Origin of the sequence: Saccharibacter sp. EH611 (genome assembly GCF_009834765.1) — a bacterium.
GTDB lineage: Bacteria > Pseudomonadota > Alphaproteobacteria > Acetobacterales > Acetobacteraceae > Saccharibacter.
The window spans coordinates 1-230,686 of sequence record NZ_WVHP01000001.1 but is presented as its reverse complement, the minus strand read 5'-3'; the positions used below and the strand labels follow the sequence as shown (position 1 = coordinate 230,686).

Annotated in this window: 210 protein-coding genes, 1 tRNA gene, 1 rRNA gene and 1 other RNA gene (1 of these 213 cut by a window edge); 124 read left to right on the top strand and 89 right to left on the bottom strand. The window is 51.6% G+C overall.

Going from position 1 to position 230,686, the window contains the following annotated elements:
• Both GS535_RS01060 and GS535_RS01055 read left to right on the top strand, forming a co-directional pair.
• On the top strand, positions 1–378 hold the end of the coding sequence (locus GS535_RS01060) for an HlyD family secretion protein (RefSeq protein ID WP_160791548.1). Its footprint begins 714 nt before the window's first position; only the last 378 of its 1,092 coding nucleotides appear in the window; its start codon lies off the left edge, out of view; its stop codon occupies positions 376–378.
• Positions 375–1,973 (top strand): DHA2 family efflux MFS transporter permease subunit, encoded by a 1,599-nt coding sequence (locus tag GS535_RS01055; protein WP_160791549.1) that lies wholly within the window; start codon positions 375–377, stop codon positions 1,971–1,973. Before GS535_RS01060 ends, GS535_RS01055 begins: the two co-directional genes overlap by 4 nt.
• Positions 1,974–1,993: 20 nt before the next feature.
• On the opposite strand, the gene GS535_RS01050 is transcribed toward GS535_RS01055, so the two are convergent.
• Positions 1,994–2,626 (bottom strand): TetR/AcrR family transcriptional regulator, encoded by a 633-nt coding sequence (locus GS535_RS01050; RefSeq protein WP_160791550.1) that lies wholly within the window; start codon positions 2,624–2,626, stop codon positions 1,994–1,996.
• Between the two features lie 122 nt (positions 2,627–2,748).
• Here GS535_RS01050 and GS535_RS01045 point away from each other — a divergent pair, with 122 nt between their 5' ends.
• On the top strand, positions 2,749–4,323 hold the full coding sequence (locus GS535_RS01045; RefSeq protein ID WP_370518137.1) for an efflux transporter outer membrane subunit: 1,575 nt from the start codon (positions 2,749–2,751) through the stop codon (positions 4,321–4,323).
• Between the two features lie 193 nt (positions 4,324–4,516).
• Here GS535_RS01045 and GS535_RS01040 read toward each other — a convergent pair whose 3' ends face one another.
• The 3 genes from GS535_RS01040 to GS535_RS01030 all read right to left on the bottom strand — a co-directional run bounded on the left by GS535_RS01040 (position 4,517) and on the right by GS535_RS01030 (position 7,771).
• The gene (locus tag GS535_RS01040) at positions 4,517–5,248 is read right to left on the bottom strand and encodes a YfdX family protein (RefSeq protein WP_160791551.1); all 732 of its coding nucleotides are present in this window, start codon (positions 5,246–5,248) and stop codon (positions 4,517–4,519) included.
• A gap of 169 nt (positions 5,249–5,417) precedes the next feature.
• Complete coding sequence (locus tag GS535_RS01035; protein WP_160791552.1) at positions 5,418–6,851, bottom strand: carbohydrate porin; 1,434 nt, start codon at positions 6,849–6,851, stop codon at positions 5,418–5,420.
• A gap of 290 nt (positions 6,852–7,141) precedes the next feature.
• Positions 7,142–7,771, bottom strand: coding sequence for a trimeric intracellular cation channel family protein (locus GS535_RS01030; protein ID WP_160791553.1), 630 nt, complete (start codon positions 7,769–7,771; stop codon positions 7,142–7,144).
• 131 nt (positions 7,772–7,902) lie between these two features.
• Between GS535_RS01030 and GS535_RS01025 the strand changes: the two genes are divergently transcribed.
• The 3 genes from GS535_RS01025 (at position 7,903) to GS535_RS01015 (ending at position 11,258) form a co-directional block, all read left to right on the top strand.
• On the top strand, positions 7,903–9,279 hold the full coding sequence (locus GS535_RS01025; RefSeq protein WP_160791554.1) for a cytosine permease: 1,377 nt from the start codon (positions 7,903–7,905) through the stop codon (positions 9,277–9,279).
• Entirely contained in the window at positions 9,279–10,172 is an 894-nt protein-coding gene (locus GS535_RS01020) for a CPBP family intramembrane glutamic endopeptidase (RefSeq protein WP_160791555.1), read from the top strand. Before GS535_RS01025 ends, GS535_RS01020 begins: the two co-directional genes overlap by 1 nt.
• A gap of 234 nt (positions 10,173–10,406) precedes the next feature.
• On the top strand, positions 10,407–11,258 hold the full coding sequence (locus GS535_RS01015) for a transporter (RefSeq protein WP_237442156.1): 852 nt from the start codon (positions 10,407–10,409) through the stop codon (positions 11,256–11,258).
• Between the two features lie 22 nt (positions 11,259–11,280).
• Here GS535_RS01015 and GS535_RS01010 read toward each other — a convergent pair whose 3' ends face one another.
• Positions 11,281–11,970 (bottom strand): glutathione binding-like protein, encoded by a 690-nt coding sequence (locus GS535_RS01010; RefSeq protein WP_160799096.1) that lies wholly within the window; start codon positions 11,968–11,970, stop codon positions 11,281–11,283.
• 109 nt (positions 11,971–12,079) lie between these two features.
• Positions 12,080–14,506 carry a TonB-dependent receptor domain-containing protein gene (locus tag GS535_RS01005; protein ID WP_160791557.1) on the bottom strand — a complete coding sequence of 809 codons (2,427 nt, stop codon included), beginning with the start codon at positions 14,504–14,506 and terminating at the stop codon, positions 12,080–12,082.
• 264 nt (positions 14,507–14,770) lie between these two features.
• On the opposite strand from GS535_RS01005, the gene GS535_RS01000 reads away from it, so the two are divergent.
• The 5 genes from GS535_RS01000 to GS535_RS00980 all read left to right on the top strand — a co-directional run bounded on the left by GS535_RS01000 (position 14,771) and on the right by GS535_RS00980 (position 21,505).
• Positions 14,771–15,442 carry an epoxyqueuosine reductase QueH gene (locus GS535_RS01000; protein ID WP_160791558.1) on the top strand — a complete coding sequence of 224 codons (672 nt, stop codon included), beginning with the start codon at positions 14,771–14,773 and terminating at the stop codon, positions 15,440–15,442.
• A 261-nt stretch (positions 15,443–15,703) separates the two neighbouring features.
• Positions 15,704–17,239 carry a glycoside hydrolase family 32 protein gene (locus GS535_RS00995; protein ID WP_160791559.1) on the top strand — a complete coding sequence of 512 codons (1,536 nt, stop codon included), beginning with the start codon at positions 15,704–15,706 and terminating at the stop codon, positions 17,237–17,239.
• 143 nt (positions 17,240–17,382) lie between these two features.
• Entirely contained in the window at positions 17,383–18,675 is a 1,293-nt protein-coding gene (locus GS535_RS00990) for a GDSL-type esterase/lipase family protein (protein WP_160791560.1), read from the top strand.
• 66 nt (positions 18,676–18,741) lie between these two features.
• Positions 18,742–20,208, top strand: a complete 1,467-nt coding sequence (locus GS535_RS00985) for an MBOAT family protein (RefSeq protein ID WP_160791561.1) — start codon at positions 18,742–18,744, stop codon at positions 20,206–20,208.
• Positions 20,195–21,505: an SGNH family hydrolase gene (locus tag GS535_RS00980; RefSeq protein ID WP_160791562.1), complete on the top strand. Its 1,311-nt coding sequence runs from the start codon at positions 20,195–20,197 to the stop codon at positions 21,503–21,505. Before GS535_RS00985 ends, GS535_RS00980 begins: the two co-directional genes overlap by 14 nt.
• A gap of 95 nt (positions 21,506–21,600) precedes the next feature.
• On the opposite strand, the gene GS535_RS00975 is transcribed toward GS535_RS00980, so the two are convergent.
• The 4 genes from GS535_RS00975 to GS535_RS00960 all read right to left on the bottom strand — a co-directional run bounded on the left by GS535_RS00975 (position 21,601) and on the right by GS535_RS00960 (position 24,118).
• A complete protein-coding gene (locus GS535_RS00975; RefSeq protein WP_160791563.1) occupies positions 21,601–22,443 on the bottom strand; it encodes an HNH endonuclease signature motif containing protein in 843 nt (280 codons plus the stop codon).
• 189 nt (positions 22,444–22,632) lie between these two features.
• Positions 22,633–22,707 (bottom strand) — tRNA-Thr (locus tag GS535_RS00970).
• A gap of 71 nt (positions 22,708–22,778) precedes the next feature.
• Complete coding sequence (locus GS535_RS00965) at positions 22,779–22,958, bottom strand: hypothetical protein (protein ID WP_160791564.1); 180 nt, start codon at positions 22,956–22,958, stop codon at positions 22,779–22,781.
• On the bottom strand, positions 22,955–24,118 hold the full coding sequence (locus GS535_RS00960) for an Mrp/NBP35 family ATP-binding protein (protein WP_160791565.1): 1,164 nt from the start codon (positions 24,116–24,118) through the stop codon (positions 22,955–22,957). The genes GS535_RS00965 and GS535_RS00960 overlap by 4 nt, the downstream gene beginning before the upstream one ends.
• Positions 24,119–24,227: 109 nt before the next feature.
• Between GS535_RS00960 and GS535_RS00955 the strand changes: the two genes are divergently transcribed.
• Both GS535_RS00955 and GS535_RS00950 read left to right on the top strand, forming a co-directional pair.
• Entirely contained in the window at positions 24,228–25,784 is a 1,557-nt protein-coding gene (locus GS535_RS00955) for a Do family serine endopeptidase (protein WP_160791566.1), read from the top strand.
• 34 nt (positions 25,785–25,818) lie between these two features.
• A complete protein-coding gene (locus GS535_RS00950; RefSeq protein ID WP_160791567.1) occupies positions 25,819–26,163 on the top strand; it encodes a hypothetical protein in 345 nt (114 codons plus the stop codon).
• A gap of 194 nt (positions 26,164–26,357) precedes the next feature.
• Here the strand turns inward: GS535_RS00950 and GS535_RS00945 are convergent, their stop codons facing one another.
• The 3 genes from GS535_RS00945 to GS535_RS00935 all read right to left on the bottom strand — a co-directional run bounded on the left by GS535_RS00945 (position 26,358) and on the right by GS535_RS00935 (position 28,681).
• A complete protein-coding gene (locus tag GS535_RS00945; protein WP_160791568.1) occupies positions 26,358–27,188 on the bottom strand; it encodes a TerB family tellurite resistance protein in 831 nt (276 codons plus the stop codon).
• Between the two features lie 17 nt (positions 27,189–27,205).
• Positions 27,206–27,481 carry a ribbon-helix-helix domain-containing protein gene (locus GS535_RS00940; protein WP_160791569.1) on the bottom strand — a complete coding sequence of 92 codons (276 nt, stop codon included), beginning with the start codon at positions 27,479–27,481 and terminating at the stop codon, positions 27,206–27,208.
• A 63-nt stretch (positions 27,482–27,544) separates the two neighbouring features.
• Positions 27,545–28,681: an acyl-CoA dehydrogenase family protein gene (locus GS535_RS00935; protein ID WP_160791570.1), complete on the bottom strand. Its 1,137-nt coding sequence runs from the start codon at positions 28,679–28,681 to the stop codon at positions 27,545–27,547.
• A 195-nt stretch (positions 28,682–28,876) separates the two neighbouring features.
• Here GS535_RS00935 and GS535_RS00930 point away from each other — a divergent pair, with 195 nt between their 5' ends.
• Both GS535_RS00930 and GS535_RS00925 read left to right on the top strand, forming a co-directional pair.
• Positions 28,877–30,436 carry an adenosine deaminase gene (locus GS535_RS00930; protein WP_160791571.1) on the top strand — a complete coding sequence of 520 codons (1,560 nt, stop codon included), beginning with the start codon at positions 28,877–28,879 and terminating at the stop codon, positions 30,434–30,436.
• 8 nt (positions 30,437–30,444) lie between these two features.
• Positions 30,445–31,518 carry a purine nucleoside permease gene (locus GS535_RS00925; protein WP_160791572.1) on the top strand — a complete coding sequence of 358 codons (1,074 nt, stop codon included), beginning with the start codon at positions 30,445–30,447 and terminating at the stop codon, positions 31,516–31,518.
• A 177-nt stretch (positions 31,519–31,695) separates the two neighbouring features.
• Here GS535_RS00925 and tgt read toward each other — a convergent pair whose 3' ends face one another.
• The 4 genes from tgt to GS535_RS00905 all read right to left on the bottom strand — a co-directional run bounded on the left by tgt (position 31,696) and on the right by GS535_RS00905 (position 35,477).
• A complete protein-coding gene (gene tgt, locus GS535_RS00920) occupies positions 31,696–32,835 on the bottom strand; it encodes a tRNA guanosine(34) transglycosylase Tgt (protein WP_160791721.1) in 1,140 nt (379 codons plus the stop codon).
• A 50-nt stretch (positions 32,836–32,885) separates the two neighbouring features.
• Entirely contained in the window at positions 32,886–33,950 is a 1,065-nt protein-coding gene (queA, locus tag GS535_RS00915) for a tRNA preQ1(34) S-adenosylmethionine ribosyltransferase-isomerase QueA (protein WP_160791573.1), read from the bottom strand.
• 75 nt (positions 33,951–34,025) lie between these two features.
• Complete coding sequence (locus GS535_RS00910) at positions 34,026–34,634, bottom strand: phospholipid-binding protein MlaC (protein ID WP_160791574.1); 609 nt, start codon at positions 34,632–34,634, stop codon at positions 34,026–34,028.
• A gap of 60 nt (positions 34,635–34,694) precedes the next feature.
• Positions 34,695–35,477 (bottom strand): VacJ family lipoprotein, encoded by a 783-nt coding sequence (locus GS535_RS00905; RefSeq protein ID WP_160791722.1) that lies wholly within the window; start codon positions 35,475–35,477, stop codon positions 34,695–34,697.
• A gap of 393 nt (positions 35,478–35,870) precedes the next feature.
• Here GS535_RS00905 and GS535_RS00900 point away from each other — a divergent pair, with 393 nt between their 5' ends.
• Complete coding sequence (locus GS535_RS00900; RefSeq protein ID WP_160791575.1) at positions 35,871–37,034, top strand: aldose epimerase family protein; 1,164 nt, start codon at positions 35,871–35,873, stop codon at positions 37,032–37,034.
• Positions 37,035–37,566: 532 nt separating this feature from the next.
• On the opposite strand, the gene cysE is transcribed toward GS535_RS00900, so the two are convergent.
• Positions 37,567–38,346: a serine O-acetyltransferase gene (gene cysE, locus GS535_RS00895; protein WP_160791576.1), complete on the bottom strand. Its 780-nt coding sequence runs from the start codon at positions 38,344–38,346 to the stop codon at positions 37,567–37,569.
• A gap of 11 nt (positions 38,347–38,357) precedes the next feature.
• Positions 38,358–39,578, bottom strand: coding sequence for an FAD-dependent monooxygenase (locus GS535_RS00890; protein WP_160791577.1), 1,221 nt, complete (start codon positions 39,576–39,578; stop codon positions 38,358–38,360).
• Between the two features lie 149 nt (positions 39,579–39,727).
• Between GS535_RS00890 and GS535_RS00885 the strand changes: the two genes are divergently transcribed.
• The 3 genes from GS535_RS00885 to GS535_RS00875 all read left to right on the top strand — a co-directional run bounded on the left by GS535_RS00885 (position 39,728) and on the right by GS535_RS00875 (position 41,904).
• Entirely contained in the window at positions 39,728–40,066 is a 339-nt protein-coding gene (locus GS535_RS00885) for a P-II family nitrogen regulator (protein ID WP_160791578.1), read from the top strand.
• Complete coding sequence (locus tag GS535_RS00880; protein WP_160791579.1) at positions 40,066–41,337, top strand: ammonium transporter; 1,272 nt, start codon at positions 40,066–40,068, stop codon at positions 41,335–41,337. Before GS535_RS00885 ends, GS535_RS00880 begins: the two co-directional genes overlap by 1 nt.
• 99 nt (positions 41,338–41,436) lie before the next feature.
• Positions 41,437–41,904: a hypothetical protein gene (locus GS535_RS00875; RefSeq protein ID WP_160791580.1), complete on the top strand. Its 468-nt coding sequence runs from the start codon at positions 41,437–41,439 to the stop codon at positions 41,902–41,904.
• Positions 41,905–41,987: 83 nt separating this feature from the next.
• On the opposite strand, the gene GS535_RS00870 is transcribed toward GS535_RS00875, so the two are convergent.
• Positions 41,988–42,896, bottom strand: coding sequence for a 4-(cytidine 5'-diphospho)-2-C-methyl-D-erythritol kinase (locus GS535_RS00870; protein WP_160791581.1), 909 nt, complete (start codon positions 42,894–42,896; stop codon positions 41,988–41,990).
• Positions 42,897–43,087: 191 nt separating this feature from the next.
• Between GS535_RS00870 and GS535_RS00865 the strand changes: the two genes are divergently transcribed.
• From GS535_RS00865 to GS535_RS00820, 10 genes are all read left to right on the top strand, one after another.
• Positions 43,088–43,891 carry a uracil-DNA glycosylase gene (locus tag GS535_RS00865; protein ID WP_237442143.1) on the top strand — a complete coding sequence of 268 codons (804 nt, stop codon included), beginning with the start codon at positions 43,088–43,090 and terminating at the stop codon, positions 43,889–43,891.
• A 323-nt stretch (positions 43,892–44,214) separates the two neighbouring features.
• Positions 44,215–45,966, top strand: coding sequence for a transglycosylase SLT domain-containing protein (locus GS535_RS00860; protein ID WP_160791582.1), 1,752 nt, complete (start codon positions 44,215–44,217; stop codon positions 45,964–45,966).
• A gap of 310 nt (positions 45,967–46,276) precedes the next feature.
• Positions 46,277–48,139, top strand: coding sequence for a phosphogluconate dehydratase (edd, locus tag GS535_RS00855; protein ID WP_160791583.1), 1,863 nt, complete (start codon positions 46,277–46,279; stop codon positions 48,137–48,139).
• Positions 48,136–48,756 (top strand): bifunctional 4-hydroxy-2-oxoglutarate aldolase/2-dehydro-3-deoxy-phosphogluconate aldolase, encoded by a 621-nt coding sequence (gene eda / locus GS535_RS00850; protein ID WP_018980814.1) that lies wholly within the window; start codon positions 48,136–48,138, stop codon positions 48,754–48,756. Before edd ends, eda begins: the two co-directional genes overlap by 4 nt.
• Positions 48,757–48,953: 197 nt before the next feature.
• The gene (locus GS535_RS00845) at positions 48,954–50,522 is read left to right on the top strand and encodes an MFS transporter (protein ID WP_160791584.1); all 1,569 of its coding nucleotides are present in this window, start codon (positions 48,954–48,956) and stop codon (positions 50,520–50,522) included.
• A 267-nt stretch (positions 50,523–50,789) separates the two neighbouring features.
• Positions 50,790–51,881: an HlyD family secretion protein gene (locus GS535_RS00840; RefSeq protein WP_160791585.1), complete on the top strand. Its 1,092-nt coding sequence runs from the start codon at positions 50,790–50,792 to the stop codon at positions 51,879–51,881.
• 2 nt (positions 51,882–51,883) lie between these two features.
• A complete protein-coding gene (locus tag GS535_RS00835; RefSeq protein WP_237442142.1) occupies positions 51,884–53,371 on the top strand; it encodes an efflux transporter outer membrane subunit in 1,488 nt (495 codons plus the stop codon).
• An 81-nt stretch (positions 53,372–53,452) separates the two neighbouring features.
• Positions 53,453–55,045 (top strand): bifunctional phosphoribosylaminoimidazolecarboxamide formyltransferase/IMP cyclohydrolase, encoded by a 1,593-nt coding sequence (gene purH / locus GS535_RS00830; protein WP_160799095.1) that lies wholly within the window; start codon positions 53,453–53,455, stop codon positions 55,043–55,045.
• Positions 55,042–55,425: a hypothetical protein gene (locus GS535_RS00825; RefSeq protein WP_160791588.1), complete on the top strand. Its 384-nt coding sequence runs from the start codon at positions 55,042–55,044 to the stop codon at positions 55,423–55,425. The genes purH and GS535_RS00825 overlap by 4 nt, the downstream gene beginning before the upstream one ends.
• 17 nt (positions 55,426–55,442) lie before the next feature.
• A complete protein-coding gene (locus GS535_RS00820) occupies positions 55,443–56,201 on the top strand; it encodes an NAD kinase (RefSeq protein ID WP_160791589.1) in 759 nt (252 codons plus the stop codon).
• Between the two features lie 19 nt (positions 56,202–56,220).
• On the opposite strand, the gene GS535_RS00815 is transcribed toward GS535_RS00820, so the two are convergent.
• The 4 genes from GS535_RS00815 to GS535_RS00800 all read right to left on the bottom strand — a co-directional run bounded on the left by GS535_RS00815 (position 56,221) and on the right by GS535_RS00800 (position 62,373).
• Positions 56,221–57,156 carry a 2-hydroxyacid dehydrogenase gene (locus GS535_RS00815; RefSeq protein WP_160791590.1) on the bottom strand — a complete coding sequence of 312 codons (936 nt, stop codon included), beginning with the start codon at positions 57,154–57,156 and terminating at the stop codon, positions 56,221–56,223.
• A gap of 5 nt (positions 57,157–57,161) precedes the next feature.
• Positions 57,162–57,662, bottom strand: coding sequence for a low molecular weight protein-tyrosine-phosphatase (locus tag GS535_RS00810; RefSeq protein ID WP_160791591.1), 501 nt, complete (start codon positions 57,660–57,662; stop codon positions 57,162–57,164).
• Positions 57,659–58,639 carry an AEC family transporter gene (locus GS535_RS00805; RefSeq protein ID WP_160791592.1) on the bottom strand — a complete coding sequence of 327 codons (981 nt, stop codon included), beginning with the start codon at positions 58,637–58,639 and terminating at the stop codon, positions 57,659–57,661. The genes GS535_RS00810 and GS535_RS00805 overlap by 4 nt, the downstream gene beginning before the upstream one ends.
• Positions 58,640–58,785: 146 nt before the next feature.
• Positions 58,786–62,373, bottom strand: a complete 3,588-nt coding sequence (locus GS535_RS00800; RefSeq protein WP_160791593.1) for a Hint domain-containing protein — start codon at positions 62,371–62,373, stop codon at positions 58,786–58,788.
• Positions 62,374–63,286: 913 nt separating this feature from the next.
• On the opposite strand from GS535_RS00800, the gene GS535_RS00795 reads away from it, so the two are divergent.
• The 7 genes from GS535_RS00795 (at position 63,287) to GS535_RS00765 (ending at position 74,050) form a co-directional block, all read left to right on the top strand.
• A complete protein-coding gene (locus GS535_RS00795; RefSeq protein ID WP_370518138.1) occupies positions 63,287–63,823 on the top strand; it encodes a DUF3576 domain-containing protein in 537 nt (178 codons plus the stop codon).
• Positions 63,824–63,837: 14 nt separating this feature from the next.
• Complete coding sequence (gene leuS / locus GS535_RS00790; RefSeq protein ID WP_160791725.1) at positions 63,838–66,435, top strand: leucine--tRNA ligase; 2,598 nt, start codon at positions 63,838–63,840, stop codon at positions 66,433–66,435.
• A 15-nt stretch (positions 66,436–66,450) separates the two neighbouring features.
• On the top strand, positions 66,451–67,152 hold the full coding sequence (lptE, locus tag GS535_RS00785) for an LPS assembly lipoprotein LptE (protein WP_160791594.1): 702 nt from the start codon (positions 66,451–66,453) through the stop codon (positions 67,150–67,152).
• Positions 67,149–68,162, top strand: a complete 1,014-nt coding sequence (gene holA, locus GS535_RS00780; protein WP_160791595.1) for a DNA polymerase III subunit delta — start codon at positions 67,149–67,151, stop codon at positions 68,160–68,162. The genes lptE and holA overlap by 4 nt, the downstream gene beginning before the upstream one ends.
• A 190-nt stretch (positions 68,163–68,352) precedes the next feature.
• Entirely contained in the window at positions 68,353–70,719 is a 2,367-nt protein-coding gene (locus tag GS535_RS00775; RefSeq protein WP_202401553.1) for a TonB-dependent siderophore receptor, read from the top strand.
• Between the two features lie 222 nt (positions 70,720–70,941).
• Positions 70,942–73,323, top strand: coding sequence for a TonB-dependent siderophore receptor (locus GS535_RS00770; RefSeq protein WP_202401554.1), 2,382 nt, complete (start codon positions 70,942–70,944; stop codon positions 73,321–73,323).
• A 43-nt stretch (positions 73,324–73,366) separates the two neighbouring features.
• A complete protein-coding gene (locus tag GS535_RS00765) occupies positions 73,367–74,050 on the top strand; it encodes a Fe2+-dependent dioxygenase (protein WP_160791596.1) in 684 nt (227 codons plus the stop codon).
• Positions 74,051–74,123: 73 nt separating this feature from the next.
• Here the strand turns inward: GS535_RS00765 and GS535_RS00760 are convergent, their stop codons facing one another.
• The 4 genes from GS535_RS00760 to minC all read right to left on the bottom strand — a co-directional run bounded on the left by GS535_RS00760 (position 74,124) and on the right by minC (position 78,965).
• Positions 74,124–76,592, bottom strand: a complete 2,469-nt coding sequence (locus GS535_RS00760) for a TonB-dependent siderophore receptor (protein ID WP_160791597.1) — start codon at positions 76,590–76,592, stop codon at positions 74,124–74,126.
• Between the two features lie 340 nt (positions 76,593–76,932).
• Positions 76,933–77,235, bottom strand: a complete 303-nt coding sequence (gene minE / locus GS535_RS00755; RefSeq protein ID WP_160791598.1) for a cell division topological specificity factor MinE — start codon at positions 77,233–77,235, stop codon at positions 76,933–76,935.
• The gene (minD, locus tag GS535_RS00750) at positions 77,232–78,047 is read right to left on the bottom strand and encodes a septum site-determining protein MinD (RefSeq protein WP_160791599.1); all 816 of its coding nucleotides are present in this window, start codon (positions 78,045–78,047) and stop codon (positions 77,232–77,234) included. Before minD ends, minE begins: the two co-directional genes overlap by 4 nt.
• Before the next feature lie 159 nt (positions 78,048–78,206).
• Positions 78,207–78,965, bottom strand: coding sequence for a septum site-determining protein MinC (gene minC, locus GS535_RS00745; RefSeq protein ID WP_160791600.1), 759 nt, complete (start codon positions 78,963–78,965; stop codon positions 78,207–78,209).
• An 82-nt stretch (positions 78,966–79,047) separates the two neighbouring features.
• Here minC and GS535_RS00740 point away from each other — a divergent pair, with 82 nt between their 5' ends.
• The 43 genes from GS535_RS00740 (at position 79,048) to rplQ (ending at position 117,680) form a co-directional block, all read left to right on the top strand.
• Complete coding sequence (locus GS535_RS00740; protein WP_018980164.1) at positions 79,048–79,716, top strand: glutathione S-transferase family protein; 669 nt, start codon at positions 79,048–79,050, stop codon at positions 79,714–79,716.
• 8 nt (positions 79,717–79,724) lie between these two features.
• Positions 79,725–80,930 carry an NAD(P)/FAD-dependent oxidoreductase gene (locus GS535_RS00735; protein ID WP_160791728.1) on the top strand — a complete coding sequence of 402 codons (1,206 nt, stop codon included), beginning with the start codon at positions 79,725–79,727 and terminating at the stop codon, positions 80,928–80,930.
• A 109-nt stretch (positions 80,931–81,039) separates the two neighbouring features.
• Positions 81,040–81,798: a response regulator transcription factor gene (locus tag GS535_RS00730; RefSeq protein ID WP_160791601.1), complete on the top strand. Its 759-nt coding sequence runs from the start codon at positions 81,040–81,042 to the stop codon at positions 81,796–81,798.
• Positions 81,785–83,233 (top strand): HAMP domain-containing sensor histidine kinase, encoded by a 1,449-nt coding sequence (locus tag GS535_RS00725; RefSeq protein ID WP_160791602.1) that lies wholly within the window; start codon positions 81,785–81,787, stop codon positions 83,231–83,233. Before GS535_RS00730 ends, GS535_RS00725 begins: the two co-directional genes overlap by 14 nt.
• Before the next feature lie 248 nt (positions 83,234–83,481).
• The gene (locus GS535_RS00720; protein WP_160791603.1) at positions 83,482–86,667 is read left to right on the top strand and encodes an efflux RND transporter permease subunit; all 3,186 of its coding nucleotides are present in this window, start codon (positions 83,482–83,484) and stop codon (positions 86,665–86,667) included.
• Positions 86,664–88,001 carry an efflux RND transporter periplasmic adaptor subunit gene (locus GS535_RS00715; protein ID WP_160791604.1) on the top strand — a complete coding sequence of 446 codons (1,338 nt, stop codon included), beginning with the start codon at positions 86,664–86,666 and terminating at the stop codon, positions 87,999–88,001. The genes GS535_RS00720 and GS535_RS00715 overlap by 4 nt, the downstream gene beginning before the upstream one ends.
• Positions 88,001–89,596: an efflux transporter outer membrane subunit gene (locus GS535_RS00710; RefSeq protein WP_160791605.1), complete on the top strand. Its 1,596-nt coding sequence runs from the start codon at positions 88,001–88,003 to the stop codon at positions 89,594–89,596. The genes GS535_RS00715 and GS535_RS00710 overlap by 1 nt, the downstream gene beginning before the upstream one ends.
• Positions 89,597–89,715: 119 nt before the next feature.
• Entirely contained in the window at positions 89,716–90,150 is a 435-nt protein-coding gene (gene rplK, locus GS535_RS00705) for a 50S ribosomal protein L11 (RefSeq protein WP_160791606.1), read from the top strand.
• Positions 90,151–90,154: 4 nt separating this feature from the next.
• Positions 90,155–90,847 carry a 50S ribosomal protein L1 gene (gene rplA / locus GS535_RS00700; protein WP_160791607.1) on the top strand — a complete coding sequence of 231 codons (693 nt, stop codon included), beginning with the start codon at positions 90,155–90,157 and terminating at the stop codon, positions 90,845–90,847.
• A gap of 267 nt (positions 90,848–91,114) precedes the next feature.
• Positions 91,115–91,639, top strand: coding sequence for a 50S ribosomal protein L10 (rplJ, locus tag GS535_RS00695; RefSeq protein WP_160791608.1), 525 nt, complete (start codon positions 91,115–91,117; stop codon positions 91,637–91,639).
• 61 nt (positions 91,640–91,700) lie between these two features.
• Positions 91,701–92,075 (top strand): 50S ribosomal protein L7/L12, encoded by a 375-nt coding sequence (gene rplL / locus GS535_RS00690; protein ID WP_160791609.1) that lies wholly within the window; start codon positions 91,701–91,703, stop codon positions 92,073–92,075.
• A gap of 244 nt (positions 92,076–92,319) precedes the next feature.
• Entirely contained in the window at positions 92,320–96,489 is a 4,170-nt protein-coding gene (rpoB, locus tag GS535_RS00685) for a DNA-directed RNA polymerase subunit beta (RefSeq protein ID WP_160791610.1), read from the top strand.
• An 81-nt stretch (positions 96,490–96,570) separates the two neighbouring features.
• Complete coding sequence (rpoC, locus tag GS535_RS00680; protein ID WP_160791611.1) at positions 96,571–100,887, top strand: DNA-directed RNA polymerase subunit beta'; 4,317 nt, start codon at positions 96,571–96,573, stop codon at positions 100,885–100,887.
• A gap of 321 nt (positions 100,888–101,208) precedes the next feature.
• Entirely contained in the window at positions 101,209–101,580 is a 372-nt protein-coding gene (rpsL, locus tag GS535_RS00675; RefSeq protein ID WP_023979007.1) for a 30S ribosomal protein S12, read from the top strand.
• A 12-nt stretch (positions 101,581–101,592) separates the two neighbouring features.
• On the top strand, positions 101,593–102,069 hold the full coding sequence (gene rpsG / locus GS535_RS00670; RefSeq protein ID WP_018980177.1) for a 30S ribosomal protein S7: 477 nt from the start codon (positions 101,593–101,595) through the stop codon (positions 102,067–102,069).
• Between the two features lie 114 nt (positions 102,070–102,183).
• Positions 102,184–103,374 carry an elongation factor Tu gene (tuf, locus tag GS535_RS00665; RefSeq protein WP_160791612.1) on the top strand — a complete coding sequence of 397 codons (1,191 nt, stop codon included), beginning with the start codon at positions 102,184–102,186 and terminating at the stop codon, positions 103,372–103,374.
• 118 nt (positions 103,375–103,492) lie between these two features.
• On the top strand, positions 103,493–103,801 hold the full coding sequence (rpsJ, locus tag GS535_RS00660) for a 30S ribosomal protein S10 (protein ID WP_018980179.1): 309 nt from the start codon (positions 103,493–103,495) through the stop codon (positions 103,799–103,801).
• Positions 103,802–103,811: 10 nt separating this feature from the next.
• Entirely contained in the window at positions 103,812–104,495 is a 684-nt protein-coding gene (gene rplC / locus GS535_RS00655) for a 50S ribosomal protein L3 (RefSeq protein ID WP_160791613.1), read from the top strand.
• Positions 104,496–104,500: 5 nt separating this feature from the next.
• Positions 104,501–105,115, top strand: a complete 615-nt coding sequence (rplD, locus tag GS535_RS00650; protein WP_160791614.1) for a 50S ribosomal protein L4 — start codon at positions 104,501–104,503, stop codon at positions 105,113–105,115.
• A gap of 41 nt (positions 105,116–105,156) precedes the next feature.
• Positions 105,157–105,453 (top strand): 50S ribosomal protein L23, encoded by a 297-nt coding sequence (locus GS535_RS00645; RefSeq protein ID WP_202401570.1) that lies wholly within the window; start codon positions 105,157–105,159, stop codon positions 105,451–105,453.
• An 18-nt stretch (positions 105,454–105,471) separates the two neighbouring features.
• Positions 105,472–106,302 carry a 50S ribosomal protein L2 gene (gene rplB, locus GS535_RS00640; RefSeq protein ID WP_160791616.1) on the top strand — a complete coding sequence of 277 codons (831 nt, stop codon included), beginning with the start codon at positions 105,472–105,474 and terminating at the stop codon, positions 106,300–106,302.
• Positions 106,303–106,318: 16 nt separating this feature from the next.
• Positions 106,319–106,597 (top strand): 30S ribosomal protein S19, encoded by a 279-nt coding sequence (gene rpsS, locus GS535_RS00635; RefSeq protein WP_018980184.1) that lies wholly within the window; start codon positions 106,319–106,321, stop codon positions 106,595–106,597.
• Between the two features lie 2 nt (positions 106,598–106,599).
• Positions 106,600–107,028, top strand: a complete 429-nt coding sequence (rplV, locus tag GS535_RS00630) for a 50S ribosomal protein L22 (RefSeq protein WP_018980185.1) — start codon at positions 106,600–106,602, stop codon at positions 107,026–107,028.
• 1 nt (position 107,029) lies between these two features.
• Entirely contained in the window at positions 107,030–107,707 is a 678-nt protein-coding gene (rpsC, locus tag GS535_RS00625; protein ID WP_160791617.1) for a 30S ribosomal protein S3, read from the top strand.
• A gap of 54 nt (positions 107,708–107,761) precedes the next feature.
• Positions 107,762–108,178, top strand: coding sequence for a 50S ribosomal protein L16 (gene rplP, locus GS535_RS00620; protein WP_018980187.1), 417 nt, complete (start codon positions 107,762–107,764; stop codon positions 108,176–108,178).
• A gap of 2 nt (positions 108,179–108,180) precedes the next feature.
• Entirely contained in the window at positions 108,181–108,414 is a 234-nt protein-coding gene (gene rpmC / locus GS535_RS00615; protein WP_160791618.1) for a 50S ribosomal protein L29, read from the top strand.
• Positions 108,415–108,427: 13 nt separating this feature from the next.
• Positions 108,428–108,703, top strand: a complete 276-nt coding sequence (rpsQ, locus tag GS535_RS00610) for a 30S ribosomal protein S17 (protein WP_018980189.1) — start codon at positions 108,428–108,430, stop codon at positions 108,701–108,703.
• 12 nt (positions 108,704–108,715) lie between these two features.
• Positions 108,716–109,084 carry a 50S ribosomal protein L14 gene (gene rplN / locus GS535_RS00605; RefSeq protein ID WP_018980190.1) on the top strand — a complete coding sequence of 123 codons (369 nt, stop codon included), beginning with the start codon at positions 108,716–108,718 and terminating at the stop codon, positions 109,082–109,084.
• Positions 109,084–109,404, top strand: coding sequence for a 50S ribosomal protein L24 (rplX, locus tag GS535_RS00600; RefSeq protein WP_018980191.1), 321 nt, complete (start codon positions 109,084–109,086; stop codon positions 109,402–109,404). The genes rplN and rplX overlap by 1 nt, the downstream gene beginning before the upstream one ends.
• 10 nt (positions 109,405–109,414) lie before the next feature.
• Positions 109,415–109,981 carry a 50S ribosomal protein L5 gene (rplE, locus tag GS535_RS00595; protein WP_160791619.1) on the top strand — a complete coding sequence of 189 codons (567 nt, stop codon included), beginning with the start codon at positions 109,415–109,417 and terminating at the stop codon, positions 109,979–109,981.
• Positions 109,982–110,111: 130 nt separating this feature from the next.
• Entirely contained in the window at positions 110,112–110,417 is a 306-nt protein-coding gene (gene rpsN / locus GS535_RS00590) for a 30S ribosomal protein S14 (protein WP_018980193.1), read from the top strand.
• Between the two features lie 15 nt (positions 110,418–110,432).
• On the top strand, positions 110,433–110,831 hold the full coding sequence (rpsH, locus tag GS535_RS00585) for a 30S ribosomal protein S8 (protein ID WP_018980194.1): 399 nt from the start codon (positions 110,433–110,435) through the stop codon (positions 110,829–110,831).
• Between the two features lie 14 nt (positions 110,832–110,845).
• The gene (gene rplF / locus GS535_RS00580; RefSeq protein WP_018980195.1) at positions 110,846–111,382 is read left to right on the top strand and encodes a 50S ribosomal protein L6; all 537 of its coding nucleotides are present in this window, start codon (positions 110,846–110,848) and stop codon (positions 111,380–111,382) included.
• The gene (rplR, locus tag GS535_RS00575) at positions 111,382–111,744 is read left to right on the top strand and encodes a 50S ribosomal protein L18 (protein WP_160791620.1); all 363 of its coding nucleotides are present in this window, start codon (positions 111,382–111,384) and stop codon (positions 111,742–111,744) included. The genes rplF and rplR overlap by 1 nt, the downstream gene beginning before the upstream one ends.
• A gap of 12 nt (positions 111,745–111,756) precedes the next feature.
• A complete protein-coding gene (gene rpsE, locus GS535_RS00570; RefSeq protein ID WP_018980197.1) occupies positions 111,757–112,326 on the top strand; it encodes a 30S ribosomal protein S5 in 570 nt (189 codons plus the stop codon).
• Complete coding sequence (gene rpmD / locus GS535_RS00565; RefSeq protein WP_018980198.1) at positions 112,319–112,510, top strand: 50S ribosomal protein L30; 192 nt, start codon at positions 112,319–112,321, stop codon at positions 112,508–112,510. Before rpsE ends, rpmD begins: the two co-directional genes overlap by 8 nt.
• Position 112,511: 1 nt before the next feature.
• Complete coding sequence (rplO, locus tag GS535_RS00560; RefSeq protein ID WP_018980199.1) at positions 112,512–113,000, top strand: 50S ribosomal protein L15; 489 nt, start codon at positions 112,512–112,514, stop codon at positions 112,998–113,000.
• Positions 113,001–113,098: 98 nt separating this feature from the next.
• Complete coding sequence (gene secY / locus GS535_RS00555) at positions 113,099–114,463, top strand: preprotein translocase subunit SecY (protein WP_160791621.1); 1,365 nt, start codon at positions 113,099–113,101, stop codon at positions 114,461–114,463.
• On the top strand, positions 114,460–115,032 hold the full coding sequence (locus GS535_RS00550; protein ID WP_018980201.1) for an adenylate kinase: 573 nt from the start codon (positions 114,460–114,462) through the stop codon (positions 115,030–115,032). Before secY ends, GS535_RS00550 begins: the two co-directional genes overlap by 4 nt.
• Before the next feature lie 219 nt (positions 115,033–115,251).
• On the top strand, positions 115,252–115,620 hold the full coding sequence (gene rpsM / locus GS535_RS00545; protein ID WP_160791622.1) for a 30S ribosomal protein S13: 369 nt from the start codon (positions 115,252–115,254) through the stop codon (positions 115,618–115,620).
• A gap of 51 nt (positions 115,621–115,671) precedes the next feature.
• Complete coding sequence (gene rpsK, locus GS535_RS00540) at positions 115,672–116,064, top strand: 30S ribosomal protein S11 (protein WP_018980203.1); 393 nt, start codon at positions 115,672–115,674, stop codon at positions 116,062–116,064.
• A 129-nt stretch (positions 116,065–116,193) separates the two neighbouring features.
• Complete coding sequence (locus tag GS535_RS00535) at positions 116,194–117,213, top strand: DNA-directed RNA polymerase subunit alpha (protein ID WP_160791729.1); 1,020 nt, start codon at positions 116,194–116,196, stop codon at positions 117,211–117,213.
• 44 nt (positions 117,214–117,257) lie between these two features.
• Positions 117,258–117,680 carry a 50S ribosomal protein L17 gene (gene rplQ, locus GS535_RS00530; protein ID WP_160791623.1) on the top strand — a complete coding sequence of 141 codons (423 nt, stop codon included), beginning with the start codon at positions 117,258–117,260 and terminating at the stop codon, positions 117,678–117,680.
• Between the two features lie 488 nt (positions 117,681–118,168).
• Here rplQ and GS535_RS00525 read toward each other — a convergent pair whose 3' ends face one another.
• The 4 genes from GS535_RS00525 to GS535_RS00510 are packed head-to-tail and all read right to left on the bottom strand — an operon-like array spanning position 118,169 to position 127,431.
• Positions 118,169–119,689: an efflux transporter outer membrane subunit gene (locus tag GS535_RS00525; RefSeq protein WP_160791624.1), complete on the bottom strand. Its 1,521-nt coding sequence runs from the start codon at positions 119,687–119,689 to the stop codon at positions 118,169–118,171.
• A gap of 29 nt (positions 119,690–119,718) precedes the next feature.
• Positions 119,719–122,988: an efflux RND transporter permease subunit gene (locus GS535_RS00520; protein WP_160791625.1), complete on the bottom strand. Its 3,270-nt coding sequence runs from the start codon at positions 122,986–122,988 to the stop codon at positions 119,719–119,721.
• Positions 122,985–126,152 (bottom strand): efflux RND transporter permease subunit, encoded by a 3,168-nt coding sequence (locus GS535_RS00515; protein WP_160791626.1) that lies wholly within the window; start codon positions 126,150–126,152, stop codon positions 122,985–122,987. The genes GS535_RS00520 and GS535_RS00515 overlap by 4 nt, the downstream gene beginning before the upstream one ends.
• A gap of 55 nt (positions 126,153–126,207) precedes the next feature.
• Complete coding sequence (locus GS535_RS00510) at positions 126,208–127,431, bottom strand: efflux RND transporter periplasmic adaptor subunit (RefSeq protein ID WP_370518140.1); 1,224 nt, start codon at positions 127,429–127,431, stop codon at positions 126,208–126,210.
• Between the two features lie 302 nt (positions 127,432–127,733).
• Between GS535_RS00510 and GS535_RS00505 the strand changes: the two genes are divergently transcribed.
• From GS535_RS00505 to GS535_RS00490, 4 genes are all read left to right on the top strand, one after another.
• Positions 127,734–128,024, top strand: coding sequence for a CsbD family protein (locus GS535_RS00505; RefSeq protein WP_160791628.1), 291 nt, complete (start codon positions 127,734–127,736; stop codon positions 128,022–128,024).
• Between the two features lie 169 nt (positions 128,025–128,193).
• Positions 128,194–128,907: a DUF4339 domain-containing protein gene (locus tag GS535_RS00500; protein WP_160848156.1), complete on the top strand. Its 714-nt coding sequence runs from the start codon at positions 128,194–128,196 to the stop codon at positions 128,905–128,907.
• Positions 128,908–129,149: 242 nt separating this feature from the next.
• Positions 129,150–129,785, top strand: coding sequence for a ribonuclease HII (locus GS535_RS00495; RefSeq protein ID WP_018980215.1), 636 nt, complete (start codon positions 129,150–129,152; stop codon positions 129,783–129,785).
• Positions 129,782–130,867, top strand: coding sequence for a site-specific DNA-methyltransferase (locus GS535_RS00490; RefSeq protein WP_160791630.1), 1,086 nt, complete (start codon positions 129,782–129,784; stop codon positions 130,865–130,867). The genes GS535_RS00495 and GS535_RS00490 overlap by 4 nt, the downstream gene beginning before the upstream one ends.
• Positions 130,868–131,093: 226 nt before the next feature.
• On the opposite strand, the gene GS535_RS00485 is transcribed toward GS535_RS00490, so the two are convergent.
• From GS535_RS00485 to GS535_RS00465, 5 genes are all read right to left on the bottom strand, one after another.
• The gene (locus GS535_RS00485) at positions 131,094–131,807 is read right to left on the bottom strand and encodes an ankyrin repeat domain-containing protein (RefSeq protein ID WP_160791631.1); all 714 of its coding nucleotides are present in this window, start codon (positions 131,805–131,807) and stop codon (positions 131,094–131,096) included.
• A 90-nt stretch (positions 131,808–131,897) separates the two neighbouring features.
• Complete coding sequence (locus tag GS535_RS00480) at positions 131,898–133,982, bottom strand: VWA domain-containing protein (protein WP_160791632.1); 2,085 nt, start codon at positions 133,980–133,982, stop codon at positions 131,898–131,900.
• On the bottom strand, positions 133,982–136,729 hold the full coding sequence (locus GS535_RS00475) for a DUF4159 domain-containing protein (RefSeq protein ID WP_160791633.1): 2,748 nt from the start codon (positions 136,727–136,729) through the stop codon (positions 133,982–133,984). The genes GS535_RS00480 and GS535_RS00475 overlap by 1 nt, the downstream gene beginning before the upstream one ends.
• On the bottom strand, positions 136,726–137,616 hold the full coding sequence (locus GS535_RS00470) for a DUF58 domain-containing protein (RefSeq protein WP_160791634.1): 891 nt from the start codon (positions 137,614–137,616) through the stop codon (positions 136,726–136,728). Before GS535_RS00470 ends, GS535_RS00475 begins: the two co-directional genes overlap by 4 nt.
• 26 nt (positions 137,617–137,642) lie before the next feature.
• Positions 137,643–138,671, bottom strand: a complete 1,029-nt coding sequence (locus GS535_RS00465; RefSeq protein ID WP_160791635.1) for a MoxR family ATPase — start codon at positions 138,669–138,671, stop codon at positions 137,643–137,645.
• 181 nt (positions 138,672–138,852) lie between these two features.
• On the opposite strand from GS535_RS00465, the gene GS535_RS00460 reads away from it, so the two are divergent.
• From GS535_RS00460 to GS535_RS00450, 3 genes are read left to right on the top strand one after another with little or no spacing between them, the layout of a single operon-like run.
• A complete protein-coding gene (locus tag GS535_RS00460; protein ID WP_202401555.1) occupies positions 138,853–139,464 on the top strand; it encodes a DUF1285 domain-containing protein in 612 nt (203 codons plus the stop codon).
• Between the two features lie 2 nt (positions 139,465–139,466).
• Positions 139,467–140,675 (top strand): CCA tRNA nucleotidyltransferase, encoded by a 1,209-nt coding sequence (locus tag GS535_RS00455; protein ID WP_160791636.1) that lies wholly within the window; start codon positions 139,467–139,469, stop codon positions 140,673–140,675.
• 19 nt (positions 140,676–140,694) lie between these two features.
• Positions 140,695–142,449, top strand: a complete 1,755-nt coding sequence (locus GS535_RS00450) for an ABC transporter ATP-binding protein (RefSeq protein WP_160791637.1) — start codon at positions 140,695–140,697, stop codon at positions 142,447–142,449.
• Here GS535_RS00450 and GS535_RS00445 read toward each other — a convergent pair.
• The 3 genes from GS535_RS00445 to GS535_RS11255 form a co-directional block, all read right to left on the bottom strand.
• Positions 142,407–142,925 carry an RNA pyrophosphohydrolase gene (locus GS535_RS00445; RefSeq protein WP_160791638.1) on the bottom strand — a complete coding sequence of 173 codons (519 nt, stop codon included), beginning with the start codon at positions 142,923–142,925 and terminating at the stop codon, positions 142,407–142,409. The genes GS535_RS00450 and GS535_RS00445 overlap by 43 nt on opposite strands.
• Positions 142,922–144,367 carry a S41 family peptidase gene (locus tag GS535_RS00440; protein ID WP_160791639.1) on the bottom strand — a complete coding sequence of 482 codons (1,446 nt, stop codon included), beginning with the start codon at positions 144,365–144,367 and terminating at the stop codon, positions 142,922–142,924. Before GS535_RS00440 ends, GS535_RS00445 begins: the two co-directional genes overlap by 4 nt.
• Before the next feature lie 141 nt (positions 144,368–144,508).
• Positions 144,509–145,729, bottom strand: coding sequence for a peptidoglycan DD-metalloendopeptidase family protein (locus GS535_RS11255; protein ID WP_160791640.1), 1,221 nt, complete (start codon positions 145,727–145,729; stop codon positions 144,509–144,511).
• A gap of 249 nt (positions 145,730–145,978) precedes the next feature.
• Here GS535_RS11255 and msrB point away from each other — a divergent pair, with 249 nt between their 5' ends.
• Both msrB and upp read left to right on the top strand, forming a co-directional pair.
• Positions 145,979–146,407: a peptide-methionine (R)-S-oxide reductase MsrB gene (msrB, locus tag GS535_RS00430; protein ID WP_160791641.1), complete on the top strand. Its 429-nt coding sequence runs from the start codon at positions 145,979–145,981 to the stop codon at positions 146,405–146,407.
• Positions 146,407–147,051 (top strand): uracil phosphoribosyltransferase, encoded by a 645-nt coding sequence (upp, locus tag GS535_RS00425; protein ID WP_160791642.1) that lies wholly within the window; start codon positions 146,407–146,409, stop codon positions 147,049–147,051. The genes msrB and upp overlap by 1 nt, the downstream gene beginning before the upstream one ends.
• Before the next feature lie 47 nt (positions 147,052–147,098).
• Here the strand turns inward: upp and wrbA are convergent, their stop codons facing one another.
• The 5 genes from wrbA to carA all read right to left on the bottom strand — a co-directional run bounded on the left by wrbA (position 147,099) and on the right by carA (position 154,320).
• A complete protein-coding gene (gene wrbA, locus GS535_RS00420; RefSeq protein WP_160791643.1) occupies positions 147,099–147,704 on the bottom strand; it encodes an NAD(P)H:quinone oxidoreductase in 606 nt (201 codons plus the stop codon).
• A gap of 125 nt (positions 147,705–147,829) precedes the next feature.
• On the bottom strand, positions 147,830–149,050 hold the full coding sequence (locus tag GS535_RS00415) for a threonine ammonia-lyase (RefSeq protein ID WP_160799094.1): 1,221 nt from the start codon (positions 149,048–149,050) through the stop codon (positions 147,830–147,832).
• Positions 149,050–149,523, bottom strand: coding sequence for a transcription elongation factor GreA (gene greA, locus GS535_RS00410; RefSeq protein WP_160791731.1), 474 nt, complete (start codon positions 149,521–149,523; stop codon positions 149,050–149,052). The genes GS535_RS00415 and greA overlap by 1 nt, the downstream gene beginning before the upstream one ends.
• Positions 149,524–149,679: 156 nt before the next feature.
• A complete protein-coding gene (carB, locus tag GS535_RS00405; RefSeq protein WP_160791645.1) occupies positions 149,680–152,934 on the bottom strand; it encodes a carbamoyl-phosphate synthase large subunit in 3,255 nt (1,084 codons plus the stop codon).
• 3 nt (positions 152,935–152,937) lie between these two features.
• Positions 152,938–154,320, bottom strand: a complete 1,383-nt coding sequence (gene carA, locus GS535_RS00400; protein WP_160791646.1) for a glutamine-hydrolyzing carbamoyl-phosphate synthase small subunit — start codon at positions 154,318–154,320, stop codon at positions 152,938–152,940.
• A gap of 213 nt (positions 154,321–154,533) precedes the next feature.
• Between carA and GS535_RS00395 the strand changes: the two genes are divergently transcribed.
• A complete protein-coding gene (locus GS535_RS00395) occupies positions 154,534–154,986 on the top strand; it encodes a GatB/YqeY domain-containing protein (RefSeq protein ID WP_160791647.1) in 453 nt (150 codons plus the stop codon).
• A 59-nt stretch (positions 154,987–155,045) separates the two neighbouring features.
• On the opposite strand, the gene GS535_RS00390 is transcribed toward GS535_RS00395, so the two are convergent.
• Entirely contained in the window at positions 155,046–155,999 is a 954-nt protein-coding gene (locus GS535_RS00390; protein WP_160791732.1) for a DMT family transporter, read from the bottom strand.
• Between the two features lie 100 nt (positions 156,000–156,099).
• On the opposite strand from GS535_RS00390, the gene dnaG reads away from it, so the two are divergent.
• From dnaG to GS535_RS00360, 6 genes are all read left to right on the top strand, one after another.
• On the top strand, positions 156,100–157,947 hold the full coding sequence (gene dnaG / locus GS535_RS00385) for a DNA primase (protein WP_160791648.1): 1,848 nt from the start codon (positions 156,100–156,102) through the stop codon (positions 157,945–157,947).
• Positions 157,948–158,124: 177 nt separating this feature from the next.
• Entirely contained in the window at positions 158,125–160,089 is a 1,965-nt protein-coding gene (gene rpoD, locus GS535_RS00380; RefSeq protein WP_160791649.1) for an RNA polymerase sigma factor RpoD, read from the top strand.
• 204 nt (positions 160,090–160,293) lie between these two features.
• Positions 160,294–160,743, top strand: a complete 450-nt coding sequence (gene rpsF, locus GS535_RS00375) for a 30S ribosomal protein S6 (protein WP_160791650.1) — start codon at positions 160,294–160,296, stop codon at positions 160,741–160,743.
• Positions 160,744–160,748: 5 nt separating this feature from the next.
• Entirely contained in the window at positions 160,749–161,033 is a 285-nt protein-coding gene (rpsR, locus tag GS535_RS00370) for a 30S ribosomal protein S18 (RefSeq protein ID WP_018980240.1), read from the top strand.
• Between the two features lie 10 nt (positions 161,034–161,043).
• Positions 161,044–161,649 carry a 50S ribosomal protein L9 gene (gene rplI / locus GS535_RS00365; protein ID WP_160791651.1) on the top strand — a complete coding sequence of 202 codons (606 nt, stop codon included), beginning with the start codon at positions 161,044–161,046 and terminating at the stop codon, positions 161,647–161,649.
• Between the two features lie 251 nt (positions 161,650–161,900).
• Complete coding sequence (locus GS535_RS00360) at positions 161,901–163,118, top strand: cyclopropane-fatty-acyl-phospholipid synthase family protein (RefSeq protein ID WP_160791652.1); 1,218 nt, start codon at positions 161,901–161,903, stop codon at positions 163,116–163,118.
• Positions 163,119–163,158: 40 nt separating this feature from the next.
• Here GS535_RS00360 and rsmA read toward each other — a convergent pair whose 3' ends face one another.
• The 8 genes from rsmA to GS535_RS00320 all read right to left on the bottom strand — a co-directional run bounded on the left by rsmA (position 163,159) and on the right by GS535_RS00320 (position 172,430).
• Positions 163,159–163,998 (bottom strand): 16S rRNA (adenine(1518)-N(6)/adenine(1519)-N(6))-dimethyltransferase RsmA, encoded by an 840-nt coding sequence (gene rsmA / locus GS535_RS00355; protein WP_160791653.1) that lies wholly within the window; start codon positions 163,996–163,998, stop codon positions 163,159–163,161.
• Complete coding sequence (locus GS535_RS00350; RefSeq protein WP_160791654.1) at positions 163,995–165,353, bottom strand: peptidylprolyl isomerase; 1,359 nt, start codon at positions 165,351–165,353, stop codon at positions 163,995–163,997. Before GS535_RS00350 ends, rsmA begins: the two co-directional genes overlap by 4 nt.
• 3 nt (positions 165,354–165,356) lie before the next feature.
• Entirely contained in the window at positions 165,357–167,693 is a 2,337-nt protein-coding gene (locus GS535_RS00345; RefSeq protein WP_160791733.1) for an LPS-assembly protein LptD, read from the bottom strand.
• Positions 167,693–168,814: an LPS export ABC transporter permease LptG gene (gene lptG, locus GS535_RS00340; protein ID WP_160791734.1), complete on the bottom strand. Its 1,122-nt coding sequence runs from the start codon at positions 168,812–168,814 to the stop codon at positions 167,693–167,695. The genes GS535_RS00345 and lptG overlap by 1 nt, the downstream gene beginning before the upstream one ends.
• Positions 168,815–168,858: 44 nt before the next feature.
• Positions 168,859–170,013, bottom strand: coding sequence for an LPS export ABC transporter permease LptF (lptF, locus tag GS535_RS00335; RefSeq protein WP_160791655.1), 1,155 nt, complete (start codon positions 170,011–170,013; stop codon positions 168,859–168,861).
• Positions 170,014–170,099: 86 nt separating this feature from the next.
• Positions 170,100–170,570: a hypothetical protein gene (locus tag GS535_RS00330; RefSeq protein ID WP_160791656.1), complete on the bottom strand. Its 471-nt coding sequence runs from the start codon at positions 170,568–170,570 to the stop codon at positions 170,100–170,102.
• The gene (locus GS535_RS00325; RefSeq protein ID WP_160791657.1) at positions 170,563–171,612 is read right to left on the bottom strand and encodes an L-threonylcarbamoyladenylate synthase; all 1,050 of its coding nucleotides are present in this window, start codon (positions 171,610–171,612) and stop codon (positions 170,563–170,565) included. Before GS535_RS00325 ends, GS535_RS00330 begins: the two co-directional genes overlap by 8 nt.
• Positions 171,609–172,430 (bottom strand): 3'(2'),5'-bisphosphate nucleotidase CysQ, encoded by an 822-nt coding sequence (locus GS535_RS00320; protein ID WP_160791658.1) that lies wholly within the window; start codon positions 172,428–172,430, stop codon positions 171,609–171,611. Before GS535_RS00320 ends, GS535_RS00325 begins: the two co-directional genes overlap by 4 nt.
• 147 nt (positions 172,431–172,577) lie before the next feature.
• On the opposite strand from GS535_RS00320, the gene GS535_RS00315 reads away from it, so the two are divergent.
• From GS535_RS00315 to GS535_RS00280, 8 genes are all read left to right on the top strand, one after another.
• A complete protein-coding gene (locus GS535_RS00315) occupies positions 172,578–174,089 on the top strand; it encodes a leucyl aminopeptidase (protein WP_160791659.1) in 1,512 nt (503 codons plus the stop codon).
• Between the two features lie 92 nt (positions 174,090–174,181).
• Positions 174,182–174,625 carry a DNA polymerase III subunit chi gene (locus GS535_RS00310; protein ID WP_160791735.1) on the top strand — a complete coding sequence of 148 codons (444 nt, stop codon included), beginning with the start codon at positions 174,182–174,184 and terminating at the stop codon, positions 174,623–174,625.
• Positions 174,626–174,632: 7 nt separating this feature from the next.
• Positions 174,633–175,955, top strand: a complete 1,323-nt coding sequence (locus tag GS535_RS00305) for a hypothetical protein (RefSeq protein WP_160791660.1) — start codon at positions 174,633–174,635, stop codon at positions 175,953–175,955.
• A 212-nt stretch (positions 175,956–176,167) separates the two neighbouring features.
• Positions 176,168–176,821 (top strand): hypothetical protein, encoded by a 654-nt coding sequence (locus GS535_RS00300; protein ID WP_160791661.1) that lies wholly within the window; start codon positions 176,168–176,170, stop codon positions 176,819–176,821.
• Positions 176,818–177,351: a hypothetical protein gene (locus GS535_RS00295; protein WP_160791662.1), complete on the top strand. Its 534-nt coding sequence runs from the start codon at positions 176,818–176,820 to the stop codon at positions 177,349–177,351. Before GS535_RS00300 ends, GS535_RS00295 begins: the two co-directional genes overlap by 4 nt.
• Positions 177,352–177,353: 2 nt before the next feature.
• A complete protein-coding gene (locus tag GS535_RS00290; protein ID WP_160791663.1) occupies positions 177,354–178,541 on the top strand; it encodes a hypothetical protein in 1,188 nt (395 codons plus the stop codon).
• Positions 178,538–179,980 carry an NADH-quinone oxidoreductase subunit C gene (locus GS535_RS00285; protein WP_160791664.1) on the top strand — a complete coding sequence of 481 codons (1,443 nt, stop codon included), beginning with the start codon at positions 178,538–178,540 and terminating at the stop codon, positions 179,978–179,980. Before GS535_RS00290 ends, GS535_RS00285 begins: the two co-directional genes overlap by 4 nt.
• A gap of 16 nt (positions 179,981–179,996) precedes the next feature.
• Positions 179,997–180,473: an NADH-quinone oxidoreductase subunit B family protein gene (locus GS535_RS00280; protein WP_160791665.1), complete on the top strand. Its 477-nt coding sequence runs from the start codon at positions 179,997–179,999 to the stop codon at positions 180,471–180,473.
• On the opposite strand, the gene GS535_RS00275 is transcribed toward GS535_RS00280, so the two are convergent.
• The 3 genes from GS535_RS00275 to GS535_RS11080 all read right to left on the bottom strand — a co-directional run bounded on the left by GS535_RS00275 (position 180,434) and on the right by GS535_RS11080 (position 182,320).
• Positions 180,434–181,309: a phosphatidylcholine/phosphatidylserine synthase gene (locus GS535_RS00275; protein ID WP_160791666.1), complete on the bottom strand. Its 876-nt coding sequence runs from the start codon at positions 181,307–181,309 to the stop codon at positions 180,434–180,436. The genes GS535_RS00280 and GS535_RS00275 overlap by 40 nt on opposite strands.
• A 10-nt stretch (positions 181,310–181,319) precedes the next feature.
• Positions 181,320–181,997, bottom strand: coding sequence for a phosphatidylserine decarboxylase (locus tag GS535_RS00270; RefSeq protein ID WP_160791667.1), 678 nt, complete (start codon positions 181,995–181,997; stop codon positions 181,320–181,322).
• A 185-nt stretch (positions 181,998–182,182) separates the two neighbouring features.
• Positions 182,183–182,320, bottom strand: coding sequence for a hypothetical protein (locus GS535_RS11080; protein ID WP_160791668.1), 138 nt, complete (start codon positions 182,318–182,320; stop codon positions 182,183–182,185).
• A 349-nt stretch (positions 182,321–182,669) separates the two neighbouring features.
• Between GS535_RS11080 and gloB the strand changes: the two genes are divergently transcribed.
• A complete protein-coding gene (gene gloB / locus GS535_RS00265; protein ID WP_160791669.1) occupies positions 182,670–183,380 on the top strand; it encodes a hydroxyacylglutathione hydrolase in 711 nt (236 codons plus the stop codon).
• Positions 183,381–183,383: 3 nt separating this feature from the next.
• Here gloB and nadC read toward each other — a convergent pair whose 3' ends face one another.
• From nadC to GS535_RS00215, 10 genes are all read right to left on the bottom strand, one after another.
• A complete protein-coding gene (nadC, locus tag GS535_RS00260; RefSeq protein ID WP_160791670.1) occupies positions 183,384–184,244 on the bottom strand; it encodes a carboxylating nicotinate-nucleotide diphosphorylase in 861 nt (286 codons plus the stop codon).
• A gap of 11 nt (positions 184,245–184,255) precedes the next feature.
• Entirely contained in the window at positions 184,256–185,725 is a 1,470-nt protein-coding gene (locus GS535_RS00255; protein ID WP_160791671.1) for an L-aspartate oxidase, read from the bottom strand.
• A gap of 49 nt (positions 185,726–185,774) precedes the next feature.
• Positions 185,775–186,764 carry a quinolinate synthase NadA gene (gene nadA / locus GS535_RS00250; protein WP_160791672.1) on the bottom strand — a complete coding sequence of 330 codons (990 nt, stop codon included), beginning with the start codon at positions 186,762–186,764 and terminating at the stop codon, positions 185,775–185,777.
• Between the two features lie 95 nt (positions 186,765–186,859).
• A complete protein-coding gene (locus tag GS535_RS00245) occupies positions 186,860–187,735 on the bottom strand; it encodes an NrtR DNA-binding winged helix domain-containing protein (protein ID WP_237442141.1) in 876 nt (291 codons plus the stop codon).
• A gap of 5 nt (positions 187,736–187,740) precedes the next feature.
• Positions 187,741–188,799 carry a hypothetical protein gene (locus GS535_RS00240; RefSeq protein ID WP_160799093.1) on the bottom strand — a complete coding sequence of 353 codons (1,059 nt, stop codon included), beginning with the start codon at positions 188,797–188,799 and terminating at the stop codon, positions 187,741–187,743.
• A gap of 58 nt (positions 188,800–188,857) precedes the next feature.
• Entirely contained in the window at positions 188,858–189,595 is a 738-nt protein-coding gene (locus GS535_RS00235) for a 1-acyl-sn-glycerol-3-phosphate acyltransferase (protein WP_160791736.1), read from the bottom strand.
• A gap of 71 nt (positions 189,596–189,666) precedes the next feature.
• Positions 189,667–190,302, bottom strand: coding sequence for a YdcF family protein (locus GS535_RS00230; RefSeq protein WP_160791675.1), 636 nt, complete (start codon positions 190,300–190,302; stop codon positions 189,667–189,669).
• Complete coding sequence (locus tag GS535_RS00225; protein ID WP_160791676.1) at positions 190,299–191,141, bottom strand: hypothetical protein; 843 nt, start codon at positions 191,139–191,141, stop codon at positions 190,299–190,301. The genes GS535_RS00230 and GS535_RS00225 overlap by 4 nt, the downstream gene beginning before the upstream one ends.
• A gap of 26 nt (positions 191,142–191,167) precedes the next feature.
• On the bottom strand, positions 191,168–191,914 hold the full coding sequence (locus tag GS535_RS00220; protein ID WP_160791677.1) for an ATP-binding cassette domain-containing protein: 747 nt from the start codon (positions 191,912–191,914) through the stop codon (positions 191,168–191,170).
• Positions 191,915–191,935: 21 nt separating this feature from the next.
• Complete coding sequence (locus GS535_RS00215; RefSeq protein ID WP_160791678.1) at positions 191,936–192,370, bottom strand: hypothetical protein; 435 nt, start codon at positions 192,368–192,370, stop codon at positions 191,936–191,938.
• Between the two features lie 339 nt (positions 192,371–192,709).
• Here GS535_RS00215 and hslV point away from each other — a divergent pair, with 339 nt between their 5' ends.
• Genes hslV through GS535_RS00200 form a run of 3 tightly spaced genes read left to right on the top strand, consistent with a single transcriptional unit; the run spans position 192,710 to position 195,104 of the window.
• Complete coding sequence (gene hslV, locus GS535_RS00210; protein WP_370518139.1) at positions 192,710–193,297, top strand: ATP-dependent protease subunit HslV; 588 nt, start codon at positions 192,710–192,712, stop codon at positions 193,295–193,297.
• Positions 193,294–194,610, top strand: a complete 1,317-nt coding sequence (hslU, locus tag GS535_RS00205; protein ID WP_160791679.1) for an ATP-dependent protease ATPase subunit HslU — start codon at positions 193,294–193,296, stop codon at positions 194,608–194,610. Before hslV ends, hslU begins: the two co-directional genes overlap by 4 nt.
• Positions 194,611–194,669: 59 nt before the next feature.
• The gene (locus GS535_RS00200) at positions 194,670–195,104 is read left to right on the top strand and encodes a SufE family protein (RefSeq protein WP_370518141.1); all 435 of its coding nucleotides are present in this window, start codon (positions 194,670–194,672) and stop codon (positions 195,102–195,104) included.
• 88 nt (positions 195,105–195,192) lie between these two features.
• On the opposite strand, the gene GS535_RS00195 is transcribed toward GS535_RS00200, so the two are convergent.
• Together GS535_RS00195 and GS535_RS00190 are read right to left on the bottom strand one after the other, a co-directional pair.
• Positions 195,193–195,468 (bottom strand): hypothetical protein, encoded by a 276-nt coding sequence (locus GS535_RS00195; protein WP_237442140.1) that lies wholly within the window; start codon positions 195,466–195,468, stop codon positions 195,193–195,195.
• A gap of 180 nt (positions 195,469–195,648) precedes the next feature.
• A complete protein-coding gene (locus tag GS535_RS00190; RefSeq protein WP_160791680.1) occupies positions 195,649–198,105 on the bottom strand; it encodes a membrane-bound PQQ-dependent dehydrogenase, glucose/quinate/shikimate family in 2,457 nt (818 codons plus the stop codon).
• A gap of 364 nt (positions 198,106–198,469) precedes the next feature.
• Here GS535_RS00190 and rpmI point away from each other — a divergent pair, with 364 nt between their 5' ends.
• From rpmI to lpxB, 5 genes are all read left to right on the top strand, one after another.
• Positions 198,470–198,670 carry a 50S ribosomal protein L35 gene (rpmI, locus tag GS535_RS00185; protein ID WP_160791681.1) on the top strand — a complete coding sequence of 67 codons (201 nt, stop codon included), beginning with the start codon at positions 198,470–198,472 and terminating at the stop codon, positions 198,668–198,670.
• A gap of 17 nt (positions 198,671–198,687) precedes the next feature.
• Complete coding sequence (gene rplT / locus GS535_RS00180; RefSeq protein WP_018980279.1) at positions 198,688–199,041, top strand: 50S ribosomal protein L20; 354 nt, start codon at positions 198,688–198,690, stop codon at positions 199,039–199,041.
• A gap of 129 nt (positions 199,042–199,170) precedes the next feature.
• Positions 199,171–200,241, top strand: a complete 1,071-nt coding sequence (gene pheS, locus GS535_RS00175) for a phenylalanine--tRNA ligase subunit alpha (protein WP_160791682.1) — start codon at positions 199,171–199,173, stop codon at positions 200,239–200,241.
• Between the two features lies 1 nt (position 200,242).
• Positions 200,243–202,711: a phenylalanine--tRNA ligase subunit beta gene (gene pheT / locus GS535_RS00170; RefSeq protein ID WP_160791683.1), complete on the top strand. Its 2,469-nt coding sequence runs from the start codon at positions 200,243–200,245 to the stop codon at positions 202,709–202,711.
• Between the two features lie 21 nt (positions 202,712–202,732).
• Positions 202,733–203,950: a lipid-A-disaccharide synthase gene (lpxB, locus tag GS535_RS00165; RefSeq protein WP_160791684.1), complete on the top strand. Its 1,218-nt coding sequence runs from the start codon at positions 202,733–202,735 to the stop codon at positions 203,948–203,950.
• 7 nt (positions 203,951–203,957) lie between these two features.
• Here lpxB and trpS read toward each other — a convergent pair whose 3' ends face one another.
• From trpS to rlmN, 4 genes are all read right to left on the bottom strand, one after another.
• Positions 203,958–204,947, bottom strand: coding sequence for a tryptophan--tRNA ligase (gene trpS, locus GS535_RS00160; protein WP_160791685.1), 990 nt, complete (start codon positions 204,945–204,947; stop codon positions 203,958–203,960).
• Positions 204,948–205,057: 110 nt separating this feature from the next.
• The gene (locus tag GS535_RS00155; protein WP_160791686.1) at positions 205,058–205,561 is read right to left on the bottom strand and encodes an FKBP-type peptidyl-prolyl cis-trans isomerase; all 504 of its coding nucleotides are present in this window, start codon (positions 205,559–205,561) and stop codon (positions 205,058–205,060) included.
• 42 nt (positions 205,562–205,603) lie between these two features.
• Positions 205,604–206,836, bottom strand: coding sequence for an argininosuccinate synthase (locus GS535_RS00150; RefSeq protein ID WP_160791687.1), 1,233 nt, complete (start codon positions 206,834–206,836; stop codon positions 205,604–205,606).
• Positions 206,837–206,924: 88 nt separating this feature from the next.
• Positions 206,925–208,151: a 23S rRNA (adenine(2503)-C(2))-methyltransferase RlmN gene (rlmN, locus tag GS535_RS00145; protein ID WP_160791688.1), complete on the bottom strand. Its 1,227-nt coding sequence runs from the start codon at positions 208,149–208,151 to the stop codon at positions 206,925–206,927.
• A gap of 438 nt (positions 208,152–208,589) precedes the next feature.
• Between rlmN and GS535_RS11250 the strand changes: the two genes are divergently transcribed.
• From GS535_RS11250 to GS535_RS00130, 3 genes are all read left to right on the top strand, one after another.
• Positions 208,590–209,039 (top strand): DUF805 domain-containing protein, encoded by a 450-nt coding sequence (locus GS535_RS11250; protein WP_160791739.1) that lies wholly within the window; start codon positions 208,590–208,592, stop codon positions 209,037–209,039.
• A 68-nt stretch (positions 209,040–209,107) separates the two neighbouring features.
• On the top strand, positions 209,108–209,626 hold the full coding sequence (locus GS535_RS00135) for a DUF805 domain-containing protein (RefSeq protein ID WP_160791689.1): 519 nt from the start codon (positions 209,108–209,110) through the stop codon (positions 209,624–209,626).
• 56 nt (positions 209,627–209,682) lie between these two features.
• The gene (locus GS535_RS00130) at positions 209,683–210,150 is read left to right on the top strand and encodes a nuclear transport factor 2 family protein (protein WP_160791690.1); all 468 of its coding nucleotides are present in this window, start codon (positions 209,683–209,685) and stop codon (positions 210,148–210,150) included.
• A gap of 16 nt (positions 210,151–210,166) precedes the next feature.
• On the opposite strand, the gene GS535_RS00125 is transcribed toward GS535_RS00130, so the two are convergent.
• From GS535_RS00125 to GS535_RS00060, 14 genes are all read right to left on the bottom strand, one after another.
• Positions 210,167–210,913, bottom strand: coding sequence for a TlyA family RNA methyltransferase (locus tag GS535_RS00125; protein ID WP_160791691.1), 747 nt, complete (start codon positions 210,911–210,913; stop codon positions 210,167–210,169).
• A complete protein-coding gene (gene dxs / locus GS535_RS00120) occupies positions 210,913–212,871 on the bottom strand; it encodes a 1-deoxy-D-xylulose-5-phosphate synthase (protein WP_160791692.1) in 1,959 nt (652 codons plus the stop codon). Before dxs ends, GS535_RS00125 begins: the two co-directional genes overlap by 1 nt.
• Before the next feature lie 7 nt (positions 212,872–212,878).
• Positions 212,879–213,787, bottom strand: coding sequence for a polyprenyl synthetase family protein (locus tag GS535_RS00115; RefSeq protein ID WP_160791693.1), 909 nt, complete (start codon positions 213,785–213,787; stop codon positions 212,879–212,881).
• A complete protein-coding gene (locus GS535_RS00110; protein ID WP_018980292.1) occupies positions 213,784–214,077 on the bottom strand; it encodes an exodeoxyribonuclease VII small subunit in 294 nt (97 codons plus the stop codon). Before GS535_RS00110 ends, GS535_RS00115 begins: the two co-directional genes overlap by 4 nt.
• 139 nt (positions 214,078–214,216) lie before the next feature.
• Positions 214,217–214,456 (bottom strand): sulfurtransferase TusA family protein, encoded by a 240-nt coding sequence (locus tag GS535_RS11245; protein WP_160791694.1) that lies wholly within the window; start codon positions 214,454–214,456, stop codon positions 214,217–214,219.
• On the bottom strand, positions 214,456–215,784 hold the full coding sequence (locus tag GS535_RS00100; protein ID WP_160791740.1) for an NCS2 family permease: 1,329 nt from the start codon (positions 215,782–215,784) through the stop codon (positions 214,456–214,458). The genes GS535_RS11245 and GS535_RS00100 overlap by 1 nt, the downstream gene beginning before the upstream one ends.
• Before the next feature lie 33 nt (positions 215,785–215,817).
• On the bottom strand, positions 215,818–217,197 hold the full coding sequence (locus GS535_RS00095; protein WP_160791695.1) for a glycosyltransferase family 2 protein: 1,380 nt from the start codon (positions 217,195–217,197) through the stop codon (positions 215,818–215,820).
• A gap of 4 nt (positions 217,198–217,201) precedes the next feature.
• Positions 217,202–219,004 carry a translation elongation factor 4 gene (lepA, locus tag GS535_RS00090; protein ID WP_160791696.1) on the bottom strand — a complete coding sequence of 601 codons (1,803 nt, stop codon included), beginning with the start codon at positions 219,002–219,004 and terminating at the stop codon, positions 217,202–217,204.
• A 94-nt stretch (positions 219,005–219,098) separates the two neighbouring features.
• The gene (locus GS535_RS00085; RefSeq protein WP_160791697.1) at positions 219,099–220,088 is read right to left on the bottom strand and encodes a peptidoglycan -binding protein; all 990 of its coding nucleotides are present in this window, start codon (positions 220,086–220,088) and stop codon (positions 219,099–219,101) included.
• Positions 220,089–220,090: 2 nt separating this feature from the next.
• Positions 220,091–221,134 (bottom strand): flagellar motor protein MotA, encoded by a 1,044-nt coding sequence (locus tag GS535_RS00080; RefSeq protein WP_160791698.1) that lies wholly within the window; start codon positions 221,132–221,134, stop codon positions 220,091–220,093.
• Positions 221,131–221,889: an OmpA family protein gene (locus GS535_RS00075; protein WP_160791699.1), complete on the bottom strand. Its 759-nt coding sequence runs from the start codon at positions 221,887–221,889 to the stop codon at positions 221,131–221,133. The genes GS535_RS00080 and GS535_RS00075 overlap by 4 nt, the downstream gene beginning before the upstream one ends.
• Before the next feature lie 75 nt (positions 221,890–221,964).
• Positions 221,965–222,792 carry an inositol monophosphatase family protein gene (locus GS535_RS00070; protein WP_160791700.1) on the bottom strand — a complete coding sequence of 276 codons (828 nt, stop codon included), beginning with the start codon at positions 222,790–222,792 and terminating at the stop codon, positions 221,965–221,967.
• A 3-nt stretch (positions 222,793–222,795) separates the two neighbouring features.
• Positions 222,796–223,362, bottom strand: coding sequence for an elongation factor P (efp, locus tag GS535_RS00065; protein WP_160791701.1), 567 nt, complete (start codon positions 223,360–223,362; stop codon positions 222,796–222,798).
• A gap of 118 nt (positions 223,363–223,480) precedes the next feature.
• A complete protein-coding gene (locus GS535_RS00060) occupies positions 223,481–224,542 on the bottom strand; it encodes a lysine-2,3-aminomutase-like protein (RefSeq protein WP_160791702.1) in 1,062 nt (353 codons plus the stop codon).
• Between the two features lie 81 nt (positions 224,543–224,623).
• Between GS535_RS00060 and epmA the strand changes: the two genes are divergently transcribed.
• From epmA to GS535_RS00045, 3 genes are all read left to right on the top strand, one after another.
• On the top strand, positions 224,624–225,619 hold the full coding sequence (gene epmA, locus GS535_RS00055) for an EF-P lysine aminoacylase EpmA (RefSeq protein ID WP_160791703.1): 996 nt from the start codon (positions 224,624–224,626) through the stop codon (positions 225,617–225,619).
• Positions 225,620–225,750: 131 nt separating this feature from the next.
• The gene (locus GS535_RS00050) at positions 225,751–226,104 is read left to right on the top strand and encodes a hypothetical protein (protein WP_160791741.1); all 354 of its coding nucleotides are present in this window, start codon (positions 225,751–225,753) and stop codon (positions 226,102–226,104) included.
• Positions 226,101–226,790 carry a fasciclin domain-containing protein gene (locus GS535_RS00045; RefSeq protein ID WP_160791704.1) on the top strand — a complete coding sequence of 230 codons (690 nt, stop codon included), beginning with the start codon at positions 226,101–226,103 and terminating at the stop codon, positions 226,788–226,790. The genes GS535_RS00050 and GS535_RS00045 overlap by 4 nt, the downstream gene beginning before the upstream one ends.
• Before the next feature lie 149 nt (positions 226,791–226,939).
• Here the strand turns inward: GS535_RS00045 and GS535_RS00040 are convergent, their stop codons facing one another.
• Positions 226,940–227,560, bottom strand: a complete 621-nt coding sequence (locus GS535_RS00040; RefSeq protein WP_160791705.1) for a thiamine phosphate synthase — start codon at positions 227,558–227,560, stop codon at positions 226,940–226,942.
• Positions 227,560–227,925 (bottom strand): hypothetical protein, encoded by a 366-nt coding sequence (locus GS535_RS00035; RefSeq protein ID WP_160791706.1) that lies wholly within the window; start codon positions 227,923–227,925, stop codon positions 227,560–227,562. The genes GS535_RS00040 and GS535_RS00035 overlap by 1 nt, the downstream gene beginning before the upstream one ends.
• Positions 227,926–227,965: 40 nt before the next feature.
• Here GS535_RS00035 and GS535_RS00030 point away from each other — a divergent pair, with 40 nt between their 5' ends.
• The 6 genes from GS535_RS00030 to GS535_RS00005 form a co-directional block, all read left to right on the top strand.
• Entirely contained in the window at positions 227,966–228,199 is a 234-nt protein-coding gene (locus GS535_RS00030; RefSeq protein ID WP_160791707.1) for a hypothetical protein, read from the top strand.
• A gap of 3 nt (positions 228,200–228,202) precedes the next feature.
• Positions 228,203–228,592: a cell division protein ZapA gene (locus tag GS535_RS00025; protein WP_160791708.1), complete on the top strand. Its 390-nt coding sequence runs from the start codon at positions 228,203–228,205 to the stop codon at positions 228,590–228,592.
• Positions 228,593–228,655: 63 nt separating this feature from the next.
• A non-coding RNA gene (gene ssrS, locus GS535_RS00020) (6S RNA) lies at positions 228,656–228,815 on the top strand.
• On the top strand, positions 228,802–229,389 hold the full coding sequence (locus tag GS535_RS00015; protein WP_160791709.1) for a 5-formyltetrahydrofolate cyclo-ligase: 588 nt from the start codon (positions 228,802–228,804) through the stop codon (positions 229,387–229,389). Before ssrS ends, GS535_RS00015 begins: the two co-directional genes overlap by 14 nt.
• 3 nt (positions 229,390–229,392) lie before the next feature.
• The gene (locus GS535_RS00010) at positions 229,393–230,208 is read left to right on the top strand and encodes a TIGR00282 family metallophosphoesterase (RefSeq protein ID WP_160791710.1); all 816 of its coding nucleotides are present in this window, start codon (positions 229,393–229,395) and stop codon (positions 230,206–230,208) included.
• Between the two features lie 251 nt (positions 230,209–230,459).
• Positions 230,460–230,686, top strand: a 16S ribosomal RNA gene (locus tag GS535_RS00005); the annotation flags it as partial.

Here is a 230,686-nt window from a genome sequence, read left to right as displayed (position 1 = left end):
CACGATGGTTGGATTTCACAACGTAATGTGGAGCAGGGCACTTTTGTTCAAACGGGGCAAGAGATGTTCTCCATTGTGACGCCGGATATTTGGATCGTTGCTAACTATAAAGAAACGCAGCTCTCTCGTATGCGGCCCGGTCAAAAAGCTGAGATTGAGGTTGATGCCTATCCGCAGCTGCACCTGAAGGGGCATGTTGATTCAATCCAGAAAGGGTCTGGTGAATCCTTCAGTGCGTTTCCTCCTGAAAATGCAACAGGGAACTTCGTGAAAACGGTACAACGTATTCCAGTCAAAATCCTCATTGATGAAGGTTTAGACCCTCATTACCCGCTTTCATTAGGGATGTCGGTTGAGCCGACAGTAAATGTGCAATGAGTGATGATGTTGCGACAACGTCTCCGGACGAGCAAACAGACCGCAGCACATGGAAGCCCCGTCACAATCCGTGGTTAATTGCGGTTGTCGTGACCTTGGCGGCTTTTATGGAGGTGCTGGACACGACGATTGTGAACGTGGCGCTGCCTCATATTGCCGGGTCATTGGGAAGTTCCTACGATGATTCGACGTGGACGCTCACCTCTTATCTCGTTGCAAATGGCATTGTGCTGACCATTTCGGGCTGGTTATCGCGGCTTTTTGGGCGGAAGCGTTATTTCCTTGTCTGTATTGCAATGTTCACATTGTCATCCTTCCTGTGTGGATTGGCGACATCCTTGCCGATGTTGGTGATCTTTCGCCTGATGCAGGGGTTTTTCGGTGGTGGTCTTCAGCCTAGCCAGCAGTCGATTATTCTGGATATTTTCCCACCAGAAAAGCGTGGGGCTGCGTTTGGCCTGACGGCTATTGCAACGGTTGTCGGGCCGGTTCTAGGGCCTTTGCTGGGAGGGTGGTTTACAGACAATTACTCTTGGCGTTGGATTTTCTTCATCAACGTTCCTTTTGGGATTATTACCGTCTTGGCTGTGGCTGCCTTGCTGGAAGATCCACCATGGGAAAAAGCACGTCGCGAACGGATTGATGTGATTGGGATTAGTTTGATCTCCATCGGTCTTGGCTGTTTGGAAGTGATGGCTGACCGGGGTGAGGATGATGACTGGTTTGGGTCTTCTTTTATCACGACAATGGCTGTTCTAGGTGTTGTATGTACGGTGGGGGCTGTTATCTGGCTGTGCAAGGCAAAAGACCCGCTTCTACGTTTGAGCGTTTTGAAAGATCGTAACTTTGCGGTTGGTACAACGATGATGGGGGTTATGGGCATGTTGCTGTATGCCTCTGCTGTCATTATGCCGCAATTTGCACAGCAGGTTCAGGGTTATACGGCAACTTTGTCTGGGCAGCTGATGGCCCCTGGTGGTGCCGTTGTGATTTGTCTCATCCCTATTGTGGGGATGCTGATGAAGCGTTTTCAGATCCGCTATATCATTGCCTTTGGCTTTCTCTTTATGGCGTCGTCGTTTTTGTTAGCGGCGAACCTTTATTCTGATGTGGATTTTACCCATCTTGTTCTGTATCGCGTGCGGCAAACAGCGCCTTTGGCCTTTCTCTTTGTGCCAATTTCAACTCTTGCTTATGCGACATTACCGCCGGAGTTGAACGGGGATGGATCGGCATTGTTTAGCATGGTGCGAAACTATTTCGGTTCACAGGCCATTTCGCTCTCGACGGCGGCGTTGATAGAGATGCGGCAAGTGCATCAGACGGATTTATCGTCACATGTGGTCGCTTCAAAGCCAGAAGTTCGCTCTTACCTTGCACAGGTTCAACAGGTAGCAGAGGCTCATGGGCTCGCTCCGCTGCGCGCTCATGCTTATGCGATAGCGCATATGTACCAGGACTTTGCCAGCCAAGTATCAATGTTGGCCTATAATCAGCTCTTTAATGTGTTGGGGATTTTGGCTCTCTGCGTTGTGCCGCTCTGTTTCCTTGCCTCTCCGATTAAGGGAGATGGTCAGAGCAGTGGGGGGCATTGATGAAACGCAGACAGCTTGCGTCAGTCTGGCGCGTAGATACGCAAGAAACATTCTGCCGTGCGGTGGGCAATCTGCTCAATATGGGCAGGACTGCAATCAACAGGCAACGACAAGCGATGACGTTGTACAATACCTGTCTGGCACATCAACAAGAACTGTTCCGCAGCAAAAGCAGGATCGTCAACAGACAAGGTGCCCTTGGCTGTTTGGCGAACCAGCCAACCTTGCATGTTCGACAATGTACGGCCGATCCCATGTTTCCAAAAAGTTTCTACCAGACTGGGGAAGCGGGGAGCATCCACCAAAATGATGCGGTACAGCCCAACGGATTTGTGATCCAGCATCAGATGGATGGTCGCTTGCGTCAGTTGAAACAGAGCGTCTTCGACGCTCAGCGTGTCGTCATGGGCCAAGTTTTCAAGAACACTCAGCCGGGTCTGACATGTTTCCTCAAAAAAGGCGGAGAACAAGGCCGCTTTGCTCTCAAAATGATTATACAAAGCGCCTTTGGAAACGCCAGCTACATGGGCAATTTGCGACATAGAAGCGCCGCTATAACCGTTTTCGATAAAGACAGTGCCTGCACCGCGCAGAATTTGAGTGCGTTTAGTGTCCACGCTGTTGGAAGGTATTTCCGAACCTGTCTGCGTCATAGTCTGTGGCTGGCCTCTCATGCTGTTCGCCTTGTTCAACATATGCTGACCCAACCATTTGGTCATTGCAAGTCTTCGTGTGCACCCCTTACGTCTCTCTCATCCCTATCAGGAGCTGTTTTGTGAAAGACCGCCGTTCCGTATCATTAATTGGTCGTTCTCTCCTTAATCCCGTTTTTTATGGGACGCTGTTGCTCACTGTGAGTGGATGTATGGTGGGGCCTTCCTATCATAAGCCTCATTCTTGGGCACCATCGCACTATGATATGCACAGCCAAGATCATGGTCATGCGTCAACATCGAGTGTGGTCACGCAGGCCCCGATGGCTGATGATTGGTGGAAAAATTTTCATGATCCAGAGCTTTCATCGCTTGAGGAGCGTGTGGCGACGCAGAACTTAAACTTCTTGCTGTCTTCGGCAAATCTGGCACAGAGTCGTGCACAAATGATGATCGCAGGGGCTGAGCGTTTCCCTAATCTGGCAGCGCAGGGGTCTTATACGCGTGCGCAGCATAGTACAAAAGAGCTACAAGAGGTCTTTAAGCGGGTGGGGCGCCATGTGGGTGATAGACTGCCTCCCGGGGTGGCTGGTTCGTCTGGGCGTGATTTTTTAACAGGGGGGCAAGAGGCACAAGTGCCTTTGCTTAACCAGTGGCAGGATAAAATTGATGCTACCTATGAAATAGATTTATGGGGACGCGTAGCGCACCAATATCAGGCAGCAAAAGCCGTCTCGCAAATGAGTGAGGAAGAACGGCGCAGTGTTTTGATAGCACGGCAAGCGGATATGGCGCGCGACTATCTCCAACTTCGAGGTGACCAAAAACGTCAAGCAGTGCTCGCGAGTCAGCACCAGACCTTAACGCAGCTACGTCAGCTGAGTGAAAATCGGTATCGTACTGGTTTGGTGACAGAGTTGGATGTTGATAGTGTTAATGCACGTTTGCATGACTTAGAAGCGCAGCAGGCAAGCTTGGATCAAAGTGTTGCACAAGAAATGAATGCAATTGCGTTACTTCTGGGGGCCCCACCGCAGAGCTTAAATGGTGAGCTGACAAAAACGGCAACGATTCCGACACTACCTCCGTTCGTACCTGCTGGCCTACCGTCAGAATTAGCGCAGCGTCGTCCTGATATCCGTGAAGCGGACGCTCATTTGCGTGAGACTGTTGCAGAAGTGGGAGAGGCAACGGCAGATTTCTATCCTAAGGTGACGATTACAGCTGATTTTGGTTTTCAAACGCTTTCTTTTCGTGACCTTGGTTTTTGGAATGCGAAAGCTTGGAACGTAGGGCCGACGATCTCTTTACCGATCTTTCAAGGGGGGCGTTTATACGGCCAGCTTAAGTTGAAAAGAGCGGCGCAGCGCTCTGCTGCGATTGAATATCGTCAAACGGTTTTACAAGCATGGAATGAGGTTGATAATGCGCTGCAAGCTTATCATGACGAGCAGGTGCGTCATGATGGCTTAGCACAGGCTGTAGCAGATAATCAGCGAGCTCTTTCTCTTGCAACTAGCCAATATCGTTCGGGTTTAGGCACCTATTTGGATGTGTTGAATGCACAAACCCAATTACAGTCCTCTCAGCTCGATTTAACGGGAAGTGATGCTGTAATGGCCACGAATTTGGCTCGTCTGTATAATGCTCTTGGTGGCGGTTGGAAAAAAGATCTGCCGGAAGAGACGCATCATTAAAGGATGCTGTTGGCTACAAGAATCGGTGTCAAGAGAATAAAAATATTTGTTCACAGAGTTTTCCACAGATAAAACAATGAGGAAAATGCGCCGTTTTTAGTGTTCATACAAGAGTTATACACAGAACTTGTGAACAAAAACTCCCTCCGATGAGGAGGGGGTTTTATATGCGCATTATTTTGTAGCAGGTCGATTAGTGCTTATGCGCGTTGGTAGCTGTAGCTTCTGTAATGACATTTTCAGACACGAAGACGAAACTATCAACCGCATCATTAAGAGCAGCCTGCACACCTTGAGCATTATTGGCTTTTGCGAAGGTCAACGCTCTATTAACAGCCTGCTGTGTATGGGTGAGCGGAGCTAGCGTGATAATATAATCAATCTGTTGACGGAGGTCACCGAGTGTTTGAACGGCTTGTTGGCTTTTGCCGGATTTTAGCTGGGCATCGGCAAGAGCAACGCGGTTTTTCTTTTCCGGTGCTAGTGTGGTGCTAGCGATAATATCACCACTAACGGGGATCCAGTCTGTGCGGCCTTGCTGCGGCACGTGATGTGGGGAGAGAGGGCGTTGAGGGGCAGGATGCAGAGCTTCTTCAGCGGCAATGAAATGCTCATCAGCTTTAGAAGCAAGCAATAAATGTGTGCTGGCTGCTGTTAATGCTGGAATAGCGAGGTGCGTTTGACCAACAGCAACATCGTGATGGGCTTCTAAAATACTCAACAGTGCCATTTGTCCATGTTCAGACAGATGAAGGAAAGACTGCTTTGCCTCCACCTGTGCCCAATAATGTTGGACAGAGGGGATAGGCTGAGTTTCTGAGGGGGCAGCTGGTGTAGGGGGTGTATTATTATGGGCGAGAGCAGGTGCTGCAGAGCCTAGTAGGAGAGTGGCTGCCATAACATGATGAGAGAGATGAAAACGCATTGAACTATGTTCCTTTCATAAGTCAGCTCACGGACAGAGAAATGCCTAGAATATGAAGGCATTGTGTGGTCAAGGACTGCCCCTTACTCTATCGTACGAGCTTATCCCCCTAATAAGGGGAGGGTTATAGAAAATTTACACCAGTAAAAGTGATATTTTCGTATCTAGTTTAAAAAATTTCGATATGGCTTTTAAATCCTAGCAAGGCAGCATCACGGAGATTTCCTTGCCCATTAGGGCGAAAATAATATTCCATCAAAGGCTGGAAAATAACGCCACGCATGACATGAATAGCGTAGTTAACTTCAAATACACTCGTATGACGTTGTACGCCCGTTGCATGATTAGGAAGAGGGCGGTTTTGAGCGATGAGGAGTTCGCCTGTTTTTTGAACCCCGATGGGCATTTTTTCATAGGTAAAGGAAATACCGAGTGTGTCATAAGGCCGGGAGCGGAAAATGCCACGGTCAATCACAGCTCCGTAAGCTTCCCATTCGCGAAGAGCCGTTTGGCGATCGTTATAGAGAAAACCGCCTAATACCGTGATGCCACGCTTATTGTTATGATAATGGTTCATAATATGCTGGTCAGCCATAATCCATGCACCGAAATTGTTACGATGAGTGCGTGGAGCAAGGCGCGACAGAGCAAAAGGTGAGCCGTTTCGGTCAAAATAATTGTCCGCGCTAGGAGCGGTCATGAGCACGCCACCAATTTTAAGATGCCCAGGATAGGCATGGTAAAAGACAGGCTCAAACCCGATCTCGAAGGGTACGCGCACACCGTTAATATGACGATTGACCCAAGCAAAGCCTGTGCGATGTTCGGCTGCAGAGTAAATCCCCCGTTCAGCGGCATAGACACCCGCCTGCACGTAGATGGATCGCCAGGGACGCCCGCGTATCCGTCCACCCCACACAGAGGCAGGATAACCGCTGGTAAATCCACTATCTGTTGCGGCCTTAGGGCGTCCGCAGATACTACCATTTTGGAAGTTGCAGAAGAGAGGGCTGTTTTGGAAGTCTGACATTTCAGCCATTCGACCAGCTGCAATATCTAACCGTCCGCCCCACAAGGTTTCTTCGCCATACAGCATGACAAGATGGACGACAACATTCCCACCGCCGCCATAATCTTCTGATGCGTGGTTAAGCCAGTCACCAAACATACGATTGGCTGTCGTGCCATAGCGTCCAACAGCGATGCTGTGCGTAGAAAAGCCACGCAGGCCCAGAATGCGCTCCCAGTCTATATTGAGGGACATCGCATATTGTCCGGCATTGCTGGCCCCTTGCTTGTAATTGGGAAAGCCGGGCGTCGGTTTTGTAATCGCTCCGGCAAACTCATTCATATTATCCAGCATGAAAGCAATACCACGGTCACGCAGCCAGTCGGTTATGCCAAACCCGTGTGGGAAGAGTGCTTCGGGACGTGCAAAAGGGGGAACGGCAGTGGTAAAACCATCATGAAGCGGTAAAGGTGTATCAACGCGTTCGTAAGGTTCGTTACCGATAATACGATCCAGCACTTGCGCCTGAGCGTGTGAAAAGAAGGTACATAATACGGCAAGAGTGGTGGCAATGAGGAAGGATTTTCTGAACATACGATTTCCCTTCACTCTGCCAAAAGGTTGGCCTGCAAGCGATAGGAGGGGAATGAGCGGGCATCTGCTCTGCTCATCATATTATGACCATGTAATGTATGTGCAGCGCTGGGAGATGTTAGATCTGTCATGGTGCCCGCCGGAACAAAAATGCTGCTCATGCTGTGGTTTGAGCAAAAGATCGTAAGAAAGGCGTAATTTACGTGATTGTAACTCTTCTTGACAGAGAAGAGTGCTCTTTTGAGATAGAACGCTCCTATATAAAATTAGGAATAAGTGTATATAATTTGTTAGTGATGATGATTCCTAGAGTAAGAAAAACTGGGCATTCTCCACTGAAAGCGGATTGATAGAAGCCGAAAAGAAAGGCCGACGATCATGGAGATGATCAGGCAGGTATTATCATTTGCTGTGAGATGCCGGCAAAGGAGATAAACGAGGCCTGAGGTAATAGAAACTGTGGCGTACAGTTCAGAGCGGAAAACAAGTGGAATATCGTTGCAAAGAACGTCGCGCATAATTCCCCCAGCGCAGCCGGTAATCATGCCAGAAAGTAAAACGCTGACAAATGGGAGATGGAGCATGAGGGCAATACGGCACCCAATGACGGTAAAAACGACGAGGCCAATTGCATCTAAGACAAGAAAGAGTCGTTCAAACTTATGCATGTGCGGGGCAATCGCGATGGTTGCGAGAGCGGAGAAGCCTGTGAGGAGAGGATAGTAGGGATGGTTTATCCACGAAAGTGGGTAGTGATTTAAGAGAACATCCCTTACAGACCCACCTCCCAAGGAGGTGACACAGCCCAGAAAAAAGACACCGATCCAATCCATTTCACGTCGCCCGGCTAAAAGGGCAGCGGTCATGGCTTCAGCGATGATGGCGATTATGTAAAGAGTCGTATAGAGATCAAATGTCACGATACGGGTCCTGTAGGTCGAGGGATCCGAAGGGGTGAGAGGCTGCCATAGCTTAGATAGAGCTGTGGGGAAAGCACTTGTCTCAGAGGGATCGACTTCAAGTGCGACGAGAAAGTGAGAATACAGCGCCAATGAATGAGTCTTTTGAAGCGCAAACCATCCATCCTATTCCAGCTGGTCAACGACATGGCCGAGCCTCCGATCTCTTTGCAGTGTGGTTTAGCGCCAATATGACGCTCCTTACCGTTGTAACGGGAGCGTTAGGGCCAGCGCTTTTTGGGTTGTCGCTCCTATGGTCATTGGTTGCATTGATTATTGGGAATGCGGTGGGGGCAGTGTTTATGGCCTTGCATGCCGCGCAGGGGCCTCGGCTTGGTGTTCCCCAAATGGTGCAAAGCCGGGGGCAGTTTGGTGTGTATGGCTCTGTCCCTGTGATTGTGCTTGTCGTGTTGATGTATATTGGATTTGCCGCTTCTAATTGTGTGGTAGGGGGAGAAGCTCTTTCTCAGGTTCTTCCTGTGCTGCATGGGGTAAGGGGTGTGGCCCTGATCGCTATGTTAACGCTTATTCCTTGCGTGTTGGGCTACCGGGCTATTCATATGTGCTCCAAACTGGCGAGTTGGGTCTCCGCATTAGGGGTTCTCTATGCCATTACATGTGGATTTGGGCGACTTTCATGGGGATTGCTGACAGATACACATGGTTCTATAGCGGGTTTCCTAGGGGCGTTGTCTGTATCGGCGTTATGGCAGATTGCGTATGCCCCTTATGTATCGGATTCATCACGTTATTTGCCTAATCAACAAGATGCGGCCCGTCAGGCTTTTGGGGCGACCTATGGAGGCACGGTTCTTGGTGCGATCTTGCCCATGATTTTGGGGAGTCTATTAGCCATTTCATGGCCGGGAGCGTCGATAACGGGCAGTTTGCTCCATCTTTCGGGGAGCTTAGGTGGATTGATCGTGTTGATTTTGGCACTCGCGATTCCGTTGGCGAATGCTATGAGTGTTTATTGTGGTGCATTATGTAGCTTGACGTTGGTTCAAACGTTGCGACCGCATTGGCATTTTGGTTTCGCAGCTCGGTTGAGTGCTACGCTTCTTCTTCTCGGTGCGGCCTTATGGATGAGCATTGGGATGGCTGGAGATTTTTTTAAGGCCTATACGGCTTTTTTAGACATTCTTATGGCAGTGCTCGTGCCGTGGACGGCGATCAACTTGACCGATTATTACCTCCTTAAACAAGGCGATTATGACATCAAAGCATTCTTTGCTTCGGACGGTGGGCTTTATGGCCTGCTTAATGGGCGGGCCGTTGTGAGTTATATCATCGGGGTTTTGGTGGAGATCCCATTTCTTAAAACAGGGCCTTATACGGGTTTTTTGGTGTCAGCTGTGCATGGGATTGATCTATCTTGGGTCGTTAGTCTTCTCGCGACAACGGGTGTGTATGGGCTGTGGTGTTGGCTGCGAGAAGGACAAACACAGCATTCTGTAGGAGAGCCTTAATGATGCGTTTATGGGCTTGTTTGCGCTGTGTGCTTTTTTTGGTTCTGCTTACGGTGGTAACGATAGCGCTTATTTGGGGCGCTATGTATATTCCTCAAGTAGCGCATTCTATACATAGCTTGAAGGACACCGGCGGATTAACACCTTTTGGCGTATTGCCGGGCGAGCTTATCCAACTTATTGCAGTATGCGTGGTCTCTGCTGCGATGGTGTATGGACAGGCCTTTTTCCACAAAGGTTCTTTCGGCACGTGCACTTTTCTAAAAACTCTTTTTCTTCATGATGCGACATGGCTACGGAAAGGTGCTTCTGGCATGGGCTGGGGTGCTTTTTGGGCCAGTGCGATCATTATGGTTATTGTGTTGTGCCAAGGGTACCAGACCTATCTTGCTATATCGTCGGTAGGGCAGGCACTTCTCTCATTATTGGCGTATGGGCTGACGTTTCTTGTGGTTGGGGCGACAGAGGAACTGATGTTTCGAGGGTATCTGTATGCTCAACTTAGCAAGGCGTTTGGTTGGGGCTGGGCGTCTGTCATCACGTCCGTTTTATTTGGATTGATCCACATCCCGAGTGGGACACCTCTGTGGGGGGCGATTGGTGCTGGCTTAGCGGGTTATGTGTTTTGTTACATGCTGCGTGTTACAGGAAGCTTGTTTTATCCAATTGGTTTCCATGCAGCATGGGATTGGGCACAAACGGCCATTTTTGGCGTGAATGATAGCGGCCATGTCGCACATGATGCGCTTTTCCATACGGACATATACGGGCCTTATTGGCTTACAGGTGGGAGTGATGGGCCGGAAGCTAGTGTGGTTTGCTTTATGATTTATGCCTTTCTTGTATTCTATTTTCACAGACAATTACATAAAAACAGCAACCTTATTCTCTGAGTGATCACGGCAGGAGGGGGTAGGCCTCCTGCCCGTCTTTGGGAGAAGAAAAACTAATTTTTCATTGATTTATGTCAAAATATAGATAAATTTTGTTTGTATTTAAGACAACTCTTATATGTTAGTAGAAAACTAATTCGTATACACTTGCCCCCCTGATAAAGGGCCTTGTAGCGGGCCCTCTACGTGATGGAGAGTGTTATGCGTCAGTCCTATTTTGGTCTTACGGCCGTGATGGTGATGACCACACTAGGAGGGGCAATGGGGCTTAGCGAAGCTGAAGCCTCTGATATTGCTTTGGCCGTTATTGGCCCTCATGAATACGACCTCCCTGTCGATTTCAAGCCTTTTAATGTGTTTGTGCAGTATGGTGACGGTAATGCGGCTGGCTCTGTGTATGATGGCCAAGGCAGGCGCCGGGCTCATGGAGGGAGCCATACATGGGCGGGAATGAGCAAATATGTGCATTTCCGTAGTTTTGACGCCATCCCCCATGTGGGGTTCGCTTTTGAAGTGATCCAAACAGAGAGTTATACGCTCGCTAATGGCAAGAATTACGGTGGGTTAGGGACGACTATCGTTGGGCCAGCGGCGTGGTTTAAGCCTAATAAAAATAGTACATTTGGTATCCAAACTTTTATGGAGACACCAAGCGGTACGCGTGATGGGATTGCTACGAATTATTGGGGTAATTTATCAAGTTTTATTTTTGATTATGAATGGAAGCATTTTAGCTTTGATGGGGATGCTGGGGCAATTGTGGCGTCCACGAAGCATATGACAGGTCAGCATTCTTATAAGCCCGGGAACGTCTTTTTCACGAACTTGCGTTTTGGATGGAAGGCAAACCGTGCGTTGGAGCCATTTTTTGCGTTTGACTGGCAAAATGCGGACGGACTGTATGATAACACATTGAGGCAATCCATCCATAATACAAGCGGTCGGGAAGTGGCGTTAGGGCCGGGAGTGATGTGGTCGGTTAACAGTCATCTCTCTCTCACTGCACGCTATTCTCATTCGGTAGAAGGGCGAAATACGCCAGAGAGTAACGCCTATTATCTCAAGATGGTTTATCTCTGGCAGTAAAGCGCCCTTTGGCAAGAGAAGATTATCGGGAGCGTTGACCGAAGAGAATATTTTTCCCCTTTTCAGTCACAGCGGGTTGAGCGCTGACATTTTGGCCCTTTTCATATGCCCGTTGAGTGGCGGGACGGCCCTCAATGCTGCGTAACCAGCGAGCTAGATTAGGAAAATCCCGGATGTCTTGGCTTTGCACATGCCAGTAAGCCGCCCATGGGTAACACGCCATATCGGCGATGCTATAGTCTTCTCCACCGAGATAGGTATGGTCGGCAAGGTGCTTGTCCATCACGCCGTACAGGCGGTTGGGTTCGTTGATATAGCGCTCTTTAGCGTAGGGAATAGATTGTGGGGCGTAAATATTGAAGTGATGGTTTTGCCCAGCCATTGGGCCCAGACCTCCCACCTGCCAAAAGAGCCATTCCATAACAGCTGTACGCTCGCGTAGAGTGTCAGGAAGGAAAAGGCCGGTTTTTTCGGCGAGGTAGAGCAAAATAGCGCCTGATTCAAAAACACTGACAGCCTCATCGCCATCTTGGGGAGCATGATCCACAATAGCGGGAATGCGATTATTGGGGGCGATTTTAAGGAATTCGGGTGAGAATTGATCGCCCGCGCTGATATTGATAGGGCAAAAACGATAATCCAGCCCGGCTTCTTCTAGGAAAAGTGTAATCTTATGGCCGTTAGGGGTTGGCCAGAAATAGAGATCAATCATGGATCAGACTCCTTATCGGGTCTTGGTGTGTCTTCATCACGCTAAACAAGGAAAACGGAGAGGGGAAGGGTATTTTACCCAGAGAATAACCATAGGCCTTCATGACATATTAGAACTGCGCAGAAACGGTGCCAAAAAATTGTCGAGGTGCGGCAACGTAAAGATTGGCGTTATTATCACCTGTGAGTGAAGCTGCCCCGTAAACACCTCCGATATAATTTTGATTAAAAAGGTTAGTGACCCCGAAGCTCGTTTTAAAGTTGTGCACAAAACCCATTTTTCCGAAATCATAGCTCGCGGTCAGGCTGGAGCTCCAATAAGAAGGAATCTTGGTGTCATTTGTATAGGTTGTGTAGCGTGTGCTGGTATAGGTTGTATTGAAGTTCATAGAAGCATGGCCAATGGTGTAATTAATATTCGCCTTATACATAAATTTGGGATAATAGACTTGCCTCATCCCTTTAATGCTGACATTCCTCCCGCTAGCACGATCATACAGATGTTGTGAATATTGATATTTAGCATCATTCCAGCTGAAGCTATTGGTAATCGCGAGCCCAGGGAGGGGACGGATCGTGCCGGCAACATCAACACCGTTCATGGTTTCGCGACCAATATTGGTGAAAGAACCATAGGTGTTACGTCCCGTGGTGCCGTTTGTGATGGCGGCGAGGCGGTTATAATAGTCTGTATGGTAAAAATCGGCGCTTGCTGAAAAGGAATGGCTGTTAAAGCGATAGCCAATCACATAATTCCATGTCCGCTCTGGGCGGAGTTTGCTTTTATTGGCGTCAAAAACTGATTGAGCAGGGTTGTTGGCATTGCCAAGGCGCGTCCAAGGGCTGCCGCTAGACAGTTGATGGGTGTAATCATAGGCGCGCATATTTTCAGCAATATCAATATAAAGTTCGTGATGCTGGAGAAAGTGATAATCTAGGCTGACATGAGGGAGAAATGCGTTGGAGGCAGTAAGTGAGCCTGAAGCTGGATGGATGTAGTAGGTGTTCCATCCCTGAGCTGCGAGTCCGGCTGTATTATCATAGGTGCTGCCCCCGCGTGTTGTTTGGACAAGCGAGCGGAAACCCGCGCTTAGGTCGAGACCATGGAGGGGCCTGTAGGTATCCTGTAGGTAAAATTGGAACGTGTTGGTGTTGAAGCTGTCACTAAACCATTTTTCGCCTCCACCTCCATGAAAGTTAATGGAGGAGCGAGCATGATCAACGTCATCTTCATACACGTAGGCAGGGTAGCTGAAATGGTCATTTTCATACCATACCCCAGTTTTGATCTCATTATGTTGGGGGGCATGGATGGAAAAGTTCTGAACAAATCCGACCCGTCGTGTTTCAGGATCCCCGCTTTCCATAGCCATATTGACCCCGCTTGTTGGAGACGTAAGGTTGGGGTCAGTCCCATTATACCGCCCACCAGAGAGATGCGCATAGGCGATGGTTTTGGAACTTAGCCAAGAGGCTAAGCGGAATTCTCCTGTCAAAGCGGTAAGGATATTTTCTTGTGTTTGGGTTCCGTCATAGGCGAAATCACTGATTTCATCATTTGAGAGGATGCCCTGATATTGAGGAGGGACGCCACCATTTTGAGCATAATTCGCGTATTCTTTAGCGCGGTTATAGTCTGGTTTAAGGTAGGTCGTGTTGCGTCCTAAACGCTGCCACATATTCTTTGTGAGGCCGAGATAGTTATATTCTGGCATGATGGAATAGTCGAAAATCGCGGTGATTTTTCCACGGTCTTGAAATGGCTGAACCAATTTTGCATTGATCTGCTGCTCTTGTTGATAGCCATATCCTTTCCATAAATCCTGGGCGGTGCGGGCATAGGCGATATAAAATTTAGTGCCGCTTTTATTAAGCTCGCCACTATCGGCACGTACAAAGGTGCGGAAGCCATTATAGCTACCAAACATCTGGCTGACCTGCCCGCCTGCTTTTTTCTTAGGGTCGCTGGAGGTGAAGGTTAGCGCACCGCCAAGTGTTTGGGCCGACGGGACATCCAGAGCCCCTGCGCCTTGTGACATCGTAAGGCTGCTTACATTTTCCTGAATTTCAGCCTGATCAATCCCTAAGCCGTTCCAGTTATGAAAACCCTGTCCGCCAAGGGGAATTCCATCCAATGTCTCCCCAAGCTGGGTTTGATTAAAGCCGCGAACATAGAGTGTGTTGGCGACCGTATCTAAGCCAAGAGCATCATCTGTTGCAAAATTAGCACCGGGTGTTGTGAGGGCTAATACTTGCAGTGGGCTTGTCCCCGTCACAAAATGATTCAGTGTGTCACGCCCGACGACATCGGTTGCCCCATGAGCACGAGCTGGATGGCGCATATGAACGCTTAACCGTTCTTCACCCTGAGCTGTGAGGCTACGAGGATGATGAGGCTTATGGGAAGCATGGATGAGGTGATGAGGATGGTTAGCGGACGCAGACGTTAGTAACGTCTTAGCCAAAGCCTGCGGGTCTAAGCAGACGCAAAGAAGGGTAACTCCTGAAAGGATAAAAGACGTTTTTTCAGGAGTCATAAAACTCTCCTTTGCTATATTTCAAAATTGAAATGAAATTCACTGTGCAAGTGATATTTTGAATCGTCAATGATTTGATAATGAAACAATAATGAGAAGGTCTGTTCCAAAAGAGATGTGTCATTTGTGAGACAGGGTCACCTGCTATGTTATTGACTGTTGAGAAAGAGGGGATAGAACCCGCATGAAAGCAAGAGCCGGTCTCCTAAGAAAAGGGGAGGGGCGAGAGAGGCTGAGGCCGTCTAATCAATGGAGAGCTATTTTATGAGTGATGTGGAACGTCCGATTCTTATTCCACCGGGGGGGCATAAAAAAGTGTTGTTGCATTCATGTTGCGCCCCGTGTTCTGGGGAGGTGATGGAAGCAATGACGGCTTCTGGCATTGATTACACAATCTTCTTCTACAATCCGAACATTCATCCAGAGCATGAATATATCTTGCGGAAAGAAGAAAATATTCGCTTTGCAGAAAAACATCATATCCCGTTTATCGATGCAGATTATGATCGTGATAACTGGTTTGAGCGCGCTAAAGGGATGGAATGGGAACCTGAGCGAGGCGCACGATGCACCATGTGTTTCGACATGCGCTTTGAACGCACGGCCCTTTATGCCCATGAGCATGGCTTCCCCGTCATGACGAGTTCATTGGGTATTTCGCGTTGGAAGGATATGAAGCAGATTAACGGCTGTGGAGAGCGCGCGACAGCTCCTTATGAAGATGTCAGTTATTGGGATTTTAACTGGCGCAAAAAGGGTGGTTCTGCGCGTATGCTGGAGATCAGTAAGCGGGAGAAATTCTACAAACAAGAATATTGCGGTTGTGCGTATTCGCTTCGTGACACGAATGCTCACCGTCGTTCTCGTGGACGCCCGGCGATTGAGCTTGGGAAGGAGTTTTATGGCTGTGAAGAAGGGGGAGCAGAAAAAAAATAAAATATTTTTTATGAATTACGCTTCCGTTCAGAATAACGCCACGTTTTCATCGTATCGTCGAGATACAGGTAAGGCAGAATAGAGCGCTTAACGTAAAAGCAAGTCAGAGATGGTCTGGTGCTCTCTTTGTCTCCTGTGGCGATTTGTTCTGATGGAGCATGTATGGAAAAGACGGGATTGACCCGCAGAGGGTTCGGCTTTTCGCTGGCCTCAGTGTCAATGGTACTGATGGCAGCAGGAAATTCGAAAGGGAGTAGCGCTGTGTCTTTGACGATGACTGATGATTTTTACGATAAATTGTATCGTCCGCATATTCACTTCAGCCCGTCTTTTGGCTTTGTGAATGATCCATGCGGATTGGTGTATGATGGTAAGCAGTATCATCTCTATTATCAGTTCCGTCCATTGCACAATCTGATCAATGAGGTGGATTGGGGCCATGCTGTTAGTCCCGATCTGTATCAGTGGGAAGATCGTGGTCATGCCATCGTCAATAGTGACGAAAAAGGGATGGCTTTTACTGGGAGTGTGGTAGTTGATGGGCAAAATACCTCTTCACTTTTCCCGCCAGGAAAGGCCCCTCTACCGGCGAACCAGATGAAGGGTGGATTAGTCGCGCTTTATACACGGGATGATCGTTCTATTCGTAAAAACCACAAATCCACAATCCATGCTGCATGGAGTGGTGATGGTGGGAATCATTACGAAGACTTTGCCCATAATCCTGTGCTGGATTTAAACGATCCTGACACGCGTGATCCGCAAGTTTTCTGGCATGCACCCTCTCAGACATGGGTGCTTGTTCTTGCGTCAGCTTATACGCATGAAATCCTGTTTTACGGATCTCGGAATCTGATCAAATGGGAACATTTAAGCACTTTTGCTCCAGCGGGTTATCAGGGGGTTGAGTTTGAATGCCCTAATTTGGTTGAGCTGGAGATTGAAGGCGAAAAGACAAAGAAATGGGTGTTGTTCATTTCGCTTAACCCAGGATCGCCACAGGGTGGAAGTTCCATTCAATATTTCGTTGGTTCGTTCGATGGTAAGACGTTCGTTGCCGATAACAACGTTATGGACTTTACGGATTTTGCGAAAGATTCCTACGCGTTACAAATTTTCAATGATGCCCCTGATGGGATGAAATGTGGGGTATCATGGTTTGGGAACTGGCAATATTGCTTCTTTCAACCACCCAAGAGTTGGTCTGGCGCCATGACATTGCCGCGTCAGTTTCATCTACGCCGTAATGAGATCGGCTTGCCGATGCTTATTCAGCGTCCGGTGGGTATTGATGCGCTCGTGGCTAAAACACTGACATCCTCTCAGTTTGTGATGGCGTATGAGCATAAGGGGGAGAAGACCGTAGCTCTGCCAACTGATGCAGCTATTGATGTGCGGCTTGAAGCCCACGTGACACATGCTGTGGAACCCAATGGATGGTTGGATATTGAGTTCTCCAATAAAGCTGGAGAGGTTCTGAGCCTTGGTTATCAACGTCAGACCAAGAGTTTCTGGATTGATCGGAGCGGGTTGAAAGGCTTTTCCAATCATACGTTTAGCACGCATTTTGCGGCCTCATTGCCTCGTGATAGCAAGAGCTTCCAAGCACAAATCATTCTCGATGGGTGCACGTTAGAGGTGTATCTCAATGATGGTGCTGGGGTTGGTACGTGCCTCGTTTTCCCTAAAGCAGCTTTGGATACGCTGACATTGCGTTCTTCTCAACTTGGGTTGGATGTGAAGACGTTTGAGGTGAATGCGCTGAAAACGACAGTCAAAGAGAGAGAATATCTCTAAGAGAGAGCGCGCTTTCCTAAAAAGCGTATCAAACGGCTGCGACAGTGTTTTGTCGTGGCCGTTTTGTTATTTAGGGGATGGCGGCGTTTTTTATAATGTGAAACAAGACAGTGAACGGCGCATGGGCTTGTGGTCATGAAGAGATGGCCGATCGTGATGAACAGGGTTTTGGTATGGCACTCTCCTTCTCTCAATATCTGATGATTGTAAGTACCTTTATGCTTGTAGCAGGGGGGCAGACGGTCTCAGAGGCATCGGCTAAGCACAGCGTGAAACATGGGGGGCATCAGCTCCGAGCCCATCATAAACCAGTTCATCATGCGCCTTTAGCACCGTTACCGACGGAGAGCATGGCTCTTACAAATTATGGTGATCCGAACCTGTGGCGCTTTTCTTCTGCTTTGCAGAGGGCGAACACGCAGACAGTACATATTGTTCAATTTGGAGATTCCCATACAGCTGCAGATTTTTTCACAGGTGAGTTAAGAGACGCCTTTCAGCAGCGTTTTGGGAATGGTGGTGTTGGGTTTATTAGCCCGTTGGCTGTGCCGGGACAGCGTTATGAACAGGTCGTGATGCCGCGTGCAGGAAGCGATTGGGTTTTGAAAACCAGTCGTCGCGATCTTGATGATGTTTTCTCTCTCGGTGGAAGTCATGCACAACCTCAAGGGCATCAGCGCTCCATGACCATTGCTTTTCGAGATGAGAGTGCGAGCTTGGAGCCATTGCGCGCACGAGCTTTTTATAAAACAGAGCAACCCAATCTGTTGATTGCGCAAGATGGGCATGGCCGTCATGAGGTGGCTCTTTCGCAATCGCAATGGGGATATAGCACGCCGATAACGCTGACATTACCAGTGACCATGACAGTGCAAAATGGTGCCGCGGGTACGCAAATAGGGGGGTGGTATTTAGACCGCTCTCATGGGGTCGTGTTATCATCGATAGGTAGCAATGGGGCGTCTTTATCGTTATTAGAACATTGGCAAAATGATTGGTATGCGCAGCTTCAAAAGCTGCATCCTGCGATGATTATTTTAGCGTATGGCACCAATGAATCTCTGAATAAGACGCTTGATTTTGATCAATATCGCCAGTCCTATGTGCATATTATTTGGCAATTACGCCAAGAAAATCCTACTTCTGTGATCCTTATGGTGGGGCCGAGTGATAATGCTTCTGCTCGCGCAGGGGGAAATTGCCGCCATATGGTGGGATTGGAGAAGATCATCGCTACTCAAAGAGCAGTTGCCCGACAGGAGCATGTTCTTTATTGGGATTGGCGCGCTTTTATGGGCGGGGCTTGCTCTATTAATTCATGGCGGGCTCATCATGAAGGTCAAGAAGATCGCGTGCATCTATTACGACCGGGGTATCAACGGAGTGCACGCGGGCTTTATAAAAATATTATGAAGATACTTAACATAGCACCGTAAACATTCTAGACCAAAGGACAGACTATTGAGGGCCTGAAAATCGTTAATGTGGCGGAACATCCATAGATGAATATTTTATCTCTTGAATTTTTTGAGTTCTTTTCATGTTTTTTCGTTTTGTATTGGATTTTACAGCCATCTCTTTTCCTTCAAAATCTCCTTTTACTCGCGGGAAGTCTTTTTTTTATAAGTTGGGGGAGTGCGTATAACTTCTACATTCTTTTAGCATGGACGGGATGCGTCTATGGAATAACGCTTTTCTGGCGCAAAACAGGACGTACGACAGCGACGAATATTATTTTATGCGTGCTGATCGTTACGTTCTTTTTTCTCTTTCGTTTTTATGCGGCTCTTCAGGAAAGTCTTAAAAGCTTTTTGGATGGGATTGGTCTCCCCATTGCTCTGCCGATGGTGGTTGGGGTCGCCCCGCTGGGCCTGTCCTTTTATGTCTTCCATTCTGTAAGCTACGTGATCTCGCTTCAGCGCACGGAAGTTGTCAAAAACCGTGGTGCATTCCCAGCGCATACGATCAATGGCAATAAAGAGAATTTCTTTTCGTTTCTGCTCTATACGAGCTTTTTCCCTAGCATTGTATCTGGGCCGATTAACCGAGCGGTGGATTTATTTCCACAGCTGATGCCTTTTCAGAGGCGTCGTATTTTATGGCCGAAACAAGCAGTAGGTCTTATTCTTTTAGGTCTTTTTAAGCTTTTCCTCGTCAGTGATTACTTAGATAAGCATCTCGTAAGCCCTGTCTTTAGTGCACCGAGTAACGCCACACCTGTTGCCTCTCTTACCGCTGTTATTGCGTATGCGTGGCAAATTTATATGAACTTTTCGGGCTACACCGACCTTGTGCGTGGGGTTGGTTTGTTATTAGGTTTCCATTTGCCGGAAAATTTCAATGCGCCTTATTTAGCGGCCAATATCAGTGAGTTTTGGCGGCGGTGGCATATCACATTATCGCGCTTCATCACCGATTATATTTATATTCCTCTTGGTGGTAATCGCTGTGGTTTTGCTCGGCAGAACATCAATGTTCTGATTGCTATGGGGCTATCTGGCCTGTGGCATGGTGTGGGGATGAACTTCTTCATTTGGGGAATGCTTCATGGGGCAGGGCTTGTTGTTCTCAATGGCTTTAAGCATTTTAAAATGTTCCTGACCGATGAGGCCAAACAGAGTATTCCGCCGCGTTTGGCTCATGAAGGGGCGCGTTTCGTCACCTTTGTTTTTCTGTGCCTCACATGGGTCTTTTTCCGCTCAGCGAATTTTGACGATGCCATTACGTTGTTAAGTTCGTTGACGCATTGTTTTTCGAGCGAGTTGTTTGATCCACATATGCTGATTTTGTGGGTATTGATCGCTGTGACGGCTTTCTACGGTTTTCTCGATCGTCTGAAAAAGCGTGTTTGGGGATACTGCGAGCGGTTGCCGTGGTGGGTATATCCTTTCGGGATAGCGGCGCTTTTAACGCTGATTTTCATGTTTGCTCCAGCTGGAACGCCAGGGTTTATTTATGCCAATTTCTGAGAGTGTTGTTCTTTATCGCCGCACCCTTAAAAGCGTGCTTGTGGCCTTGGGAATCACGGGATTAAGCTCTGGCTTGTTTCTGTGGTTAAACCAGCAGGGGCTGGATCATTCATGGCAGCAAGAACGTCATGAACCTGCCCCTTGGAGCCACTTTACCTCTTCTCTTTGGGGAGAGGGAGCTGTGATTGAAAATAGCTTGCGTGCTCAGATTTCCCATTTGGAAGGAGGGCTTGCGCCTTATCAGGACATTATGAGCAGCAGTATGGCTGTAACGGCTCAAAATGGTGCGGATGATGACTTAGATATTGGGGGAGAGGCCCCAGTGCAGGTGCAAAAACCGCTTCCTCAGCAGAATCATACACCTTCGCTCAGTCATTCTCATAAAGAGGAGGAAAAGCCGGGGCCTCGACAGAAAGTGCAAGAGAAACCCCCGTCCATGCAAGGGCATAAAGCAGCTCCATTGCCTTTGGTTGAGAAAGCCCTAAAAATTGACAGGGCTCACAACAATTCTACGGCGCAGCAAACGTCACTTCCACCACCAAGTGCTGCGCCATTGCCGCAACCGGTTCATAAAGAACCAGCGTCTTCTCCAGCACAGCCCTCTGAGGTAAAGCAGAATGGGGCTACTGTTTCTCATGTCCAAAAAGATGTTGGGCAGAAACATATTCTCTTTATTGGTGATTCGATGATGCAGGGGGTGGCCCCTCATGCGGTAACGGCATTGCGGCGGCATTACCATATTCAAAGCTATGATTTGAGCCTTCAAAGCACGGGCCTATCGTATCCCAGCTTTTTTAATTGGCCAGAAACGCTACGGAAAACCTTGACTGATAAGCCGGGGATTACAACCGTTGTGGTCTTTTTGGGGCCTAATGACCCGTGGGATATGCCCTCAACTGCCCGGCATGGCCATTATCTCAAATTCCGTTCCCCAGTGTGGGAGGAGGATTACCGTGGGCGTATTCGGAGCATTCTTGATGCTGCAAAAGCTCACGATGTGCGTGTGATCTGGATCGGCCCTCCCGCAACAAAGCGTGAACGTTTATCATCAGGTATTCTCTATCTAGACCAGCTCTTTCAAAGTGAAGTGGAACAGGCAGGTCAGACGTACATTTCGGTTGATAAGCTCTTCCATTATCATAACCATACCTATAGCGAGACGATGGAGCGCAATGGTCGTGAAATCAGGTTACGTAGTGCTGATGGTACGCATTTTACACCGACAGGACAGAAGGTGATTGCCGAAGCTGTTATGAAGGCGTTGTGGCCCGATCTTGGAGTGCCTCCTTCTCCGTGAGGAGGGAAGGGAGATATAGGCCGACGGTTAGCGAGCGCAAACGACTTTTATCTGAAGGGGTGAGCACGTAGGGATAATGTCAAAGAAGGGATAGTTTAATCATTAAAGCGTAAGTGTCCTAGGTTCTGTTCTAGAACAGAAACAATGCCGAGAAATTTATTTTTGAGTAGTTCTTGTTGATTTCCAAAATGGGCCTCGCGGTGGCAGTTGGGGCATAACGCGATGATTGATTTAGGGTGGTCAGGTCCACCATCGGTTAGACGGAGAATATGGTGCGCCTCTAAGTAAGGGTATCCTTGGACGGTTAGAAAAGGAGCGGGACGCTGGCAATGCTCACATTTTCCTTCAGCTCTTGCCAAGATATAATCTCGTATTGCTTTGCTTCTGCTGAAAACGGTGCCCGGGGTGTGCTTAGACTTTAGCTCTGGAACAGCGACCGCTTTGAACGCCTTTTCTCTTAAAGTGTGGAGGGGCGTTTGATCTGGTGCCTGTATGGTGAGTGATTTTACTTTTTTGGACACGTAATCTTGAGGTATCAAAGTGAAAACAATTGCTTTGCGTAGGTTCCCTTGGGCGTCTTTTTGAATTTCACAATCCCACCCAGCACAGATGAATAAACCTTTAAAACGAACGATGCCAGTTCTGCATGTTTGTTGAAACAGTAGTAGATCTTTGCTGTTTTTTACATGATCACGGATGGCTTTATTCCCTGCGATCATTTTCATATCGCCCGTTTGGCCTTGGCCTGTATACCTCAATCTTCCATCTTTTTGGAAAACGTCTTGATAACCGGCACGGTTCGCTCCATTACCCGTGAAGATAAAAATACCAGGACAATTGGTTGGAGTAGAAATTCCGCTCTGTTGCTGTCCCTTATAGAGTTTATGAATATCATTACGGCGGTGGTAAGTGCCATATATCTGGAAAGGCCAAGTCATCGTTGTAGAGTAAAAAAGAAGGTTTACACTAGAAAGCACTAGATGAGCGCAATAATTTTTTTATTTGGTTATAAGAGTAAATAGTTCAACTCTCTTTTTATGAAAATTGAAATTCAGCAACTTATTTGGGTATCATCTCAAGAGCACTGAAAGCCGGTATATTCTTATTTTATAAAGGAGGGGAAAATATGGTGCCGGATGAGAGATTCGAACTCCCGACCTTCGGTTTACAAAACCGCTGCACTACCACTGTGCTAATCCGGCGCTGAGATGAGAAGCTAAATGTCATTTCTTGCGTGGTTAATCAAGAGGGAAAATGCATTTTTATGCAGAAATTATGATGCCTTCTCTTTTGCTGGGGTGAGAAGGTGACTTGGAGGCCCTAAAACAGGGCCATCTTTCACAAAACCATAGCCATCGTCTGACAGCCCCGGATGGTGTGTGCTGTGTGGCGTACTGCATCCCGTAGCTATGAGGGGGAAGCTCAGTATGAAAGCGAGTGCAGCGCGCTTCATGAGGAGGTTCCTTGTGCCGAGGGGCGCAGTGCCGCGGCTACAGAACGCGCGAGAGCCTGATAGGCCTTTGCGCCCTCATTTTCAGGGGAAGCAACGATCAGCGGTGTTCCGCCATCAGCGCTGCTGCGAATCTCGCGAAGAAGAGGCACTTCTCCTAGGAAGGGCAATCTGAGCTTATGAGCTTCATCACGAGCCCCACCATGACCGAAAAGATCTGTGCGTTCATGGCAATGGGGGCAGCAGAAATAGGACATGTTTTCAACAAGCCCCAGAATAGGAGTCTGTGTCTTTTCAAAAAGCGCGGCCCCACGCCGTGCATCCAGTAGGGCAATATCTTGAGGGGTGGAGACCATCACCGCCCCACCATGGCGGAGCTTGTCGCCGAGTTTCTGCGTTAGCGTGAGCTGGGCATCACCGGTGCCGGGGGGCATATCAACGACCAGAACGTCCAGCTGGCCCCACTCAACGTCTCCCATAAACTGGATGAGGGCCCCCATAACCATAGGGCCGCGCCAGATCATGGCTTGTTCTTCACTCACAAGATAGCCGATCGACATGGTTTTAAGGTTCCAAGCCTCAAGCGGTTGGAGTTTGCCGTCGACCACGGTGGGTTTGTGACTTCCCCCCAGCATGCGTGGCAGAGAAGGGCCGTGAACATCAGCATCAAGCAGGCCTGTTTTGAAACCCAGCTGGGCGAGACCACAGGCCAAGTTGACGGCTGTTGTGGACTTCCCAACACCGCCTTTTCCTGAAGCAACGGCAAGAACAGCTTTTACATCGGGGAGAAAGCCTTCTGGTGGCATGGGACGGCTGGCTGCCCCCTTAGGTGGACGTTTACCAAGAGCGAAGGGGCGGTGAGGGGTAGCCGTCGGTGCTGTGTGCTTCTGCTCTTCTGCCTGTTGGGAGGGGGATGGCATGCCACGATGAGCGGTGAAGTTTACGGTAACGGCTGTGAGCCCTTCATGAAGGGCAAGGGTCTTTTCTAATGTGGTTTTTAAAAGAGCGAGTTGTTCTGTGTCTTTGGCGGTAGTGGTGAGGACAACATGAGCATGGCCATCACGCATGGTGAGGCCGTCAAGCTGTATCTCTGGCGTTAACTCGTGCTCATTGAGGACGAGGGAAACATAGTCTTTAAGGGCGGGAAAGTCTGGCTGTGTCATAGGCTGCTATTCTCTCATGGAAAACACATGGCTGGAAGCAGAAAAAGTCATCCGTATTATGGGAGGAAGAGAGGATGACGTGTCTGCTTAGGTGCGCTAGGGTTTTGTTATGAGCCGATTCATTCACCGTTCTGTCCCGTTTCGTGCGGCCTTGCTGGCTGCTTTGAGCTTAGCACCTCTTCATGCTTTTGCTGAAGAAAAGCCTGCTCCCCCTCCAACAAAGGCGACTTTGCCGGCGTTAAAAGAGGGAATCGCCTTACCTAGCTTTGCTGACCTAACAGACCGTTTGCTTCCTGCGGTGGTTAATATCTCGGTCTCAAGTGTGATTCGCCCTCAGCAAGATGGAAGCGATGGGCCAGATACAAGCAATCCTAACGGGCCACAAACACCGCCTTATCCTCAAGGTTCACCGCTTGATAAGTTTTTTCACGATTATATGAAGCACAAGCACCAAGATGGTGCGCCAGAGCGGCAGGTGCAGGCACTTGGGTCGGGTTTCATTATTGACCCATCCGGTGTGGTGGTTACGAACAATCACGTTATTGATAAAGCGCAGCAGGTAACGGTTGTGCTTAATGATGGCACAGAAATGCCGGCTAAAATTGTCGGACGTGATAGCCAGGTCGATCTCGCTGTGTTGCAGGTGAAGCCTGCTCATCCACTCCCTTCTGTCCCGTTAGGGCATAGTGATCAAGCCCGTATTGGTGAATGGGTGTTGGCGATTGGGAATCCGTTTGGTCTGAGCGGTACGGTGACGGCGGGGATTATTTCCTCACGTAAACGGAATGTCGAACATGGGCTGTATGACGATTTCATCCAGACTGATGCGGCCATTAACCGTGGGAATTCCGGAGGCCCGCTTTTCAATACACGTGGTGAAGTCATCGGGATCAATACGCTGATCTATGGCGGAGCGGGTGGTGATTCGATCGGGATTGGTTTTGCGATCCCGTCTGATGATGCACGTGGGTTGATCGAACAGCTCCGACGCAATGGCTATGTCAATCGCGGATGGATGGGTGTGAGCTTTCAAGATGTTACCCGCACGATGGCTGATGATCTCGACTTCCATGCAGATGACGGGCAGCCGGGGAAAGGGGCTATTCTCTCGACGGTGAAAGCCGGCGGCCCTGCGGCTCGGTCGGGACTTGCTGTGGGTGATATTGTTACAGCGATTGATGGCCAAGCGATCACGGGTCAGACTATGCCGCGTCTCGTGGCGGCCCATGAGCCTGGCACGTCCATTACGTTGGATGTGTGGCATCGTGGGAGCCGCAAGCAGGTGGCCTTAACCCTTGGGAAATCTCCTAATGCGCCAGATCCATTGCCTTCTGATACGCATCCGCCTGCTCACCCAACGAAAACGGTTGGGAATATTGGTTTAAAAGTGAGCGTGATTGATGCCGATGCACGCACGCAATATCAGCTTTCTGATAGCCAGCGTGGGGTTTTGGTGACCCGTGTGTTCGATAGTGGCACAGCAGCGGCTCGGGGAATAGCGGAAGGGAATGTTATCACTCAAGTAGGTGAGAGTGAGGTGAATAGTCCTGATGCTTTCCAAGCCGCTTTAGAGCGTGCACGCGAAATGAAAAAGTCAGAAGTCTTGCTGCTCGTGCAAGATAATGACGGCATGCGCTGGGTGCCTCTTCCATTAGAAGCTCGGTGAGGGCGATTTTTACGTTGAGTGGGGAGCAGACGCGATGAAAGAGCTTTTGTCACGACGTATGTTAGATAAATGGCTCATTCTCGCGGGTGTTGCCTGTATGGCCATTTGTCTCTCATGGGTTTCAGCGTACCTCATGATGACTGTTGGTCTTTCTTTAATGATGAATTCTGGAAAGACCTCTTTCCTTGAAGAGTTTTTGGTAATCGTCATCGTGTTAACGCCGGTGCCGGCGGTTATGGCGGTTGTCTTCGCGACGTTGCGGTTTGCTATTACCCGGCGCTGGCTTACGATCAGTGCCATTGCATTGCTGCCTTTATGGGGGGCTATGCTTTTGGGGGTGCTCTGGTATTTTTTTGCAACGTATCACATGATGTTGTGATGATAGCTCTGTGTCATCGCTCGTCTTGCTTATGCAAAGAGCTATTTTTGACTAAAAAGTTCCCCATGCGATGAAACCGGGATTTCTTTCGGTCAGCAAGCAAATGATGCTGTTAACGAGGGATGGGAGAAAGATGGAGAAACAGTTATCTGTTGTGCGCTCTTTCCTGACTTGAGCTGGAAAGAGGAGGGCTTTTATAGCCCTCGGTCACGTTTAATGCGATCCCATGCGGCATTGATCTGGGCCATGCGTTCTTGAGCGGCAAATTGCTCTGTGCTGCTGAGGTTCCGTTCGGCGAGGCGGTCTGGATGGTGCTCTCGCACAAGGATAAGCCAGCGGCGGCGTACTTCATGATCGCTGGCTGTGCGAGCAATCCCTAAGACGCGGTATGCATCGGTTGGGCTACTTTCGGCCATACGTGATTGTCCGCTTTCAGCACGCTCCCAAGCGCGTTCAGAGAGACGGAAGGCCTTATGAACGCGTCGCAAATAGTCGGTTTCTTTGGGATGGAGAGAGCCACCTTTGGGGATGTCTGCGCGTGCTATGCGGAAGAGGACGGTTAGCAAGGTCTCAAGAGGTTCAGTTTTGTCTGCAAAGGCCTTGCCCATCTCACGGGCGTATAATTCGAAATCATCGGTGCGTTCACGTGCGCGATCAAAAACGAGTCCGACTTCACGCATGTTCTCTTCAGGGAAACGAAAAGACATTTCAAAAGCGTTGATTTCTGTTTTATTAACCGGCCCATCAATTTTTGCCATTTTGGCACAGAGGGCAACAACGCCAAGGCCATAGAGATGGTCACGTTTGCCTAAAATAGACGCCATTTTAGCGGTTGCAAAAAAGGCAGCACCGCTAGGATCCGGCTTTCCTGTCGTATCAAAATGACTGCTCCAAGAGCCGGAAGGAGGTGTCAGGAGCTGTTTTTTATCGGCCATATGACCGAGAGCGAGCCCCATCAGGCTGCCAAAAGGCCCTCCGGCTGCAAAGCCTGCGGCCCCACCAAAAACTTTTCCCCAGAAAGCCATATATGTTCCCTCGTTTTCTATAGTTCTACCATGTTCTCTGGCGGGTCGGAACGGGATTGTGGGAAAAACATACGCTCCTCGGACATAGCAACATAGCGCAGGGCGGTAATTCGCAACACGGAGGCAAGGCTTTGCTGTGCAGAGCGTTGCCGATCAAGCTGGGTGATAAAACCAGCAAGAGACTCTTTGTTGTGTTGAGCCATCTGTTCCAGAATAAACCAAAATTCCCACTCTAGGGCGATAGAGGTGCGATGGCCTGATAGACTGACACTACGTTTATGGAGACCATTCATAAGAGGGAACGCTTTCTGCTGGCAGCTACGCTACATTTACAATAGAGCATAATGGCGTGTTTCTTAGGAAGGGAAGAGAGCGTTAAAGCCAGCCTTTTCAAGAACCGTATCGGCTTGGGGGGAATGAATGCGGCCACACAGGACGTTGCGATAATGGCGCTCAAGTGGGTTATCTTGGCTTAATCCCGGGTTGCCGCTTACTTCAATGGCGCGTTGGACGGCACTGATGGCTTGTTCTGTGACGAGGCGTTTAATTTGTGAGGCTTCTGTCAGTGTGATGGCCTCATAATGTGTTTGAGCGTGATTCAGCAGGGCCGTGTTCGAGAGGAGAAGCCCGTCTATCTCACCTACAATTGTTTGGAAGCGCGGCAACGTCGCTAACGGGCGCCCAAGGCCTGAGGGTACACGTTTGTGGAGGAAAGACGTAAACCATTGCCGGGCGGAATGGGCGATGGCGTTATAGAGATGTGCCAAGATCAGAGCATGCCAGACAAAGAGGCCGGGGGTTTCTGGGTTCCCTTCTTCAGTAGATACAATATTGGCAAGGTAGCGTTCTGGAACGGGGGCATCATTAAAGACAATGGTGTCACTCCCTGTGGCGCGCATCCCGAGATGATGCCAGCTTTTTTGCACGGCAATGGCTTCTTGGTCGAGCCGGACAAGCACTTGCCCGACACGCTGGGGATTCTCATCTGTAGCGCACCATACAAGCCCCCACCGAAGAGCTGATGACCCGGTGGAGAAAATTTTGCGCCCGCTGAGCACCCATTGACCATTCACATGGCGCAGACGCGTAGCAGGGATGCCACCTCGAGAAGGTGTGCCGAGCTCCGGTTCCACACGTAGGGCATTCACAAGTGAGCCATGAGCTTTGATATCGGAAAGGACTTCTTCTTTCAGGTCTTCTGGCCAGCTTGGTGACGTCGCGATGGAGAAGCAATGGAGATATTGCATCGCGACGATCAGAGCCGTTGAGGGATCATTTTCGGCTAGGGAGGCGATGATGCGTGTCATATCCTGAAAGCCAATTCCAGCCCCGCCATACTCTTGAGGGACAGCAAGAGAGAGGATTCCCTCATGGCGCAGGAAGTCCAGTGTTGGCTGAGCGATTTCTCCCAGCTGATCATATTGGGATGCGCGCTCGCGTATGCTTTGTGCATGGCCTTGGAGAGATAAAAGGGCGTCCGAAAGCTGCGACATGGGAGAACTCCCTTAGATGAATAGGATATGCTGGATATGAGAAAAGCGTATCATTAAAAAACGACAGCAAAAAGACTATTAAAAATTAAACGATGCAAACAAGGGATAACGTCCTATTCTGTTGGGCTTTTATGATGGGTTTTACTTGTCAGCTGATCGGGAAATCATCATCATAAGCGCATGAAAATTTCCACGATGATGTCCTCCCTTTTAGGGGTGTTTGTTGGCAGCGTGCCTTTAGCTTTCGCTGCTCCTTCTTCTCATATGACTCCCTCAGCCGCTGCACTTTATGACAGTGTAAAGCATGATCCCGTCCAGCTGGGTATGTTTATGCAAAGTTTCCCTAAAGGGGCTGACCTGCATAACCATATGTCAGGGGCAATTTATGCCGAAAGCTTTCTAAAATGGGCGGCAAAAGATGGGCTCTGTGTGAATCTCCCACAAGGGAAGATATTGCCGGAGCGTTGTGGTGCCCCCGTTGAAGGGATGGAGGCTGCAGCAAGTCTCAGCTCAGATGCTCCGGCTTGGAATGGTATGGTTGATGCCTTATCGATGCGTGATTTTGTGCCGACAGCAACGGATCGTTCTGGCCATGACCATTTCTTCAGTACGTTTGAACGCTTTGTTGCTCTGGAAAAAGATCATCAAGGTGACATGCTGGCAGAAGCGCTTGAACATGCGGCGCATGACCATGTGCAATATCTGGAATTGCAGGTTTCTACCGCTTCTTCCGCTGGGCTAGAGAGCATGATGGCTTCGGTGAAGCATAAGAAGCTCGACAATGCGGCTGATATTCCAGCATTTCATCAAGCGTTGCAGCCTGTTTTGCCGAAAATGGTGGAGGCCTCACGCAAAGGGGTGGACGCGATGGAAAAGCGCGCCCATGAGGTGCTGCAATGCGGAACCGCTCAAGCGAAGCCCGGCTGTGGGGTAACGGTGCGTTATCTCTTTGAGACGTTGCGTATTGTGCCGCCTAAAGCCACCTATCCTCAGCTTGAGGTCGGTTATGCGGTTGTGAAGAATGATCCACGTTTTGTGGGGGTCAATATTGCCGCTCCTGAAGATGATGCGACGGCGCTGCATGATTACGATCTGCATATGCAGATGTTCCACTATCTCAATAATGTCTATCCGGGCGTGAAACTCAGCCTCCATGCGGGTGAGATAACGCCGTCTCTCGTGCCGTTGGCAGACCTCGATCATCATATCTGGAGTGCGATTGATGTGGCAGGCGCACAGCGTATCGGTCACGGGATTGATGTGATGTGGGAGCATGATCCGGCTGAATTGCTCGCGAAGATGGCGCGTCAGCACATTATGGTTGAGGTTAATCTCACCAGTAATGACGAGATTTTGGGTATTAAAGGCGATCACCATCCTTTTGAACTCTATCGTCGTGCTGGTGTCCCTGTTGCGTTATCAACCGATGATGAAGGCGTCTCACGTGGCAGTCTGACCAATGAATATGTGCGTGCGGCTCAAACCTATCATCTCAGCTATAATGACCTCGTACAGCTTTCACGCACGGGGTTGGAATATAACTTCTTGCCAGGGCAAAGCTTGTGGGTTGACCATCATATTGGGCAGAGAGTGTCGGCGTGTCATACGGCGAGCGTGACAGCTTCGTTGCCACAAAGCTGTGCGACCTTCTTAGAAAACAATCCGAAAGCGCGTCTGCAATGGCAGCTGGAAACACGTATGGCTGAGTTTGAGCGCTCGGCTGTTCGCAATCCAGTATTGAGTCATGCACGATGAGAAAGCGAATGCATCGGGCTTTTATCTATGGGGCTTTGATGATTGGGCTGGTTTGGGGCGGCGTCATGCCTTCCCAAGCACGCTCCGCACCGTTACCCGTGCGGGTCGTCGTGGTGACGACGTTTGAGATCGGTCATGACACGGGTGATATTCCAGGGGAATTCCAAAACTGGGTTGAAAAATTCCCCTTGTCGCAGAGTATCCCAGCACCCGGGACTGAGCATGAGGTACTGCGCTATAATCCTCAGCTTCATGTGCTTGGGATGGTCAGTGGTGAAGGGCCAACGCATATGGCCGCAGCGATCACGGCTCTCGCGTTAGACCCGCGCTTTGACCTCCGACATGCGTATTTCGTGCTGGCAGGCATCGCTGGCATGAACCCTCGCGCGGGCACGGTTGCGTCTGCGGCATGGGCAGGCCATGTGGTGAATGGTGGGGAGGCTCATCTGATTGATCCACGTGAAACGCCTGCTTCGTGGCCAGATGGCTTTACACCTGTGCAGGGGAGTGTTCCCAATGAGCGGCCACGCCCGCCGCTCCATTCCATTGCTGGAGATATGGCGTTTACGCTGCGTCCTTCCCTTGTGCAGTGGGCCTATGACCTGACTAAGGATGTGCCGATGCCAGATAATGCAGCTCTGGAGGCCGTTCGTCAGACGTATCACATGTTTCCTGAAGCGCTTAAAAAGCCTCATGTGATGATTGGTGATACGCTCTCTGCTGAAACCTTTTGGGTTGGAGGCCGTATGAACGATTGGGCCGAACGCTGGGTAGGCTACTGGACAGACGGACAAGGTAAAATGGTAACCACCGCAGAAGAGGATATCGCGTTATGTCAGGCGCTCACTCTTCAGGGGAAAGCGGGGCGTGTGGATCCACAGCGTATCTTGATTCTTCGTTCCGCGAGTAATTTCGATATGCCTCCTTCCGGTAAAGCCCCGGCGGACATGCTAGCGGCTGAAGCGCATGAAGAAGGGTTTGTGGGGCTAAAAGCTTCGACCGATGCTGCGTATGAGGCGGCGAGTCCTGTCGTGCGTGAGCTGGCGATGCACTGGGCACGTTACAAAACACAGGTTCCTTAAGTAGAGGCTGTGGAAAGTGACTGTAGGAGCTTTTATGCTTCTACAGTCACTTTTTGAGACTGCTTAAATCTCCACATCAGTGTGTGATAATTCCGTACTGACGTTCTCATAACGCAGGCGTTTACTATCGCAGCATCATTCTTAAGAGATGTCGTTCAGGAGAATAATGCGGCAACGTTAGTAGTGCGGTTTCGGAAACTCGTCTTCGCTCCAGTCTCCCAATGACCAATTGTGTCGAAGGGTGACAGCAAGCTCTTCTAACGTGTCATCCATAATAGCGGCACGGATTTGGCGCATCAGGCGCTGATAATACGCTAGATTATGTAAGGTGAGTAGCATCGGGCCGAGCATTTCGTTGGCTCGGAAGAGGTGGTGCAAATAAGCGCGCGAATAACGACCGGCCATTGGGCTGTCATCATCGGGGGAGATGGGGCGTGTATCCTCTGCAAAACGTGCATTACGCAGATTCATTGTGCCGCGTTCTGTATAGGCACGTGCGGTACGGCCGGCGCGTGAGGGCATCACACAATCAAACATATCGCAGCCGCGCATGATGGCACCGAGGAGGTCATCCGGTGTGCCAACGCCCATGAGGTAGCGGGGCTGGTCTTCCGGTAGCATGGGGGTGGTGTAATCCAGCGTGGAGAACATCAACTCCTGCCCTTCACCCACGGCGAGGCCGCCAATAGCGTAGCCTTCAAACCCAATATCACGCAGAGCTTTGGCTGAACGTTCGCGCAAGTCTTGTTCGGTTCCGCCTTGGACAATACCAAATTGCCCATAGCCGGGACGAGCGGTGAAGGCCTCGCGTGAGCGAGCAGCCCAGCGCATAGAACGTTCCATAGAGGCTTCCAGCACCTCTTTTGTGGCAGGGAGGGCCGGGCATTCATCGAAAGCCATGGTAATGGTGGCATCCAACTTAAACTGGATGTCTGTTGAGCTTTCGGGTGTCAGATGATGTTTGCTGCCGTCGATATGGGAGCGGAAGGTCACGCCATCTTCAGTCAGTTTGCGCAATGGGCCGAGTGACATCACCTGAAAGCCGCCCGAGTCGGTCAGGATAGGGCCGGGCCAGTCCATCATTCGGTGCAACCCACCTAAACGCTGTACGCGCTCGGCTGTAGGCCGAAGCATGAGGTGATAGGTGTTGCCTAAGACGATTCCCGCACCAGTTGAGCGAACCGAGTCCATCGTTATCCCCTTCACGGTGCCGACAGTGCCGACAGGCATGAAGGTAGGGGTGGGGACAGACCCATGGCGTGTGTGCAGCCAGCCGGCACGTGCTTTGCCAGATTGACCCTCTTTCTGCCAGGTCATGTGATCTGCTGGCGTTAAGTTAGGGCGAGGAGCGTCAGAGGGGCTACGGGTCATGAAGAACGTTCCAAAAGACAAGCATCACCGTAGGAATAGAAGCGCATTCCCTCGGCAATGGCACGGTGATAGGCCGCCTGCATGGTTTTTGTGCCACTAAAAGCACATACCAGCATAAAAAGCGTTGAGCGGGGGAGGTGAAAGTTGGTCATTAAGGCATCAACGCAACGGAAGCGGTAGCCGGGTTTGATAAAGATGGACGTTTCGCCCGTCCAAGGCTGCACGGTTCCATCTTCATCGGTTGCGCTTTCAAGGAGCCGAAGCGTGGTCGTACCAACGGCGACAATGCGCCCCCCGCGTTTCTTCGTGTCATTAATTGCTTGAGCTGTGTGGGCATCAATCCGACCCCATTCTGCGTGCATTTTATGCTCTGCAATGGTGGAGCGCACGGGGAGGAACGTGCCCGCCCCGACATGCAACGTTAGTGTGTGTTGCTCAATGCCGCGTTGGCGCAGTTTAGAGAGCAGCTCATCGGTAAAATGCAACCCTGCTGTAGGAGCGGCTACTGCCCCGCGATAGCGAGAGAAGATGGTGCGATAATCGCTGTCATCGTCCAATGTCGGGCCATGAGGACGGTCAATATAAGGGGGGAGGGCGAGGGCGGCGGTGCGTTCTAAGAAAGCATCAAAGGCATCACCTTCGACAGAAAAGCGGAGGGTAACAGCGCCATCACCTTCATTAGCGACGACCGTTGCGGTCACTTCATCGTCACCGAACTGAAGCGTATCATTTTCTTTCAGTTTCCGCGCATTACGAGCGAGTGCGTGCCACTCACCCCCCGGGAGAATACGGTCAAGGGTAATCCCGATTTTTGCGGCTCCGCGCGTGGCTTCTAGTTTGGCACGGATGACTTCCGTATTGTTTGCAACGAGAAGATCACCTTCCTGTAACAGACTAGGAAGGTCGCGGATTTGGTACAGACTGAGCTCTGCTTCTTCTGTTTCTGTTGCTAGAGGCGGTTGTACATGCAAAAGCCGAGCAGCTTCACGCGGGCGAGCAGGCTCTGTCGCGATATGGGTACGAGGCAGATCGAAATCGAAGGGGGCAAGGTCATCAGTCATGGCGCTGCTTCTGTAGGCTGGAGAAGAAGGTTCATCAACCCTCTTCTCGTTCTTCCCCACGATTTATGCCGGATGTTAATGCCTTGAGGCTGCGTTATCAGCGATTTGATGCCTCAAAGCATCAATCATAACCTGCACCTTACCACCGTTACGTGTGAGGAAAGCCGTATAGTCGCTACGCTGTGTCATGCGCATACTTGCCCCTTCCCCGTAAAGGTCAACCACCTTAGGTGGGGTGCCAGCGACCACCGTGGTGAGCGTAATATCTGGCTGATGGGGACGACGCACAATAAGAGACACTTTCTCTCCTGCGGGCGTCGGCACACTACCGAGCAGCTGTAATGAGACGTCCTGATAGTGCCCCATTTGGTTAGTGACAGCATTCAGAAGGACGCGTTCGAAGAGTTTCAGATATTCTTTTTGTTGTTCAGGGGTGGCGACGCGCCAGTAGCGGCCCAAAACATAACGACCGATTCCCGCAATATCGACGTTTTTGCGCAAAAGAGGGAGAAGCTCCTCATATTTTTTATCCGTTGAGGTATTGGCATTTAAAATATGAGCGAGTTGCCCTCCAAAGGAGCTGACAAAGTCCGTTGCAGGAGTTGCAAGAGCTAGGCTTGGAGCGAAGCTCAGCAGGCAGGCCGTTCCGAGAATGGTGCGGCGTGTAAGACGGCGAAGCATCATAGGGATTCTCCCGGTAAAAACCTGTCGCACAGGAAGGAGTAAAGGAAATAAATTGTTTCGTTAGTACCAGTCAGGGACTGTAGCACGATTATCGGCTTTAAGGGCATCAATATCGCTTTGGCGTTTTTGCTGCCAAGCGCTACGCATAAAGGCGTATGGGTCAAGGCTCTGATGTTCTAGCTGATCAAGCTGGTCGATTTGGTTAGAGAAGTTGTTGAAATCGCCAAGAATATTATAGGCCCAGTTGAAGTCGATGAGGCCATAACCGCTTGGAACATAGTTAATAGGAACAAGGGCCTGCCCAAGAGCATAGCCAATGGAGTCACGGAAGTTGCTAGGGCCGATACCGGGGAGGAAGACGTAAGGGCCTGACTTAATTCCCCAGACGCCCATCGTCATGCCAGGATCCGTCGTGTGATTTCTATAGCTAGTAAAGCTTGCCACATCAAAGAAACCAGCGACACCAGCGCTCATATTAATGAGAAAGCGCATGAAGGAGTCACCGGCGCGACGTGGTTTTCCAGCACCAACATCGGAAAAGAAGGTGGATGGCTGGCCCCATGTTTCGTTCACATTATCAACCGTGTTGCGGAAAAATTTGGGAACATTGTCGCGCCAAGCTTTTCCCATAGGGCGAAGGGCAAATTTATAGGCCACCATGTTGACCATAAACATCTTACGGTTCAGTGGCTCGTAAGGGTCATTGGCGGCTTTGTAGTCTTCAAGGGCTTCAGGATCTTTAGGAGGGGGGTTGCGAAGAGAGCTGCACGCACCAACACTTAGAAGAGCGAGACAACCGGCCAGAACGCGGGTTGCACTGGTTTTGCTTCGTTTGCGCTGCATTATGCTGCGTGTGCACGCCATGTTGCTGCCGCTCCTGTTCTAATCAGACCCATATGCGAGTAGTTCGGTGGTTATATCCTCAAAAGGGCAGGATAGAAAACTGTTTTCCAATAAGAAAAGATACTTGCCGTCTCTGCGCCTTTGCAGGTCGGTGACGAACCGTCTGCTCAATCATTATATTGCATATTGTGGGGAGCTGCACACCCCCTAAATCGACAGATGATGATGTAGGTGGGGCGAAGGTGTGAGGGGGGATTGCATTTTCTTTTCGTTTGGGTGTCAGTAGTGGCCATATAACGTTTTAACTACGTGTCTAATCGTTGCAGGGTGAATGCTTGTCGTAACGTATTCGGCATTAGGGTGATAACGTTGGTCATGAAGTAGGGGGAAATTATGTCTCGTTTCTTCAGCAGTCGCCAATGGCTGTTGTCTTTTTCCGCTTTAGCTTTGGGGGCTTCTCTTAGTGGTGCTGCTTATGCACATCCACGGGTGCAAGTCTCAACAGTATCTACCCTCCCTAATGGAAAAGCTGTTAAGGCTGTTACGCTGACAAATGATCACGGCTTAAAAGTACGTGTTTTGACCTATGGTGGCATTTTGCAGTCTGTTGAAGTGCCAGACCGTCAGGGTAAAGTGGAGAATATCGCTCTCGGCTTCCCAACGGTAGAGGGTTATGCTGCTAATAATGCAGACCCTCATTTTGGTGGAATTCTAGGGCGTGTTGCCAATCGTATTAATAATGCAAGCTTTACCCTTGAGGGGCAGCAATATCATACATCGGTCAACAACCCACCTTATACGCTTCATGGTGGGGCTGAGAGTTTTGATCGTAAGCTTTGGGTGATCGACGACACCGGACATAACCGTAAAGGCGCTTATGTGACGTTGCGGTTAGTGAGCCCGGATGGGGATCAAGGGTTCCCAGGGAAGCTGACAACAAAAGCTACGTATAGCTTGAGTGCTGATGATAGCCTGACATTAAGCTTCAAAGCGAAGACGTCAGCACCGACGGTAGTGAACCTGTCAACGCATAATTACTGGAACCTGAATGGTGAAGGTTCTGGCACGGTGGAGCCAGAAATCGTGCAGATTTTTGCTGATCGTTATGTACAGACAGATCAGAACTCGATCCCAACCGGTCAGTTCGCTTCTGTGGATAATAGCCCGTTTGATTTCCGTACCCCTCATACAGTGGGTGAACGTTTGCGTAGTAATGATCCGCAAATGTTGGGGCCACGTGGTTATGATAAATGCCTTATCATTAACGGTGAGTCAGAGTCGCATGAGATGCGTCTTGCTGCCCGTGTGCAGGACCCTCGTTCCGGCCGTATGATGGAAATTACGACCGATCAGCCAGGGATGCAGTTCTATTCAAGTAATTCCATTGATGGTCGTTATGTTGGGCCTTCTGGGAATACCTATCGTCAAGGTGATGCATTGGCTTTTGAGCCAGAGCATTTCCCCGATAGCCCTAACCAGCCAAACTTCCCCAGCATTGAGCTAAAACCGGGCCAAACCTATCATTCTGCGATGACGTTCCATTTCTCGCACGACTAAAGGTTAGGCTTTTTGCTTGATTTTTTGAGGGATTGTTCATTGAAAAATGGGCAGTCCCTCAACTGTTTTAGGACTCTATCCACATTTTTCCCGCATATGCGCACAGAGTGATGCCCGGATCTATCCCCGAAATTGGGGATAAGTTTTTATGCTTAGGGATCGTGGCTGTGGTGGGTATGTTTGTTGGGAAGGGAGTGGGAAGAATTGCAGTCAGTTATGATGTGCAGTCTTCCACTAAGATATGACAGGCATATCCAATGATGCAGCCCCTGTGCATAGCTGGCCTGTCCGATAAGAATAAGAGTTGGTGATGGGCCTCTATCTGCGAATATCAAAGGTTATTTGCGGTGCTGAAATTACTCACACATTTTCCACAGGAAATCCCGCAAAAGCACGCGATCTTATCCCCCATTTATGGGGATAACAGCACGGGGAACCATCAAGATGGTGAGCGTGTTTTTTGTCCCCAAAGTTCTACACGGAGTGATCCCCTGATTTATCCTCTTTTTTGGGGATAACTTGCCTTACACCATCACTCGGGTGGGGTGAGTTTAATAATGCGTGCGGGATTTCCGACGGCCGTAGCGTGTGGAGGAATATCCTCTAAAACAACGGACGCTGCACCGATCCGGGCATGAGCGCCGATTTCCAAACGGCCGAGCACTTTCGCGCCCGCACCAATCATAGCGCCTTGACGAATAATTGGATGACGGTCTCCTTTTTTCTTCCCTGTGCCGCCAAGAGTGACATTTTGGAAGAGGGAGACATTGTCTTCCACAATGGTGGTCTCGCCAATCACAATGCCTGTGCCATGGTCAATGCTCATCCGGCGGCCAAGCTGTGCCCCGGGGTGAATATCAATACCGAAGCGTTCATTCACTCGACTCTGTAAGTGATAGGCCAAAGGGCGCCGGCCTTGGTGCCAGAGATGGTGGGCAATGCGATGCGCTTGGAGAGCTTGCCATCCTTTAAAGAACAGGAAAGGTGTGGTTAGGTCTGGGCAGGCAGGGTCTCGCTCAAAGGTGGCGAGAATATCGGCAGCGGCAGAAAAGATGATGGCCGGCTCATCAGCAAGACTCTCGGCAACGAGGCGCGTCAGGGTCGGTTCTGTCATCGCACGATCGGTCAGTTTGGTGCCGAGTAGCGAGGCTAAGGCAGACGCGAAATCGGCATGATCGCAGATATTAACAGCAAAAAGATCGCGAATGAGTGTATCAGAGCACCCGCAAGCCTCAGACTGCATCCGTGCCCAAAGCGCATTAAGGTCTGGATCATAGGTAGAGCTTAGTGACAAGGAATGATGATCACGCATAGACGATGTCTTTAGAGGCCCATTGCTTTTTCAATAAAGCGTTGGCGTAGCTGTGGCATATGCTTCAAGGCATTGAGAGCGAAACGGCGAGGGCGGGTTAGAAGTGGATTTTGGTTGCTGAAGAGGCGTTCCATTATATCGCAGCCGACGAGCATAGCAAAATTGCCCGGTCGTGTTTGGCGTTGATAGCGTGAGAGGAAAGAGGGAGAGCCGATGTCTTCTTTGCGGTTAAAGGCGTCATACAGGAGGTCAGTGACCGTGCTTACATCACGGAAGCCAAGGTTCATCCCCTGACCAGCGACGGGATGGAGGCCATGGGCCGCATCTCCAATCAGCATCAGACGCTGCGCCGTGTAGCGATGAGCATATTGAGAGGCTAGAGGGTACACCCAGCGCTTACCGATGGGTGTGATCGCGCCGAGCTCTTCTTGCCCGAGGCGATCTGCTACGAGGCTTGCAAAAGCGTTGTCGGGCAGACGACGAAGATGGTCGATGCGTTGTGGTGTATCTGTCCAGACAATGGCGGAGCGATGCGGGTGCTCGGCACTGGGTGGAAGAGGAAGGCGTGCGAACGGGCCTTCTGGCAAAAAATTTTCCAGTGCACTGCCTTGGTGGGGAGCCTCATGCGCGAGCACAGCGACGAGGGCGTCTTTATGGTATGGGATACGTGTAAGCCCAATATTCGCTTGTTGGCGGAGTGCAGAGCTGCGCCCATCTGCGGCAATCACAAGGGGGACAGAAACGGTTTCGCCATCTTTTAGTGTGATGGTCGCTGCATCTTCTGAGAAAGAAAATGTACCGGTTGCTGGAGCGCGCACATCAAGAGAAGCATGTTGGGGCAGCGTCCGCCCAAGGGCAGCCAAAAGGTCGGAGGCTTCAACCATCCAACCTAAGGGGCGACCTTGAGGGGCATCTTCTGTGGTGAAGTCGAGTCCATCCTGAATGCCAAGGGAAGAACGCCCAGGGTAGCGACCTTGCCCATCAAGAATATGGATCGTTTCAATTGGTTGTGCTGGGCGAGGAAGAGCTGCCCAGATTCCTGCCTCTTCCAAAAGAGGGCGAATGCCTTCAGCAAGAGCATAGGCGCGCCCGTCTAAAGCGGGGTTTGGTTCTGTCACAAATGCGTGCTGTTCGAGTAGGAGAACGCGCAGGCCTTTTCGCGCCAAAAGACAGGCAAGTGTCGTGCCAATCGGGCCGCCGCCATTGATGCAGAGATCGTACGAATACGTCATGATGAGAAACCCCTTCCAACCCCGTTTCTCTAACCTGTGTTGGGTATAAAAGAAAGACTTGCTTCGATCGTTCTGAAGGTGGCACGATATTTCAGTATGTGGGCGAAAGCTTACTTTAGGTGGGATCAGACAAGAGGGGAGCGGGAGCATTGAAACTCGTAACAGCGATCATCAAGCCCTTTAAGCTTGATGACGTGCGTGAAGCTTTAGGGGAGCTTGGCGTACAAGGGCTGACAGTGACGGAAGTTCAGGGGTTTGGCCGTCAAAGAGGGCAGACGGAAATTTACCGTGGGGCGGAGTATCGTGTCCGCTTTGTTGCAAAGATTAAGGTGGAAGCCGCCGTTCCAGAAGAGCGTGTAGGCGAGGTTGTCGAGACGATCACTCAAGCCGCGCGCACAGGCCGGATTGGCGATGGAAAGATTTTTGTCACACCGCTTGAGCAGATCACGCGTATCCGCACGGGTGAAACTGGAAGGGGAGCTTTATAATGCGACCGATTGATACGGGTGATACGGCTTGGATGCTTATCAGCACCGCATTGGTCATGTTGATGACGATCCCGGGTCTTGCGCTTTTTTATGGTGGGATGGTGCGTCGTAAGAACGTTTTGTCCACATTGGTGCAATCGTTTGGGATTTGTTGTCTTGTCTCGCTTGTGTGGGTGATTGTCGGGTATAGCCTTTGTTTTTCAACGGGAAATGCTTGGATTGGTGATTTCTCGCGTGTTTTTCTGCGCGGTATTGCCAGTCATTTTCATCAAGGAAGTGATAGCGCCTTTACGCTTGGGGCCGGGTCGGCCGTGCCAACGCCGATGACCATTCCTGAGAGCGTTTATCTGCTCTACCAGATGAGCTTTGCTATTATTACGCCGGCTTTGATTACAGGTGCGTTTGCAGAGCGTATTAAATTTTCTGCTCTCTGTCTTTTCACGGTGTTGTGGTCTATTTTTGTCTATGCCCCCGTTGCTCACTGGGTGTGGAGCCCATTAGGGTGGGTCGCAGGTTTAGGAGCGGTTGATTTCGCAGGTGGCACAGTGGTTCATATCAATTCGGGTATTGCCGGATTGGTCTGTGCGTTGATGATTGGCCCACGCCGAGGCTTAAAACGTGACGATATGTCCCCTCATAATCTGTCTTATGCGATTATTGGAGCGTCCTTGTTATGGGTTGGTTGGTTTGGCTTCAATGCTGGATCGGCCCTTGGTGCGAACGGACGGGCTGGTATGGCGATGTTAACAACACAGGTGGCTGCGGCTGCTGGTGGTATGGCATGGATGCTTGTCGAGTGGTGGCGGATGGGCAAACCCACAGCGCTGGGCATTATCTCAGGTGCTGTTGCGGGGTTGGTGGCTGTGACCCCAGCCGCTGGGTTTGTGCTGCCAAGTGGGGCGTTGGCGATTGGTCTCATCGCGGGAAGCGTTTGTTTTTATAGCGCGACGGTGCTTAAAAACCGTCTTGGTTATGACGACAGCTTGGATGCGTTTGGTGTTCATGGTGTTGGTGGGATTGTCGGGGCTCTTCTAACAGGTATCTTCGCCTATGGCCCGTTTTCTGCAACGGCGGATAATCCTGCTGGGGTGTCGGGCAGTTGGACGCAGCTTCTTCATCAAGGAGAAGCGGTGGCTGTGACGATCTTATGGTCGGTCGTGGTCACGGCTGTGATTATAGTGGTCGTTAATAAGCTTGTAGGTATCCGGGTCTCTGATGATGATGAGCAAGAAGGGCTCGACATGACACAGCATGGCGAAAAGCTTAACTAATCCGTAAGAGGTAACGTGATAAGGGCCCGAGGATCGTGTTTGCTCTTATCGCGTTTTTCATGTTCCTGCTGGCAACAGACTAAAAAAGGACAACACACAGTGAAATCATCAGCTTTTTTCTTTTCTTTGATTGCGGCTTCTGTCGTAGGCAGCAGCACTGCTGTGGCGGCGCCTGCTGGCGGTAAAATGTCTTTCTTTGCGTGCCACAAGGAATTCCAGAGCGCGAAGAAGAGCGGCACGCTTAATGGGCAGAACTATGCGGCGTTTAAGGCGGCTCATTGTTCGAATAATGCAGAAGCGAAAGCTCCTGAAGAAGCGCCTAAAAAGGACGCAAAAACAACATCAGCACCAGCAGCACCGGTTGCGAGTGGCAATGTTGTTTTCCCTAATGGGGTATCATCGGAGTTTGCTTCCTTGTCCGCAGGGAAGGCCCGCCAAAAAACCTGCCTGAAACAGTATAACGCGAACAAGGCGAATGGTGGGAATGGCAATCTGAAATGGATTCAGCGCGGTGGGGGGTATTACTCACAGTGCAATAGTCGTCTGAAGGGTTCTGCTGCTCAGTAAGTTGGAGCCGTGCTCTCGATAGAAAAAGCCCCGGTCACATGGCCGGGGCTTTTTTGTAGGAGAGGGCCTACGCTGTAGATCCTTTAAGCTTGCCCTGCCCAAGACCACCATTTTTGGGTTTCTGGCTTTGTGGATAAGGAGTGGTGGGCGTTTTGTGCAGCCTCTTCTGTATCAAACAACGCAAAGCAGGTTGCACCAGAGCCACTCATGCGGACAAAACGGGCATCTGGTAAATCTGCTAGCGTGTCTAGCACGGTTTGAATAATAGGCTCTTGAACAATGGCATGTGGCTGTAGGTCATTGCTCGTTGTGTTGAGGAACGCCACAAGGTCGTGAATACTATGCCATCCGTCTTTGGGGAAAGAGAGCGGAGCACGTTCAGGGATTCCTCCCGTTGTGGCAAGCCGTTTAAAAATGCTGGGGGTAGAGACGGCTACACCGGGATTGACCAAAAGCATCCCCATAGAAGGTAGAGGCGGCACAGGAGTGAGTACATCGCCAATCCCTTCCATACGTGTGGCTTTCTGCGTGAGGCAGACGGGAACGTCAGCTCCAAGCTGAGGGGCTAGTTCAACGACATAATCGTGGGGAATCTGCCAATAGCGGGAGAGAAGCCGTAAAGCGCAGGCGGCATCAGCAGAGCCTCCTCCAATGCCGGAGGCAACGGGAAGCGCTTTATGGAGATGAAATTCAATCGGCAACATACTGGCCCTATCATGGCCATGTTGGCGTGCTGCATTATAAAGGAGCTGTGCAGCGCGTGTGATGAGGTTATCGTCCTCGTTTGTGAGACGAGAGGCAAAGGGCCCATCAATGGTGAGGGTGGCGAGCGTTCCCTCTGTAGTGCTAGGGGCGTTATCAAGGCTTAATTGGTCTGCAGCTCCGGCAAAGATCGTCAGGCTATCAACAAGATGATACCCATCATCGCGCCGTCCTGTGATATGGAGGAAGAGGTTAATCTTGGCGTGAGCTGTGTCGTTGAGCAGCACCATAAGAGAGCCTTTACACTGAGACGAGAAAGAAGCTGTGTGGCGCTCTCTTTCATGCTTTTTAAGAAAAAGGCATGATGGAAGAGAAGCGGGGATTAGATCCTTCAGGGCATTATGTAATCCCTTGTGGCATTTTAGGGTAGGGGCGTAAGAAAGGTTTCATCAATGGATGCAGTAATGGTTATGAAAGCTGTATGATGGCGTCCTTATCAACGGTATCTTCTGACGAGCTATTGGCAGCCTTGCAACTCCAGTATGATTGGGGTGTCGATGCTGTTGTGGAAGATGAGGTATGGCAGCCTCTTGCGCCTGAGCCTCAGAAACTAGTGCAGACTCCACCGCGCGCTGTTTCTTCGTCGTCTGTGCGTCACGAAACGGCTTTTTCGCAGCATGAAGCGCTTTTATCTGCGCGAGATCTGCCAGAGCTTCTGCGGCTGAGTGAGCATATAGAGGGGGTTACACTCTCACGAACGGCGATGAATCGCTTGGTACCACGTTATGCGCCGAACGCGGCGTTCATGGTGGTGGGGGAAGTCCCTGATGCGGATGAAGATCGGTCAGGGCGTCTTTTTGCGGGTAAAGCAGGAGAACTTTTAGATGCTGTGCTCGCATCTGTCGGTCTTAACCGCGATCAGCTGTCTTTTGTGCCGACGATTCCGTGGCGGCCGCCCGGTGGACAGCGTGTTCCGGACAGAGAGCTGAAAGCATGCTTGCCGCTTTTGCAGCGAAGCATCACGCTTGGGCAGCCTTCACATATCGTGACCATGGGCGCGACGCCCATGCGTCTTTTGCTGAAGACAAACGATCGCTTGAGTCAGGTGCGTGGACGATGGGCAGAAGCAACGCTTCCTGGTATGGCTCAACCGATCCCTGTTTTCCCGATGTTGCATCCGCTTCAATTGACGGGTGCTCCGCTATTAAGACGGCATTTTTGGCGTGATTTGTTGGTTCTAACAGACTCCCTTGGGTGCGCAGGAGAGGGGAAAGAGCATAAATAAGGAATGCCTTTGAAAAATTTCGTTGCTAAAAAAGAGATATTATTTCTTTATTTTATAGTGAGTTATATAGAGGATAGCTTGAAAAAGCTTGACCCTGAGTAGCGAAGAGAGCTACCCATCCGCCCATTATGCGAAGGATACAGTCGTTAGCGTCTGCTTCCACAGCGCGTGCCTTGATGGTAGGCGTTGCAGTGGGGGTGGGGGCTATCTTTCCCTCGGCATTGGGGCAGGAGAGATTATCACCGTCCCAGCTGCCAGGTTCCTCTAGTGATGAAAGTCGATATCATACGGTCTTCTCTTTCCCTCAGCGGGAAGAGGTCTCTTTGCCACGCCCATTGTCAGAGCCTGTTGCGGCGCAGTACCGCGATGCTTTTCGTCTTGTGCGTGAAGACCAATATAAGCAGGCCTTTCAACGGCTTTCCACTGTCAGTGATTCTGTCCTGAAGTCTGATGTGCAAGCGGAAGGGTATCTGCGTGTGTCCTATCAGGCGCGTCCACAGGAGTTAAAGGCTTGGCTACAAGCTCATTCACATCTGCCTGATGCGCCAGCGGTACAAGCGTTAGAAACACAGCTTTCTTCTCATACAATATCAGCGGAGATGGCCTTAAAACCTGTTGCACCGTTGGATGTTGCCCAAGCGGCTTCTGAGGAAGAAAATTTTGCCCCTTGGGGAAACGCTGGGCCTAATGCCCGACTTGATCGAACGGTGCAGGATAAAGCCTCTCATGGTGTAAAAGGAGCTCAAGATGCCTTGCATGTGATTGAGACGACGCAAGGTATACGCTCTGAATATGCGGCTTATTTGTATGGTCATGTTGCTCTATGTTTGCTTAGTCAGGGAGAGATTGAAGAAGCGGCTCGTATCGGTTTGAGAGGGTTTGAACGTGGGCAGCAGAAAGTTGGCTTTCCGGCGTATGTGGCGGGTTTAGCTTTTTGGTATCAGCAAGATTTCCCAGAGGCATACGAGCATTTTAGTGAAGCCGCTAATGCACCAATGATCAGAGGTGATCGGCAGGCGGCTGCTGCCTTCTGGGCTGCACGCGTTGCTGAACACACACAACCAACGCATGTTTATGAAGTGTGGTTAAGGCGTGCGGCTGTGCATGCAGAGAGTCTGTATGGTCTTCTTGCTGCACAACGGCTGGAACAAGCGAAGCATGAGGCTTCCTCTCTATCGGGTCATCTTTCCTCTGTGGGGCTTAAAGGGGCGGAGGCTGCGCTCACGCGTGTTGACCTTGATGCTGTCATGAGCATGGAAGAAGGGCGCCATTTTTTTGCGCTCTTGCAAATAGGTGAGCAGGGGCGTGCTGAGATGCTGGCCCGCTCTATGTGGAGTGTGGCGCTGTCCGACCCTGTAAGAGCGCGCTCGTTGCAGGTGGTTGTGCATGCCGCTGGGATGTGGGCGTTAGCGGATCAGATGGAGCATATTTTACGGAATGTCGCTCCCCAAGAGTTACAAGAAACGGTTGAGCCACTGCCTGTTTTGAAACCTCGCCACGGGTTTAAGCTCAATCCAGCGCTCGTTTATGCTGTTGCGCGTATGGAGTCGAATTTCGACGGGAATGCCCTTTCCCCGGCTGGGGCGTATGGGATGATGCAAATTCGCCCGCAAACGGCGGGTTTTATCGTTGCCTCTTATATAAACCACGATACACGCAACCCAGCGATGGTTCCTGTGCCTGTGGATATGCCGCGTCGGCTGAAGGATGTGAGCTATAATCTTGAGCTTGGTCAGCTTTACATGAAGTATTTGGCGTCCTCTGTTGCTCGGAATGAAGGGCAGGATGCAACAACGGAACAGGCTGACCTACTGCGTGTTTTAGCCTCTTATAATGCGGGGCCGCAGGCGATCACCCGTTGGGAGAGCGCGCAAAAAATGTCATTAAATGATCCGCTCTATTATATTGAGACGCTTCCTAATGTTGAGACCCGTCATTATGTCCGTAACGTGCTAAAAACCGCATGGCTTTATGCTCACCGGATGAGAGCGTCTTCTCCTTCATTAAAGAGTCTGTCGGAGGGGAAATGGCCTTCTTTTCGCCGCGAGGAGGCGTTGAGAGAGTCGCCAAGCTAAGAAAAAGATTTCTTTGAGAGGGGTTTTTGAAGAAATTTCTTGTTTCAAAGAGGGGTGTATTATGGCTGTTTTGGTGGGTTTTCTCACAAAACAGCCACATTTTGTTTCGGAGCTATGAATGACGCGATGGGGGGGTAGCACAGAAGAGCATGCGTGGCCCGCTTGCCCGTGAGGCGGTCTTTCCGGTAAACAAAGACTTGCGATGCTCCCCGAAGGTTGGGAGCGTGCGGATGACAATACGATGCCGTGTCTCTCAGGAGGGAATTATCCCATCTGTCTGTGGGGCGTCAGCCGAACAGCGAGTGCTTCAATGTCTCTGAATTCCGTTGTTGAGAGTGTAACTGCCAACATCATTGAGCGGTCGAAGGTTTCGCGCCGCCGTTATCTTGCTCTAATGGAGCGTAACCGTGCCAAGGGTGTCTCACGTCCAGAATTGACGTGTAGTAACATGGCCCATGCGGTCGCGGCTATGCCAGACAAGGATAGTCTGATCCATTCTAAGGGCATGAATATTGGTATTATCACGACCTTTAATGACATGCTCTCGGCTCACCAGCCGTATGAACATTACCCCGAGCAGATGAAGCTCTTTGCCCGTGAAGTTGGTGCGACAGCACAGGTTGCGGGTGGGGCTCCTGCTATGTGTGATGGTGTCACACAAGGGCAAGAGGGCATGGATATGTCTCTCTTCTCCCGCGATGTGATTGCACAGTCGACGGCCATTGGTCTGAGCCATGGCATGTATGAAGGCATGGCCCTTCTGGGTATCTGCGATAAGATCGTCCCCGGCCTGTTGATGGGCGCTTTGCGCTTTGGTCATCTTCCGGGCATGTTGATCCCATCTGGGCCGATGACATCTGGTCTGCCGAATAAGGAAAAAGTCCGTATTCGTCAGCTTTATGTGCAGGGTAAGATCGGCAAAGAAGAGCTGATGAAAGCCGAAAGCGAGTCTTATCATAGCGATGGGACATGCACCTTCTACGGAACTGCTAACACCAACCAGATGATGGCTGAGTTCCTAGGGCTGCAAATGCCAGATTCTTCCTTCATTAGTGTGGATACACCGCTGCGTCAGGCAATGACGCGTGCCAGTGTCCATCGTTTGACGGAAATTGGGTTCAAGAGCAAAGATTGCCGCCCAATGGCAGAGGTCGTGAATGAAAAATCGATCGTGAATGCCATTGTTGGTTTGATGGCAACAGGTGGTTCAACCAACCATACTATTCACATTCCTGCCGTGGCTCGCGCTGCTGGTATTATTGTGAATTGGGAAGATTTTGAGCGTCTGTCTGACGTTGTGCCAACGATGTCGAAAATCTACCCAAGTGGCCCATCGGATGTGAATAAGTTCAATGATGTCGGTGGGTTGCCAACAGTTTTCAGAGAGCTGATGCAAGCGGATATGCTGCACCGTGATGTGCTGACAATCGCACAGAATGGCTTGGCTGATTACGCACAGCGCGCAACGCTGGGGGCTGATAAAAAAGTCGCCTATGTGCCTGCTGCACCATCGACTGATCCTGAAATTCTGCGTGGTATGGCTGATCCGTTCCATCCAGGTGGTGGGATCAAGCTGGTTAAGGGTAATCTTGGACGCGGTGTGTATAAATCCAGCGCCGTTTCCGAAGACCGTATGACCATTGAAGCTCCTGTTCGTGTGTTCGACACGCAGCATGCTGTGAAACGTGCACAGCAAGCGGGTGAGCTGGACAAGGACGTGATCGTTGTTGTGATCGGTCAGGGCCCACGGGCGAATGGTATGCCTGAGCTTCACGGTCTGATCCCTTCACTGGGTGTGCAGATGGATCGTGGCTTCAAGGTTGCGCTGGTGACAGATGGCCGTCTGTCTGGTGCCAGTGGTAAGGTGCCGGCAGCTGTGCATGTCTGGCCAGAAGCCCAGATGGGTGGGCCGCTTGCTTGCCTCCGTGATGGTGACATCGTGCGTCTTTGCGCGAAGACAGGACAGCTTGAAGTGCTCATGGACGCGAAGGAATGGGAGGCTCGCACGCCAACCAAGCCACATCGTGCGCCATTAGGTACCGGTCGTGAGCTCTTTGCGATTACGCGCGAAGTCTCTCCGCCGGCTGAAGAAGGTGGGTCGGCCATGCAATACATGATGGATCGTGAGATTGCAGAGGTTGGCGATAATATTGATGAAGGAACCGAGGTATGAGCTACATCTCAAGAATCGATGCGGTCATGGATCGCAGCCCGGTTATGCCTGTGCTGGTGGTCGACGACGTTGCTAAGGCGCGTCCGATTGCTGAAGCGCTGGTCGCCCATGGTGTGTCTACACTTGAAGTCACGCTCCGTACACCTGCCGCTCTTGACGTTATCGCCGAGATGTCCAAGGTCGAAGGCGCACTGGTTGGGGCCGGCACGGTCTTGAACCCAGAGCAGCTTGATAAAGCGATTGACGCTGGTGCTAAGTTCATCGTGAGCCCAGGCATTACGAAGCCATTGGCTGAAGCGGCTCTTAAGCGTGACATTCCGTTTCTACCCGGTACGGCAAATGCCAGTGACATTATGATGGGTCTAGACCTTGGGCTTCGTCGCTTTAAGTTCTTCCCAGCAATGACCAATGGCGGTATTCCGGCTCTAAAGGGTCTGGCTTCTGTGTTTGGGAATCTGGGTGTTCGCTTCTGTCCAACAGGTGGTATCTCTGAATCCACCTATAAAGAATGGCTTGCTATCCCAGCAGTTGGGTGCGTTGGTGGTTCTTGGTTGACATCTGGGGATGCGTCTCCTGAAGTGATTGCAGAACGTGCTAAGGCTCTTGGCATCAAGTAAGGCGACATGACGCTGCTGATAGGCTTTTTTCTTTGAAGGAGTACTATCAGTAGCAGCTGTACTTCTCTAAGGGAGTACAGAAGGCGTCTTTAAAACGGCGGTTTCACAGTGTTTGAGCTGTGATACCGCCGTTTTCGTGTGAGGGAAAAGCAGAACGCACAGTATGTTCTGCTGGATCGGTAAAGGATCGTTTGAGGATGGCCTCTCAGGCGAGATCGATTATGGGGTTAGCTGGCGTGTTGTGCACCGCTTTGTTAACGACCCTGAATGAACAAGTCTCTACGCAAGGTTTGCCCGATATCATGGGTGGCATAGGGATGAGCCATGACCCTGCGACATGGTTCACAAGTCTATATAGTGCAGCTCAAGTGGTCGGGGCGGGGCTTTCTCCTTGGATGGCTTTGACATTTAGCTTACGGCGTTGGGCTTTTATTGTTCTAGGCTTAGGTGTGGTGAGCAGTGTGCTCATTCCTTTTACCGATACGTTGAGCCTTCTTTACATCCTGCGTACGCTGCAAGGCATTGCGGGTGGTTTTGCCATTCCGTTGATGATGTTCTCTACCTTACGTATTTTAAGTCTTGATATACGCACGTATGGGCTGGCGTCCTATGCGCTGACAGCTACATGTTTTCCTTATCTCAGTACCGCGTTAGCTGGGTTGTGGACGGATTTTGTTGATTGGCGTTTCGTCTTTTGGCAGGTGATCCCACTTGGTGCTCTTGCTTGGGCGTTGCTGGTTTACGGTATGCCCGTAACAGAGCCTGATCATGGACGTTTCCGCATGTTTAATTGGCGGGGTGTTGTTCTTTTTTCCGGAGCTGCATGGTGTCTAAGCATGATGCTTCTCTTGGGGGATTGGCTCGATTGGTTCAACTCGCCTTTTATCTGCGTATTAGGGCTTGTCGGGACAGTTTGTGTGCCGCTTTTAGTATGGAATGAGTGGAATCATGTCCTACCGTTTTTTAAATTTCAACTCCTAGGACGGCGGAATTATCTTTATGGCGTAACAGCTATTAGCTTGTTTGTGCTGGTGTCGTTGGCGAGCTCAACTGTGCCGGGGCGCTATCTTACACAAATCGCGGGCTATAGGCCTGAACAAAGCTATCTGATTACGCTTGAAGTCGCCGCTGTACAGCTCATCATGTTGCCTATTGTGGGCTACCTGCTGAACCAGCGTTACATTGATAGCCGCGTTGTGGGTTTTGTGGGGATGACATGCGTATTTATCGGTCTTTGCGGTGATACTTTTCTTACTTCTGTGTGGCTAAGGAATGAGTTCTACCTTTGGCAGTTTGTACAAGCTATTGGTGGAGAGATGATTTTGGCGTCACTTTTATTGATGTCGACAAATGCCGTTGTTCCTGCTGAATCGGCTTTTGCCGTTGCCTTGGTGAACATGCCGCGTTCTCTCATGCAAGTTGTGGGGACGTGGTTGATACAGCTTGTCCACCGTTGGCGCGGAACATTGCATTCACAACGTTTGACGGATCATCTTGGGGTTGAGCGTTATCAACTGTTTCAAGGAAGCAGTCCGACCATTCAAAGTCCGACTCCATTAACGCCTGATGGCAGGCCGCGTTTTGCAGGAAGTATGGCGCTGATTAAACAGCAGTTCCATCATCAGACACAGGTGTTGGAGCTGACGGATTTGTTCTTTGTGCTGCTCGGGTTGCTCGTAATTCTTATGCTTTGCGTGTTGATCTTGCCAGTGCGGACTTATCCGCCATGGATTGTGTTTGCTCGTTCTAGGAAATCTCCTTCATAAAGCACAGCTATGCACTTAGCGCATAGAGTTTGCCTTATTGCACGTACGCTTAATGCTTGCCAATGACCGGTCGGTTTCTGCCATAAGGCGATTGCGGTTTTTATATGATCGAATCATGGAGGGCTCTTCATCAAGGAAGTGCTCGTGGTCGGTGTGTGTATAAACAACGTGTAAATATCGTTATATTTGCAATATCCGCCGTGCAAGGCACGTATTGTCTTTACCTCGCTCACAAACTGTGAGTGTAACGAAGAAAGCCTAGTGTGTATGAAGGAACCCTCAGCCTCTCGGAAAGCCTATTGGCCATTTTTCTTTGCTGGGGGGATTATCGCACTTTTTGTTATCGTCATTTTGGCGATTGTTTTCGTACCGACATCACGTGTCTGGACGAATGATGCCTATGTAACAGCGCATTATGCGGTTATTGCGCCGCGTGTCCCCGGGCAGGTTATCTCTGTACAGGTCGATGATAACCAATCTGTGCGTGCAGGAGATGTATTGGCGACGCTGGATCCACGTGATTATCAGACGACGTTGGATCAAGCGCGTGCGACAGAAGAGCATGACCGTGCGTTAGTCTTAGATGCGGCGGCCAATGTTGCGCGCCAACCTTCGTTGATTGGCCAAGCACAAGCCAGCGTAGATCGGCTAAAAGCAGAGTTACTTTTTGCCCAACAAAATGCTGCACGGTATGAGCATTTGGCTCGGACAGGAGCTGGAAGTCGTGAAGAGGGGCAAAAAACCCATGCGACGTTGGGTGAGTTGACAGCTGGTTTGCACGCTGCTGAGGCTGACCTGTCCGCAGCGCAAGCGCAATTAACGGTTCTTGAAGCACAACATGACTCGGCCCGCCGCCAAGTAGCGGTGGATCAGGCGCGTGTGCATCAGGCAGAGCTGAATTTATCCTATACACAGATACGCGCACCGTTTGACGGAATGGTGGGTGAACGCAGCGTGCAAGCGGGGAACTACGTGCCTGATGGGGCGGCCCTGATGGCGCTGGTACCGATGGATCAGCTCTGGATTGCAGCGAATTATCGCGAAATTGCCTTACGTCATATGCGCCCAGGGCAGAAAGCGACGATTCACGTGGATGCGTATAATATTGATCTTGATGGCGTTGTTGATAGTGTGCCGCCGGCTTCGGGGGCGGCTTTTGCGCCGTTGGCTCCAGAAAATGCGACGGGTAATTTTACCAAAATTGTGCAGCGTTTACCTGTGAAAATTACGCTTATACCCGGTCAGCCTTTAGCAAAATTGTTGCGGCTGGGATTCTCTGTTGAAACAACAGTGCATACCTCGCTGAGTGATGTCGTGGGGGCTCAAGAGAAAAGCGACAAAGCGGTGACGGCAAAATGATCATGCAAAAACGGGGATACCGCACGATCGTAAAAGTGGCAGCCTTGCCGCTGATGATCGTGGGGCTTGAAGGCTGCATAACCGTTGGCCCTGACTTCCACCATCCAACGATGAAAGATCAACCGGGGCAGTGGAAGAAAGCAGCGGATGCGCCGGCTCACCAGAAGAATGGCCTGACCTATGGTGGTCAGGTTGATGTGGCATGGTGGCATCAATTCCATGATGATGAGCTTGATCGTCTCGTGACGCGTCTGGGGGCGCAAAACCTGAATGTGCAGGAAGCCGCGACACGGATTGGGCAGTCGCGCGGTCAGCTCAAAGTCGCAGCGTCAGAGGGAATGCCAACGCTTAATTGGGCGGGTTCTTACACGTGGACGCAACAAAGTAAGAGAGGCTTTCTCACCATTGCGCAGGCTGCTCCAGGATCCAATCTGCAATATCAGCAATATACAAATATTGGTGCAGCGTCATGGGATATGGATCTCTTTGGACGCATTCGTCGTTCCGTAGAGGCGGGCCAGTCTGAAGTGCTGCAGGCTGTTGCAGCTCAACGAGGGGTGGCCTTGGCAAGTCTGGCTGATCTTGTAGGGGATTATCTCAGCTTGCGTGGGGTGCAAGAGCAGATCCGTCTCACGGAGCGGCATTTAGAGCTTGTCCATCATGATCTGTCTCTTGTGCTGGATCGTCAGCGTGAAGGAGCAGCAAATGCGCTCGAAGTTGCACAAGCACGTGGACAGGTGGAAGAAACAGAGAGCGCGTTGCCGCCTTTAAAAGATGCACAAGCTGCATTGATTAACGCCATAGGGTATATTCTAGCGTTGCCTCCTCGTGCTCTAGAAGAGGAGTTGCTTCCACGCCGTCCCCAACCTGTGCCGCCTGCGTCCATTGGGATCGGGGTGCCTAGTGCTTTGGTTGAGCGCCGCCCTGATATTATGGAAGCCGATGCGCGGTTACATGCGGCCGTTGCTGAAGTAGGGGCAGCGAAAGCCGCTTTTTATCCAGACATTACCTTAACGGGGAACTTGGGCACGCAAAGCCTTTCGGCAAGTGATTTCTTTATGCCTGCAGCAAAATATTTCACACTGGGCCCAACCTTAAATGTGCCGATCTTTGAAGGGGGGCGGTTAAGCGGTGGCTTGAAGCTGCGTAAAGCGCAACAGAAAGAAGCGGCGATTGCTTATCACCAAGTGATGCTCAATGCGTGGCGTGAAGTGGACGATGCCATCACCAAGTTCGCGCAAGTTAATGACCGCTACCATCATTTGGAAGAAACCGTGAAGCAGAATCGCCTCGCGCTTAAGGCGGCCCGTGAACAGTATACAACAGGGGCTGTTCCGTTTTTAGAGGTGGATCAAGCCGAAGCAGCTTTGCTAGCCAATGATATTTTATTAGCTTCGAGCCGCACAGAAACAGCCTCTGCGATGGTAAGCTTATATAGAGCGCTTGGGGGAGGATGGCAGATAATCAATACCTCCATAAATCCTCTCTAAAAGAGAGGACGACCCAATAAGAAGATATTTATACGGCGTTCGGGTTGCACCATAACGGAGCGGGGGATATTTCCAGATATTATGATTCATTCACGCCTTCCTCTTCGCCGCGCTCTTTTGTCCGTTTCTGATAAAAGAGGTCTTGTTGAACTTGCCCGTGCGCTTGATGCGCAGGGGGTTGAACTTCTGTCCACTGGTGGATCCGCACGTTGCATACGCGATGCTGGCATCCTCGTAACAGATGTGTCCGAGCATACGGGCTTTCCTGAAATTCTTGACGGGCGTGTCAAAACGCTGGTGCCGTGGATTCATGGTGGTATTTTAGGCCGTCGCGATAAGGAAGAGCATCAGGAGCAGATGCGTGAGCATAAGATCGCTCCGATTGATCTTGTTTGTGTTAACCTTTACCCATTTGCCTCAACCGTTGCTTCTGGTGCGGATGCTGAAACGTGCGTTGAAAATATTGATATTGGTGGCCCCGCTATGGTTCGAGCGGCGGCAAAGAATTTTGCTCATGTGGCCATCCTGACCGATCCTGCGCAATATGACGGTTTTCTTGAAGCATTGGCCAAAGGGGGCAGCACGCTCAGTGAGCGTCGTCGTTGGGCGGCGGATGCTTATGCGCATACAGCTCGTTATGACAGCATGATTGCGCGTTGGTTTGCTGAACAAACGGCTGAGAGCGAGGCTGAGGCCCTTTTGCCGCCTGTGCTGACGTTGGCTGGTGAGCGCGGTGATCTCCTGCGTTATGGTGAGAACCCTCATCAGCAAGCCGCGTTTTATCGTGACGGCAGCCAGCGTCCGGGCCTTGCGACGGCTCAGCAGATTCAGGGCAAGGCGCTCAGCTATAATAACCTCAATGATACGGATGCCGCTTTTGAGGCTGTCGCAGAGTTTGAGGGGCCAAGTGTGGTGATCGTCAAACACGCGAACCCGTGCGGTGTTGCGTCTGCTGATACGCTAGAGAATGCGTGGAAAGCGGCTTTACGTTGCGACCCTGTTTCTGCCTTTGGTGGGATTGTGGCGCTAAACCGTCCTCTGGATCAAGCAACAGCCGAGCAGATCAGCAAGATCTTTACAGAAGTGATTGTTGCGCCGGATGCTGATGATGGGGCGAAAGAGGTTCTCTCTAAAAAGAAGAATCTGCGTTTGCTTCTGACAGGTGGTGTGCCTGATGCCCAAGCGAAGGGCTTGGCGTTCCGTTCTGTCTCGGGTGGGTTCTTGGCACAGAGCCGCGATCATGGTCATGTGACGCCCGAGAGTTTAAAGGTTGTGACAAAGCGTCAGCCAAGCGAGCAAGAGATGGCGGATCTGCTCTTTTCCTTCCGTGTGGCGAAGCATGTGAAGTCTAACGCTGTCATTTACGTCAAAAATCAGGCGACAGTGGGGATTGGCGCTGGGCAAATGTCTCGTGTTGATAGTGCCCGTATCGCGGCGCGTAAGAGTGAAGATGCGGCACGAGCTGCCGGTGAGGACACAGCTTTAACCGTGGGGTCTGTTGCGGCATCGGATGCGTTTTTTCCATTTGCTGATGGGCTAGAGAGTGTCGTTGCCGCCGGAGCAACCGCTGTCATCCAGCCGGGCGGCTCTATTCGTGATCAGGAAGTGATTGATGCGGCTGATAAAGCCGGAATCGCTATGGTCTTTACAGGAATGAGGCATTTTAGACATTGAGACATTTTGTTTTTTCCCTCTTGATGGGATTGGTGACGCTGGGGAGTGCTTCCTCAGCGGCCATTGCGGCGTCATGTAATTATGACGTATCACCTTTGCCGGTTATTTCAGGAACGGTCACGCGCGTAACGACGGATGGAGTGCTTTTACAGGACGGCACAGATCTAATTTTACCAGAATCGTTGCTCCCTCATGTGCGTTTGGATACAAAAGTAACGGTGCGCGGCCTAAAAGGGACGACGGGTCATAAAGTCTGGGCTTTTGCGATCGAGGATCACTCTTCGCTGATTTGCCCGTCTAAAGGTGATGTGCATAAGGGAGCCTATCCAGGCTCACCAAGCTATGACGTCATTGGCCATGATGAGCAAGAGAAGCCGTAATCTTCCTTGAGGATGTCATGAATATTGCCTTCGTTGCGGCTTCTACAGAGGCCGCTCAAGAGGCTTTCAAACGTTTTACCCATCGCTATGGGAATGTGTCGTTTGAGGAAGCCGAAGTTATTGTATGCTTAGGAGGGGACGGCTTCATGCTTGAAACTCTTTTGCATATTCTTGGCTATAATATTCCCGTTTTTGGCATGAATTACGGAACTGTTGGTTTTCTGATGAATACGCCAGAAGAAGACCATTTGCCTCAGCGTCTTGCTTATGCTCAACCCACGACAATTTCACCATTGCATATGTGGGCCCGTACGACTTCGGGGGAGGAGCATGAGGGGCTCGGTTTTAATGACGTATTTATTTACCGTGAAACGCGCCAAACGGCCAACATCAGTATTGAAGTTGATGGGCGTGAACGGATGCAGCGTCTGGTCTGCGATGGTGTTATTTTAGCGACGCCAGCGGGTTCAACGGCGTATAATCGCTCGGCTCATGGGCCAATTATTCCATTGGGTGCGGAACTCTTGTCTCTCACACCAATCTCACCTTTTCATCCGCGGCATTGGCGCGGAGCATTGCTTCCAGCAGAAGTGACTGTGCGTTTTGCGTTGCATGATACAGCTAAGCGTCCGGCTTCAGCCGTAGCTGGCCCGACTGAATTTCGTGATGTAAAGGAAGTGATGGTCAGAGTGAGTCAGGAACATCGTGTGACATTGCTGTTCGACCCTGACCATAGCCTGTCTGAGCGGATTATTGCTGAGCAGTTTTCTGAATAATCTGCTGATAAGACAGGCGTTAAATCACCGGGGTGAGAAGGGGCCGCCCTTCAAAATGGGCCAGTAGGTTATCAATAATATTTTGCCCCATTTTTGATCGTGTTTCGACGGTTGCAGAGCCCTGATGCGGCTGAACAACGGTGTTTTTGAGCGTGAAGAATTCAGGGTTTATGTTTGGTTCATTTTGAAACACATCCAACCCAGCTCCGGCAATTGTTCCGTTGTTTAAGGCGTGTATAAGGGCCTTCTCATCCACAATGCTTCCGCGTGCAATATTGATGAGCACTCCTGTTGGCCCAAGCGCTCTGAGAATATCGGCATTAATGAGGTTCTGTGTACCGGGTACAGCAGGCAGTGAGACAACCAGAACATCGCTCCACTGGGCGAGGTCTTTCAGATCAGCAAAAAATGGTAGAGGGCTTTTCTCACGTTGTGTTCTGTTGAAATAGGCGACATCCATGTCACTGGCTTCAGCACGACGTGCGATGGCTTGGCCGATCCGCCCGAACCCGGCAATACCCAGCTTGAGCCCTGTGAGGGAATGAGCTGAAGGTGGCATCCCGTTCGTCGCCCATTGTCCAGAACGCAGATAAGCCTGATTTTCAGTGAAATTCCGCTTTAAGGTGAGTAGCAGGAGCATGGCTGAGTCGGCGACATCACTGGTGGAAATGTCGGTAGTAACCGTTACGCGGATCTGCCGTCTGCGTGCCTCTGCTAGATCCACGCGGTCGAGTCCGACACCATTGACGGCAATCATCTCCAGAGCTGGAAGAGCGGCCATAACTTCAGGGTCGATCCCGTAAGAACCACCTGTCGCAACGGCACGAATAGACGGTGCGATGGGGGTAAGGTCGGCTAATGTCGTGAAGCGGTGAAGGGTAAAATGCTTGGCGAGCGCGGTCTCGGTTTGGTCAGGCAGAGGTTCGAGAAGCAATAAATAAGGACGTGTCGGCATGGTACTTATCCTTTAGTAGAGGGGGAAAGCGGGTCAAGAACACGCGCAGCAAGGGCCTTACAGCCTGCTTCAACATCGTGCCATGTCGTCTCAAACCCTTCGGCAGTGCCGTAATAGGGGTCAATCACATCATCGCCTTCACGGCCTGGGACGGCATCCATCAGCATAAAAATGTTTGCTGTGGAGTGTGAGGGCTTCATGCGATTGAGCGCTTTAAGGTGGGAGCGGTCAAGCGCGATGATATGAGTGAAGCGGTCAAAATCTGTTTTGGTAACTTGGCGAGCCCGTAAAATTGACGCGTTCAAACCATGGCGCTTTGCTGTGCTACGGGCGCGTGGGTCGGGCAGGTCGCCAATGTGCCAGTCACCTGTCCCGGCTGAATCAATGTCTAAGGCAAGGCCACGCTTTTCTGCTTCACGGCGCATCGCCAGATCCGCCAAGGGAGAACGGCAAATATTGCCGGTGCAGACAAAAAGAAAAGAGGGAAGAGAAGGGGATGTCGTCATGGATGTGTTAGCCAGATAAAAGATGCCATCGTAAAGAGGGCGCTGAGTGTGCCAAAGAACAACACAGACGCCACCTCACGTTCAAGCATATGGTAACGCATGGCTAAAATCACATTAATAGAGGCGCTGGGAATAGCCATTGTGAGAACGCTTTCTTGCATTGTCACAGGGCTATAGTGGAGCAGGCGAGCAAGCCCATACAGCCCGAGTGGGATGAGGATATTGCGTATTGTGACCATGCCACCCACAAGAGGGCTGAAACGTACTTGGCGGGCAAAAAGAACAACCCCAGAGGCAAAAAGAGCAGTTCCGCCTGTGGCGTGCCCTAGGAGGGTCAGAGAGTTTTTGAGAAAGGGAGGCAAGGTGATGCCAAAGCTGACAAGGCCGAGCGCTAATAGGGGCACCCAAACCACTGGTTCGCGACATGAATGGAGTAAATGAGACGAAAGCTCGCGGATTGTTACATGCCATGTGCGTGGTTTGAGAGAATGTTGTGCGACGCGGCGTTGTTGATCGTGGCTGAGAAGGATCAGGGTGAGAGGCACCTGAAAAAGGTTCATAGCCAAGGAGGCAATAGAGATAGGAACCGCACTGGCGGGGCCAAAAAGCTGCCCTAGTACAGGAATGCCGATAAAAGGAACGGAGGGGCCGGTCATGGTCATGGCCATAAGGGCGGCCTCGCCCTGTGAGCGCCCAAGAGGGCCGCGTAAGACCCCGAAGAGAAGAAGATAACCCCCGACCATTGCAAGAAGAATGAGAAATGCTAGCGGCCCTGCGCTTAGAACCTGCGCGCGAGGTGTGCTGAGAATTGATACAAAGAGCGCGAGGGGCAGGGCATAGAGCATGACAAGCCGAATAAGAACACTGGCTTGATTGCCATCAAAATCGCGCCGCCATGCTGCCACATACCCCAAGCCGAGCGTCACCAAGATAGGAATAATGGCCTGAAGAATGGTGAGGAAAAGGGAAGAACTCATCGTAAACGCTCAGCTTCATGATGGGGCGATTGATATGAAAGAATATTATCTTTTTATCGTAATGAATATACCCCATAGAAAAGGGGCGTTCTTTCTGTAGGTTAACAGAAAGAACGCCCCGTCCCCCTATTGGTTATACGAAACGCTTATGAGGCGGCAATTTCTTGCATCGTATCTGCCGTTGATAGGATATATGGGCCACCCGCTTGGATCTGAACAGAGAGCATGCGCATCTCTCCCGTAGCAACTTGGCGGTCAGGCAGCGGAATAATGGCATTACCGCGTGTCCAACGATGAGGGCCCGCCTCACGCACATCCCAGCCAGTGAGCTCTGGATTGGTCAGATGCTCGGTGATCGCGTCTTCATGCCCACCTGTCCAAAGCTCAATGGAGCCGACAAGAACGCCAAGTGTACGACGGTCATCTACAAAAGGACCAATGCTTTCAGAGGGCTTGAAACGCCGTGATAGCAAACGCACCGTCTGTTGTTCGGAAGCCGGGAAGGAGAAGAGTACTCGATCTCCTACGCGACGGGTCGGCAGAACGGTCATACCGCTTTCCAGCTGCACGCGCAGATCCGGATCATCGGAGATGTCATGCTCTGTCACCGACGTGTGGGCTGGATGGCCGAGGTCAACAGCGCGTTGTTCAAATTGCTTAAAGAGTGGCTCCACAAATGCTTGTGTAACATCTAATGGAGCGGCTGCATCCTCAGTCCACGTCAAGCGACGTGACGGACGGATACGAGCAATTCCTTCCTCGTCATTTTCAATATGAGGACGTTCACTTGTATCAAGATAGCTCTCTGTGAGGGTGTTGTTCGCCCAAATCACAGAGTGTGGCTGTGTCTCAATATGATAAAAATCATATTCAGGCTGTGTCAGATCATATCGAATGGTTTGGTTATTAACGAGCATGCGAGCCGGAACGAAGCGTCCATCAAAATAGAAGCAATGTTCTGGCGTTACAGAAAGATCCTGGCTTGGCACACCCTCCGCAAAAGCGTCTTTATCAATCTTAACAGACCAACCGGCCATATCCTTCGGTAGATCTGTATGCACACGCGCATGACGCGTCATGACATTCGTGATCTCACGAAGTTCTTCTTGGCCGTTGTTAAGAACACGAACGAGGTCGCCTTTTTGGATGTCTTCAATAGCAACATCGCCTTGTTCAAGCCGGATAAGTGTTCCTGCTAGGAAGCATTGGTCATAGGCGACGATCGTGTTCCCTTGTCCATCATCAAGCAAGATGAAACCGCTGTCGGAAGCGTTTTTCCCATGATAGGAACCCTGAAGGGTTGTCGTCCATTCCTGACCATTTTCGATAACATGTAGGGTGCCACCGCTCAGGTACGTTGTCCCACCATTATCGTACTGTAATCCCAGAATACGCAATCGGGCATTATACCCCATAGAGGTATTGGAGAGGTTCGCGCCTGACTGGATGGTCAGCAGTCCGCCGAGTGCCCTTGTTCCTCCTGCTGGGTTTGCTCCAGCGAGGGTCGTATTGACAGCTGATCCACCAGAAAGAATGCCGGTTGGGTCTGCGCCTGCATTGGCAGAGCTATCAGTCACGATAGTATTAATGGCGGTACCTGCAGAGGCAACGCTCATGCTATTGCCTGTTTTGACAACAGCACCGCTAATCCAGCCGCCGCTTGCAACGCTGATGTCTAGTGCGGAAGCTCCTGACATGAGGAAGCCAGAGCCTCCAGGCTGAATACGGAGATGCCGCACGGTAGCACCGGACTGTAAGGTTCCGTTTCCAGAACTGACATACATCCAGTCCAAAGAGGCGCCATTACTTGCGACACCATTACCGCCAGCGAGAATGTTCATGCTGGAGATGTTAGCGCCACGCAGGACGGTTCCTTGTCCACCGCTCAGGACCATTGAATTGCCTTGAGCACCACTGTTAGCAATAATAGTACCACCTGTGCCACCCGTAGCCGTCTGTGTTAAGCTACCGCTATCCAGAATAGCCGTGCCGTAGTTAGACGCAGAAAGATTGGAAAGGTTTGCGCCGCTCTCTACCATCATGGAGCCGCCACTGCCTGTGACAGTTGGCGGGGTGGCAAAGGAACCACCATACAGGTAAGCAGTTGCCCCGTTTACGTTAAAGCTAGAAATATTCGCGTCGGAGAATACATCAACAAGACCTTGATTGGCTCCACTGACTATTCCAGCATTTCCACTAACAAGTAGTGTTCCGCCTGAAGCATTATTATTGTAGGCAGCAGCGAAGGCGCTTGTAACACTTGCTCCAGATTCAAGGACAGCGGTTCCATTTCCGACGGCACCGAGCGTGTTGACGATGGCTCCTTCCTGCACAAGAGCTGACCCGTTGTAGGAAGGGCCAGCGATGAAGGTGCCAGCAAACCCACCATTATCAATCAGAGCGGTGCCACCATCGACATTGTAGGTAGTTACGCTTCCACCTTGGAAGATTTCACCAGTGCCTGCAGAAAGGTTGACAGTGTTTGCGAGACCTCCTTGGTAGATATTGCCAGTGCCACCATTAATGGAAAAGTTATTAACAACCCCGCCGCTATGAGCCATGGCAGTGCCGCCATACAGGAGGTAATTGTTTGTTGTGCCTCCATTAAGCGTATCAGCAACGCCGTTTTGAGTAAGAGTGATTGCGTTTGTGACAGAGCCACCATTGTTCTGGACAGTTCCATTTGTGGAGGCAAGGAGGTTGTTCGCGGTTCCGCTAGAGAGAAGGTTGATTGTCCCACCATCAATTGCTGTGCCGGTGGTGATTAAACCACCAGAGCTCACTAGCTCTGTTCCACCACTGACATTTACAGCAATAGCGGTGCCGCCATTAAGAACCGTTCCTTGTCCACCAGAGGTAATTTGCGAGCTAGTCGCATGTCCATCAAAGCCAACGACTTCTGTTCCGCCATTCTGAACAATATCTCCAGAGACGTAACCGCTGGCATAAGCCCCGATGCTAGGAGAGCCTCCCAATCCGCTATCAAGGATCCCTTGGTAGGTACCTCCTGTTACAGAAAGTGTTCCACCTTGCATTGCGGTGAGGCCTACGCCGTTAGCGCCGGAAACCTGAACGAGCCCACCGCTGATGGCTGTGGATCGTGAGGTAATGCCGCCATTATTGATTTGTGTTGCGCCGGAGCCCGTGAAAATTCCACCTGAGGTTTGACCTGCTGACTGAACCCACTGAATACCACTATTATTCCCACCGATAGCGGTTCCACCGAGGCCGATAATGGTTTGAGAGCCCGAATCAAACGTCCCACCGGAAAGAAGCCCCCCGGACCCTTGAACTTGATAGCCTTTAACAACGAGGTTTGGAGCCCCTCCTGTCAATGCGTAACCACCGCTGAGGACGTGTGGATTAAAGGCTGTGCCTGCCCCGTTAATAGGTAACCCTAGAGCTGAACCCGCAGCAATGGCGCCAGACGATCCTGCTGTAGCCCCGTAGGTATATCCTTGGTTCATGGCGTCAATAGAAGCTCCGCTTCCAGCATAGCCTCCAGAAACGGCGGCGCCATTCACTGCAGCGATAAAGGCACTGTTGACGGCATAGCCACCATTAAGCGTTCCACCACCAGCTGAAAGTAAGAGCCCCGCCGCATCGCCATAAGAGTCAGCTCCACTAACATAAGCAGAGCCGACAACGCGCGCGCCAATATATTCGGTAGAGCCTGACGTGACAGTGTAATCTCTTAGCCCTGTGAATGGGTTCCTGGAGCTACTGACGCTCATGGGTTTATCTCCTAACCAAGAAGAGAGAGAACAGGGGTTACTCTCCAGTTGATGCAGGTTGGGAAACGGACGGGCTGATTGCTGTTAATGACGCTCATACAGGGTTCTTGCCTGCCTTTGCTTCCATACTTTGTGATATGCTGGTGAAATCCAAGACATTCCAGGAAAGCGGAGTGTGCTTACAGCATAACCGCCTGACTATGTTCAAAATAAGGCTCTATGACCATAAAATCAAGAAATATTGCCTAAAACCAAAGCAGGCACTTGCTGGTGTCCGCGGGGGGATTCGAACCCTCGGCCCCAGGATTCATACCACGTCAGCTTTCGCTGCCATCGGCTCAGGAAGAGCGCGATGTTTGTGGTCTGGACTGTCTCTTTACCACAGGCATCAGCCCAAGGTATCGCCCGTACAGTCTCTACACCTTCCTGACGTGCTGTCAGGCTTGGCTCGGGATTGGCATAGCCAGCAAAGGTTGGCGGTAGCGTTCCCCGAATTTGAGCGAATCCACTAGGCGGTTTCCCATGATCCTAGCGCCCAATTTATTTAGGAATCCTGTGCTCTATCCAGCTGAGCTACGCGGACACACAGGGGTTCAGTATTCTTTCTTGGCATGAAGCGCAAGTGAAAATGGCCTTAATTGTTTTAATACGGTGTACAGCACATCTGTCTTTGATGTGGACGAAACACGCTCTTCATATGGGGAATGGGGAAAAGTTGAAGAGGCTTGGATATGGCCTTATTGATGCGAAAAAGAAGAATATTTGCTTCCAATCTGCGGTATATGTGCTTGGCCTAAGCGAAAGGGCGCGATATGAAGGAGGGGAAAGTTGTATGGTTTTCAATTGTGCCGGATTGAAAGCCCCCGCTCGTGACCCGGCCTTGGCACGGCCCAGCAGGATGTGCATGTCCCGAATGTCACTTACCCCTCGTTTTTGCTTGTCTTCTTTTTCGTTGTGCGTCACGCAGGACCGGCGCGTAAGGGCTTTGTCCTTACTGGCGGTGATGGCCCTAGGAGGGTTAAGTGCTTGTGGTGGTGCTCGAGACCCTTCAGCGCTTTCCCAGCCACGTAATCATCTTTTGGGTGTTGACCGCGGAGCGCAGGGGGGAAGTGACCAGCTCCGTGGTGGGGTGAATGCCTATCTTTGGCGCGGAGCGATTGATACGCTTTCCTTTATGCCGATGTCCTCTGCTGATGCCGCTGGGGGTGTTATTCTAACAGACTGGTATCAGCCACCCGGTTCTACGGATGAGCGTTTTAAGATTGCGGCTTATGTGTTGGATCGCAGACTGCGTTCTGATGCGCTGCGTGTAACAATTTTCCGTCAGACACGCCTGAACGGTGGTGAATGGCAGGATACACCCGTTGCGCCTAATACAACATCTGACATTACAGCGCGTATTTTAGAACGTGCCCGGCAGTTGCGTGCTGAAAATGGTGGTAAGAAATAATTTCCATGAGCGATATGACCCCTCACGAACTTTCGACATTTGACTTTCATGCGCGTGAGCCTTTTTGGCAAAAACGCTGGGATGAGGCGAAAAGCTTCGAAGCCCCCGACGTGCCGCCTGCGGATCGGCCTAAATATTATGTCCTAGAGATGTTCCCTTATCCTTCGGGGCAGCTTCATGTTGGGCATGTGCGCAACTACACGCTCGGTGATGTGGTAGCGCGGTATAAGCGTGCACGAGGCTATGCGGTGCTTCACCCAATGGGGTGGGATGCATTTGGTTTGCCCGCAGAAAATGCAGCGCGTGAGCGGGGGGTTCACCCCGGCACTTGGACGATGCAGAACATCGCGACAATGCGTGAGACATTGCAGCGTTTAGGGTTTTCGCTGGATTGGAAGCGTGAAATTGCAACTTGCCAGCCAGAATATTACGGCCAGCAGCAAAAGCTGTTTTTGGACATGCTCAAGAGCGGTCTGGTTGAACGACGTGACGCAGCTGTGAACTGGGATCCAGTTGATCAAACGGTATTGGCGAATGAGCAAGTCGTTGATGGACGTGGTTGGCGTTCAGGCGCATTGATTGAGAAAAAGACGCTCTCGCAATGGTTCCTCAAAATTACGGACTTTGCCGAGCCTTTGCTCGAAACGCTCAAAAAGCTGGATCGTTGGCCTGATCGCGTTAAAACGATGCAGGAGCGTTGGATAGGTCGCTCTGAGGGGGCTAAGGTTCGGTTCCCGCTTCATAATCCTCCTGAGGGTTATGATAGCGAAGGTGATGCTTGTGAGGTTTTCACTACACGGCCTGATACCTTATTTGGGCTGAGCTTTATCGGCATTGCAGCGGATCATCCGTTGGCGCAAAAAATTGCTCAAGAAAATTCGGATGCAGCTGCTTTCGTTGAGGAGTGCCGCCGTGTTGGTACGTCTGAAGAAGCGCTGAGCACGACGGAAAAACGAGGCTTTGATACAGGGTTGCGCGTGACCAACCCATTCAATCCTGAACAGACAGCGCCAATATGGATTGCTAATTTCGTGCTGACGGAATATGGCACGGGTGCTGTTTTTGGGTGCCCTTGTGGGGATCAGCGTGATCTAGACTTTGCCCGTAAGTATGATTTGGCCGTTCCTTCTGTGTTGCTGCCAACAGGTGAGGATGAGTCAAGCTTTACGTTGGGGAAAAAGGCCGTCACTGGGCCTGCCACGTTGTATCATTCAGGATTTTTAACGGGAAAATCTACGAAGGATGCGATCCGTGCTGCCATTGAGCATCTGGAAAAAATTGGTGCTGGGCAGGGCGTGACGAATTGGCGCTTGCGTGATTGGGGTGTATCTCGTCAGCGTTATTGGGGCTGCCCGATCCCCATTATTTATTGCGATTCATGCGGTGCCCAACCCGTTCCTGATGATCAGCTCCCTGTGACCTTGCCAGAAGATGTTTCTTTTGAACGGCCCGGGAACCCGCTGGATCATCATCCAACATGGAAGCATGTTGCGTGTCCATCATGCGGCAAACCAGCGCAGCGTGAAACGGATACGTGCGATACGTTTGTTGATAGCTCCTGGTATTTTGCGCGCTATACAAGCCCTCACGCCAAGACGCCGACTGTGGCGGATGCGGTCAATGGTTGGTTGTCGGTCGATCAATATATCGGCGGCGTGGAACATGCGATCTTGCATCTGCTTTATGCGCGTTTCTTTACGCGTGCGATGAAGCAGACGGGCCATCTTGATGTTGATGAGCCCTTTAGTGGCTTGTTTACGCAAGGTATGGTGACCCATGAGAGCTATCGGGATGGTGACCAGTGGCTCTATCCCGAGGAAGTGGAGCAGCGCGGCGATGTTGTTGTTTCTAAGAAGACGGGTCGTGAAGTCACGGTTGGTCGTTCTGAGAAAATGTCCAAATCGAAGCGTAATACGGTATCCCCTGTTGATATTATTAGCCATTATGGGGCGGATACAGCGCGTTGGTTTGTCTTGTCTGACAGTCCTCCAGAACGTGATATGGAATGGACGGCAGCAGGTGTTGCTGCAGCGGCGCGCTTTATGCAGAAGCTGTATCGTCAAGTGAGTGACGTTGCGCAGCGTGATGCACGTGAGGCGACTCATGGTGAGGCTGGGGCTGATTTACGCCACATGACGCATCGCACGATTGTCGCTGTTACAGAAGCACTGGAAAATTTCACACCAAATGTTGCCGTTGCACGGTTGCATGAATTGTCTTCAGCCCTTGGTGAGGCAGAGAAGAAAGACGGTGAGGGGATTGCTGCGGCGCGTCGTGAGGCTGCTCATGTCATGACGTTGCTGATTGCGCCGATGATGCCACATTTAGCTGAAGAGCTCATGGTATTGCTGGAGCCAGACGGTGCTCTCGTGGTTGAACGTGCTTGGCCAGAGGCACAAGAAGCGCTACTTGCCGTTCATAAGGTCACGATTGCGGTGCAGGTGCGCGGAAAATTACGTGGAACGATTACCTGCGCTCCTGATGCTCCTAAAGAAGATGTTCTTGCCCAGGCAAAGGCAGACGAGAACGTGGCTAAAGCTCTTGAGGGTAAGCGGATCGTGAAGGAAATTCATGTTCCGAACCGTATCGTTAACTTCGTCGTCGCAGGCTAAAAGGAGGTGCCAAGTATGAGCCGTTATCTGTCGCTTGCCGCTTTTGCGGTCATGCTTGGCACGGTGCCCTTAATGGGAGGGTGCGGTTTCCAGCCTCTTTATGGTACGCAGTCTAAGCAGTCGGTGCGTGTTTCGCGTGAACTGCAACGGGTTTATGTTGCGAATATTCCGACGCGTTTCGGACAGGAAATGCGCTTGCAGTTGCAACAAGAGCTAGCAGGGTCGGAACCCGAGCATCCGGATGGCTATACGCTACAGGTAGATGGGCATACCTCCTTCGAAGCGGTTGATATTCACCAAGACAATACGTCAGGCCGGACGCGTCTTGTTGGTTTAGCGAATTGGCGTCTCTATACAGTTGGTGAGTCACCTAAGTTGCTCGCTGAGGGTAATACACGGACATTGGATGGGTATAATCCCACGATTGAGCAATATTTCTCTCAATCCTTGAATGATGAGACGGTTGAGCAGCGTGTCGCACAAAATCTTGCGCATGATACAGTACAACAGGTTGCGATCTGGTTCCGCAGTCATGTCGCTCCTGGGGCTGCACAAAAGGTCGATACAGCCGAGGTGCCGGATACGGATTCTATGCCGCCGGATAATCGAGGAACGCCGCTGCAATATATCGGTTCTGATGGTTTCCCAGCTTCTGCGACTGGGCGTTCGAACTGGAATGGGTCGGATACAGCAACGGGACAGGATCACCCCCGGTGAAGATTGACGCACGCACTGTTGCGCGTGTGATGAAAGAGATCGGCTCGTGGCGTGCTGCATTGTTTTATGGCGATGACGCTGGGTTGATCCGAGAACGCGCGATTGCAGCTGTCCGTCAGGTGGTGGATGACTTAGAAGATCCTTTTCGTCTGGCACGTTTGGAGGGAGACGAGCAGTACCGGCTTGAGGAAGAAGCTTTGGCGCTTTCCTTAGCAGGTGGGCGCCGTGTGGTGTGGGTGCGCGAAGCTCAAGACGGAATCGCACCAATGTTGGAGCGTCTGCTTAAGCAAGAGAGTGATGCGCTGATTGTTCTTGAAGGGCGGGGTCTAGGGCCACGGTCGAAGCTTCGCACATTGGCTGAAAAGCATAAGAAAATTGCGGCAATCGGGTGTTATCCCGAAGAAGGGCGGGCTTTGTCGCGCACCGTAACAGACACGCTTTCTGAAGATCGTATTACGATTGATCGTGATGGTTTGGCTTGGCTGATTGGGCATCTGGGGGCTGATCGTACGTTGGTGCGTGGAGAGCTTGAGAAGCTTCGTCTTTATGCAGGGGAAAATGGTCATCTCACTTTAGAAGATGTTCATCATTCCGTTGGTGATTCTGGTGGTGCTTCTTTAGATGATGCTGTTTATGCGGCTTTAGCGGGCGACCGTTTCATTGCAGATCGTTCGCTAGAAAGGGCTTTAGCAGATGGTGCGAATGCCATTGCTTTTGCTCGGGTAACGCTCAATGTATTAGAGCGGTTACAGCAGGTACATCTTGCGATGAAAGATGGGAAATCTCGCGTCGAAGCGATGGGGGCTTTGAAGCCACCTGTTTTTTTCCGTCGTAAAGAAGTGTTTGGTCGAGCTCTAGACCGTTGGTCTTATGAGGCGTTAAAGCGCGCTGCGAGCGACACACAGCATTTAGAGTGGGTGTGTAAGCAGAGCGGTGGTGTGTCAGATGCGATGGAATGCCGTCGGCATCTTGTCCGGTTATGTCATCCACGTGCTGGAACATTCGCTTAAAGAGCGTTGTATTATCCCTACAAGAAAAGTGACATGGATACGAGGAATAGGCTTTTCTCGCTGGTTCTCTGCGCCTTTTTCTGGGAAGGAAAGATTGTGAAATTTTTTTTACAGCAAGTTAATTGAAATTAAGAACTATTATCACTTATCAGCGTTCCGTGTTCTCTCTTTGCCGATGCGCGGGGCCTTTATGAGTCGTTTCATCCGTCATTATTTAAAACCGGCCTCGGCTGTCTTATCGTTGGGCGGGGTTGCAGTTGCACATGGGGAGCCTGTAACTGCACAACGCGATCTGTCTTCCCCAAACGATCAATCGCGTCGTTCAAATTCTGTATCGGTTGATCATTCTGCGCAGAAATCTTCTGTCACGTCCCAAACTGTTGAGCATGTGCATGTTGTGGGTCATCCATTTAATACGTTGCATACAAGTAATGATATGGGGCGTATGCCTCAAGATGTTATGCATACGGCACAGACGATTGATGTTGTCCCGCGTGAACTGATGAAGCAGCAAAATGCGAAGTCTTTAGATGAAGCACTGAAGAGTGTTCCCGGTATTACGGCATCTGTAGGTGAAGGTGCCGGTGGGATGAGTGGCGATCAATTTTTGATCCGAGGTTTCCCTGCACAAAATGATATTTATGAAGATGGATTGCGAGACTTTGGTGTCTATACACGCGACAATTTTGATTATGATTCCATCAATGTCATTAAAGGGCCATCCTCAGAAGTTTTTGGTAATGGTACGACGGGTGGGGCTATCAATGCGGTCACAAAGGCTCCGACGCTTAAAAACCATGTAGGAGCGGATTTTAGCGGTGGTGCAGGGCAATATTATCGTGGAACAGTGGATATTAACCGGCGTTTAGGAGCGCATACGGCTTTTCGTATTGAAGGGATGGGGAATTCCAATAACGAGGTTGGGCGTAACACCGTGTTCTCTCATCGTTGGGGGATTGCGCCATCTGTTGCTTTTGGATTGGGAACAGACACAACGGTTGTCTTTCAGATTATGCACCAGTCCAACCATGGGGTGCCGGATTACGGGGTGCCTGCGATTAAAAAGCCCGGGGATAGTGTAGCGCGTCCCATTACCGAATATGGCGTTCGACGCGGCAACTGGTACGGTAAGCCTCAAGATGAAGATAAAACGAGTGATACGATGGAGACGATGCGACTGACGCATCATATGAACTCCCATATTACTTTCCATAATGATTTGCGTTTTGGTGAGTTTAGTCGTGACTATACGGCGTCTAATTTAGATTGCGGTGGTGGAACAACCTGTGAAGCGCTTTTTGGATCAGACCCTGCGAGTGCGACCGTCCCGCGGAGCCAACATACCAATCATGGAGCGGGTGGGGGCCCCATCCCCTATAAACAATGGAGCTGGTCTGTGCAGAACGTGGCGTCTATGCAGGCGGATTTCCATACAGGTTTTCTCAAACATCAGCTCATTACGGGGTTTGATATGGAATATGTCCATGACAAACGCCAGCAATATACTTTCCTAAATCCGACGGCTGAGGTGAACCTGCTCAACCCTAATCCTCATAATGTTGGGAATTTAACGAAGGTTCGTGCGGATTCAGGTTCAGCGTGGAAGAATTTGAGTAATCTCAAAGGGATAGGGCAAAAACCAGATAGTAATGGCTATGGCTTTGATACCGGTATTTTCCTTTATGATCAGATCTGGTTTACGAAATGGCTATCGGTCAAAGGTGGATTTCGTTGGGATCGTTGGCAAACGCAGTATCGTTCCTTTGGAGGGAATCCGAACCAAGCGAATGCTCACAATGACAGCACACAGAACGTGCTTAATCCTTCGGCAAGCCTGATTATAACGCCGAATAAATGGCAGATGTTCTACTTCACCTATTCAAGCTCAACCACGCCGATGGGGATGTATGTGACTAATGGTTCTATTCCTGTTCGACCGGGAACAGAAAGTGCTGCCAATAAGCCAGAACGGGCTCAACTGTATGAGATCGGGAGTAAAATGAGCCTTCTTGACGATCGGCTTGGGGCAACAATTTCACTCTTCCGTCTTGATAAGAGTAATGCGTTAACCACGGATGCATCATCAGGTCAGTCGATTGCGACAGGAGATGGGCAACGCAATCAAGGGTTAGAGTTGTCCCTTGGGGGGATGATTTTACCCGGTTGGAATGTGACGGCGACCTATGCTCTCTATGATCCAAAGATTACTTCCTCTTCGAGTGCGGCTGAACGGGGGAGGATGATTCAATATGTTCCACATAATCAGGCGACGTTATGGACGGCTTATGAAGCTTTCCCTTCCAAGCCATGGAATTTCACGATTGGTGGAGGGGTAACCTGGCGCCAAGGCGTCTGGTTGGATAATGCAAATACGGCACGTGTTCCGGCTAATGTGGAATTTGATAGTATGCTTTCGCATCGCTTCAATCGTCATTGGAGCATTGCTCTTAACGGATATAACCTTTCTAATAGGTTGAATTATAATAGTCTTTTCTCAAGCTATGCGACGCCGGCGCCGGGGAGAAGTTTTCTTGGACGCATAAGCATGGACTATTAATTAAATTTATACATTTATGAATCGTGTTTATTGGGAAGGGAGGCATATTGGCCTCCTTTTTTAGGTCGGCCTGTCACTTTTTTGTCAATTAAAGATACTGTTATTTTTTTGCAACACTAACTTATCAGAAAGATAAGATATTTTTATCATGCTTGCAACTGCGAACAATTATCATTTACAGAAGGGCTGTGTCTTTCGTTAACAGGCCTCACGGAGCCTCTCATGAGCCATTTTATACGTCATTGTTTAAAGCCAGCTTCGGCCGTTCTCACGTTAGGGGGGGCGGCGACAGCTCATGGAGAAACTGCTAATGTTCAGCGTGATTCTTCTTCAGTGGCGTCATCAACGCACCCTGCTTCTACACCAGAAAAATCTTCCTCCTCTTCTGTTTCTTCAATGGATTCAAAAGAGGTTGAGCATCTTCACGTTGTTGGCCATCCGTTTAATACAATACGGGCAAGCAACGATATGGGACGTATGCCACAAGACGTAATGCATACAGCGCAAACAATCGATGTGGTGCCGCGTGAGCTGATGAAACAGCAAAACGCGAAATCACTTGATGAAGCGCTTAAGAATGTTCCTGGTATTGCGGCATCTGTTGGGGAGGGCGCTGGAGGACTGAATGGCGATCAGTTCTTGATCCGTGGGTTTCCGGCTCAGAATGATATTTATGAAGATGGCCTGCGTGATTTCGGGGTCTATACACGCGACAACTTTGATTATGATTCGGTGAATGTCATCAAAGGGCCTTCTGGACAGGTCTTTGGGAATGGCACAACGGGTGGTGCGATTAACGCGGTAACAAAGACTCCGACCCTTCAAAATCATGAAGGTGCTGATTTCAGCGGCGGTTCTGGGCAATATTATCGCGGGACAGTGGATATCAATCGCCGTCTTGGCGCGCATACGGCCTTTCGTATTGAAGGTCTAGGGAATTCTAACAATGTGGTGGGGCGTAAAGGCGTTTATGACCATCGCTGGGGAATTGCTCCGTCCATCAGTTTTGGTCTTGGCACGAAAACTACGCTTGTGTTTCAGATCATGCATTTGTCGGATGAGAGCGTGCCTGATTTTGGTGTTCCCGTTGTGGCAGCACGTGGATCTCGTGTTGGACGGCCAATCACCGAATATGGCGTGCCTCGGCAAAATTGGTATGGGAAAGATCAAGACCGGAACAAGACGAGCGACACGATGGAAACATTGCGTCTGACTCATCATTTCAATTCACATTTGACGTTTCATAATGATCTGCGCTTTGGGGAATATAGCCGTAATTTTCAAGCCTCAAAAGTGCAGTGTAAGGCTGGCTGTATTAATGCGATTAACAGTGGGAACTTAGCGGCTGGGGCGATTGAACGCACCACACCGGGCAATAGTGTGCCCTTGCCTTATCATCAGTCGAGCTGGTCTGTGCAGAATGTGGCTTCTTTGCAAGCTGACTTTAAAACGGGCTTTATTAAGCACCAGCTCGTGGCGGGCTTTGACATGTCTTATGTGCATGATCGCCGTCGTCAAGATGTGTATAATAAAGCGGTTCCACAGGCGAACTTGCTTCACCCTGATGGTGGCACCGCAGGGGGTGTGTACCGTATTGCAGCGGGAGATAATCCCGGTTTTATGCCGGTGATCCCTGGGCTTGGGAAGAAAGCGAATAATTCGGGCTATGGCTTTGATACGGGGATATTTATCTACGATCAGATGTGGTTTACCAAGTGGCTGTCTGTGAAAGGTGGCTTCCGGTGGGATCGTTGGCAAAGCCAGTATAACGCGACGGGTGGCCCGGCGAGTTATATGAACGGCAAAAATGCTATTGCAAACCCTGATATACATATTCCCGATACGGAGAATGTCATCAATCCGACGGCGAGCCTGATCCTGACGCCTAATAAATGGCAGATGTTCTATTTTACCTATTCCAGCTCGACGACCCCAATGGGAATGTATGTGACGAGTGGGGCGGTTCCGGTCATGCCGGGGAAGCAAAGTGGCACGTTACCGTCCAGCAAGCCACAGCGGGCCCAGCTGTATGAAGTGGGCAGTAAGATGAGCTTGCTTCATGATCGTTTGGGGGCGACAATCTCACTTTTCCGTCTTGATAAAAGCAATGCGCTAACGACGGATCCAGTCGCTAATTCGACGATTAATACAGGCGATCAGCAGCGCAACCAAGGGTTAGAACTGTCGTTGAGTGGTATGATCTTGCCGGGCTGGAATGTTACGGCGACCTATGCGCTCTATGATCCAAAGATTACATCGTCAGCGACGAAGTCTAATGTTGGGAAGATGATCCAGTACGTGCCCCATAATCAGGCGACATTATGGTCGGCTTATGAAGCCTTCCCCAATAAGCCTTGGAATTTCACTGTTGGGGGTGGTGTTACATGGCGCCAAGGTGTGTGGTTGGATAATGCCAACACAGCGCGCGTGCCAGCTAACGTGGAATTTGATAGCGTGTTGTCACATCGATTTGATCGTCATTGGAGTGTCTCTTTGAATGGGTATAACCTGTCAAATCGCTTGAACTACAGCAGCATCTTCTCCGGCTATGCCACACCAGCACCGGGGCGGACATTCCTTGGTCGTTTGAGCATGGACTACTAAAGCGCTCACCTTTTATTTTACTCTGTCCGAAGGGACGAAAGTCATGATGATTCACATTCCTGGTGTTCTTTCTGCTGAAGAACTTGCAACATTGCGGGCTCGTTTGCGTGAAGGGCAATGGGCTGACGGTCGGGAAACAGCAGGGGGGCAGTCGGCTTCTGTAAAGAATAATCTGCAAATCCCGCCCGATAGTGAGCTTGGGCGTGAATTATCGACGTTTGTTCTTCGTAAATTAGGCAGTAACCCGCTTTATAACAGCGCGGTGCTGCCATTGCGGCTCGTCCCGCCTCTTTTCAATCGCTATGATGAGGGGATGTCTTTTGGGGCGCATGTAGATAACGCTTTGCGTCCTATTCCCGGCACGGGGCAGCGCATTCGCACGGATGTTTCCAGTACGCTCTTTATTAGTGACTTGGATGAGTATGATGGGGGAGAGCTCGTGCTTTACGGCCCCTCTGAAGAAAAACGGGTTCGCTTGCCTGCGGGGGATATGATTGTGTATCCAACAACCGCCCTTCACAGCGTTTCTCCCGTAACGCGAGGGAGCCGTTGGGCGTCGTTCTTTTGGGCACAATCAACGGTTCGTTCACAAGAGCATCGCTCTATTTTGTTTGATCTTGACCAAAGCATTATGGCGCTGATGGAAAAGTTCGGCCCACGCGATGGGGAGGTGCTACGTTTGACGAATGTGTATCATAATCTTCAACGCAGCTGGGCTGAGTTGTAAGGTTGATACTGAAAGAAGTGTCTTAAAAAGCCCGTCCTGAAAAGGACGGGCTTTTGTGTAACGATTATAGCCTTTAGAAGCGCGCGGAAATGTCAAGATAATAATACCCGCCATTAATGCCGAGTTGGGACGTGCTCATATAATATTTAGGTGCACCAAGATAACGGTTCTCTTTAGGTGTTTTCGTCGGATACGCTGCGAAAATGTTATTTCCTCCTAAAGTTGCGTTCCAATGCTTATTAATTGCGTAGGTTAAGGATAGGTTTGTTGTCCATTTTGGCTTATTGTGAAATGGGAGATAGTTGGTTGTGGACGCTGTAGAGGTATTATTGTTCTTATAATAGGTGAGCTGAGAGGTTGTTTGTCCATAACGGATTTCGTGAAGTGACACGACCCACTGTCCGCCGGGTGAAGTCCAGTTACCACCGAAGATCATCTTACTGCGCGGGTATGCGGTTGTGATATAGGCTCGGCTTGGTGCGTTCAGCAATGGACTCCCATCCTCACGAGTAGCTTGATGGCGTAAGCGTGTGCGGTTGAGGTTAATCGCAACATCCCAATTCACATGGCCAAACCGTCCGAAATCTGTGGGGTAGGTGGCTGTAATGTCCAGCCCTTGTGTGCGGGTATTAGCCACATTGGCAAACCATTGGGTGGAGAGATTGTTGTCCGAGACACCCGGTGGCGGTGTAAAGCCGTTGCCGCTTAGGATCGTAGCCGCTCTGTCACCATAAAGATTGCCGCCGGGCAAAATGCGTCCACGTAAATCAATCTGATAGACATCGGCTGTGACATGAAGTTTTCTAATAGGCTCGACAATAATCCCGCCCTCAGCACTGGTGCTTTGTTCAGGTTTGAGGCGTTGGGCTCCGCTCGCGAGGGCGCCGGGAGAATTTGCTGCAATGAGGCCGCGCGCCACGGTTGGGGAAATGGTTAAAGCAGAGAAATGCTCTTGCGCGAGTGTCGGCGCATGGAAGCCATTACTGAATGTGCCGCGAATGGCTAGACGCTTCGTAAAGTCGTAGCGTGTGGAGATCTTACCCGTTTGTGTATTGCCGACATCGGTATAATGTTCATAGCGTCCTGCGGCATCAACTTGCCATTTCTTGGTGAGATGAGTTGATATATCCACATAGCCTGAGACAACGTCACGGTTAAAATTCCCGGCATTACCAGCATTCGTGCCGGAAAGAGCAAGGCTGGTGCCTCCTTTGTAGGTACTGTTGGGAGACCCTGACGCAATTGAATAGGATTCGTAGCGATAAGCAGCGCCACCAGCAATATTAATGCTGTGAGGCCAGATAGAGAGGTTGAGTTTGCGACTGAGGTCGAGGCCTGTTGTCCATTGGGAGTTACTATAGCCTTGGACATTGTTGAATGTCTGTGGAGTAACGCCTGTATCGCGGTATAGAGCGGTATTAGCATCTTGTTTGAGGCCAATATTATCGAAATCGCGCCCATAAACTGTGGAAATATCCCAGTTCCAACCAAGATTTTTCCCTTTTAACCCCGCGGTGACTTCAAAGTCATTTTCTTCATTCGTTTGAAGGGGGGAATATCCATTAGGATATAAGGCAGCGTAGCCGGGGTAGGATTTGAGCGAGGAGGGCAGGCGATAATTCTGGAAGGCTTCAGCATGGCGGTGTGCATAGGTTGCTGTTGCGTAAGCCCGTAAGTGATCGGCCAGATCATAAGCAGCGTTAATGGCTACAGCTTGACGTGTTTGCTCAGGTTGGCTGAGAACTTTGTTAACGTCCGTTCCTGTCCGGCTATCTGGCGCGGATCGAAAAGCGTGGTCTTGGTGTACAAAATCACCGCTGATATGGATAAAGCCGCGATTATTGAGGTTCAATCCACCATCAAGGAAAAGTCCTTGTTGGTAACCGTCGCCTTCGCTGGTGATCCCGCTATTAGAACGAAGCGTGATCCCGTGATTTTGCTTTTTGAGGATAATATTAACAACCCCCGCGACAGCATCGGAGCCATATTGGGCAGAAGCACCATCGCGTAAGACTTCGATATGGTCGATAGCTGACATGGGGATCATGTCAATGTCGGTTGGTGTTGTGCCCTGTTGAGGGCCTGCATCAGCGTAAATGTTAGCCGTTGTATGGCGCCGGTGCCCATCAACAAGAACGAGTGTTTCGTTAGAATTGAGGCCGCGTAAGCTAATAGAGTCCGTTAAAGCGCCTGTATCAAACCCGCCCGTTGGAACGGTCAGAGAGGGGAGAAGCAGTTGCATGGCATCGCGCAACGTCGGTTGGCCCGTGCGGGCCAGTTGTTTGCTGGAAACAACATCGACGGGTGCGATAGCGTCACGTGCTTTTTTCCCCAGCTCACGTGTGCCTGTGACAATGACACTTTCACTGCCTCCCGATAAAGTGGGAGCTTTCTGTCCACGGAAGGCTTTCGTGTGGGGTAAGCCTTTGGAAGACCGAGTATGTACTGTCTTCTCGGCCGCTTGTGCGCTGGCTAAACAGCTCGTTCCCAGCAAAAAGGAAGTCATAACAGCGTATGACGAGAGAGAAAAACGAGCAATCATAAACGAGCATCCTGTTGCACAATGCGGGTCATGATGGTTCAGACAGATGAAGCTTAGGAGTACGATACTCTTACGTTCAGAAGCATCTTCGGTCAGCCATAATAAACTTAGCTATATCGTTATTATAATATAGCCCGAACAATAATGTTTATTTAGCAAGGAAGATGAGAGATAACAATGAGATAGGAGGGTCTTATAGCGTGTTAGTTAGAGGAATGTTGCTATAAAACATCATAATATGCGTCTTTCGTAAGATTAAATGTTTTTAGGCAACAAAAAACCCGACAAAAGATCGTTAAATCTTTGGTCGGGTTGCTGAGGTTAAGGAAAGAGCAGCGCTTTATTTGAGATCAGGCGCTAAGGTTGAGACTTGGGCACGCAACCCCGTTTCAGGGACTTGGATGTCGATCTCAAGTGTTGAACAATTCTGTCCACGATCGAGTTTAATGTTAACATTGTCCTGATCCACTGAGACGTGGCGTGCCAAGACTTCTAGGATCTCACGATGAAGTGTACGCAGTAAGGTTGTATCATCCTCACCGCTTACCCCGCGTTCGTGAGCCAGGAGAATCTGGAGACGATTACGGGCAACAGCACTGCTTGAGGGTTTTTTGCGTGAGAAAAAATTATCTAGGAAACTCATGCGCCCCTCTTTTTAAAAATAAAATCTAGCAGCCCGCGTTTCTCTGTAGGGATGGAAACAGGAAGTTCCTCACCCTCTAGGCGTCGTACAGCTTCAAAGTAAGCTTTAGCAGGTGCGCTGTTTGGGGCCGCAAGAGTAACAGGAGCACCAACGTTGGACGCTTTCAGGACATCTTCACTTTCTGGAACAACCCCTAAAAGAGGGACAGAAAGAATATCAATGACATCATCGACACTCAGCATTTCATCCCGCGCTGCGCGGGCTGGGTCGTAGCGTGTTAATAAAAGATGTTTCTCTACGCGCTCACCCTGTTCTGCGCGTGCTGTGCGGCTGTCCAACATACCAACAATGCGGTCAGAGTCACGTACCGAGCTGACTTCAGGGTTCGTAACAATAACGGCATGGTCAGCATGGTGCATAGCAAGTTGGGCGCCGCGTTCAATACCTGCAGGGCTGTCGCAGAGGATCCAATCAAATTTCTCCCGTAACTCCTCCATGACACGGCTGACGCCCTCAGCAGTGAGAGAGTCTTTGTCGCGTGTTTGGGAGGCCGGGAGTATGGAGAGGGTTTCGCAGCGCTTGTCGCGAATCAGGGCTTGATGGAGGGTTGCATCGCCTTGAACAACATTGATCAAGTCAAAGACAACGCGGCGCTCAACACCCATGACGAGGTCAAGATTGCGTAGGCCGACATCAAAATCTACGACTGCGACATTTTGTCCATTGCGAGCCAAAGCTGCTCCCAGTGCCGCAGTTGTTGTCGTTTTGCCAACGCCCCCCTTACCTGAGGTCACAACAATGATTTGAGCCATGAAACGATCAACCCTCTCCAAATACCGGCGAATGGACTACCCCTTGAGGAACATCTTCTCTAAGATAGCATTACACGGCTAATTAATAAGTTTCTCTTACCAGAAAATAAATCGAGCTGGTAAATAAATCTATCACAGTCTTTTCATACTCCATAGTGCCTAACGATGCTCTGAATGAAGAGACCGTACGGTGATATGGTCGTTGGCTAAGAGAGCTTGGGCAGATTGCCCGATCCAAGAAGGGTCAATTTCTTCCGAGATCATGTAAAACCCATCAATAGCAAGGAGTTCAGCTTCCATGCGTACAGCGTAAATACGGGCTTGCGGCCGTCCATCGACACCAGCAATGGCACGTCCACGCAGCGGCCCATAGACATGGATGGATCCTCCAGCAATAATCTCAGCACCAGAAGAGACAGCTCCTAAAACAATAATGTCTCCATCTGGATTTTGTACAGATTGCCCTGAACGCACTGGCCCATTGATAATAAGCGGTTCTTTTAAGTCAGGAACGGTAGAGGATGTGTCTTCGGTGTTTTCGGGAAGTGTAACGGGGCCACTTGGACGGCCACCATTGAGCTCTGCAGGCCAATCCCATTCTTGCAGGGCAGGCCAATCGCGGTTACCTCCTTCAATGCCGATTAAGCGAATCCCGCGTTCTTTGAGGTCACTCTGAAGGGTATTTAGTCCAACGGTGTCGGCAGAGAGAAGGTCAAGATCAAGGATTATTGGCTGGCGGCTAAAGAAACCAACAGAACGAACCATTTGTTCATCCAGTCCTTTGAGCCATGCTTCAAGAGGTGCTTCGGGCGACAGGATGAGCGCTAAAAAGGAGCGTCCACGTGCACGAATCGCCATCGCACCCGACGTGGAAGCGTTGGGCTTTTGAGACTGCAAAGGGGCAGAGGAGCTGGACATGAGGCAATGCTTACCATTCTATTGTATCAGATCTACCGAACGTATCTTGTTCCACAGCCCCGGAGTGCCATAGAAAAGAATCATGCGTATATTGCACCACCTACCCCTCTCTCCGCAATCGCGTTTGGCACGTCTTTTACTCGGTGAGAAGCGTCTGCCATACGAACTCGTGATCGAAAAGGTCTGGGAGCAGAACGAGGCCTTTTATGCGTTGAACCCAGCAGGAGACGTTCCCGTTTTAGTTGAAGAAAGCGGTCTAGTCGTGCCTGGGGCCCGCGTTATCTGTGAATATTTGGAAGATGTGTATCCCGATACAGCTTTGCTAGGACGAACGGTTGGGGAGCGCGTGGAGGTACGACGCTTGCTGGACTGGTTTGATCGGCTTTTTCAACAAGAGGTAACGGTTAATCTGTTGGGGGAGAAGGTTGAGAAACGTCTATTTGGGCAAGGTCTTCCAAGTGGGAACGTGTTGCGCCAAGGCTATAAAAATCTGCGTTTCCATTTGGACTATATTGGTTATTTAGCTGAAACGCGAACATGGTTGGCGGGGCCTTCGCTTTCTGCTGCTGATTTCGCAGCGGCGGCTCATTTGTCAGCGCTGGATTTCTTGGGGGATATTAATTGGAAGCACGCGCCTTCCGTGCGGGATTGGTATGCACGGGTCAAATCGCGTCCCTGCTTTCGGAGCTTATTGAGCGATAAAGTGAGCGGGATTACGCCGCCACCTCACTATGCGGATCTCGACTTTTGACAGACACAATGAGTGCTAGGAGCGCGACGGCAGCGTGGGATGTTCTCGTATTAGGTGCGGGAGCAGCAGGGCTTATGACGGCAGCTACGGCAAGCCAGCGTGGGGTGCGTGTTGCGGTGTTAGATCACGCAGCGGAGCCAGGGCGGAAGATTTTAATCTCAGGAGGTGGGCGCTGTAATTTTACCCATCTTGAGACCAGCTGGGAGCGGTATCAGTCGGCTAATCCCCGTTTTGCGCGTTCGGCTTTGGCACGCTACACGCCTCGAGATTTTTTAGATCTTGTCGAGAAGCACCATATTGCTTGGCATGAAAAGGAGGCTGGGCAGCTTTTTTGTGATGGGTCTGCCCGTCAGATCGTCACAATGCTGGAAAAAGAATGCGCGAAGGGAGCTGTGCGTTTTTATTATCGCCATGCGCTCCAAAAGCTGTCTCATGATGGGCATTGCTTTCAGGTGCATACCTCGCAAGGGGTCATGAAAGCACGCACCGTTGTTCTAGCGACTGGAGGGCTCGCTTTACCCAAGCTAGGGGCTACCGATAGTGCGTTACAGGTTGCGCGTCATTTTGGCTTAGATGTGGTAGCACCAAGGCCCGCATTGGTGCCTTTAACCTTGGAGAAGCCCTTTCCAGAACTTGCTGGTGTCTCGCTACCGGTGACGACCTCTTTGGGAAAGAAGGGTGTGCGCTTTACCGACGGTATGGTCTTTACCCATCGTGGTTTATCCGGCCCAGCGATTCTCCAGATTTCCTCTTATCGTTCGGCAGAACAGTCTTTTTGGATCAATTTGCGTCCGGGGCATGATGTTTGGGAGGATATGACAGCTGTGATGAAGGCCCGCCCACGTGCTCATGGAGCGGCGTTGCTGGAAGGAATCCCAACACGATTAGCGCGTCACTTAGCGAAAACAATGCTGGACGGGCGTCCACTAGCCGAACAGCCCGGAAAAGCTGTACGGGCTTTAGCAGAGCACGTGGCACGATGGGTTGTTAGCCCTGCGGGGACGGAAGGATATGCCAAGGCGGAAGTTATGCGCGGAGGGGTGGATACGCGCTGTCTCTCGTCTCAAACGATGGAAGCAAAAACGGTACCAGGGCTTTATATCGTGGGTGAAGCTGTCGATATGACAGGATGGCTCGGGGGATATAATTTTCAATGGGCATGGGCGAGTGCTGTAGCGGCTGGAAAAGCAGTTGCCGAGCGCGTGAAGGGTTAAGCGCGTGCTGGATAGAGCGTAAAGCTGGTTTTATATTTTCTATTGGCATGAAACGCGTATAATCGCTCGGCATAAGCGAGAATGCGACTGTCGTCAGGATAAAGAATAGATGGGACAGAAAAATCAGAGAGCGGAGAGTGCGGCGGTGAGTGAGCAGACAAATCTTGTAGAAGAGACGAATGAATGCGCTGCGGCCCGACTATTGCTGATTGAAGATGACGAGAGTCTTGCCGCAGAAATTGTCGCAAATCTTGAAGAGCGCGGGTACGATATCCAGCGAGCAGCGACAGGGACAGCAGGTTTAGAAGTAGCGCGTGCCTCTCATTTCGATGTGATGGTGGTGGATCGGATGCTGCCAGAGCTGGATGGGTTGAGTGTACTGGAAAGCTTGCGGCAACAGGGCTATATGGTGCCCGTTCTCGTGCTTTCGGCCCTTTCTGCTGTGGATGACCGGATCAAAGGTTTGAAGGCTGGAGGGGATGATTACCTCGGCAAGCCCTTTGCGATGGAAGAGTTGGCGGCCCGCCTTGAGGCCTTGCTACGACGTCCTATGCAGGGCCGGGCCTCACTTTTGCGCGTGGGGCCGTTGGAAATTGATTTGATTGAACGTCGAGCAAGCCGATCGGGACGTGTTATTGACCTCCTGCCACGGGAATTCCGCTTGCTGGAATATATGATGCGTCGTCCTAATATGGTTCTGACCCGGACGATGTTGCTTGAAGATGTATGGAACTATCGTTTCATCCCTCAGACGAATTTGGTGGATGTGCATATAGGGAAGTTACGTCGCAAAATTGATGCTCCTGGTGAAGCTCCGCTTATTCAGAGTATCCGCGGGTCAGGGTTTAAGCTTTGTGTTGTGGATTGACCTTTTTCGGACAGCGACTTTTCGCCTAACCTTAGGGTTAGTTGCCGTTATTATCATAGGGATGGGGCTGCAATTCACCCTTCTTTATGGAGAGATGAATGGGTATGAGCAGCTCCGCTCTAATGACCTTCTCCATCGTTCAGCCGCTCTTTTGGTGCGGGAAGAACCTCACGAACTTGAAGTAAAACTACGTGAGCGGAGCACGAATGAGCTGCGCGTTTTCCTTAATGGTGCGGCAATTTTTGACCGTAATCATCATTGTATTGCAGGGGATATTCCCAATTGGCCGAAGGGGCTTCATAGCTCTCCAGCCGTCCAGCCTTTAACGATGACACTGCCTGATGGTTCTCGCACGATGATGCGTTTTCTTGTGGTGGAGGTGCTTGGCCCAGCCGGGGAAGAGGATCGTCTGCTCGTTCTTGCGCGTTCGCGGCATATGGCAGATGAGCTGCGTTACATGGTGTGGCATGCTGCCATTTTATCCATTGTGCCAGTTGTTTTGTTCTCACTTTTAGCGGGGATGCTGCTCAGTCAACGCGCTTTGGCGCGGATTAAGAGTATTCACCAAGCGATTGAGCGTATCATGAAGGGGAATGTGCATGAGCGACTTCCCGTTGGACGTGGTCGTGATGATTTAGAGCGTTTGTCGCGCTCTGTTAATCATATGCTAGACCGGCTTGAGCAGCTTATGGGAGAGATGCGTGATGTTGGTAATGATATTGCGCATGATCTCCGCACACCCCTTGCGCGCGTTCAGGCGCGTCTCGATCGTGCGTCCGCTTTGTCACACGATCTTTCAGCGGAGAAGAGTGAGGTCTTTGACAAGGCGATGGGGCAATGTCGTCGTGATCTAGAGCAATGTTTTTCAATTATTACAGCTCTGCTGAGGATCGGGGAGATTGAAAGTGGGCAGCGGCGTGCCGGCTTTGCACCGATGTCCCTTGGCCCTCTTGTGACGGATATTGTGGATCTCTACGAGCCCATTGCGGAGCTGGAGAATATCACTCTCTATGTTGTTTTACCGGATCAACCTGCGCAGATGGTTGGTGATGCTGATTTGCTTAATGAGGTTTTGGCAAATCTATTGGATAATGCGCTTAAATTTACCCATCAGGGTGGTTGGGTTCGCGTGAGTGTTGGCCTGTATGGCGATGGTCGCATATGGATTGAGGTGCGCGATACGGGTATTGGTATTGCGCCAGAAGAGCGGGAAGCCGTACTAGGGCGTTTTTATCGCGCAGATAAAAGCCGACATATCCCTGGAAGTGGTTTAGGGCTCAGTTTAGTCGCTGCGATTATTAGGCTGCATGATGGCATTTTAGAAATTGAGCCTAATGAGTCGGAGGTTGCACATACAGGAACAGTATTTAGGGTCATTTTCCCATCTTTTTCTGTTCAAAATATGACCTTTTCATCAGGAAAAGAGAGATTTTAAGATAAAATTATTTTAAAAGGAAAGCCTGTTTTCTTGATGGTAGTGTAGAGATATAGGTCATACTGTTCGTGGTTAGAAGGATGGTTGATGTAGCGCCTGTATGCGGCCAAGCATCAAGACGTTTAGAGGGGTCGAGCATCTCTAGCCACTGCGTCAGAAAAACCTTCAAGGGAAGGGAGTGTGTGTGACTGTCACGACAGCCAGAGAAACCTGCGTAATCCGTTTTTTGTGTGCGGTGTTGATTCCTAATGAATAGTGTTGTCGTCACGGCGCTGCGCCGCCCTTATACCTTCGTCGTTCTGTCCATTATTATCGTTATTTTCGGCGTTCGTGCTATTTTTGGTACGCCGACAGACGTTTTCCCCAGTATTAAAATACCCATTGTCGCGGCTGTTTGGTCTTATACTGGACTAATGCCTGAAGAAGTTTCAGGACGAATTGTATATTATTACGAGCGTTCTTTAACGGCAACGGTCAGTAATATTGAGCATATTGAGAGTAATTCGTTTTACGGGCGCGGGGTTGTGAAGATCTTCTTCCAACCGGGCACGGATCCCTCTGTAGCCCAAACCCAAATTACCTCAGTGTCTCAAACAGTGATTAAGCAGCTGCCAACGGGGGCAACGCCACCGCTGATTATTGCGCTTGATGCGTCATCTGTTCCGGTGCTCACATTGCAGGTGAATAATCCGAATATGTCGAGCTCAGAAATTTACAATATGGCTTCGAACTTGATCAGGCCGGAGTTAGTTTCTGTTGCAGGCTCATCTATCCCCAGTCCTTATGGCGGGTTGGCTGCTGATATCATGGTGGATATCGACCCGACGAAGTTATTGGCGCACCGTCTTTCACCCGTTGATGTAGCAACCGCGCTGAATAAGCAAAATATTGTTTTGCCGGGGGGAGATCAGAAGGTCGGATCGTTTGACCTGATGGTTAGGACAAACTCAGCACCGTTAGATTTGGACGCGTTTAATCGCATGCCTGTCAAGCAGGTGGGGAACTCTGTCATCTATTTGCGCGATGTTGCGTGGGTGCATAAGGGCGGCCCACCACAAATGAATGCTGTGCTGGTGAAGGGCCATCAATCAGTCATGATTGTGGTGATGAAAAGCGGTAATGCCTCAACGTTGGACGTTGTAAGTGGTATTAAAAAAATTCTTCCGGACGTGAAGGCAACCCTCCCGCAGGGAACCAATATGAGCATCCTGACTGATGCGTCGAGTTTCGTGAAAGAGTCAGTCACTGATGTAGTTCGGGAAATGGTAACCGCGGCTGTTTTGACCAGTTTGACAGTGCTGCTTTTCCTTGGTTCGTGGCGTTCTACCGTGATTGTGGCGACGTCCATTCCTTTAGCGATGCTGTCCTCATTGATTGGGCTGAGTATCGCGGGACAATCCATCAACGTTATGACCTTGGGTGGCTTGGCGTTGGCTGTGGGTATTTTGGTCGATGATGCGACCGTGATGATTGAAAATATTGATGCCCATCTGCACATGGGTAAAGATCTGGAAACGGCCATTATTGATGCGGCCAATCAGATCGTCATTCCCACCTTTGTCTCAACGACCTGCATTTGTATCGTATGGTTGCCGCTTTTTGAGTTAACGGGTGTCGCAGGTTGGTTGTTTATGCCAATGGCGGAGGCAATCATTTTCGCCATGATTGCGTCTTTCATCCTCTCGCGTACGCTCGTGCCTACGATGGCTAACTGGCTTTTGGCGGCTCAGGTGAATGCGCAGCATGACCCAGAGCTTCAAGCGCGCCCGCCAGGATTTTTCACGCGCTTTCAGCGTCGCTTTGAGGAGTATTTTGAACGCTTCCGCACAGCGTATCATGGTGTGCTGAAACAAGTCTTGGCGATCCGCATGCGGTTTGTCGTGCTTTTTCTAGGTGGTGCTGTAGCGTCACTGTTACTCCTTCTGTTCGTAGGGCAGGACTTCTTCCCAGAGGTGAAATCAGGCACGTTACAGCTTCATATGCGCGCACCTATTGGTACGCGTATTGAAGAAACTGCGAAGATTAACGGTCTAGTTGAAAAGAAAATACGCGAGACCTTACCGGGGCAAGTTGTCAGTGTGGTTAATAATTGTGGCTTGCCTGTTAGTCAGCTTAATCAAGCGATGATTCCATCACCCACGACGGGTTCGCAGGATTGCGACGTGACGGTGCAGCTGAAAGATGGAGAAAGCCCAATCGCAGAGTATCGCCGCATGGTACGGCGGGCACTGAATGATACCTTTCCCGGAACGGTCTTTACGTTTCAACCGGGAGACCTAACCGCTAAGATCTTGAATTTTGGCCTACCAGCACCGTTGGATGTTCAGGTGGTTGGGCGTAATCTACAAGGCAATTATGCGTTCTCTGTAAAATTGGCGAAGAAGCTTCGGCATATTACAGGTTTGGCAGATATTAATATCCAAGAGCCCATGACGCAGCCAACATTGCTCATTAACGCACGCCGTAGCTTTGCTTTTGGAACGGGTATTACAGAGCGTGATGTGGCCGATAATGCTTTGGTGACCTTATCGGGGAGTGCGCAGGTTGGGCAAACATATTACCTTAATGCGCAAGGCACGTCTCAGCTGATTGATGTGCAAACCCCTGCCACCTATCTGCAAACACTGAATGATCTTGAGAAAGTGCCTGTCGATAAAGGGGATGGAAACCCTAACGGCCAAACGTTGCAGCTTTTAGGAGGCGTTAGTCACTTTACAGAGACGGGAACGCCCGCCGAAGTGTCGCATTATAATATCATGCCTGTTTTCAATATTTATGCCTCAACAGAAGGCGTTGATTTGGGCACGGTATCGCGCGCTATTCAGCATATTGTTGATGAAGAGCGCCCTCATCTTCCTCATGGGTCGAGTATGGTTGTGCGTGGACAGGCTGTCACGATGAATGGGGCTTATGTGCAGCTTATTGGTGGGCTCGCCCTGTCGATTGTGCTTGTTTACCTTATTATCGTTGTGAACTTTCAGTCGTGGCTTGATCCATTTGTGATTGTTATGGCGCTTCCCGGAGCGCTGGGCGGCATTGCATGGAGCCTCTTTTTAACGAACACTTCTCTTTCTGTGCCTGCCTTAACGGGGGCTATTATGTGTATGGGGACGGCCACAGCGAATGCGATTTTGGTGGTCGCCTTTGCGCGGGAACGTCTTGATGTGCACGGAGATGCACTGAAAGCGGCTCTTGAAGCTGGGTATGAACGTATTCGTCCGGTGCTCATGACAGCGCTCGCTATGATTATTGGGATGATCCCCATGTCTATCAGTAATTCGTCTAATGCGTCTTTGGGTAAGGCTGTGATCGGGGGGCTTATTGTTGCCACGATTGCAACATTGCTCTTCGTCCCTTGTGTGTTTGCTCTCATGCATTATCGCCCTAACGCTGCGGGTGCAGCATCCATGCCTAATAAAGGAGACCGCCCATGAGCTCGTCCCCACAGTCATCTCATGGAGGTTCACGCCAGCGCGGGCGCATCATAATGGTGATGCTGTTGGTTGTTATCGTGGCTCTCGTTGCATGGGGGCTTGTGCAGCGTGGTATCCACAAGCACGAGGTGCATCAAGAGACAGAGGATGCATCTATTCCCCGTGTTGCGTTGATTACGCCAGAACCGGGGCCTTCGACACGCCAAGTGGATCTCCCAGCAAATTTGGCGGCCTGGTATGAGGCACCCATTTATGCGCAGGTCTCTGGCTATGTAAAAATGTGGTACAAAGATTATGGCGCAAAAGTAAAACGCGGAGATGTGCTTGCAGAAATTAGCACGCCGAGCTTGGATGCGCAGTTTAATGCGGCTAAAGCACATTATGATGTCGTGATGGCGCGCTATCGTTTAGCGCTTATCACGACAAAACGCTGGACAGCCCTTCGCGGGACACAGGCTGTGTCACGACAGGAGGTGGATGTGCAAGCGGCGAATGCAGCCGCGCAAAAAGCAGAGCTTGAAGCGGCTTCCTATGATGTAGAGCGTTATCAAGCACTTGAGAACTTTAAGAAAATTATTGCCCCTTTTGATGGTATTGTCACATCGCGTTTGGTTAATGTTGGTGATTACGTCAATCCGGGTGGTGGTAATGTGCGGGCGCGTGGTTCCATTGCAGAGCTTTTCTCAGTTGCAGATGTGCATCGCATGCGCGTGTTTGTGTCCGTTCCGCAGGATTACGCGAGTGTTATCTCACCGAAAATCACAGCAGATCTAACCGTGCCGCAATATCCTAATCGTAATTTTAAAGCGACGTTCTTAGCGACAGCACGTGCGTTCAACGCGGCAACGCGTACGGTGACGACAGAACTCGTCCTCGATAATGATGAAGAGCTTTTATGGCCAAACTCTTATGCAACGGCTCATATTAAAGCACCGGGAAACCCCGCTATCTTGATCGTGCCGACGAATGCTCTTCTTTTCCGTGCGCAGGGGATGCAGCTTGCTAAGGTGGTGAATAACCATGTTCACCTTCAGAATGTACAGGTGGGCATTAATTATGGCCTGACGAGCCAAGTGCTTAGTGGGATTGATGTGCATGATCAGATTATTGCAAGCCCGACGGCTGATCTCTTAGAGGGCGATGAAGTGCGTGTTGTTCCGCAAACGCGCGGTTATAATGACACGGGGAAGCCGGCTCATCCACAAACTGTCATTAAGAACGTGACGTCAGGAGATTTGCGTAAAGCTGCGGCGATAGATCCAGAGCCTGAAAATGCGCAACCAGATGCACAGCCAACGCCTGAGAAGGCCCCACCACATGAAGGGGGGCATTAATGGGGAAGCGATTACATATATTGTCATGGCTTGTGGGGTGTAGCTCCCTTGTTTTGACGTCTTGTGATTTGGCGCCCACGTATCATCCGCCACATTTCATCTACCCTAATGGCTGGGCTGGCCAAGGGATGATGGGGGATGCGTGCCCAGCTGATACGGCAGCCCGCGGTGCTTGGTGGAGTGTTTTGAATGATCCACTCCTTAATCAGCTGGAACATAAGCTGGAAGAGAGCAATCCTGACCTGCAGGCAGCGGCCGAGGCTTTCACGCAAGAGCGCGATATTGCGCGTGAAACAGAAAGCCGCCTTTATCCACAGGTGGCGGCTTCAGGGCAGATGAGTCGAAACAAGCAGTCCCAAGGTCATCTTTTCCGAGGGAAAAGCAGCACGTCTCTCACTTATGAATCGAATGAGGCATATAGCGGGGCAGCAACTTGGGAGCCGGATTTTTGGGATGCGATACGTAATTCGACGCATATGCAGAAGAATCTCGCTCAGGCAACGGCTGCACAATATGCACTAACGCGGCTAACGCTACAGGCCGAGCTTGCATCTGACTATGTGGCCTTACGTGGGATTGATGCTCAGCTTGGTGTTTATGAAGACTCTATTCGTTATTTCCGTGCAGCTGTTGAGATTACGCGGTTACGGCAGGGGGGAGCGATTGGCGCAGGTCTGGATGTTTCTCGCGCAGAGAACCAGCTTTATGCTGCACAGGCCGCTCAAAGCAGTCTTCTTGCACAGCGGCAGGTTGAAGAACACGCTATTGCAGTTTTGTTGAATACAGTGCCAGCAGGCTTCCATATTCAACCGATCAATGATTCTCGGATGCATTTTAAGGTTGTTGCTATTGATGCGGGGATTCCATCAACGTTGCTTGAGCGGCGCCCTGATATTGCGATGAACGAACGTGAGGTGGCAGCATCTGCTCGCGCTATTGGTGTATCACGAGCGGCCTTTTTCCCTCATATCGTGATTAGTGCTACAGGGGGGTTTGAAGATAGCGGCTTTGATTTAGCCAGTATTTCAAAAGCGTTTTGGAAAGTGGCGGTGCAAGCTGTCGAGCCGGCCTTTACCGGTGGGATGCGGCGGGCGGCGTTACAACGTGCATGGTCGCAGTACCGCGAGCGCGTTGATAATTACCGTTCGACGGTATTGAGCGCTTTTCAGGATGTTGAAGATGGGTTGAGTCAAACGCGTCTCTTCCATCAAGAACAGCTCCAGCAGCATCAATCTGTCGCAGCGGCATTGCGGACGCAAAATATGACGATGGCTCTCTATACAGGCGGGTTGACGAATTATTTGGATGCGTTGGTTGCTCAACAAGACGCTTTGCGTGCGCGACTACAAGAAGTGCAAGCGCAAATGGCACAGATCCAAGCGACTGTACGCCTTGTGCGTGCCTTAGGGGGGGGATGGACGTCTAGCGCTCTGCCAAAAATCAAAGACATCGATCCAATTGGGCCGTTGCAGTATAGGGGCTTGCATCATGCACGCCCAGCAGGAGAAGTACCAACGGGGCAAGAGTCTATGGAACGTGATCGGGACTTAACCGGGCAGCATATGGGGGCGTTAAACGCGCCATTGTCTCAGTAGCACTTGACGAATCTAGAGACACTGGTCTAGGGGGACACCCTAAGTCGAACGCGGGAGGGGGCGTCGTGCGTCCTCCGTCCAACCGCGGTTCGGGAACGTAACATTAAGGAGTCCCGGATATGGCCAAGAAAATTGTTGGCTACATCAAATTGCAGATTCCGGCAGGTAAGGCGAATCCGTCTCCACCAGTCGGTCCGGCGCTGGGTCAGCGCGGTCTGAACATTATGCAGTTCTGTAAAGAATTTAATGCGAAGACGCAGAGCCTCGAACCGGGGATGCCGATCCCGGTGGTGATCACGGCTTATGCTGACCGTACTTTTACCTTCATCACGAAGACACCGCCAAACACGTTCTTCCTGCTTAAAGCAGCTAAGATCACTAAAGGTAGCCCTGAAGTTGGCAAGAGTGCTTCTGTTGGTTCTGTAACAATGTCGCAGCTGCGTGAAATTGCAGAAACCAAGTTCAAGGATATGAACGCGAACGACATCGATGCTGCTGTTCGTATGCTGATGGGCTCTGCGAAGTCAATTGGTCTTGACGTGGTGGAGGGCTGAGAACATGGCAAAGAACAAACGTTTGACAGCTCTTCGTGCCAAAGTTGACAGCAACAAGCTGTACACGCTGAGCGAAGCCGTGGCTCTGGTGAAGGGCAATGCGGTAGCGAAATTCGATGAAACCATCGAATTCTCTGCTAACCTTGGTGTTGACCCTCGTCATGCTGACCAAATGGTGCGTGGCCTAGTCTCTCTGCCAAACGGCACAGGCAAAACACTTCGCGTGGGTGTGTTTGCTCGTGGGCCAAAGGCTGAGGAAGCTAAGGAAGCGGGTGCCGAAGTTGTTGGTGCTGAAGAGCTGGCTGAAAAAGTGCAAGCTGGTGAGATCGACTTCGATCGCTGCATTGCAACGCCTGATATGATGGCCCTTGTTGGTCGTCTTGGTAAGATCCTTGGTCCACGTGGTCTGATGCCAAACCCTCGTTTGGGTACGGTTACCATGGATGTTAAGGGTGCCGTTACGGCTGCGAAGTCCGGTCAGGTTGAGTATCGCGCTGAGCGTGCTGGTATTGTGCATGCTGGTGTCGGTAAGGCATCTTTCACGGAAGAGCAGCTGACACAGAATATCTCTGCTTTGCTTGATACGCTTCAGAAGGCGCGTCCAGCAGGGGCAAAAGGTACGTACCTCAAGAAAGTGTCACTGTCCTCCACAATGGGCGCCGGTGTGCATGTTGATGTAACAAGCCTCGAGGGCTAAAATAGCCATCGTTTAAGAATCGCTACTCTTGCGAGTGGTGTCGGGGTGGTGTATATCACCCCATCCTGTCCAAGAGCACACGTAATTTTTTAAAGCTTGAAAAGGCGCGGGTGTTAGACGGATGAGACCGTAATTGCCCATTTCTATGGTGCATGAGCTGGTTTCCTTCCATGGACAGGCGAGCGGGCTTCGTTGTGGAGAGCAATCTTCAGGGCGTTGCCTATGGGTAACTAGGTTTGAGAAATCAAACTGACGAGGAGACAGGTTTTGGACCGTACGGAAAAACGGGCCTTTGTCGAGTTCCTCACAAATGTGTTCGGCAGCGCGTCCACAGTGATCGTCACCCACAATAAGGGTTTGACGGTAGCTGATGTGACAGAACTGCGTCGGCGCATTCGTGCTGCGGGAGCGACATATAAGGTTGCGAAGAACCGGCTGGTCAGCCGTGCTCTGGATGGGACCCAGTTCGACGGCCTTGAGCCGCTGTTTAAAGGGCCAACTGCCATTTCATGGGCAGATGAGCCAGTTGCAGTTGCAAAGGTGTTGGTCGAGTTCGCCAAGAAGAATGACAAGTTGGTGGTGCTTGGTGGTGCCCTTGGTAATCAGACGCTTAGCGCGGATGAGGTCAAGGGTCTTGCTGAGCTGCCGTCTCTGGACGAACTGCGTGGTCAGTTGGTTGGTATGATCAGTACCCCAGCAACACGTATTGCTGTCGCCAGTCAGGCTCCGGCCGCCCAGCTTGCCCGCGTTCTTGGTGCCTATGCCAGAACCGGCGACAAGGAAGCCGCCTAAGAAACTGGATATCCCCTGCTATGGGGGTGTCCCTTAAATGTGCATCATAGAGGAAAATACCATGGCCGATCTGGCGAAACTGGTTGATGAATTGTCCACCCTGAGCGTTCTGGAAGCTGCTGAGCTTTCCAAGATGCTGGAAGAAAAATGGGGCGTTTCCGCTGCGGCTCCTGCTGCAGTTGCTGCGGCTCCTGCTGCTGGTGGTGGCGAAGCTGCTGCTGAGAAGACCGAGTTTGATATCGTTCTGGCAAAGGCTGGCGATAAGAAGATCAACGTGATTAAGGAAATCCGTGGGATCACAGGTCTGGGTCTGAAGGAAGCTAAGGATCTGGTTGAAGGCGCACCTAAGACCGTTAAGGAAGGCGCTACCAAGGAAGAAGCTGACAAGATCAAGAAAGCTCTTGAAGACAACGGCGCAACCGTCGAAGTCAAGTAAGAGACAATCCATCGCAGTCTTTCATGCAAGAAGGATTGCTGGAGTGAGTGGGCGGGTACTGCATAGCGGTACCCGCCCCATTTGCCGTTGACAGGAAAAACGCGTATAAAGCGTTTTGTTGGCACGTCAGTAGGTATGGATAAACCAGCCGTTCAAGTCGTCTGACATTTTCTAGGTCCCGGCAGGGGCGAGGGAATGGCAGCTAGGAGGGCGACTCGGAGGTCTGGTGCAGAGGCAGGATAAGATGGACGCGATCACAAAATCGTTCACAGGGCGTAAGAGGATCCGCAAGAGCTTCGGGCGTATTCCCGAAATTGCGCCGATGCCAAATTTAATTGACGTGCAGCGCGCTTCGTACGAAGCTTTTTTGCAGATGAATGTGCGTCCTGACAGTCGCGAGACGGCTGGTCTTCAGGAAGTATTCCGTTCTGTTTTTCCAATTCATGATTTTGCTGGCCGTGGGCGGCTGGATTTTCAATATTACGAATTTGAAGAACCGAAGTACGACGTCGAAGAATGCATTCAGCGTGGGCTGACATATGCCGCGCCGCTGAAGGTTGTTTTGCGTCTGACAACTTGGGATATTGATGAAGACACGGGCTCCCGCTCGATTCATGATCTGAAGGAACAGCCGGTTTATATGGGGGACATCCCATTGATGACCGATAATGGTACCTTCATCATCAATGGCACCGAGCGCGTTATTGTCTCGCAGATGCATCGTAGCCCGGGTGTGTTCTTCGATCACGATAAAGGGAAAACCCATTCTTCAGGGAAGTATCTCTTCGCTGCTCGGGTAATTCCGTATCGTGGCTCATGGTTGGATTTTGAGTTTGACGCGAAAGACGTCATTCATGTCCGTATTGACCGTAAACGTAAGCTGCCAGTGACAACATTGCTGTACGCTCTTGAGGGGGAGAACTCCATCAAGGCACGCGAAGCAAAGTTGGCTGAAGGGGGCGATGTTGATGTCCTCGAAGTGAGCGGAATGGATGAGGATGAAATCCTCGCGAACTTCTATGGTATCGTGCCGTTTACGCGTGCAGGAACCGAGTGGGCTCGTCCGTTTGATCCAGAAGCATTCCGTGGCCTGAAACTTCTTAGCCCTCTGGTAGATGCTGACACGGGTGAGGTCGTTGCTGAGGCTGAAACAAAGCTGACAGCGCGTGTCGTTCGTAAGATCGCTGAAAAAACCCGTGTTGTGCATGTTGGACGTCTGGATATTCTCGGACGTTTCATAGCGCATGACCTGGTGAATGAGCAGACAGGTGAGATCTACGCGGAAGCAGGTGAAGAGCTAACGGAAGAACGGCTTGAAGCCCTAGAGAATCTAGGTCTGACAGAGCTTCCTGTTCTTGCTATTGACGCGACTCATGGGCCGTGGATTCGCAACACATTAGCAGCAGATAAAAACACCTCTCGTGAAGAAGCGCTGATTGATATCTACCGTATCATGCGTCCCGGTGAGCCACCGACCCGTGAGACCGCTGAAGCGATGTTGAACGGTTTGTTCTTTGATCCAGATCGCTATGATCTTTCTGCGGTTGGCCGTGTGAAGATGAATATGCGTCTGGATGTGGATGCTCCAGATACGCTGCGTACCTTGCGGAAAGAAGACATTCTTCGGACTGTTAAGATTCTCTGTGACCTAAAAGACGGTCGCGGTCAGGTCGATGATATTGATAACCTCGGGAACCGTCGTGTTCGCTCAGTAGGCGAATTGATGGAGAACCAGTATCGTATTGGCTTGCTCCGTATGGAACGCGCTATCCGCGAACGTATGGGGTCTGTTGATATTGATACAGTCATGCCGCATGATCTGATTAATGCGAAGCCGGCTGCTGCTGCTGTAAGAGAGTTTTTTGGCTCTTCCCAGCTGAGTCAGTTCATGGATCAGACCAACCCACTCTCAGAGGTGACGCATAAACGTCGTCTTTCTGCGTTGGGGCCGGGTGGTTTGACCCGTGAGCGTGCAGGCTTTGAGGTGCGTGACGTTCACCCAACGCATTATGGTCGTATCTGCCCGATTGAAACGCCTGAAGGGCCAAATATTGGGTTGATTAACTCACTGGCTACCTATGCAAAGGTGAATCAGTACGGGTTTATCGAAACGCCTTATCGCTTGGTGAAAGACGGCGTTCTTCAAGATGGTTGGAAATATCTTTCCGCCATGGAAGAAGAAAAGCTGATCGTTGCGCAGGCCGACGCGAAACAGAAGAACAATCAGCTGACTGATGAGCTGGTCGCTGTGCGTCAGACGGGTGACTTCCGCTTGGTGCCGCCGGCACAGGTAACTGCTTGTGACGTGTCACCGAAGCAGCTTGTGTCTGTTGCTGCTGCATTAATTCCATTCTTGGAAAACGATGACGCGAACCGTGCACTCATGGGTTCCAACATGCAACGTCAGGCTGTGCCGTTGGTGAAGGCTGATGCGCCACTCGTTGGTACGGGAATGGAAGGGCCAGTGGCTCACGATTCCGGTGCAGCGATTGTGGCAAAGCGTGGTGGTATTGTTGATCAGCTCGATGGGGCACGTATCGTTATTCGTGCGACGGATGAGCAGGGTTCAACACAGGGCGTGGATATTTACCGTTTGCGTAAATATATGCGCTCGAATCAGTCCACATGTCTTAATCAGCGTCCATTGGTGAAAGTTGGTGATCGCGTTGCTGCTGGCGATATCATCGCAGATGGCCCATCAACGGAACTGGGCGAGTTGGCCTTGGGTCGTAACGTTCTCGTCGGCTTTATGCCGTGGAACGGGTACAACTTTGAGGATTCAATTCTGATCTCTGAGCGTATCGCACGTGATGACATCTTTACCTCTATTCATATTGAAGAATTTGAGGTGATGGCACGCGATACGAAGCTGGGTCAGGAAGAAATCACACGCGATATTCCTAATGTCGGTGAGGAAGCGCTGCGCAACCTCGATGAAGCCGGTATTGTATATGTCGGTGCTGAGGTGAACCCTGGCGACATCTTGATCGGTAAAGTGACGCCAAAGGGTGAAAGCCCGATGACGCCAGAAGAGAAGCTTCTGCGTGCCATCTTTGGTGAAAAAGCATCCGATGTACGTGATACGTCTCTGAAGCTGCCACCTGGCACAAGCGGGACGATCGTGGATGTGCGCGTTTTCTCACGTCGCGGCGTGGATAAAGATGAACGTGCTATGGCCATTGAGCGTTCAGAAATTGAACGTTTGGCGAAAGACCGTGATGATGAACGTCATATTCAGGAACGTAGCTTCTTTAACCGTCTGAAAGAAAACCTTTTAGGGCAGAAAACAGCTGCGGGCTTCAAGGGAATACGTGCTGGTGAAGAGATTACACCAGAGCTTCTCGCTGAACATCCTAAGCGGGCATGGCGTAACATTCCTGTTGAAGATGCTGCCGTTACAGCTGACCTTGAAACGCTTTGCCGTGAATTTGATGAGGCTCTGCGCCGCATTAATGGTCGTTTTGACAACAAGGTAGAGAAGCTACAACGTGGTGATGAGCTGCCTCCTGGCGTGATGAAGATGGTTAAAGTCTTTATCGCTGTGAAGCGTAAGCTTCAGCCGGGTGATAAGATGGCCGGTCGTCACGGAAATAAGGGTGTGGTTTCCCGTGTTGTTCCAGTTGAGGATATGCCGTTCCTTGAGAATGGTCAGTCCTTGGATCTTCTGCTGAATCCGCTCGGTGTGCCATCGCGCATGAATGTGGGGCAGATTTTGGAAACACACCTTGGCTGGGCGTGTGCTAATATCGGTCAAAGCGTTGCGTCTATCGTTGATGACTATCAGCGTACCGGTGAGCGTCGTCAGGAGCTCCTTGATCGCTTGCATGAGATTTATGGAGATAAGGTCTTTGAAGAAGAGATCGCTCCAATGTCGAATGACGAGCTGATTGAGCTTGCCAATAACCTGCGTAAGGGTATTCCGATCGCAACTCCTGTGTTCGATGGTGCTTCCATCCCTGATATTGAGGAGATGCTGGCGAAGGGTGGTGTGAATACATCCGGTCAGTCTCAGCTTATTGATGGGCGAACGGGTGAGAAATTCGAGCGTCAAACAACGGTCGGCTACATCTACATGCTGAAGCTGCATCACTTGGTTGATGACAAGATTCACGCTCGTTCCATTGGTCCTTACTCGCTGGTTACCCAGCAGCCATTGGGTGGTAAGGCTCAGTTCGGTGGTCAGCGCTTCGGGGAAATGGAAGTCTGGGCGCTGGAAGCTTACGGTGCGGCCTATACGCTTCAGGAAATGTTGACGGTTAAGTCCGATGACGTGTCTGGGCGAACGAAGGTCTATGAAGCGATCGTACGTGAGCAGGATGATTTTGAAGCGGGTATTCCAGAAAGCTTCAACGTCTTGGTTAAGGAGCTGAAATCGCTTGGTCTGAATGTGGAACTTGAGCAGGGAGCATCGTAAGTCGGTGCTTTCCTCTTTCTCTTCGCGGTTCATTTTTAACGTGCCGGCGGGACGCCGTTCGGCACAGTGGGGTTTCGGCGCATGAACGAACTCATGAAGATTCTGGGTCAATCTGGCCAGTCTGTCAGTTTTGATCAGATTCGGATTCAGCTTGCTTCGAGCGAGCAGATCCGTTCTTGGTCTTATGGTGAGATTAAAAAGCCAGAGACGATTAACTACCGTACGTTCAAGCCAGAGCGTGATGGCTTGTTCTGCGCACGGATTTTTGGTCCGACGAAGGACTATGAGTGCCTGTGCGGTAAATATAAACGGATGAAGTTCCGTGGCATTGTCTGCGAGAAGTGTGGAGTTGAAGTCACCTTGGCCAAGGTGCGTCGTGAGCGTATGGGCCATATTGATCTCGCTGCACCAGTGGCTCATATTTGGTTCCTGAAGTCACTCCCTAGCCGCATTGCGACGATGCTGGATCTGCCACTTAAGGACGTTGAGCCAGTTCTGTACTTTGAGAAGTTCCTCGTTCTCGATAAAGGCGTGTGCGAATCTGACCAGATTGATTCGTATAAGCATGGTAAACGTCGCGATCAGTATCTTCTTGACGAAGTGCGTTGCGAAGAATTGCTGGATGAATATCCAGATGCAGGTCTTGACGTTGGCATTGGTGCTGAAGCGATCAAGCGTGCGTTGTCGAGCTATGATTGGGGTATTCCCAATGCTCAGGAACGCGAGCTGAGTAAGGCAGCCCTTGAGCGTGGTGATCCAGATCCATTCGACTATGACATGGAAGTCATGGAAGGCGATTCAGAGAAGACCATGATGCGCAAGAAGCTGCGCAAGGCAACCTCTGAAGCGGCGCGTAAGAAGCTTGTTAAGCGTCTCAAGATGGTCGAGTCATTCGTTGAGAGCGGTGCACGCCCAGAATGGATGATCATGGACATCGTGCCAGTGGTGCCGCCGGAACTGCGTCCGTTGGTGCCGTTGGATGGTGGGCGTTTTGCAACGTCTGATCTGAACGATCTGTATCGTCGCGTTATTAACCGTAATAATCGTCTGAAGCGCCTGATGGAGCTACGTGCTCCTGATATTATCGTGCGTAACGAAAAGCGCATGCTTCAGGAATCTGTCGATGCTCTGTTTGATAACGGACGTCGTGGTCGTGCGATTACTGGGGCGAACAAACGTCCGTTGAAATCTCTTTCAGATATGCTGAAAGGGAAGCAGGGTCGTTTCCGTCAGAACTTGCTGGGTAAGCGCGTCGATTACTCTGGCCGTTCCGTGATTGTGGTGGGGCCTGAGCTGAAGCTGCATCAGTGTGGTCTACCTAAGAAGATGGCTCTGGAGCTCTTTAAGCCATTTATTTATTCCAAGCTGGAAAAATATGGCCACGCGACCACCATTAAAGCGGCAAAGCGCATGGTGGAGAAGGAGCGTCCAGAAGTTTGGGACATCCTTGAAGAGGTGATCCGCGAGCATCCGGTCATGCTGAACCGCGCCCCAACCTTGCACCGTCTTGGTATTCAAGCGTTTGAGCCAAGCCTCGTTGAAGGGAAGGCCATTCAGCTCCATCCACTGGTTTGCACCGCCTTTAATGCTGACTTTGATGGTGACCAGATGGCCGTTCACGTGCCGCTGTCTCTAGAAGCGCAGCTTGAAGCGCGTGTGCTGATGATGTCCACGAATAACATTCTGAGCCCGGCCAATGGTAAGCCTATCATCGTGCCGTCACAGGATATCGTTCTTGGGCTGTATTATCTCAGCCTTGAAGTGCCAGAATACCGTCTGACGCCTGATGAGGCCGTTATTGAAGATGGTAAGGTCGTCAAGGCAGGTCCACCGGCTTATGTGTCTGTTGCAGAAATCGAAGCTGCGATGGCCTCTGGTGCCCTGAAGCTGCATGATAAAATTCGTCTGCGTTTAGAAACAAAAGGTGAAGACGGAAAGCCTGTTCGTCAGCTTCTGTTGACAACGCCCGGGCGCGCATTGATTGCGCAGATTCTCCCCCGTCATCCGGCGATTCCGTTCAGCTTGGTCAATAAACAGCTGACGAAGAAGCTTGTCTCGGACGTGATTGATACGGTGTATCGTCACTGCGGCCAGAAAGAAGCTGTGATCTTCTGCGATCGCTTAATGTCTTTAGGCTTCCGTCACGCGGCTAAAGCAGGCGTCTCCTTTGGTAAGGATGATATGATCATTCCGAAGGAAAAAGCAGGTCTGGTTGATCGCACGTCGGCTGAAGTAAAAGAGTTCGAGCAGCAATATCAGGAAGGTCTGATCACGGCTGGCGAGCGCTACAATAAGGTGGTTGATGCATGGTCTCGTTGTACTGACGAGGTTCAGGCCGCTATGCTGAAAGAAATTTCTAAGCAGGTTCTGGGTAAGCCAACGAACTCTGTTTGGATGATGAGCCATTCCGGGGCTCGTGGGTCACCAGCACAGATGAAGCAGCTTGCTGGTATGCGTGGTCTGATGGTGAAGCCATCGGGTGAGATTATTGAGCAGCCGATTGTGGCCAACTTTAAAGAAGGTCTGTCGGTTCTTGATTACTTCACCTCCAGCCATGGTGCCCGTAAGGGACTAGCGGATACGGCGCTGAAGACAGCGAACTCCGGTTATCTGACGCGTCGTTTGGTTGATGTGGCTCAAGATTGCATCATTACCGAGCAGGATTGTGGCACAGAGCGTGGCCTGACCGTGCGTGCGGTGACGGACAGTGGTGAGGTCGTTGCATCACTTGCAGAGCGCGCTTTGGGCCGTACGTTGGCTCGGGATGTTTTCCATCCAACCTCGGGTGATCTTCTGTTGCAGCGTAATACACTTCTTTCAGAAGCCGATGTGGAAGTGTTGGAAAGCGCTGGAATCGAAGCCATTGATATTCGTTCGGTTCTAACCTGCGATAGCCAAGCGGGTATCTGTGCGCACTGCTATGGTCGCGACTTGGCACGCGGAACACCTGTCAATATTGGCGAGGCTGTCGGTGTTATTGCTGCGCAGTCCATTGGTGAGCCTGGAACGCAGTTGACAATGCGTACCTTCCATATTGGTGGTGCGGCAACGCGTGGTGCTGAGCAGTCAATGGTCGAGGCATACCGTGAAGGTAAGGTTACCATCAAGAATCGTAATGTGGTGGAAAACTCACAAAACGTTCCTGTGGTGATGTCTCGTAACTGTGAAATCCTGATTTCGGATGAAAACGGGGTTGAGCGCGGACGCTATCGTGTTCCATACGGGGCGCGCTTGATGGTGTCCGAAGGCCAAGAAGTCGAGCGCGGCTACAAAATGGCTGAGTGGGACCCATACACCTTGCCGATTATTACCGAGCAGGCAGGTACTGTTGAGTATCTTGACTTGATCGATAGTATCACATTGGTTGAGCGTGTCGATGAAGTGACAGGTCTGACCTCTCGCGTCGTGGTGGACTATAAGCATGCCGCAAAGGGCGTTGATTTGCGTCCACGTCTGCAGCTTAAGGATGCCAATGGTGACGTTGTGCGTCTGGCTAATGGCAATGAAGCACGTTACTTCTTGTCACCCGACAGTATTCTCTCGATCGAGAATGGGGCAGAGGTTCATGCTGGTGACGTGTTGGCACGTATCCCGCGTGAAGGCTCTAAGACACGTGATATTACTGGTGGTCTACCGCGCGTTGCTGAACTATTTGAAGCACGTCGTCCAAAAGATCATGCGATCATTGCCGAGGGTGATGGCCGTGTTGAGTTTGGGAAAGACTACAAGTCTAAGCGTTCTGTCATTGTGACGAATGATGAGACCGGTGAGAAAACGGATTATCTCATCCCTAAGGGCAAGCACATTTCCGTGCAGGAAGGTGACTTTGTCCAAAAGGGTGATCCGTTGGTTGATGGGCCACGCGTGCCTCATGACATTCTGAAGGTCATGGGTATGGAGGCGCTGTCAGACTATCTGGTGAACGAAATTCAGGATGTTTACCGTCTGCAGGGTGTGAAGATTAACGACAAGCATATTGAAGTGATCGTCCGCCAGATGTTGCAGAAGGTTGAGATTCTAGAACCGGGTGATTCGACTTACTTGATTGGCGAAACGGTTGATCGAGTTGAGTTCGAAGCTGAAAATAGAGAGTTGCTTGCCAGTGGCCGTGAGGCTGCAAAGGGCATGCCGATTCTTCAGGGAATCACAAAGGCATCACTGCAAACGCAGTCCTTTATTTCAGCTGCTTCCTTCCAAGAGACGACACGTGTCCTGACGGATGCTGCAACCTCTGGGAAGATTGATAAGCTCGGCGGACTGAAGGAGAACGTCATTGTTGGCCGTCTGATCCCTGCTGGGACGGGTGGAACGATGCGTCGTCTCCGGAGTCTTGCTGTGGGGCAAAGCCCAGCTCAGCTGCGTAGAAATGCTGCTGAAGTTGAGGATGCCGCAGAGTGATTTTGGGTGTTGAGTCTCTCTCTTTTAAGGGAGAGACTTGACTCTTGGGGTGAGTCGCCATAGACTTCGCGCCCTAGACAGTTCCCGCTTTTCATAGCGCAGGAATCGTCCCAAGATAAAAAATTGCATCTGGTGCTACTTCCGTTTCATAGGAAAAGAGGTTAAGCCCAGAAGCTGAGAGTTTCGGAGGGAAGTGGAAGAGCTGCTTTCTTTCGTTAATTTGTGCAAGGACAGGCGGTTCAGCCGCGTGTCGGTTTGAACGAATGTCGCGACGGGGGGGTGGCCTCTGTCGGCATATTGGACAAGGATTGGGAAGGGCGCATGCCGACCATCAACCAGTTGATCGCAAAGGGCCGCGAGCCGGCCGCGAAGCGGAACAAGGTTCCTGCTCTGCAGGGATGTCCGCAGAAGCGTGGTGTTTGCACGCGTGTATATACCGTCACACCAAAGAAACCGAACTCCGCCCTTCGTAAGGTTGCCAAAGTGCGTCTGACCAACGGGTATGAGGTGGTGAGCTACATTCCGGGTGAGGGACACAACCTCCAGGAGCATAGTGTTGTGCTTATCCGTGGTGGTCGCGTGAAGGATCTTCCCGGTGTGCGTTATCACATTCTTCGTGGTGTGCTTGATACGCAAGGTATCGCGAAACGTCGTCAGCGCCGTTCGCTGTATGGCGCTAAGCGGCCGAAATAAGGGGTATTTGGAATGAGTCGCCGACATCGCGCTGTTAAGCGTGAGATCCTTCCTGATCCGAAGTTTGGAGATGCCGTCATTACGCGTTTCATGAATGCGTTAATGTATGATGGCAAAAAATCCACAGCTGAACGTATTGTATATGGAGCACTTGAGGTGCTGCGTCAGCGTGGTGGTTCTTCAGCGGATCCAGTTGCTATGTTCCACTCAGCTTTGGATAATGTAAAGCCGGCTGTTGAGGTTCGTTCCCGCCGCGTTGGTGGTGCGACCTATCAGGTGCCGGTTGAGGTTCGTGCAGAGCGTCGTCAAGCTTTAGCTATTCGCTGGCTGATTGATGCTTCGCGTAAGCGTGGTGAAAACACCATGCAGGACCGTCTGTCTAACGAGTTGATGGACGCGATTAACAATCGTGGTTCCGCTGTTAAGAAGCGGGAAGACACGCACCGTATGGCTGAAGCCAATAAGGCATTCAGCCATTATCGCTGGTAAGTTCCAGCAAAGAGGGCTTCCGGCGCTACGAATCTTCTAGGAGAGGGTAGCGCCGGCGTGGAGTTTCAGTCATACCTTTAACTCAAGGTAGGGTTGAGGTTTTGGAGAGAGACGATGGCAAAGGCTAAGTTTGAGCGTAATAAGCCGCATTGCAATATCGGCACCGTCGGTCACGTTGACCATGGTAAAACGACGCTGACAGCTGCAATTACAAAGACACTGGCAGAGACCGGTGGCGCAACCTTCAGTGCTTACGACATGATCGATAAAGCACCTGAAGAGCGCGCTCGTGGGATTACCATTTCAACGGCTCACGTTGAGTATGAGACGGAAAAGCGTCACTATGCTCACGTGGACTGCCCAGGGCATGCCGACTATGTGAAGAACATGATCACTGGTGCGGCACAGATGGATGGTGCCATCCTGGTGGTTTCTGCTGCTGATGGCCCAATGCCACAGACGCGTGAGCACATCCTGCTTGCACGTCAGGTTGGTGTGCCAGCTCTGGTGGTTTTCCTGAACAAGGTTGATCAGGTTGACGATCCTGAGCTTCTGGAACTGGTGGAAATGGAAGTGCGTGAGCTTCTGTCTTCCTATGACTTCCCTGGCGATGATATCCCCATCATCAAGGGTTCTGCGTTGGCTGCTCTTGAAGACAGCAACAAGGAGCAGGGTCAGGAAGCTATCCTGAAGCTGATGGATGCTGTTGATGATTACATTCCTCAGCCAGAGCGTCCAATTGACCGTCCATTCCTGATGCCAATCGAAGATGTGTTCTCCATCTCCGGTCGTGGTACGGTTGTGACAGGTCGTGTTGAGCGCGGTGCTGTAAACGTTGGTGACGAAGTCGAGATTGTTGGTCTGGTCGACACAATGAAGACGACAGTCACAGGCGTTGAGATGTTCCGTAAGCTGCTTGATCGCGGTGAAGCTGGTGATAACATCGGTGCGCTTCTTCGTGGTATCAAGCGCGAAGATGTTCAGCGTGGTCAGGTTCTGGCAAAGCCAGGCAGCATTACGCCACACAGCAAGTTTAAAGCGGAAGCTTATGTGCTGACGAAGGAAGAAGGCGGTCGTCATACACCGTTCTTCACGAACTATCGTCCGCAGTTCTACTTCCGTACGACAGACGTGACCGGTGTTGTGACCCTTCCAGAGGGCACAGAGATGGTTATGCCTGGCGATAACGTTACCATGGACGTCGAGCTTATTGCTCCGATTGCTATGGATGAAGGTCTTCGCTTCGCTATCCGCGAAGGTGGCCGTACAGTGGGTGCAGGTGTTGTGGCAGGGATTTCTGCCTAAACTCCTCTGACGCTTTGAATGGGAGCCCCGGTCGAAATTTATTTTCGGCCGGGGTTCCATTTCGAGTGGAATAGCAGTAGGACTGCACTCGGATTATTAAGTTGGATGAATTAAGATCATGGACGACCAAAACATCCGCATTCGCCTAAAGGCGTACGATCATCGTGTGCTTGATAATAGCACAAAAGAGATCGTCAATACGGCGAAGCGTACGGGTGCTCGGGTTCGGGGTCCTATCCCGCTACCGACGCACATCGCACGGTTTACTGTGAACCGTTCACCGCATGTGGATAAGAAAAGCCGCGAGCAGTTCGAAATGAGAACTCATCGCCGCCTGCTCGACATTGTTGAGCCGACCCCGCAGACCGTGGACGCCCTCATGAAGCTCGACCTCGCCGCTGGCGTTGATGTCGAGATTAAACTGTAAGGTCCAGACGATGCGTACCGGATTGATTGCAAGAAAGCTGGGTATGTCCCGGCTCTTTAAGGAAGACGGCACTCATGTGCCGGTGACGGTGCTGCACCTCGATAATGTTGAGGTTGTGGACGCGCGCACCAAGGAGCGTGACGGCTATACAGCTGTCCAGCTTGGCTTGGGGAGCGCGAAAGCAAAGCACGTTACGAAAGCGAACCGCGGGCACTTTGCTCGTGCAAAAGTCGAACCAAAGCAAAAGCTTGTTGAGTTCCGCGTAGCAGAAGATGCTGTGCTGGAGCCTGGCACAAAGCTTTCTGTGAACCACTTTATTGTGGGGCAGAAGGTAGATGTGACTGGTCGCAGCAAGGGTAAAGGTTTTGCTGGTGTGATGAAACGCCACAACTTTGCTGGTTTGGAAGCGACGCACGGCGTGTCCATTAGTCACCGTTCAGGAGGATCGACGGGTCAGCGTCAGGATCCTGGTAAGGTGTTCAAGGGCAAAAAAATGGCTGGTCACTTGGGTGACGAGCGCGTGACAACACAGAACCTTGAAATTGCGGCTGTTGATGAAGAGCGTAACCTGATCATGGTGCGTGGCGCCATTCCAGGTGCTAAGAACAGCTTCGTCCTGGTTCGCGATGCAATCAAGAAGGCCCGCAATGCGGACGCGCCGTATCCGGCAGCGACCGTTGAGGCCGCCGGGTGAGGGATATGGAATACGATATCAAAACCCTCGATAACGGGAGTGCGGGAAAGATCGCGCTGCCGGAAGAGATTTTCGGGATTGTCCCGCGCACTGACATTATGGCTCGTGTTGTGAACTGGCAGCTGGCAAAACGCCGCGCTGGAACACATGCAACGCGTGGTCGTGGTGTTATTTCTGGGACAACTAAAAAGCCTTATCGCCAGAAAGGCACAGGGTCTGCGCGTCAGGGTTCTTTGCGTGCACCTCAGTTCCGTACTGGTGGCATTGTCCATGGGCCTGTCGTCCGTGATCATGGCTTCAGCTTGCCTAAAAAAGTACGTCGTCTTGGCCTAGCTTCAGCTTTGGCCCAGAAAGCGACGGAAGGTAAGCTGATTGTTCTAGAGAGCCTTTCAGGTGTGGATAAGACGCGTGACGCGTCTGTGCGTTTAAAAGCACTTGGTTGCTCTTCTGCGTTGATTGTTGATCAAGTTTCTGATCAGCCTTTTGCGCGTGCTATTGCGAACTTGCCGAAGATCGATCTTCTGCCCACGATTGGGGCAAATGTTTATGATATCCTCAATCATGAGGTGTTGGTGATTACCCGCGCCGCTCTTGAGGGTCTCAAGGAGCGTCTGGCATGACAACCAAAACCGTTCTAAATGCACGTAAGGTCGCGGCCAGCCTGTCTGAGGTAGCTCTGTACGATGTTCTGCGTGCTCCGTTGATCACTGAAAAAGCAACCATGCTCTCTGAGCGTGATCAGGTTGTTTTTAAGGTGGCATTGGATGCAACAAAACCGCAGATCAAAGTCGCTGTTGAAAAGCTCTTCAATGTAAAAGTAACCGGTGTAAGCACATTGGTTCAGAAGGGGAAGACAAAGCGCGTCAGAGGTCGTCCAGGTCGCCGTTCTGATATCAAGAAGGCGTATGTCCAGCTTGCTGAAGGTCAGTCTATTGACCTTACAGCGAAGCTCGGTTGACGCGCGGGGTAAGAAACCATGGCATTAAAGCACTTTAATCCCACGACGCCGAGTACCCGTGGCACTGTGCTGATTGATCGCAGCGAGCTTTGGAAAGGCAAGCCGGTCAAGCAGCTGACCCAGGGGAAGAATAAGTCTGGTGGTCGTAATAATTACGGTCGTACGACAGTTCGTTTCCGTGGTGGTGGACACAAGCAGTCTTATCGTTATGTCGACTTCAAACGTCGTAAGTTTGATGTGGCGGGTACGGTTGAGCGTCTGGAATATGATCCAAATCGCACAGCGTTTATCGCTCTTATTCGTTACGAAGATGGCGAGCTCGCTTATATTCTGGCTCCGCAGCGCGTAAAGATTGGTGATCGCGTTATTGCTGGGCAGCAGGTTGATGTTCGTCCAGGTAATGCAATGCCACTTGGTGCGATGCCTGTTGGAACAATCGTGCATAATATTGAACTGAAACAGGGTGCTGGTGGTAAGCTAGCTCGCTCTGCAGGGAATTATGCTCAGTTGGTCGGTAAAGATGCCGGTTACGCTCAGGTGAAGTTGCAATCTGGTGAGCTTCGGTTGATCCGTGGTGAATGCATGGCGACAGTTGGTGCTGTGTCTAACCCAGATAACATGAACCAGAGCATGGGTAAGGCTGGACGTCGTCGTTGGCTTGGTCGTCGCCCACATAACCGTGGTGTTGTGATGAACCCAGTTGACCATCCACATGGTGGTGGTGAAGGGCGTAGCTCCGGTGGTCGTCATCCTGTGACTCCTTGGGGTGTTCCAACCAAGGGTTATAAAACCCGGGTGAATAAGAAGACGGACAGTCTGATTATCCGTCGTCGTAAGTCCGGCAAGTAAGAGAGGGCAAGTAGAGATGGCACGTTCCGTCTGGAAAGGCCCGTTCGTCGACGGGTATTTGTTTGGTAAGGCTGAGAAGGCTCGTGCATCGGGCCGTAACGAAGTGATCAAGATTTGGTCACGTCGTTCTACAATCCTGCCACAATTCGTCGGACTGACGTTCGGGGTTTATAATGGTCATAAATTCCTGCCAGTGCAGGTGTCAGAACATATGGTAGGGCACAAGTTCGGTGAATTCTCACCAACGCGTACCTATACAGGCCATGGTTCTGACAAGAAGTCGAAGCGAGGCTGATCATGAGTAAGCCGAAGCATATCCGTACCCTTGCTGACACTGAAGCACAGGCCGTTGCGCGCAATATCCGGGTTAGCCCTCAAAAGCTAAATCTGGTTGCTGCTATGATTCGTAATCAGCCTGCTGATAAAGCAATTTCAGCGTTGACTTTTTCACGTCGCCGTATCGCGCAGCAAGTGAAGGTGGCTCTTGAGAGTGCCGTTGCTAATGCGGAGAACAACCATCAACTTGATGTTGATCGTTTGGTTGTGAAGACTGCTGAGGTCGGCAAATCGATCGTCATGAAGCGCTTCCACGCACGTGGCCGTGGGCGTTCAGCACGGGTCCAGAAGTTTTTCAGTCATCTGAAAATTGTTGTTGCTGAGCGTGCGGAAGTTTCTGAGGAAGCTCCTAAAGCCGGTAAGAACGACAAAAAGCAGAAGGCAGCCTGATATGGGACATAAGGTTAATCCAATCGGGCTCCGGCTCGGTGTTAATCGTACGTGGGATAGCCGTTGGTATGCGGGCGATGATTACGCTCGCCTACTGCACGAGGATCTAAAGCTGCGCGCTTTTCTGCGCCGTAAGCTTTCTGGTGCTGGTGTATCTCGTGTTGTGATTGAACGTCCGGCTAAAAAGCCACGCGTTATGATCTATGCGGCCCGTCCTGGTGTGATCATCGGGAAGAAGGGGCAAGATATTGATGCGCTACGTAAGACTTTGAGCCGTATGGCCAAGACTGATGTGGCTCTCAATATTGTAGAGATTCGTAAGCCAGAAATTGATGCAACCTTGGTTGCTGACAATATTGCCCAGCAGCTTGAGCGCCGCGTAGCCTTCCGTCGGGCTATGAAGCGTTCTATCCAGTCCGCTATGCGTCTGGGTGCACAGGGGATCCGCATTACCTGTAGCGGTCGTCTCGGCGGGGCTGAAATTGCTCGTGACGAGAAGTATCGTGAAGGTCGTGTGCCATTGCACACACTTCGTGCGGACATTGATTATGGTACATCCACAGCTCAGACCACTTACGGTGCGTGCGGTGTGAAGGTCTGGATCTTCAAGGGTGAGATCCTGGCTCATGACCCATCCGCTCAGGACCGTCGTGCTGCGGAGCAGGCTCCTCAGAGATAAGACGGGAAATTTTTCCGTCTTTACCTGCGGTGCTTGATGTGAGGAAAGAAAATCATGCTTTCTCCAAAGCGGACAAAGTTTCGTAAAGCCCATAAAGGGCGTATTCATGGGATGGCCAAGGGCGGTACGCAGCTGAATTTTGGTGCGTATGGTCTGAAGGCTCTTGAGCCAGAGCGGATTACTGCTCGCCAGATCGAGGCGTCTCGTCGTGCGATTACACGTGCGATGAAACGTGCGGGTCGTGTTTGGATTCGTATTTTTCCAGACACTCCGGTCTCGACAAAGCCGGCAGAAGTGCGTATGGGGTCGGGTAAAGGTAACCCCGAATATTGGGCGGCCCGCGTTAAGCCGGGACGTATCCTCTTCGAGATCGAAGGGGTTCCTCCTGAGGTTGCCCGCTTGGCTCTAAGTTTGGCAGCTGCCAAGTTGCCGATTAAGACCAAGTTTGTTCAGCGTATCGGGGAGGCTTGAAAATGGCTGAGACCTATAAAGTTGCTGATTTGCGTGCGAAAAGCGAAGATGAGCTGAAGGCTCTTCTCGTTGAGCTTAAGCGTGAGCAGATCAATCAGCGCTTTTCTGCCGCTACAGGCCAGTCCGAGAATACGAGCCGCGTTAAGATTGTGCGTCGTACAGTCGCACGTATCAAAACGCTGCTTCATCAGTCGAAGAACCGGGCGGGCGCACAAACGTCCGCCGCTAATTCCTGAGAGGAGACGGACGATGCCCAGGCGCGTCCTGACAGGTCGGGTGACAAGCGATAAGATGGACAAGACGGTAACCGTTCTTGTGGATCGTCGTATTATGCATCCGCTGTATAAAAAGTTTATCCGCCGTTCCAAGAAGTACGCAGCGCATGATGATGCTAATGCGTGCAAAGTTGGTGATTTGGTGCGTATCGTTGAATGCGCGCCACTTTCCAAGCGCAAGACGTGGACGGTTATTTCCCGCAACGGGTCTGATGTTGCTGAGGCAACATCAACTCCGGCTGGCGCATAAGGGGGTAGACACATGATTCATCCCGAGACCAACCTGGACGTTGCGGACAATTCCGGCGCACGTCGGGTGCAGTGCATTAAGGTACTGGGTGGTTCCAAACGGAAGACCGCCTCGGTCGGCGACGTCATTGTCGTATCCGTTAAGGAAGCGATTCCGCGTGGTAAGGTGAAGAAGGGTGATGTGCATCGTGCCGTCATCGTTCGCACATCCTATCCTGTGCGTCGTGCTGATGGTTCTGCCATCCGCTTCGATCGCAATGCGGCAGTTCTGTTGAACAATCAGCAGGAACCCATCGGAACCCGTATCTTTGGTCCGGTCGTTCGTGAGCTGCGTGCGCGTAAGTTCATGAAGATCATCTCCTTGGCTCCGGAGGTGCTATAATGGCTGCACGTATCAAAAAAGGTGACCAGGTTCTGGTGCTGACTGGACGTTCACGCGGTGTTCGCGGTGAAGTTCTGTCTGTACTGCCGAAAGTTGAAAAAGCCGTCGTGCGTGGTGTTGCTGTGGCGAAACGTCACAGCAAGCCAAATCGTATGGGCGAAGGTGGTGGCATTATCGAGCGTGAAATGCCTGTCCATCTTTCTAACTTGAAGCTGATTGATCCAAAGAGCGGCAAGCCAACACGCGTTGGTTTCCGAGTGCTGGATGATGGTCGTAAGGTTCGTGTTGCTAAGGTAACCGGCGAAGTGATCGAAGGCTGAGGAGCGAACGATGAGCGATAATAAAGGTACCGTTCTGCCTCGTCTGCAGCAGCACTATCAGGACGCTCTTCGGGCGAAGTTGCGTGAGCAGTTCGGCTATAAGAATGATATGCAGATCCCTAAGCTCGAGAAAATCGTGCTGAACATGGGGGTCGGTGAAGCTGCTGCTGACCAGAAAAAGCTTGATGCTGCATTGGCAGAAATGACGTTGATTGCTGGTCAGAAGCCTGTGAAGACCGTAGCTCGCAAAGCTGTGGCTGGCTTCAGGATCCGTGAAGGACTGCCGATTGGTTGTAAAGTGACGCTGCGTCGTGCACGGATGTATGAGTTTCTTGATCGTCTGGTGACGATTGCGATGCCCCGCATTCGTGACTTCCGTGGTCTTCCGGCAAACAAAGGCTTTGATGGTCGTGGTAATTTTGCCATGGGTATTAAAGAGCAAATTGTTTTCCCGGAAATTGACTACGATAAAGTTGATGCCATTCGTGGAATGGACATTATCTTTGTGACGTCAGCAAAAACAGATGAAGAAGCTAAGGCTCTGCTGAAGGCTTTTGATCTGCCGATTGCGTCCTAAGCGATATTTTTCGTAGCAATCACGGCAAAGACGGGATTCTTCTCTTTCCTTAAGGAGAGAATCCCGTTACAAGACCGTTGATTGGAAAACCGTTGGGATAGGCCTAACAGGTTCCGGGAGAAGATTCGAGATGGCGAAGACCTCTGCGGTTAACCGTAATAACCATCGCGCCGCTCTTGCGAAGCGTGATCGGGAAAAGCGGACCGCTCTCAAAACTATTATTAAGAACCGTTCTCTTCCTATGGAAGAGCGTTTCGAAGCATCGCTGAAGCTGGCTAAATTGCCACGCAACGGCTCGCAGACTCGCGTACGTTTGCGTTGTAAGATTTCTGGGCGCCCACGTGCGAATTACCGGAAATTCGAGCTGAGCCGTATTGCTCTGCGTGACCTTGCTTCCACGGGACAGATTCCCGGTATGGTCAAGTCCAGCTGGTAAATAAGGGTAGTCTGAATGTCTATGTCTGATCCTTTGGGTGATATGCTCACCCGGGTCCGTAATGCTCAGCGTGCCCGCCATGCTGCTTGTGTTGCGCCGGCTTCTAAGTTGCGTGCAAGTGTCCTTGAGGCGCTGAAGCGCGAAGGTTACATCCGTGGTTTCTCGACCGAAGAAGTGCGTAAGGGAATTTCCCAGTTTCGCATTGAGCTGAAATATGCTGAAGGTCAGCCGGTGATCCGCGAGATTCACCGCGTTTCCCGTCCGGGGCGTCGCGTGTACTCCAAGATTAAAGAGCTGCCGCGTGTTTATGCCGGCTTGGGTGTTTCCATCCTTTCAACACCACGTGGCGTTCTTTCGGACGTCGAGGCTCGCGCTGCCAATGTTGGTGGCGAGATTCTCTGCCGCGTCTTCTAAGGAAGGAGGGAAAGATGTCTCGTGTAGGTAAGTATCCTATTACGCTCCCCGCTAACGTAGAAGTTACTGTAAAAGACGGTAATTTTTCCGTAAAAGGTAAACGCGGTGAGTTAAGTGTTCCTGTTTCTCCTTGGGTTGATGTCAAGGTAGAGGATGGGAAGGTTGTGGTTTCACCGGTCGGTGGGCGTACAAAGCAGGGCTGGACAATGTGGGGAACTTCCCGCGCTGTCTTTGCGAACATGATTCAAGGTGTTTCTGCCGGCTTTACGAAAACGCTTGAAATTCAAGGGACAGGTTTCCGTGCTGCAGTGCAGGGCTCAAATCTTGTCATGAACCTTGGGTTTTCACATGATGTGGTCTATCCGATCCCAGCAGATGTGAAGATTACAACGCCGCGCCCAACAGCCATTACGGTTGAGGGTAATGACAAACAGCGTGTCGGTCAGGTTGCTCTGGATATCCGTAGCTTCCGTAAGCCTGAGCCTTATAAGGGCAAGGGTGTTCGTTATGAGACCGAAGTTCTGCGTCGTAAGGAAGGTAAGAAGAAGTAATGGCATCGCTGCAAGGATTGCAGGAACGTCGCCGCAAGCGGTTGCGTTTCCAGCTTCGTCGCAAGAGCGGCGGCCGGCCGCGTTTGTCGGTCTTCCGCTCTAACAAGCACATTCATGCTCAGCTGATTGATGATGCGCATGGCCGCACTGTCGCAAGTGCTTCAACGCTTGAAAAGAGTGTTCGTGAAGCGGGTAAGACAGGCGCCAACATTGATGCGGCTACCATTATTGGTAAGCTTGTGGCCGAGCGTGCTGTTAAGGCAGGCGTCAAAGAGGTTGTTTTCGACCGTGGCGCTTATCTGTATCATGGCCGGGTGAAAGCCCTGGCAGAGGCTGCCCGCGAGGGCGGGCTGTCGTTCTAAGGAGGATCACACATGGCACGTGAGCCAAGAGAAGGCGGCCGTGGTGGTCGTGAGCGTGAGCAGGGTGATGAGCTGGTCGATAAGCTGGTAACCATTAACCGTGTTGCAAAAGTGGTAAAGGGCGGTCGCCGTTTTGCTTTTGCTGCGTTGGTGGTTGTTGGTGACCAGAAAGGTCGCGTTGGTTACGGTGCTGGTAAGGCCCGCGAGGTGCCTGAGGCTATCCGTAAAGCAACTGAACATGCTCGTCGCACTATGATCCGCGTACCGATGAAAGAGGGCCGTACTCTTCATCATGACGCTGTGGGCCGTTTCGGTGCTGGTAAGGTCGTGGTTCGTGCAGCTGATGCAGGGACGGGGATTATTGCTGGTGGTCCGATCCGTGCGGTATTCGAAAGCTTGGGCGTGAGTGACGTTGTCGCTAAAAGCTTGGGCACTCGGAACCCACACAACATGATTAAGGCCGCTTTTGACGCTCTTGAGCGTTCGAGCAGCCCGCGTCAGGTCGCATCACGTCGCGGTAAGAAGACCTATGAGATCTTCGGACGTCGTGACCATTCGGAGACGGAGGGTGCAAATGTCTGATTCTCAGGGTAAGACCGTCCGGGTAACACAGATTGCTTCGGTGATTGGTTCCAAACCTGGTCAGGCGGAAACGATTAAGGGGCTGGGCCTTCGTGGCATCGGTTCCTTCCGTGTTCTGGAGGATACCTCGGCTGTGCGCGGCATGATCCGTAAGGTATCCCACCTGTTGAAGGTGGAGGGCTAAGATGAACCTAAATGAACTGCGTGATAACGCTGGTGCTCGCTACCGTAGCAAGCGCTTGGGCCGTGGTATCGGTTCAGGTAAGGGAAAAACCTCAGGGAAAGGCCATAAAGGTCAGAAAGCCCGTTCAGGTGTTTCCATTAACGGTTTCGAGGGTGGTCAGCTCCCGATTTATCGCCGTATGCCGAAGCGTGGCTTTGTCAATATTTTCCGTAAGGAATATGCGGCGGTTAATCTGGGTGCCGTGAGTAAGGCTCTGGAAGCTGGTAAGCTTTCTGCTGCAGCACCGGTGACAATTGAGACACTCCGTGAGGCTGGTCTCGTTGGAAGCCGCAAGGTGGCTGGTGTACGTCTTCTGGCGAAAGGTGAACTTTCTCAGGGACTAAACTTTGAGGTTGCCGGGGCTTCTGCTGCAGCGCGTGCTGCAGTTGAGAAAGCTGGCGGTTCCGTCAAGGTATTGGCCACCAAAAAAGAGGCTCAGGCTCAGGCCTGAGAACTCTTATGCCCAGCTGCATTTCTGGGATAGGGTGATCGAGTGAACGGCGCCCCGTACTTTGTGCGGCGGCGCTGTTTTCATGAAAGGACGGGGAGATGGCTTCTGCCGCTGAACAGTTAGCCGGCAACCTCAGTATGAGTTCGTTTTCTAAGGCAACTGAACTTAAAAAGCGTATTTTATTCACACTTGGGGTGCTGATCGTTTACCGACTGGGAACCTTTATTCCGGTACCTGGTATTGATGCGACTGTTTTAGGGCAGATCGCGTCTCAGCAACAAAACGGCATTCTTGGAATGTTTGATATGTTTACAGGTGGTGCGCTTGGTCGCATGACGCTGTTTGCATTGAACATTATGCCGTATATCAGTGCGTCCATTATTATCCAGCTTCTTTCGACAGCTCTACCTTCTATGGAAGCTATGAAGAAAGAAGGGGAAAGCGGGCGCAAGAAACTTAACCAGTATACGCGTTATCTAACGGTCTTCATTGCGATCATACAAGCTTATGGTTTTGCGATGGGCTTGGAGAGTTTACGCTCCCAGAGCGGGGCGAGTGCGGTGATTTCTCCTGGTATTATGTTCATTATCCCTTATGTCGTCATGTTGGTGACGGGGACAATGTTCTTAATGTGGCTTGGAGAGCAGATCACGTCGCGCGGGCTAGGTAATGGCATTTCACTGATTATTTTTTCAGGTATTGTTGCTAATTTGCCTCATGCGATGGGTAGCTTGTTTGAGCTAGGCCGCACAGGAGCACTTTCGCCGTTTTTTGTCGCGGTTTTCTTAGTGCTGGCCCTCGCTGTTATCATCTTTATTGTGTTTATGGAGCAGGCGCAGCGTCGTGTCGTTGTCCAGTATCCTAAACGGCAGGTGGGTAACCGCATCTATGGTGGTGACTCAACGCATATGCCACTGAAGGTGAATACAGCTGGTGTCATTCCGCCTATTTTTGCGTCTTCTGTTTTGTTGATTCCGACCACATTGGCTGGTTTCATGCATAATCACGGCGGCATTTTGGGACGGATGAGCCAATGGCTTTCACAAGGGCAGCCACTCTATATGGCATTTTATGCCGCGATGATTGTGTTTTTCTCGTATTTCTACGCTGCTGTGAGTTTTAACCCAGAGGAAACAGCGGAGAATCTACGGAAACAGGGTGGTTTTATTCCCGGCATTCGTCCTGGTGCCAATACAGCAACCTATTTTGATCGAATCCTCTCGCGTCTGACGACGATTGGTGCGGCTTACATGGTGTTGGTGTGCTTGTTGCCGCAATTTTTGATCAATCATTATAACGTTCCTTTCTATTTTGGCGGAACCAGTTTGATCATTATTGTATCGGTTACGATTGATACGGTAACGCAGGCACAATCTCACCTTGTTGCTCACCAATACCAGGGGCTTATGCGTAAGCAGCGTGGGCGTGGTGGTCGTTCCAGAGAAAAAGGAATGCAACGGTGAATATTATTCTTCTTGGTCCTCCGGGAGCAGGCAAGGGTACGCAAGCGAAGCGTTTAGAAGCTGCCTATGGGGTGAAGCAGATCTCTACAGGAGATATGCTTCGTGCTGAGGTTGCTGCTGAGACACCTATTGGTCTTCAGGCACGTGAGTTAATGGAGAAGGGGCAGTTTGTTCCTGATCCAATCATGGTGCAAATGATTGAAAACCGGATAGCAGAGCCTGATTGTTCGCAAGGATTTATTCTGGATGGGTTCCCCCGGACAGAAAGTCAGGCCGTAGCTCTGGATTCTATGCTGGAGCACAAAGGTTTAAAGATTAATGCGGTTATTTTGCTCGATGTGGCAGAAGAAGCATTGGTTCGTCGTCTAGCGGAACGGGTTGGGGAGGACGGTTCACGTCGCCCTGATGATCGTCCAGAGGTTGTCCGTTCTCGTCTGGAGGTTTATCGCGCTCAGACGGCCCCTATTCTGCCTTATTATGAGCAGAATGGACGTTTGAAGCGTATCGATGGTATGCAGACTGTTGAAAATGTTGCTAAGAAGATAGATGATATTCTTGCAACTGCTTGATAGCTCTGGATATTGAGTGTGATCACGAAAAAGTGATCGGTATTGTTTGACTTGTGCGGCTGGGGGGTATATCTCGCCCAGCACGTAGTAGATACGGCTCTAAAAGCCGGAATCGTTTTGCAGAGGATAAAGTGACCTCACAAGGGTTCATTAGTCCTTAGTCGAACAGAGATTTTTTTGGGGACGCGGTGAAGGCGCCGCGTTGATGGGAGAATTAGCGTGGCACGTATTGCCGGCGTAAACATTCCGACCAACAAGCGGGTGGTCATTGGTCTGCGCTATGTTTATGGCATTGGCCCAACAAGTGCACAGGCAATCTGTGCAAAGCTGGGCATTGCTGATGCAAAGCGCGTGAACGAACTCTCTGACGATGAGATCGTCAAGATTCGTGAATTGATTGATAGTGAGTATCGGGTTGAGGGTGATCTTCGTCGTGAAAAAGCGATGAACATCAAACGCCTGATGGATTTGGGTTGCTATCGCGGTCTGCGCCATCGTCGTAGTCTGCCGGTACGTGGTCAGCGGACGCATACGAATGCCCGTACCCGTAAGGGTAAGGCTGTGGCCATTGCCGGTAAGAAGAAGTAAGATAGCGTAACTTCTTTCGAGCTTTAGCGAATTTAGTAGGACAAGCAAATTATGGCCAAGGCTGCCGCACCGCGTATTCGTAAGAAGGAGCGCAAAAACATCATTTCTGGTGTTGCGCACGTTCTTTCGACCTTCAATAACACCATGATTACCATTGCCGATGCACAGGGTAATGCGATTTCTTGGTCTTCCTCAGGGGCTCAGGGCTTTAAGGGCTCACGTAAGTCCACACCATATGCCGCTCAGGTGGCAGCTGAGGAAGCCGGTCGTAAGGCTCGTGAGCATGGGATGGAAACTCTGGAGATTGAAGTCTCCGGTCCGGGGTCAGGTCGTGAAAGTGCTCTGCGTGCTTTGCAAGCAGTTGGTTTTACGATCACCTCGATTCGTGACATGACGCCGGTTCCTCATAACGGGTGCCGTCCGCGTAAGCGTCGTCGCGTTTAATCAGTCCATGTGGTTGCCCGGGAGCATTGGGCAACCACATAAACTGGGAAAGTTTTTACCGCACGATTCTGTGCGGGCCTGGCGCCGCCATTTTTCGTGGCGGGCTTCGTTGTTTGAAAGGCCATGACCTTGGTTCTCCAGAAAAACTGGCAGTCCCTCATCAAACCGGAGAAGCTTGAAGTCGAGCCTGGCCCGGTTCCTTCGCGCATTGCGACGATCGTGGCTGAGCCGCTTGAGCGTGGTTTCGGTCTCACGGTGGGTAACGCTCTGCGTCGTGTTCTTCTCTCCTCTCTTCAGGGTGCCGCAGTAACGGCAATCCAGATTGATGGGGTTCTGCATGAGTTCTCGTCCGTCGCAGGAGTGCGTGAGGACGTTACGGACATCGTGCTGAATGTGAAGCAGCTGGCGCTGCGTATGCATGGTGAAGGGCCGAAGCGCATGATCCTCACGGCTACAGGGCCGGGTGAGGTGACTGCAGGGCAAATTCAGACAGGTCATGACATTGAAGTGATGAATCCTGATCTGGTGATCTGCACCCTTGATGATGATGTCAAGCTTGGTATGGAATTCACCGTCAATATGGGTAAGGGGTATGTTCCGGCCACTGCAAATCGTCCGGATGATGCTCCTATTGGTCTGATCCCCATTGACGCGATTTATTCCCCGGTTCAGCGTGTTTCTTATAAAGTCGAGCCAACCCGTGTTGGGCAGGTGACAGACTATGATAAACTTCTGCTGACAGTGGAAACAAATGGTGTCGTAACACCAGAAGACAGCTTGGCTTTGGCTGCGCGTGTTCTTCAGGATCAGCTCCAACTCTTCATTAACTTCGATGAGCCTCGTCCGGTTCAAAATGAAGAGCCTCAGGATGACCTGCCGTTTAGCCGTCATCTGCTGCGTAAAGTGGATGAACTTGAGCTTTCAGTACGAAGTGCAAACTGCTTGAAGAACGACAATATTGTCTATATTGGCGATCTCGTGCAGAAGAGCGAGCAGGAAATGCTGCGGACTCCGAACTTCGGTCGTAAGTCGCTGAATGAGATCAAAGAAGTGCTCACAGGCATGGGGCTTTCGCTGGGAATGAATGTTCCAGCTTGGCCGCCAGAGAGCATTGAGGATCTGGCCCGGCGTCTCGACGAGACATTCTAATAGGCCTTGGCTGGGAAGCTTTGGGTAAAGATTAGGGAAAGAAAATGCGTCATAATCTGGGCGGGCGTAAGCTCGGTGTTACTTCTACTCATCGTGCAGCGATGTTCCGCAACATGGCTGTGGCTTTGATTAAGCATGAGCAGATCACAACAACGCTACCAAAGGCGAAGGAACTTCGCCCGGTTGCAGAAAAGTTGATCACTCTTGGCAAGCGCGGCACGCTGCATGCACGTCGTCAAGCTTTTGCTCAACTGCGTGATGAAGCCATTGTCTCTAAGCTGTTTGCTGCTTTGAGCAAGCGCTATGAGAGCCGCAATGGTGGTTATACACGTGTGCTGAAAGCTGGTGTGCGTTATGGTGATAATGCAGACATGGCTGTGATTGAGTTTGTGGATCGCGACCTCGAAGCAAAGGGCAAGGACAGTGGGCCTGCTCAGAATGCTGAAGGTCAGCAGGAAGCTGCTTGAGATTTCTCTCCAAAGAGAGAATAAGAAGAGGGTCGGCGCGTTAGTGTGCCGGCCCTTTTTGTTTATCTATAAAGGAAAGGCGAGAAATAATGCTTGGTTGTCTTAAAGAGAAAATGTGTCCTTGGTCGAAAGAAGCGAAAAGCTTAGTTGAGGAGCTGGTGGCTGACCATCCATGGTTATGGTTGGGTGCTGCTGTTCTGTTTGGTCTTCGGGTGGGTCGTAAAGGATTGCTCGGGTGCTGTAAGAAAAAGAAATGCTAAGCTAGAGTTGTATTATCCATAAAAGTTGTTGGGTACTCTTGAGGCAGATAGGCGCTGTGCCCGCATATGAAACGTATTAGAGTAGATATTAGTGCGGGCCGGTGCCATTCTGGCTTGTCAGATTAAACGTGTTTGTTTGGAGTTCCCTGACCTGAAATGTAAAGAGTTACATTTTCCCAAAGTTATTGAGTTCCCCCGCTGTATGAGGGCGGGGGTGGTATGACGATATTAGTTTTTATCTTTCTGAATAAAGCTTGGTAAAAATGGATTATCGGTTTGTAGGGCGTTTTTAGTTGGCAGTTCGTGAGAGCTCCATCCGCCTCCAAGGTCTGTGATCAAACGAATCTCTGAGAGAAAGCGCTGCTGTTGGACTTGGAGTTTATTTTGCTCATATTGTAGCGCTGTTTGTTGAGCGGTGATGACGGTTGTATAGATTTGTGTGCCGGCTAAATATTCATTCATCGAGACGCGAACGGCTTCTTCAGCACTTGAGACGGCCCCGCCTTGATAGCGATAAACATCGCTGAGATAGCGCAAATTAGACAGCTGATCTTCTGTGTCTTGTAGGGCACTCAAAACCGTTTGCCGATAGGTGGCAACCGCGTTGTCATAATCGGCTTCAGCTTCACGTACAGCGGCTGTACGAGCTCCTCCTTGGAAGATCGTCTCTGTGGCTGCAGCACCAAGAGACCATGCACGCGTTGCACTTTGAATGAGTTGTTGGAGGGGGTTCCCGCTATAGCCGTAGCTCGCACTTAAGTTAAATTGAGGGTAGAAGGCGCCGATGCGATAGCCAATTTCAGCATTGTAGCTTTCCATTTGTCGTTCAGCTTGAGCAATGTCCGGTCGTCTTTCCAGCAGTTCACTCGGCAGCATGGTTGGAGCAGGTGGGACGGTACGGCCCAACTCACCATCAGGAATGCTCAGTGCAGCTGGGGGCTTGCCCGTTAATACAGCAATGGCGTGTTCATATTGTGCGCGGGCAACATGGGCATTCGAGAGGCTCGCCTGAGTGGATTGGAGCTGATAGCGTGCTTGAAGAACGCTGGTAGGGTCTGCAACACCCGCTTCTAACTGATTGGTGAGAATGGTGAGGTTATGACTATAGAGGCCAACATTGCGTTGATAGAGGTGGATAAGGCTGTCTTGATAGCGCAGGTTGATATAGTCAGTCGCGAGTTCTAGCTGATATGAGAGACGCATATTTGCTATTAAAGCCGCGCTGGCTTGTGAGGCAGTGACCTGTTGTTGGACTTGGCGTCGGATCATACCCCATACATCAACGGTCCAATTCGCGGACGGGCCGGTTGTCCAAGTATTGGTAACATTGGTGATGGAGTGGCTGCCACCGTCAATTCCGTCTGGGACAGTAGCCCCTTGTGAATTGCGATTAAAGGTGAATTTCCCGTTCAAGGTTGGGAAGAGATTGGCACGGATGGAGTCAATGAGTGTGCGTGCTTTGCGATATTGCGCTTCGTATTCTTTCAAGCCCTGATTGGAACGGTCGACTTCTTCTTCAAGTTGGTTGAGGAGTGGGTCATTGAAAATCCGCCACCAATCCCCTTTAGGAAGCGTGCTCATAGAAGGGTGAGCTTTTTGCCAGCCTGCAGGTGGTGGTGCTTCTTTAAAACGATCGGAGATAATCGCTTTGGGGCGATGGTAATGAGGCCCCACCATGCAACCACCTAGGAGGGAGAACATCGCCGGAGAGAGTAGAAGAGAGGTGCGGAAAGACGTCAGGTGGCGCATAGGAAAAGGCGGCTCCAATCAGGACACAGTCAGTGTGATGATGAAAGAGGAAAGCGATTTCGGCAATGGCGAAACCAGCTGCCGAGACGGTCTAAGTAAAGATAAACGACCGGTGTCGTGTAAAGTGTGAGGAGTTGGCTGAGGCACAACCCTCCTAAAATAGAGACCCCAAGGGGATGACGCATCTCGCTCCCATATCCATGGCCAATCATGAGAGGGACAGCGCCCAAGGCAGCGGCCATGGAGGTCATGAGGATAGGGCGGAACCGGAGCTCACTTGCTTTGATGATGGCCTCATGGGGGCTTAATCCGTTGCGTTGAGCGGCGACAGCAAAATCAATCAGCATAATAGCGTTCTTTTTCACAATGCCGATCAAGAGAATGACGCCAATCAAGGTGAGGAGGGAGAAGGGCTCTCCCAGTAAGGCGACGGACAAGAGCGCGCCAACACCGGCAGAAGGTAACGTGGACAAAATCGTAATGGGATGGATGAGGCTTTCATATAGAATCCCTAAGACGATATAGACGACGGCCAAAGCCGCTGCGATAAGCAGAGGCTCTTGATTGACGGATTTTTTAAGGGTCGCGGCACTTCCGGCAAAGCTACCTTGGATGGTGCGTGGGAGATGAAGCGAGACAATGGCACTTTGTATGGCCGTCATCGCGGGGCCTAAAGCCGCTCCCGGTGCGAGATTGAAGGAAATCGTTGTGGCGACAAACTGCCCTTGATGATTCACCGCAAGAGGTTCGTTAACTTCCTTGAGCTCTCCAAGTTGCCTTAATGGCACGAGTGTTTCCCGCTGCGTTGTAACGGCAGCCCCGCTGGAGGCAGACTTTCCGCCGGCAAGAGCATTGGCCATCGCGTTTTGGTAGGAGAGCTGGCTTTGTGACAAGGTCGTGGGGACTGGGCCATTTTGACGCACCCGAATATTGTTGGATGCATATCCCCCATGAGCCGTTCCTCCTGAAACGCTCACCCACATTTGTTTCAGGAAGGAAGGATTTTCCCAAAAACGAGGGGCTGTCTCGACAATAACGCGATATTGATTGAGCGGCCCATAAATAACGGATGCCGAGCGCTGCCCGAAAGCGTCATAGAGGGCGTTGCTGATAAGCTGCGGTGTGACATTGTAGCGGGCTTCTATGTCACGATCGATGAATAACGTGATGCCGCGCCCATTTTGTTCCACATCGGAAGAGACATCACGGATCATGGGGAGGTGGGACAGGGCGCTGACGAGGCGCGGCGTCCAGGCGTAGAGTTCCTCAGCAGAGTTGCCTTGCAGCGTATATTGGTACGCTCCATCAGTGGATCGGGCACCGCCACCTATGAGGCTGGGCAGGCGGAGCCGTAACGTTAGGCCACTATTATGGCGGAAGAGATGGCTGAGGCGCGCAATCGTATCGGCAACAGAATCGTGCCGTTCGCTGCGTGGTTTCAGTGTGATGAAGCAATTTACGGAGTTAGAGGAACGCTTGCCCAATCCGCCAATGACACTCTCTACATCAGGATCTCGCGCGAGCAACTTCTCGGCCTGACGGGTCATGTTTTGGAGGGCGTGAAAGGAAATAGATTGGTCTGCCACAAGACGTCCCATGAGCATGCCTTGATCTTCTTGAGGGAAGAGCTCTTTTGGAAGAACTATGAAAAGATAGGCTGCAAGAGCGATAGTGAGGGGCAGGGAGAGAATAATTAATCGCGGGTGGCGTACTGCGCGATGCAGGCTGCGTGAATAGCCGGTGGTCAACAGATGGAGGCCACGGTCTAGCCCATTGTTGACCGCAGCCCAAAAGCGCGATGGGGACGCTGTCTTCTCCTCTGGAAGACGCACAAGCTGGGCGCTGAGCATGGGGGTGAGGCTGAGTGAGAGAAAAAGCGAGACGAGGAGAGCACAGACCATCGTCATCGCGAATTCATGAAAGAATTGTCCGGCGATCCCTTCCATCAGAAAGATCGGTGCAAAGACGACGATGAGCGAGAGGGTGATGGAAATGACCGTGAATGTGACCTCATCCGTTCCTAAAATAGCGGCGTCTCGTGGAGAATGCCCCATCTCCAGATAGCGGGTGATATTTTCAAGCACCACAATGGCATCATCTACGACAAAACCCGTTACGATGGTGAGGGCCATGAGGGACATTGTATCAAGCTGGTAGTTGAAAAGACGCATCAGCCCGAAGGTTGTGACGATGGACACCGGCACGACGATGGCCGGGATTAAAACGGTGGTCGGCCGGCGTAGGAAGAGCAACACCACGATGACGACGAGCAAAACCGAGAGGATGAGCGTGAGCTGTGTATCAGCCAGTGAGGCACGGATCATCGTGGAGCGGTCAAGGCGGAGGTCGAGCTGCGTGTTGCCGGGAAGAGCGCTGCGGATTTTGGGCAGGTTGGCTTTTAGTCCGTCCGTGGTCTTAATAACATTGGCCCCGCTTTGGGGATAGACGGTGCAGATGATGTCTGCTTGACCGTTAACGAAACCAGATTGGCGGAGGTCTTCAGCCCCGTCTACAACATCGGCCACATCAGAAAGACGCACAGGTTGGGCATTGCGATAGGCGATGATGAGATCGCGATAGGCGCGGGCCCCTGTGGCTTGGTCATTGGTGGCCAAGATCATTCGTTTGCCATTGATCTGGAGGAAGCCTTTGGGGGTATGGGCATTCGCAGAGGCGAGGGCGGCCCGAATATCTTCAAAACCAATGCCATAATGAAAAAGACGAAGAGGGTTGAGTTCAACCCGGACAGCCGGCAAAGCACTTCCCTTGAGGTCGACATTGCCTACGCCTGCAACCTGCCCAAGGCCGGGAGTAATGACGTTACTGGCAAAATCAAAGAGCTGTTGAGGCGTGCGCGTGGATGAGGTCAGCGTCAGCACCATAATCGGTGGGCCATTCGAGTTGGCCTTCATATAGCTTGGATCGCTGCGCAATGTTGTGGGGAGATCTTGCCGTGCGGCGCGAAGTGAGGACTGCACATCACGGGCGGCGCCATTAATATCGCGTGAAAGGTCAAATTGCAGCAAAATACGTGTTTGGTTGACGGTTGACTGCGATGTGATCTCGCGAATACCGGCAATAGCCCCGAGATGACGCTCAAGCGGTTCCGCGGTGGTGCTGGCGATTTCAGAGGGAGAGGCTCCCGGTTGATTAGCCGTCACCATGATGACGGGATAATCAACATTGGGGAGGTCCGACACGGGAAGTTGCGTGTAACCCAAAAGCCCTGCGAGGAAGAGAGCCAACGCCATAAGTGTTGTGCCAACGGGGCGATCAACAAAGAGGCGTGCGAGTGTCATGGTCGGTGAGAAGGGGCCGTGGAGGGGCGGCGTTGGCCCCATGAGCGCAGGGTTTGGGCGCAGCGCTCCATGAAGAGATAAATCACCGGCGTGGTAAAGAGGGTGAGGAGCTGGGACAGAAGAAGCCCAAAGACAATCGAAACGCCAAGCGGACGCCGCAATTCTGCCCCTGTACCATGGCTTAAGACGAGTGGAAGAGCCCCAAAGAGAGCGGCTAAGGTCGTCATGAGGATAGGGCGGAAGCGTAGCAAAGCAGCCCGTCGGATAGCGTCAATAGGAGCAAGACCGTCTTGACGTTCGGCACTGAGGGAGAAGTCGATCATCATAATCGCGTTCTTTTTGACGATACCGATCAGCAGAACAATGCCGATGATCCCCATAATATCCAGCGACATCCCAAAGGCGTATAGTCCTAAGAGCGCTCCAATGGCTGCGGAAGGTAGCGTGGATAGGATCGTAACGGGATGGATGAAGCTTTCATACAAAATCCCCAACACGATATAAACGGCGACCAAAGCCGCGACGACAAGCCCGAGCTCATTGCCCAAAGAGTTCTTGAAAGCCGCAGCCGTTCCTTGGAAGGCCGTTTGGAAAGAGCCAGGAAGGCCAATTTTATCGCGGATACGTTCAATCGCTGAGGTGGCCTCTCCCAGAGCATGTCCTTGGCGCACATTGAAAGAGATCGTCGTGGCGGGAAATTGGCCGTAATGGGTAATGAGCAGTGGAGACAATGTGCGTGAGAGCTGCGTGACCTGTGAGAGTGGGACAAGCCCGGAGGTTGGTTGCCGCGCTGGCCCTGTTGTGCTGCCTCCTGCAGCCGAGGAAATGCCAGGGAGATAAAGTTGAGAGAGGCTTTTTTGGCTGGTTTGAAAAACAGGGTCGGCTTCTAAAATAACGCGATATTGGTTGGATTGTGTGTAAATGGTCGAGACTTGGCGCTGTCCAAAACTGTCATAGAGTAGATTATCAACCGTTTGAGGCGTGATGGAATAGCGGGCGCCATTGGTGCGGTCTAGCGTGATCATCGCTGTCAGGCCATCCGATTGAAGGTCGGACGTCACACCATCAATGGAGGGTTCCTTCTGCAGGGCGGCCATAAATTTTGGCACCCAGATGCTGAATTCGTCATAATCTGGCGTTTCCAGCATAAACTGATAGTGCATGGCAGAAACGGTGGAATCTAAAGAGAGATCCTGCACGGGTTGGGTATAAAGCTGCGTATCAACAATCTCGTGGCTTTCGGCTGAGAGGCGCTGAAGAATGGTGTGTAGGTCGCTGCTGCGTTCTTCTTTGGGTTTTAGGTTGATGAGGAAGCGGCCCACATTAAGCGTCATGTTCTGCCCATCGACACCAACAAAAGAGGATAGGCTGACGACGTCTGGATCTTGTAAGAGACGGCGACCCAAAGCGGCTTGGCGCTCCTTCATGGCGTCAAAAGAAATATTGGGGCTCATGGACGAGATGCCCTGAATGACGCCTGTATCTTGTTCAGGAAAGAAGCCTTTAGGGATTTCCCATGCCAGAAAAGCTGTGAATAGAACGGTGCCAAGCGTGACGATGAGGGTCAGGGGCTGGTGGCGCAGCACAACGTCTAACGCACGGCCATAGCGCTCAATGAGCGCATTCATAAAACGATTAACGTAAGCGGCGAAACGCTCAAGGCGGCTTGGATGATCCGTCGTTTTTTGCTCGCTGAGCATCCGGGCGCACATCATGGGCACAAGCGTGATGGACACGATGGCCGAAAGCATGATCGTCACTGCGAGTGTCATGGCGAATTCGTGGAACAAGCGACCCACGACATCGCTCATAAAGAGCAGTGGGATGAGCACCGCGATTAAAGAGACGGTGAGAGAGATAATCGTAAAGCCGATTTCTTGTGCGCCTTTCAGAGCGGCGGTGCGTCGGTCATCGCCTGCTTCTACAAAGCGCGCGATATTTTCAATCACGACAATTGCATCATCCACGACAAAGCCGGAAGCGATGGTCAGAGACATGAGCGAGAGATTATCCAGCGAAAAGCCCAGCATATACATCGCGGCTAATGTGCCAATGAGCGAGAGCGGGACTGAAAGGCCGGGGATAATGGTTGCGGGGATATTGCACAGGAAAAGGAAGATCACCCCCACCACGAGCAGCATGGCCAGCACGAGCTCAAAGCCGACATCGTCAACAGAGGCACGGATAGTCGTGGTGCGGTCTGTTAACGGTGTAATATCAATTCCCGGTGGAAGATCTTGGCGTAAACGCGGTAGAATGGCGCGTACATTATCGGCAACTGAGATCACATTCGCACCGGGTTGCCGTTGCACATTGAGGATGAGCGCTGGCGTGCGATTAGCCCAAGCCGCGAGCTGGGCATTTTCAGCGCCTTCAACGACTTGCCCGACATCGCGCAGGCGTATAGGGCCATTATTTTGGTAGGCAATGACTTGGTTCATCAACTGATCAACGGACTTAATCTGTCCATCAATTCGCAGAGATGTAGCATGTTGAGGGCCGTCAAAAGTCCCCGTGGGGGAGTTGACGTTGATGGTGCCGATAATGGTGCGAACCGTATCAAGAGCAATCCCGTATGAGGTGAGTTTGGGAATGTTGATCTGGATACGATAGGCCTTACGGTTTCCCCCTGATAATGTGACGAGGCCCACGCCGGATATTTGGCTAATTTTCTGTTCAAGGCGCGTATTAACGTAATCTTCCACTTCTGTAAGTGGCAGCGTTTTGGAGGTTATCCCAAGCGTTAATACGGGTGTGTCTGCTGGGTTAACCTTGGCATAGATGGGCGGCGCGGGCAGATCGCTGGGCAAGAGAGAGCCTGCGTTGTTAATGGCCGCCTGAACCTCTTGCTCGGCAATGTCCATCTTCATATCCAGCCCAAAGCGTAGCGTGATGACTGACGCCCCGCCGGAGGATTGAGAGGTCATCTGATCGAGCCCCGCCATCTGCCCAAGCTGTGTCTCAAGCGGAGCCGTGACGGATGTACCCATGACATCAGGGCTCGCACCCGGATAGAAGGTGGAGACCGTAATGGTTGGGTATTCGACCTGTGGGAGCGCTGAAATTGGGAGGAAATGGTAGCCCAATAGCCCTGCGAGCAGGAGAGCAACCATCAGTAGGCTGGTCGCAACAGGACGCTCAATGAAGAGGCGGGAGGGATTCACGCGGCAGAACCTTCAGACAGCAAGGGCATCAATAATAAAAAGCGAAGTAAATACATTAAGGGGCGGCCTGCCCCTCTGTGGGGGCGCTGCTTGGGGCGATAAAAACTTTACTCCCGGGGCGGAGATGATTGATCCCATCGGTAACGACTTTTTCACCTTCCTGAAGGCCAGATTGAATGACGGTATCGGTATCGTTGCTATAACCGGTTTTGACCGTACGGATTGAGACCGTCATGTCCTTGCCTACAATGTAGAGAAACGCCCCATCAGGGCCTGTTTGAACAGCACTTCCAGGGACGATGAGCGCCTGCTGGAGGGTTTGCACGAGAAGATGGGCATTCACAAATTCATTCGGGAAAAGACGTTCATCCTCGTTGGCGAAAATACCGCGTAGGCGAACGGTTCCTGTTGCCGTATCAATTTGGCTATCCAGAGCTTTAACGGTTCCCGAGGCGAGCTTTTGTGAGTTGTCGCTATTCCACGCTTCGACGGGGAGGCTTTCGTGCGTTCTGAGCTGTTTTTGCACACTGGGCAAGTCATTCTGCGGCAAGGTAAAGATGACAGAGATAGGCTGCATCTGCGTGAGGGTCGTTAAGCCGCCTGACTGCCCAACAGTCACATAATTTCCCGCATCAAGAGCACGAATACCGACACGCCCATCAACAGGGGCGATGATATGACAGTACATCACGTTAAGTTCAGCATTGCGGACATTGGCTTCATCGACTTTGACCTGTCCCTCAAGTTGCTGGACGGTAAATTCTTGGTCTCGCGCTGTCATGGCGGCAACGGAGTTTTGACGAATCAGGCGTTGATAACGCGCATTATCAACGCGTGCCCGTGCGAGTTGTGCGCGGTCGGCTGTGAGTGTTCCTTCATATTGATGGAGAGAAGCCTCATAAGGACGTGGGTCAATAAGCTCGAGAATGTCACCTCGGTGAACATGCTGCCCCTCTTGGTAATAGACCGTGAGAATATGGCCATTAACCCGGGGTGTTATGGTCACATTTGTGATAGGCACGACGGTGCCAAGAAGCTGTAAAATGACAGGGACATCTTTACGATGCGCGGGCACTACAGCCACCGCTTGCGGCGCTCCTTGTGCTGAAGAGGAGTGAGCTTTTTTAGAGGAGGAGTGTGTGTAAAAAAGACGTAACCCAACAAGAAGAAGGAGTACACATCCTATAACCACCCAGACAATACGATAGCGAGAACGGGCTGGAGGATTGGTGCTCATGGGCGTTTGTCTCTTCCTCGTAAAACAGGTATGTTCCCCTATAGCGTTGAGTTTCGCAATAATTCAATTGGTGGAGAAGTTACGTGTTTTTAATACGGCCTTAAATCCTAGGATTTCGTTCGAGAAACGGTCAGTTCTTTCTCCATAGCGGCAAGTGATTTACACGCATTTTCATAAAATAATAACATGAGCTTATGATACTATCATAGAGCATAACCGTTTTTGCCTCTTGTAGTTTAGCAAGAGCAGTTTCATATCTCTTAAGTAGGTTATGTTACAGCACGTAGTCGAGCGTAGCGTGGGGAGACAGAGCTCCTGAGGTTGCGCATAATAAGGAGACAATCATGGTCGGTACAACACAAAACAAGGCAGAAGGTTTGCTTGATGAGGCCACTGGTCGTGTAAAAGACGCCGTTGGTGGTGCGACAGGTGACCTTGGGAAGCAGGTTGACGGCAAGTTTGATCAGGCTACAGGAAAAGCTCGTCAGGAATTTTCTGACTTATATGACGCGAATGAAAATGCTGTAGAAGCAGCGACATGTTTTGTGCGTGATCGGCCGCTTGTTTCTCTCCTGATTGCTTCGTTGGTTGGTTTGGTGATTGGGCGCATGGTGCTTAAGCGCTGCAAGTCCTAAAAGCGTAGGTAGCGTACACCGTAGTCCTCCATGAAAGAGGATAGTCAGCTTTTGTGAGAATAAAATGGGCTTTCGAGGCGCTTTATATCGCTTTGGAAGCCTGTTTTGTGATAGGTACGCATCCTTTATTAGTGTGTAGACGACGTCAAAAGAGGCCCGGTTGTCATTTATGGAATGGTTTTACGAACAGAATGGTCAGCAAGTCGGCCCCGTATCGCGGACTGAAGTCATCCGTTTGATTGTCCAGCGGCGCATACAGCCCCATACTCTGGTGTGGACGCCTGACTTTGGCGACCAGTGGCGTCCGGCGATCAAGGCTGGGCTTATGGTTTCTCTTTCTGGGCGGTTCCGAAATAATAATGCGGCGGAGAGTGGCGAGCAGGAGGCTCATGCGCCCGCTCTTCCTACTCTTTGGGCATGGATTTATCTGATTGTCCCGAATGGATTAGCATTGCTGATCCAATATATTGCTTACACAAAAGGCACGCTTGAGACGCCCTTGCTTCCGGTGCTGTTCGTCTATGCTATTTCCTTTATAGCACTCATGATGGATCGTCGCATTTTGCAAGCATCAGCGGTGCAACCACCTTCTGTATGGTGGTATTTTTTCTTCCCGGGTTATTTTATCATGCGCCGCGAGCGGCTTGGCCGTGGGCGGGTTCTTGCTGCGTGTGCGGTTTTGGTTTTCGCACTAAAACTGGCGGCTTCTCTTTCTTTATCATGGCCGATTTTAGACAAAATGATCCATGCGAATATGGCGCAGATGCAGCAAGGTGTTCATGCACCACAGCAACAGAAGGCTTCTCCTCAACCGCCTGCATCTTCCCAGCCACACACAGATGACGGGAAAGATCCTTCGTCGGAAAATGATACGACAATTTAGGATAATCGTTTAAAGCGTTGAGATGAGAAAAACCCATCGGCCCTTTAACGAGGCCGGTGGGTTTTTGTTTGAAGTATGGGGAACAGGGAGTGTGCTGAAGGGGAAATAACAGAGCGATAAAAATATTTTCTATCTTGACAGGCTTATTTTATAAAAAAAGGGCTTCCCTTTCGACTCGGAGTGATTCAGAAACGACTCGTGGAGTAACCGTGTCATGACGTATGACGAGTAGAGGGGCAATGATGCCAGATTACGAGCTTGAAAGAAAATATGGTGGGCTTGTTGCTGGCGTTGACGAAGTTGGCCGTGGGCCTTTGGCTGGGCCGGTCGTTGCGGCAGCTGTGGCCTTTAGACAAGCCCCATCTTCTGAGCTGTCTCTTTTACTAGATGATTCTAAAAAGCTTACGACCCGCAAGAGAGAGAAAGCGTATCAGGCGCTCTGCCAGAGCCAAGAGGCCTATTGGGCGCTGGGCGCGGCGTCGGTCGATGAAATTGACCAGATCAATATCGGCCAAGCCTGTTTTCTTGCAATGAAGCGTGCTGTTGACCGTTTAGCGCTCATTATGGGGAGGGCTCCAGACTTAGCGCTGGTTGACGGCAACCGCGCGCCTCAACTTCTTTGCCCCGTTACAACGGTGATTGGTGGAGATGGGGTCAGCCTTTCCATCGCAGCGGCCTCTGTACTGGCTAAGGTGGTGCGGGATCGGATGATGGCACGTTTGGCGATACGCTATCCGGGTTACGGTTGGGAGCGTAATGCGGGCTATGGCACGGTTGCTCATATGACAGGTCTTAAAACGGAGGGAGTAACCCTCCATCATCGGCGTGCGTTTGCTCCCATACGACGCCTGATAGAAGCAGAGGTTCGCGTAGCATGACAGCCGAAATGCCCATTAACCGGATTCTTCGCGGTGAGTGTGTGGAGGTCATGAAAGACCTGCCTGATGGAAGTGTGGACTGCGTATTTGCTGATCCGCCTTATAACCTACAGCTTCGTGGAGAGCTCCGTCGGCCTGATGAAACTGTGGTTGATGGTGTTGATGACGCGTGGGATAAATTCGCCGATTATAAAACCTACGATGATTTTACCCGTCAATGGCTGAGCGAAGCGCGGCGTGTGCTTCATAAGGATGGAACGCTTTGGGTTATCGGCTCTTATCACAATATTTTCCGGATTGGGGCGATCCTTCAGGATCTCGGCTATTGGATTTTGAACGATATTGTATGGCGGAAGTCGAACCCTATGCCTAATTTCCGTGGGCGGCGTTTTACAAATGCTCACGAGACATTAATTTGGGCCGCGCGGAGCCCGCAAAGCAAATATCGCTTTAATTATCAGGTAATGAAGGCGCTCAATGACGACCTTCAGATGCGTTCAGATTGGTATTTGCCTCTGTGCACAGGGAATGAGCGCTTGCGTAATGATCATGGGGTGAAGCTTCATCCAACACAAAAGCCGGAGAGCTTGCTCCATCGCGCCTTGTTGGCGGCAACGACGGTCGATGATGTGGTGTTGGATCCTTTCTGTGGCACAGGAACGACGCCAGCTGTCGCTAAACGTTTGGGGCGCCGTTACCTCGCGATTGAGCGTCACCCTGATTATGTACAGGCTGCAGAGAAACGTCTTGAAGAGACGCAGCGTTTACCAGCAGATCAGCTTGAAGTCACACCGGCGAAACGGGAAATGCCACGCATTCCATTCGGGTCGTTTGTGGAAAGCGGCACGTTGCCGCCTGGAACGGTGCTCCATGACCGTCAGCGCCGTTTAAAGGCGACGGTGGCGCCGGATGGTACGCTGGTCTCTGGAAAGCATCGGGGGTCTATCCATAAACTCGGGGCTCTTTTAACCCAGGCGGCATCCTGCAATGGGTGGACATTTTGGTATTTCGAGCGTGATAAAAAATGGATTCCGCTTGATACGCTCCGTCAGGAAAGTTACGCGCTTCGCCAAACAGCGTAAGAGAGGAGCGTCACAAGGTCTCTGTCGTTGGGTCTTAATACGGTGTTTTGGATATAGCCTGACGGCATGACATAGCGTTATGAAGAAATGGCGCGGTGAGAGGGGATGTGATAGCCCTTTATTGTCGTTTGTTTGATGATGTTAAGAAGGGGAGTGCCAGATAGTGGCGCTCCCCTTTTTTAGGACAGATAGAGCGCCATGCGCGCTATTAAATAGGTTGGCGAGATCATGGGTGTGGGGTCAGTTTATGGCGCACAACGTTCATTCGGGTATGACGCGCATGTGGTTGCCGCGTAGGGGTTGTGCGGGGCTGTGGTGCGTTAGGATCACCGAAGCCTAAGAAGCCCATGTCAGGCTGTGGGCGTCCGGGGTCGTCCAAGGTGCGTGCCGTCGGTGCGACTGCGGAAATGCCCGTGCTTCCCTCAACATTAAGGTGACCATTGCCGTGTTCTTGGGTGATCGCGTCATGTTTGACATCGGTCGTCATACGCCCGTCAGGGTTGTAAGTGCGCAAGGACAGGAGAAGGAACATAATGTCATTGCGGCCAAGATCAATCGCGAGGTCAAGCGGTGTTTGGTCGAGGACATTATGGGCATTCATATCCGCCCCGCGGCTTAAGGCTTCTTTTGCCGCGAGGAGGGATCCACGATTAACAGCGTCAAAGAGGGCTCCTGTTGGGTTCAGATCCATACGCGAATGGCCTTGGTCTGTATCTTCAGATTCAGACCCCGGTAGAGCGGAGGGAGGAGCTGCGCGACGAGCCGCTTTACGAGCCTCAGCTTTCTTTTGGGCATCCATAGCCTCTTGTTCCGCCTCTGCTTCATCAGCGGACTGAGCATGAGCGGCGTGCCATGGCGTAAACGCCAAGGGGGCAACAGCAAAAGCCGCAAGGAAGAGTAAATGCGGCAGACGGGGCAAGGCAGGGATGAACGATCGCATGATGGAGAGTATAGCCTCTTCTCAAGCCGGAAGCGAATAAAGGATACTGTCGTAACAGTGATAATACATTTCAATAAGCTCTTCTACCGATTAACGCCCTTCACGCCACCAGCCAAGAGCTAAAAGCAAGAGAATGACAGGTAAAATGCCCCATGAGGGTAATAAAGGCGTTTCACGGGTGGCTCCAGCAATTGTTATTTGATGACGCGGGAGGCCCATCCAGTCTGGGCCATGGAGCGCTGTTTGATCCGTTATTGAGCGGATCGTTGGTGTCGCTGCTCCATCAAGCCAATAGATGCCTCCTGAAGATGCGGTCACAAGAGGGCCGAGGATGTGCGCTGTGCTGCGAAGATCAGCATTCTCAACAGGGTCGGGATCACCCGAAGCTGCAAAAGCAGTTAGCGCGTCTTGATGGATTGTCCAGATATGAGCGTTATGCGTGTCCTCTTCTGAAAGAGGGAGTGCGCCCTGTAAGACGGAACGGTGAGGTTGTGGCGTGAGCATAAGGCTCTGGTGGGTGCCAGAAGGTGTCAAAATATCAGCTGAACGTGGGGCTGAGTGCTGCTCAAGATGACGTTCTACGATCAGGGTTTGACCGTTAATATGAGCATCTAGGCGGTTTTCTTCTAAGTCTGGCTCTTTCATAAGCCAATGAGATAAACGTCGCAGAAGCTCAGCCTGTGGGCCGCCTCCTTGTTCCCCACGAGACCAGAGCCAGGCTTGGTCAGTCAGCATCATCGCAACGCGCCCTTGGTCTACATGATTGAGCAGCAAAAGGGGTGATCCGTGTGGGGTGGCAAGCAAGCTCGTGCCACGTGATTGGTCGGGTTTGAGTGCACGATACCATGACCCCCATTCTTTCCCCCATGGCCCTGTGCGCGGTAAGCCGCTTGTGACGGGGTGTTCTTCTCCTTCTGGGGTAAGGCGAGGATGAAATGCTTCTGTGATCATCCCGTTACTGGGGATATGAGCGGGGAGAACATCGCGCAAAGACGTATCTTGTAAGCTCCCATCTTGGAGCATCTCTGGCCCAGCGGTTACGAGTAACCCGCCGCCTTTGCGGACATAGTTGGCGATATTGGCAAGATACGCATCGGGAAGAATATTCTGATTACGAAAGCCATCAAGAATGATGAGGTCAAAGCTGCGGATCTTTTGTTCAAACAACTCATGCGTTGGAAAAGGGATCAACGCAAGATCAGAGATTGGCGTATCATCTTCCGTGTCGGGTGACCGCAAAATGGTGAAGTGGACAAGATCAACCGAAGGGTCTGCCTTGAGAAGTTGGCGCCACACACGGGCGGCCTGATTAGGCACACCAGAGACAAGAAGCACACGTAACCGGTCACGCACACCATGAATACGCAGCACAATGGAGTTATTGCGTGTGGACACATCGTCAGACCGTGGCGTGACGTACACGTCTTTCATCGTGTCGCCGACATGGGTGATCGGGATGGTTAGATCAACCGGCTGTCCAGCGATGGAATGCGCGAGGAGGACAGAACTGCCATCGGGGCAGTGCTCCATAATATCGGCAGGCTGACCAGGGGATGTGCCAAGGTCATCAACTTGCAAGCGGATATGAGCCTCTTGGCCGACAATCACGTAAGGCGGTTCATTCAGAACGCGAAGACGGCGATCGACTTCTTCTCCCTTTGCTGTCAGGAGAAGATGGAGAGGAAGGAGATTGCCTTGGCTCCCTTTAAGCGACGAAGGAAGCTGTGGAGGGGTATCGTGGTTCATTCCATCGGTGAGGAGGAACACACCGGTGAGGTTTGGGTAATTGAGGGCTTCGCGCTCAATTGTTTGGAAAAGCTGTGTGCCATTCCCATTCCCACCTGAGACATCCACACGATGGAGGTGAAGGTTCGTCAGCTTACCCGCTTGAGCTGTAATGTCATTGACGGCACGCTCTACTAAGTTGTGACGATCACGAACGCTCATAGAAGGCGATTGATCAACGACCAAAAGTGCTTCTTGAGGCTGTGGACGCAGCAGCGGATGGGCAATTTGTGGGCCACTGAGCCAGAGCAGCATTAGCAGCATCGCACTGACACGCCAAATGAGGCCGGGGATGCGCTTCCAAAGACCATAGGCGAGTAGTGCGAGAATGCAGAGCGCTGCACTCATCAAACCAAGAGGAGAGAAGACGGGTGTCCAATCAAGGGTCATCAGGGGCCTTCCTCGCCAGTAGGCTGCTGAGTGTCATCTTGGGTGTTCTTGAGGCGGTGAAGCATCTCGGGGTAATGACGCTGGTCATTTTTATAATTGCCCGTGAGTGCATAAATCACAGCATTAAAGCCAAAGCGATAGGCTAGTGTGCGTTGACTCTCACCATCGGGCACAACGGCAAAAGGTGGATGACCCTGTTGGTCAATCGCCCAAGCATGGGCCCAATCTCCATTACCGATAATGACAGGGCTAACATTCTCTCCGTTGTCGTCACCAAAGCGTGCGACATAAACGGGTTGCCCCGACACGCGGCCCGGATAGTCGTGCAGAAGGTAAAAAGCATGAGACAATGTGTGCGTGTCATCAATGGGGGTGAGCGGGGGAATGTCGAGCTCTTCTGTCACACGTTTAATGGCTCTGCGTGTCGCGTCCCCATTACTATTATCGAGAATGCTGCCAGCCCCCATTTCGTCTAACAATAGAAGGCCGCCATGATGAATATAGTCGTTCAGAGCGGCGTTCTGAGCTGGGCTGGGTTGGGCATTTGGTAAAATGGGCCAGTAAATAAGCGGATAAAAAGCGAGATCATCATGCCCAAGGGTTACGCCAATCGGGGCACCAAGGTGGGCCGTGCTGCGATGATTTACAAAATGTGTCAGCCCTTCCAACCCCTGTCGGGTGGCTTCGTCAGTTGGTGCATCGCCTGTCACAACATACGCTAAATGAATGTCCAGCGCACCAGCAGGGACGGTATCAGAGGGAGCTGAAAAAGCAGCGTTGCCTGCAAAAGAGACGCCACCAACCACCACAGCAACCCGGAAGAGAGGCAAAAATCCCTGACGGCCCAGAGAGCAGAGAATGTCCACACCAAAGAACACGAGTGCGAGCACACTAAGAATAGGCCAAAGGGGCCAGTCAGGCGTGACAAAATCAGGATTTTGAAGCGTGCCCAAGACAGGTTCATCACGTAAAGGCGAGGCATCGTCAGCAAGATTGAGTGGTTGAAGCTGTTCGGCAGGGCCATACAGTCCCACAGGATGAGTGGCATCAACGTGCCGGTTTTTGCTGTTGAGCGGACGCGTACTGGTATCCGCAGGGCCCAAGGTTCCTTGCGCGGTCAGAATCTTCCATGCGGGGAGATCTGTATTGCGTGCGAGAACGCGATGGTCAGACTGGGCAAGGCTTGGCGCGTTGGTGACGAGACGTTCCAGCATTTGAGGGAAAAGACCTGACAGTGGGAGGGTCGACCAATCCGCCGTTGGTGTTGTGTGGAACAGGACGACCATACCGCGTCCTTCACGACGTGCGGTGACGAGAGGGGTGCCGTCGGTCAGTGTTGCCCAAACATGCTCTTGGAGGTCATTCGTGGGTTGGGCCAAGACTTGCCGTGTGACGGTAACTTCTTTGGGAGTAGTGAGGCCTGCAAAGGGTGAATGAATCGGGAAATTGGCCAATCCCTGAGGGGAGCCCCACGACATTGGCCCGCCGAGTTGACGCATGCCGTGCAGAAGGGGGACGGGCAGAAGAGCGCGATCCGTGTCTGAAAAAGAACTCTCATCACGATGGGCGAGATCCGTCCCGGCAAAACGAACCAGTACGCCGCCTTTCTGTACCCATGTGAGCGCATCATGTTGAGTGTCTGGATCCGTTAAAGTTCCATCTGGTGCCATTACAATGGAAAGCGGACTGGTGAGCAGGGATTTCAAGTCTCCACTACGCACGGCACCTTGTTTGCTCATGGCTTCAGTCAGATAAAAGGCTGTGCCCGTTAGGGGGGCGTTATCGCCACCAAGATGTAAAATCCCAACAGGATGTTGATGTTGCCCGCCATTAAATAAGAATGTGCCAGCCGGTGGGGGAACAGCTGGCGCACTCACGGCGTCTAAAGACGTTGCTAAAGCGGCAGGCAAGGTCAGAGCGCTGGGCGTGCCTGTTTGCGCCGTCCAATGAGCGAGGGTGCTGACTTGCCCTTGTTCATTCACTGTTAGGCCATGGAGCGATAATGAATGCGACGGACAATGAGGCAGTGTTTCGGCAAGAATGGACGGCGCGTGTTGATGTGAAGGGGCGCGGTTAAGGCGGATAAGATCGCACCGCTCCCAGCGAATATCACGCACATCATGGGCATCTTGGATGGCCTTTTGAAGGGCGTTGTCACTATCCTGTGCAAGGCCGTCAGAGAGGATAACAAGGCTGGAGTGTGCAAGCTCCTGATGCAGTGCGGCGCTGTTAAGCTGCTGGGCCAGTGCAGAGCGGTCAACGGGCCAAGGCCGAGCTTGTATCTTACGCAGGTAGCGCTCTAACGCGAGGTGATCACGTGGATGAACACTCTCGGGGAAAGGGCCGCCGGGGTCATGCGCGGTGAGCAGAACAGTCACGGATCCGCCCGCTTGAAGGGTTTTATCACCGAGAATTTGTGCTGTTGTGCGGCGCTCTTCCCAATGGGGCATGGAAGCCCAGCCATTATCAAGGACGATCACCAAGGAAGATGGGCTTGGTTGGGCCTGCTTCCTCAGCCAAAGAGGCTGGCTAAAGGTGACAATAACGAGGATGAGTGCGGCCATCCGTAAAAGCAATAACCAGAGCGGGGTGCGAGCACTATCTTGTCGTTTTGGGGCAAGTTGGCGCAGGAGGAGAAGTGATGAAAAACGCTTTTCTCGCGGTTGAGGCGGTGTGGCTTTAACGAGCCAAATCAAGCCAGGCAGGAGAAGAAGAAAAAAGAGAAGAGCAGGCGTTAGAAAGCTCATCGTTTCTCTCCCAGCACGTGATGAAGGCGCATGAGTGATGCTCCCATAGGCTGATCTGTGCGGTAGGGAATGAAAGAGGTTGACCGCCCACCGTGAGAGAGGCGCGCTAGATGGTTTTTGAGGTGCTGTTGATAGGTTTCGCGTAAGCTACTGACAGCAGGGAGGGTGAGCGTATGGGGCTCTTCGTCACTTCTAAAACGCACATGCCCCGTATAGGCAGAAAAGTCGCGCTCTTGTGGGTCAAAGATACCAAAGAGAGCGGTGATGCCAAGCCGTTTTTGCGTGGCGGTAAGCAGCGCATCAAGCTCGTGTTCCGGCCATAAAAAATCACTTGCCATGATAAGAGAGGCCTGAGGCGATGCATGATGAAGCGTAGGGTTGGGGGGCGCTTCTATGAGGTCATGGGCAAGCCGAGGGAGATGTTGCGGCCCGCTATAGCAGCGTGGGCCACCGAGAATACCAACGCGTTCGCCTGCTTTAAGCGCCGCTTGGCCTAACGCAAGGAGCGCTGTGATGGCTGCATCACGTTTGGTGGATAGCTTATCTGTTGAGCGCCACTCCATGGAAGGTGAACGGTCTGCCCATAAGAGAAGTTGCCGCGCGGACTGACGTTCGCGTTCACGAACCCATAAGGTCTCGGGGTTGGGAGAGCGTGCTGATTGTTTCCAATCCACCAAAGTCGCTGGTTCAAGGGGCATATGAGGGCGGTATTGCCAAAAATCCTCACCATGCCCCGCTTTTCGTCCGCCATGCCGTCCAGCCTCAAGCGCTGTGGCAAGCTTACCTGCTGAAAGGATCAGCTCCGGCAGAGGGCTGTGATGGTTCGCAGCCGGGGAGGAACGCTTAGCCTGCGGCAAGAGAGAGCGGAGGAAGGACGGGATAGGCACGGTGGTAGCGTCTCCTTTGCCCCGACTTAGGAACGTGCTGAGAGTTGGTCTGCAATGAGGCGTTCGGCTGTCATGCCTTCAGCCTGTGCGCCATAGTTGACACCCAGACGGTGTGCTAAGACCGGAATAGCCAAAGCTTGTACATCGTCCACACTGGGGGATAAACGTCCACCAAGCAAGGCGCGGGCACGCGTAGCGGTCATGAGTGTTTGAGCCGCACGTGGGCCGGGGCCATAATCGAGTGCCTTACGCACATTGTCGCGTGCGTTTTCATCGTTTGGTCGTAATCCACGAACGAGATCCAAAATAGCATCAAGCACTTTTTCCCCAACCGGAAGACGACGCACGAGGTCTTGCGCATCAAGAAGGTCGTTATGGGAAAGGAGGCGCTGGGGTTTGGCTCGGCGTTCCCCTGTGGTTTGGATCAGCATCTCACGCTCTGCAGCCCGTGCAGGGAAGTCGAGCGTAATTTGCATCATAAACCGGTCAAGCTGTGCTTCAGGGAGGGGGTACGTCCCTTCTTGCTCAATCGGGTTCTGTGTGGCCAAAACGTGGAAGGGTTCGGGCAAGGCCCAGGTTTTCCCGCCTTGCGTTACGTGGTTTTCAGCCATGGCTTGCAGAAGCGCTGACTGAGTGCGTGGGCTAGCACGATTGATCTCATCAGCAAGAACGAGCTGACCAAAAATGGGGCCGGGCAGGAAGCGGAAATGGCGCTTGCCGTGTTCATCCTGCTCTAAAATTTCAGCCCCAGTAATGTCGCTGGGCATCAGGTCAGGTGTGAACTGAATACGAGAACTCTTGAGCCCCATAATCTGCGCGCAGCTTGTCACGAGCAAAGTCTTACCAAGCCCGGGCGCTCCCATAAGGAGTGCGTGCCCTCCGCTGAGAATAGTCGTGACGACATGTTCAATCACGTTTTGCTGACCAAGGACGGTTTGTCCAATGGTAGTCACCAGCTTTTGGAGCAAAGGGGCGAGGCGATCAGCCTCAGCAATATCCTGTTCACCCTGCTCTAAGGGGCGGTTTATATCGGTAAAATGATGGTGCTCGGTCATGCTCCCCCCTCGACGATGGACTTGGCTATTGTCTCAAAGAATACAGTCTTCTGCCAAGCTCTTTTATGCAGATTATCACTGGCATTCTTTACGATAGCGGGGAAGGGGGTTTTATTGTGACGGGATCGTCACCAATTTCAATGCAGATTGAGGCAGGTTCTGAACAAAGAGGGAGGGAAAGTTGAGCGATTATGCGATACGGAGGCTAGCCCCTTCTTTGGGGGAAGACCCAACTGAGCAGAGTGTTTCTGAAGAAATGCCGCGTGTTCTCCCGTTTCATATCCGTCGTGACGGGACATGGTTATATCGTGGCACAGCAATCACGCGTAAAACGATGCTATGTCTTTTTGCGTCACTGCTAGATCGTGATGAGAAAGGGGATTATTGGCTGAGAACTCCCACTGAAGAGGGTATTATTCAAGTCGATGATGTGCCCCTAATGGCTGTGGAGCTCGACTTCCGAGGTCATTCTTCACGGCATCAGAATCTGTGTTTGCGGACGAATATGGATGAGCTTCTCTGCGTCGGGCCAGAGCATCCTCTTATCTGCGATTGGGATCGTCCTGCTTCAGATAGCACAGTGCCCTATGTGTATGTGCGCGCAGGTCGGGGGAAATATCCCATTATGGCGCGTCTTAGTCGACCCATTTTATTCGAGTTAGCGGCTTTGGCGACGCAAGGGCATGTTAAAGGTGAGCCGTGTTTGGGGGTTTGGAGTCAGGGAGAATTTTTCCCGTTATCCCGCCTTTCAAATGAAGAAGATGAGATGCCACCTTTGGACTGGATCTTTTGACGGTGGTTGCTTCTACGTTGTTGGTACATGAGCGTTTACGCCAGTTTCCCGGTTTTGCTGGGCTAGAGCGTTTATGGGAGGTTATTCCTACGGCACGACTCGTGGGTGGATCTGTTCGGGATGTACTTTGTGGGGCGACGGTGCATGACCTTGATTTAGCCAGCCCACTTCCTCCTGAAGAAGCACAGGCATGCTTGGAGGAAGCCGGCGTTAAGGTGATCCCCACAGGGTTGGCTCATGGCACAATTACAGCGGTGATTGATCATCACCCTTACGAAGTTACGACTTTACGGCGTGATGTGGAGACGGATGGTCGGCACGCTGTGGTGGCATGGACGGATAATTGGCAGGAAGATGCCGCGCGGCGTGATTTTACGATCAATGCGATGTCGTTAGATCGGGATGGCACGCTCTATGATTTTTTTCATGGACAAGAGGATTTAGAAGCGCGTCGCGTTCGTTTCGTTGGACGGGCTGCACAACGGATTGAAGAAGATGCGCTGCGGGCTTTGCGTTTTTTTCGTTTCCAAGCGCGGTATGGAGGAGATGTTCCTGACCAGGAAGCCTGTGCGGCGATTACGCAGCATTGTCAGAATATGGCGCAGCTTTCTGTTGAGAGGATCGCGTCTGAACTTCTCAAAATATTAGCGGGCCCCAATCTTGAATCCACAATTGGTCTTATGGATCAGACAGGTCTTTTGCGCACACTTCTTCCGCAGGCAGAACCGTCAGGATTAGCGGCTTTATTGGCATGCGAGGGGCAACAGCGTGCTCTTGTGCGTCTTTATGCGCTTTCGCCTGATCCAGCGGTTGGGCAAGCGCTGAAGCTCTCAAACGTGGAGAAATCAGCTCTAAATGCGTATGCTCAAGCCCACCCTGTTCTACGTCCTGAGATGGATGATGATGATATTCGGCGCGCACGCGTTCTTCAATCGGAAGCCGTTTTGATTGACCGCACGTGGCTTGCTCAAGCGCATTATGATGCGTCCCCAGAGGCCAGTTGGGAGCGTTTGCGGGCGCGTATCGCTGCTACCGCGCAACCTGAATTTCCTCTTGCAGGGCGTGATGGAATTGCGCTTGGGTTGAAACCTGGGCCGGAGCTGGGCCAATGGATAAAGAAAACGCGGGCCTGGTGGATGGCGCAAGGCTGCCGTCCAGACCGGCAAGCGTGTCAGACATGGCTTATGCAGCAGCTTCCCTCCCAAGAATGAGGCTGTTAGGGTTCGCCCTATGACGCAGCATAGCACAGATGATACGGCCAGTTTCGCGCTTATTGGGCGGATATGGCGTGAGGAAATTCGCCCTCATATAGGCCATGTGAGCCTGATTTTTATCCTCACGATCGCGATGGCTGTGCTCACGGCTCTTTACCCGCTGGTGATCAAGCGTGCGATTGATATGTTTGCCGCTCATGACCCGCGTATTCTCTATCAAGTGCCGATTTTGGTCATCCTTGTCACAGGGGCGAAGGCTCTTGCGCAATATGGGCAAAATGTTGCGGTGCAGAAGATGGTGATGCGCGTGGTGCGGAGCCTTCAAGGGCGCATGTTCGTGCATGCTCTAGGGGCTGATATTGCCCGGATTGAACGTGAGGCTCCTGCTCAATGGGCAGCGCGTTTTACCAGCGATGCCTTGGCAATCCGTGAAGCGCTAACACGCTCGGTAAATGCGTTGGGTGATGTCGTGACGATTGTTGGGCTGGTCGCATCAATGATCTGGACGGATTGGGAGCTCAGTGTGATTGCCGTTGTGTTATATCCCTTGGCAACCATTCCGGTGCAAAAGTTGGGCAGGCGCGTGCGGCGTGCATCGGGTGGCATGCAAGAGCAGGTGGGCCGAACCTCTGCTTTATTGACGGAGAGTTTTTCTCTTGCTCGACAAATTCGCATTTATCGGATGGAGAAGCTGGAAGAAGGCCGCATTGGTCGTGCGTTAGATCAACTTCATGATCTATTCTTACGCATTGCGTGCAATCGTGCTCGTTTGGATCCGATGCTGGAAGTCATTGGTGGGGCAGCGATTGCTTTGGTGCTGGGTTTTGCGGGGTGGCGTTCAGCGATGGGTGGAGCCACGCTGGGTGACTTTACGGCATTTATTGCGGCTTTGTTTGCAGCATCGCGCCCTTTGCGGGCGCTAGGCTCGCTCAATACATCCCTTCAAGAAGGGTTAGCGGGCATGGCGCGTATTTTCACGGTGATTGATGAACCGGCCGCTGTTTCTGAAAAACCGGAGGCCCGCTTGCTGCCCGATGGGGAGGGGCATCTTGTTTTTTCCCGTGTGTCGTATCGTTATCCCGATGGTCATGAGGCTTTGTGTGATTTTGAGCTCGAGGTTCAACCGGGAGAAACAGTCGCGTTTGTGGGGCCAAGTGGCGCTGGGAAATCGACGGCTCTATCGCTCATTCCTCGTCTGCATGATGTCAGTGCCGGGGCGATTACAATGGAAGGGGTGGATTTACGTGATCTCACCTTAGCGAGCCTGCGGGATCAGATTGCTTATGTTAGCCAAGAAACAGCGTTGTTTGATTTGTCCGTGATGGACAATATCCGCCTTGGTCGACCTGACGCCTCTGATGAAGAGGTCGTGGCTGTCTGTAAAGCAGCAGCTTTGGACTTTGTGGAACAGCTGCCTGACGGCATTCATACTGTGATCGGGACAGGAGGGCAGCGTCTTTCCGGTGGGCAGAGGCAACGCGTCGCGTTAGCGCGTGCTTTACTACGGAACCCACGTTTCTTACTGTTAGATGAAGCCACTAGCGCGCTGGATTCTGAAAATGAAGCACGCGTGCAGGAAGGGTTGAGCCAATTACGCCGTGGGCGGACAACCCTCGTGGTGGCACATCGTTTGGCGACGGTGCAAACAGCGGATAAAATTATTGTGCTGGATCAGGGAAAGATTGTGGAAGCCGGCACGCATACCGACCTCCTGCATCAAAACGGCCTTTATGCGCGGCTGGTGCGGATCCAATCCTTAGGGGCATCCTGAAAGACAGCGACAAGGTCAGGCAGAACAGTTTTATAGAGATCGCCTTTAAAGCCGAGGTCATAGCTTCCCTGCGTGATCTCTGCAGGAGAGACCCAACGCCATGTGCTAAACTCGGCAGGGTCTTGTCCATCAAGGCGAATGTCACTGTCTTGGCCGGTATAACCGAAGACGAACCATTTTTGCCGTTGCCCGCGATAACGTCCGCCCAATGCTTTACCGATAAGGGCAGCTGGGAGGTCATAGGCATACCAATCTTCCCGTTCTCCTAAAAGAACAGCCTTGCTGGTTCCGATTTCTTCCATCATTTCCCGTTGAGCGGCTTGATGTGGGGTTTCCCCGTCATCAATCCCCCCTTGAGGGCATTGCCAGACCTCACCAGGGAGGTCTGCGCGTTGGGCGAAGAAAAGCTTCCCCTCTGCATTAAACAGCGCAATGCCGACATTGGGGCGATAGGGAAGATCGGTAGGGGTGGTCATTTTTGCGTTCCCTGTGTCTGTGGGGTCGCCGTCATGAGCGTGACGAGGCGTAATGCCTGTTGAAGTTGGAAGTCAGTTTCCGGTTTTTTCGGGTCAAAAGCCGGCCACTTTTGTGGAGGAAGACGGTCAATCTTCTTCGCTCCTTCGGGTAAATCATGACGCAGTGTTTCTTTAGTCTCTGAGCTTCCGATATTGGTTAGGACATGGGCAAGGTCGGACTCGTGATAGGTAAAAGCGCTGTCATCCTCACGGGTGGCTTGCACAGCGATATCTGGCGTAATGCCGAGGCCCTGAATAGAACGACCAGAGGGCGTGTAATAGCGTGCCGTCGTTAGGCGAATAGCGCCTTGGTCTCCAATAGGGAGGATTGTCTGCACAGAGCCTTTGCCGAAGGTGCGTTCTCCCATAATGATCGCTCGGTGATGGTCTTTCAGCGCTCCTGAAACAATTTCGCTGGCAGAGGCAGAACCCGCATTGGTCAAGACAACAATGGGGAGACCGTGGGTAATGTCAGTATTTTTTCCGTCCCAGTGCTGATTATTTTCAGGGTGACGTCCACGGATGGAGACAATTTCCCCCTCACGAATGAAGTCACGTGACACAGCAATGGCTTGGTCAAGCTTCCCACCCGGGTTGGAACGCAGGTCAAGGACGAGGCCATTCAGTGTTTTCCCGGGAGTTTTAGCGACATCTTTGACGAGTTTTTCGTAAGCTTTGCGCATATCGTGCTCAAGAGCATCGTCAAACTCAGTGAGGCGAATATAGGCCGTGCGTCCGTAAAGAGCAGAGCGCACAATCTGCGTATGAATGATTTCCCGTGTGAGGGTGAGGGTCTGTGTTTTCCCCGTTTTAGGACGGAGAATGGTGAGGACAATTTTGGTGCCGGGTTTCCCACGCATTTTACGCACGGATTGATCCAGCGTGAGGTCGGCAATGCTTTTATTGTCCACCATTGTAATGACATCGCCAGGCTGAATACCGGCGCGGGCTGCGGGTGTATCGTCAATAGGAGAAACGACGCGAACATGCCCTGAATCCGCCTGAACCTGGAGGCCCAACCCGCCAAACTGCCCAGACATTTCATCTTGCATGTCTTTAAGCTGCTGTGGATCCATATAGGAAGAATGTGGGTCAAGATTGCCGACCATGCCTTGGAGGGCATTATTGATGAGCTTCTTGTCTTTAATAGGCTCAACATATTCAGAATGAACAACATCCATGACCGTGCCGAGGAGGGTCAGCATACGAACGGTCTCGGCGTTATTGTCTTGATCGTCGTTTTTATCATGCTGTGCCGGTTGGGCGCTGTCTGCGGTGAGGGCTGGCAGCGAATGGGCCATATTGTGGCTGTAGGCGGGGCCAACCCCGGCCCCGAACAGGCCGTATGCTAGGCCCATAACAGCACCGGTAACACCCAAAATCGGACCGGTTTTGACTATCATAATGGTGTCATCCTCACAGGGAAGAAAGGAGAAAAGTCGGGCCACAGGACTATGTCGCGGCATTAAACGGTAAAGCTAGCTTATCTCTTTTCGATTAAAGGTGAAACTCTACCGAGCATGATTGGTGTAAAAATCAGTCTGTTAGGGAGAAGATGTGAGAAAAGGCATGGGGTTGGCAATGTTTGTGCCACGGCGGAATTGTACAAAAAGGTGCCCTCCTTGCTGGGGCATCGCGCCTAAACGGTCATGACGCTGAATCGCTTGCTGAGTTTGCGCGGTAATATGGCCGAAGCCTGCGAGAACAAAACGCTGGCTGTGCCCGCAATCAAGGATAACCATCGGCCCAAAGGAGCGGAAATCTCCTGTAAAGAGAAGGCGGCCTGAACAGGGAGCATAGACTGGTGCTGAGGGAGGCGTGCGATAGGTCAAGCCTGTTGCAGGCCCGGCCTCTGTTTCTTGCCCCCACCGGGTGATGAGTGTTCCTTGGACGGGGGAGAGGCCTTGCCCCTTAGCCAGACCAGGGCCAGTATCAAGCGCGTGAAGGGCCGTTTCTGCTTGATGGGCTTGCGTGCCATGGTGCTTTTTGCGCAGCAAACGTGCTTGTTGCAGCAAATGACGGCGCGCAGCAGCTTCCTGCCGGGCTAGGCGTTCAATCGCATTGGTAAGTGAGTGCATATTGGCCCGTGACTCGTTGAGTAAAGCTCGGGAATGCGCAAGATTTTGTTGAGCCTCTTGTTGCTTTGCGAGGGCTTCTTGGGCTCGCTCTAAGCTTTCGTTATGGCGTTGCTCTTGCTTTTGTTGTTGGGTTTGTATCAGTCGCGCGTTTTGATCAAGTTGAGTTTGAGAGTGATGGAGAGCGAGCCGTTCACGCTGAAGCGCATTGGCATGGTGCTGTATGGCCACAAGGCGAGCGTGTAGAAGAGGCAAGGCTAGAGCTGGATCTTCTGACGTTGGTGATGCGGGGCGGAAGAGTGGCCCGGGACTTTGCTGTATTTGCATCAGAAGTGACAAAAGAGAAAGTGCTTCCTGTGTTTGAGCTGTTTCCTTTTGGTCTAGCATTGTGTCGCGTGTGTCGAGCTGGGCCATTTGGTTGTTGAGACGGACGAGTGTGGCTTGCGTGCGTTTTAAAGCAAGTTGTAGGCGGCGTTGCTGTCTTTTGAGTGCGGTTACTTGCTGGGTACTTAAACGTGCTTGTTGCATATCATGCTGTGTTTGTTGCTCGCGCATTTGAAGATTTTGAATTTCTTGTTGTAAGTTGTGTTGGAGGGTTTGGCGTGCTTCTTGGCTCTCGTGCGATGTTTGGGTATGGGAGGGAGAGTGTGCCTGACGTGAGGAGCGTGCGAGTGTTTGTGATGCTGGCACGATGAGACATTCCCCAATGAGGAGGGGGACGATTAAAGAGGTCAACAGGAACTGTCTTATACAGAGCACAGAAGCAGCCTCTTTATCTTAAGGTGACGGTTTTATTATTCTCTTATCACGCTCGAAGAGAGAAAAACCATCATTGCGCTGCACTCTTCTTTGTCAATTAACCTGTGCATAGTAGGGTAATTTCTTCTTCATACAAAACCTCGTTTAAAAGACGTTGCGATGCGTAGAAAAGGAACGCTTATGAATATTGAAGAAAATGAAGGATCTGATGCCCCCGGGTGCGCATGTGGAGATTTAAGCGACGAGCAACGTCGTATTTTGCGAGACCACGGGACGGAACGGGCTGGAACCAGTCCGTTGAATGATGAAAAACGCCCCGGCCGTTATTGCTGTGCTGGGTGTGGGCATGTGCTGTTTCGTTCTGAAAAGAAATATGACAGTGGCTCCGGATGGCCGTCTTTCTTTGATGTTGAAGAAAATGGGGTCGGGGTGTCAGAAGATACGCGTTTTGGGATGTATCGTGTTGAAGTACATTGCGCGCGCTGTCGTGGTCATTTAGGGCATCTTTTTCCCGATGGGCCGCTCCCAACGGGAAAGCGTTATTGCATGAATGGCCTTGCTCTTCAGTTTATTGCTGATGATGAGGTATCCACAGAGAAAGGCTCTTAATGTCGTCATCTTCTTCTATGGTGCGTGTGCTGACACATCCTCTTGTCCGCCATAAATTAGCATTTCTTCGGCAGCGTGATACGCCCATTGCTGTGTTTCGTGCTTCAGTGAGAGAGCTGAGTCTCCTTCTTGCTTATGAAACACTAGAGGATCTTCCGTTAATGCACGCGAAGGTTCTTCTGCCGGATGGTACTCAAGCCGCTGTTGAACGGATGGATGAAGCGCAGATTTGTTTTGTGCCCATTTTAAGAGCAGGGTGTGGTTTGCTTGATGGCATGCTAGATCTTGTTCCTTCCGCAAGTGTTGGGCATGTCGGTATGCAGCGTGATCATGTAACATTGGAAGCGGAAGAATATTATTTCAAAGTTCCTGACCATATTCATCAGAAATGTTGCATTGTGTTAGACCCTATGCTGGCGACAGGAAACTCTGCCGATGCCGCTATTACACGTCTTAAACAAGCAGGGGCTAAAAATATTATTTTTGCCTGTTTGATTGCAGCTCCTGAAGGCGTTGCTTTGCTTCAGAAAATACATCCTGATGTGCGGATTATAACCTGTTCTCTTGATGAGAAACTTAATGAAAAAGGCTATATCGTCCCCGGGCTTGGGGATGCAGGGGATCGTTTTTTTGGAACGAATTAAGAGGGGAAAGGCCCAGTAAAGACTGGGCCTTATTTAAAGGCTGGGCCTTATTTTACGAGGCGCGCCGCAATATCGGCAACATGCTTGCCTAAGAAACGGCCGCCATCACGTTCATTCTCGCTCACTTGGCGAGAGCCGTCTGGCCCAGCGATGGTGGTGGCCCCATAGGGTGCGCCGCCGCTGATCTCGCTGTTTGTGAGCTGCCCTTGGAAGGAGTAAGGCAGGCCAGTAATGACCATTCCGTGATGGATGAGGTTCGACAAGATAGAGTAGAGGGTCGTTTCTTGCCCACCATGTTGGCTGCCTGTGGACGTAAAGGCGGCACCGACTTTCCCGATTAACGCCCCTTTGAGCCATAGGCCGCCAGTTTGGTCAAAGAAGTTAGCGAGCTGAGCCGGTAGGCGTCCAAAGCGTGTTGGGCCGCCAACGATAATGCCGTCGTAATCGACGAGTTCAGAAGGCTGTGCGATCGGGGCTTTCTGATCTAGCTTAAACCCGTTTGCTTTGGCTGCGTCTTCGGGAACGAGCTCTGGAACACGACGAATATCGGCTTGTGCCCCAGCATCACGAACACCAAGAGCGATGGCTTCAGCCATTGTTTCAACATGGCCGTAGGTCGAATAGTAGAGGATTAAAATGCGTGGAGAAGACATGATTCACATTCCTTAAAAAGAGAAGGCAGGGCTGCTGGCCTATGACGTGACCATAAGCCAGCTTTTGCTCCTCTGTGAACCAACAGAGCTAAAACATATTGTTTCAATTTTGTACGAAGAAAGGCTTACTCTCGGCGCACTGTGTAATGTTGGGAGAGATCACTTTCGATCTGTAGGGCATGTTCAGTATCGCGTGCTTCAATCATCACAACCAGTTCAGCCGTTTGCACAGAAGGAGCGGCGAAGAGACGGTGATGAGACACTTCAATAATGTTCCCGCCAAAATCACCAATTTTCTGCGAAATGTCCGCAAGCAACCCAGGCCGATCGGGGATCTGGAACACAAGGCGCAAGATACGGCCTTCGCGGAGGAGCGAGCGTAAAATGACATGCGCGAGAATGCGGGCATTAATATTTCCGCCAGAAATAGGAAACCCGACTTTTTTACCTTTAAAGAAGTCGTGATTGGCTAAGATAGCGGCTAATGGAGCCGCACCTGCGCCTTCGGAGACTTGTCGGGCTTTCTCTGCAAGCGTGGTAATCGCGCTTTCAACCTGCAGTTCATCAACGACAAAGACACCATCAAGCTGATGGTTAATAATGTCGAGGCAATGATGACCCGGATGAACGACAGCGATTCCTTCCGCCAACGTTGAGCCTCCTGGCACGTCCACGGGGCCTTCGGGGTAATGACGCAAAGGAGAGTAGGCAGAAACCTGAACGCCATAAATCTTCGTTTGTGGGCGAAGAGCCTTTAAAACGGTGAAAAAGCCGGAGATAAGCCCCCCACCGCCGATGGGCACCACGACCATATCAAGGTCAGGGGCATCTTCGAGCATTTCGAGCGCGCACGTGCCTTGGCCTGCGATCACGGCAGGGTCATCAAAAGGGTGGATCAGGGTGCGGTTTTCTTTTTGACGTAGCTCTTCGGCAGTAGCACAGGCTTCGTCAAAATTATCTCCGGCAAGGACGACACGCGCGCCCCAGCTTTTTGTGGCAGCAACTTTTGTCGCAGGCGTAAAGCGGGGCATCACGATGGTGGCATCAAGGTCAAGGAGGCTCGCTTGACGGGCAACACCTTGCGCATGGTTCCCAGCGGACACAGTGATGACGCCGTGGGCACGTTCTTCAGGCGTGAGGAGGGCCATGCGGTTGGCGGCTCCACGTTCTTTGAATGAACCGATAGCCTGAAGATTGTCGAGTTTAATGCTAATGTCGGCTTCCGTAATTCGGGAAAGAGCAACATTGCGAATCGTTGGAGTACGGGCAATAGTTGCTGCAATACGTTTCTGGGCGGCGCGAACATCGTCCAGAGTGACCCGAGTATCGGAAGCACAATCAGTCATTATTTATACACCACTTTCAATATTTCATACGTGCGGTCTCCGCCCGGTGCGGGCACAGAGACAGAATCTCCCACATCTTTACCGATGAGGGCCTTAGCAAGCGGAGAGGAAACGGAGATCCGGCGTTCTTTGATGTCGGCTTCATGGAGGCCAACGATCTGATACGTGCTCTCTTTATCGGTTTCCTCATCCACGAGCTCAACTGTTGCGCCGAACTGCACGCGGTCGCCTGAAAGCGTGGAAGGATCAATCACCTCTGCGGTGGAGATGAGACTCTCCAGCTCAAGAACGCGCCCTTCAATGAAGGACTGACGGTCGCGTGCGGCGTCATATTCAGCGTTTTCTGAGAGGTCACCATGAGAGCGCGCTTCGGCGATAGCACGAATAACGGCCGGACGGGCCTCCGTCTTTAGGTGACGCAACTCGTCCTCAAGGCGTTTGAGCCCTTGGGCGGTCATGGGGCTTTTCTGCACAGTGCTTCCCTCAAGATTAGACAATAGAACAAACAAAAACGCGCCGCTCCTTCCCCTTCCATAGGGATAACCCTGCGGAGGGGAAGGAGTCGGCAGCAATAACGCTAGGCAGGATAAACAGCACAGAGCCTGTGCTGCAAGCCTACCGAACGTGTCTTAGAAGTCTCCGTGGAAGTAAGACTGTAGTGGAGCCACTCCCGGATCGCCGTTTTTAAGGGCTGCAATCGCGTAGGTAGCAGCACGTGCACCAGCGATGGTGGTGTAGTGAGGAACCCCCATCGTGAGTGCTGAACGGCGGATATCAAAGCTATCACGAGCAGCTTGCCCTCCTTGCGAGGTGTTGATGACCATTTGCACCTCACGTGAGCGAATGGCATCGACACAATGCGGGCGGCCTTCCAATACCTTGTTGGTGCGTGTGACGGGAATACCGGCTTCTTCGAGACGTTCAGCCGTATGGCGTGTGGCGAGGATGGTAAAGCCCATATCCACCAGCTTCCGCGCGACAGGCTGCACATGTGCCTTGTCACTATCACGCACTGAGAGGAAGACCGTGCCTTCGCTTGGGAGGTTAACGCCAGCCGCAAGCTGAGACTTCGCAAAAGCGGTTTCAAACGTGCTGTCGAGGCCCATAACCTCCCCTGTTGAGCGCATTTCCGGCCCTAAGATCGTATCAACGCCAGAGAAGCGGTGGAACGGGAAGACAGCCTCTTTCACTGCGACATGAGGGGCTACGCTGCGACCATCAAGAGTGAAGTCTGTCAGCTTGGCGCCGGCCATGATGCGTGCGCCAATTTTCGCGACAGGAACACCGGTTGCCTTGGCTACGAATGGCACGGTACGAGAAGCGCGAGGGTTCACCTCAAGAACGAAAACTTCGTCATTCTTGATGGCAAATTGCACGTTCATCAAGCCACGAATCCCGAGCTCACGCGCCATGGCTTCCGTTTGTTCTCTCAGCTCTGTGACGAGAGCGGGTGAGAGCGTGTAAGGAGGGAGGGAACATGCAGAGTCACCGGAGTGAATGCCTGCTTCCTCAATATGTTCCATCACACCAGCGACATACACATTCTCTCCGTCTGCGATGCAGTCCACATCAGCCTCAATGGCATCATTGAGGTAATGGTCGAGCAGAACAGGAGCGGAGGCGACTTCTTCGCCAGCAGCGCGCAGCACAGTGTTGAGATAGTGCGACAACCCTGCGCGATCATAGACGATCTCCATCGCACGGCCGCCGAGCACATAGGATGGACGCGCAACGACGGGATAGCCCACCTCTTCGGCAACATCGAGCGCCATATCAGGGCGATGAGCAATGCCGTTTTTCGGCTGACGCAGCCCCAGCTTACGCAGCATGTCTTGGAAGCGTTCGCGGTCTTCAGCGCGGTCGATCGCATCAGCAGGGGTGCCTAGCAGGGTGATGCCAGCGGCCTCAAGCGCACGGGAGAGCTTCAGCGGTGTTTGCCCACCATATTGCACGATGCAGCCAAGCAGACGGCCATTTGTCATCTCCGTGCGGGCGAGGGCAACAACGTCTTCCTCTGTCAGTGGCTCGAAATAGAGACGGTCGGAGCTATCATAGTCGGTGGAAACGGTCTCTGGGTTACAGTTGACCATGATGGTTTCAAAGCCGGCTTCGCGCAGAGCATAAGCAGCATGAACACAGCAATAATCGAACTCAATCCCTTGGCCAATCCGGTTAGGGCCACCGCCGAGAATGATGATCTTATCACGATCTGTCGGGCGGCTTTCACATTCCGGTGTGCCGAATCCGCCTTCATAGGTGGAGTAGAGATACGGCGTATCGGAGGCAAACTCAGCTGCGCAGGTATCAATGCGGCGATAAACAGGCTGGACGTTCAGCTTGTTACGCAAAGCCTCAATGTCTTTGACGCTCTTACCAGACAGGCGAGCTAGTTGACGGTCTGAGAATCCCTGAGCCTTGATGTTGCGCAGGTCGATGGCGTCTTGAGGGAGGCCATCGTGCTCAATCTGGCGCTCTGTTGCCACCAGCGCTTCAATCTGACGAAGGAACCAAGGCTCAAAATGGCAAGCTTCTTGGATGTCTTCCAAGGAGAGGCCTGCACGGAAGGCCTGAGCGACCATCAAGATGCGTTCTGGACGCGGCTCAGAGAGAGCGGCACGGTAAGCATCTGGGGAGCCATCGCCGGGCGCTTCGACAGGATCAAGCCCCGTGAGGCCAGTCTCCATAGAGCGGAGGCCCTTTTGGAGAGATTCGGCAAAGCTACGTCCCACGGACATTGCTTCCCCCACAGACTTCATAGACGTGGAGAGCAACGCTGGCGTGCTTGGGAACTTCTCAAAGGTAAAGCGTGGAATTTTGGTGACCACATAATCAATGGTCGGCTCAAAGCTGGCAGGCGTGGTGCCGGTAATATCGTTGGTGAGCTCATCAAGCGTGTAGCCAACAGCCAGCTTTGCGGCGATCTTAGCAATCGGGAAACCCGTTGCTTTAGAGGCCAGAGCAGAGGAGCGCGAGACGCGAGGGTTCATCTCAATGACGACCATCCGGCCATCAACGGGATTGACGCCGAATTGGACGTTAGACCCACCTGTTTCCACGCCAATCGCACGCAGGCAGGCGATGGAAGCATCACGCATCCGCTGATATTCTTTATCTGTCAGCGTTAGAGCGGGGGCAACAGTGATGGAGTCCCCAGTATGCACACCCATTGGGTCGATATTTTCGATGGAGCATACAATGATGCAGTTATCCGCCGTGTCACGCACGACTTCCATCTCGAACTCTTTCCACCCGATGACGGATTCTTCAATCAGAACTTCCGTTGTGGGGGAGGCGTCTAGACCACTACGAACGATTTCATCGAATTCTTCGCGATTATAGGCGATGCCGCCGCCTGATCCTCCCATCGTGAAGGACGGACGGATAATGGCGGGTAGGCCGGTATGCTCAACCGCCTCGCGGGCTTCTTCAATCGAATGAGCGATGGTACTGCGTGGGCTTTCCACGCCAATCTTTTCCATCACTTCACGGAATTTGAAGCGATCTTCAGCGCGGTCAATCACATCTGCGCGAGCACCGATGAGCTCAACGCCGTGCTTTTCTAAAAAGCCAGACTTATCAAGGGCCATGGCGGCATTAAGAGCTGTCTGTCCGCCCATTGTGGGCAAGACCGCATCGGGCTTTTCTTTAAGGATGATGCGTTCAACAAATTCCGGTGTGATCGGTTCGATGTAGGTCGCATCGGCCAATCCGGGATCGGTCATGATCGTAGCCGGATTGGAGTTCAGAAGAATAACGCGATAGCCTTCTTCCTTCAGAGCTTTACAAGCTTGCGCTCCGGAATAGTCGAACTCACAGGCTTGGCCGATAATGATCGGGCCAGCACCAATGATGAGGATGGAGCGGATATCAGTGCGTTTTGGCATGTCTTATGCTCCTGCCTTCTGAGTTGTGCCTTGTGTGTTCGCACGACGATCCATGACGGAAACAAAGCGTTCAAAGAGGTAAAAACTATCGGTCGGCCCGGGGCTTGCTTCTGGGTGATATTGCACCGAGAACGCTTCTTTCACCGTAGAGGCGATCCCTTCGTTAGAGCCATCAAAGAGGCTGACATGGGTGACTTTCACCGTTTCAGGAAGGCTCTTCTCATCTACAGCAAAGCCGTGATTTTGGCTGGTGATTTCTACCTTGCCTGTGGTGATGTCCTTAACCGGCTGGTTAGCACCGCGGTGACCACGTTCTAGCTTATAGGTGCTGCCGCCTAGAGCACGAGCAAGAAGCTGGTGGCCAAGGCAGATCCCAAAGATCGGCACGTCAGCATTCATCACAGCCTGAATAGCGGGGACAGCATAAGTGGCCGTTGCCGCAGGGTCGCCCGGGCCGTTGGAGAGGAAAACACCTTCTGGCTTCAGGGCCAAAATCTCTTCGCCGGTTGCGGTGCCGGGGAGGACATGGACATCACAACCAGCAGAGACCAAGCTGCGGAGGATGTTATCTTTCGCTCCATAATCAAGAGCGACGACGCGGCGCTTTACGTCTTTTTCAGGACGTTGATTTTGCCAGACCGTCTTTGTCCAGTGGCGTTTGCCTTGCGCGACGTCCTTGGCGAGATCCATCCCGACAAGGCCCGGCCATGTGCGCGCTTTTTCCTTCAGATCGTCAACGTCAATCTGCCCGTTGCGTGGGAAGGAGAGCACCGCTGTTTGTGGGCCTTTGTCGCGTAAGGTGCGCGCTATGAAGCGTGTATCAATGCCGCTAATGCCACTGCGCCCCTGAGCGATCAGCCATTCATTAAGGGGCTGATGAGAGCGCCAATTGGCTGGAGCGGTTACGTCCTCTTTCACGACCAAGCCGAGGGCTGCCATTGTCGGCGCTTCGTTATCCTCGGGATTCGTGCCGACATTGCCGATATGTGGGAAGGTGAAGGTCACAATCTGCCCGGCAAAAGAAGGGTCTGTCAGTGTTTCCTGATAGCCTGTCATACCCGTGGAGAAGCAAAGCTCTCCAACGGCGGCGTCATTATGAGCGCCAAAGCCGCGCCCCCATAGGAGGGTGCCATCAGCAAGGGCAAGAGCCGCTGTTGCGCCGTTTGGACGGGTTGTATTGGAGGCGTGTGACATAGAAGGCGCTTCCTCTGAAGTATCGTTCAGATCTGCCAGGGTAATTCCCGGCACGTGGAGGAGTGCAGGCCAGTGTTTAGCGGGCACTGTGCCGGACTGGCGCCATTTGCGCACAGCCTCGCTGCCAACACCGGTAAGCTGGGCGATTTCGGTAACGCCCCCTGCTTTTTGAATAATTGCGTCAATGTTCATGGCTTTCTCCGCCTCGTGCCGTCCTCAGAGACCTACCGCCTAGATAGGGCATGAGAGATGAAATGGGAAGTTTTTTCCGGAATGAAAAGAGAAGATCTGCAAACTGGGAAATTTTTTCCGAGATTCTCCTCTTTATCGACAGGCTCATAAGAGGCTGGTAGAGGTTTAAGCGTCTTTTTTGACTAAGAAAAACATCATGGCAGGAGTATGGTTATGTCACTTCGCGCACGTCTTATGGACGATATTAAAGCCGCAATGAAGGCTGGGCAGTCTGAACGCGTCGCTCAGCTGCGTGCAATTACAGCGAAAGTTAAAGATTTAGATGTGGCAGCGCGTGCGAAGGATGCCGTCGTTAGTGATGAGGATATCCTTCTGGCTTTGCGTTCTATGATTAAATCGCGCTCAGAATCAGTGGAGATGTATACCAAGGGTAACCGTCCAGAATTAGCAGAAAAAGAAGAGCGTGAAATTGAGACGATCCGTTCTTATCTGCCGGCCGAGTTGGATGATGACACCGTGAAGACAGCGATTAAAGAGGCTGTTGCTGAGGTGAAAGCTGAGAGCATGAAAGATATGGGCCGCGTGATGGCGGTGCTTAAAAAACGCTTTGGCGCGGCTTTAAATGCGGCGAAAGCAAGTGCTTTTGTCAAAGAGCATTTAGGCTAAGAGATTTAAAGAAGGCAGTCCTAAGGTCGTGGGACTGCCTTCTTTTATGACGGAACGATCTAAGCGTGTCCGTCCAGTGTATGTTTGCTCGGCCGATGGGCATACATGCAGCTCAGCACACTGCTGCTGACGAGAATAATGGCGAGGGCCTCGGGAAGTGTTGGCCAGCGCTGTTCCCACAAAAATCCGTAAATGAGCGAAAAGAGCGTTTCAAAGAGGATCATCCCGCCGACCATTGTGAGAGGGACGAGGCGGCTCATACGGTTCCAAAAACTGTTGGCCGCGACAGAAGCTAAGAGGCCCATGCCCATCGAAACGGCGATAAAGAGCCCCCATTTTCCCGTTGGAACGGATTGCCACAGGAAGGCAGCAGGCAGCATCAGAAGGGCCATCGCTCCCGTAACAAGTCCGGTAAGCATATTCCATTCATGCTCACTGGTGGGGGGATTCGGCTGGTTAAGCCAGCGTGCATTGCGAATGGTATAAGCGCTCCAAGAAATCAGAGCGATGACCGCGCAGAGCAAGCCGATTATGAGGGAAAACGCACTATGGCCTTGTGTGCTGTGGCTTGCCATATGAAAGCCCTGCCACGCAATGCAGCTTATGCCTGCTGTGCTCAAGAGAATAGACGGCACAAGGCGTCGTAAAGGGACGGCACCGTCTTCAAGGGCCCCGATGACCGTGACGGTTACGGGCAAAAAGCCAACGATGAGTGTTGGCATGGCAATACCGCAGAGCTGAACGCTTGTACCGAGGATGACGTAGTAGAGAATATTCCCCAAAAAGCTGAGAATAATAAGCTCGCGCCACGCTGACCCTGTTAGGCGGGCGACAAGATGTCGCCAACGTGGAAGAAGAGCGACAAGAGCAAAGAGACCGTAGGTCATGTAACGCACGGTAGCGAGTTGGAGAGGGCTGAACGGTTGGATCAACGCAGGTGCTAGCAGGGCTAGCCCCCAAAGTGCTCCTGCGGCCGCACCGCACCCAAAACCAACAAGCGTCGTGTGTTTCATACGCAAAGAGTGTCTCCGTGATCTATGAAGTGAGTCATGCTATGATCTGCATGATCGTATGAGATAGATCAAACGTGAATGGGCGTATCAGACGGATTTTATGGCTTTCGACACACATTTTCTCGACGAACTCCGTCAACGTACTCCGTTAACGTCCCTGATTGGGCGGCGTCACAAATTAACGCGCTCTGGGCGGAACTGGAAAACATGCTGCCCCTTTCATGGCGAAAAGAGTCCGTCCTTTTATATTTATGATGATCACTTCCATTGTTTTGGCTGTGGGGTGCATGGAGATGCCATTAGCTTTGTGATGCAAAGTGATGGAAGTAGCTTTCCAGAAGCCGTTGAAAAACTTGCTTCTGAAGCGGGAATGGAGATCCCAAAGGATGATCCCAAGCAGGAAGAGAAAGCACGAGAGCGTCAGTCGCTTTATGATGTTTTAGCACGTGTGCAAGAGCTTTATCGCCGAAATCTTTATACAGCGGAGGGACGAGAGGGGCTAGCGTATTTAACGAGGCGTGGCCTGAGAGAGGAAACGCTGGAGCGCTTTGGCTTGGGCTGGTCTGGTGATGGTCGCTCTCTTGTTGCCGCTCTGCGTGCTGATGGGATAACGGTTGAGCAGCTCGCACAGGTTGGTTTGATGCGCCTTGATGAAGTTGGCCAACCTCGCGGTGAGTTGTTCTTTAACCGTGTCACGTTCCCTATTCGTGATCGGAAAGGGCGTGTGATCTCCTTTGGGGGGCGTATTCTAGGAGATGGACAGCCGAAATATCTCAATGGCCCAGAAACGCCGCTTTTTTCCAAACGGCGTACGTTGTTTAACCTTGATCACGCCACACAAGCCGTCAGGAAGGGCGCTGAGCTCGTGGTGGTTGAAGGGTATATGGATGTCATCGCACTTGATCAGGCGGGCTTACAGGGCGCCGTGGCCCCCTTGGGAACGGCCCTAGGGGAGGAGCAGCTAGAGCTTCTTTGGCGTTTAACGGCACGGCCTATTATCTGCCTTGATGGAGACCAAGCCGGGCAGCGCGCTGCATTACGGGTATGTGAAGTCGCTTTGCCGCTTCTCTCAGCTGAAAAAAGTCTGAGTTTTTGCCGCTTAAGTGAAGGTGATGATCCTGATAGTTTTATCCAGCGTGAAGGCGCTACGGCGATGGCCGAGCGTTTTGCGCAGGCGCGACCGATGGTGGAGGAACTCTTTAACCTGTTAAGTGTGCGCGAGGTTAACCCGGGCCCTGAGCAAAGAGCGGCGTTGCGGGAGCGATTAATTGCTTTGTCACGGCAGATTCCAGAGCGTAACTTAGCGAGTGAATATCGCAGCACGTTCTTGGATCTCTTCTTTGAGCGTTTCCGCCGTCATAAAGGGAAAAAGGGGGTACGTGCACCGGGAAGGGTATCTACAGGGCTAAGAGAGCCTCGTTCCGTTGCGGAAGGTGCTGTTGAGCGCCTGAATGTATTGACGGTGCTTATTGTGTGTCACCCTGCAATTTTACCCCATATTGAACAAGCTTATACGCAGTTAATGCTGCCTGACGTCTTAAATGATGTGCGGGAAGCGGTGTTGGAATGGGCCGATCAAAGCGAAGAGCTAACGGCCGAGAGTTGCCAGAAATGGATGCAAGAGCATGGTTTGGGAGAGGTACTCTCATCGCTGATTGATGGGCCTTTACCGCGTACCTTACAGTCAGCACGCTCCGATGATGATATGCTGAAGGTTGATGTATTGGAAAGCTGGTGGCATTTTTATGCCCTCGTGAATTTTGCGTCTTTTGAGCGTGAGGTTCAGAAGTCGGTAGAGAATGTGTTGATGGCAGCGTATTCAAAATCTTCCGACTCGAGTGAGGGTGAGCGCTTCCCAGTGAGCATATTAGCGCGTATGAAGGTTGTGGAAGCGTTAAAACGGGGTGAACAACCAGAATTAGATGAAGGAACCGACGCGCCCTCTTGAAGCGCGTTTAACGGCGCCCAACACTTATGGGATAGGAGCGTGCAACAAAGGGAGCGGGGGTGTTTGTTATCAAAAAAACCGATTTTATCCCCTGCCAGAGCTTGACTTGGAGCTCAGGATTGACCACTTGCACGCTGCCCACCTACTGGCATTTGAGTAGAGTTGACGGAGAGACGCATGGCCACGAAATCAGCCTCTGGAACGGATCGGAATGCACCCGAGCAGGATGGACCTCCTCTGGATGTGCAATCAGCAGCCGTAAAGAGACTGATTGCCAAAGGACGATCAGGCGGGAGCATTACGTTTGACGAGCTGAACGCTGTTCTGCCTCAAGACAAAATGACGTCTGAGCAGATCGAAGACGTTATGGCTGCTCTCTCTGAGATGGGCATTCAGGTTGTTGAAAATACCGATCGTGAAGAAGAAACGACGAGCGAAGCGGCACCTACCTCATCGGAAACGACTGAGGAGCAGGGTGAGAGCGGGAACGTTGATGCCGTAGCGGCAAGTCGCACGGATGACCCTGTGCGTATGTATCTGCGTGAGATGGGAGCTGTGGAGCTTCTTTCACGCGAAGGCGAAATTGCCATTGCCAAGCGTATTGAAGCTGGGCGGGGTGAGATGATTAACGGCCTGTGCCACAGTCCGTTGACGTTCCGTTCTATTCTGGGGTGGTACGAGCAGCTTAAAGACGAAACTTTGCCACTGCGTGAAGTAATTGATCTTGAAGCGAGCCAAGGAGACCCGGAAGAGGCCTCGATGGAGGGTCTCTCTGACGAGGCACCACCAGAAGAAGATAACGATGCAGACTCTGAAAACGATGAGAATGGTGAAGAGTCTGAAGGTGGCGAGGGCGGTAATGGTGAAGGCAATGGCTTGTCGCTTTCCGCTTTGGAAGAAAAGCTAAAACCAGAGATTATGCAGCTCTTCGAAGCTTTTGAGCCCTTGTATCAGAAATTGTCGCGGATGCAGAACAAACGCGTCGAAGCGTTGATGGAAGGTGAAGAAGCTTCCGATCGTTCTGAAAAAAGCTATGCGAAACTACGGGGTGAGCTGGTCGCTTTAGTCGGTCGGATGCATCTGAATAACAATCGTATTGAAGAGCTCGTTGAGTCTATTAAAGCGCATGTGCAGCGGCTGAATACAGTTGAAGGGCGGATGCTGCGTTTGGCAGAAAGCTGCAAGATTGCGCGTGAAGACTTTATGTCTCGCTATCGTTACCATGAGCTGGATCCAGAATGGCTTGAGCAGATTAAGGTTCTGCCTGGGAAGGGTTGGAAAACGTTAACAACGAAGCATATGGATCAGCTAGCTTCGATGCGGAAGCAGGTGGCTGACCTTTCGCGCGAGACGGGTTTACCTGTTGATGAGTTCCGCCAAGTCTATCAGACGATTTCGCGTGGTGAGCGGGATTCAACACGCGCAAAGAAGGAAATGATCGAGGCGAATCTGCGTTTGGTGATTTCAATCGCGAAAAAATACACAAACCGTGGATTGCAATTCTTGGATCTCATCCAAGAAGGAAATATCGGCTTGATGAAGGCGGTTGATAAATTTGAATATCGCCGTGGTTACAAGTTCTCGACCTACGCGACATGGTGGATTCGTCAGGCAATCACGCGTTCAATTGCCGACCAAGCAAAGACGATCCGTATTCCAGTTCATATGATCGAGACGATCAATAAGCTGGTGCGGACGTCACGTCAGATGCTTCATGAAATCGGTCGGGAACCCGCACCGGAAGAATTGGCTGAAAAGCTCGGCATGCCGCTTGAGAAGGTGCGTAAGGTTCTGAAAATTGCCAAAGAGCCGATTTCTTTGGAAACACCGATTGGTGACGAAGAAGATAGCCATCTTGGCGATTTTATTGAGGATAAGACCGCCATTATTCCGCTGGATGCGGCTATTCAGACTAACCTGCGCGAAGCTACAACCCGCGTTCTGGCCTCGTTGACCCCACGTGAAGAGCGTGTCTTGCGGATGCGCTTCGGGATTGGGATGAACACAGACCACACGTTGGAAGAGGTTGGTCAGCAATTTAATGTGACGCGTGAACGTATCCGTCAGATTGAAGCGAAAGCACTACGTAAGCTGAAGCACCCAAGCCGTAGCCGTAAACTTCGTTCCTTCCTTGATGATTGATGCTGCATAAAAGGGAGATGCTCTCTGGGGTAGGGGGCATCATTCTCTTGCTTTTTCCTATAATTTGTGGTTAAAAGCCGCTTTCCCTGCCGTGACGATAGGCGTCTTCACGGCTATACCCGCGTCTTTTTTCTCATGTAGAAAGAAGAGGTTTTGAACCGGCACTGGGCCGGTTTGGGTTGACCTTATCCGAAGGGAGTTTTCATGCCACTTTACGAGACCGTGCTGATTGCACGTAACGATGTCTCTCAGGCTCAGGTTGAAACCCTGATTGAGAACATTACCTCACTGCTGGGCGAGCATGGTGGTTCCGTGCGCAAGCGTGAGTTCTGGGGCCTGCGCACGCTGGCTTATCGCATCAAGAAAAACCGTAAGGGTCATTACGTCCTGCTGGGCATTGAAGCCCCGATTGACGCAATGAACGAAATGGGTCGTCAGCTGAGCCTGAACGAAGATGTTCTGCGTGTTCTGACTCTTCGTGTTGATGAAATTGACGATACACCGTCACCGATTCTGTCCCGTAAGGGTGACGATCGTGGTGATCGTGGTTCCCGCGGTGGGCGTGGTGGTCGTTATGAAAGCGGTCGTAACCGCCGTCATAACAATGACTCCTCATCCTCTGAAACGCGTGAAAACACGGCTGCAGCGGAGTAATCAAGATGGCTGATACCACGACAACCCCTGAAATTAATCCAGCAAGCCGTCGTATGGCTGTTGGTGCGCGTCGTCCTTTCTATCGTCGTCGCAAATCCTGCCCATTCTCTGGGCCGAATGCGCCGAAGATTGACCATAAGGATGTCCGTCTTCTGAGCCGTTTCCTGTCTGAGCGCGGTAAGATTGTTCCAAGCCGCATCACGGCCGTTTCGGCTAAAAAGCAGCGTGAACTGGCGCAGGCGATTAAGCGCGCCCGCTTCCTCGCTCTGCTCCCATATGTTGTAAACTGAGGAGCACGTCATGTCTCAGACTGAACTCATTCTGCTTCAGCGCGTGGAAAATCTTGGCCAGATGGGCGATATCGTCCGTGTGAAGCCAGGTTATGCCCGCAATTTCCTGCTTCCTAAAGGCAAAGCTCTTCGTGCGAATGCGGCAAACCGTGCTCGCTTCGAAAATGAGCGTGCTCAGCTGGAAGCCCAGAACCTTCGCAAGCGTGAAGAGGCCGAGCGTTTGGCCGAGCGTATGCAGGGGCTTTCTGTCATCCTGATCCGTCAGGCTGGTGATAGCGGAAGCCTCTATGGCTCTGTAACGCCTCGTGACATTGCTGCTGCTGCAACAGAAGCTGGCCTGACGGTTGCCCGTCAGCAGGTTGTGTTGGAAGAGCCGATCAAGATTCTTGGTCTGGTGGAAGCACGCGTGGCATTGCACCCAGAAGTCTCTATCCCTTTGACCGTCAATGTGGCGCGTTCTCAGGAAGAAGCTGAGCGTCAGGCCCGCGGTGAAGTTGTTGGGCAGGAAGAAGAAGAGGAAAATATCCTTGGTGATCTTCATGCTGAGCAAGCTGCCGAAGAGGCTGCTGCTGAAGCAGAGCTGCACAAAGAGGAAGAAACGCAGGCAGAAGCCTAAGGGTTTTAGTTCTTGCGAGTTTTCTTTGAAAACCCAGCGGTGTTGCCGCTGGGTTTTTTGCATTTGGGTGGTTTTTATAAGTGTTTCGTTATGAAAGCTCTATGAAAAGGGGAGATAAGGCTTGTCTTCTCTGACAGCTATGCCATCTTATTCGTAATGGACTTAGAATAAAAACATAACGTCACGATGGCGTTGGGTGGTTCATAACGATGAAGACCCAGCGATCTGTGTGGGAGAAGGAGAGCGTCGAAGTGAAGCGTGTTCTGGATATCTTCCTAAAGAAATTCATACAGACAGGTACGTTAACGGTTACTTATAGCGATGGGACACAGTCTCGTTATCAGGGGAGTAAGCCTGGTGATGAGGTTGGCTTGCGTTTGCATACGACAGCGGCTGAAAAGGCTTTGGCTTTAAAGCCAGCTTTGGCGTTTGGCGAAGAATATATGAACGGGACGGCAACACCTGATGGGTGTTCTCTTGAGCGCCTTATGCACGTTCTGATGTATAATTTAGAAAATAGTAATTTATTAAGCGAAGAAATTAATAGCCGTATGCGCTATGTCGGGCGTCTTTTAAAACCGCTCAATTCGTTGAAGCGTTCGCGCAAAAATGTTGCTCATCATTATGACTTAAATGGTGATCTTTATCGTCTCTTCTTAGATAAAGACTTGCAATATTCTTGTGCGTATTTTGAGCGCAATGATATGTCTCTTGATGAAGCACAAGAGGCAAAGAAACGTCATATTGCTGCGAAACTTCGCTTTGACCGGCCTGGTCTTGAGGTCTTGGATATTGGTTGTGGTTGGGGCGGGATGGCGCTGACTTTAGCCAAAGACTATGGGGCAAAGGTGCTCGGTATTACATTGTCAGTCGAGCAACTTCGTGTAGCTCGTGAGCGAGCTAAGGAAGCTGGTTTGGACGACCAGGTGCGTTTTGAGCTTCTGGATTATCGCACGCTTCATCGCACCTTTGACCGCATTGTTTCCGTGGGTATGTTTGAGCATGTGGGTGTTGCGCACTATGAAGCCTTTTTCAATAATATTCGGCGCTGCTTAAAACCTGATGGTGTTGCCCTTATTCACTCCATTGGGCGTATGGATGGCCCCGGAACGACGAACCCTTGGATTGCGAAATATATTTTCCCAGGTGGGTACTCTCCAGCACTCAGTGAGGCATTAGCCGCCGTGGAGCGAACGGGGCTTTGGGTCGATGATTGTGAGATTTTGCGTCTGCATTACGCAAAAACTCTTGCCCATTGGCGCCAGCGTTTTGAGGCGAAACGGGACAAAGTACGCGCAATGTATGATGATCGTTTTGTGCGGATGTTCGAGCTTTATTTAACGGCGAGTGAATTAGCATTCCGTGTGCAAGGACATATGAACTTTCAGCTACAGCTGACGCGGTCTATTGATGCACTGCCGTTGACGCGTGATTATATGTATGAAGAAGAGCACAACAAGGCGTCGTAGGAGGCGCGAGGAAGTGTTAATTGAGCATGAAAACCGGGGGTTAGTCCCCGGTTTTTTGTTGCCTTGTAAGATGGCAACGGGCTAGACGATCAAATTCTGAAACGGAGAGGGTTTCGGCACGTCGGGTCGGGAGGATGTCTGCTTCTTCAAGTAAGGAAAGCCCCCCGATAGGCTTTAGAGCCGTGCGTAGCATTTTGCGTCGTTGACCAAAGGCTGCCGCTGTGACTTGTTCCATAGCCTTAAAAAGCGAGCGTGATGGCTGTTGGGCATGAGGGACGAGCACTGCGACAGCGGAATGCACTTTAGGGGGAGGGAAAAAAGCCCCCGGTGGCAAAGTCATACCAATAGAACAATCTGCGCACCATTGAGCTAAAACAGCAAGTCGTCCATAGGCCGAGCTATTAGGGGCAGCGCAGACACGTTCTGCCACTTCTTTTTGGAACATCAAGACAAGACGCTCCCACTCTGAAGCTTGCCGGAGCCAGCTCACAAGGAGGGGAGTTGCGACATTATAGGGAAGGTTCGCAATAATTTGTCGTGGTGCAGGCCCTAAAGAAGTTGCATCAATACGAAGGGCATCTTGCGGAACGATGGAAAGGCGAGGGCCATAATATTCTCGTAGCTCCTCTAATAAAGGCCACGCACGTTCATCAACTTCAATGGCATGGAGACTACTTGCTTGGCTGTCTAATAAGGCACGGGTCAGCCCACCGGGGCCCGGGCCGACTTCTACAATATGACGCCCTGCAAGAGAGCCGCCTAAGCTGGCAATACGCGCGCAAACAGATGGATCTAAAAGAAAGTGCTGTCCGAGTGATTTGCGTGCATCAAGCCCATGAGCGCGAATGCTCTCACGCAGAGAGGGGAGTGTGTGTGTCATTCGTGGCGTAGAACCGTTTGAGCTGCAGGGCGGATCTCGATAACCGCACGACGTTGAAGAGAACGATGCATTTGCTGGGCTGCTTGCTCAACACGCTCATTCATCAGCTGGTCAGCAATTTGTCCCGGTGTTTGCTGGGCAAGGTTACGTTGTTCGCGTGAACACACCATAAGCAAAGCGATACCATCTGTTGCAACAAGAGGGTGAGAGGCACGGCCGATCGGGAGCTTACCAATGACAGCCTGCATCTGCGGTGCAAGGCGTTCCATAACTTGGAGGCCTGGGTTGCTTGGTCGTTTATCTCCCATAGCGCGATTAAGTGCTTCAACAGCATCGCAGCTATGGAGAGACTGAGAGGCACTGGTTGCCTTTTGTAAGGCAAGTTTTTGTTGGTCTGTCGGATTGCTGGGGTCAAGCTGTGAGGTGAAAGGAATAAAGGCCTGTCGCAGCCCGATAATTGTGCCGAGCTGTTTGCCAACCACACGACGCCCTTGGACGGTAGCGATAATAAAGCCACCAGGAACTTTAATCGGGTTAGAAATAGCGCCTTCGGGCATTTGGCGGATCACGTCGAGAACTTGCGGCTCAATACTATCCTCTTGCATCCAACCACGGGCCCCACCGTCTAAGGCGGCTTGGTCTTGCGAGAATTGAGCGGCAACAATCGGGAAAGGAGCCCCTTCACGGAGCTGGTTGATGATTGTTTTTGTAAAAGTCAGCTCGACTTCATCATGTCGTGGATCAGGAACAGGAACAAAAATTTCACTGATCATATATTGAGGCCGGCCTGCTTCAGCCTGAAGGGCGCGTTCTCGTTGAGCGATTTGGTCAGGTGTCACGCGGTTGCGCGCGCCAAGTTCTTCACGCAGGACTTGCATCCATCCGAGTTGAACGCGAATTTGGTCAATAAGGGTCGTGAGCGAGACACCATCGGATTTTAGGCGATTGCGCAACGCATTTTGCGGCATGCCATTACGTGCTTCAATATTGCTAATAGCATTTGCAATCTGCTCGGGCTCAATATTGATATGCCGGTTGAGCATTTCCTGCATTTTGAGGCGTTCATCAATAAGCTGATGAATGATCTGTCCACGCATGCGTTGCATAACATCTGAACTGATGGGCAGCCCCGTTGAGAGCACGAAAAGACGTGCGCGATCTTCAACATCACGCTGCGTCAGGACTTGCCCATTCACGACGGCAATAATTTGGTCTTCCGTCGTTGAGGGGGCCTCGGTTTGTTGAGTGGAGGGGGCATCAGTAGCTGGAGCAGCCTGCCCTGTGTGGGGGAAGGCCAGCATAACAGCGGCGCAGACAGAGAGGGGAAGCAAAGCAATACGCGAAGGTGAGAACATATGTCAGCCGTTGATCCCAAAATTACCGATAGTCTTGAACGTGAAGTTGAGCAGCACGGTTGAATTGCGCCGTTGTCCACCAATATAGGTGTATTGTCGAACGTAGATAACGTCTAGCCCAAAGCAGTCATTGCTATAACCGACATCGCCGCCTGTTGCGACAAATTGCTTACGAGAGAGGCTGCGTCGTGCATAAGCTGAGAAATGATACTGACGCCAACGAGTTGAGACACCCCCGCTCAGTTCGCTTGTTTCTTGGTTGTAAGGGTTCTGGAGAGCATTACTGCCTTTGTTATAATTGACGTAGGAATAATAATACGGCGTGACAGGGCCGTAAATATATCCGCCTGTGATCCGAAATTGCGGAATACCGGCGCTAAACAGTGCTTCACCATAATCAAATTTCTTACGCCACGGGTTATAACGTCCGCGTGCGGTAATATCGAGATATTGGTTGGGCGTAAACGTGACACGTCCAACAGGGTCTGAAAGGTGATGATCAAGACCAGAAAAAGCCGGACGGTTGCGCGTAATATGTTGCTGGAAGCTTTCACCGACGAGCATGTCAATGGAATGGCCGTTCCATGTCCAATTTTGGTGAATTCCCACATTGCCGCGGATCCCACCATCGAGTCGGTCGGTGCCCATATAGCGGTTCAGAGCGAAGAGGGTCGTGTCGCTGAACTCGTATGTAAAACTATCCTCGTTGGGGAGGGAGCGCATGGCCGCACCGCCCGTATTAGGCGAAGCGATAAATTGTACAATTGGTTCAAAGATCTGGCTGCCATGGCCTTTTGCGAAGGTGCGCAGGAAAGGCCAGTTCATTTTCAGAGAAACTGTTGGCTGGACTTGCCCGCTGACGTGCGAGCCCTTTTTCCCGTAAATTGGCTGCTCATTCAGGCGTGTCGAATGGTACAGCATAGAGTCGAGCCGAGCGGTCAGCAGCCATTTTTGACCAAGCCGGTTTTGGAAAGGACGATCCCATTGTAAGGCGAGTTCACCGCGTTGGTCGTTTACGCCACGTTGGCGGTATACATAGAAGTCCGTGCTATGGACGCTGAGGCGACCACCGAGGATGTCAGGTTGACTTGTAAAATCATAGCTAAAGCGTGGGAGAGCGTAGGGAAGCTCTTTATTGTTAATAATCCCGCGATTAAGCCCTTGATAGCCTTGAGCATCCAACATGATATGGGAGCCAACACCAAAGCCTTCTAAATAAGCATTGGTAGGAAGGGTGTCTGACCCATATCCGTTGAGGCGGTAATCACGCATATAGTTCGCTGAACTTGCGATATTGACGTTAAAGCCAGCGCGCCAATGCCGGTCAAGATTGAAATCACCGTTGCCAAAAATATAGCCTTGAGCGCCGTGTTCTTTCCCTCCGGTGGAGCGCTCTCCAAAGGCATTATAAAATGGCGTATTGCGGCGCGTATCGTCTGCAATACCTGCCGTGATTTTTAGCTTCCCGAAATTGAAGCGATGGCGATATTGAGCTGAAAGCTGTGGGCCTGTATGGCTTGCAATAAGGGGAACGAACGTTAGATCTTGCTGGTCGTCAATCACCCAATAATAAGGAAGGGTAAAATACGTTCCCAGATAGCGATCATGAGGGTTGACGTTGAAAGTCAGCAGCCCGCTATGGCGCTTTGCTGTTGGGTCTGTGACGGCGAAATAGGGGAAGTAAAAGACAGGAAGCCCTAAAACCTTCAACCAAGCATGATTGAATTCAATATTCTGATTTGCTCGATCTTGCGTGGCACCATAGGCTTGAAATTGCCAAAAGGGCAGAGCATCTGGGTTTTGGGCACAGGTTTTGCATGCTGTATAAACGGCATTTGAGAAGTCGTTGACAACACCATTGCTGCGGCGCATGCCGGTTGCAGCGAGTTTAGCGTTTTGCTCCATTCTCATATAGATGGCGGTGCCGATGCCATCTTTCATACCGTGAGACAGTTCAACATGATCTGCGTATGTCGTGCTGCCATCGGGTTGAACGAGCGAGACATGGCCGCGCGCCCGCATAATTCCTGCTGCGCGATCATAGGTGATTTCGTCGGCGCGAAGGGCCTGTCCGCCTTGCCAGACACGAACATTCCCTTTCCAAAGGATTAAACCCGTTTTATCGTAGCTTTCATGATCAGCAAGATAGGTCAGCGGATCCTGCGGGGAGACACGACCGGGCGTCATGAGCGGGCCGTTGTTGCTCGAATGTGCATTCCCAGCATAAGCTAACGGCGCCGTGCTTAACGATAAGGCAGCAAGAGCTGAGCTTGCTAGAGCAAGACCTAGAACAGGCGTGCGCTTCCCAAAAGCGAATGGAAAGTCTCTGAGCAAAGGCATTAACCATCCTCCATGTGCAACAGCAACGCTGCGGCTAGACACAGGCCCGCTCCTGCTGGGGCCCACGAAGCGAGGAGCGGCGGAAGGGCTCCTGACTTTCCGAGCTGTTCTGCGATTTTCGACACCGTAAATAAGGCAAAACCGGTTGTAATGCCAGCACCAAGCATACGCGCAACGCCACCACGTCGTGTGGATCGCATAGAAAAGCCCGCAGATACAAGCGCCATTGTTCCTGCTAAAAGGGGCAAAGCCAACAGCGCTTGGAAATGAAGACGGTACTGAATGGTGGAAAAACCCGAACGTGACAAGAGCTTAATAAAGCATGGAAGGGCCCAAAGAGACAATGTATCGGGTGGAGTTGTGCTGGTACGGATGCGATCAACCGTGAGTTCAGAGGGAAGAGAGAGATGGTCTAAGGCTTGAGGGGTATGGGCCGGGAGGAGGCGAAAAGCGTTATAAAACTGCCAGTTATGATCTTTTAATTCTCCTGAAGATGCTTCTATACGATCAATAAGGTGGAAATGCTCATCAAGGCGAAAGAGGCTAATATGCTCTACTTGAAGAGAATCCACCCTTAAATGTCCACGGCTTACATGAAGGACTGCTTCTCCATTGGGTGTAGTCGTTGTGTCATGTTGACGAAGCCAAAGACCATTTTTCTGAAAAAAAGTTGAGCTTGGTTCCCCACGGAGCAGCTTATTGTCAAGCTGACTGGCGTGCCGAAACATAATAGATGAGAGGGGCGATAGTCCTGTTGAAACAATAACACCCAGCATAATGGCACAAAAAACTGGGCTACTTAAAAATTGCCACGCCGATAGCCCTGCGGCTCTCATCACGATGAGCTCTGATGAGCGTGATAAGCGCGAAAAACAGGTCATGCCACCTAAAAGAACACCGAATGGTAGCACATAAATAAGGTAATAAGGGGCATGAAGGGCTGAGATCAGCAGCACGACCCAAAGGCTAACGTCGGGGTGAGATGAGGCACGTCTTAAAACGTCAATAAAATCAAAAAGTGAAATTAGCCCGGTTAGGGCGGCTGTGGTTGCTAGAGAGGTGAGGGTAAATTTTCGTCCTAAATAACGGGCTAATGTTTTTGGAAAATAGGCATGATGCATGACAAGTGACTGTCTGGCCTGTGAAAATGCCCTAAAAAATGGCCTCATGAGGAGTGTTTCCCTTTAACAGGGCGCTTTAAAAAAGACAGACCTTTGAAGTGTTCGTGCAGTAGAAGACCGCAGCATATGAGGATCGGTACGATAATTTCGACCCAAAGTAGTGGAACGAAGGTGAGTTGACGGGACGCCATTCCTTTGAGCATCAACGAAAGTAGTAAGAGCCCGACAACACAAAAAATGGCCATAAGAGGCCGTATAATGGAACCATACCGTGAAAACCCCCCACGAAGAGCACAGACTAGTCCAATGATAGCGTAGGAAAGTGTTGAGAGAGGCGTCGTCAGACGTGCCCATCCTTCCACGGCGAGCTTGGCGCGATAGCGGAGGGGAACGTAAGAAGGGGGGAAGAAGAGAGCATGAAGAGAGAGCTCGGCGGCATCTTGATCGCCTTCCACCCCCGGATGGGAAGAGCTTAGTTCAATCGTATCATGCGTGAAGTCGAGCATGCCGAGCTGTCCTGTTTGGGGGTCGATTCCCTGACGAGAGCCATTATGCAGTACGAGATTAAGCGCGTCTCCATGAGGGATCATAAAGGCTTCTTCAGCTAGGATCGTCGTCGGTTTGCTGGGGGTGCGATTATCTTGGATGAGGACGCCTTTAAAGAAATTATCAGTTTCATGACTTTTTACATAAATCGTCATAGTACTTGAAACCGGTGTAAAGACGCCTTCTTCTAGCAAAAAAGCAGCTGCTCGATTGCGAATTTGAAATTCATAACGATGAAACGCGTGATAGGACGCAGGAGATAGCCACAAGCTGAGCACATAGGCGAGTGCTGTCGCCATCAGTGCGCACAGAAGCCCAGGGCGGGTCAATTGAAGGGGAGAAAGCCCGGCGGCTCGCATAACAGTAAGTTCACGGTCTCCTGAAAGCTTATGATAGACGAAGAGAATAACCAAAAAGGTACTGATCGGCAGAATGACACCAATAAGGGTGGGGAGCATCAGCGAGGTGAGGTGGAGAAAAGCTCCCAAAGAAAGGCCATGCTGAACGACCATGGAGACGAAATGGAGAGATTGCGTGAGCCATATCAAAGCGACAGCTCCACCTGTGAGTGCGATGAGAGCGAAGATCAGCTGTCGAAGCATATAACGCTCGAAAAGGAGCTGCTGGTATTTAAAGAAGCGGAGAGCACGCACAGATCGTTACCTTGATAAGAGATGATCAAGCAGGCGAGGGCTAGGTAATCGCTTTTTAGATAGTCCGTCCCCGTGCGGATTGTGCTTTATGTGTGCAGACAAAGTGCAGGATCAATCCGTGGTGGGGCGGTGAGGGTATGGACGAGTTGCGTGCCGGCAATGCCTCCTAGCAGACCTGCTACTAAAGCAATCACAATGGCTGCGCGACGCAGTGGGGCTTGGGCAGTATGAAAACTGGCATATTGGCTGAGCTGTGCGTTCTCTTCTTGTAGCAGTGCATACTCACTTTGTAAGCGGCGATGTCGGTCAGCTAAGCTATCGGGAACTGTTGTGGTTGTGCTGCGCGCTAAAACGGCTTGGGCGCTTTGTTCATGTTCAGCGAGGCTTCTGAAGAGATTCTTTAAGGTGCCACCACTGATTTTTCGCTTACGGGCACGTTGACGGAGCGTTTCTAAGGCGGCGTTGGCCTGTCCCTGTTCCTCATCAAGAACCAAGGCCAAAATATCGGCCAGCAAGCGAATGTCTTTTTGGTCTTCTGTGAGGTGCGTGTCATCCATCGGAGGCGTTCTCCTCTGTAACCGAGCGTGGAGCCGCGGCGCGCTGCAAGCGATCCCTCAAGGCAAGGCCTATACCTTGAGCGGGGATGGGGGAAGCAGCAATGGCTTTGAGACCACGGCGCGTGCCTTCATGGTCTAGAAAATGCAATCCTGAAAAAAGACGTGCTGCAGCCTCAGCGAGATCTCCAGACGGGCTGAGATTCCATATGAGCTGTTGCGAATCGACATGCTGGTCAGCATTACCCAAGCAGAGATAGGCTTCTTCTGGTCGAGGAGAGGTGACATCTAAGCGAACGGGAAGAGAGGGCGCATAATGGGAGGAAAGCTGCCCCGGTGCGGTTGGACGTGATGAAGATGATGGTTGGGGTGCTGGCGAAGAAAGAGGGCCACATATCTCTTCCAACGCGTCTTGTGTGACACCACCGTGTCGGAGAATGACCGGTTTGTCTCCTGTCAGATCGAGCACAGTGCTTTCAACGCCAACAGCGCAGGAGCCTGTGTTCAGCACAGCGTCGATAAGGCCATCCAGCCCTTCTACCACATGCGCGGCTGTGGAGGGGCTGATTCGTCCTGAACGATTGGCAGAGGGAGCCGCGACGGGGGCGTCAATCAGCGCGAGAAGTTGCTGAACAGCGCGACCGCGTGGCACACGGAGGGCAACACTTGGTAAAGCAGCAGAAGCCGTGTCGCAAATGCGGCTTTTCGGATGACGAGGCAACACTAACGTGAGCGGCCCCGGCCAGAAATGATCGGCTAATTGCTGAGCAAGAGTGCCTAAAGGCCCATCCAAGACTGCTTCTTCAAAAGCGCGTTCTTTAGAGGAAAAATGATTGATCAGCGGGTTGAAGGAGGGGCGTCCTTTGACCGCAAAAACGCGCGCTACGGCATGACGAGACGTAGAAAGGGCCCCCAGCCCATAGACCGTTTCTGTGCCAAAGGCGACAACACCGCCACGTTTAATGAGGTCAGCGGCACGATGAATCCCATCATAGCTGACATCAAGCCGTTCAGTGAGGGAAGGAGAGCGGCGGTGTGCTGTCATGAGGGGCAATCCGTCGATGTTGAGGAAGGGTGGTCACAAAAGCCAGTGCAATAGAAGGGAGGGTTCTTCCATCCCTTTTTACCGTAGCGCAAAATATGGCCGTGCTCGTCGTAAAGATGCCCGCCTGCTTCTTCCAAAATAGCCTGCGGGGCGGCTGTGTCCCACTCCATAGTAGGGCCAAAGCGCGGGTAAAAATCAGCGGCCCCTTCGGCTACACGCACGAGCTTAGCGGCCGATCCCATTCGGGTAATGGAGTGGATGGGGCGTCCTGCAAGCCATTTTTGTAACAATGCTTCAGACCCATGATGAGATGAGGCAAGAACGCGTAGCCCTTCGTCACTCGGGGTGACGGTTTTAATGGTGTGTGTGCCCTGAGCGTCGTGGCGGAAAGCTCCTAATCCCTTGCCACCGCTATAGAATTGGGCAAAGGCGGGAAGGGCGACAGCGCCAAGAACGGGCTGGTCGTTATGAACGAGACCGATATTAATCGCGAAATCATCTCCCCCGGCGGCAAAGCCTTTTGTGCCATCGAGAGGGTCAATCAACCAATAATAAGACCCGGGGTGGATATGGATTCCGGCTGCGTGCTCTTCTTCAGCAATAGCGGCAATATCGGGGTATGCTTCCCGGAGTCGCGAGAGAATATGTGCTTCTGAGGCTTGGTCTGCTTCTGTCACAGGTGATGAATCGGCCTTGATCATCGTGCGGAAGCCACGCTCCCGAATAGTGTTAACAATATCAGCCGCTTCAGAGATGACCTCTAAAGCCAAAGAAAGCAGGGCGCGGCGGTCGCGAGGGGTATCAGAAGAAACACTCATGGCTTTAACCTAACGGATTATCAAACATTCGTCACTTGCCCTCTTGTTTGTTCGTGTTCCTCTGCCGATAAGAGGGGTGGGCACACGGGAGGTCATCTTAACCTGTTGGGTGTGTCCGAGGATTTTTATTTTTGTCCCGGATAGTTCATGCTCCAGCTTTCATTTGATGTTTTCTCACATTCTGATCAATCAGCCCCTCTTTCTGTGGCAGTTTTATGCCATGGCCTGAAAGGGACGACGTCTCCCATGTTCCAGCGTTTGGATCAGGATACGGGCGGGGCGTTGACCCGAGCCGTTCGCGTGCGTGACTTTCAGGGGAAAGAGGGACAAACTCTTTGTCTAGGCGCACCATCTGATAGCCTTGCGCAAGTGCAGATTATTGGCTGCGCTCCTGAAGATGGAGCAGACCCAAAGTCAGAAGCTCTTGTGATGGAAGAAGCTGGTGGTCGAGCGTTCCGTGCGCTTGAGAAAAGCGGCTATGCTTCCGAGCAGGGAATTATTGTCGTGCCTGATTGCTTGGCGAGCTACGCGGCTGAAGTGGCTTTGGGGGCGCGTCTGACAAGCTATCGCTTTACGAAATATCAGTCAGAACCATTTAAGCCTGTAAAGACACAGCGTTTAAGCCTTGTTCTTTCAACCGAGGAAGCAGCTGAAGCGGCTTTGTCACGCTGGACGGCTTTGCAAGCGGTGGCTGATGGCGTGTTCTTAACACGCGATCTCGTTACAGAGCCTTCTAATGTTCTGTATCCTGAAAGCTTTAAAAACCGCATCGAAGCGCTCAAAGAACTAGGCTTGGATGTTGAGGTTCTTGACCGTGCGCAGATGGAAAAGCTGGGGTTTGGTGCGCTTTTGGGTGTCGCTCAGGGGAGTGAGTTCCCTCCTTACACTGTGATCTTGCGTCATAATGGGGCGCCTTCTGCTGAAGACGCGCCGCTCGCCTTTATCGGGAAGGGCGTGACATTTGATTCAGGCGGTATTTCCATCAAGCCGGCTGCAGGCATGGATGAGATGAAAGGCGATATGGGCGGTGCTGCAACGGTTGTAGGGCTGTTGAGTGCGCTGGCTCGTCGTAAAGCTGAGGTCAATGCCATTGGTGTTGTCGGGTTGGTTGAAAACATGCCGTCTGGCACGGCACAGCGTCCTGGTGACATCGTGAAAAGCCATAGCGGTCAAACGATTGAAGTCTTGAACACAGATGCTGAAGGTCGTCTCGTTTTAGCTGACCTGCTGTCTTATACGGCACAGACCTACAAGCCTGCGCTGATGGTTAACTTAGCCACCCTAACGGGAGCGATTGTTGTCGCTCTTGGGGCAGAACATGCAGGCTTGTTTAGTAATGATGACGGTTTAGCTGAGGCCTTGGTGCAGGCAGGCCGTGAAACGGGCGAGAAGCTCTGGCGGATGCCAATGGGCGAGGCTTATAACCGTGCGATTGATTCTGACGTTGCTGATATGAAAAATATCGGTGGGCGTCCGGGAAGCTCCATTTTAGCTGCAGAGTTCCTTAAACGCTTTGTTGGTAAGACACGCTGGGCGCATCTTGATATTGCAGGCACGGCGTGGCTGGACAAAGAATCAGCACTGGCAGGTAAAGGGGCAACGGGCTTTGGTGTCCAATTGCTTGATCGTTTTGTGCAAGATCATGAGGCGCAAAACTAACAGCACGGTAAGAGCTGAGAGACATCATGACAGAAGAGGCGTCCAGCGATCAGCCTAAGGCGTCCTCAAAGGAGGAGCCGGAGGAGAAGGCTGTGCAGGTTGGGTTTTATCATCTGACCCGCACAAGCTTAGAGGAAGCGTTACCGCGTTTGCTTGGACGCACGCTCGAGGCAGGTGAGAGGGCGGTGGTGCGTTGCCCAACGGCGGCCCGCGTGACAGAGCTGGATAAAGCTTTGTGGGAGCAACGCACCTTGCTCTGGCTTCCTCATGGTACAGCGAAGATGGGGTACGCAGCGCGGCAGCCTATTTGGCTTTCAGAAAAAGATGAATGCCCAAACGGTGCGCGGTTTCTCTTTCGTATTGATGGTGCTGGCGAGGGGGCATTTGGCTCTATCGTACGCGTGTTTGATCTTTTTGATGGACGCGATCATGAGGCTGTCGTTCAAGCTCGGCAGCGCTGGAAAGCGGCTAAAGCGGCGGGGTGTGAGCTGACCTATTGGAAACAGGAACCACAAGGTTGGCGACAAGCAGGATAGTGTAGCGGTGTTCTATAACGATTCACTGACAGTGTTTCTCGCGGGTCTTGTATTGTGCCTGTTCCTGGGTGACCGTGCAGTTCTGTACACTCTTTGGCATGGCTTACGGCCAAAAAGGCGCGTACCTCTGGATGGCCCGGCGTTAGAGCGTGCTTGTGCTTTAGGCATCGCCTTTATCACATTGATTGTGCGTAATACGGATCTAACCGTCCTGCTCCTCGCTGTTTTAATGGTTGTATTAGGGGGGCGAACAGGGAATGTGTTTCTCCCTTTCTGGGGGATACCAGCCTTAGTGCTGTATGGTGTTTATCCATCATTATGGGGGGCTTTTTTGCTCCTTCCTGTGTTGTTCTGGCCTGGTCAAAAACGCGATATTGCCCATGAACAGCAATGTCTTGGTGCGCTTTTAACTGTCGGATTAAGTGCGCATATTTCCCCTTTTCAGCCGGGGCTTTGGACGCTTGGTGCCGGTAGTGTCATTTTTGCATTGAGCGCATGGGGGTATTTGCGGAAATGGACAGTGCTTTCAGGGCTTGTCCTTGTGTTGCGCCCGCTTTTTTTGCTGGGGGTCATGATGGCCGCTCAAAAAGAAGGGCTTACAGCGAGTGCTCAGGCGGCTGCTTGTGCCTTATTGCTTGACCTCACCTTGTCTGTTGTGAGGGTTATCCAGCCGTCATGGCGGCTTTTAGTCTTATCTGTGCCGCCGTTGCCGGGGTTTATGGTCACTTGGCTCGGCATACATGCAACGCTTGGTTTAGTAACAGGAGCTGGAGGCTGGACGTTATTAGGTCTTACCGTGGCGGTTATCTTGGCGCTTCTTGCTGCCTTGGAATTGATGCGCTTTATCCCAACAATGCGTGCTACAGCGGTGACACCGTCTTTTCTGATAATTGCGGCTTTGATGCCGTCTTGCGTGATGATAGCCGGTGGGTTGCTGGTTCATCATGGTGGCTTGAGCACTTTTTCTTTCGCGACGATATGGTCGTTTCAAGGAGGGGACGGTGCCGTTCTTGCTTTCCCAGCACTTTGGGGGCTTGTGTTGTTTTTCTGGGGTGTGTTTGTACGCCCGTGGTCTCTCACACGGCCTGTGATGTTTCCAGAGAGATTGCCGGTCATAACCTCAGATCGGCAACGTTGGTTGGCCTGGCTGGGTGGAGAGACACCTTCTCTGCCATGGAGATGGCGTCGTCAGCTCGTTGTCATGCGTTATTACGGGCGTGAAGGGAGCCGTCGTTTTCGACAGATTCAAATGCCGGTGTCGGAAATGAGCCTAACGATTTGGTTGGTTTTTCTTGGCGCTGTGCTCGCTCTTTTGGGTCTGACCTCATGAAACAGGATGTATGGGCCTTTTTTGAGAATGGCTGTACAGCCTGTGCGCAGGTGGTGCTATTGATGGCTTTGACACCTCTCTGTGTTTGGGTGCTTGAGGAGCTGCCTTTATATTTATCAGGGCGGAGTGTGCGATCCGTTAGAATATCGTATACTCATTTTTGCGCGTTGTTATGGCGGGGGCTCCGTGAGGGTTTCTGGCCGAGGGAAGGCATGGCCTTTGCGTTTATCGTGGTCGTGTTTTGGGGCCTCCCGGGCGTGGATGCCTTTATAGGGACGCATGAAGGGCATTTTTTCGCGCCTATGGCTGATCCCTTATTAATAGGCAGCTTCCTTTTGGTGGGAAGCGCCTGCCTAACGCCGGTTGTGCTCGCTGGACGATATTTGGGGGCGGCGCTGGTGTTGTGTGTCACTGATATTTTGCTCGTGCTTGCGGCTCCTGGCACGGATGGATTGGTTGGTGTGCATACGGCGCTGCAGCTCACACCAGGGTCTGGTTTGGCTGGGACGAGCATATGCTGTGCGTTGGCATTGGCTGTGGCGGCCCCTTTACCAACAGAAGCAGAGCTAACGTGTCTTTTTAGTGATGATGCGCCTGTTAAGAAACGTGCTCAGCGTGACCAAAACCGTATGCTGTTGGGCCTTTATCACATGGGGTGGCTGCTCTTGGTAGCGGATCTTCTCCTTCCGGTGTTGATTGGTGGACAAGGTTGGGCTGGGATTGTTGGCCTAGCGGCACGATTAGCGATTACGCTTGCACTTATAGTCGGGTTGAAGCTGAGTGCTGTTGAACGTTACCCGCGCTTATTGGCCCTGTTAATAGGGTTGGGTTTTTTGATTGCGTTAGCCGGAAGATTTGCGACATGACCGTCGGCTTTGCACTTGCCTTAGTGCTTGTATTGATCACGTTAGGGCGTGATGGGCGCTGGCTTCCCCTTTATGGTGTGTTGTGCGCACTGACGGCGGCGTCATCAGGCAGTGGCATTATGGCCGTTTTGGTGGTGCTAGCGTTGTTGCTGTTTAATAGTGGAGCCTGGATCGGATTGCGTGGTTTTTCCGCAGCACGGACATCCACGCATGCGCGGAGTGCTGAAGCGATTCTTCCTGTGGTGGCAACGCTTCTTATGCAGTTTGTCCTTGCCTTATCGGGGGCTGACCTCGGCCTTGTTCTCACATTAGGGGTTGGGTTGGTTGTTGCTGGTTTATGTTCGGCAGCGTGTGGGGCTCCGCTCGCGCAGTTTTGTGGCCTTTTAAAAGCAGCCGATGGGATATTGATGATGGCATGTTTGCTGGGGTCATGGGGGCTATTTGTGACAGGAATAGCGCTATGGTCTGTCATGACTGTGCTGGGGGTTACGCTTCTACCACGTCTTGCTTGGCGAAAGGTGGAGGAATAACAATGCCGGCAACAACGCTGCCTCATAGTGTAATTCCATCGGGAATTTTCCCCTCTCCTGGGCTGTTCACGTTACTATGTTGGCCTTTTTTGGTTACGTGGGTGCTGTGGGTGTCGGAGCGGGCCGGGCGTGCTCAAGAGATGGCCTATGTAGGTGTGGTCATCAGTGCGCTTGGTTTGCTGGGATGCTCGCATGGTCTTGCCTTATCTGAGGGTATTGCGCTTGCCTTAGAATCCTGTGTGCCGGCCTTATTATTCATGCAGCTTCACCCTCACGGTGAAGGGAGAGGGCGCCTTGGTGGGCGTGAGGGTGAGCGTCTCCCTTTTCTGGTTGTTGGCTGTGTGCTGATGGGGTTTTGTTTGCGTTCCATGCTGGCTGTGACCATTGTTATTGGAGCGGGATCAGTGCTGCTGGCCTGGTGGGATGGGCGCGCTGTAAGGCGGGCGTTTCCTGCATGGATGATGGCGCGTTTGCGTCTTTGTGGCGTGGTGTTGAGTGCGCTAGGAGCCGTATTGCTGCATGGTGTTCCCTCCGAAGTAACACCGGAAGCCGCGCAGAATTTGGGGATTGTCCTCTCCGTTCTCGGCCTTGCGATGATGGCAGGACTGGGGAGTGCGGCAACAGCGGCACCTGAGCTTGATATGCTTGATGTTGGGCTGCGTTTTGCCGCTCTTGCCGTGATGGCGCATTTGGCCGTGTATCCTTTAGCTCGTCATCTTATGCTGCTTTCTGGCCTTATTGCGCTATTTATTACCATGGTTGGACGAGGGGCTGTGTTTCCCTTATTGCCATGCCTGACGGGGCTGGGTGTGGTAGCCGCTGCGACAGGGCAAGAAACAGCGCTCTTGCTTCTTCAGGCTGGCGCTTTACTAGGGACTGTCTTGAGGGTGAGGGCCTCCTTTGCTCCAAAAGAAGACAACACGTTGCCTGAACGTGCCATCCTACCAGTGATTTTGGTCGTACTTCTCCACTTAGGACATGTTTTGCCTTTAGGAGCATTGGTCATATTGCTGCTCTGTTTAGCGTTGGGGATGCACGATGTTCGTTTGGCTAGCCCTTCTCATCATGGTTGGCGCTTTTGGGTCGAGCAGGATCAACAGACACGGTTATTGGTGGGCGCGTTGATGATGTTGGCTTTTGTTGGTGTGTGCTTATCTGGATGGAATAATGTGCCAGGATGGCGCGTATGACCGTCATAGACGCTATAATACAGCATAGTGAACGTGTTGGTGTGTTCCATTATCGGATAAAAACAGACCTATGGCGTGCTTTGCTGGAGATGGTTGATAGAACCGTCACTTTTATTGCGTTATGGGTTGATGAGGATGAAGCAACGCTGCTTTTGCTCTATGATGAAAGCCCTATTTTATTGAGCACGGCTGTCGAAAAGCGCCGTTATTATGCCCCGTCAATCCGCTTCCCCGCAGCCCAATGGCATGAGCGTTTAGCCCGCGATCTTTGGGGGGTAGAGGCCCTTTCTGCGTGTGATGATCGCGCTTTGCTTGATGATGGATGCTGGCCGCTTACCTGGCCTTTAGCGCGTGAGCCGATCCCTGTGCAGGGGGAGAGAACAGCACCTGACTACCGGCCGGGTATGGTGCCGTCACGTACGGCACTGCCGGGCTTATTAGGTGTGCGGTACGAGGTCGTTAATGGACGGGTAGAGCAGCTTGATGTGCAGATTGCACCGGGGCATCGTGGTGTACTCTCCCAACTTAAGGGACGCACAGTTGCTGAAGCTCTGAAGGTTATTAGTCGTATCAATGCAGCAGGTTTTGTTGCTCATTCTTTGGCTTTTACGCGTGCGGTGGAGCAAGCCCAAGCGCAGCTCCCAACACCACGTGAACGCGATACGCGCCTAATCTTGCTAGAGATTGAGCGCATGAGCGTGCATATGTTTGATCTCGCTCAGAGTGCGCGCGCTGCTGGAGCAGAGCTTTTAGCCACATACAGTGACCATATGCGTGAAGCGCTTGCTCAAGTGTGTGAAGAGCATGGAGCATCACGTCGTTTAACCGATATGGTGCGGCCATCAGATGATGGAGGTTGTGCGATCTCTGAAATCGTTCCTCTTGCACAGGCTGTGATCAATGTTGTGTCAGCCTCTCTTCCTCGTCTGATAGGGCTGCATCATGTGTATGCCTCACGGTTAGAAGGACTTGCCGTAATTCCAACAGAGATGGCTTGGGCGTATGGGATTGGTGGGGTCGCCGGGCGTGCGAGTGGGCGGTATGTTGATCGGCGTGCGCTTGATATTGGCATGCGCCTTGATGCGCTTCGTTCATCGGGACAGCATGAAGGCTGTGCTTTGGCACGTAACCGTCAACGTTTGGCTGAAATAGGAGATTCAATCACCCTGATAGAGCGTATTTTAGCCAGCATTGGTCTTGAGGATGATGCGCAGGCTTATCCGGTGACCGATGAAGGGGTCGGTGTGGTGGAGAGCGCTCGAGGCGATGTATGGTATTGGGTCACCTTGCAACAGGGGACAATTGAGAAAATCCATATACGTGACCCAGCGCTCCCCCTTCTGACGGTGCTTGGTAATATTTTAAATGGGCACAAACCAGAGGAGATTGGCGCAGCCTTGCTGTCTTTGGGTATTTCTACTGCCGGTGTGGCGTTGTGATAAGGAGTGTATAAGCATGTCATCAGGCCCATCGACATTGCTTTTTGCTTTTATGGATGCGCAGCGTTGGCGCCCTCGTCCTGTCCCACGTAAGAGAGGGGGCATGATCCGGCTTTATGCGCTAGAGACAGGCAGTTGTGAGGGCTGTGCCATGGAGATTGCAGCATTGAACGGCAGCACGATCCCCCTTGAAGGAAGCGGTTTTCAGCTTGTGTCGGGGCCAGAGGAAGCTGACTGGTTGCTGGTAACGGGAGCTGTAACACGCAGCAGTGCATCTGACCTCTTTGAGGCTTGGCAGGCGATGCCAGCAGGGAAGTCGATGGTGGCTGTGGGGGCTTGTGCGTTAGATGGCGGGCCTTTTCAGGCAGATTATGCCACTCTTGGTGGGCTTGAGAAGATCAGCCGGGTTTATCGCACCATTCCCGGCTGTCCACCATCTCCGCGTGATATCTTTCAGGCTTTGGTTGCGTTAGCCGATGAAGGATTTTCTTGATCGTCATAGAACATTCCATCGCGGGAGGCTTCAGCCTCGCGACGGAGACGCCAATAGGAACGACGCGAGAAGGGCAGCATGCCAAGATAGATAAGCCCTGCGGCTGCTAGAGCGCCCCAAGGTTCTGCAACGAGAATAGCCGCGTAAAGTCCCGTCCCGAGGAGGAGGGGTAAAATATACAGCGTGGGCACTTTAAAGTTTTTGAACGACCAAATCGGCACGGTTGACACCAGCAAAAATGCGGTACCGACGAGACAGGCTGCAGAAAGCCACGGCGTATGAGAGAATTGTGCAATCTCAGGCAGGCCATTACGCTCCGCTTCTAGCCCGAGAAAGACGGGGAAAAGCGCTAAGAGAGCACCGGCTGGAGCGGGCACTCCGCTGAAGAAGTTCGCAGCATATTCGGGGGCGTTATCGTCATCAAGCGTTGCGTTAAAGCGAGCTAAGCGCAACGCCATACAGACGGTAAACATAATAAACGGCACGAAGGCGAAGCGGCTTGTTGGATGCAACGCCCACATCATCAACACGAAAGGGGGCGCGACACCGAAGCAGACGAAGTCTGACAGACTGTCAAATTCTGCACCGAAACGGGATGTCCCATGTAAAAGGCGTGCAATACGCCCATCCAGCCCGTCCATGCAGGCTGCCACGAGCAACGCAATCGCTGCGTGAGAAAAATGTCCAAGAAGAGCAAACTTGATGCTGCTTAAACCGGCGCACAGACCAATCATGGTGAGGATATTAGGGACAAGTCGATTAAAAGACAGGCCCCGTACACGCCGACGTCTGCGCCGGCGTTTTAGGATGGATTTAGGAGAAGAGCTCTCTGTCATGCTGATGCTTTCACAGTTCCGCAATAACCGTTTCGCCCCCAATCATGGTCTGCCCAACCCGAACTTTAGGGGTCACACCGGGGGGAAGATAAATATCTGTGCGGGAGCCAAAGCGGATCAAGCCGAAGAGATCACCTGCTTTGAGTGTATCCCCCTCAGAGACATCGCAGAGAATGCGCCGTGCAATTAGCCCAGCAATTTGCACAACAGCAATTTGCCGGCCATCGGCCATGGTTACGCAGAGCTCATTACGCTCATTATGTTCTGAGGCTTTGTCGAGGCTGGCGTTCAGGAAGCGCCCAGAATGATAGGCACGCTTGGTAATCGTGCCATCAACGGGGATTCGGTTGACATGCACATTCAGTACGGAAAGGAAGGTGGACACGCGCCAAACAGGCTCATCGCCCATTTCTAGTGCTGGAGGAGGAGCGACGCGTGTGACAGAGGTGATACGGCCGTCCGCACTGGCAAGCACGAGCTTTCCTTCTTCAGGAGGAAAGCGCTTAGGATTACGGAAGAAATACAGGCAAAACCCGGTAAAGGCGAGGCCGGCTGTACCCAGTGCGCGGGTAAAGCGCCAAGGGGTTGCACGCCCTAAAAGCCCCACAAGCATACCTCCTCCTAGGAAAGGAGTGGCTGCGCGATGAGGGGGGGATAGGACGAGTTTAAAAGACTGGATCAGTGACATAATGCTTACTCTTACGATACCGGTGCGGTGGGTCAAGGACTTGACGTATTCTGAAGGCGCTCTGTGAGGCTTTCTTCATCTATATAGGGCAGAAAGGAGATGAACCGGGACGTATATGTCACGCAATGACCTTTTCTACGGCCCTTTCAAAGACTAACATTTTAAGCGAGTGATAAACAATGATCTCATGCTGGCTGTTTTTCCGTTTCGATCGTATCAGCGATAAAGCGCGTAGCGCGGTGTTGCTGTAGCAGGTCAGTGATATGTCTCAATGTTTGAATGCTGCTTTGAACGATTTTGAGGATCTGGCGAGTGAAGGGCAACCGTAGGTCACTCCTGTATGGTACCTCTACCAGCCATCAGAATTTGATCAATCTAAGTGGTAGTGGCATAGTGAGTCGTCATTACTCATGCGGTCTTTAAGGTCACTCTTTACGTGATATTGATGATGGCTTTGGTATGCGTCGTCTGTCTAACCATTCGGCAAGAAGTCAGTCATAGCCGAGCAGGGGCATCGTAATTCATAATGATGCTCTTTTCTGTGCGTAAATAGAACTCCAATATTTTGATCGTCATGCATGTTGTGCACAAAGGATGAACCGCGATTATCGTGGGAAAACGGTGACGTGAGCATGGGTCTGCATGGATATGATGAAAGAAAGGACACTATATATGGATATTGAGATTCAAGCTGTTCCTGTTTTGAAAGACAATTATGCGTGGCTTCTCCACTCGGAAGCTGGAGGAACTATTGTTGTCGACCCTGGCCAATCAGAGCCTGTGCGTAAGGCGCTAGGAGATCGACGGTTAGATGCTATTCTTCTCACCCATTACCATAGTGATCACACAGCGGGGGCTGATGCGCTGAAGCAGGCTTATGGCGCGATGATTTACGGCCCAGATAATGTCGCAGCTTCTGTCGATACGGCGGTAAAAGGGGGAGAGCAGCTGACATTTGCTGGGGTCAAGATTGATGTGCTTTCCACACCAGGTCATGCAGAAGGCCATGTGTCCTACGTACAGCCCGATGTGCCGGCTTTATTCACAGGTGATGTGCTCTTTAGTGGGGGATGTGGGCGTTTATTTGACGGTACAGCGGCGGAGATGTTCGCGAGCTTACGTCTTTATGATCCCTTACCGGATAACACATTGGTTTGTGCAGGACACGAATATACAGAGGCGAACCTAGCTTTTATTGCGGCTCATACAGCGCAGCCTAACGACGCTTTTCAGCAGCGCTATCGGGAGGTAAAAGCCCTTCGGGAACAAGGAAAGCCTACGTTACCTGTCGCGTTAAAAGTGGAGCGAGAAACAAACCCTTTCCTTCAGGCGCGCACGGTTGAGGAACTCGCTCATTGGCGCCACCTGAAAGATCAAGCGTAACAATCAGGCGTCGATATCAAGGCCGATATCAAGAGCGGTGACGCTATGGGTCAGCCAGCCGAGGGAGAGGACATCAACCCCAGTTTCAGCCTTAGAGCGCGCTGTATCAGGGGTGATGCCTCCTGATGCTTCGGCAATGGCACGACCATTGATCATGGAAACAGCACGGCGGAGCTGGTCGGGTTCCATGTTATCCAGAAGATAGGCATCAGCTCCACCGCATGACAAAGCCTCTTCAAGCTGCTCAAGGGCATCCACTTCCAGCTCGATCTTCATCAAATGTCCCGCCCGCTCGCGAGCAGCTTTTAGGGCTTCCTTGATGGTACCACCAAGCAGGGCAATGTGATTGTCTTTGAGCATAATCGCGTCATCCAGCCGATGACGATGGTTACTCCCCCCGCCAGCACGCACGGCGTATTTTTGCACGGCGCGTAAACCGGGAAGGGTTTTGCGTGTGCAGCAGACATCAACGCCTGTGCCTTCCACCGCATGAACAATGGCTGCTGTTGTGCTGGCAATCCCACTCAGATGGGAGAGCAGATTAAGAGCGACACGCTCACCTCCCAAAATAGCAGCGGCAGAGCCTTCAACTGTGGCAAGAGCATCACCGGGTTTAATGGTCGATCCTTCTGCCATAAGGGGTGTAAAGTGCGTAGCTCCGTCAAGCGCATGAAAGGCGAGGCGGGCACCGGGTAGTCCTGCAAGGACACCATGGTGGCGGGCTCGGAAGACAGCGCGAAGTGTTTTTTGATGACCAAGGAGTGCTTGGGTGGTGACATCTCCACCTGTTCCAAAGTCTTCACGCAAAGCGGTGGTGATGAGGGGTTCCCAAAGAAGATCGGGGAGGAAAAGAGCAGCGGTCATGAGTGAAGCTTTCAGGCAGAAGGGAGATCGACAAGTGTCCAGCTTTGGCGCTGGGGAGAGCGGCTTGTTGGAGCGTCTTCACGCCAATGACTGCCACGGCTTTCTTTGCGATGAAGGGCAGCCCAAGCGATAAAAGAAGCGGTCAGAGCCGGGCCATAATGGCGCGCTAGCGGGAGTGCTTTTTCTAACAGCGCGCGTAATCCGTCCTCATGGCGCAAAATCCCAGCCTGCTCCTCCATCAGATCGTTTAGTGTCCATGTAGGAGACAAGAAAGGAACGCGCGGCGTTGGAGCCCTGAGTGGGATGAAAGGCGTGCTGTGCGCGTCAATATCTTCGGCAATCCATTTCCCGCAGACGAGCGCCTCTAGGAGAGAGTTGCTCGCTAAACGGTTCGCGCCGTGTAGTCCTGTGCAGGCCACTTCACCATTCGCCCATAATCCTGGGAGGGAACTGCGACCATGATGGTCAACAGCGATACCGCCCATATGGTAATGCATGGCCGGTTTAACGGGAAGGCGCTGCGTGTCTGGGTCTAACCCCGCTGCATGGCAGGCTTTGGTAATAGCGGGGAAGCGGGCGCTAAAGGGGCGGTCTTTGAAATGACGCCCATCAAGATAGACCTGATGCCCGTCCTTCAGCTGGGCAGCAATGGCACGACTCACGACATCACGTGGGGCGAGCTCTTCGGTAAAGCGTTCGCCATTTTCTAAGACGAGAGGGCCACCAGCGCCACGCACGGCCTCACTAATGAGAGGGCGGCGTGTTTGTGTTGGGCCAGCCGCTAGGGAGGTTGGATGGAATTGCGTAAATTCCATATCCCCCAAACGTGCTCCGGCCAAGGCAGCATGGGCGATGCCCATCCCTTTATTGCTCAGCGGAATAGTGGTGTGGCGATAGAGCCCGCCACAGCTCCCAGTGGCGAGAATGCAGCATTGTGTAGGGATGAATCCGCCGGAAACCCACACCCCACGCAGTAACCCATCTTCATGATGGAGTCCTTCGAGGGACTGGCCTGTTAGCACATGGATGCGCGATGTTGCGCGTACTTTTTCCCGCAGTGAAGAGGCAATATAAGCACCGCTCTGGTCGCCCCCTGCATAAACAACGCGCGGTCGGCTATGAGCCCCTTCGAGATGAAGGGCGAGAGAGCCCGATTCATCACGAGCAAGCGGCACGCCCCAGCGAAGGAGCGTCTCAACAGCAGAGGGGCCGGCTTGCGTGATGGCGCGTACAACGGCTTCATCACAAAGACCGGCACCTGCGCGGAGTGTATCGCGTGCATGATCCTCAGGCGTATCATCAGGGCCGATGGCCGCAGCCATTCCGCCTTGGGCGAGCTGGGTGGAGGAGCCCTCACCGTTGGGATGGGGAGAGAGCAGCACGCACGGTTGTTTGAGATGGAGCGCCACAGACAGTCCCGCTAAGCCGGAACCAATAATGACGGGCCAGCCTGTGTAAGAAGAAAGGAGCGGATCTGTCATAGGAGGTCTGCCTCAATGTTCTCCAGAGGGGAGCCTCTGGAGAGGGTGGTTAGAGGGCGAGCATCCGTTCGACGGAACGACGAGCAGGCTCTTGATGCTCAGCAGCGATGGTGACTTCTGTGCTCATGGTTTCGAGCGACTGACGAATGTTCTTCAACGTAATGCGCTTCATATGAGGGCATAGATTACATGGGCGCACAAAGCGTGTGTCCGGGAACATCGTCGAGAGGTTATCGCTCATAGAGCATTCGGTAATGAGCAACACCTTATCAGGATGATTGTTTTCAATATAGCTAATCATACTCGCCGTGGAGCCCGCATGATCGGCTTCGGCAACGACATCGGGCGCGCATTCGGGATGGGCAATGACGTGGAGGCCGTCTTTATGCATGCGCCGATATTGACGGATCTCCGGAGGGGTGAAGCGCTCATGCACTTCGCAGCGTGCCGACCATGTGTGCATTTTAATGCCCGTCTCATTTTCAATATTACGAGCGAGATATTCATCGGGGATCATAATGACCTCGGGCACACCAAGGCTTTCGACAACGCGGCGGGCGTTCCCTGAGGTGCAACACACGTCCGTTTCGGCTTTTACAGCAGCAGAACTATTGACATAGGTCACAACAGGAACACCGGGATGGCGCGCTCTTAGCGTGCGAACATTTTCTGCGGTAATGCCTTCAGCAAGGGAGCAGCCAGCCATCTCATCGGGGATGAGGACGGTTTTTTCTGGGTTCAGCATTTTCACGGTTTCAGCCATGAAATGCACCCCAGCCATCACAACGACTTGTTGTTTGATGTTTTGCGCTTCACGCGCTAGGGCGAGGCTATCGCCACGAATATCGGCGACACCATGGAAGATCTCTGGCGTTTGGTAGTTATGGGCCAAAATAACAGCGTCATGCCTTTGCTTGAGCGCAAGGATGGCTTCAATGTCATCAGCAAAAAGCTGCTCCCAATCTTCCCGCGCCATGAGGGAAGAAACCGGACGATAGAGATCATCACGTGACGGAAGAGCGACGGTGGCCTGCACCATAGTAGAGAAATCCTTATGAATGTTCTTATACTCAGTATGAGCATAAAAGAGCGCATAAGGAAAGGGTTTCTAGAGAAAGAGGGATTAAAAGCGCGTTAATCTAAGGGAAGCATGGCTCCGCTGAGGTAACAAGAGGTCGCTGCTTCTGGACGAAAACGATAGAGCTTGGCAGGGCGTCCGGGTGCACTCGCATCGCGTTCACCGGTTTCTTCAACGAGTTTTTGGTGGAGGACAAGGCGACGGAAATTGGGCTTGTGCATAGGCCGACCAGAGAGGTTTTCCATCGCCTTTTGGAGCTGCAAAAGCGTAAATGCATGAGGCAGGAGTTCAAAAACAATCGGTGTATAACGGATCTTGGCTCGGAGCCGCGACAGGGCTGTGGCAAGAATGCGCCGGTTATCAAATGGCGTATGAGAAGGGTCGCTCGTATGTGTAGACGTTGGTAGGGATTTAGCGACGAGTCCTGCTTCCCATAGCAGTTCGTAACGATCGAGGACTTTTTCATCATCCCAAGGGAGGCCATTAAGCCCAAAAGCTGGGATTGTGCGCGTTAGGCGTTCTGGGTCGTGTCTTGCCCAAGACGTAATATGAGTGCGTAGTTCTTTAAATTGGCTATTGGTGGCTGGGGTGCGTCGATCTTCCCATGGGAAATAGGTGTAGAGTGACTGCAGAGAGAACCCATCGGGATTGGTGATCCTTGCTAAAGCAAGATAAGAAATACGGATAAGCTGGTGCTGTGTATTGGGTAATGGCTGGTCAGCAAAGGTATAAAGCTGTTCCATATGGCCGATGCTGCAGCCTGTATGTTGCTCGGCCCAACGATGAAGCCCTTTTTGCAGCGAATGCCGGTTCGTCAATGGGCCAGAGGGGAGTTCCTGACCTTGGTTAAGAGTCAGAAGGGTGGGAGCTTCTTCGCCCATCGTGATGAGAATAGTGACGAGATCAATCGTGCAGAGAGGGTTGTCTGGCATGGTTGTCATGGTGCGTGCGGAAGAAAACGTTGAAGCATACGCAGTTTTTCGGCGTTGAGGCCGGTCGGTAAGCCATGGCTGAGCGCCACGCTTATGCTGAGGGGACGTTCAGTCGGGATGGTGACAGACGATGAAGGCGGCGTGAGAGCATGCTGAAGAAATTTCAGCATAGCAGGCGAGAGTTGCTGCTGTGCCTCGGGGCGTTCAAGAATCTGTAAGGCACTGTTGCGCCAATGGGTGACTTGAAGGGTAACGGCACCATCCCCTTCAGGAATGCTGATCTTCCCACCAAAAGAGAAGTGAGAAGAGGAGTCGAGGAGTGGGAAATCTGCGCTTAGCTCATGCAGACGGAGAATGCAGCTCTTCGTAAGCGTGTCCATTAAGGAGGAGTGGCACCCCGGCAGAGCTGCGACGACATGAAGCTGCGTTAAAGGGTGGTGGTGCGGAATGTCTGGATGGTTGAGTTGGAGCTGTAATGCTTTGAGGTCGATCGCGAGGGCGCTGTCTGTCAAAGAGGGGTGTGTATTCCAGTAAATCTTCCCGCTGAGGGTGTTAAGGGCACCGGAGAGTTCAGCTTGTTCGGACGTAAAGCGGACATCCCCAAGGGAAAGAGCCGCTGTGCTATGGGTGGCATGACGTTTTGAGGTGAGATGCAGTTTATGGAGATGGATCGTGAGGTCGCGATCATGAGCGACAAGACGGAGGATCGTTTCGCCGTCGCTTAATAATGGAAGAGAGCGGTGCTGTAGCGCATTGAGGAGCCATGTGGCCCACGAACCGCCCAGCTGGGCAGATGTGCTTGCGCCCCCGATCTGTAAAGCGTCATGCTGCGTATGAAATTGAATATGAGAGAGCGAAAGCCCAGCCCCAAATGGCCAGCCTTGTGGTGAGACGTGCCCGATGGAGAGTGTTATAGCGTTGGAACGACAGCTCTCTTGGAAGAGTGCGAGTTGGTGCTCCATATGCTTGGTAGCGAGACGATAAGCCCAGACATCAAGCAGTGTGAGTGCAACAAGCAGGCCAAGCGTGATCGTGATAAGGCGCGCTGGGTAGTGTCGTAACACAAACCGTAAGCGGGATATGGGGGCAGAAGAGTCTCTCAATGAAGGGCCATAGCTGACGTTAGGAGGGAGGGTCTTGTGTGACTTTATCACGGGGAAGGGCGTGGGTGTCAGAGAGTTTATCCCACGCGTGTTCAACCGCTGGAATAAGCATTCGTCCACGTAAAGCGGGAAGGGGCTCTCCAATCGCGACGATCAACGTGCCGGGATATTTACGCCATGGGGAGCGTGGCCAAAACAAGCCGGAATTTGTTGCGACAGGAATGATGGGTGTTGTTGCCTGACGTGCGAGAGCGACAATCCCGTTTTGGAGTGAAACGCGCTCGCCGGGCTTTGTGCGTGTACCTTCTGGGAAGAGGATAATCTGCCGTCCGCGCTCTTGGGCTTGTGAGACACGCTCCATCATCGTGCGGAGAGCCTGAGATCCTCCGGCGCGATTAACGGGGATCATCCCACTTAGCAACAGCATAGGGCCAACGAGAGGGATCTTAGTGAGCTCTTGCTTAATAACATAGGCCGGTAGGGGTACCGCATTCATCCATACAAAACCATCAAAGAAGGATTGATGTTGAGAAGCGATGAGAAAGGGGCCGCTGGGCAAGTGCTCTGTCCCGGTTATTGTGATCCGGATACTGCAGAGTGTGCGTAGTCCCCAAAGCACGGCACGAGACCAGAGCTTGGCATAGCGTAGGGCCCAAGCGTCTTTATTGCTTAAGCGAATAGGAAACGCCGCAATCCCCATAACGAGGGTGAGAAGGAGAAGATAAAGATTAAAAAGTGTACCGCGAACAAGGCTCATCATACGTGATTGCATGGCCTGAAACCTATCAAGCAGGCAAGTAAAAAATCGACCCTTCTTTCATCAGTTCGTTATGGAGTGAGGTCGTAAGGATGTTGGGGAGTGTGCATAGAGCTGCGTATAATAGCACCGAGGAGCTTTATATATTCACGCGTGAGGATGGCCCATGTCCGCTTATTCCAGAGATGGGAGAGCGATTGGGCGCGTACAGGATACGGCGTCATGTCTAGGTGAGGCGCAACATAGTGGAATTCCAGCAATGCGCGGGGCATGTGGTAGGTTGAGGTAATGAGGACGATATGGGTCAGGTGATGGTCGTGCGCCCATTGTTCAGTCTCACGCACATTACCAACTGTGCCGATCGCACGACGTCCGAGGGTGATCTGCTTACGCAGATGAGAAGGGAAAGACGTTATTTTCGGCCCAATAATGGGTTGCATATGGGTCTGGGGAGCGACGCCTGAGATGAGCAACGGAAGGTCAGGATGGTCTTGGAGGAGATGCAATGCCGTAGTGATGCGGTCTTCTCCACCAGTAAGCACAACAAGCCCATCATGAGGGGAGGCTACGTGCGGGAGTACTGGTGGTGAGAGGGGGCGCAGAGCCGCATTGAGGCAAAAGCATAGAAAGCCAATCGGCCCAACAAGCAGTATAATAGAGAGACTGCTTGTCAGAAGAACCGTTTTCCAGCGCAGGCGGGACATCATGGCAAAGGCGCCCGTAGGGATGTGTAATAGAAAAACTCGCTCACCATCCATCCTAACACGGCATAGAAAAGCGGGAGAAGATATAAAAAATGGAGCCGTGAAGGATGAGACACGTCAAACAATAAAGAGACCTGTGGAGGGGCTTGATGCATTAAAGGGCTCAACAGAGCCATGAGAATGTAAAGCATAGGGAGGAGTATCAAGAGCCCTAAAATACTCCCGATGCAGCAGGAGATGCCAAAACGTAGTGTGGTTGCCCAATAGGCACGATGTAACGGGCAGCCAAGCTGTGCAAGGAGCGTCAAATCAGCACTTTGAATCAGGCGCGCAGACTGCGCTGAAAGAGCAATACTGATAATCAAAACAGCGCTGGATGTGAGTGTGCCAATGAGCGCACTGAGCAGAGAAGCTGGATAAATAATAGCTGTAAAAGAGGGAATAGAGCTGTGCTGCTGGGGAGGGGCTATCAGTGTTGCGGTAGGGAGCGTTTCTTTTACGCTTTGCTCAAGGCGCGAAGGAGTGCCTGTGTAGTTGAGGGCGATGATCGGGGGCACAGGGTTTGGCCAAGGGGCGTTCCATTGCGTGAGGAGAGTGTTGACCTCAGCAGACGAGAGGGAACGGACATGAGAAGCTCCCGGAATTTCGGAAAAATGCTGTAACAGCTCTGTCGATGGCGGTGGGTGCTCTGTTGGCAAGAGAATCAATGCGATGCGTGCCGGCCCTATATCCCATTGTTGGGCTAGGAAGATGCCACCCCACATACTGGCGAGGCTGAGCCCTATTCCGACTGTGCTGAGGGCGGCGCAGAGGGTCAGGAGGATCAAACGCGGACGCGCCAAGCAGCTACGCATTAAGGAGGCGTGTCTCATGGTATTAAAGACTCGCGTGCAGAGAGGGGCGGTTCTTCTCCTTGAGGGGGAGAGAAAAATGACGGCTCATTCTCTGTGAATGACGGTTTAGGCTGATGGGGTAAATACAATGAGGGTGTGGGAAGAAGGCCTTCAAAAGTATCAGCATGGCGGGTTGTAAGTACAATCGTGGTGCCACTGTGTATAAAATCTCCCAAAGCAGGAAGCAGACGTGAGCAGAGCTCTGGGTCAGCGCACATAGGGTCTCCTTCAAGGAGGAGGAGAGAGGGGCGTGCAATGAGCGCACGGGCGCAAGCAGCACGCAAACGCTCCGAAGAGGAGAGGCTCGATGGTTTAAGGTCTCTGCAATGGTTGAGGGAAAGCCATGAAAGGATAGATGTTGTTTCATGGATGATATCGCGCCGGGCGGCCTTCTGTATGGATAAAGGCAAAGCGATATTTTCAAAGAGTGTCAGCTGGGGGGAGAGAAACGGGACCTCTTCGAGATAGCCGATACGTTGTCGAATGAGAGTGCGCGTTTTGTGGGAAAGGCGCCTTGTGATGGCATGGCCAAAGAGAGAGAGGCCGCCCTGAAACGCGGAGCGTAGGGCTAATAGGTTCAGTAGCGCTGTTTTTCCGCTTCCAGCTGGGCCGCAAACGCGGAAGAATTGACCGGATGAGAGCTGTAATGAAAGATGTTGGCGCCCTTCCTTCATGAGCGAGGGCGCTACCGGCAAGATGACATCACGGAGCTCAATCATCATAAAAACCTGTACGTTGTGTTGTTACAGCCGGCGTCCAAGCCATGTTGCACATGTGGCTGCAATGGCTGAGATGACCATCAGGAGAATCCCATCCATAATGAGACCATGGGGGGTGAGGATACGGCCTGCAAGTTCAATCTGCGTTGGGAAAGAACGTGTTACATGATCTACCAGTTCTTTCGTCTGCTGGTCATTTGTTGCACTGCTTAGGCTGCTGTTCGCGATCCCGATAATATGGGGCACGAGGCTCCATGCAATGCCGATGAGCAGAAGAAACGGTGCGAAAAGCTCGGTAATTTGAAGAAGAAAGCATGAAAGCGCATGGGCAAAGGCCCAGATAATATTCTGTATGATCGACCAAACCATGGGGACGACCTGTGATGAGGCGCGTCGTTGGTCAACCATACGTTCAGGCTTAGGATCAGAAGTGTGTTCCGTAGAGGAGGGCGTGTCCATCGAGAGTCCCGTTGATCGTGATGCAAACAAGAGAGCCCTAAAAGGGCGTTGGATAACGTCTTCATACAGGGCAAGAGGTTTCAGAACCCTTTAAGAAGCGTTGTGTGAGCGCCTTATGAAGGGGAGCACTTTCCCTGAGGGAGAAAGTTTAGCATCTTGATAGGCGATTGTCTCTCTTTAGGTGGCCAAGAAAGCCATGGGTTGTGTCGTTACTCTGGGGAGAGAACATGCTAGATGGTTTTCTATGGCATTGAAAGTGACGGCTTTGAAGGCGAATAGCCTTATAACGGACGAGGGAGGCCTTGTCTTCACGCGGCTGGCTGCCCAATTTGGAGGAGTATGATGAATCAAACTGTTTCTCATGATCCGGTCGGCTGGCATGGTACGACCATCCTTTGTGTACGACGCGGATCGCAAGTGGCGATGGCTGGAGATGGACAGGTCACGCTTGGCTCAACGGTGATTAAAGGAAATGCGCGTAAAGTACGGCGTATTGGCCCTAAAGGCACCATTCTTGCAGGTTTTGCTGGTGCAACTGCTGATGCTTTTACGCTTCTTGAGCGGTTGGAAGGCAAGCTGGAGAGGCACCCGGGCCAGCTAGAGCGTGCTTGCGTGGAGCTCGCCAAGGATTGGCGGACGGATCGCTATCTTCGTCGTCTGGAAGCGATGATGGCCGTGGCTGACGAAAACCGTTCGTTTACCCTAACGGGGAATGGCGATGTTCTGGAGCCAGAAGATGGACTTATCGCCATTGGTTCAGGGGGGCAATTTGCACTTTCTGCGGCACGCGCTTTGATGGATGTCGACGGGTTAGACGCGAAAGAAGTCGCGCGTCGGGCCATGAAGATTGCCGGTGATATTTGCGTTTACACCAATCACTCCGTGCGGATTGAAACCCTAGGTGAGAGGGAAGAGGAACGTTCATGAGTGTCGTTGAGTTTGCTCCACGTCAGACGGTCCATGAGCTTGACCGCTTTATTATCGGTCAAGATGAGGCAAAACGCGCTGTTGCGGTGGCGTTGCGTAATCGTTGGCGCCGGGCGCAGCTGCCTGAAGGACTGCGTGAAGAGGTCGTGCCCAAAAATATCCTCATGATTGGGCCGACCGGCTGCGGCAAGACCGAAATTGCACGCCGTTTAGCCCGTCTTGCCAATGCGCCTTTCCTCAAGGTTGAGGCGACGAAATTTACAGAAGTCGGTTACGTTGGCCGTGACGTCGATAGTATTGTGCGTGATCTCGTCGATGTTGCCCGCACGCTGTTGCGTGAGAAGAAAATAAAGGACGTTCAGCCGCAAGCTGAAAAAGCGACAGAAGAGCGTTTAGTTGAAGCATTGGCTGGGAAAGAGGCTACAGCGGACGCACGTTTACATTTCCGGCAGATGCTGCGGGATGGCGATCTGGAAGAAAAAGAGATTGAAATCGAAATCTTAGCCGACTCTTCATCGGCCTCTTCTGGAGGGGACTTCCCGCCGATGCTTCCAGGACAAGTCGTCAATTTAGGCGATGTGATGCGCGGCGCGATGGGGCGTGAGCCTGTCGAGAAGAAAATGACTGTTGCAGAAGCGCGTGAGCACATCATGCGAGAGGAGGCAGATCAGCTTCTCGACGAGGAGGCGCTTAGTCGAGAGGCTGTTGCTCATACTGAAGAGCATGGCATTGTTTTCCTTGATGAGATTGATAAAGTTTGTGCAACCTCAGAGCAGGGCGCGCGCACGGGGGATATCTCTCGTGAAGGTGTGCAGCGTGATTTGTTGCCACTTATTGAAGGAACAACGGTCACGACGAAGCATGGTTCGTTAAAAACAGACCATATTTTGTTTATTGCCTCTGGTGCTTTTCATATCGCGAAACCATCAGATTTATTGCCTGAGCTGCAAGGGCGGCTGCCTATTCGTGTTGAGCTTTCGGCTCTAACACGAGAAGACCTGCGGCGTATTTTACTTGAGCCTGAGCACTCGTTGGTAAAGCAATATACAGCGCTGATGGCGACAGAGGGTGTGCGGCTGGAATTTGACGAGGCCGCGATTGATGCTTTGGCGGAACTCGGTGCTGATATTAACGAGCGTGTTGAAAATATCGGGGCTCGTCGTTTAGCAACCGTGTTGGAGCGTTTGTTGGAGGATATTTCTTTCACAGCGTCAGAGCGCTCTGGTGAAGTTGTGCGGATTACAGCCGAAGAAGTGCATGAGAAAGTATCGCCTTTGATGCAGAAGGGTGATTTGAGCCGCTTTATTTTATAAAAAGCGGGAAAACCCTTTGAAATATTATGCCGGGATGGAGTTCTTGAGTGTCTGAGATGATTAAGCCACCTTTTGTGGCGCCAGAAGAAGATAAAGCAGCCTCAGCAATTGCAGCCATTGGTGATGAGTTGTCTCTCTTTGATGACTGGATGGAACGCTATCAGTATATCATTGAGCTTGGGCGGAAAATTCCGCCCTTTCCTTTGGAATGGCAGAATGACTCTCATCGTGTTCCCGGATGTCAGAGCCAAGTATGGCTAGAGGCAACAGAACAGGAGGGGAGGCTGTTCTTTGCGGGCGCTTCTGATGCGGCGATCGTTCAGGGGCTCGTCGCATTATTGCTGCGGGTGTATTCTGGCCGAACGGCGGAAGAGATTTTGGCAACAGATGCTCGTTTCCTTCATGAACTCGGGCTTGTTCAAGCATTATCAACCAATCGTGGGAATGGTGTAGAAGCTATGGCTCAAGCGATTAGAGCACGGGCTGCTGCATAAAATACGTCTTCTTAGCTTGAGACATATTCTTACAAAAAACCCCACCTCCTTTATAAGGGGTGGGGTTTTTTGTAAGCGTTAGAGCGTCTTAGTGTGCTCCATTATCTGCTGGCATTCCTGCATCAGGCATGCCGCGCTTCATTGGCATGTCGGATTTCATGTGGGCTTTTTTGGCACCTTTTTTATCGCACTTTGTAAATTTCCCTTTTTCATCACGGCAAGGAGCTGGTTTGCTCTTCTGTTCACATTTCGTGAACTTACCCTTCGCATCACGGCAAGGTTGAGTGGAGCCTTGAGCAAGAGCAGTCTGGCCCGCGACTGTGCTGAGAGCAAGAGCAGCAAAAGCAAAACGACGGAACATCATAATAACCTCTCCTTATAGAGAAAAATCCTATAGAGCTGCCTACGGCAGGTTGCACCCTTTGTAACTATTTTGGGTAAGAATGAATAGTTAAGCCTCTGTCATCTCTGCGTCATAAAAAAAGGGGGAAGCGTATGAGCGCTTCCCCCTTTTTGCACATGCATTATGTCGAGCTAGATAGACTTAATGATGAGCATCCTGTGTAGTTTTTTCCTCTGGCAATGCATAAGCAATGAGGCTGTCGCCCATCTTACTCATGAAGGAGCCATGGCCCCCTGCATAAGTAATGATATATTGCCGTCCGTTGACGGAATACGTCATCGGTGTTGACTGCGCTCCGGCAGGGAGGCGGTCTTGCCAGATGACTTTACCGTTCGTCATATCATAGGCACGGATATAGTAATCCTGCGTTGATGTGAGGAACGCAACATTCCCAGCAGTGGACAATGGGCCACCAAGGCTTGGCACACCAATTTTGATGGGTGGCATCTGGATTGGCAGTGATGATCCGTGCAGAGAGTCACGGAAAGTGCCGTTACGGTGCTGCCAAACAATCTTGTTGGTGCGTAGGTCTAGGCCTGCGACAGTTCCCCAGGGTGGTATGCGGCATGGCACGGGAAGCCCTAATGGAAGTAAAACTGGATCCAAGAATGGATGCAGATTGATCCCAAAAGGTGTTCCGTAATTAGGCTGTACCCCAGTTTCCCCAGAGGAAGCCTTTGCTTCACCATTTGGCCAAGTTGGATTGTCAGGGCCTCGAGGAACCAGCTGAGACACAAAGGGAAGAGCAATCGGATTGATGAAAGCGATCTGACGCTGTGGATCAACCGAGAGGCCACCCCATTCGAACATGCCAAGATTGCCCGGGAAGACAAGCGTGCCCTGTGTTGAAGGCGGTGTGAAAGGGCCTTCATAGCGCAGGCTGTGGAAATACACGCTGCAGAACATTTGGTCGATGATCGTTCCACCCCAAATATCCTTGTCTGACATCGGTGCTTTAGGGCGTAATGTCAGCTGAGATTCAGGCTGTGTTGGACTGGTGTAATCGCCTGGAGCTGGGCCTTGAGGAACGGGAACTTCAGGAGCTGGAACAATCGTTTTACCTGTCCGACGATCCAGAACGAACACATCACCATCTTTGGCTGGGACATAAATAGCGGGAACCAGCGAGCCATCTTTTTGAGTGATATCCACCAAAGTTGGCTGAGCCGGAACGTCCATATCCCATAGATCGTGATGAACGGTCTGATAGAACCATGCTAGTTTCCCAGTATCCGCGTTTAGTGCGACAATCCCTGGGACAAAACGTTCTGCTTCTTTAGAGCGGTGGCCGCCCCATTCATCAGGAGTGCCAACGCCCATGGGGATATAAACCAGATTAAGGTTTTTATCGTAGGCAGAGACGATCCAAGAATTGGGGGAGTTCGAGTGGAAATGCGGATGTTCTTCACTCGGCATTTCGTTAGGGTCAGGGTTCGCTGCATCAAAAACCCATGCCAGCTTACCTGTGTAAACGTCATACGCACGGGTAGCGCCGGAAGGTTGGTTGATAGACCCATTATCCCGAACCGCGGAGTTCACGATGACATATTTGTCCGTCACGACAGGCGGTGAGGTTGGTGCGTATTCCCCAAGCGTCGTGTAAGGCTGATGAGAGAAGCGCAAGTCCACTTCACCATCCTTGCCGAACCCATGGCAACGCTGTCCAGTGGCAGCGTCCACTTCAAGCAGACGTCCATCATTGACCAACATCACAATGCGGTTGGCGCAATCATTGAGGGAGACAGCCTGACCGTCTGAATCGACAGGATTTGCGGGAGCTGTATGTTTGCTCACGCCTCGGCAGGTCAGATGCTGGAATGTTGGCTTAATTTGAACCTTAGGGTCGAAGATCCAGTTTGTTTTGCCAGTGGTTGCATCAACCGAATAGAGCTTTTGATGGATGGAGCAGAAATAAAGCGTGTTATTAAACTCAATAGGGGTCGCTTCATTGGTTTCTTCTGCCGGGTCATTAGGAGCCCCTGGCAAATCATGCGTATGCATGACCCAGGCCACTTTGAGCTTATTAACATTCTGAGAGTTAATCTGCGTCAGTGGTGACCAGCGCTGACCAGCTTGCGTGCGTGCATAGGAGTGCCATTCCCCTGGTGGTACATTGTCAGGGTCTGCAGGATGCATATTGGCGATGGTCGTTGGTAATGATCCTGCTTGGTCGTGAGGATCCATAAACGCGGAAACGACGAGCGCCAAGGCACTTAAGCACACAGCGCCGAGGAGCGGCAGTGTGGCAGCACGACTAGCGGCAAGTGGGCGGGAGATGAAAGGCAGTAAAAGCACAATCCCGACGATCAAGACGATATCAAGCCGTGGGAGGAGCCCCCAGACATCAAGCCCAGAGACGCAAAGCGCCCAAATAAGCGTGCCAAACAAGATAAGCGCATAAAGCGCAAGTCCAGCAGGATTTCGCTTAAAAAGGAGCAGGGCCGTCAGCAAGAAGCCGATACCGCTGATCAGATAATAAAGGGGGCCACCTTCAACAGCGGACCAAACGCCGCCGATAGCCAGCAAAAGGCCAATGAGTGCAACCGCGAGTGCTGCAATCGCTGGCCAAAGCCCCCGTGTTTTGGAAATAGAAGACATGGGGCAAGCCTTAAAACTTATGACAGTCCTAGCCTCTTCATTAAAGCAGGTTCATGGTTGATTAAACACAAAGTCAGGTAAAAAGACAAAAAATAGGGTTAATTTTGTCCTACATCCTTTATTTGCGACCTAATAATTAAGGGAGCGTTAAACGATCCTGTGGCTAGAAGTTGCGCCATATATAGGGCGTTTCTTACAAAATGTTAAGCTCATAGGAGCTTCCCACGAATTCTCTCTTGTGATGGCGCACCATTGTCGATATAAACGCGCGAGTTATGCACGCGTCCGGGCCCAAAGTGGCATGCCTGGCCGTGCGGCTAGAATGTTCCTTACATTGTAGCTTGTGATTATAAGGGAGAGCAAAATGCCCAAGATGAAGACAAAGTCTTCGGTTAAGAAGCGGTTTAAAGTGTCCGCGACCGGCAAAGTGATGTGCGGTCCGGGGAACAAGCAGCATGGTCTGATCAAACGTCCGCAGAAGATGAAGCGTAGCAGCCGTGGCTCTCAAGCCATGACGCCTATGGATTCACGCACCGTGAAACAATGGGCACCCTACGGGCTTTGAGAAGGAGATAACAGACCATGGCACGTGCTAAACGGGGTGTAACCACCCACGCTCGTCATAAAAAAGTTCTCGAGCTCTCCAAGGGTTATCGCGGACGTTCCTCAACAAACTATCGTATTGCGCTGGAGCGTCTTGAGAAAGCTCTGCGTTATGCGTATCGCGACCGTCGCAACAAAAAGCGTGATTTCCGCTCTTTGTGGATTCAGCGTATTGGTGCGGCAACACGCGAACATGGCCTGACCTATAGCCGTTTCATCAATGGTTTGAACAAGGCAGGGATCGAGATTGACCGTAAGGTGCTTGCTGCTATCGCGTATGATGATGCAGAAGCCTTTGCTGAAATCGTACGTAAGGCCCAAGCGGCTCTGTAAGGTTTTTCCCTTACAACGAGTCACGGTGGCTTCCCCTCTTTTGGGAACGCTCGGAAGAGGGATGTGACTGGCGGGCTACCCTGCATATGCGGGGTGGCCCGTTTTTTATGGTGGTGAAAGACAGGCGGTATGGCCAACGATCTCGAAACATTAAAGAGCGAGACTGTCGAAGCTCTTGCAGAAGCGCAAACCCGCGCTGAGTGGGACGCGGTGCGTGTGGGCACCTTAGGGCGTTCTGGAAAGTTGACTGGACTTCTTAGGCAATTAGGGACATTCCCTCCTCAAGAGCGTAAAGAGCGCGGACAGTCGCTTAACCGCTTGCGTGATGAGCTGACCGTGCTGATTGAAACGCGCGGACAAGAGATAGAAGAAGAAGCGCTCCAGAAACGTCTTAATGACGAGAAAGTTGATGTTACCCAACCGCCGGCGATGCCTATGGTTGGTAAAATTCACCCCATCAGTCGCACGATTGAAGAAATTACGAGCATTTTTTCCGCCATGAGTTTCCGTGTGGCTGAGGGGCCAGATGTCGAAACACAGTGGCATAATTTTTCTGCTCTTAATACGCCAGACCATCATCCAGCGCGCACAGACCAAGACACGTTTTATCTGCCCTCTGAACAAGAGGGAGAAGACCCCCGCGTATTGCGGACGCAAACATCAGGTGTTCAGATTCGCACCATGCTAGATGAAGGCGCTCCTGTCCGTATTATTGCGCCGGGGCGTACGTACCGTGCTGACCATGACGCGACCCATTCCCCGATGTTCCATCAATGTGAAGGGTTGGTTGTCGAAGAAAATATTACGCTGGGGCATCTTAAAGGCTGCCTCGTTGAATTCTTGCGTGTGTTTTTTGATAAGCCTGATCTCCCGGTGCGTTTTCGTGCTTCTTATTTTCCTTTTACTGAACCTTCGATGGAAATTGATATCGGTTGGTCAAGAAAAACGGGGGAAATTGGAGCTGGAGAAGATTGGCTTGAGGTTTTAGGTGCGGGCATGGTGCATGCGCGCGTTCTTGCCAATTGCGGGCTAGACCCTCAGCAATGGCAGGGCTTTGCTTTTGGTATGGGCATTGAGCGTTTGGCTATGTTGAAAAACGGTATCCCAGATTTGCGCTCTTTTTATGAAAGTGACCTGCGCTGGCTGCGTCATTATGGTTTTTCGGCGCTTTCACCGGCTACGCTGACGGAAGGATTCTGAGATGAAATTTTCACTGTCATGGCTGCGGGATTATCTAGATTTTTCAGCGTCGCTGGATGAGATTTGCGCCACTCTCAACAGAATTGGATTGGAAGTTGAAGAGGTTGACGACCCGTCCAAACGCCTTTCTGGCTTTCGTGTCGCGACCATTATGGAGGCGCTGCCTCATCCTGATGCAGACCGGCTGCAGATTTGCCGTGTAAATGCTGGGGAGGGGTTTGAAGAAGTTCAGGTCGTGTGTGGGGCACCCAATGCACGCACAGGTCTTAATGTGATTTTTGCTCCCCCGGGTACCTATATCCCCGGGAGTGATATGACCATTAAAGCGGGTAAGATCCGCGGTCAGGTCAGTGGGGGCATGCTGTGCTCTCTGCGTGAGCTGGGTATTGGGGAAGAAAGCGACGGTATTGGTGAGCTTCCGCAGGAGGCTCCCATTGGTCATGATTATGTGCACTTTGCGCAGCTTGATGATCCCGTCATTGATATTGCCATTACGCCAAACCGTGGTGATGCGCTTAGTGTGCGCGGTATTGCGCGTGACCTCGCGGCTGCTGGTCTTGGAACATTGAAGCCGCTGGTCATTGATGAGATTACAGGCAATGGGCCGAGCAGGATCAGCTGGCAGGGTGAGCAGACGGCGTGCCCTTACATTGTTGGGCGATTGATCCGTGGCGTAAAGAATGGCCCGAGCCCTGACTGGTTAAAGCGTCGTTTGGAAGCGGTAGGAATTCGACCACAATCAGCCCTAGTGGATGTAACGAATTATCTCATGGTGGCGCTGGGGCGTCCGTTGCATGTTTTTGATGCCCAGAAAATCTCAGGAGATACGCTTCAGCTGATGCAGGCTGGGCGAGAGACTTTCCACGCGCTTGATGGGCAGGAGCATGTTCTTGGCACGGATGATCTGGTCATCGTGGATGGTCATGGTGTGCAGTCTCTCGCTGGGATTATTGGTGGAGAGCAGAGCGCTGTTGATGAGAACACAACCGATGTGTTCGTTGAATCAGCGTTGTTTGATGCCGTGCAGATTGCTCTGACGGGGCGTCGTCTTGGGATTCAGACCGATGCACGCTACCGGTTTGAGCGGGGGGTTGACCCCGCTCTCGTACGCCCAGGCTTGGATGCAGCAACTGCGTTGATTATCGAACTGTGCGGTGGTGAGGCGAGCGAGGTCACCCAGCTCGGCGATGAGCCAGCATGGCAGCGCACGGCAAGCTTGCGCTTTAAACGGTTGAAGAGCTTTGGTGGCGTCGATCTCTCAGCTCAAGAGGCTATTGAGCTGTTGGAGACTTTGGGCTTCACGCTCACAGAACAGACAGACGAAAAGGCCGTTTTCGCGGTGCCGTCATGGCGCAATGATGTGGCCTCTGGTCAGGTCTTAGACCAAGCGTCGAGTTTGCCTGCAGAGAAAGCAAAAGCAGCAGCGGCGACAGTTGTAGAGATTGAGGCTGAAGCTGATCTCATTGAGGAGGTGCTGCGCCTCCGTGGGCTTGATGCCGTACCAATGGCAGCCCTCCCGCGAGAAACGATGGTGCCAGCTCCTGCGTTGACGCCACGTCAAGCGCGGGGCGGTTTGTTGCGTCGTCTGTGTGCTAGCCGTGGCATGATGGAGACGGTTGGTTTCTCCTTTGTTTCTGATCATGATGCTGCTGTCTTTGACGAGGTCAGAGAAAGTGAACGTCTGCTTAATCCCATTGCAACAGACCTTAATCAGCTGCGTCCAACACCGTTGATTAACCTTCTGCGAGCGCTTGGCCGCAACCTTGCTCATGGGTTTGGCGTTGTTGGGGATGGTGCCTTCTTTGAGCTTGGCCCGTGTTTTGGGCAAGCAGGGGCGCATATGGTGCTTGCGGGTATTCGTGGTGGTGTGACAGCTCGTGCACCGGGTCATCGCGCAGAAGAGCCAAGCTGGATGGATGCAAAGGCTGATCTCGTGGCCGCTCTTGGTGAGCTGAATGTGCCTGAAGCCTCCCTTAATACAACAGCAGATGCGCCTTCCTATTATCATCCGGGGCGTTCGGGGCAGTTACGCCAAGGGCCTAAGCAAATTTTGGGACGCTTTGGTGAGCTTCACCCGCGTGTTGCGCGTCATTTCGGTCTTTCCGGCACGGTAGCGTTGTTTGAACTGTTCCCAGACAAGGTGCCATTGCCTAAGAAAAAGCGTAAAGCTGCGCCTGCTCTTTCTGCATTGCAGCCTGTGCGTCGTGACTTTGCCTTTGTGGCGTCTGCTGATGTGGTCGTGCAGGATGTGCTCCGTGCTGTGCGAGGGGCTGACCGTAAGTTGATCGACGATGTACGCCTGTTTGATATTTTTGAAGGGGGCAGTCTGCCAGAAGGTCATCGTTCCTTAGGGGTTGAAGTAACCTTACAGCCTCACCAAGAAAGCCTGAAGGAAGAGCAGCTTGAGCGCTTAACGCAAGCGGTTGAAGCGGCCGTTCAGAAGGCAACGGGCGCAACATTGCGTCGCTAAACGAAAGAGGAGGACAGGCTTATGGTGCATATGGTTCCTGTGAAGGGACAGGTGCCGTTGCACCATCATGGCCGCGTCATCTGGATTTTGGCTGGTGAGGCGAGCGGCGATGTGATCGGGGCCCGTTTGATGCAAGCGCTCCATCGTCATGATCCGAGCCTCGTTTTTGCGGGTCTTGGAGGCGGGCGGATGGAAGCGCTTGGGCTGCGCAGCCTTTTCCCCATGCGTGAGCTTTCTATCATGGGCTTTGTGGAGATTATTCCACGGCTTAAAGCGCTATCGCAGCGTTTGTTGGAGGCCGAGCAGGATATTGAGCTGCGTCGGCCAGATCTCGTCATTACGATTGATAGTCCCGGCTTTGCGTTTCGTCTCTTACGCCGTATTGCCCCGCTGGGGATGAGGCGGTTGCATTATGTTGCGCCGCAGGTTTGGGCGTGGCGTGAAAAGCGCTTACGTCATTATAAAGGGCTATGGGATCGGCTGCTGTGTCTTTTCCCTTTCGAGCCAGAATGGTTTGCGCAGCGTGGCTTTGAAGGACGGTTTGTTGGGCATCCGGTCTTGCAGTCAGGGGTGACGCATGGTGTGGCCGAGCGCTTTTATATGCGTCACGATGTGGCGTCTGGAAGCAAGGTTTTGCTGCTGATGCCGGGAAGCCGTCGTTCTGAAATTCCACGACTTATGCCGGTTTTTCGCAAGATGGTGACGCAGCTGCACACTCATTACCCCAATCTTTGTGTGGTTGTGCCTGCAACACCTCTTATGGCTCCCTTAGTGCGAAAAATGCTCGGGTCTTGGGAATGTCAGCCCATTATTGTGACAGACCTTCATGATAAGCACGATGCCTTTGCAGCTGCTGATTGCGCGTTAACGAAATCAGGCACCTCAACGCTTGAGCTTGCGATGGCCTATGTGCCGATGGCCGTGACATATCGGGTAAATCCGATATCTGCGTTTATCGCGCGACGTCTTCTCAAGGTGCCTTATGTGGCGATGGTGAATTTGCTTGCAGGGCGTGAGGTTGTGCCTGAATTGCTTCAGGAGCGTTGTACGCCGCAATGCCTTGCACAAACCGTCAAGGAATTGATGGATAATCCAGAAAAGGCGAAGGCGCAACGTGAGGCTTATACGGTTGTTTTGGAGAAATTGGCACCAACGGGAGGCCGCACCCCGTCTGATGCCGCAGCCGAAGAGGTGATTGAGCTGCTCAATACACCCCTTTCGGCTTTAAGAGAGCATTAAGCGACTTTTAGCGTAAGAACCCGACAAGACGTTCGGCTTCGCTCACGATCGGTTCCGATACGGAGCGTGCGCGCTCTGCTCCCGTGCGTAGAACGTGCAGAAGATGGTCTTCGTTGTTGAGTAACTGACGCGTTTCATGAGCAACAGGAGCAAGCTTTTCAACGAGCATATCAGCTAATGCTGACTTGAAGCTCCCAAAACCTTGCCCGCCAAAAGATGCTAAAACATCACTAAGTGTGGTGTCGGTCATCGCTGCATAAATAGTGAGGAGATTTTTGGCTTCGGGCCGTCCTTCTAGACCAGCTTCTTCACTAGGAAGTGCATCGGGGTCTGTTTTAGCGCGACGAATTTTCTGGGCAATCTCATCAGCTGTATCAGTCAGAACAAGGCGGCTCTGAGCTGAAGGGTCTGATTTAGACATTTTCTTGTTTCCGTCACGCAGGCTCATCACACGTGCTGCATGAGGGGGGATAAGAGGGTCGATATGAGGGAAGAAGTCGACGCCCATATCGTGGTTGAATTTTTGCGCGATGTCATTAGCCAGCTCAAGATGCTGTCGCTGGTCATCCCCAACGGGAACACGCGTTGCATGAAAGGCCAGAATATCGGCTGCCATCAGGTTCGGGTAAACGTAAAGTCCGGCCGAATGGTTTTCACGATGTTTGCCGGCTTTGTCCTTAAATTGTGTCATTCGGTTGAGCCAACCAAGACGTGACACGCAGTCAAAAATCCAGCCAAGACGCGCATGTGCGCTCACAGCGGACTGATTGTAAAGACGTGTTGGGTCAATGCCGGAAGCGAGAAGGCAGGCGGTGCTTCCCAATGTTTGTTCACGCAGGGCCTGTGGTGTCCAAGGCATAGTGAGCGTGTGCATATCGACCAGACAGAAAAAACAATCATGGTCTTTTTGGAGTGTAACCCAATTGCGGATTGCCCCAAGATAATTACCGAGATGAGGAATTCCCGTTGGCTGAATGCCCGAAAAAACGCGTTGCATGCACTGGCCTCATGAGCGAAAGACAATAAGAAAAACCGCCTCTTCTGTATAAAGAAGAGACGGTAGGTATACGAGTTAACGCGTGAGCGTAACAGACAGGAGAAGACGCATTATGGGCCTTCTCCTTCTTCAACACCCAGAAGTTGGATCTTGAAGATCAGCGGGCTATTGGGTGGAATAACACCAAGAGAACGATTGCCATAGCCAAGCTTAGGCGGCACGTACAGTTCCCACGTATCGCCTACATGCATGAGGGGGAGACCTTGCATCCATCCCTCAATCACCCCGTCCAGTGGCATTTCCATATAGGCAGCTCCCGTGTGCATCTCAGAGGCATCAAAGATGCTGCCATCGGGGAGACGGCCTTCATAAATGATCATCATCATACTGCCACGATGGGGGGTTCCCCCATTTTTTGGGCCGGATTTGATGACCTTATAGGCCAATCCATTGGGTAATTTGTGCACCTGAGGCGTGCGATAAACCTGCGCCATGAATTGGGCTGGGGTGAGCTCTGGTTTGTTTCCATCTCCAGAACATCCTGCTAGCCCGATGAGGCTAGCAAGTGTCATGGCAGGGAGGAGCGATAGCGATAAACGTAAAGAGCGGCGCATGATGTTTCTTCCCATGATGTTCACGACATAAGGAACGCCGTTTTAGGTTGAGCCACCCCGGCGACCAATGTTCGCACCAAGGCGCAAACGCAGGGCATTGAGGCGGATAAAGCCTTGAGCATCGACCTGATTGTAGGCACCTTCGTCGTCCTCAAACGTAACAACGCGAGCGTCATACAGGCTGTTCGGACTTTCGCGACCGACGCACACCACATTGCCTTTATACAGCTTCATGCGGACACGGCCTGTTACGGAGTTTTGGCTGCTATCAATCAATGCTTGCAGCATGTGACGCTCGGGGGAGAACCACAAGCCATTATAGATCAGCTCAGCATAACGCGGCATGATGCTGTCTTTGAGATGGCCTGCTTCACGATCCAATGTAATGGTTTCCATGGAACGGTGGGCATGGAGAAGAATTGTGCCACCCGGGGTTTCGTAAATCCCACGTGATTTCATGCCAACAAAGCGGTTCTCGACAATATCAAGACGGCCAATACCGTTGTCACGACCCAGGGCATTGAGGCGCGTGAGAAGCGTAGCAGGGGAAAGCTCCTCACCGTTTAGGGCTACAGGGTCGCCATGTTTGAAGTCGATGGTGATTTCGGTGGCTTTGTCTGGAGCTGCTTCAGGTGAGATGGTACGCTGGAAGACGATCTCATCTGGTGCAACAGCGGGGTCTTCAAGGATTTTACCTTCAGAAGAAGAATGCAATAGGTTTGCATCAACAGAGAAGGGGGCCTCACCGCGCTTGTCTTTGGTAACGGGAATTTGGTTCTTCTCAGCAAAGTCCAGCAGCTTGGTGCGGGAGTTGAGATCCCATTCACGCCAAGGGGCAATCACCTTCACATCAGGTTTTAGCGCGTAATAGGAAAGTTCGAAACGAACTTGGTCATTGCCTTTACCTGTTGCGCCATGTGCGACAGCGTCAGCACCAACGGCTTCGGCAATTTCAATTTGACGTTTTGAAATAAGCGGGCGTGCAATAGAGGTACCCAGCAAATACTGGCCTTCATAAAGCGTATTAGCGCGGAACATCGGGAAGACGTAGTCTTTTACGAATTCTTCGCGCAGATCTTCAACGAAAATCTCTTTAACCCCGAACTGCTCGGCTTTGCGGCGTGCGGGTTCAAGCTCTTCTCCTTGGCCGAGGTCGGCCGTAAAGGTGACAACCTCGCAGCCATAATGCTGTTGAAGCCAACGGAGAATAACGGACGTATCGAGTCCACCTGAATAAGCCAGGACGACTTTTTTGACGTCTGAGGAGCTGCCCATAATAAATTCGGTCCTCTCAGGGAGTGTTATGATCGTTTTTGTAGGCAACCTTGTAGCATCTGGAGGACCGAGCGACTAGAGCAAAGGGCTATAGGTCATTCTCTGCAAGCGCTTGCTCAAGCCGACGCTTGCGCTCACTTTGTGTTTTGAGCTGACCACATGCAGCAAGAATATCTTTACCGCGTGGCATACGGATTGGCGCAGAATAGCCTGCATCCATGACAATTTGAGCAAAGCTTGCCAAGCGTTCTCGCGTTGACGGGCGATAGTCAGAGCCGGGCCATGGGTTGAATGGAATGAGATTCACTTTGGCGTGAATACCGTCTAAAAGACGCACAAGCTCACGTGCTTCCTCATCGCTATCATTAACGCCACGGATCATAATATATTCAAAAGTGATCCGCCGTGAGTTCGATGCGGCCGGGTAACGGCGGCATGCGGCCATCAGCTCTTCAATCGGATATTTACGATTGAGTGGCACGAGCTGATCTCGTAGCTCATTGCGCACAGCGTGGAGGGAGATTGCAAGATTGATCCCAAGTTCTTCCCCACAGCGATCCATCATGGGCACGACCCCAGAGGTCGAGAGCGTAATCCGCCGCCGCGAAAGGGCGATCCCTTCACCATCCATGATAATCTTCATGGCCTTGGCTACATTGTCGTAGTTATAGAATGGCTCTCCCATGCCCATGAGTACGATCGTGGACAGGAGACGTGTGGTGCCGTCTTTAGGGCTTGGCCATTCGTTGTAGCTATCGCGAGCTGCCATAAATTGCCCTACGATTTCGGCCGCTCCAAGATTACGCACGAGCTTCTGTGTGCCTGTATGGCAAAACGAGCAGGAGAGGGTGCAGCCAACTTGGGAGGAGATGCATACGGCGCCGCGTTCCTCACGACGGTCTGGGATATAAACTGTTTCAGCCTCTTGCCCATCGCGGAAGCGGAAGAGGAACTTGCGTGTTTCGTCTTTGGAGGTTTGCTCAGTCACAATACCGGGACGGCTCACCACAAAATGTTGAGCGAGCTTGGCTTGCAGTGGCTTGGCGATGCTGCTCATCGCTGAAAAGTCTGTTGCCCCTTGGTGGTAAATCCAATGCCAGACTTGTTTTGCACGGAAAGGCTTTTCACCAATGGCGACGAGCTCTTGAGTAAGCTCTTCGCGGGAGAGACCGACAAGCTCTTTACGTCCATCGTCCGTTGTGGCGGGAGGAGGAGCAAAAAGAGCCGACTTAGCCTGAATGCGTTGGCGTTCTGCTTCATTCAGGGCTGCAGCTTCTGGGGAGTTTTTAGATGTTGATGGAACCGGATGTGTCATAGGCGCGGCTCATAGCATGGTAGGGTAGGAAAAACTAGAAAATTGCCTCTTAATATGAGGTCCTTGGCCGGAGATATGAATGTTGTGATGGTTCTTCATGATGGTGACGTTGATGCTGTGTTTAAGTGTATCGTTGTCATTAAATGAGGATAGAGCATAAATACAGAGACGGATGGGCCTTTAGGCTATTTGGGGATGGTTTAAAAGAACAAGTCAGTTTGAGCGCATAAGAGTGTTAAGAGTAAAAGAAAATGTTGCTTTGGTAGGTGTGAAGAACATTTTAGGTTCCCGAATTAGCAGAACATAGAATGGAAGGATATGGTAATGGAAGACAAGAATATGTGGCAGTGTTTTTTGTATGCATTAAAAAAATATGCTGATTTAAATGGTCGAGCAACTCGAAAAGAGTATTGGAGTTTTATTGTTATCCTTTAGTGTATATTAATTGCACAATACTTAATTATTGCCATTGCATATTATTTTTTCGATGTATATAATACAAAAAGTGATTTAATAAATCTTTTTGTTGGTATTGTTTTTCTTATTTATTGTGCGACTTGTGCATTTTTCTTCATTCCAAGGATCGCGGTTACTGTTAGACGCTTACATGATACAAATCACAAAAGTTGGTGGATGTGGGTTCCTGGTTACAATTTGGTTTTATTGTGCCGTCGAGGTAATGATTCAGATAATCGTTTTGATTTTACGCCAAAGCCTATGGGCACATCTTCTATAGGAAACAGTCAACATATGGAGATGGAACCGGTAATGCCAGTCGTACCACTGACACATGGCTCTTTGGATTTTTTGGAGAAGTTGGGACGATTAAGGGAGAAGGGTATTATAACAGAGGAAGAGTTTCAGGAGCAGAAAAGAAAGATTTTGTAGCGTATACAATATATCTCTTTATTTTTTTGAGATAATAAAGAGATATATTGTATGAAAGGATAAACTCGATGGAAACGAGTAACCCATTTTATTGTTTTGTGCTAGCGCTGCGTCATTACGCTCATTTTAAAGGTCGTACGAGGAGGCGCGAGTTCTGGTATTTCAATCTCTGCTACTATTTGATTTCCTTTTCTTTAACAGGTTCTGCTTTTATAGTGCATGAGTCTAAGAATATCCTGCTTATTGATGCCGTTCAAATTGTGAGTGCGATATATCATCTTGCGATGATCATCCCTAATTTGTCTGTGAATGCACGACGGCTGCACGATAGTAATCACTCGGGCTGGTGGATGCTTTTACCTGTTGTAAACTTAGTTTTTTATTGCCTGGATAGTGACCCACAAACAAACCGTTTTGGACCCAATCCTAAGGCAGGTGAAGAACCTCAATGGGGGGATAGTTGTGCACAGTTTAATAATTCTTTTTCATCAGACAATTTGGAAAAAATTGAGAAATTAGGGAAATTACGTGATCAAGGTATTTTGACGGAAGAAGAATTTCAGAAAAAGAAAAAAGAATTGCTTTAAGAGGGAAAAGGTCTCTCACTGGTAAATGAAGTGTCGTCAGTGAAAGGTGAACAGTGATGTCTCTATTTCCACCCAAGCCTCCCTTTACGCGTGACACAGCCTCACAGAAGGTGAGGCTTGCCGAGGATGCGTGGAATAGTCGTGATCCTGAGCGTGTTGCGCAGGCTTATACATTAGATTCACGCTGGCGTAATCGTGATCAGTTTGTGAACGGTCGCGAGGACATTGTGCAGTTTCTAACCCAGAAATGGCAGAAAGAGCGGCATTATCGGTTGATAAAGTCCCTTTGGGCTTTTCACGAAAACCGCATCGCTGTGCGTTTTGCCTATGAGTGGCAGGATCAGGCTGGGCAATGGTGGCGTTCTTACGGTAATGAGAACTGGCAGTTTGCGCCTAACGGGCAAATGAGCAGCCGCCATGCCAGCATCAATGACGTGCAAATTCTGGAAGAGGAACGTGTGTTATGCTGGTCTGGAGAAAGTCGTCCAGAGGATTTTCCAGATATGGAAGTGCTGGGTTTATAAAATCCAGCTTGGGCCCTTAACTTTTACGAGCGACAATGAGGAATTCTACATTCCCCTCAGGCCCAGTGATCGGACTTTTGGTGAGACCAAGAACAGTCCAGTCGGGCAGAGAGGTCAACCATGAGCGAATTTCCTCACAAACGCGCTCATGAACGGCAGGATCGCGCACAACCCCTTTGGGGCCGATATCCGCGCGGCCTGCTTCAAACTGCGGTTTGATCAGCGCTACCATCCAGGCTCCTGACGCTGCGAGTTCCATAGCGGCGGGGAGAACGGTGCGGAGGCCAATAAAACTTGCGTCACACACGATGATCGAAGGAGATTCTGGGATCTGCTCCGTTGTCAGATGGCGAGCATTGGTTTTTTCAAGCACAACGACGCGCTCATCAGAGCGTAACTTCCATGCAAGCTGGCCATGTCCAACATCAACGGCGTAGACCTTCCGTGCGCCATGATGGAGGAGAACGTCGGTAAAGCCTCCTGTAGAGGCGCCAACGTCCACAGCGATAGCGTCTGCAACCTGTAAAGGAAACTCTTCTAACGCATGAGCGAGCTTTAAGCCGCCGCGTGAGACCCAAGGGTGATCCTGACCTTTGAGGGTCAGAAGCTTATCCTCAGGGATTTGATCCCCCGCTTTTTTAACCGGCTTGTCAGCGTGGGGGCCCGAATAGACGAGCCCCGCCATAATTAATGCCTGAGCACGTGTGCGGCTCTCAACAAGTCCGCGTTCAACGAGGAGCTGATCAGCACGCCTCTTAGCCATTACTGAGCAGCCTTTACTTTCAATGCATCTTGCGCTGTTTTGACGATATGGGGGGCCGTTAAGGCCGCTTCCTCATATTGCGCCTCAGGCGTGTTATGGTCGAGCCATGCATCTGGGAAAGCCATGGGACGGAAAGCCAAGCGGTCTAATAATGTAGAGCTGGTGAGACATTGCACGACTTGTGAGCTAAACCCACCGGGGGCGCCTTCCTCAATTGTAATGAAGACACGGTGCTGCTTAGCGAGTTTCTCAACAAGCTCCGTATCCAAAGGTTTAGCAAAACGAGCATCGGCAACAGTGACAGGGATGCCCTGAGCGGTGAGCGTTTTAGCGGCTTCAAGAGCCTCGTAGAGGCGTGGCCCGAGAGTGAGAATAGCAACGCCTTCACCGTCACTATCGTGAATAATACGGCCTTTACCGATTTCCAGAGCTGTTCCCTCATCAGGGAGTTCCAGCCCGCGGCCTGAACCACGCGGGTAGCGCATGGCAATAGGGCCGCTATCATGGGCCCAAGCAGTGGCTGTCATATGAAGCAATTCAACTTCGTCAGCCGGTGCCATGACCGTCATGTTGGGTAAGCAACATAGATAGTTGAGGTCGAAAGACCCAGCATGGGTGGCGCCATCGGCTCCGACAAAACCGGCACGATCAACGGCAAAACGCACAGGCAGATTTTGCAGTGCTACATCATGCATAACCTGGTCAAAGGCTCGCTGAAGGAAGGTTGAGTAAATCGCGCAAAAAGGACGCATCCCCTCAGAGGCAAGACCGGCGGCAAAGGTCACAGCATGTTGCTCAGCAATGCCGACATCAAAGCAGCGCTTGGGGTGCTTTTGGGCGATTTCTGTCAGACCTGTGCCGGAAGGCATCGCGGCGGTGATGGAGACAACGCTATCATCTTGGTCGGCACGGTGGAGCAGCTCACGCGCAAATACTGTGGTGTAGCTTGGAGGGCCAGAAGGCCCTTTCTTCTGCTTGCCGGTTTCAACATCAAATTTACTGACGGCGTGATATTTATCACCAGAATTTTCAGCTGGCTTATACCCGCGGCCTTTTTCTGTGATGACATGGAGCAGGACAGGCCCATTATTCTCGGCATCACGAAGATTACGGAGGATGGGTACGAGCTGGTTCATGTCATGCCCGTCAACGGGGCCAACATAATAAAAGCCCATCTCCTCAAAGAGGGTGCCACCTGTGATCATACCACGAGCATATTCTTCCGCTCTTTTAGCGGTACGCTCAATGCGGGAAGGCAAGCGTTTAGCGAGCTTGCCCGCAAGGTCACGCAGGGTCAGGAAGCGCCGCGATGACATCAAACGCGTTAGGTAGTTGGACATCGCCCCCACAGGTGGGGCAATCGACATCTCATTATCATTGAGAATGACAATGAGACGTTCGGCCCCAGCCCCGATTGCACCGGCATTGTTTAACGCTTCATACGCCATTCCTGCGGAGATAGAGCCATCACCGATGATCGAAACGACGTTACGTTCTTTATAGCTAGGGTCTTTTTCAGCACGGAGATGATGGGCAACAGACATGCCCAGCCCTGCGGAGATAGACGTAGATGAATGGGCAGCCCCAAAGGGGTCGTAAGGGCTTTCAGCACGCCGTGTGAAACCAGAGAGCCCGCCGGGTTGTCGCAACGTGCGAATACGGTCGCGGCGTCCTGTTAGGATTTTATGCGGGTAGGCTTGATGGCCAACATCCCAGATAATGCGATCATCAGGTGTGTTGAAAACGGCATGGAGCGCAACGGTAAGCTCAACAACCCCAAGAGAGGGGCCAAGATGCCCCCCTGTTGTTGAAACGGCATCAACAGTTTCGGAGCGGAGTTCATTGGCGAGGTTTGTGAGTTGCTCAGTCGAAAAATTTCGTAAATCTGAGGGAATCGTTACCTGGTCAAGTGTTGGGAATTGTCCGTATGTCGGAATAGAAGAGTGAGAAGTGCTCATGTGGCGATCAGCTCCTGCGTTCAACAAAATAATCCGCAAGGGAGCGGAGAGTTTCGGCTCGTGGGCCAAATGAGGAAAGGGCGTCGCGTGCTTGTGTGCTTAAACGGCGCGCTTCAGCGCGGGCACCATCAATGCCAAGAAGCGAGACATAATTTGATTTACTGGCGTCTTCGTCTTTTCCGGCGGTCTTACCAAGCTCTTCTGTGCTGGCGGTGCTGTCGAGGACATCATCGGCTACTTGGAAAGCCGTGCCAAGGTCGTCACCATAAGCGCGGATAGCGAGACGGCGTGGATCGTTTTCGGCTGCACCACCCAAAATAGCACCAGCCTCAGCGGCATAGCGAATAAGGGCACCTGTCTTTAAAGCGTGAAGGCGTTGCACTTGCTCCAAGGGGAGAGCGCGTCCTTCCCCTCGGATATCAATCACTTGGCCGCCAACCATCCCTGCGGCGCCGGAGGCCTGGGCTAGAGCAAGAGCGAGGTGAGCGCGAATAGTAGGATCAGCCTGTGTGGCTGGTTCGAGAAGGACTTCAAAAGCCCGAGTCTGCAATGCATCCCCAGCGAGGATCGCAAAAGCTTCATTAAATTTCTTATGCGTAGAGGGCTTGCCTCGACGGAGGTCGTCGTCATCCATAGCAGGAAGATCATCATGCACGAGGGAGTAAGCGTGCAAAAATTCTACCGAAGCAGCGACACGCAAGGCGGCATCATGGTCGGCCCCAAACAAAGCGGCTGTTTCAAGCACAAGGAAGCCACGTAGCCGCTTGCCACCATTGAGGGCCGCGTACCGCATAGCGTCGATGAGGAGGGATTCATCGCCTGATACGGGGGGGAGCAAGCGGTCAATGCTTTGTTCAATCTCACGACAAGCCTGAGCAAGGGCTTCCTTGAGGGGAAGAGGGCGGCTATCGGTCATCGAGATGGTTCCTCACGGCTATTGGGCGCGGCGGCAGATGATATATCATCTTGGTGAATAGAGCCATCGGCATGTTGCACAATGGCCTTGACCCTCATTTCAGCTTCTCCCAAGCGTAATTCACAATGACGACGCAGCGCAGCACCGCGCTCATAGGCCGTGATGGCTTCTTCAAGTTTCATCTGCCCATTTTCTAGGGCGCGAACGATCTGCTCTAATTCCGAGAGGGCGTCTTCAAATGAGAGCTGCTCAAGGGCCGTGGAAGAAGAGGAGGTGCTGTGGTTGGGCATGAACTATCCAGCTGAGATTCAGGTCATGAAACTAATACGGCTTTACAGGGGAAATCAGTTTTTTTCTACCCATGATAGGCAAACAATGGGTGTGTAAAGCACTTTAGTACTCAATCAATGTGTATGGCTCTCATCGTGATTACGCGTGATGTTGGATTGTGAAGGATATGCCTTCAGTCAATCTCTTAGTCTCTACTAAAAGATGGCCCATTTTATGGCACCAGGCAGGAATGTCACGTAAGCTCGTCGGATCATCCGAGAGAACATGGATGACATCTCCCGCGTTCATGCTGCGCATGCGTTGATGTGTTTTGAGTAGAGGCATTGGGCAAGAAAGGCCTCGCACATCAAGTTCGGCAGGAGCTTTTGGGCATTCCATTACAAACGGCTTTGCAAGAACATGTAGCAAATAAACGCGACGTCTAACCCGATAATAATGGGGGTGATACGATTAAAGCGACGCAATACAAGAGCAACACCTGTGTAAAGAAGCATACCGCAGGTAAGACTGAGCATGAAATTGCCTGTAATGACAGCAATAAGCAGCATGAAGAGCGGTGTAATCGACTCCTCTAATGTTGCTGGTAAACGGGTGAGAGACCCCAGCATGCCAAGCCCAACGAGAACAAGAACCGGTGCGGTTGCAAGCGCTGGGATGCAGGTAAGAAGAGGCCAAAAAATGCACGAAAGCGCGAATAAAAGCGCGACAATAAGAGCGCTGAGCCCTGTGCGTCCGCCTGCTTCTGCCCCTGCAAGACTTTCAAGATAAGCGGAGACAGTGCAGGTGCCTAAAACAGCACCGACAACACTGGCCGCTCCATCGGAGGCAAAGGCGCGGTGGTCGAGGTCTGGATGTTCGGCTGTTCCACTAAGGCCGGCGCGATGTGTGACACTCATCATAGTGCCTGTTGCATCAAAAAAGTCGCTTAACAAAACGTAAAGCGTGATGGGGAGCAGAAGGCCGAGATGGTTAAAGAAATCGTGGAAGTCGAAGGGGAAGAGAAGGGACGTTGGATAATGAGGCCAGTCGATAATATGGGCTGGGATGGTGGTGATGGGATGGTGAGAGGCGTCTGGCACAAAAATACCAGCAAGAGTGAGGATGACAATGGTCAGTAGGAGTGCTGCTGGCACGCGCAGGACGCTGAGGAGGGCACAGAGGAAAATGCCAGCTAAGGCAAGAACAACGCTGGGATGAGACAACGGGGCGAAGCTTAACCCCATAGGTGATGGGATGGCAATTCCTGCTGATAGAAGGCCAATGCGGGCAATAAATGCTCCGATAGCGATCTGAATCCCAAGGATAATAGCAGGGGGGAAGCCTTTAATAATTTTTTGTCGAACCCGTGTCAGCGACAGAACTGTAAAGCAGAGACCACTGAAGAAAACGACGGTAAAGGCCGTTGTGGGACGTACATGGGCTTGCTGTACGATTACTTGTGCGAAGAGCACATTACTGCTCATGGCAGGGGCAAGAGCGATGGGAAGGCGTGCCCAGAGTGCCATAATAAGCGTTCCAGCCACCGCACCTGCGATGGTGGTCATGACCATATCGTGTCGAGCGAGCCCTGTAGAGGCTAAGATGGCGGGGTTGACCGCTACGATATAGGCCATGGCTCCAAAGATGGTAAGGCCAGCAATGATCTCACGTCCTATGGTCGAACCACGACGAGAAATATGAAAATAGCGGTCAAGGAGGGCGGGCAACACTCAGCTACTCCAGCGTTCAAAAGGGAGAGATTAGGCGGGATCTTTTTGCAAAAGACGCAGTAAAAGTGGCGTGAGGAGCTGTGAGGCCTCCTCGTAGGGGAGGTGAGCACAGATGGCGGCAAGAGCAGATGGTGCGTTCCATGCCATAGAGTTGAGCGCCTTTCGCACTGCATGGGCAGATAAACCATGCTGTATTAAATGTTGAAGGGCACGAAATGGAGCGTTCTCTGGCGTATTATGCGGAACGGGGAAGAGTGGAAAGAGGCTTTGGCCGTGGAGCGTTATCTTCTCAGGCTCATGGACCAGAGACAGTTCCGCTCCGTCTGAATGACGCGTCACGGTGAGGGGAATGACGTCGGAGAGGTGGCTAAAGCGTTGTACCTCTGCATTGAGAGGAAGGTAGGAAAGAGGCAGTGGATTTTCAGTATAGAGCCACGCTTTATACGTCTTTTTATCCACATCTGTCGCAGCGGCAGCGGCAAGGCAGAGGCGTGTTTCACGATTGGCACAATATGCCGTACGATTCTGCCATCTGACGCGATATGTTTGATAGTCAACGACCAAGAAGCGCTCAAGAGACCCAATATAATGCTGCTCAAGTGTGAGGGATTCTGCCTTATGCGCCGACTGTGTCGTATAGGGTTGTTGGCGTAGCTGCCGTGTTTGGTGAAGTAAAACAGTTTGAAAAATAGTCGCGGCGTGATTTTGGCTGGCATGTAAAAAGCGTCTTCCGTCCTGATAGAGCACATCATTACGGTCATAATAATCACGTGCCGCTAGATGCGGGCTGGAGGCCGCAGCGTCATGGATAATGCGGCCAAATGTCCAATCGGGCGCTGAAGAGCAGTGAATGAATGGATCGGGTAGTTGATCCGTGAGGTCTTGAGGACGGAAAAATGATCGTGTGACGCGATGGTCTGGAAAATCATGTGGGGCGTGACGTGTATAGAGCGCACGCGGGGAGGGCTGGTCTATTGTTTCAAAAGAGGGGAGGCCGTTCATTCCACACAGGCACCAATTAAGTGGGATGGCTGTTGTGGCGTTAAAACGTTCCGTGCCGAGATGTTGTTGAACCGTATCGAAGAAGGCCGAAACAGACTCTGTCTCTGGCATCATATATTCATCAGGACTGAGCGGAAGGATCCACTCCAGATCAGCGCGCTCTTGATGAGCGAGGGAGACCATCGCAGCCTGACGGCGCGTGTAGTCGTCTGTTACGGTTGTATCAGTGCGGGAGTAACGGATGTCGTAATGCTGCGCTGCTTGCGTGATGATGTCCCAGCTTCCATCCATGGAGTGGTCATCACAGATCAACAATGTTGAGAACCCGACCGCCACATGATGGGCAATCCACCAGCCGAGAGATGAGGCTGCATTTTGGACGCACAAAAGAGCGGCGGTACGGGGCATAGAGTTAGTCCATCTTCAGGGCAGCGAGGAAGGCACTTTGTGGAATTTCGACTTTGCCGAATTGGCGCATCCGCTTCTTCCCTTCCTTCTGCTTATCAAGCAGCTTTCGCTTACGGGAGATGTCACCACCATAGCATTTCGCCGTCACGTCCTTGGACATTGCGCCCAATGTTTCACGCGCGATGACTTTGGAGCCAATGGAGGCCTGAATGGCGATCTTAAAGAGCTGACGTGGAATGAGCTCCTTCAGCTTCGCACAAATAGCGCGCCCGCGCGTTTCGGCAGCGGAGCGATGGGCAACGAAGGAAAGTGCGTCAACAGGCTCGTGATTAACGAGGATAGAGATGCGCACAAGGTTGCTCTCTTCGTAGCCGTCCATTTGGTAGTCAAACGACGCATAACCGCGTGAGAGGGATTTAAGGCGGTCATAGAAATCGAACACCACTTCATTGAGTGGCAGGCGATAGACGGCCATTGCGCGATTGCCCACATAAGTGAGGTCGAGCTGAACACCACGGCGTTCTGTGCAGAGTGTAAGCACAGGGCCGAGATAATCATCTTGAACCATGATGGAGGCTTTGATCCAAGGTTCTTCAATATGCGCAACCTGGGAGAGGTCAGGCATATCAGCAGGGTTATGGAGCTCCTCTACTGTGCCATTAGCATGGTGGAGTTTATACACCACAGAAGGCGCAGTCGCGATAAGATCGAGGTTAAACTCACGCGAGAGGCGTTCTTGGATGATCTCAAGATGCAGCAGCCCGAGGAAGCCACAACGGAATCCAAAGCCAAGAGCCGCTGAAGTTTCAGCTTCAAAATGGAAGGACGCATCATTGAGGCGCAGCTTGGCAAGGCTGTTGCGCAGCTTTTCGAAATCATCAGCGTTAATAGGAAAGAGGCCGCACCACACAACAGGCACAGAGGGCTTAAAGCCGGGAAGAGCTTTCTCTGCTGGGCGATTATCGAGGGTGATCGTATCCCCGACATTACAATCGGCCACCGCTTTAATGGCGGCGTTAATATAGCCGATCTCGCCAGGGCCCAATGAGTCAACGGGGGTCATTTTTGGATGGAACACACCAACCTGATCGACATGGTATGTCGCACCCATCTGCATCATACGGATGCGGTCACCCTTTTTGACGCGTCCTTCTTTAATGCGAACAAGCGTAATCACGCCAAGATAGGTGTCATACCAACTATCCACAAGAAGGGCTTGCAGGGGAGCTTCTGCATCCCCTTTCGGTGGCGGAAGACGGTGGACGAGCGCTTCCAGCACGCCTTCAATATTCAGGCCGGTTTTGGCGCTAATATCAACCGTTTCATCAGCGGGGATTCCCACGACGTCTTCAATTTGGTTGCGTACGCGCTCTGGCTCGGCCGCAGGAAGGTCGATTTTGTTCAGGACAGGCACAATCTCATGATCAGCTTCAATCGCTTGATACACATTGGCCAGAGTTTGGGCTTCGACCCCTTGGGAGGCATCGACAACTAGAAGGGAGCCTTCACAAGCGGCTAGAGAGCGGCTGACTTCATAAGCAAAGTCTACATGGCCGGGCGTGTCCATGAGGTTTAAGGTGTATATGTTCCCATCCTTGGCAGGATAGGTCAGACGCACCGTTTGGGCCTTAATGGTAATGCCGCGTTCTTGCTCAAGCTCCATAGAGTCGAGCACCTGACCTTTCATCTCGCGAGCAGTCAGAGCGCCACAGGCTTCAATAAGCCGGTCAGCGAGAGTGGATTTGCCGTGGTCAATATGGGCAATGATCGAAAAATTGCGGATCAGGTGAAGCGGTGTGTCGGTCATGGCGGCTATATAAGCGATTCTAAAAGCTCTGTCAGCATGGCGTTTGCGCGATAGGCCTTAACGCCATGCTGATGGCAATGAAAGAGTCCGTTTTTTAACGGTCTGTTAAGCGAAACTCAATCCGTCGATTATGGGCGTAAGCTTCTGCTGTACTGCCGGAATCAAGAGGTTGAAAGTCTGAAAAACCCGTGGCGGCGAGATGACGGGGGTCGATCCCTTCAGCAATGAGCATTTTGACCACCGTAATCGCACGCGCTGAAGAGAGCTCCCAATTGCTGGGGAAGGCCGTATGAATCGGCTGTTTGTCCGCATGGCCGTCAACACGTAAAATCCACGGAATATCGGTCGGAATCGTGGCTGACACGTCATGAAACGTGCGGGCAAGGGTGCGGATTTGCTGTCTGCCTTGTTCACTTAGAGCGGCACTGCCGGGTGGAAAGAGAATTTCGGACTGGAAGACAAAGCGATCCCCGACAACGGTGATGCCAGATTGGTTTTTGAGAAGGTCATGCAGCCGTCCAAAAAACTCAGAGCGATATTTTTTGAGCTGATTGATTTTATCCGCTAGGGCGAGATTCAGCTTTTTATCTAAATCAGCAATCTGCTCATCTTTGCTTTGTGCTTCTTTTCTTTCAACATCTAGGGCTTCAGCGATGGTCTGAAGCTGCCGGGTGAGTTCAGCAACTTGTGCAGAGAGGGAGCTGATTTCGCCAGATTGTGCTGTTTGCAAGCTGCTGGCAGAGCTATTGGTTTCGGCAAGTTGACGTTCTTTATCCTGTAGGGTGGATTGTGCTGTTGCAAGGGCGGCTTCTTTAGCGTGATAAGCGTTCGTTAAAGCCGCATTGCTCGCGCTAAGGTTCTTCGCTTGCTGTTGGCTGAGAGAGAGCATGTTGGCCAGACGGCCAACTTCTTGCTTGAGTGTTTCAAGTGTATGCTCACGTTGTGTCATTGCGACGGACAGAAATTGTTGCCCAACGACAAAGACGAGCAACACAAACGTGACGACCATAAGAAGGGTCGAGAGTGCGTCAACATAGCCGGGCCAGACGTTAAGGCTGGATTGTGAGCGTTTGCGCCGGGCCATGGTTAGTCCTCCCGTGACAGAGAGCGTTCATGGTGTAAGTCGCTACGCAAGCCAGTCAGTTCGCGTTCAATTTGCTGAAGAATTTGAGGGGTTGCTGGGTCATTATAGCGCTGCTCACGGACGGCTTTTGTCAGCTCTTTGAGAGCGTTCAGAATGGCAGCTCGGCTTTCTTCAGCGTCATGAGCATTTTTGCGCAACATCGAGATATTCTGCTGAAGCAGTGAAACGTTCTCGGTGGTGAGGCGCATAAAGTCCTGCACGCGCGGGAGCCATGTTTCCATCGTTTCTGACAGAGTGGCGAGTTCGGCTGGGTCAGACAAAGAGGCGCTGGGACGTGATGGCGCCCCTTCTACGCGTGTAATTCCTGCAAACCATTCCTCAATATCATTAAAGAAACGTGTCTGCGCTTGGCCTGTTGTCAGGTCTAAAAAGCCCAATACGAGAGCACCAGCAAGACCAAACATAGAGCCTGAGAAGGCTGTCGACATGCCACCTAATGGCTGCACTAAGCCCGTTTTAACATGGTCGAACATAGCGGTGAGGTCACTCCCGCCGGAAGGCATGCCGCCAATAACGTCAGCGATCGAGCGCACCGTTAGAAGCAAACCGTAAAACGTGCCGAGCAGACCGAGGAAGACTAGAAGTTGCGTTATGTAGCGTGAGATTTCACGGCCTTCATCCATACGCGCTTCTAAACTATCAAGGAGCGAACTCGTCGTCTGGGATGACAAAGAGAGATGCGCGTTGTGCTCCCGCCGTGCTGTGATGATGCGAGCCATGGGGGCGAGGAGGCGAGGCGCTGGAGGGAGGCTCAGTCCAGAACGATTTTGTTGGAGGCACTCAATCCAGCGTACTTCGGGGAAAAGGCGGAACGTGAGGTGGAGGTTCCAGGCAACGCCAATCAGGAGGATGGCGATGATGGTGCCATCAAGTCCTGGATTGGCCATAAAGGCATGGATAAGCATCGGGTGCAGCGCATACGCAAGACCCACAATAACGACCAAGAAAAGGCCCATACGGACTAGATAACGCGTGGGGCGTGTCACGGCGTTGGTGCTCCTTGTTTGTCAGAAGAAAACGTATCGGGTGCTGCAACAGATGTTGGGGCAGGGCCAGTCTCAGGATTGGCATCCACCGCGATATCCAGTCGGTCAGCAGGATCGTGATCAGTAGGGTCGGGACGGCCTTGCGCAACTGGATAGATACGCGTGCTCGCAATGCCACTACGAATAAGGATAGAACGAACAGCTAAGGCCCGCACCAGCGCAATTCGCCGTGGCATGGAGGGTTCGTCTCCCGGCAATGTCGCTACACTATGGAGAATGAGTCGTTTGGTTGGTTGGTCGGCAAGCTCTTTTCCAAACTGGCGCAGCGCATCAATCGTGGCTTCATCCATATCTGTTGAGGAAGAGGCGAACTCAATGCGCGGCCCTTGGCCTTCGCGCGTGATAAAGTGGCTTTGCGCGTTTTTGCTGGGTTTTATCTCGTCGGGAGGAACAGCTGGATGAGTGGGGATTGGTGTAAAAGGAGAAGCGATGACAACCTGAGCGGGTGCCTGAGGTGGAACATCTAAAGAGCGCGAATAACCTGACGGCGTAGGAGTTGGCGGGGGTGTCTGCTTCTGTGCCGCTGGTGTGTGAAGCGCTCTGTGCTGTGTGGAAGAAACGCTTTGATGGGGGGGGGGCTCGGAGGGCAGGGCTCCAAAATTCGTGGAGACCTGCGCATGAAGGCTGTTCAGCGGCATGATCGTGCAAAAAGCCGATGTCAGCAAAAAAAGAGAAAGGGGCAACCTATATGTCATGCCGTTACCCTAGACGAGAGCAATAGCGTCCTGCAATGCTCTTCAGGTGCTATTACTCTCAAAGAACACGGAGGATTAAGCGCCGGTTAACGCCCCATGAACAAGGTCTTTCAATTGGGTATGAAAATGTGGATTTGCAGCCACAATATTCACGTCTTCATCAATGCCGCCAAGCTCACGTCCCTCATCATCGGTGGCGTAACCACCAGCTTCAAGAACAATGATGATTCCCGCAGCGCAATCCCATGGCTTCAGGCCAAGTTCCCAATAGCCTTCATAGCGGCCAGCCGCCAACCAAGCGAGGTCAAGGGCGGCGGCGCCGCAACGACGGATACCGGCGACCTTAGGCATCAGAGAGCCAAGAATACGCCCGAAGGGACGATGGCGCTCAACGGGAACCTTGGCAAAAGGAATGCCGGTTGCGAACATGGATTCGGAGAGTTTGCGACGAGCCGAAACCCGCAAGCGACGTTCATTAAGGAACGCCCCAACGCCTTTCTCAGCCCAGAACATCTCATGGGCGACAGGGTTATACACCACACCCGCGACCAGCTCGACTGTTCCATCAGGGTGACGGCGCTGCAGGCCGATGGAGATGGCCCAATGGGGGATACCGTGGAGGAAGTTGGACGTGCCATCTAGGGGATCGACAATCCAGCGCCATGTCCAGTTATCGCCACCAGAAGCGCCGCTTTCTTCCATGAGAAAAGCATAGCCTGGACGGGCACGGGTAAGCTCTTCACGAATAGTGTTTTCAGCGCGCATATCGGCCTGAGAGACAAAGTCTCCCGGGCCTTTAATGCTCACCTGAAGTTGTTCGACCTCTGCAAAATCACGCAACAGAGAGCGCGCTGCTTTCTGTGCCACATTTTGCATGACCGTCATATGAGGAGAGAGGCGCATGGATCAGTCCTTAGCACGCTCAACGTAAGAAGCATCATCGGTACGGACAACGATGCGCTCACCAGCGGCAACGAAAGGGGGAACCATAACTTTCACGCCATTGGAAAGCTTGGCAGGTTTGTAAGAAGAGCTGGCTGTCTGGCCTTTAACAACAGGGTCAGCTTCAGCAACTTCGAGAGTAACTTGTGATGGAATGGTCGCCCCAACTGGGTCGCCTTCAACCAGCTTAATGCCGACTTCCATATTGTCTTGCAGGAATGGGAGCTGATCACCCAGAATATCCTTAGGCAGCATGGTCTGCTCAAAGGTTTCAGGATCCATGAGAACGATGTTGTCGCCATCCATGTAAGAATAGATGTAGTCTCTATCTTCTGTGATCAAACGCTCAACGGTATCAGCGGTGCGCCAACGTTCGTTGCTTTTATTGCCGGTTTTGATGTCGCGCATCTCAACCTGAATAAAGGCGCCGCCTTTACCGGGGGTCAAAATCTGCTGTTTTAAGACGCTCCAGCGACGACCATTATGTTCAATCACCTGTCCGGCACGGATAAGGTTGGCTTGCTGTTTCATGTCAGCTCCTGATGTGCAATGCAAAAGATCGGTCTATGTTCCCTGCGGCTTCTAGCGGGCAGCGCGAGGGGAGGCAAGATGTTTGGACATTTTGCCGCATGATGCCTTTCGTCTTTCCTCACGTAAAGGAGTGAATAGTTCCGTTTGGTGCTTTCACCTGACGTTGTGGGTTTTTGTCCTCGCTTTGGGGGAGGAGATAGTCAGGGCCGAGCGGTACTTTGCCTTTCCCACCGGGAATATCGACCACGTAGGTGGGCCAAGCGAGTCCTGTAACACGTCCACGCAAATTTGCGAGCAAAGCGCGTCCTTCTTCCACTGGAACATGGAAATGTGCAGTGCCAGGGGCAGGGTCGAGATGGTGGAGGTAATAGGGCTTCACGCGTGCTTTAATAAAGGCGCGGAACAGTTCTTCCAATGCGTCGGCTGTGTCATTCACGCCGCGCAGTAAAACGGATTGCGAGAGAACTGGGATTGCACGGCTAAGGAGCGAGCGCACAGCCAAACGTGCGTCATGGCCGAGTTCGCGGGCATGGTTGGCATGCAGCACAACCCAGACGGAGCAGTCACTCTCTAAGGCATCGAGCAGAGCCGGCGTTAGGCGCTCAGGCGCGGCAACAGGCACACGCGTATGGAGACGGATTGTTTCAATATGAGGAATAGCCGAAAGGCGAGAGATGATCTTTTTCATGCGCCGTGGCGACAGCATGAGAGGGTCGCCGCCTGTTAAAATTACTTCGCGAATTTTTGGGTGAGCCTCAAACCACTGAAAAGCAGTTTCCAAGTCCTCGTCACTAAGGAGGCCTCCACCCGGGCCGACATGCTCACGCCGAAAGCAGAAGCGGCAATAAAGCGGGCAAATTAAGAGGGGTTTAAGCAGCGCACGGTCTTCATAGCGATGCACAACGCCTGGCACGGGAGAGAGTGCGTCATCACCAATAGGGTCAACATCTTCATGAGGTTGCTGAGTGCTCTCGCGTGGGTCTGGGATGACTTGTCGCGCTATCGGGTCGTCTGGATGTTCAATGAGGTTTGAAAAAGCAGGCGGAATGGCCGTCGCGTAATCACGTGCGACGCGCAGCAGAGCCTCGCGTTGATCCGGTGGGACGAGTCCGGCTTGGATGAGAGAATCGGCTGTGCGCAGGGTTCCCTGATGGGGCGTAGATGGAGCATCATCATTCATGATGCGTGCTCTAGCGAACTGTTTTCCCCTTACGCAACCCACTTATGGAGTGGCGCAGCCGAATTGTGTACTATTGTATTTATGACTGTACTGCCTCCTTATGATCATTCGCTAACTGATCGTCTTCCTCTCTTGCGTCGTCGCGCCCGTATGCTGCAAGCGACGCGTGCCTTTTTTGATGGGCGTGGTTATATGGAGGTTGAGACGCCTTACGTTGTGCCAGTCCCGGGGGAGGAAGTGCATCTTCGATGTTTCCGCACGACTTTGGAACATCCAGATGGCACGCATGAGACGCGCTTCCTTCATACGAGTCCAGAATTTGCGATGAAGCGTCTCGTTGCAGGGCTGCACTGTCCAATTTTTCAACTTGCACGTGTATGGCGCAATGGAGAGCGTAGCGCGACGCATCATCCTGAATTTACGATGTTGGAGTGGTATCGCACTGAAGCGGATTTGTCCTCTTTGATGGATGAGACAGAGGCGCTTCTTCATGCTCTTCTGCCGCCTTCTTTGAGGGTAGGAGAAACGCTCCTTGATTTGACCCAGCCTTTTGAGCGGCTGACGATGCATGAAGCATTCTTACGTTATGTCGGAGCAGATGTGCTTCAAACAGAAGGAGACGCGCAAGCTCTCGCGCAGCAAGCACAAGCAGATTTACGAGAGGGAGAGAATTGGGAAGATCTGTTCTTCCGTCTGTTGTTAGAGCGTATCGAACCCCATATCGGGCGTGAGCGTCCAACATTTCTAACTCACTGGCCTTCTGAGCAAGCGGCTCTAGCGCGGCGTGATCCGCATGATCCACGTGTGGCTTTGCGCTTTGAGCTGTATGCTGGTGGTGTAGAACTCGCTAATGCGTTTGAAGAACTTACCGATTCTCACGAGCAGCGGCGGCGTTTTGAGGCTGATCGGCAACGTAGGCTTGCTTATACGCCTGACCAAGACTGGGCCGTGGATGAAGCGTTTTTACAAGCATTGCCGCATATGCCACCGACCTCTGGTATTGCCTTGGGGTTTGACCGTCTTGTGATGCTTGCAACAGGCGCTCCTCGGATTGAAGATGTGCTGTGGTTAAGCTGACGAGAGTTTTAGATGAAATACAAACGATTATCTGTCAGGACAGAAAGATCATACCAGCCAGTATGTTGAGGGCAATCATGCAGAAGATACAGAAACAGCGTTGGGTAAGCAGGACTTTGGTAGGCACAGCAATGCTGTTCGGGATGACAGGCTGCGCTGTTCCTGAGTTGCAGCGTCATTCTGTGCTGCAGTCAATGGTGGGCCAGTCCTCGGTAGAGGTGTTGCGTCGCTTCGGTGTCCCTACACGGAATTACCAGACACAAGGCCATACTTTCTTGAGCTATATCCATACGCAAGAGAATTTCTCCCCTGGGACATGGGGTGGTGATTGGGGTGGTTACGGCTATGGTTACGGTTGGGGGCCGGGTTTAGGTGCATGGGGAGGCGGTATGCCGCCGATGTACTCAACCTCGACGTGTCAGACAACGTTTGAGCTGGTCAATGATCGGGTGACAAGTTGGTCGTTACGAGGAGATGGCTGTTGAAGAGCGGTCTGCCGAAGGGGCTGATGGTTGGTGTATGTATCTTAGGAGGGGGTATCCTGACGGGGTGCCAGAGGCTGCCTGATCGGCAAGATGTATCGAGCGTACGTCCTTCAGGCTATATGCGGCTATTGCCAGAGGCAACCAGTGTTGAGAGCCAATTTGTTCCCCCTAAAGATGGGGATTCACCCAATAGTCGGTCTGCTTACCATGTGCCGCCGACTGTTTCTTATGAAGATCATACGCTGGATGAAAATCTGTCAGGCTCATTGGAGCAAGAGGATTATTACGTTGCTCTTAAAGAAGCAGGGTGGCAGCGTTGGATGCAAGAGGATGGCCCATATACTGTTTTGGCGAGCGCGAATAAGGCCATGGAAGCCTATATGTCAACATGGCCAGGGCATTGGCAGGATGCCGGTAATCATGCTCGGTTAAAGGCTTTTATCGGTCAAACCATTCTTATCGGTCGCTGGGATCTTGCCAAAATCAGACGCCGGGCGCGTTATTACGGTGGTAATGTCTCAGTAAAGACACTTAGTGGAGCGGTCGTTACGTTGCGTCCTCTGCCGTCATCAGGCGAGGTGTTGGTACAAGGCCCTTATGGTCAGACCCGTTTGGTAGGGGGTGATTACTTACAATCTAATGGCGTTCTTTATATGGCCGATTCCGTCTTGCCGTTTGAGCCTTAAGATACAGACTGACAAAGTTATGACGTGGTTTCAGTACGGTGTTTGCACTGGAACTGAGCAAAAACCATTGTCATGTTTCTATAGCTGAATGAGTGACAACAGCTTTTTCATCCAGCATAGAAATCAGCAGAATATTTTGGAGCTTGGCTTTAAGATAAAAACTTATCCAGTGTAGCGAGTAACGCATAATCGTTTTCGTTCCCTCGTAGCGATACACTAAGGAAGTCTGCACCAGCTAGGCGTGCTTCTTGTGCACTTTCTAAAGACGTGACGTTTTCGGCTACAGCGGGAAGCTCGGCCACGAGCGACCACTGAGTGAGGGCAGTCTTCTCTGTTGCTGGGAAGGCAACATAGTCGGCCCCTTGTTCACCAGCACGCATGGCATCATCCAATGTTTGGCATGTGCAACCGGTCTGAAGAGATAACTTCTTCCTATTAAAAGAGGTGGGAACAGCTTTTAGCTCTTTGAGAGAAGGCATATGCACGCCGTCAATATGATCAAGCGGGAGGCTTTCGAGAAGGCGGCTATCCAAAGGTGCGATAATGAGCGCAACATTATGTGGGTATAGGCATTCTGTCAGAGAGTACAGAAGGGCTGGGTCTAGTTTTTGCGAGAGGCAAAGCCGTAATGCCGTAACTGTTTCATATGCCGCGAAAGACGATAGGCGCGGTAAAGCATTCGCTAAGTCGGCATCTGAGAGAATAGGATAAAGATCACAAGGGGTCATACTGGTATGATGTGGCAGATTGGAAGAGAGATGACCAGTCATCAAATAATGTCCTTTACATCAAAGCTTGTTGGTCGCGTTTGGAAGAGCTGTGTATCCGCATATTTTAATAAATCGGATGTAGGGTGACGGCAGACGACTCCTGAAATGCCTGCATGGAGTGCTTGTAAAGCCAATGCACTTGACGCGCCACAATCTAAAATCGAAGGGAGATGGGGGGCGTCTTTAAGGAGGGCAACCCACCATGGAATGCCCAATGCGCAGCCCGCAAACGGTGAAGAAATGAGCGTATAAGAGCGACTTCCTTGTTTCAGCAGAAGCGCGTTGAGTGATTTCTGTGACGAAATGTGAATAAAGGGGGAAGGAAAGAGGCTAAACATGCTTGACGCTGCGTGGGGATACGTCATCCTGACAATTAAACCTTCAAAGACAAGGAAGTAAGCGGAAGTGAGTGTGGAGCAACAACAGACCGAACAGCAAGGCAGTGCCCATTCTATTGACCGTCTCGAAGCGGCGCTAAAGCAGCTTGGCTTTGCGCTAGAGCAGCACGAAAATCAAGCTGAGCTGCAGCGTAAGGCGACAGAAGCGCGTATGACAGCACTCTCTGAGCGTATCAAAACGCTTGAAACGCGAATCACCTCCCTTTTGGGCGAGACTACTGAAACGGAAGAGAGGACATAAGCGATGGCGCAAATTACATTGCCTATTGGTGGGGCTAATTATGTTGTTGGATGCCAAGATGGAGAGGAAGAGCACCTAAAGCATTTAGCTCAGGAGGTTGAGCGACGCTTGGCAAAAGTGCGTGAGAATCTATCGCCAGCTGGAGAAGGGCATGCTCTCTTTTTAACGACTCTTTTGCTTGCTGATGAAATCTATGATCTAGAACATGGCAAAATGAGTAAAGAAGCAGAGAAAGTTCTCAAACGTGCTGAAGCAACGCTGGATGAGAACAAGCGCTACCATACACGCCTTGCACAGGCTGCTGATATTGCAGAGCATTTGGCACAACGGGTTGAGAAACATTCTGAGACGTTGGAAGGCGATAAGGCAGATACGTCTGCACATTCAGAGTAAGTTTCTTTCGCGTGCTTTCCTGAACAGTTCTTGCACTTCGCTATAAGCAGTGCCATATGGTTCGTGGGGCTGCCCGGTGCGTCAGGCAACATCACCCCCGGGCCGATAATTACTTCCTAGGGAACTGGCTCTGTCGTGATCCTGGTCATGTTACCCGGTGCCCACCTGTCTTAGCAGGTCTTGGAAGGGTCGATAGAGGACCAACGGCTGTGGTGGCTCCACATTTTCCTGAAAATATTGAAAAGCGCAAAGGTGCGTTACGCCGAGTGATAAAGGCGCGTCGTGTGCTTCCTCTTCCACGGGAGAGAAATGCCATTATCCGGCGGCTTGCGCGTTTGGTGCGCTTTCTTGAGGGAAGGGCGGTTGCATCGGTGTGGCCGCTTTCGCAGGAAATTGATCTTCGTCCTCTTTGTGCGCAGCTTCATCGCGCAGGCTATGTGGTTGCCCTACCAGAGACACCGCCACGAGGCGAGGCGTTGCGATTCCGTCGCTGGGCGCCGCAGCTACGGTTGCATCATGGGCGTTTTGGGACACTTTATCCAGCAGGTGAGGTGATAACACCGGATATCATCATTGTTCCTTTGTTGAGCTTTGACCGACAGGGCGGACGCTTGGGATATGGTGGCGGATATTATGACCGGACATTAGCCCTCTATCCTCATGCTCCAGCTGTTGGTTATGCTTTGTCCAGGCAAGAGAGTGACGAGGTGCCAATGGACAGCTATGACCAGCGCCTGTCATATATTGTGACCGAACGCGAGATTATTCAAACAACACGGCCTGACCGTAAAGGATAACCATTGAGACTACTTTTTCTTGGAGACATCGTTGGCCGAAGCGGTCGTGAAGCTGTGTTAAAAGGCCTCCCAAGATGGCGTGAAGAGCTGCGATTGGATGCAGTAGTCGTCAACGCAGAGAATGCCTCACATGGTTTTGGATTATCCCCACAAATTGCGCGTGACCTCCTAGAAGGTGGTGTAGATGCCATTACGCTGGGAAATCATACCTGGGATCGACGTGATCTGATTGGACAAATTGACCAGTTCCCTCAGGTCGTGCGTCCGGCCAACTATCCGGCAGGAACGCCAGGGCAGGGCGGATGCGTTGTCGAAGTTTCTCGTGGACGAAAGATTCTCGTAGTGAATGTCATGGGGCGCGTTTTCATGGATGCGCTTGATGATCCTTTTCGTGCGGTTGAAAATATCCTCTCGCAACATCGCCTAGGTGTGAGCGTGCATGCGATTATTCTGGATGTTCATGCCGAAACAACGAGTGAGAAGATGGGGTTCGGTCATCTCTTTGATGGACGCGTCTCGTTGGTAGTGGGAACTCATACACATATTCCAACTGCTGATCACCGGATTCTTCCTAACGGCACGGCTTATCAAACAGATGCCGGTATGTGTGGTGACTATGACAGTGTCATTGGGATGGAAAAAAACAACGCCGTAAGACGGTTGTTGAAGAAAGTACCGACAGAACGCTTTCAACCGGCAATGGGAACAGCCTCTGTATGTGGATTGATGGTCGAAACAGATGATAAAACTGGCCTTGCCGTTAAGGTTTGTCCTTTCCGTCAGGGCGGTGAACTTTCAGCCTATATGCCGGATTTTTAAAAAAATATGACTTTTTTTAAAAAAGGGGGTTGTTGAGTTTTTCTGATGGTGTATAAGCCCATTCACCGGCGGCGCTGGAGCGGAAACGCGGCGGGGTTGACCGGTAGAGATGCTGATCTTTGAAAGTTGAATAGGAAGAGACTGGAAGGGATATATTGGCGGCGTTTTAGTGTTTAGACGCTAGGACGCAAGTGTTGATGTATTCTGACATAGTTTAGATGCTTTGAATGCTTGTGCGTTTTGGTAGGATTGAACGTGAGAGTTTGATTCTGGCTCAGAGCGAACGCTGGCGGCATGCTTAACACATGCAAGTCGCACGAACCTTTCGGGGTTAGTGGCGGACGGGTGAGTAACGCGTAGGAACCTATCCTGAGGTGGGGGATAACACTGGGAAACTGGTGCTAATACCGCATGATACCTGAGGGTCAAAGGCTTTTGTTGCCTTAGGAGGGGCCTGCGTTTGATTAGCTAGTTGGTT

Excerpts from the sequence above, each read along its gene's own strand:
- GS535_RS01055 (WP_160791549.1), top strand. The coding sequence starts at position 375 with ATGAGTGATGATGTTGCGACAACGTCTCCGGACGAGCAAACAGACCGC.
- GS535_RS01050 (WP_160791550.1), bottom strand. The coding sequence starts at position 2,626 with ATGACGCAGACAGGTTCGGAAATACCTTCCAACAGCGTGGACACTAAA.
- GS535_RS01040 (WP_160791551.1), bottom strand. The coding sequence starts at position 5,248 with ATGCGTTTTCATCTCTCTCATCATGTTATGGCAGCCACTCTCCTACTA.
- GS535_RS01035 (WP_160791552.1), bottom strand. The coding sequence starts at position 6,851 with ATGTTCAGAAAATCCTTCCTCATTGCCACCACTCTTGCCGTATTATGT.
- GS535_RS01025 (WP_160791554.1), top strand. The coding sequence starts at position 7,903 with ATGAATGAGTCTTTTGAAGCGCAAACCATCCATCCTATTCCAGCTGGT.
- GS535_RS01020 (WP_160791555.1), top strand. The coding sequence starts at position 9,279 with ATGATGCGTTTATGGGCTTGTTTGCGCTGTGTGCTTTTTTTGGTTCTG.
- GS535_RS01015 (WP_237442156.1), top strand. The coding sequence starts at position 10,407 with ATGGTGATGACCACACTAGGAGGGGCAATGGGGCTTAGCGAAGCTGAA.
- GS535_RS01010 (WP_160799096.1), bottom strand. The coding sequence starts at position 11,970 with ATGATTGATCTCTATTTCTGGCCAACCCCTAACGGCCATAAGATTACA.
- GS535_RS01005 (WP_160791557.1), bottom strand. The coding sequence starts at position 14,506 with ATGACTCCTGAAAAAACGTCTTTTATCCTTTCAGGAGTTACCCTTCTT.
- GS535_RS01000 (WP_160791558.1), top strand. The coding sequence starts at position 14,771 with ATGAGTGATGTGGAACGTCCGATTCTTATTCCACCGGGGGGGCATAAA.
- GS535_RS00990 (WP_160791560.1), top strand. The coding sequence starts at position 17,383 with ATGGCCGATCGTGATGAACAGGGTTTTGGTATGGCACTCTCCTTCTCT.
- GS535_RS00985 (WP_160791561.1), top strand. The coding sequence starts at position 18,742 with ATGAATATTTTATCTCTTGAATTTTTTGAGTTCTTTTCATGTTTTTTC.
- GS535_RS00980 (WP_160791562.1), top strand. The coding sequence starts at position 20,195 with ATGCCAATTTCTGAGAGTGTTGTTCTTTATCGCCGCACCCTTAAAAGC.
- GS535_RS00975 (WP_160791563.1), bottom strand. The coding sequence starts at position 22,443 with ATGACTTGGCCTTTCCAGATATATGGCACTTACCACCGCCGTAATGAT.
- GS535_RS00965 (WP_160791564.1), bottom strand. The coding sequence starts at position 22,958 with ATGAAGCGCGCTGCACTCGCTTTCATACTGAGCTTCCCCCTCATAGCT.
- GS535_RS00960 (WP_160791565.1), bottom strand. The coding sequence starts at position 24,118 with ATGACACAGCCAGACTTTCCCGCCCTTAAAGACTATGTTTCCCTCGTC.
- GS535_RS00955 (WP_160791566.1), top strand. The coding sequence starts at position 24,228 with ATGAGCCGATTCATTCACCGTTCTGTCCCGTTTCGTGCGGCCTTGCTG.
- GS535_RS00950 (WP_160791567.1), top strand. The coding sequence starts at position 25,819 with ATGAAAGAGCTTTTGTCACGACGTATGTTAGATAAATGGCTCATTCTC.
- GS535_RS00945 (WP_160791568.1), bottom strand. The coding sequence starts at position 27,188 with ATGGCTTTCTGGGGAAAAGTTTTTGGTGGGGCCGCAGGCTTTGCAGCC.
- GS535_RS00940 (WP_160791569.1), bottom strand. The coding sequence starts at position 27,481 with ATGAATGGTCTCCATAAACGTAGTGTCAGTCTATCAGGCCATCGCACC.
- GS535_RS00935 (WP_160791570.1), bottom strand. The coding sequence starts at position 28,681 with ATGTCGCAGCTTTCGGACGCCCTTTTATCTCTCCAAGGCCATGCACAA.
- GS535_RS00930 (WP_160791571.1), top strand. The coding sequence starts at position 28,877 with ATGATGTCCTCCCTTTTAGGGGTGTTTGTTGGCAGCGTGCCTTTAGCT.
- GS535_RS00925 (WP_160791572.1), top strand. The coding sequence starts at position 30,445 with ATGCATCGGGCTTTTATCTATGGGGCTTTGATGATTGGGCTGGTTTGG.
- tgt (WP_160791721.1), bottom strand. The coding sequence starts at position 32,835 with ATGACCTGGCAGAAAGAGGGTCAATCTGGCAAAGCACGTGCCGGCTGG.
- queA (WP_160791573.1), bottom strand. The coding sequence starts at position 33,950 with ATGACTGATGACCTTGCCCCCTTCGATTTCGATCTGCCTCGTACCCAT.
- GS535_RS00910 (WP_160791574.1), bottom strand. The coding sequence starts at position 34,634 with ATGATGCTTCGCCGTCTTACACGCCGCACCATTCTCGGAACGGCCTGC.
- GS535_RS00905 (WP_160791722.1), bottom strand. The coding sequence starts at position 35,477 with ATGCAGCGCAAACGAAGCAAAACCAGTGCAACCCGCGTTCTGGCCGGT.
- GS535_RS00900 (WP_160791575.1), top strand. The coding sequence starts at position 35,871 with ATGTCTCGTTTCTTCAGCAGTCGCCAATGGCTGTTGTCTTTTTCCGCT.
- cysE (WP_160791576.1), bottom strand. The coding sequence starts at position 38,346 with ATGCGTGATCATCATTCCTTGTCACTAAGCTCTACCTATGATCCAGAC.
- GS535_RS00890 (WP_160791577.1), bottom strand. The coding sequence starts at position 39,578 with ATGACGTATTCGTACGATCTCTGCATCAATGGCGGCGGCCCGATTGGC.
- GS535_RS00880 (WP_160791579.1), top strand. The coding sequence starts at position 40,066 with ATGCGACCGATTGATACGGGTGATACGGCTTGGATGCTTATCAGCACC.
- GS535_RS00870 (WP_160791581.1), bottom strand. The coding sequence starts at position 42,896 with ATGGTGCTGCTCAACGACACAGCTCACGCCAAGATTAACCTCTTCCTC.
- GS535_RS00865 (WP_237442143.1), top strand. The coding sequence starts at position 43,088 with ATGATGGCGTCCTTATCAACGGTATCTTCTGACGAGCTATTGGCAGCC.
- edd (WP_160791583.1), top strand. The coding sequence starts at position 46,277 with ATGTCTCTGAATTCCGTTGTTGAGAGTGTAACTGCCAACATCATTGAG.
- eda (WP_018980814.1), top strand. The coding sequence starts at position 48,136 with ATGAGCTACATCTCAAGAATCGATGCGGTCATGGATCGCAGCCCGGTT.
- GS535_RS00845 (WP_160791584.1), top strand. The coding sequence starts at position 48,954 with ATGGCCTCTCAGGCGAGATCGATTATGGGGTTAGCTGGCGTGTTGTGC.
- GS535_RS00840 (WP_160791585.1), top strand. The coding sequence starts at position 50,790 with ATGAAGGAACCCTCAGCCTCTCGGAAAGCCTATTGGCCATTTTTCTTT.
- GS535_RS00835 (WP_237442142.1), top strand. The coding sequence starts at position 51,884 with ATGCAAAAACGGGGATACCGCACGATCGTAAAAGTGGCAGCCTTGCCG.
- purH (WP_160799095.1), top strand. The coding sequence starts at position 53,453 with ATGATTCATTCACGCCTTCCTCTTCGCCGCGCTCTTTTGTCCGTTTCT.
- GS535_RS00820 (WP_160791589.1), top strand. The coding sequence starts at position 55,443 with ATGAATATTGCCTTCGTTGCGGCTTCTACAGAGGCCGCTCAAGAGGCT.
- GS535_RS00815 (WP_160791590.1), bottom strand. The coding sequence starts at position 57,156 with ATGCCGACACGTCCTTATTTATTGCTTCTCGAACCTCTGCCTGACCAA.
- GS535_RS00810 (WP_160791591.1), bottom strand. The coding sequence starts at position 57,662 with ATGACGACATCCCCTTCTCTTCCCTCTTTTCTTTTTGTCTGCACCGGC.
- GS535_RS00805 (WP_160791592.1), bottom strand. The coding sequence starts at position 58,639 with ATGAGTTCTTCCCTTTTCCTCACCATTCTTCAGGCCATTATTCCTATC.
- GS535_RS00800 (WP_160791593.1), bottom strand. The coding sequence starts at position 62,373 with ATGAGCGTCAGTAGCTCCAGGAACCCATTCACAGGGCTAAGAGATTAC.
- GS535_RS00795 (WP_370518138.1), top strand. The coding sequence starts at position 63,287 with ATGTCACTTACCCCTCGTTTTTGCTTGTCTTCTTTTTCGTTGTGCGTC.
- leuS (WP_160791725.1), top strand. The coding sequence starts at position 63,838 with ATGACCCCTCACGAACTTTCGACATTTGACTTTCATGCGCGTGAGCCT.
- lptE (WP_160791594.1), top strand. The coding sequence starts at position 66,451 with ATGAGCCGTTATCTGTCGCTTGCCGCTTTTGCGGTCATGCTTGGCACG.
- GS535_RS00775 (WP_202401553.1), top strand. The coding sequence starts at position 68,353 with ATGAGTCGTTTCATCCGTCATTATTTAAAACCGGCCTCGGCTGTCTTA.
- GS535_RS00770 (WP_202401554.1), top strand. The coding sequence starts at position 70,942 with ATGAGCCATTTTATACGTCATTGTTTAAAGCCAGCTTCGGCCGTTCTC.
- GS535_RS00765 (WP_160791596.1), top strand. The coding sequence starts at position 73,367 with ATGATGATTCACATTCCTGGTGTTCTTTCTGCTGAAGAACTTGCAACA.
- GS535_RS00760 (WP_160791597.1), bottom strand. The coding sequence starts at position 76,592 with ATGATTGCTCGTTTTTCTCTCTCGTCATACGCTGTTATGACTTCCTTT.
- minE (WP_160791598.1), bottom strand. The coding sequence starts at position 77,235 with ATGAGTTTCCTAGATAATTTTTTCTCACGCAAAAAACCCTCAAGCAGT.
- minD (WP_160791599.1), bottom strand. The coding sequence starts at position 78,047 with ATGGCTCAAATCATTGTTGTGACCTCAGGTAAGGGGGGCGTTGGCAAA.
- minC (WP_160791600.1), bottom strand. The coding sequence starts at position 78,965 with ATGTCCAGCTCCTCTGCCCCTTTGCAGTCTCAAAAGCCCAACGCTTCC.
- GS535_RS00740 (WP_018980164.1), top strand. The coding sequence starts at position 79,048 with ATGCGTATATTGCACCACCTACCCCTCTCTCCGCAATCGCGTTTGGCA.
- GS535_RS00735 (WP_160791728.1), top strand. The coding sequence starts at position 79,725 with ATGAGTGCTAGGAGCGCGACGGCAGCGTGGGATGTTCTCGTATTAGGT.
- GS535_RS00730 (WP_160791601.1), top strand. The coding sequence starts at position 81,040 with ATGGGACAGAAAAATCAGAGAGCGGAGAGTGCGGCGGTGAGTGAGCAG.
- GS535_RS00720 (WP_160791603.1), top strand. The coding sequence starts at position 83,482 with ATGAATAGTGTTGTCGTCACGGCGCTGCGCCGCCCTTATACCTTCGTC.
- GS535_RS00715 (WP_160791604.1), top strand. The coding sequence starts at position 86,664 with ATGAGCTCGTCCCCACAGTCATCTCATGGAGGTTCACGCCAGCGCGGG.
- GS535_RS00710 (WP_160791605.1), top strand. The coding sequence starts at position 88,001 with ATGGGGAAGCGATTACATATATTGTCATGGCTTGTGGGGTGTAGCTCC.
- rplK (WP_160791606.1), top strand. The coding sequence starts at position 89,716 with ATGGCCAAGAAAATTGTTGGCTACATCAAATTGCAGATTCCGGCAGGT.
- rplA (WP_160791607.1), top strand. The coding sequence starts at position 90,155 with ATGGCAAAGAACAAACGTTTGACAGCTCTTCGTGCCAAAGTTGACAGC.
- rplL (WP_160791609.1), top strand. The coding sequence starts at position 91,701 with ATGGCCGATCTGGCGAAACTGGTTGATGAATTGTCCACCCTGAGCGTT.
- rpoB (WP_160791610.1), top strand. The coding sequence starts at position 92,320 with ATGGACGCGATCACAAAATCGTTCACAGGGCGTAAGAGGATCCGCAAG.
- rpoC (WP_160791611.1), top strand. The coding sequence starts at position 96,571 with ATGAACGAACTCATGAAGATTCTGGGTCAATCTGGCCAGTCTGTCAGT.
- rpsL (WP_023979007.1), top strand. The coding sequence starts at position 101,209 with ATGCCGACCATCAACCAGTTGATCGCAAAGGGCCGCGAGCCGGCCGCG.
- rpsG (WP_018980177.1), top strand. The coding sequence starts at position 101,593 with ATGAGTCGCCGACATCGCGCTGTTAAGCGTGAGATCCTTCCTGATCCG.
- tuf (WP_160791612.1), top strand. The coding sequence starts at position 102,184 with ATGGCAAAGGCTAAGTTTGAGCGTAATAAGCCGCATTGCAATATCGGC.
- rpsJ (WP_018980179.1), top strand. The coding sequence starts at position 103,493 with ATGGACGACCAAAACATCCGCATTCGCCTAAAGGCGTACGATCATCGT.
- rplC (WP_160791613.1), top strand. The coding sequence starts at position 103,812 with ATGCGTACCGGATTGATTGCAAGAAAGCTGGGTATGTCCCGGCTCTTT.
- rplD (WP_160791614.1), top strand. The coding sequence starts at position 104,501 with ATGGAATACGATATCAAAACCCTCGATAACGGGAGTGCGGGAAAGATC.
- rplB (WP_160791616.1), top strand. The coding sequence starts at position 105,472 with ATGGCATTAAAGCACTTTAATCCCACGACGCCGAGTACCCGTGGCACT.
- rpsS (WP_018980184.1), top strand. The coding sequence starts at position 106,319 with ATGGCACGTTCCGTCTGGAAAGGCCCGTTCGTCGACGGGTATTTGTTT.
- rplV (WP_018980185.1), top strand. The coding sequence starts at position 106,600 with ATGAGTAAGCCGAAGCATATCCGTACCCTTGCTGACACTGAAGCACAG.
- rpsC (WP_160791617.1), top strand. The coding sequence starts at position 107,030 with ATGGGACATAAGGTTAATCCAATCGGGCTCCGGCTCGGTGTTAATCGT.
- rplP (WP_018980187.1), top strand. The coding sequence starts at position 107,762 with ATGCTTTCTCCAAAGCGGACAAAGTTTCGTAAAGCCCATAAAGGGCGT.
- rpmC (WP_160791618.1), top strand. The coding sequence starts at position 108,181 with ATGGCTGAGACCTATAAAGTTGCTGATTTGCGTGCGAAAAGCGAAGAT.
- rpsQ (WP_018980189.1), top strand. The coding sequence starts at position 108,428 with ATGCCCAGGCGCGTCCTGACAGGTCGGGTGACAAGCGATAAGATGGAC.
- rplN (WP_018980190.1), top strand. The coding sequence starts at position 108,716 with ATGATTCATCCCGAGACCAACCTGGACGTTGCGGACAATTCCGGCGCA.
- rplX (WP_018980191.1), top strand. The coding sequence starts at position 109,084 with ATGGCTGCACGTATCAAAAAAGGTGACCAGGTTCTGGTGCTGACTGGA.
- rplE (WP_160791619.1), top strand. The coding sequence starts at position 109,415 with ATGAGCGATAATAAAGGTACCGTTCTGCCTCGTCTGCAGCAGCACTAT.
- rpsN (WP_018980193.1), top strand. The coding sequence starts at position 110,112 with ATGGCGAAGACCTCTGCGGTTAACCGTAATAACCATCGCGCCGCTCTT.
- rpsH (WP_018980194.1), top strand. The coding sequence starts at position 110,433 with ATGTCTATGTCTGATCCTTTGGGTGATATGCTCACCCGGGTCCGTAAT.
- rplF (WP_018980195.1), top strand. The coding sequence starts at position 110,846 with ATGTCTCGTGTAGGTAAGTATCCTATTACGCTCCCCGCTAACGTAGAA.
- rplR (WP_160791620.1), top strand. The coding sequence starts at position 111,382 with ATGGCATCGCTGCAAGGATTGCAGGAACGTCGCCGCAAGCGGTTGCGT.
- rpsE (WP_018980197.1), top strand. The coding sequence starts at position 111,757 with ATGGCACGTGAGCCAAGAGAAGGCGGCCGTGGTGGTCGTGAGCGTGAG.
- rpmD (WP_018980198.1), top strand. The coding sequence starts at position 112,319 with ATGTCTGATTCTCAGGGTAAGACCGTCCGGGTAACACAGATTGCTTCG.
- rplO (WP_018980199.1), top strand. The coding sequence starts at position 112,512 with ATGAACCTAAATGAACTGCGTGATAACGCTGGTGCTCGCTACCGTAGC.
- secY (WP_160791621.1), top strand. The coding sequence starts at position 113,099 with ATGGCTTCTGCCGCTGAACAGTTAGCCGGCAACCTCAGTATGAGTTCG.
- rpsK (WP_018980203.1), top strand. The coding sequence starts at position 115,672 with ATGGCCAAGGCTGCCGCACCGCGTATTCGTAAGAAGGAGCGCAAAAAC.
- rplQ (WP_160791623.1), top strand. The coding sequence starts at position 117,258 with ATGCGTCATAATCTGGGCGGGCGTAAGCTCGGTGTTACTTCTACTCAT.
- GS535_RS00525 (WP_160791624.1), bottom strand. The coding sequence starts at position 119,689 with ATGCGCCACCTGACGTCTTTCCGCACCTCTCTTCTACTCTCTCCGGCG.
- GS535_RS00520 (WP_160791625.1), bottom strand. The coding sequence starts at position 122,988 with ATGACACTCGCACGCCTCTTTGTTGATCGCCCCGTTGGCACAACACTT.
- GS535_RS00505 (WP_160791628.1), top strand. The coding sequence starts at position 127,734 with ATGGTCGGTACAACACAAAACAAGGCAGAAGGTTTGCTTGATGAGGCC.
- GS535_RS00500 (WP_160848156.1), top strand. The coding sequence starts at position 128,194 with ATGGAATGGTTTTACGAACAGAATGGTCAGCAAGTCGGCCCCGTATCG.
- GS535_RS00495 (WP_018980215.1), top strand. The coding sequence starts at position 129,150 with ATGCCAGATTACGAGCTTGAAAGAAAATATGGTGGGCTTGTTGCTGGC.
- GS535_RS00490 (WP_160791630.1), top strand. The coding sequence starts at position 129,782 with ATGACAGCCGAAATGCCCATTAACCGGATTCTTCGCGGTGAGTGTGTG.
- GS535_RS00485 (WP_160791631.1), bottom strand. The coding sequence starts at position 131,807 with ATGCGATCGTTCATCCCTGCCTTGCCCCGTCTGCCGCATTTACTCTTC.
- GS535_RS00480 (WP_160791632.1), bottom strand. The coding sequence starts at position 133,982 with ATGACCCTTGATTGGACACCCGTCTTCTCTCCTCTTGGTTTGATGAGT.
- GS535_RS00475 (WP_160791633.1), bottom strand. The coding sequence starts at position 136,729 with ATGAGCTTTCTAACGCCTGCTCTTCTCTTTTTTCTTCTTCTCCTGCCT.
- GS535_RS00465 (WP_160791635.1), bottom strand. The coding sequence starts at position 138,671 with ATGACCGAGCACCATCATTTTACCGATATAAACCGCCCCTTAGAGCAG.
- GS535_RS00450 (WP_160791637.1), top strand. The coding sequence starts at position 140,695 with ATGACGCAGCATAGCACAGATGATACGGCCAGTTTCGCGCTTATTGGG.
- GS535_RS00445 (WP_160791638.1), bottom strand. The coding sequence starts at position 142,925 with ATGACCACCCCTACCGATCTTCCCTATCGCCCCAATGTCGGCATTGCG.
- GS535_RS00440 (WP_160791639.1), bottom strand. The coding sequence starts at position 144,367 with ATGATAGTCAAAACCGGTCCGATTTTGGGTGTTACCGGTGCTGTTATG.
- msrB (WP_160791641.1), top strand. The coding sequence starts at position 145,979 with ATGAATATTGAAGAAAATGAAGGATCTGATGCCCCCGGGTGCGCATGT.
- upp (WP_160791642.1), top strand. The coding sequence starts at position 146,407 with ATGTCGTCATCTTCTTCTATGGTGCGTGTGCTGACACATCCTCTTGTC.
- wrbA (WP_160791643.1), bottom strand. The coding sequence starts at position 147,704 with ATGTCTTCTCCACGCATTTTAATCCTCTACTATTCGACCTACGGCCAT.
- GS535_RS00415 (WP_160799094.1), bottom strand. The coding sequence starts at position 149,050 with ATGACTGATTGTGCTTCCGATACTCGGGTCACTCTGGACGATGTTCGC.
- carB (WP_160791645.1), bottom strand. The coding sequence starts at position 152,934 with ATGCCAAAACGCACTGATATCCGCTCCATCCTCATCATTGGTGCTGGC.
- carA (WP_160791646.1), bottom strand. The coding sequence starts at position 154,320 with ATGAACATTGACGCAATTATTCAAAAAGCAGGGGGCGTTACCGAAATC.
- GS535_RS00395 (WP_160791647.1), top strand. The coding sequence starts at position 154,534 with ATGTCACTTCGCGCACGTCTTATGGACGATATTAAAGCCGCAATGAAG.
- GS535_RS00390 (WP_160791732.1), bottom strand. The coding sequence starts at position 155,999 with ATGAAACACACGACGCTTGTTGGTTTTGGGTGCGGTGCGGCCGCAGGA.
- dnaG (WP_160791648.1), top strand. The coding sequence starts at position 156,100 with ATGGCTTTCGACACACATTTTCTCGACGAACTCCGTCAACGTACTCCG.
- rpoD (WP_160791649.1), top strand. The coding sequence starts at position 158,125 with ATGGCCACGAAATCAGCCTCTGGAACGGATCGGAATGCACCCGAGCAG.
- rpsF (WP_160791650.1), top strand. The coding sequence starts at position 160,294 with ATGCCACTTTACGAGACCGTGCTGATTGCACGTAACGATGTCTCTCAG.
- rpsR (WP_018980240.1), top strand. The coding sequence starts at position 160,749 with ATGGCTGATACCACGACAACCCCTGAAATTAATCCAGCAAGCCGTCGT.
- rplI (WP_160791651.1), top strand. The coding sequence starts at position 161,044 with ATGTCTCAGACTGAACTCATTCTGCTTCAGCGCGTGGAAAATCTTGGC.
- rsmA (WP_160791653.1), bottom strand. The coding sequence starts at position 163,998 with ATGACACACACACTCCCCTCTCTGCGTGAGAGCATTCGCGCTCATGGG.
- GS535_RS00350 (WP_160791654.1), bottom strand. The coding sequence starts at position 165,353 with ATGTTCTCACCTTCGCGTATTGCTTTGCTTCCCCTCTCTGTCTGCGCC.
- GS535_RS00345 (WP_160791733.1), bottom strand. The coding sequence starts at position 167,693 with ATGCCTTTGCTCAGAGACTTTCCATTCGCTTTTGGGAAGCGCACGCCT.
- lptG (WP_160791734.1), bottom strand. The coding sequence starts at position 168,814 with ATGCATCATGCCTATTTTCCAAAAACATTAGCCCGTTATTTAGGACGA.
- GS535_RS00330 (WP_160791656.1), bottom strand. The coding sequence starts at position 170,570 with ATGGATGACACGCACCTCACAGAAGACCAAAAAGACATTCGCTTGCTG.
- GS535_RS00325 (WP_160791657.1), bottom strand. The coding sequence starts at position 171,612 with ATGACAGCACACCGCCGCTCTCCTTCCCTCACTGAACGGCTTGATGTC.
- GS535_RS00320 (WP_160791658.1), bottom strand. The coding sequence starts at position 172,430 with ATGAGTGTTTCTTCTGATACCCCTCGCGACCGCCGCGCCCTGCTTTCT.
- GS535_RS00315 (WP_160791659.1), top strand. The coding sequence starts at position 172,578 with ATGCTCCAGCTTTCATTTGATGTTTTCTCACATTCTGATCAATCAGCC.
- GS535_RS00300 (WP_160791661.1), top strand. The coding sequence starts at position 176,168 with ATGGCCTTTGCGTTTATCGTGGTCGTGTTTTGGGGCCTCCCGGGCGTG.
- GS535_RS00295 (WP_160791662.1), top strand. The coding sequence starts at position 176,818 with ATGACCGTCGGCTTTGCACTTGCCTTAGTGCTTGTATTGATCACGTTA.
- GS535_RS00290 (WP_160791663.1), top strand. The coding sequence starts at position 177,354 with ATGCCGGCAACAACGCTGCCTCATAGTGTAATTCCATCGGGAATTTTC.
- GS535_RS00285 (WP_160791664.1), top strand. The coding sequence starts at position 178,538 with ATGACCGTCATAGACGCTATAATACAGCATAGTGAACGTGTTGGTGTG.
- GS535_RS00280 (WP_160791665.1), top strand. The coding sequence starts at position 179,997 with ATGTCATCAGGCCCATCGACATTGCTTTTTGCTTTTATGGATGCGCAG.
- GS535_RS00275 (WP_160791666.1), bottom strand. The coding sequence starts at position 181,309 with ATGACAGAGAGCTCTTCTCCTAAATCCATCCTAAAACGCCGGCGCAGA.
- GS535_RS00270 (WP_160791667.1), bottom strand. The coding sequence starts at position 181,997 with ATGTCACTGATCCAGTCTTTTAAACTCGTCCTATCCCCCCCTCATCGC.
- gloB (WP_160791669.1), top strand. The coding sequence starts at position 182,670 with ATGGATATTGAGATTCAAGCTGTTCCTGTTTTGAAAGACAATTATGCG.
- nadC (WP_160791670.1), bottom strand. The coding sequence starts at position 184,244 with ATGACCGCTGCTCTTTTCCTCCCCGATCTTCTTTGGGAACCCCTCATC.
- GS535_RS00255 (WP_160791671.1), bottom strand. The coding sequence starts at position 185,725 with ATGACAGATCCGCTCCTTTCTTCTTACACAGGCTGGCCCGTCATTATT.
- nadA (WP_160791672.1), bottom strand. The coding sequence starts at position 186,764 with ATGGTGCAGGCCACCGTCGCTCTTCCGTCACGTGATGATCTCTATCGT.
- GS535_RS00245 (WP_237442141.1), bottom strand. The coding sequence starts at position 187,735 with ATGCCAGACAACCCTCTCTGCACGATTGATCTCGTCACTATTCTCATC.
- GS535_RS00235 (WP_160791736.1), bottom strand. The coding sequence starts at position 189,595 with ATGAGCCTTGTTCGCGGTACACTTTTTAATCTTTATCTTCTCCTTCTC.
- GS535_RS00230 (WP_160791675.1), bottom strand. The coding sequence starts at position 190,302 with ATGATGTCCCGCCTGCGCTGGAAAACGGTTCTTCTGACAAGCAGTCTC.
- GS535_RS00220 (WP_160791677.1), bottom strand. The coding sequence starts at position 191,914 with ATGATGATTGAGCTCCGTGATGTCATCTTGCCGGTAGCGCCCTCGCTC.
- GS535_RS00215 (WP_160791678.1), bottom strand. The coding sequence starts at position 192,370 with ATGGACACGCCCTCCTCTACGGAACACACTTCTGATCCTAAGCCTGAA.
- hslV (WP_370518139.1), top strand. The coding sequence starts at position 192,710 with ATGATGAATCAAACTGTTTCTCATGATCCGGTCGGCTGGCATGGTACG.
- hslU (WP_160791679.1), top strand. The coding sequence starts at position 193,294 with ATGAGTGTCGTTGAGTTTGCTCCACGTCAGACGGTCCATGAGCTTGAC.
- GS535_RS00195 (WP_237442140.1), bottom strand. The coding sequence starts at position 195,468 with ATGATGTTCCGTCGTTTTGCTTTTGCTGCTCTTGCTCTCAGCACAGTC.
- GS535_RS00190 (WP_160791680.1), bottom strand. The coding sequence starts at position 198,105 with ATGTCTTCTATTTCCAAAACACGGGGGCTTTGGCCAGCGATTGCAGCA.
- rpmI (WP_160791681.1), top strand. The coding sequence starts at position 198,470 with ATGCCCAAGATGAAGACAAAGTCTTCGGTTAAGAAGCGGTTTAAAGTG.
- rplT (WP_018980279.1), top strand. The coding sequence starts at position 198,688 with ATGGCACGTGCTAAACGGGGTGTAACCACCCACGCTCGTCATAAAAAA.
- pheS (WP_160791682.1), top strand. The coding sequence starts at position 199,171 with ATGGCCAACGATCTCGAAACATTAAAGAGCGAGACTGTCGAAGCTCTT.
- pheT (WP_160791683.1), top strand. The coding sequence starts at position 200,243 with ATGAAATTTTCACTGTCATGGCTGCGGGATTATCTAGATTTTTCAGCG.
- lpxB (WP_160791684.1), top strand. The coding sequence starts at position 202,733 with ATGGTGCATATGGTTCCTGTGAAGGGACAGGTGCCGTTGCACCATCAT.
- trpS (WP_160791685.1), bottom strand. The coding sequence starts at position 204,947 with ATGCAACGCGTTTTTTCGGGCATTCAGCCAACGGGAATTCCTCATCTC.
- GS535_RS00155 (WP_160791686.1), bottom strand. The coding sequence starts at position 205,561 with ATGCGCCGCTCTTTACGTTTATCGCTATCGCTCCTCCCTGCCATGACA.
- GS535_RS00150 (WP_160791687.1), bottom strand. The coding sequence starts at position 206,836 with ATGGGCAGCTCCTCAGACGTCAAAAAAGTCGTCCTGGCTTATTCAGGT.
- rlmN (WP_160791688.1), bottom strand. The coding sequence starts at position 208,151 with ATGACACATCCGGTTCCATCAACATCTAAAAACTCCCCAGAAGCTGCA.
- GS535_RS00135 (WP_160791689.1), top strand. The coding sequence starts at position 209,108 with ATGGAAACGAGTAACCCATTTTATTGTTTTGTGCTAGCGCTGCGTCAT.
- GS535_RS00130 (WP_160791690.1), top strand. The coding sequence starts at position 209,683 with ATGTCTCTATTTCCACCCAAGCCTCCCTTTACGCGTGACACAGCCTCA.
- GS535_RS00125 (WP_160791691.1), bottom strand. The coding sequence starts at position 210,913 with ATGGCTAAGAGGCGTGCTGATCAGCTCCTCGTTGAACGCGGACTTGTT.
- dxs (WP_160791692.1), bottom strand. The coding sequence starts at position 212,871 with ATGAGCACTTCTCACTCTTCTATTCCGACATACGGACAATTCCCAACA.
- GS535_RS00115 (WP_160791693.1), bottom strand. The coding sequence starts at position 213,787 with ATGACCGATAGCCGCCCTCTTCCCCTCAAGGAAGCCCTTGCTCAGGCT.
- GS535_RS00110 (WP_018980292.1), bottom strand. The coding sequence starts at position 214,077 with ATGCCCAACCACAGCACCTCCTCTTCTTCCACGGCCCTTGAGCAGCTC.
- GS535_RS11245 (WP_160791694.1), bottom strand. The coding sequence starts at position 214,456 with ATGGAATGCCCAAAAGCTCCTGCCGAACTTGATGTGCGAGGCCTTTCT.
- GS535_RS00095 (WP_160791695.1), bottom strand. The coding sequence starts at position 217,197 with ATGCCCCGTACCGCCGCTCTTTTGTGCGTCCAAAATGCAGCCTCATCT.
- lepA (WP_160791696.1), bottom strand. The coding sequence starts at position 219,004 with ATGACCGACACACCGCTTCACCTGATCCGCAATTTTTCGATCATTGCC.
- GS535_RS00085 (WP_160791697.1), bottom strand. The coding sequence starts at position 220,088 with ATGGCCCGGCGCAAACGCTCACAATCCAGCCTTAACGTCTGGCCCGGC.
- GS535_RS00075 (WP_160791699.1), bottom strand. The coding sequence starts at position 221,889 with ATGACATATAGGTTGCCCCTTTCTCTTTTTTTGCTGACATCGGCTTTT.
- GS535_RS00070 (WP_160791700.1), bottom strand. The coding sequence starts at position 222,792 with ATGCGCCTCTCTCCTCATATGACGGTCATGCAAAATGTGGCACAGAAA.
- efp (WP_160791701.1), bottom strand. The coding sequence starts at position 223,362 with ATGAAACAGCAAGCCAACCTTATCCGTGCCGGACAGGTGATTGAACAT.
- GS535_RS00060 (WP_160791702.1), bottom strand. The coding sequence starts at position 224,542 with ATGAATGATGATGCTCCATCTACGCCCCATCAGGGAACCCTGCGCACA.
- epmA (WP_160791703.1), top strand. The coding sequence starts at position 224,624 with ATGACTGTACTGCCTCCTTATGATCATTCGCTAACTGATCGTCTTCCT.
- GS535_RS00050 (WP_160791741.1), top strand. The coding sequence starts at position 225,751 with ATGCTGTTCGGGATGACAGGCTGCGCTGTTCCTGAGTTGCAGCGTCAT.
- GS535_RS00040 (WP_160791705.1), bottom strand. The coding sequence starts at position 227,560 with ATGACTGGTCATCTCTCTTCCAATCTGCCACATCATACCAGTATGACC.
- GS535_RS00035 (WP_160791706.1), bottom strand. The coding sequence starts at position 227,925 with ATGACGTATCCCCACGCAGCGTCAAGCATGTTTAGCCTCTTTCCTTCC.
- GS535_RS00025 (WP_160791708.1), top strand. The coding sequence starts at position 228,203 with ATGGCGCAAATTACATTGCCTATTGGTGGGGCTAATTATGTTGTTGGA.